209 protein-coding genes, 2 pseudogenes and 1 riboswitch (2 of these 212 running past the window's edge) are annotated in these 229047 nt (G+C 70.4%); of the genes and pseudogenes, 94 read left to right on the forward strand and 117 right to left on the reverse strand.

Annotated elements, in window-relative coordinates:
* On the reverse strand, nt 1–33 hold the start of the coding sequence (locus tag A3G1_RS0118985) for a lysophospholipid acyltransferase family protein (protein ID WP_018351060.1). The gene continues 690 nt to the left of window position 1, outside the view; the window shows 33 of its 723 coding nt (coding positions 1–33); the start codon lies at nt 31–33; its stop codon lies off the left edge, out of view.
* A 278-nt stretch (nt 34–311) separates the two neighbouring features.
* On the opposite strand from A3G1_RS0118985, the gene A3G1_RS35585 reads away from it, so the two are divergent.
* Nucleotides 312–884 carry a hypothetical protein gene (locus tag A3G1_RS35585; protein WP_018351061.1) on the forward strand — a complete coding sequence of 191 codons (573 nt, stop codon included), beginning with the start codon at nt 312–314 and terminating at the stop codon, nt 882–884.
* On the opposite strand, the gene A3G1_RS38740 is transcribed toward A3G1_RS35585, so the two are convergent.
* From A3G1_RS38740 to A3G1_RS0119005, 3 genes are all read right to left on the reverse strand, one after another.
* Entirely contained in the window at nt 885–1442 is a 558-nt protein-coding gene (locus tag A3G1_RS38740; RefSeq protein WP_018351062.1) for an alpha/beta fold hydrolase, read from the reverse strand.
* Nucleotides 1439–2767, reverse strand: coding sequence for an NAD(P)-binding domain-containing protein (locus tag A3G1_RS0119000; RefSeq protein WP_018351063.1), 1329 nt, complete (start codon nt 2765–2767; stop codon nt 1439–1441). The genes A3G1_RS38740 and A3G1_RS0119000 overlap by 4 nt, the downstream gene beginning before the upstream one ends.
* A gap of 63 nt (nt 2768–2830) precedes the next feature.
* Nucleotides 2831–5656 (reverse strand): AfsR/SARP family transcriptional regulator, encoded by a 2826-nt coding sequence (locus tag A3G1_RS0119005; RefSeq protein WP_245563539.1) that lies wholly within the window; start codon nt 5654–5656, stop codon nt 2831–2833.
* 66 nt (nt 5657–5722) lie between these two features.
* On the opposite strand from A3G1_RS0119005, the gene A3G1_RS0119010 reads away from it, so the two are divergent.
* A complete protein-coding gene (locus A3G1_RS0119010) occupies nt 5723–6121 on the forward strand; it encodes a VOC family protein (RefSeq protein ID WP_018351065.1) in 399 nt (132 codons plus the stop codon).
* Here A3G1_RS0119010 and A3G1_RS0119015 read toward each other — a convergent pair.
* The 3 genes from A3G1_RS0119015 to A3G1_RS0119025 form a co-directional block, all read right to left on the reverse strand.
* On the reverse strand, nt 6102–6782 hold the full coding sequence (locus A3G1_RS0119015) for an endonuclease/exonuclease/phosphatase family protein (protein ID WP_018351066.1): 681 nt from the start codon (nt 6780–6782) through the stop codon (nt 6102–6104). The two genes, A3G1_RS0119010 and A3G1_RS0119015, sit on opposite strands and share 20 nt — an antisense overlap.
* Nucleotides 6783–6855: 73 nt before the next feature.
* Nucleotides 6856–7776 (reverse strand): ROK family glucokinase, encoded by a 921-nt coding sequence (locus A3G1_RS0119020; RefSeq protein ID WP_018351067.1) that lies wholly within the window; start codon nt 7774–7776, stop codon nt 6856–6858.
* A 107-nt stretch (nt 7777–7883) separates the two neighbouring features.
* Nucleotides 7884–8330: an SRPBCC family protein gene (locus A3G1_RS0119025; protein ID WP_018351068.1), complete on the reverse strand. Its 447-nt coding sequence runs from the start codon at nt 8328–8330 to the stop codon at nt 7884–7886.
* Between the two features lie 163 nt (nt 8331–8493).
* On the opposite strand from A3G1_RS0119025, the gene A3G1_RS0119030 reads away from it, so the two are divergent.
* The 5 genes and pseudogenes from A3G1_RS0119030 (at nt 8494) to A3G1_RS0119050 (ending at nt 13479) form a co-directional block, all read left to right on the forward strand.
* Complete coding sequence (locus tag A3G1_RS0119030) at nt 8494–10263, forward strand: AMP-dependent synthetase/ligase (RefSeq protein WP_018351069.1); 1770 nt, start codon at nt 8494–8496, stop codon at nt 10261–10263.
* A gap of 16 nt (nt 10264–10279) precedes the next feature.
* A pseudogene (locus A3G1_RS0119035) lies at nt 10280–11554 on the forward strand (sensor histidine kinase); the annotation flags it as partial.
* Nucleotides 11547–12212 carry a response regulator transcription factor gene (locus A3G1_RS0119040; RefSeq protein WP_018351071.1) on the forward strand — a complete coding sequence of 222 codons (666 nt, stop codon included), beginning with the start codon at nt 11547–11549 and terminating at the stop codon, nt 12210–12212. The pseudogene A3G1_RS0119035 and the gene A3G1_RS0119040, both read left to right, overlap by 8 nt.
* Before the next feature lie 236 nt (nt 12213–12448).
* Nucleotides 12449–12880 (forward strand): hypothetical protein, encoded by a 432-nt coding sequence (locus tag A3G1_RS0119045; RefSeq protein ID WP_157641227.1) that lies wholly within the window; start codon nt 12449–12451, stop codon nt 12878–12880.
* 113 nt (nt 12881–12993) lie between these two features.
* A complete protein-coding gene (locus tag A3G1_RS0119050) occupies nt 12994–13479 on the forward strand; it encodes an HIT family protein (RefSeq protein WP_018351073.1) in 486 nt (161 codons plus the stop codon).
* A 25-nt stretch (nt 13480–13504) separates the two neighbouring features.
* Here A3G1_RS0119050 and A3G1_RS0119055 read toward each other — a convergent pair whose 3' ends face one another.
* From A3G1_RS0119055 to A3G1_RS0119070, 4 genes are all read right to left on the reverse strand, one after another.
* Entirely contained in the window at nt 13505–14620 is a 1116-nt protein-coding gene (locus A3G1_RS0119055) for a glycosyltransferase family 4 protein (RefSeq protein ID WP_018351074.1), read from the reverse strand.
* 7 nt (nt 14621–14627) lie between these two features.
* Entirely contained in the window at nt 14628–15863 is a 1236-nt protein-coding gene (locus A3G1_RS0119060) for a M48 family metallopeptidase (protein ID WP_018351075.1), read from the reverse strand.
* Nucleotides 15860–16729, reverse strand: coding sequence for a gluzincin family metallopeptidase (locus A3G1_RS35595; RefSeq protein WP_157641228.1), 870 nt, complete (start codon nt 16727–16729; stop codon nt 15860–15862). Before A3G1_RS35595 ends, A3G1_RS0119060 begins: the two co-directional genes overlap by 4 nt.
* A gap of 162 nt (nt 16730–16891) precedes the next feature.
* A complete protein-coding gene (locus A3G1_RS0119070; protein ID WP_018351077.1) occupies nt 16892–18232 on the reverse strand; it encodes an NYN domain-containing protein in 1341 nt (446 codons plus the stop codon).
* Between the two features lie 218 nt (nt 18233–18450).
* Here A3G1_RS0119070 and A3G1_RS0119075 point away from each other — a divergent pair, with 218 nt between their 5' ends.
* The 9 genes from A3G1_RS0119075 to A3G1_RS0119115 all read left to right on the forward strand — a co-directional run bounded on the left by A3G1_RS0119075 (nt 18451) and on the right by A3G1_RS0119115 (nt 28765).
* Nucleotides 18451–19872, forward strand: coding sequence for a DEDD exonuclease domain-containing protein (locus A3G1_RS0119075; RefSeq protein WP_245563540.1), 1422 nt, complete (start codon nt 18451–18453; stop codon nt 19870–19872).
* A 52-nt stretch (nt 19873–19924) separates the two neighbouring features.
* Nucleotides 19925–21700 (forward strand): RelA/SpoT family protein, encoded by a 1776-nt coding sequence (locus A3G1_RS0119080; RefSeq protein WP_026212287.1) that lies wholly within the window; start codon nt 19925–19927, stop codon nt 21698–21700.
* A 70-nt stretch (nt 21701–21770) separates the two neighbouring features.
* Entirely contained in the window at nt 21771–22271 is a 501-nt protein-coding gene (locus A3G1_RS0119085) for an NUDIX hydrolase (RefSeq protein WP_018351081.1), read from the forward strand.
* Nucleotides 22268–22909: a nucleotidyltransferase family protein gene (locus A3G1_RS35600; RefSeq protein ID WP_018351082.1), complete on the forward strand. Its 642-nt coding sequence runs from the start codon at nt 22268–22270 to the stop codon at nt 22907–22909. Before A3G1_RS0119085 ends, A3G1_RS35600 begins: the two co-directional genes overlap by 4 nt.
* Nucleotides 22910–22941: 32 nt before the next feature.
* Entirely contained in the window at nt 22942–23223 is a 282-nt protein-coding gene (locus tag A3G1_RS0119095) for an Lrp/AsnC family transcriptional regulator (RefSeq protein WP_018351083.1), read from the forward strand.
* Nucleotides 23224–23301: 78 nt separating this feature from the next.
* The gene (locus A3G1_RS0119100) at nt 23302–24108 is read left to right on the forward strand and encodes an alpha/beta hydrolase family protein (RefSeq protein WP_018351084.1); all 807 of its coding nucleotides are present in this window, start codon (nt 23302–23304) and stop codon (nt 24106–24108) included.
* Between the two features lie 107 nt (nt 24109–24215).
* The gene (locus tag A3G1_RS0119105; RefSeq protein WP_018351085.1) at nt 24216–25373 is read left to right on the forward strand and encodes an alanine racemase; all 1158 of its coding nucleotides are present in this window, start codon (nt 24216–24218) and stop codon (nt 25371–25373) included.
* Nucleotides 25373–26143, forward strand: a complete 771-nt coding sequence (locus tag A3G1_RS35605) for an amidohydrolase family protein (RefSeq protein WP_018351086.1) — start codon at nt 25373–25375, stop codon at nt 26141–26143. The genes A3G1_RS0119105 and A3G1_RS35605 overlap by 1 nt, the downstream gene beginning before the upstream one ends.
* Nucleotides 26144–26293: 150 nt before the next feature.
* The gene (locus A3G1_RS0119115) at nt 26294–28765 is read left to right on the forward strand and encodes a proprotein convertase P-domain-containing protein (RefSeq protein WP_018351087.1); all 2472 of its coding nucleotides are present in this window, start codon (nt 26294–26296) and stop codon (nt 28763–28765) included.
* 63 nt (nt 28766–28828) lie between these two features.
* On the opposite strand, the gene A3G1_RS0119120 is transcribed toward A3G1_RS0119115, so the two are convergent.
* From A3G1_RS0119120 to hutH, 6 genes are all read right to left on the reverse strand, one after another.
* The gene (locus A3G1_RS0119120; RefSeq protein WP_018351088.1) at nt 28829–29206 is read right to left on the reverse strand and encodes a hypothetical protein; all 378 of its coding nucleotides are present in this window, start codon (nt 29204–29206) and stop codon (nt 28829–28831) included.
* Between the two features lie 12 nt (nt 29207–29218).
* Nucleotides 29219–36034 (reverse strand): polymorphic toxin-type HINT domain-containing protein, encoded by a 6816-nt coding sequence (locus A3G1_RS35610; protein WP_245563529.1) that lies wholly within the window; start codon nt 36032–36034, stop codon nt 29219–29221.
* Nucleotides 36035–36500: 466 nt separating this feature from the next.
* On the reverse strand, nt 36501–37628 hold the full coding sequence (hutI, locus tag A3G1_RS0119130) for an imidazolonepropionase (protein ID WP_018351090.1): 1128 nt from the start codon (nt 37626–37628) through the stop codon (nt 36501–36503).
* On the reverse strand, nt 37625–38908 hold the full coding sequence (locus A3G1_RS0119135; RefSeq protein WP_018351091.1) for a formimidoylglutamate deiminase: 1284 nt from the start codon (nt 38906–38908) through the stop codon (nt 37625–37627). The genes hutI and A3G1_RS0119135 overlap by 4 nt, the downstream gene beginning before the upstream one ends.
* Nucleotides 38909–38929: 21 nt before the next feature.
* Nucleotides 38930–40618, reverse strand: coding sequence for a urocanate hydratase (hutU, locus tag A3G1_RS0119140; protein WP_040478835.1), 1689 nt, complete (start codon nt 40616–40618; stop codon nt 38930–38932).
* Nucleotides 40615–42147 (reverse strand): histidine ammonia-lyase, encoded by a 1533-nt coding sequence (hutH, locus tag A3G1_RS0119145; RefSeq protein ID WP_018351093.1) that lies wholly within the window; start codon nt 42145–42147, stop codon nt 40615–40617. Before hutH ends, hutU begins: the two co-directional genes overlap by 4 nt.
* 64 nt (nt 42148–42211) lie before the next feature.
* Between hutH and A3G1_RS0119150 the strand changes: the two genes are divergently transcribed.
* Together A3G1_RS0119150 and A3G1_RS0119155 are read left to right on the forward strand one after the other, a co-directional pair.
* Nucleotides 42212–43000 (forward strand): IclR family transcriptional regulator, encoded by a 789-nt coding sequence (locus A3G1_RS0119150; RefSeq protein ID WP_018351094.1) that lies wholly within the window; start codon nt 42212–42214, stop codon nt 42998–43000.
* A 54-nt stretch (nt 43001–43054) separates the two neighbouring features.
* Entirely contained in the window at nt 43055–43942 is an 888-nt protein-coding gene (locus A3G1_RS0119155) for a sigma-70 family RNA polymerase sigma factor (protein WP_018351095.1), read from the forward strand.
* Here the strand turns inward: A3G1_RS0119155 and A3G1_RS0119160 are convergent.
* Genes A3G1_RS0119160 through A3G1_RS0119170 form a run of 3 tightly spaced genes read right to left on the reverse strand, consistent with a single transcriptional unit; the run spans nt 43939 to nt 45367 of the window.
* Nucleotides 43939–44151 (reverse strand): (4Fe-4S)-binding protein, encoded by a 213-nt coding sequence (locus tag A3G1_RS0119160; protein ID WP_018351096.1) that lies wholly within the window; start codon nt 44149–44151, stop codon nt 43939–43941. The two genes, A3G1_RS0119155 and A3G1_RS0119160, sit on opposite strands and share 4 nt — an antisense overlap.
* On the reverse strand, nt 44148–44453 hold the full coding sequence (locus tag A3G1_RS0119165) for a GNAT family N-acetyltransferase (RefSeq protein WP_018351097.1): 306 nt from the start codon (nt 44451–44453) through the stop codon (nt 44148–44150). The genes A3G1_RS0119160 and A3G1_RS0119165 overlap by 4 nt, the downstream gene beginning before the upstream one ends.
* Nucleotides 44454–44470: 17 nt before the next feature.
* Nucleotides 44471–45367: an MHYT domain-containing protein gene (locus tag A3G1_RS0119170; protein ID WP_018351098.1), complete on the reverse strand. Its 897-nt coding sequence runs from the start codon at nt 45365–45367 to the stop codon at nt 44471–44473.
* Nucleotides 45368–45566: 199 nt separating this feature from the next.
* On the opposite strand from A3G1_RS0119170, the gene trxA reads away from it, so the two are divergent.
* Complete coding sequence (gene trxA, locus A3G1_RS0119175; protein ID WP_018351099.1) at nt 45567–45920, forward strand: thioredoxin; 354 nt, start codon at nt 45567–45569, stop codon at nt 45918–45920.
* A gap of 145 nt (nt 45921–46065) precedes the next feature.
* Here trxA and A3G1_RS0119180 read toward each other — a convergent pair whose 3' ends face one another.
* Nucleotides 46066–47601, reverse strand: coding sequence for a flavin monoamine oxidase family protein (locus tag A3G1_RS0119180; protein WP_018351100.1), 1536 nt, complete (start codon nt 47599–47601; stop codon nt 46066–46068).
* Nucleotides 47602–47845: 244 nt separating this feature from the next.
* Nucleotides 47846–47939, forward strand: a riboswitch (glycine riboswitch).
* A gap of 133 nt (nt 47940–48072) precedes the next feature.
* On the opposite strand from A3G1_RS0119180, the gene gcvT reads away from it, so the two are divergent.
* Both gcvT and gcvH read left to right on the forward strand, forming a co-directional pair.
* Entirely contained in the window at nt 48073–49152 is a 1080-nt protein-coding gene (gene gcvT, locus A3G1_RS0119185; protein WP_018351101.1) for a glycine cleavage system aminomethyltransferase GcvT, read from the forward strand.
* Entirely contained in the window at nt 49149–49505 is a 357-nt protein-coding gene (gcvH, locus tag A3G1_RS0119190) for a glycine cleavage system protein GcvH (RefSeq protein ID WP_018351102.1), read from the forward strand. The genes gcvT and gcvH overlap by 4 nt, the downstream gene beginning before the upstream one ends.
* Before the next feature lie 32 nt (nt 49506–49537).
* Here the strand turns inward: gcvH and A3G1_RS35615 are convergent, their stop codons facing one another.
* From A3G1_RS35615 to A3G1_RS0119210, 4 genes are all read right to left on the reverse strand, one after another.
* Complete coding sequence (locus A3G1_RS35615; RefSeq protein ID WP_040478836.1) at nt 49538–49981, reverse strand: SRPBCC family protein; 444 nt, start codon at nt 49979–49981, stop codon at nt 49538–49540.
* 66 nt (nt 49982–50047) lie between these two features.
* Nucleotides 50048–51061, reverse strand: coding sequence for a hypothetical protein (locus A3G1_RS0119200; RefSeq protein WP_018351104.1), 1014 nt, complete (start codon nt 51059–51061; stop codon nt 50048–50050).
* On the reverse strand, nt 51058–51549 hold the full coding sequence (locus tag A3G1_RS0119205; protein WP_018351105.1) for a SigE family RNA polymerase sigma factor: 492 nt from the start codon (nt 51547–51549) through the stop codon (nt 51058–51060). The genes A3G1_RS0119200 and A3G1_RS0119205 overlap by 4 nt, the downstream gene beginning before the upstream one ends.
* A 60-nt stretch (nt 51550–51609) precedes the next feature.
* Entirely contained in the window at nt 51610–52527 is a 918-nt protein-coding gene (locus A3G1_RS0119210) for a helix-turn-helix domain-containing protein (RefSeq protein WP_018351106.1), read from the reverse strand.
* A 221-nt stretch (nt 52528–52748) separates the two neighbouring features.
* Here A3G1_RS0119210 and A3G1_RS0119215 point away from each other — a divergent pair, with 221 nt between their 5' ends.
* From A3G1_RS0119215 to A3G1_RS0119230, 4 genes are all read left to right on the forward strand, one after another.
* On the forward strand, nt 52749–53378 hold the full coding sequence (locus tag A3G1_RS0119215) for a papain-like cysteine protease family protein (protein WP_018351107.1): 630 nt from the start codon (nt 52749–52751) through the stop codon (nt 53376–53378).
* Nucleotides 53379–53395: 17 nt separating this feature from the next.
* Nucleotides 53396–54091 carry a hypothetical protein gene (locus tag A3G1_RS35620; RefSeq protein WP_083937009.1) on the forward strand — a complete coding sequence of 232 codons (696 nt, stop codon included), beginning with the start codon at nt 53396–53398 and terminating at the stop codon, nt 54089–54091.
* Between the two features lie 260 nt (nt 54092–54351).
* Nucleotides 54352–54729: an STAS domain-containing protein gene (locus A3G1_RS38745; RefSeq protein ID WP_018351109.1), complete on the forward strand. Its 378-nt coding sequence runs from the start codon at nt 54352–54354 to the stop codon at nt 54727–54729.
* A gap of 191 nt (nt 54730–54920) precedes the next feature.
* Nucleotides 54921–55112 (forward strand): hypothetical protein, encoded by a 192-nt coding sequence (locus A3G1_RS0119230; protein ID WP_018351110.1) that lies wholly within the window; start codon nt 54921–54923, stop codon nt 55110–55112.
* Nucleotides 55113–55126: 14 nt separating this feature from the next.
* Here A3G1_RS0119230 and A3G1_RS0119235 read toward each other — a convergent pair whose 3' ends face one another.
* Genes A3G1_RS0119235 through A3G1_RS35635 form a run of 4 tightly spaced genes read right to left on the reverse strand, consistent with a single transcriptional unit; the run spans nt 55127 to nt 57900 of the window.
* Nucleotides 55127–56179 carry an ABC transporter permease gene (locus A3G1_RS0119235; protein WP_018351111.1) on the reverse strand — a complete coding sequence of 351 codons (1053 nt, stop codon included), beginning with the start codon at nt 56177–56179 and terminating at the stop codon, nt 55127–55129.
* Nucleotides 56176–57078: an ABC transporter ATP-binding protein gene (locus tag A3G1_RS0119240; protein ID WP_018351112.1), complete on the reverse strand. Its 903-nt coding sequence runs from the start codon at nt 57076–57078 to the stop codon at nt 56176–56178. Before A3G1_RS0119240 ends, A3G1_RS0119235 begins: the two co-directional genes overlap by 4 nt.
* Before the next feature lie 37 nt (nt 57079–57115).
* Entirely contained in the window at nt 57116–57703 is a 588-nt protein-coding gene (locus A3G1_RS35630) for a nucleotidyl transferase AbiEii/AbiGii toxin family protein (RefSeq protein ID WP_018351113.1), read from the reverse strand.
* Complete coding sequence (locus tag A3G1_RS35635; RefSeq protein ID WP_018351114.1) at nt 57700–57900, reverse strand: hypothetical protein; 201 nt, start codon at nt 57898–57900, stop codon at nt 57700–57702. The genes A3G1_RS35630 and A3G1_RS35635 overlap by 4 nt, the downstream gene beginning before the upstream one ends.
* A 38-nt stretch (nt 57901–57938) precedes the next feature.
* Here A3G1_RS35635 and A3G1_RS0119255 point away from each other — a divergent pair, with 38 nt between their 5' ends.
* Nucleotides 57939–58160: a hypothetical protein gene (locus tag A3G1_RS0119255; RefSeq protein ID WP_157641230.1), complete on the forward strand. Its 222-nt coding sequence runs from the start codon at nt 57939–57941 to the stop codon at nt 58158–58160.
* Here the strand turns inward: A3G1_RS0119255 and A3G1_RS35640 are convergent.
* A complete protein-coding gene (locus A3G1_RS35640) occupies nt 58149–58868 on the reverse strand; it encodes a TVP38/TMEM64 family protein (protein WP_018351116.1) in 720 nt (239 codons plus the stop codon). The two genes, A3G1_RS0119255 and A3G1_RS35640, sit on opposite strands and share 12 nt — an antisense overlap.
* A 139-nt stretch (nt 58869–59007) precedes the next feature.
* Here A3G1_RS35640 and A3G1_RS0119265 point away from each other — a divergent pair, with 139 nt between their 5' ends.
* The 4 genes from A3G1_RS0119265 (at nt 59008) to A3G1_RS0119280 (ending at nt 65480) form a co-directional block, all read left to right on the forward strand.
* A complete protein-coding gene (locus A3G1_RS0119265; protein WP_018351117.1) occupies nt 59008–59343 on the forward strand; it encodes a hypothetical protein in 336 nt (111 codons plus the stop codon).
* Between the two features lie 53 nt (nt 59344–59396).
* Nucleotides 59397–61418 carry a bifunctional polysaccharide deacetylase/glycosyltransferase family 2 protein gene (locus tag A3G1_RS0119270; RefSeq protein WP_051110589.1) on the forward strand — a complete coding sequence of 674 codons (2022 nt, stop codon included), beginning with the start codon at nt 59397–59399 and terminating at the stop codon, nt 61416–61418.
* A 169-nt stretch (nt 61419–61587) separates the two neighbouring features.
* A complete protein-coding gene (gene lysX / locus A3G1_RS0119275; protein ID WP_245563530.1) occupies nt 61588–64845 on the forward strand; it encodes a bifunctional lysylphosphatidylglycerol synthetase/lysine--tRNA ligase LysX in 3258 nt (1085 codons plus the stop codon).
* Nucleotides 64846–64850: 5 nt separating this feature from the next.
* Nucleotides 64851–65480: a histidine phosphatase family protein gene (locus A3G1_RS0119280; RefSeq protein ID WP_018351120.1), complete on the forward strand. Its 630-nt coding sequence runs from the start codon at nt 64851–64853 to the stop codon at nt 65478–65480.
* A 169-nt stretch (nt 65481–65649) separates the two neighbouring features.
* Here A3G1_RS0119280 and A3G1_RS0119285 read toward each other — a convergent pair whose 3' ends face one another.
* Both A3G1_RS0119285 and A3G1_RS41465 read right to left on the reverse strand, forming a co-directional pair.
* The gene (locus A3G1_RS0119285) at nt 65650–65985 is read right to left on the reverse strand and encodes a hypothetical protein (protein ID WP_018351121.1); all 336 of its coding nucleotides are present in this window, start codon (nt 65983–65985) and stop codon (nt 65650–65652) included.
* Nucleotides 65982–67418, reverse strand: a complete 1437-nt coding sequence (locus A3G1_RS41465; protein WP_018351122.1) for an alpha/beta fold hydrolase — start codon at nt 67416–67418, stop codon at nt 65982–65984. The genes A3G1_RS0119285 and A3G1_RS41465 overlap by 4 nt, the downstream gene beginning before the upstream one ends.
* Before the next feature lie 92 nt (nt 67419–67510).
* Between A3G1_RS41465 and glpK the strand changes: the two genes are divergently transcribed.
* The gene (gene glpK / locus A3G1_RS0119295; RefSeq protein WP_018351123.1) at nt 67511–68986 is read left to right on the forward strand and encodes a glycerol kinase GlpK; all 1476 of its coding nucleotides are present in this window, start codon (nt 67511–67513) and stop codon (nt 68984–68986) included.
* An 82-nt stretch (nt 68987–69068) separates the two neighbouring features.
* Here the strand turns inward: glpK and A3G1_RS35650 are convergent, their stop codons facing one another.
* The 7 genes from A3G1_RS35650 to A3G1_RS0119330 form a co-directional block, all read right to left on the reverse strand.
* Nucleotides 69069–70688, reverse strand: coding sequence for a S1C family serine protease (locus A3G1_RS35650; RefSeq protein ID WP_018351124.1), 1620 nt, complete (start codon nt 70686–70688; stop codon nt 69069–69071).
* Nucleotides 70689–70777: 89 nt separating this feature from the next.
* Nucleotides 70778–72160 carry a sensor histidine kinase gene (locus tag A3G1_RS0119305; RefSeq protein WP_018351125.1) on the reverse strand — a complete coding sequence of 461 codons (1383 nt, stop codon included), beginning with the start codon at nt 72158–72160 and terminating at the stop codon, nt 70778–70780.
* A gap of 4 nt (nt 72161–72164) precedes the next feature.
* Entirely contained in the window at nt 72165–72866 is a 702-nt protein-coding gene (locus A3G1_RS0119310) for a response regulator transcription factor (protein WP_018351126.1), read from the reverse strand.
* A 110-nt stretch (nt 72867–72976) separates the two neighbouring features.
* Nucleotides 72977–73405, reverse strand: coding sequence for a hypothetical protein (locus A3G1_RS0119315; protein ID WP_018351127.1), 429 nt, complete (start codon nt 73403–73405; stop codon nt 72977–72979).
* A 243-nt stretch (nt 73406–73648) separates the two neighbouring features.
* Nucleotides 73649–73834: a DUF6104 family protein gene (locus A3G1_RS0119320; protein ID WP_018351128.1), complete on the reverse strand. Its 186-nt coding sequence runs from the start codon at nt 73832–73834 to the stop codon at nt 73649–73651.
* A gap of 165 nt (nt 73835–73999) precedes the next feature.
* Nucleotides 74000–77638 (reverse strand): multifunctional oxoglutarate decarboxylase/oxoglutarate dehydrogenase thiamine pyrophosphate-binding subunit/dihydrolipoyllysine-residue succinyltransferase subunit, encoded by a 3639-nt coding sequence (locus tag A3G1_RS0119325; RefSeq protein WP_018351129.1) that lies wholly within the window; start codon nt 77636–77638, stop codon nt 74000–74002.
* Between the two features lie 95 nt (nt 77639–77733).
* Nucleotides 77734–78360, reverse strand: coding sequence for a hypothetical protein (locus tag A3G1_RS0119330; protein ID WP_018351130.1), 627 nt, complete (start codon nt 78358–78360; stop codon nt 77734–77736).
* An 87-nt stretch (nt 78361–78447) separates the two neighbouring features.
* Here A3G1_RS0119330 and A3G1_RS0119335 point away from each other — a divergent pair, with 87 nt between their 5' ends.
* From A3G1_RS0119335 to A3G1_RS0119350, 4 genes are all read left to right on the forward strand, one after another.
* Entirely contained in the window at nt 78448–79179 is a 732-nt protein-coding gene (locus A3G1_RS0119335) for a GNAT family N-acetyltransferase (protein ID WP_040478837.1), read from the forward strand.
* Nucleotides 79180–79182: 3 nt separating this feature from the next.
* A complete protein-coding gene (locus tag A3G1_RS35655; protein WP_018351132.1) occupies nt 79183–79956 on the forward strand; it encodes a lysophospholipid acyltransferase family protein in 774 nt (257 codons plus the stop codon).
* A gap of 199 nt (nt 79957–80155) precedes the next feature.
* Nucleotides 80156–82204 carry a phosphate acetyltransferase gene (pta, locus tag A3G1_RS0119345; RefSeq protein WP_018351133.1) on the forward strand — a complete coding sequence of 683 codons (2049 nt, stop codon included), beginning with the start codon at nt 80156–80158 and terminating at the stop codon, nt 82202–82204.
* Nucleotides 82201–83280, forward strand: coding sequence for an acetate/propionate family kinase (locus A3G1_RS0119350; protein WP_026212294.1), 1080 nt, complete (start codon nt 82201–82203; stop codon nt 83278–83280). The genes pta and A3G1_RS0119350 overlap by 4 nt, the downstream gene beginning before the upstream one ends.
* Before the next feature lie 43 nt (nt 83281–83323).
* Here the strand turns inward: A3G1_RS0119350 and A3G1_RS0119355 are convergent, their stop codons facing one another.
* Nucleotides 83324–84274, reverse strand: coding sequence for a zinc-binding dehydrogenase (locus tag A3G1_RS0119355; RefSeq protein WP_018351135.1), 951 nt, complete (start codon nt 84272–84274; stop codon nt 83324–83326).
* Between the two features lie 98 nt (nt 84275–84372).
* On the opposite strand from A3G1_RS0119355, the gene A3G1_RS0119360 reads away from it, so the two are divergent.
* A complete protein-coding gene (locus A3G1_RS0119360) occupies nt 84373–84849 on the forward strand; it encodes a flavin reductase family protein (RefSeq protein ID WP_018351136.1) in 477 nt (158 codons plus the stop codon).
* Nucleotides 84850–84901: 52 nt separating this feature from the next.
* On the opposite strand, the gene A3G1_RS0119365 is transcribed toward A3G1_RS0119360, so the two are convergent.
* Together A3G1_RS0119365 and A3G1_RS0119370 are read right to left on the reverse strand one after the other, a co-directional pair.
* A complete protein-coding gene (locus tag A3G1_RS0119365) occupies nt 84902–85975 on the reverse strand; it encodes an NAD(P)-dependent malic enzyme (RefSeq protein WP_083937011.1) in 1074 nt (357 codons plus the stop codon).
* Between the two features lie 54 nt (nt 85976–86029).
* Nucleotides 86030–86344 carry a S24 family peptidase gene (locus tag A3G1_RS0119370; RefSeq protein WP_018351138.1) on the reverse strand — a complete coding sequence of 105 codons (315 nt, stop codon included), beginning with the start codon at nt 86342–86344 and terminating at the stop codon, nt 86030–86032.
* Nucleotides 86345–86762: 418 nt separating this feature from the next.
* On the opposite strand from A3G1_RS0119370, the gene A3G1_RS0119375 reads away from it, so the two are divergent.
* The 4 genes from A3G1_RS0119375 (at nt 86763) to A3G1_RS0119390 (ending at nt 90111) form a co-directional block, all read left to right on the forward strand.
* Nucleotides 86763–87158 carry an ATP-binding protein gene (locus A3G1_RS0119375; protein ID WP_018351139.1) on the forward strand — a complete coding sequence of 132 codons (396 nt, stop codon included), beginning with the start codon at nt 86763–86765 and terminating at the stop codon, nt 87156–87158.
* Complete coding sequence (locus A3G1_RS35660; protein ID WP_018351140.1) at nt 87155–88105, forward strand: sigma-70 family RNA polymerase sigma factor; 951 nt, start codon at nt 87155–87157, stop codon at nt 88103–88105. The genes A3G1_RS0119375 and A3G1_RS35660 overlap by 4 nt, the downstream gene beginning before the upstream one ends.
* Nucleotides 88106–88425: 320 nt before the next feature.
* Nucleotides 88426–89337, forward strand: a complete 912-nt coding sequence (locus A3G1_RS0119385) for a diacylglycerol/lipid kinase family protein (RefSeq protein WP_026212295.1) — start codon at nt 88426–88428, stop codon at nt 89335–89337.
* Nucleotides 89338–89856: 519 nt separating this feature from the next.
* Nucleotides 89857–90111, forward strand: a complete 255-nt coding sequence (locus A3G1_RS0119390; RefSeq protein WP_018351142.1) for a WhiB family transcriptional regulator — start codon at nt 89857–89859, stop codon at nt 90109–90111.
* Nucleotides 90112–90653: 542 nt separating this feature from the next.
* Here the strand turns inward: A3G1_RS0119390 and A3G1_RS0119395 are convergent.
* The 4 genes from A3G1_RS0119395 to A3G1_RS0119415 form a co-directional block, all read right to left on the reverse strand.
* Entirely contained in the window at nt 90654–91352 is a 699-nt protein-coding gene (locus tag A3G1_RS0119395; RefSeq protein ID WP_018351143.1) for a sirohydrochlorin chelatase, read from the reverse strand.
* Nucleotides 91349–92035, reverse strand: coding sequence for a phosphoadenylyl-sulfate reductase (locus tag A3G1_RS0119400; protein WP_083937012.1), 687 nt, complete (start codon nt 92033–92035; stop codon nt 91349–91351). Before A3G1_RS0119400 ends, A3G1_RS0119395 begins: the two co-directional genes overlap by 4 nt.
* Nucleotides 92036–92040: 5 nt before the next feature.
* Nucleotides 92041–93726: a nitrite/sulfite reductase gene (locus tag A3G1_RS0119405; protein ID WP_018351145.1), complete on the reverse strand. Its 1686-nt coding sequence runs from the start codon at nt 93724–93726 to the stop codon at nt 92041–92043.
* A gap of 295 nt (nt 93727–94021) precedes the next feature.
* Nucleotides 94022–94666: a GDSL-type esterase/lipase family protein gene (locus tag A3G1_RS0119415; RefSeq protein WP_026212296.1), complete on the reverse strand. Its 645-nt coding sequence runs from the start codon at nt 94664–94666 to the stop codon at nt 94022–94024.
* 114 nt (nt 94667–94780) lie between these two features.
* On the opposite strand from A3G1_RS0119415, the gene A3G1_RS0119420 reads away from it, so the two are divergent.
* On the forward strand, nt 94781–98290 hold the full coding sequence (locus tag A3G1_RS0119420) for a M20/M25/M40 family metallo-hydrolase (RefSeq protein WP_018351148.1): 3510 nt from the start codon (nt 94781–94783) through the stop codon (nt 98288–98290).
* Nucleotides 98291–98395: 105 nt separating this feature from the next.
* Here A3G1_RS0119420 and A3G1_RS0119425 read toward each other — a convergent pair whose 3' ends face one another.
* Entirely contained in the window at nt 98396–99874 is a 1479-nt protein-coding gene (locus tag A3G1_RS0119425; RefSeq protein WP_018351149.1) for a sensor histidine kinase, read from the reverse strand.
* A 115-nt stretch (nt 99875–99989) separates the two neighbouring features.
* Between A3G1_RS0119425 and A3G1_RS0119430 the strand changes: the two genes are divergently transcribed.
* On the forward strand, nt 99990–101213 hold the full coding sequence (locus A3G1_RS0119430) for an MFS transporter (protein WP_026212297.1): 1224 nt from the start codon (nt 99990–99992) through the stop codon (nt 101211–101213).
* A gap of 67 nt (nt 101214–101280) precedes the next feature.
* Here A3G1_RS0119430 and A3G1_RS0119435 read toward each other — a convergent pair whose 3' ends face one another.
* From A3G1_RS0119435 to A3G1_RS0119450, 4 genes are all read right to left on the reverse strand, one after another.
* A complete protein-coding gene (locus A3G1_RS0119435) occupies nt 101281–102792 on the reverse strand; it encodes an MFS transporter (protein WP_018351151.1) in 1512 nt (503 codons plus the stop codon).
* A complete protein-coding gene (locus A3G1_RS35665; RefSeq protein ID WP_018351152.1) occupies nt 102789–103370 on the reverse strand; it encodes a TetR/AcrR family transcriptional regulator in 582 nt (193 codons plus the stop codon). Before A3G1_RS35665 ends, A3G1_RS0119435 begins: the two co-directional genes overlap by 4 nt.
* A 512-nt stretch (nt 103371–103882) precedes the next feature.
* Nucleotides 103883–104257: a YccF domain-containing protein gene (locus tag A3G1_RS0119445; RefSeq protein WP_018351153.1), complete on the reverse strand. Its 375-nt coding sequence runs from the start codon at nt 104255–104257 to the stop codon at nt 103883–103885.
* Between the two features lie 94 nt (nt 104258–104351).
* Nucleotides 104352–105143, reverse strand: a complete 792-nt coding sequence (locus tag A3G1_RS0119450; protein WP_018351154.1) for an ABC transporter ATP-binding protein — start codon at nt 105141–105143, stop codon at nt 104352–104354.
* Nucleotides 105144–105236: 93 nt separating this feature from the next.
* Here A3G1_RS0119450 and A3G1_RS0119455 point away from each other — a divergent pair, with 93 nt between their 5' ends.
* Together A3G1_RS0119455 and A3G1_RS0119460 are read left to right on the forward strand one after the other, a co-directional pair.
* Nucleotides 105237–106169, forward strand: coding sequence for an ATP-binding cassette domain-containing protein (locus A3G1_RS0119455; RefSeq protein WP_018351155.1), 933 nt, complete (start codon nt 105237–105239; stop codon nt 106167–106169).
* Nucleotides 106166–107188: an ABC transporter permease subunit gene (locus A3G1_RS0119460; protein ID WP_018351156.1), complete on the forward strand. Its 1023-nt coding sequence runs from the start codon at nt 106166–106168 to the stop codon at nt 107186–107188. The genes A3G1_RS0119455 and A3G1_RS0119460 overlap by 4 nt, the downstream gene beginning before the upstream one ends.
* A gap of 125 nt (nt 107189–107313) precedes the next feature.
* Here A3G1_RS0119460 and A3G1_RS0119465 read toward each other — a convergent pair whose 3' ends face one another.
* A complete protein-coding gene (locus A3G1_RS0119465) occupies nt 107314–108399 on the reverse strand; it encodes an ROK family transcriptional regulator (protein WP_018351157.1) in 1086 nt (361 codons plus the stop codon).
* 103 nt (nt 108400–108502) lie between these two features.
* Between A3G1_RS0119465 and A3G1_RS0119470 the strand changes: the two genes are divergently transcribed.
* The 3 genes from A3G1_RS0119470 to A3G1_RS0119480 all read left to right on the forward strand — a co-directional run bounded on the left by A3G1_RS0119470 (nt 108503) and on the right by A3G1_RS0119480 (nt 111900).
* Nucleotides 108503–109957, forward strand: coding sequence for a glycoside hydrolase family 3 protein (locus tag A3G1_RS0119470; protein WP_018351158.1), 1455 nt, complete (start codon nt 108503–108505; stop codon nt 109955–109957).
* 195 nt (nt 109958–110152) lie between these two features.
* Complete coding sequence (locus tag A3G1_RS0119475) at nt 110153–111259, forward strand: TIGR03364 family FAD-dependent oxidoreductase (protein WP_018351159.1); 1107 nt, start codon at nt 110153–110155, stop codon at nt 111257–111259.
* Between the two features lie 2 nt (nt 111260–111261).
* Nucleotides 111262–111900, forward strand: a complete 639-nt coding sequence (locus A3G1_RS0119480; protein WP_040478839.1) for a phosphonatase-like hydrolase — start codon at nt 111262–111264, stop codon at nt 111898–111900.
* Nucleotides 111901–111957: 57 nt separating this feature from the next.
* Here the strand turns inward: A3G1_RS0119480 and A3G1_RS0119485 are convergent, their stop codons facing one another.
* The 7 genes and pseudogenes from A3G1_RS0119485 to icmA all read right to left on the reverse strand — a co-directional run bounded on the left by A3G1_RS0119485 (nt 111958) and on the right by icmA (nt 124222).
* On the reverse strand, nt 111958–112365 hold the full coding sequence (locus tag A3G1_RS0119485; RefSeq protein WP_018351161.1) for an SRPBCC family protein: 408 nt from the start codon (nt 112363–112365) through the stop codon (nt 111958–111960).
* A gap of 111 nt (nt 112366–112476) precedes the next feature.
* Nucleotides 112477–113238: a hypothetical protein gene (locus tag A3G1_RS0119490; protein WP_018351162.1), complete on the reverse strand. Its 762-nt coding sequence runs from the start codon at nt 113236–113238 to the stop codon at nt 112477–112479.
* A 591-nt stretch (nt 113239–113829) separates the two neighbouring features.
* Nucleotides 113830–118698 carry an NAD-glutamate dehydrogenase gene (locus A3G1_RS0119495; RefSeq protein ID WP_018351163.1) on the reverse strand — a complete coding sequence of 1623 codons (4869 nt, stop codon included), beginning with the start codon at nt 118696–118698 and terminating at the stop codon, nt 113830–113832.
* A 742-nt stretch (nt 118699–119440) separates the two neighbouring features.
* Nucleotides 119441–120130, reverse strand: a complete 690-nt coding sequence (locus tag A3G1_RS39705; protein WP_083936997.1) for a type IV toxin-antitoxin system AbiEi family antitoxin domain-containing protein — start codon at nt 120128–120130, stop codon at nt 119441–119443.
* A gap of 124 nt (nt 120131–120254) precedes the next feature.
* Nucleotides 120255–121310 (reverse strand): annotated as a pseudogene (locus A3G1_RS38750) (arginase family protein); the annotation flags it as partial.
* A gap of 317 nt (nt 121311–121627) precedes the next feature.
* Nucleotides 121628–122536 carry a tetratricopeptide repeat protein gene (locus tag A3G1_RS0119510; RefSeq protein ID WP_040478840.1) on the reverse strand — a complete coding sequence of 303 codons (909 nt, stop codon included), beginning with the start codon at nt 122534–122536 and terminating at the stop codon, nt 121628–121630.
* Between the two features lie 12 nt (nt 122537–122548).
* Nucleotides 122549–124222 carry a coenzyme B12-dependent isobutyryl-CoA mutase large subunit gene (gene icmA / locus A3G1_RS0119515; protein WP_018351167.1) on the reverse strand — a complete coding sequence of 558 codons (1674 nt, stop codon included), beginning with the start codon at nt 124220–124222 and terminating at the stop codon, nt 122549–122551.
* A gap of 170 nt (nt 124223–124392) precedes the next feature.
* On the opposite strand from icmA, the gene A3G1_RS38755 reads away from it, so the two are divergent.
* Nucleotides 124393–125574, forward strand: a complete 1182-nt coding sequence (locus tag A3G1_RS38755; RefSeq protein WP_018351168.1) for a mannosyltransferase family protein — start codon at nt 124393–124395, stop codon at nt 125572–125574.
* Here the strand turns inward: A3G1_RS38755 and A3G1_RS0119525 are convergent.
* The 8 genes from A3G1_RS0119525 to A3G1_RS0119560 form a co-directional block, all read right to left on the reverse strand.
* On the reverse strand, nt 125556–126521 hold the full coding sequence (locus A3G1_RS0119525) for a glycosyltransferase family 2 protein (RefSeq protein WP_040478841.1): 966 nt from the start codon (nt 126519–126521) through the stop codon (nt 125556–125558). The two genes, A3G1_RS38755 and A3G1_RS0119525, sit on opposite strands and share 19 nt — an antisense overlap.
* Before the next feature lie 95 nt (nt 126522–126616).
* Nucleotides 126617–127399: an Asp23/Gls24 family envelope stress response protein gene (locus A3G1_RS38760; protein WP_018351170.1), complete on the reverse strand. Its 783-nt coding sequence runs from the start codon at nt 127397–127399 to the stop codon at nt 126617–126619.
* A gap of 58 nt (nt 127400–127457) precedes the next feature.
* Complete coding sequence (locus tag A3G1_RS0119535; protein WP_018351171.1) at nt 127458–128108, reverse strand: ABC transporter ATP-binding protein; 651 nt, start codon at nt 128106–128108, stop codon at nt 127458–127460.
* A gap of 13 nt (nt 128109–128121) precedes the next feature.
* Nucleotides 128122–129258: an ATP-binding cassette domain-containing protein gene (locus tag A3G1_RS0119540; protein ID WP_018351172.1), complete on the reverse strand. Its 1137-nt coding sequence runs from the start codon at nt 129256–129258 to the stop codon at nt 128122–128124.
* On the reverse strand, nt 129255–132341 hold the full coding sequence (locus A3G1_RS0119545; protein ID WP_157641232.1) for a hypothetical protein: 3087 nt from the start codon (nt 132339–132341) through the stop codon (nt 129255–129257). Before A3G1_RS0119545 ends, A3G1_RS0119540 begins: the two co-directional genes overlap by 4 nt.
* Nucleotides 132342–132506: 165 nt before the next feature.
* Nucleotides 132507–133457, reverse strand: a complete 951-nt coding sequence (meaB, locus tag A3G1_RS0119550) for a methylmalonyl Co-A mutase-associated GTPase MeaB (protein WP_018351174.1) — start codon at nt 133455–133457, stop codon at nt 132507–132509.
* Nucleotides 133454–133837, reverse strand: a complete 384-nt coding sequence (locus A3G1_RS0119555) for a hypothetical protein (RefSeq protein WP_018351175.1) — start codon at nt 133835–133837, stop codon at nt 133454–133456. Before A3G1_RS0119555 ends, meaB begins: the two co-directional genes overlap by 4 nt.
* Nucleotides 133837–135021 (reverse strand): acetyl-CoA C-acetyltransferase, encoded by a 1185-nt coding sequence (locus A3G1_RS0119560; RefSeq protein ID WP_018351176.1) that lies wholly within the window; start codon nt 135019–135021, stop codon nt 133837–133839. The genes A3G1_RS0119555 and A3G1_RS0119560 overlap by 1 nt, the downstream gene beginning before the upstream one ends.
* Nucleotides 135022–135058: 37 nt before the next feature.
* Here A3G1_RS0119560 and mce point away from each other — a divergent pair, with 37 nt between their 5' ends.
* The 4 genes from mce (at nt 135059) to A3G1_RS0119580 (ending at nt 140379) form a co-directional block, all read left to right on the forward strand.
* On the forward strand, nt 135059–135511 hold the full coding sequence (mce, locus tag A3G1_RS0119565; RefSeq protein ID WP_018351177.1) for a methylmalonyl-CoA epimerase: 453 nt from the start codon (nt 135059–135061) through the stop codon (nt 135509–135511).
* Nucleotides 135512–135753: 242 nt separating this feature from the next.
* Nucleotides 135754–137070, forward strand: coding sequence for a crotonyl-CoA carboxylase/reductase (ccrA, locus tag A3G1_RS0119570; RefSeq protein ID WP_018351178.1), 1317 nt, complete (start codon nt 135754–135756; stop codon nt 137068–137070).
* 119 nt (nt 137071–137189) lie between these two features.
* Entirely contained in the window at nt 137190–138434 is a 1245-nt protein-coding gene (locus tag A3G1_RS0119575; RefSeq protein ID WP_026212299.1) for a DivIVA domain-containing protein, read from the forward strand.
* 142 nt (nt 138435–138576) lie between these two features.
* Nucleotides 138577–140379 (forward strand): hypothetical protein, encoded by a 1803-nt coding sequence (locus tag A3G1_RS0119580; protein ID WP_018351180.1) that lies wholly within the window; start codon nt 138577–138579, stop codon nt 140377–140379.
* Nucleotides 140380–140458: 79 nt separating this feature from the next.
* On the opposite strand, the gene A3G1_RS0119585 is transcribed toward A3G1_RS0119580, so the two are convergent.
* Entirely contained in the window at nt 140459–141586 is a 1128-nt protein-coding gene (locus tag A3G1_RS0119585) for an AI-2E family transporter (protein WP_018351181.1), read from the reverse strand.
* Nucleotides 141583–142296: an alpha/beta fold hydrolase gene (locus tag A3G1_RS0119590; RefSeq protein WP_245563531.1), complete on the reverse strand. Its 714-nt coding sequence runs from the start codon at nt 142294–142296 to the stop codon at nt 141583–141585. The genes A3G1_RS0119585 and A3G1_RS0119590 overlap by 4 nt, the downstream gene beginning before the upstream one ends.
* Before the next feature lie 37 nt (nt 142297–142333).
* Between A3G1_RS0119590 and A3G1_RS0119595 the strand changes: the two genes are divergently transcribed.
* From A3G1_RS0119595 to A3G1_RS0119610, 4 genes are all read left to right on the forward strand, one after another.
* Complete coding sequence (locus tag A3G1_RS0119595; protein ID WP_018351183.1) at nt 142334–143062, forward strand: hypothetical protein; 729 nt, start codon at nt 142334–142336, stop codon at nt 143060–143062.
* A 128-nt stretch (nt 143063–143190) separates the two neighbouring features.
* Nucleotides 143191–143856 carry a hypothetical protein gene (locus A3G1_RS0119600; protein ID WP_018351184.1) on the forward strand — a complete coding sequence of 222 codons (666 nt, stop codon included), beginning with the start codon at nt 143191–143193 and terminating at the stop codon, nt 143854–143856.
* 47 nt (nt 143857–143903) lie between these two features.
* The gene (locus tag A3G1_RS0119605) at nt 143904–145541 is read left to right on the forward strand and encodes an asparagine synthetase B family protein (protein ID WP_018351185.1); all 1638 of its coding nucleotides are present in this window, start codon (nt 143904–143906) and stop codon (nt 145539–145541) included.
* A 7-nt stretch (nt 145542–145548) separates the two neighbouring features.
* On the forward strand, nt 145549–146100 hold the full coding sequence (locus A3G1_RS0119610) for a hypothetical protein (protein ID WP_018351186.1): 552 nt from the start codon (nt 145549–145551) through the stop codon (nt 146098–146100).
* Nucleotides 146101–146290: 190 nt separating this feature from the next.
* Here A3G1_RS0119610 and A3G1_RS0119615 read toward each other — a convergent pair whose 3' ends face one another.
* Genes A3G1_RS0119615 through A3G1_RS0119640 form a run of 6 tightly spaced genes read right to left on the reverse strand, consistent with a single transcriptional unit; the run spans nt 146291 to nt 151860 of the window.
* Nucleotides 146291–147487 carry a Coenzyme F420 hydrogenase/dehydrogenase, beta subunit C-terminal domain gene (locus A3G1_RS0119615; RefSeq protein WP_018351187.1) on the reverse strand — a complete coding sequence of 399 codons (1197 nt, stop codon included), beginning with the start codon at nt 147485–147487 and terminating at the stop codon, nt 146291–146293.
* The gene (locus A3G1_RS0119620) at nt 147474–148724 is read right to left on the reverse strand and encodes a polysaccharide pyruvyl transferase family protein (protein ID WP_018351188.1); all 1251 of its coding nucleotides are present in this window, start codon (nt 148722–148724) and stop codon (nt 147474–147476) included. The genes A3G1_RS0119615 and A3G1_RS0119620 overlap by 14 nt, the downstream gene beginning before the upstream one ends.
* Entirely contained in the window at nt 148721–149242 is a 522-nt protein-coding gene (locus A3G1_RS0119625) for an acyltransferase (RefSeq protein ID WP_018351189.1), read from the reverse strand. The genes A3G1_RS0119620 and A3G1_RS0119625 overlap by 4 nt, the downstream gene beginning before the upstream one ends.
* A complete protein-coding gene (locus A3G1_RS0119630) occupies nt 149239–149862 on the reverse strand; it encodes a PIG-L deacetylase family protein (RefSeq protein ID WP_026212301.1) in 624 nt (207 codons plus the stop codon). Before A3G1_RS0119630 ends, A3G1_RS0119625 begins: the two co-directional genes overlap by 4 nt.
* A complete protein-coding gene (locus A3G1_RS0119635) occupies nt 149849–150640 on the reverse strand; it encodes a sugar phosphate nucleotidyltransferase (protein WP_018351191.1) in 792 nt (263 codons plus the stop codon). Before A3G1_RS0119635 ends, A3G1_RS0119630 begins: the two co-directional genes overlap by 14 nt.
* Nucleotides 150637–151860 (reverse strand): class I SAM-dependent methyltransferase, encoded by a 1224-nt coding sequence (locus tag A3G1_RS0119640; RefSeq protein ID WP_040478843.1) that lies wholly within the window; start codon nt 151858–151860, stop codon nt 150637–150639. Before A3G1_RS0119640 ends, A3G1_RS0119635 begins: the two co-directional genes overlap by 4 nt.
* Nucleotides 151861–151999: 139 nt before the next feature.
* Between A3G1_RS0119640 and A3G1_RS0119645 the strand changes: the two genes are divergently transcribed.
* From A3G1_RS0119645 to A3G1_RS38770, 4 genes are read left to right on the forward strand one after another with little or no spacing between them, the layout of a single operon-like run.
* Complete coding sequence (locus A3G1_RS0119645; protein ID WP_026212303.1) at nt 152000–153025, forward strand: NAD-dependent epimerase/dehydratase family protein; 1026 nt, start codon at nt 152000–152002, stop codon at nt 153023–153025.
* Complete coding sequence (locus A3G1_RS38765; RefSeq protein WP_018351194.1) at nt 153022–154098, forward strand: class I SAM-dependent methyltransferase; 1077 nt, start codon at nt 153022–153024, stop codon at nt 154096–154098. The genes A3G1_RS0119645 and A3G1_RS38765 overlap by 4 nt, the downstream gene beginning before the upstream one ends.
* The gene (locus A3G1_RS35690; protein WP_018351195.1) at nt 154095–154949 is read left to right on the forward strand and encodes a glycosyltransferase family 2 protein; all 855 of its coding nucleotides are present in this window, start codon (nt 154095–154097) and stop codon (nt 154947–154949) included. The genes A3G1_RS38765 and A3G1_RS35690 overlap by 4 nt, the downstream gene beginning before the upstream one ends.
* Nucleotides 154946–156397, forward strand: coding sequence for a lipopolysaccharide biosynthesis protein (locus A3G1_RS38770; protein ID WP_018351196.1), 1452 nt, complete (start codon nt 154946–154948; stop codon nt 156395–156397). Before A3G1_RS35690 ends, A3G1_RS38770 begins: the two co-directional genes overlap by 4 nt.
* Before the next feature lie 78 nt (nt 156398–156475).
* On the opposite strand, the gene A3G1_RS0119665 is transcribed toward A3G1_RS38770, so the two are convergent.
* A complete protein-coding gene (locus A3G1_RS0119665) occupies nt 156476–157051 on the reverse strand; it encodes a dTDP-4-dehydrorhamnose 3,5-epimerase family protein (RefSeq protein WP_051110601.1) in 576 nt (191 codons plus the stop codon).
* 237 nt (nt 157052–157288) lie between these two features.
* Here A3G1_RS0119665 and A3G1_RS0119670 point away from each other — a divergent pair, with 237 nt between their 5' ends.
* The 11 genes from A3G1_RS0119670 to A3G1_RS0119725 are packed head-to-tail and all read left to right on the forward strand — an operon-like array spanning nt 157289 to nt 167458.
* Complete coding sequence (locus A3G1_RS0119670; protein WP_026212304.1) at nt 157289–158299, forward strand: Gfo/Idh/MocA family protein; 1011 nt, start codon at nt 157289–157291, stop codon at nt 158297–158299.
* Nucleotides 158296–159384 carry a DegT/DnrJ/EryC1/StrS family aminotransferase gene (locus A3G1_RS0119675; protein ID WP_018351199.1) on the forward strand — a complete coding sequence of 363 codons (1089 nt, stop codon included), beginning with the start codon at nt 158296–158298 and terminating at the stop codon, nt 159382–159384. The genes A3G1_RS0119670 and A3G1_RS0119675 overlap by 4 nt, the downstream gene beginning before the upstream one ends.
* Nucleotides 159381–160010 (forward strand): sugar transferase, encoded by a 630-nt coding sequence (locus tag A3G1_RS35700; RefSeq protein ID WP_018351200.1) that lies wholly within the window; start codon nt 159381–159383, stop codon nt 160008–160010. Before A3G1_RS0119675 ends, A3G1_RS35700 begins: the two co-directional genes overlap by 4 nt.
* Nucleotides 160007–161257: a glycosyltransferase family 4 protein gene (locus A3G1_RS35705; RefSeq protein ID WP_018351201.1), complete on the forward strand. Its 1251-nt coding sequence runs from the start codon at nt 160007–160009 to the stop codon at nt 161255–161257. The genes A3G1_RS35700 and A3G1_RS35705 overlap by 4 nt, the downstream gene beginning before the upstream one ends.
* A gap of 53 nt (nt 161258–161310) precedes the next feature.
* Nucleotides 161311–162030 (forward strand): hypothetical protein, encoded by a 720-nt coding sequence (locus A3G1_RS0119690; RefSeq protein ID WP_018351202.1) that lies wholly within the window; start codon nt 161311–161313, stop codon nt 162028–162030.
* A gap of 2 nt (nt 162031–162032) precedes the next feature.
* The gene (locus tag A3G1_RS35710; protein WP_018351203.1) at nt 162033–163409 is read left to right on the forward strand and encodes an O-antigen ligase family protein; all 1377 of its coding nucleotides are present in this window, start codon (nt 162033–162035) and stop codon (nt 163407–163409) included.
* On the forward strand, nt 163396–164238 hold the full coding sequence (locus A3G1_RS0119700; RefSeq protein ID WP_018351204.1) for a glycosyltransferase family 2 protein: 843 nt from the start codon (nt 163396–163398) through the stop codon (nt 164236–164238). Before A3G1_RS35710 ends, A3G1_RS0119700 begins: the two co-directional genes overlap by 14 nt.
* Entirely contained in the window at nt 164235–165017 is a 783-nt protein-coding gene (locus A3G1_RS35715) for a glycosyltransferase family 2 protein (RefSeq protein ID WP_018351205.1), read from the forward strand. The genes A3G1_RS0119700 and A3G1_RS35715 overlap by 4 nt, the downstream gene beginning before the upstream one ends.
* On the forward strand, nt 165014–165889 hold the full coding sequence (locus A3G1_RS35720) for a glycosyltransferase family 2 protein (RefSeq protein WP_018351206.1): 876 nt from the start codon (nt 165014–165016) through the stop codon (nt 165887–165889). Before A3G1_RS35715 ends, A3G1_RS35720 begins: the two co-directional genes overlap by 4 nt.
* Nucleotides 165868–166950, forward strand: coding sequence for a right-handed parallel beta-helix repeat-containing protein (locus A3G1_RS0119720; RefSeq protein WP_018351207.1), 1083 nt, complete (start codon nt 165868–165870; stop codon nt 166948–166950). The genes A3G1_RS35720 and A3G1_RS0119720 overlap by 22 nt, the downstream gene beginning before the upstream one ends.
* Nucleotides 166951–167002: 52 nt before the next feature.
* Nucleotides 167003–167458: a VOC family protein gene (locus A3G1_RS0119725; protein WP_018351208.1), complete on the forward strand. Its 456-nt coding sequence runs from the start codon at nt 167003–167005 to the stop codon at nt 167456–167458.
* On the opposite strand, the gene A3G1_RS0119730 is transcribed toward A3G1_RS0119725, so the two are convergent.
* The 4 genes from A3G1_RS0119730 to A3G1_RS0119745 form a co-directional block, all read right to left on the reverse strand.
* The gene (locus A3G1_RS0119730; RefSeq protein ID WP_018351209.1) at nt 167436–168215 is read right to left on the reverse strand and encodes an alpha/beta hydrolase; all 780 of its coding nucleotides are present in this window, start codon (nt 168213–168215) and stop codon (nt 167436–167438) included. The genes A3G1_RS0119725 and A3G1_RS0119730 overlap by 23 nt on opposite strands.
* A 141-nt stretch (nt 168216–168356) precedes the next feature.
* Nucleotides 168357–168668: a hypothetical protein gene (locus tag A3G1_RS0119735; RefSeq protein WP_018351210.1), complete on the reverse strand. Its 312-nt coding sequence runs from the start codon at nt 168666–168668 to the stop codon at nt 168357–168359.
* A 249-nt stretch (nt 168669–168917) separates the two neighbouring features.
* The gene (locus A3G1_RS0119740; protein WP_018351211.1) at nt 168918–169373 is read right to left on the reverse strand and encodes a protein-disulfide reductase DsbD domain-containing protein; all 456 of its coding nucleotides are present in this window, start codon (nt 169371–169373) and stop codon (nt 168918–168920) included.
* A 175-nt stretch (nt 169374–169548) separates the two neighbouring features.
* Complete coding sequence (locus A3G1_RS0119745) at nt 169549–171324, reverse strand: 3-hydroxyacyl-CoA dehydrogenase family protein (RefSeq protein WP_018351212.1); 1776 nt, start codon at nt 171322–171324, stop codon at nt 169549–169551.
* 138 nt (nt 171325–171462) lie between these two features.
* On the opposite strand from A3G1_RS0119745, the gene A3G1_RS0119750 reads away from it, so the two are divergent.
* Nucleotides 171463–172974: an aldehyde dehydrogenase family protein gene (locus A3G1_RS0119750; protein WP_018351213.1), complete on the forward strand. Its 1512-nt coding sequence runs from the start codon at nt 171463–171465 to the stop codon at nt 172972–172974.
* 46 nt (nt 172975–173020) lie between these two features.
* Here the strand turns inward: A3G1_RS0119750 and A3G1_RS0119755 are convergent, their stop codons facing one another.
* Nucleotides 173021–173833 (reverse strand): oxygenase MpaB family protein, encoded by an 813-nt coding sequence (locus A3G1_RS0119755; RefSeq protein WP_018351214.1) that lies wholly within the window; start codon nt 173831–173833, stop codon nt 173021–173023.
* 254 nt (nt 173834–174087) lie between these two features.
* On the opposite strand from A3G1_RS0119755, the gene pdxR reads away from it, so the two are divergent.
* Together pdxR and A3G1_RS0119765 are read left to right on the forward strand one after the other, a co-directional pair.
* On the forward strand, nt 174088–175452 hold the full coding sequence (gene pdxR, locus A3G1_RS0119760; RefSeq protein WP_018351215.1) for a MocR-like pyridoxine biosynthesis transcription factor PdxR: 1365 nt from the start codon (nt 174088–174090) through the stop codon (nt 175450–175452).
* 127 nt (nt 175453–175579) lie between these two features.
* Nucleotides 175580–176221 (forward strand): DUF998 domain-containing protein, encoded by a 642-nt coding sequence (locus tag A3G1_RS0119765; protein ID WP_018351216.1) that lies wholly within the window; start codon nt 175580–175582, stop codon nt 176219–176221.
* A gap of 51 nt (nt 176222–176272) precedes the next feature.
* Here the strand turns inward: A3G1_RS0119765 and A3G1_RS0119770 are convergent, their stop codons facing one another.
* Entirely contained in the window at nt 176273–178384 is a 2112-nt protein-coding gene (locus tag A3G1_RS0119770; RefSeq protein ID WP_018351217.1) for a prealbumin-like fold domain-containing protein, read from the reverse strand.
* A 101-nt stretch (nt 178385–178485) separates the two neighbouring features.
* Between A3G1_RS0119770 and nucS the strand changes: the two genes are divergently transcribed.
* The 9 genes from nucS to A3G1_RS38775 all read left to right on the forward strand — a co-directional run bounded on the left by nucS (nt 178486) and on the right by A3G1_RS38775 (nt 188842).
* Complete coding sequence (nucS, locus tag A3G1_RS0119775; RefSeq protein ID WP_026212307.1) at nt 178486–179145, forward strand: endonuclease NucS; 660 nt, start codon at nt 178486–178488, stop codon at nt 179143–179145.
* Between the two features lie 25 nt (nt 179146–179170).
* Nucleotides 179171–179779, forward strand: a complete 609-nt coding sequence (locus tag A3G1_RS0119780; RefSeq protein ID WP_018351219.1) for a DUF4126 domain-containing protein — start codon at nt 179171–179173, stop codon at nt 179777–179779.
* Nucleotides 179780–179790: 11 nt separating this feature from the next.
* Nucleotides 179791–180681 carry a polysaccharide deacetylase family protein gene (locus A3G1_RS0119790; RefSeq protein WP_245563532.1) on the forward strand — a complete coding sequence of 297 codons (891 nt, stop codon included), beginning with the start codon at nt 179791–179793 and terminating at the stop codon, nt 180679–180681.
* 103 nt (nt 180682–180784) lie between these two features.
* Nucleotides 180785–181045, forward strand: coding sequence for a hypothetical protein (locus tag A3G1_RS0119795; RefSeq protein ID WP_018351222.1), 261 nt, complete (start codon nt 180785–180787; stop codon nt 181043–181045).
* Nucleotides 181046–181060: 15 nt separating this feature from the next.
* Nucleotides 181061–181909, forward strand: a complete 849-nt coding sequence (locus tag A3G1_RS0119800; protein ID WP_018351223.1) for a hypothetical protein — start codon at nt 181061–181063, stop codon at nt 181907–181909.
* A 27-nt stretch (nt 181910–181936) separates the two neighbouring features.
* A complete protein-coding gene (locus A3G1_RS0119805) occupies nt 181937–184501 on the forward strand; it encodes an FtsK/SpoIIIE domain-containing protein (RefSeq protein ID WP_018351224.1) in 2565 nt (854 codons plus the stop codon).
* Nucleotides 184501–185163 (forward strand): hypothetical protein, encoded by a 663-nt coding sequence (locus A3G1_RS0119810; protein ID WP_018351225.1) that lies wholly within the window; start codon nt 184501–184503, stop codon nt 185161–185163. Before A3G1_RS0119805 ends, A3G1_RS0119810 begins: the two co-directional genes overlap by 1 nt.
* Nucleotides 185164–185206: 43 nt before the next feature.
* On the forward strand, nt 185207–186106 hold the full coding sequence (locus A3G1_RS35730; RefSeq protein ID WP_211216345.1) for a helix-turn-helix domain-containing protein: 900 nt from the start codon (nt 185207–185209) through the stop codon (nt 186104–186106).
* 150 nt (nt 186107–186256) lie between these two features.
* Nucleotides 186257–188842 (forward strand): hypothetical protein, encoded by a 2586-nt coding sequence (locus A3G1_RS38775; RefSeq protein WP_157641233.1) that lies wholly within the window; start codon nt 186257–186259, stop codon nt 188840–188842.
* A 240-nt stretch (nt 188843–189082) separates the two neighbouring features.
* Here A3G1_RS38775 and A3G1_RS0119825 read toward each other — a convergent pair whose 3' ends face one another.
* The 4 genes from A3G1_RS0119825 to A3G1_RS0119840 all read right to left on the reverse strand — a co-directional run bounded on the left by A3G1_RS0119825 (nt 189083) and on the right by A3G1_RS0119840 (nt 192898).
* Complete coding sequence (locus A3G1_RS0119825; protein ID WP_040478848.1) at nt 189083–189604, reverse strand: peptide deformylase; 522 nt, start codon at nt 189602–189604, stop codon at nt 189083–189085.
* 213 nt (nt 189605–189817) lie between these two features.
* Nucleotides 189818–190501, reverse strand: coding sequence for an HAD-IA family hydrolase (locus tag A3G1_RS0119830; RefSeq protein WP_083937000.1), 684 nt, complete (start codon nt 190499–190501; stop codon nt 189818–189820).
* A 64-nt stretch (nt 190502–190565) separates the two neighbouring features.
* Nucleotides 190566–192509 carry a methylmalonyl-CoA mutase family protein gene (locus A3G1_RS0119835; protein ID WP_018351230.1) on the reverse strand — a complete coding sequence of 648 codons (1944 nt, stop codon included), beginning with the start codon at nt 192507–192509 and terminating at the stop codon, nt 190566–190568.
* 77 nt (nt 192510–192586) lie between these two features.
* A complete protein-coding gene (locus A3G1_RS0119840; RefSeq protein WP_018351231.1) occupies nt 192587–192898 on the reverse strand; it encodes an STAS domain-containing protein in 312 nt (103 codons plus the stop codon).
* A gap of 199 nt (nt 192899–193097) precedes the next feature.
* On the opposite strand from A3G1_RS0119840, the gene A3G1_RS0119845 reads away from it, so the two are divergent.
* Together A3G1_RS0119845 and A3G1_RS0119850 are read left to right on the forward strand one after the other, a co-directional pair.
* Nucleotides 193098–193937: an ABC transporter ATP-binding protein gene (locus A3G1_RS0119845; protein ID WP_085985718.1), complete on the forward strand. Its 840-nt coding sequence runs from the start codon at nt 193098–193100 to the stop codon at nt 193935–193937.
* Nucleotides 193934–194725, forward strand: a complete 792-nt coding sequence (locus tag A3G1_RS0119850) for an ABC transporter permease (protein ID WP_018351233.1) — start codon at nt 193934–193936, stop codon at nt 194723–194725. The genes A3G1_RS0119845 and A3G1_RS0119850 overlap by 4 nt, the downstream gene beginning before the upstream one ends.
* Here the strand turns inward: A3G1_RS0119850 and A3G1_RS0119855 are convergent.
* On the reverse strand, nt 194667–195944 hold the full coding sequence (locus A3G1_RS0119855) for an MFS transporter (RefSeq protein ID WP_018351234.1): 1278 nt from the start codon (nt 195942–195944) through the stop codon (nt 194667–194669). The two genes, A3G1_RS0119850 and A3G1_RS0119855, sit on opposite strands and share 59 nt — an antisense overlap.
* Before the next feature lie 124 nt (nt 195945–196068).
* Nucleotides 196069–196920 carry a 3-hydroxyacyl-CoA dehydrogenase family protein gene (locus A3G1_RS0119860; protein ID WP_018351235.1) on the reverse strand — a complete coding sequence of 284 codons (852 nt, stop codon included), beginning with the start codon at nt 196918–196920 and terminating at the stop codon, nt 196069–196071.
* A gap of 110 nt (nt 196921–197030) precedes the next feature.
* On the opposite strand from A3G1_RS0119860, the gene A3G1_RS0119865 reads away from it, so the two are divergent.
* Nucleotides 197031–197414 carry a hypothetical protein gene (locus A3G1_RS0119865; protein ID WP_018351236.1) on the forward strand — a complete coding sequence of 128 codons (384 nt, stop codon included), beginning with the start codon at nt 197031–197033 and terminating at the stop codon, nt 197412–197414.
* A gap of 174 nt (nt 197415–197588) precedes the next feature.
* On the opposite strand, the gene murA is transcribed toward A3G1_RS0119865, so the two are convergent.
* Complete coding sequence (gene murA / locus A3G1_RS0119870) at nt 197589–198923, reverse strand: UDP-N-acetylglucosamine 1-carboxyvinyltransferase (RefSeq protein ID WP_040478850.1); 1335 nt, start codon at nt 198921–198923, stop codon at nt 197589–197591.
* Here murA and A3G1_RS0119880 point away from each other — a divergent pair.
* Entirely contained in the window at nt 198909–199484 is a 576-nt protein-coding gene (locus A3G1_RS0119880; protein ID WP_018351238.1) for a cob(I)yrinic acid a,c-diamide adenosyltransferase, read from the forward strand. The two genes, murA and A3G1_RS0119880, sit on opposite strands and share 15 nt — an antisense overlap.
* On the forward strand, nt 199481–199867 hold the full coding sequence (locus A3G1_RS0119885) for a VOC family protein (RefSeq protein ID WP_018351239.1): 387 nt from the start codon (nt 199481–199483) through the stop codon (nt 199865–199867). The genes A3G1_RS0119880 and A3G1_RS0119885 overlap by 4 nt, the downstream gene beginning before the upstream one ends.
* An 89-nt stretch (nt 199868–199956) precedes the next feature.
* Here the strand turns inward: A3G1_RS0119885 and A3G1_RS35740 are convergent, their stop codons facing one another.
* A complete protein-coding gene (locus A3G1_RS35740; RefSeq protein ID WP_018351240.1) occupies nt 199957–200775 on the reverse strand; it encodes a GNAT family N-acetyltransferase in 819 nt (272 codons plus the stop codon).
* Nucleotides 200776–200894: 119 nt separating this feature from the next.
* Here A3G1_RS35740 and A3G1_RS0119895 point away from each other — a divergent pair, with 119 nt between their 5' ends.
* Together A3G1_RS0119895 and A3G1_RS0119900 are read left to right on the forward strand one after the other, a co-directional pair.
* Nucleotides 200895–201860, forward strand: coding sequence for a daunorubicin resistance protein DrrA family ABC transporter ATP-binding protein (locus A3G1_RS0119895; protein WP_018351241.1), 966 nt, complete (start codon nt 200895–200897; stop codon nt 201858–201860).
* Nucleotides 201857–202657 carry an ABC transporter permease gene (locus A3G1_RS0119900; RefSeq protein WP_018351242.1) on the forward strand — a complete coding sequence of 267 codons (801 nt, stop codon included), beginning with the start codon at nt 201857–201859 and terminating at the stop codon, nt 202655–202657. The genes A3G1_RS0119895 and A3G1_RS0119900 overlap by 4 nt, the downstream gene beginning before the upstream one ends.
* A 174-nt stretch (nt 202658–202831) precedes the next feature.
* Here A3G1_RS0119900 and A3G1_RS35745 read toward each other — a convergent pair whose 3' ends face one another.
* The gene (locus A3G1_RS35745; protein ID WP_245563533.1) at nt 202832–203200 is read right to left on the reverse strand and encodes a MerR family transcriptional regulator; all 369 of its coding nucleotides are present in this window, start codon (nt 203198–203200) and stop codon (nt 202832–202834) included.
* A gap of 79 nt (nt 203201–203279) precedes the next feature.
* On the opposite strand from A3G1_RS35745, the gene A3G1_RS0119910 reads away from it, so the two are divergent.
* Complete coding sequence (locus tag A3G1_RS0119910) at nt 203280–204122, forward strand: SDR family oxidoreductase (RefSeq protein WP_018351244.1); 843 nt, start codon at nt 203280–203282, stop codon at nt 204120–204122.
* Between the two features lie 129 nt (nt 204123–204251).
* Here the strand turns inward: A3G1_RS0119910 and A3G1_RS0119915 are convergent, their stop codons facing one another.
* The 3 genes from A3G1_RS0119915 to A3G1_RS35750 all read right to left on the reverse strand — a co-directional run bounded on the left by A3G1_RS0119915 (nt 204252) and on the right by A3G1_RS35750 (nt 205688).
* Nucleotides 204252–204710: a DUF2550 domain-containing protein gene (locus A3G1_RS0119915; protein WP_018351245.1), complete on the reverse strand. Its 459-nt coding sequence runs from the start codon at nt 204708–204710 to the stop codon at nt 204252–204254.
* Between the two features lie 16 nt (nt 204711–204726).
* Nucleotides 204727–205011 carry a F0F1 ATP synthase subunit epsilon gene (locus A3G1_RS0119920; protein WP_018351246.1) on the reverse strand — a complete coding sequence of 95 codons (285 nt, stop codon included), beginning with the start codon at nt 205009–205011 and terminating at the stop codon, nt 204727–204729.
* Between the two features lie 89 nt (nt 205012–205100).
* Nucleotides 205101–205688 carry an HIT family protein gene (locus A3G1_RS35750; RefSeq protein WP_018351247.1) on the reverse strand — a complete coding sequence of 196 codons (588 nt, stop codon included), beginning with the start codon at nt 205686–205688 and terminating at the stop codon, nt 205101–205103.
* An 84-nt stretch (nt 205689–205772) separates the two neighbouring features.
* On the opposite strand from A3G1_RS35750, the gene A3G1_RS0119930 reads away from it, so the two are divergent.
* Nucleotides 205773–206105 (forward strand): DMT family transporter, encoded by a 333-nt coding sequence (locus tag A3G1_RS0119930; RefSeq protein WP_018351248.1) that lies wholly within the window; start codon nt 205773–205775, stop codon nt 206103–206105.
* Nucleotides 206106–206180: 75 nt separating this feature from the next.
* Here the strand turns inward: A3G1_RS0119930 and atpD are convergent, their stop codons facing one another.
* From atpD to prmC, 13 genes are all read right to left on the reverse strand, one after another.
* Nucleotides 206181–207608: a F0F1 ATP synthase subunit beta gene (atpD, locus tag A3G1_RS0119935; protein ID WP_018351249.1), complete on the reverse strand. Its 1428-nt coding sequence runs from the start codon at nt 207606–207608 to the stop codon at nt 206181–206183.
* Nucleotides 207608–208531 carry a F0F1 ATP synthase subunit gamma gene (locus A3G1_RS0119940; RefSeq protein WP_018351250.1) on the reverse strand — a complete coding sequence of 308 codons (924 nt, stop codon included), beginning with the start codon at nt 208529–208531 and terminating at the stop codon, nt 207608–207610. The genes atpD and A3G1_RS0119940 overlap by 1 nt, the downstream gene beginning before the upstream one ends.
* Before the next feature lie 7 nt (nt 208532–208538).
* A complete protein-coding gene (atpA, locus tag A3G1_RS0119945; RefSeq protein WP_018351251.1) occupies nt 208539–210164 on the reverse strand; it encodes a F0F1 ATP synthase subunit alpha in 1626 nt (541 codons plus the stop codon).
* A 71-nt stretch (nt 210165–210235) separates the two neighbouring features.
* On the reverse strand, nt 210236–211060 hold the full coding sequence (locus A3G1_RS0119950; protein WP_018351252.1) for a F0F1 ATP synthase subunit delta: 825 nt from the start codon (nt 211058–211060) through the stop codon (nt 210236–210238).
* A complete protein-coding gene (locus A3G1_RS0119955; protein WP_018351253.1) occupies nt 211060–211590 on the reverse strand; it encodes a F0F1 ATP synthase subunit B in 531 nt (176 codons plus the stop codon). The genes A3G1_RS0119950 and A3G1_RS0119955 overlap by 1 nt, the downstream gene beginning before the upstream one ends.
* Nucleotides 211591–211624: 34 nt before the next feature.
* Nucleotides 211625–211867, reverse strand: coding sequence for an ATP synthase subunit c family protein (locus A3G1_RS0119960; protein ID WP_026212311.1), 243 nt, complete (start codon nt 211865–211867; stop codon nt 211625–211627).
* Between the two features lie 64 nt (nt 211868–211931).
* Nucleotides 211932–212717 (reverse strand): F0F1 ATP synthase subunit A, encoded by a 786-nt coding sequence (atpB, locus tag A3G1_RS0119965; protein ID WP_018351255.1) that lies wholly within the window; start codon nt 212715–212717, stop codon nt 211932–211934.
* Between the two features lie 33 nt (nt 212718–212750).
* Complete coding sequence (locus A3G1_RS0119970) at nt 212751–212978, reverse strand: AtpZ/AtpI family protein (RefSeq protein ID WP_018351256.1); 228 nt, start codon at nt 212976–212978, stop codon at nt 212751–212753.
* A gap of 132 nt (nt 212979–213110) precedes the next feature.
* A complete protein-coding gene (locus A3G1_RS0119975; RefSeq protein ID WP_018351257.1) occupies nt 213111–213527 on the reverse strand; it encodes a hypothetical protein in 417 nt (138 codons plus the stop codon).
* A gap of 10 nt (nt 213528–213537) precedes the next feature.
* Nucleotides 213538–214122 (reverse strand): arsenate reductase/protein-tyrosine-phosphatase family protein, encoded by a 585-nt coding sequence (locus tag A3G1_RS0119980; protein ID WP_018351258.1) that lies wholly within the window; start codon nt 214120–214122, stop codon nt 213538–213540.
* Complete coding sequence (locus A3G1_RS0119985) at nt 214119–214763, reverse strand: L-threonylcarbamoyladenylate synthase (protein WP_018351259.1); 645 nt, start codon at nt 214761–214763, stop codon at nt 214119–214121. Before A3G1_RS0119985 ends, A3G1_RS0119980 begins: the two co-directional genes overlap by 4 nt.
* Nucleotides 214763–215362: an L-threonylcarbamoyladenylate synthase gene (locus tag A3G1_RS0119990; RefSeq protein ID WP_245563534.1), complete on the reverse strand. Its 600-nt coding sequence runs from the start codon at nt 215360–215362 to the stop codon at nt 214763–214765. Before A3G1_RS0119990 ends, A3G1_RS0119985 begins: the two co-directional genes overlap by 1 nt.
* Nucleotides 215359–216177: a peptide chain release factor N(5)-glutamine methyltransferase gene (gene prmC, locus A3G1_RS0119995; RefSeq protein WP_040478999.1), complete on the reverse strand. Its 819-nt coding sequence runs from the start codon at nt 216175–216177 to the stop codon at nt 215359–215361. Before prmC ends, A3G1_RS0119990 begins: the two co-directional genes overlap by 4 nt.
* A gap of 72 nt (nt 216178–216249) precedes the next feature.
* Here prmC and A3G1_RS0120000 point away from each other — a divergent pair, with 72 nt between their 5' ends.
* The gene (locus A3G1_RS0120000) at nt 216250–217746 is read left to right on the forward strand and encodes a GGDEF domain-containing protein (RefSeq protein WP_018351262.1); all 1497 of its coding nucleotides are present in this window, start codon (nt 216250–216252) and stop codon (nt 217744–217746) included.
* Nucleotides 217747–218101: 355 nt separating this feature from the next.
* Here A3G1_RS0120000 and prfA read toward each other — a convergent pair whose 3' ends face one another.
* The 7 genes from prfA to thrB all read right to left on the reverse strand — a co-directional run bounded on the left by prfA (nt 218102) and on the right by thrB (nt 225997).
* Complete coding sequence (gene prfA, locus A3G1_RS0120005) at nt 218102–219187, reverse strand: peptide chain release factor 1 (RefSeq protein ID WP_018351263.1); 1086 nt, start codon at nt 219185–219187, stop codon at nt 218102–218104.
* A 130-nt stretch (nt 219188–219317) separates the two neighbouring features.
* On the reverse strand, nt 219318–219536 hold the full coding sequence (gene rpmE / locus A3G1_RS0120010) for a 50S ribosomal protein L31 (protein WP_018351264.1): 219 nt from the start codon (nt 219534–219536) through the stop codon (nt 219318–219320).
* A gap of 243 nt (nt 219537–219779) precedes the next feature.
* Nucleotides 219780–220688, reverse strand: coding sequence for a phosphatase domain-containing protein (locus A3G1_RS0120015; RefSeq protein ID WP_018351265.1), 909 nt, complete (start codon nt 220686–220688; stop codon nt 219780–219782).
* Between the two features lie 118 nt (nt 220689–220806).
* The gene (locus tag A3G1_RS0120020; protein ID WP_018351266.1) at nt 220807–221886 is read right to left on the reverse strand and encodes an RNA ligase; all 1080 of its coding nucleotides are present in this window, start codon (nt 221884–221886) and stop codon (nt 220807–220809) included.
* A 20-nt stretch (nt 221887–221906) separates the two neighbouring features.
* Nucleotides 221907–222662 (reverse strand): TIGR02452 family protein, encoded by a 756-nt coding sequence (locus tag A3G1_RS0120025; protein WP_018351267.1) that lies wholly within the window; start codon nt 222660–222662, stop codon nt 221907–221909.
* A 108-nt stretch (nt 222663–222770) separates the two neighbouring features.
* Nucleotides 222771–224816 (reverse strand): transcription termination factor Rho, encoded by a 2046-nt coding sequence (gene rho / locus A3G1_RS0120030; protein WP_018351268.1) that lies wholly within the window; start codon nt 224814–224816, stop codon nt 222771–222773.
* 314 nt (nt 224817–225130) lie between these two features.
* Nucleotides 225131–225997: a homoserine kinase gene (thrB, locus tag A3G1_RS0120035; protein WP_018351269.1), complete on the reverse strand. Its 867-nt coding sequence runs from the start codon at nt 225995–225997 to the stop codon at nt 225131–225133.
* A gap of 36 nt (nt 225998–226033) precedes the next feature.
* Between thrB and A3G1_RS40130 the strand changes: the two genes are divergently transcribed.
* A complete protein-coding gene (locus A3G1_RS40130) occupies nt 226034–226627 on the forward strand; it encodes a hypothetical protein (RefSeq protein WP_018351270.1) in 594 nt (197 codons plus the stop codon).
* Between the two features lie 6 nt (nt 226628–226633).
* Here the strand turns inward: A3G1_RS40130 and A3G1_RS0120045 are convergent, their stop codons facing one another.
* The 3 genes from A3G1_RS0120045 to A3G1_RS0120055 all read right to left on the reverse strand — a co-directional run.
* The gene (locus A3G1_RS0120045) at nt 226634–227812 is read right to left on the reverse strand and encodes an MFS transporter (protein WP_018351271.1); all 1179 of its coding nucleotides are present in this window, start codon (nt 227810–227812) and stop codon (nt 226634–226636) included.
* Between the two features lie 98 nt (nt 227813–227910).
* The gene (gene thrC / locus A3G1_RS0120050) at nt 227911–228966 is read right to left on the reverse strand and encodes a threonine synthase (RefSeq protein ID WP_018351272.1); all 1056 of its coding nucleotides are present in this window, start codon (nt 228964–228966) and stop codon (nt 227911–227913) included.
* A protein-coding gene (locus A3G1_RS0120055) for a homoserine dehydrogenase (protein WP_018351273.1) crosses the window boundary here: on the reverse strand, nt 228967–229047 show its 3' portion. It continues 1215 nt past the right edge of the window; 81 of the gene's 1296 nt are visible here — the last part of the coding sequence; its start codon lies beyond the right edge, outside the window — the gene reads right to left on this strand; the stop codon is at nt 228967–228969.

Below are 229047 nucleotides of genomic sequence, written 5' to 3' on the forward strand. Positions count from 1 at the left end.
CTTGAGCACCCAGTAGAGCAAGCCATCCTCCATGCGATCTGTGTTCCCTCCCCATTCAACCGTATGAACCCCCGCCCGGTGGTACGTCCTCGGCCCGAAACATGTCACGATGGGGTCGAGCGGCGGGCCTCTCCCGCCCTCGGACATCCCGAAGGCCCCGCAACACCGCGAACACCCACGTACCACCGCCAAGCCCCGCGCACCACCACGAACCACCAAGCCCTGCGCACCACCCGGGCTTGAGCACCAGTGCCAGACCAGCGGAGACCCCGCGCAGACCGTGAAGATCGCCTGAAGACCGGAGGTAACGGGTGAACCGCGACGCCGAGCGGGCCGAGCCGGACCCGGACGACGTAGACGCCCAGTTCGCCCGGATCGTGGCTGGCTACCACCGGGACGCCCCGCCTCGTCCGGACATCGAGCTCGGCCTGGCCACCGCCGGCGAGGACCCGGTGGAGGAGCCGGGCGAAGCGCCCCGGGCCGTGCCCAAGGCCGGCGGCGGTGACTTCACCACGCTCACCGACCTGACCGCGCACTCCGGCCTCGGCGCCGCCGACCCGCGCGGTCCCGGGCCGGACGAGCCGGGCCTGCTGGAGGGGCTGGACACGTTCGGCTCTGGCCTGCCGGACGATCCGGCCGACGACGAGGGTTACACCCCGCCGCCGCCTCCCCCGCTGCCGAGTCTCGCGAAGTACACGGTCGCCGCGATCGTGTCCATCCTCGCCGGTTTCGTGCTGCTGCTCTGGCCGGAGCTGCTGCCAATCGACCAGCAGGTGACGATGCTGGCCGGGTTCGCCGGGCTGGTCGGCGGCGTGGTCACCCTCGTGTACCGGCTGCGCAGCGGCGAGGACGACGACCCCTCCGACGACGGCGCCCGGGTCTGATCACAGGTTCAGGGAGTCCAGCCAGTCGAGGATGCCTTCGAGCGGGTAGAGCCAGCCGGGTTCGCGGAGGCGGCGGGCGTCCCCGAGCAGCGTCGGTGACACTCCATAGTGTTCGCTCGCCCTGGTGAGCGCCCGGCCGGAGGTGCCGGCCACGAGGACCGGTACGCGGCCGGTGACCGGCTCGGCCGGAAGGCTGCCGGGCGGTTCGATGAGGGCTGCGGCGCGCGCCGGGTACCGGGTGAGCGCCGCCGCCACCCACCGCGCGCCGGGCCCGTGCCCGATCAGGACGGCCTGCCGGGGCAGGGACGCCGCCACCTGCACGATGTCGTGGGCCTGTTCCCGGGTGCCGGTGAAGCGGCCGGGGCGCGGGGTCACCGCGTGGCAGGAGTAGCCGCGCTCGGCCGCCCGGTCGAGCCAGTGCTCGGCGAAGAAGCCCGCCGGGCGGCCGGCCAGCACGATCGGCGGGCACTTGCTCTCGGCCGCGAGGGAGGAGCGGACCTCGCGGGGCGCGGGCCGGACGGGTGCGTACCAGTCGCGCTGCCTCACGACTCGGATCATGCCGGCGTCCCCATTTCCTTCAGGAGCTTCTCCAGCCCGCGCAGGTACGTCAGGTGCGACACCTCGAACCAGTGGCGTTCGGAGGCGCTGACCTTGGCCTTCGTCCAGCGCCACGCCGAGCGGCCGGCGGCTCCGGCCCAGATCGCGGCTGCGCGCTCGGGGTCGGCGGTACGGAGGGTCAGCCAGCGGGCGATGGCCTGGGTCTGCCAGTGGACCAGCGGGAACTGGCCGGAGTCCGGCTGGATGAGGCCCGCGATGGCCAGCGTCGGGTAGCTGGCGGCGAACATGTGCAGCCAGAGCTGCGGCGGGTTCGCGCCGAGCAGGTCCGGTGCGAGGAACTCGAAGCGCGGCGCGTACCCGGTCGCGAGGATGACCAGGTCGGGCTCCGCTACCGTGCCGTCGTCGAACTCGACGGTGCGGCTGCCGAACCTGGCCACGTCGCCGACCGGCTTGATCGCGCCGTGGCCGACGTAGTAGACGAGCTGGCTGTTGACGATCGGGTGGCTCTCGTACACCTTGTGGTCTGGTTTTCTCATCCCGAAGCGGGTGAGGTCACCGACGGTGAGCCGCAGGGTGCGGTGGAAGAGCCACTGCCGCAGCCGCAGCGGGAGACCCAGCGCGAGCACCCGGTCGTTGACCTGGTCGGCTGGCTTGCCGAAGACGTACTTCGGCGCGTACCAGTAGCCGCGCCGGGTGGAGTGCCAGCACGCCGCGGCCTGCTGGGCGGCCTCAACCGCGATGTCGCAGCCGGTGTTGCCAGCCCCGATCACGAGTACACGCTTGCCACGCAGTGAGGCGGAGTCCTGATAGGACGACGCGTGCATCACCTTGCCCCTGAATTCCTCGATCCCGGGGAAGGACGGCACGCGCGGATGCCAGTTGTGCCCGTTGGCCACGACGACGGCCGCGTAGCTCAGCGTCCGTTCCGATCCGCCGTGGGCTGGGCGGACCGTCACCTTCCACCGATCGTTCTCGATCGGCTCGACGGAGGTGACCTCCGTGCCGAACCAGACGTGCTCGCGCAGTCCGAAATGGTCGGTGTACCGCTCGAAGTAGGACAGCAGCGCGGAATGGTGCGGATAGTCCGGCCAGTCGTCCGGCATCGGGAAGTCCGGGAACTCCGTCAGCGGCTTCGACGAGATCAGATGCGTGCTCGCGTACACCGGGCTCCGGTCGTGCCGGAAGTTCCAGCCACCGCCGATCCCGGTCTCGCGTTCGTAGCAGTCCACGGCGAAGCCGTGTTCCCGCAGATTCTTCACAGCGGCCAGGCCGCTGGACCCGGCGCCGATCACACAGACCGCACCACCACGATCGTCCACCGGCACAGTGTGCCGTCACCGACCGTCGTTGGCAATAAAAGATCCTTTATCCGGTACCGGAAAGAGCGCTCACTCCCCGTCGATCTCGGCGAGCAGCGCGGCGATCTGGGCCGCGTACTCCGGGTCCGGCGCCAGCGCCCGGGCCTGCCCGGCCAGCAGCAGATGTTCCCGTGCCTCGGCTGGCCGGCCGAGCCGCAGGTGAGCCTCCCCGATGTACTGGAGATCCAGCGCCTCCCGGCCGGAGTCGCCGACCTGACGGCGGATCGGCAGCGCCGCGCCGAACCAGCCGAGCGCCGCCTCGAAGTCGCCTTCCTGGCGGCTGATCTCGCCCAGGGTGTGCAGGACGGAGCCCTCCCGGCGAGTCTGCCCCGACTCGCGGGCCATGACCAGCGCACGCTCCAGATAGCCCCTGGCCGCCGGGATGTCCTCGCGGCGCTGGGCGATGATGGCGAGGATCTCCAGCGCGTACGCCGATCCCGGGCCGTTGCCTTCCTGTTCGTACGTGCGCATCGCGTCTTCCAGGTGCGCCGAGGCCTGTTCGAGGTCGCCGGTCGCCAGATGCGCCAGGCCCAGGCTGGACTGCGCGACGGCCAGTGCCTCGTTGCCGCTGGCCTTGCGGATCTCGATCGCCCGCTCGAAAGGCCCGACAGCCTCGGCGAACCGGTGGCTTTCCAGCAGGAACTGGCCCCGGGTGAAGTGGGCAGCCGCCTCGGAGAGGGTGCCGCGAGCGCCGTCGATGGCCAGGGCGCGATCCAGCTCGTCCCAGACCAGGTCCCGCCTGCCGGTCAGGCCACGAGCCATCGCCAGGTGCACGCGCAGGTCCACTTCCAGTGCCGCCAGGCCCAGGCGGCTGGCCTCGGCCACGGCGATCTCGTACAGGTCGACGGAGCCCGCGTGGTATCCGCGCCCGACGAACAGTTCCTTCAGCCGGACCGCGATCTCGGCCGCCCGGCTCGTACCGTCCGCTGTGACCGGTTGCCGGGCGGCCAGCTCGACCACCGGCAGCAGGTTGAACCGCTCGCCGTCCAGGAAGTCCAGCGCGCCTGGCTTGTCGGGGGCGAACGGCAGAGCCGGCGGCTGGTACGCGGCCGGCGGGTCCGGCCGGGGTACCTTCAGCACGTTGATCAGGCAGTCGGCCTGGTGCGCCGTGACCAGGTACCAGTCGAGCAGCCTGCTCACCGCCGCCTCGCGCCCGGCTTCCGTCTCCTCGGCGGCGACCCGTTCCACCGCGTACTCCTGGAGCAGGTCATGCAGCTGGTACCGGCCGGGCTGGTACTCCGTGACCAGGTGCGCTGCGGCCAGCCTGCCCAGCGAGCGCTCGGCCAGGTGCGGCTCGGTACCGGCCAGCGCCGCGGCGGACTCCGCGGTGCAGTCCGGGCCGGGCAGCAGGCCCAGCAGCCGGAACAGCCGGGCGTCCTCGGGGGCAAGCCGCTGGCAGGACTGGCCGAACACCGCCCGGACCGAAGCCTCGACATCCCCGCCGACCTCCAGCCCGGCCAGCCTGCCCGCCCGCAGTCCGGCCGCCTGCTCCGCCAGGGTGAGCTCCGGCCGGTCGGCCAGGATCTCGCCCAGGATGCGCAGCGCCAGCGGCAGGTACCCGCACAGCCCGGCCAGTTCGGCTGCGGCTGCGGGTTCGGCCTGCACCCGCCCGGCTCCGATGATCACGGCGAGCAGCGCGAGGGCCTCGGCCTCGCTCATCGCCTCCAGGGTGATCCGGCGGGCACCGTCCCTGGCGACCAGCCCGGCCAGCCGGTCCCTGCTGGTGATCAGGGCGAGGCTGCCGCCTGCCGGTGGCAGCAGCGGGCGTACCTGGCCCGGCTCGCAGGCGTTGTCGAGGATGACCAGCACCCGGCGGGCGGCGAGCGTCTTCTGGTAGACAGCCGTGGCCTCCGCCAGCTCCACCGGAATCTCCCGTGGGGCCAGCCCGAGACTGCGGAGCAGGCGGCCGATCGCCTCGGCCGGGCGCAGCGGCATGCTGGCGCCGTACCCGTGCAGGTTCACGTAGAGCTGGCCGTCGGGGAAACGGGCCGCCACCTGCCGGGCCCAGTGCACGGCCAGCGCGGTCTTCCCCACCCCGCCGACGCCGGCGATGGCCGTGATCACGGCGGCACTCGCGCCGGGTACCCCGTGGTCGGGCAGCAGGCTGTCGAGCAGGTCCAGCTGCTCTGCCCGGCCGGTGAAGCCCGGGATGTCGCCGGGCAGCTGCATCGGCCCGGACGGCGCTGGCTCACGGAGCCCGGCCTCCAGCGCGGCGAACTCCTGCCCGGGGTCGAGCCCCACCTCCTCGGCCAGCCTGGCCCGGAACCGGCCGGCCAGCGTGAGGGCCTCCGCCCGGCGGCCAGCCTGGGCCAGAGCCTGGACGAGCTGGTAGTGCAGCGGCTCCCGGATCGGGTGGGCAGCTGCCAGCTCCGACAGCTCCGGTACCAGCCGCCCGGCCTGCCCGGCCTCGGCTTCCAGCGCGGCCAGCCGCTCCCAGGCCGAGACCCGGTGCTCCTCCAGGACCGGCCGGACGGACGCGGTGTACGGCGCGTCGACGTCGGCCAGCGCCGGACCACGCCACAGGCCCAGCGCCTCGCGGATCCGGCCGGCGTCCCGGCTGTTCAGCACCGCGGTGAACTGGGCGAGGTCCAGCGCGGGCGGATCGATCGTGTACCCGCCGCCCCGCCTGCCGAGCACGGAACGGTGCTCGCCGAGCGCCTCCCGCAGCTTCGACATGGCGACCTGTACCTGGCCGCGAGCCGAGGACGGCGCCTCCTCGCCCCACAGCGCGTCGATCAGCTCCGCGGCTGTCACCGGCTGCGGCGCGCGCAGCAGCAGGAAGGCCAGCACCGCACGCAGCCGTGGCGGCAGGTCAGCGCCGCTCGGCATCTCCACCGGGCCCAGGACCCTGAACATCTCCGCCACCGCGACAGGCTAACCGCCAGCCGGGAAATGTCGTACTCGCGTTTTAGCCTGGCCCCCATGACTCCAGTACTGAACGCGATCGGGCTGGTCGCGGCCGACGTCGAGGCCACCGCGGCCTTCTACGAGCTGCTCGGCCTGAGTTTCGCCGATCCCGGTGACCCGCACCGTGAGGCCGTCCTGCCGGGCGGTGTCCGGCTGATGCTGGACGCCGAGTCCACGATCCGGTCGCTCTACCCGGGCTGGGAGCGCCCGTCGGGCGGGCACCGGGCGGCGCTGGCCTTCCAGTGCGGCAGCCCGGCCGAGGTGGACGCGAAGGTCGCGGAGCTGGCCACAGCGGGATACACGGTGCTCAGTGAGCCCTGGGACGCCTTCTGGGGCCAGCGGTATGCTGCGGTGCTCGACCCGGATGGCTCCTGCGTCGACCTGTATGCCCCGCTCACCGCTCCGGGAGACTGACCTCGGCGTAGACCGGGAAGTGGTCGCTGGCCAGCGCGGTGTCCGGGGTGGTGACCACCTGGTAGCCGCTGACCGCGCACTCCGGGTCGATCAGGAGCCCGTCGATCCGGCGGCGCGGGTTGCCCACGCTGTAGGTGTGCGCCTGCTCCGCCGCGCCCGGGTCGATCCGGCCGTCGGCGAGGGTCCGCCACGCCGAGCCGCCGTCGGTCTCGTTGAAGTCCGCGCCGAAGAGCAGCGGGCCGCCGTTGAGTTCGCTGAGGGCCGCGGCGAGGAGCACGGCCTGGCTCGGCCGTTCCGCGTCGTCGGTCGACAGGTGGGTGCCAGCCGCCACGAAGGGCCTGCCGCCCACCGAGCACCGGGCGAAGGCCGCGCCGCGCATGTGCCTGCCGGGGGTGAGCGGGAAGCGCATGCCCCAGGCCTCGTGCACGCTGACCCGCAGGCTGACCAGGATCAGGTTGCCCAGGCCGGGGAGGCCGCCGGAGGCGTAGTAGAGGCCGGTGCCCCGGGCGAGTTCCGCGCAGTGGTGCCGCCAGCGGAAGCGCCGCGCGGCCTCCTGGACGAAGAGCACATCCGGGTTGAGCGCGCGGACGACCCTGGCCAGTGCCGCCTGGTCGTCGCGGCGCGAGTGGATGTTGTAGGAGACCACGCGGAGCGTCGTCATGCACCAGCCTCTGTGTCTACAGTGCCCTGTCCTGCCTGATGATGGTGGAACGAACATCCATAGTGGATGGAGGTCAGCGGGTGCGGGCCAGGTCGGCAGCGCCCACGAGACCGGCCTGGTTGCCCAGCCTGGCCAGCCGGATGTCGGCCACTGGCAGCTTGCCCCGCTGCGCGAGCCGCTCGGCGTAGGCGCGCCGGGCCGGGTCGAGGAGCAGCTCGCCGGCCTCGCTGACCCCGCCGCCGACCACGATCACGTCCGGGTCGAGGATCTGCACCGCGTCCGCCATGCCGTAGCCGAGCCACCGGCCGGCCTCGGCGAAGGCCGCCCTGGCCGCAGGGTCGCCGTCCTGCGCTGCCCGGGTCACGGCCGGTCCGTCCAGTTTGGACGGATCACCGGCGACCCTGGCGAGCAGGTCCTGCGACGCGCGGGCGTAGCGGACCAGCGCGGTCCCCGAGGTGTACTGCTCCAGGCAGCCCCGGGCACCGCAGCCGCACGGGTGGCCGTCCTCGACGGCGAGCGTGTGGCCGAACTCGGCGGCGATGCCGTGGGCGCCCCGGACGAGGTGGCCGTCGAGGATGATGCCGCCGCCGATGCCGGTACCGACGGTGAGCAGCACGAGGGACCGCGCGCCCTGCCCGGCGCCGAAGCGGTACTCGGCCCAGGCCGCGGCGTTGGCGTCGTTGTCGACGAAGACCGGCAGGGTGACCTGGGCGGCGATCGAGTCCCGGAGCGGCTCGCGCCGCCAGGCCAGGTTCGGCGCGTAGAGCACTGTGGAGCGCCCGGCGTCGATCCAGCCGGCCGCGCCGATCCCGGCCGCCTCGCAGTCGTGCGCCGCCGCCAGTTCCGTGATGACCTCGACGATCAGGTCACGGGTGCGGGCCACGTCGTCGGCCGGGGTGTCCCGGCGGGCTTCCGCGATGACCTTCCCTGCGTCGTCGACGACTCCGGCCAGCACCTTCGTGCCGCCGATGTCCACGCCGATGGCCAGTCCCAATGTGGCTCCCCTCGCCCCGGTGCGCCGCCGGACGCGGCTGCGCGCTTTGCGACCCCGGCCCGGTGACGATCCGCCAGCCGCCTGGCTGACGGGTGGTCACCGCCCGGCTATGCCCTCGACTCGGCCCGCTTCTGGAGCTCCTTGAGGGCGGTGTCGATGATCATCTTCTCGGCCTTCTTCTTGAACATGCCGAGCATGCTCATGCCGAGCTCCACGGCGAGGGTGTAGGTCACGGTGCTCGTGCCGTCGCCGTTGTCCTCGATCGCGTACGAGCCGACCTGGCTCTTCTGCAGCTGGGACCGCTCGGTCAGGTGCCAGTGGATCTCGAAGGTGTCCTCGGAGTACTCGTACTGGAGGGTGTAGACGTCCTTCGCGACGCCCGCGTCCAGCTCGAACCGGACCTGGCTGGGATAGCCGTCCTCGTACTCCTCCGTCACCGTCGCCGACTGGACGGCACCGGCCCACTCGGGATAGGCAGCGAAGTCGATGATCACATCGCGGATCGTCTCGGGGGTGGCCTTGACGACGATGGACTGGGTGGTGGAGTCCGCCATGAGTGCGAAGAGTACTACCCTCCGACCGGCCGGCCGCACCACGCCACCACCTGCTGATACGGTCAAAACGTACGACGTACGTGACGGGCCTGTTCACGGAAGGCAACTCGGCGGTAAGTTCGCCGGTGTCAAGCACACCGGGGGGCTAGTGAAGGAGTCGATTGTGCGCGAGTTCTCCGTTCCGCCGGCAGTGACCGTCGCAGACGACACGAGCATGACGGACAAGGTCTGGGCCAACGCCGCCCAGTACGGAGACGTCGCCCAGTTCCGCAGGCCGGGCGCAGGCGGTTGGGTCGACGTCACCTGTACGGAGTTCCGTGACCAGGTGGCCGCGCTCGCCGCCGGGATGATCGCCGCCGGCATCAACGGCGGGGACCGGGTCGGGCTGATGAGCAAGACCCGCTACGAGTGGGCCGTCATCGACTACGCGATCTGGGCGGCCGGCGGCGTCACCGTGCCGATCTACGAGACGTCCTCCGCCGAGCAGGTGGAGTGGATCCTGTCGGACTCCGGGGCTGTCGCCTGCTTCGTCGAGACCGCCGAGCACGCCTCGCTGATCCCGGCGCTGCCGCAGCTGCAGCACATCTGGCAGATCGACGCCGGAGCGCTCGCCGAGCTGACCCCGGCCGAGCCGGATCTGGCCGCCGTGGAGGCGCGGCGCGGCGCGACCCAGGCCGCCGACGTCGCCACGATCATCTACACCTCTGGTACGACCGGTAAGCCCAAGGGCTGCGTGCTGACCCACCGCAACCTCTACTCGAACGCCGAGAACGCCCTGGCGAACTTCGACAGCGTCATCGGCAACGGCGGCTCCACCCTGCTCTTCCTGCCGCTGGCCCACTCGCTGGCCCGCATGATCCAGATCGCGTTCGTGCACGCCCGGGTGACCATCGGCCACACAGCGGACGTGAAGAACCTGCTGGAGGACCTGAAGACCTTCCGCCCGACCATCATCCTGTCGGTGCCGCGGGTCTTCGAGAAGGTCTACAACGGGGCGAAGCAGAAGGCGCACGCCGACGGCAAGGGCAAGATCTTCGACAAGGCCGCCGAGACCGCCATCGCGTGGAGCAGGGCGAACGACGCCGGCGGGGCTGGCCTGGGCCTGAGGCTCAAGCACACGATCTTCGACAAGCTGGTCTACTCCAAGCTCCGCGCCGCGCTCGGCGGCCAGTGCTCCAACGCCGTGTCCGGCGGCGCTCCGCTCGGCGCGCGCCTCGGCCACTTCTTCCGTGGCATCGGCGTGACCGTGTACGAGGGCTACGGCCTGACCGAGACCGCCCCGGTGACCAACCTGAACGAGCCGGGCCTGCAGCGGGTCGGTTCCGTCGGCCGCCCGATCCCGGGCACGACCGTGCGGATCGGCGACGACGGCGAGGTCCTGATCAAGGGCCCGCAGGTCATGAAGGGTTACTGGAACAACCCGCAGGCCACAGCGGAGGCGATCACCGGCGAGGGCTGGTTCCACACCGGGGACATCGGCGAGATCGACGACGCCGGCTTCCTCACGATCACCGGCCGCAAGAAGGAACTGATCGTCACCGCCGGCGGCAAGAACGTCGCCCCCGCCGTCCTCGAGGACCGGGTCAGGGCGCACGCGCTGATCAGCCAGTGCGTCGTGATCGGCGACCAGCAGCCCTTCATCGCCGCGCTGATCGCGATCGACGAGGAGGCGCTGCCGAAGTGGCTGGAGGCCCAGGGCCGGACCGGCGCGCTCGCCGAGCTGCGCGAGGACCCGGCGCTGCGGGCCGAGGTGCAGACCGCAGTCGACGACGCGAACAAGGCCGTCTCGCACGCCGAGGCGATCAAGGTGTTCCGGATCCTGCCGCGCGACTTCAGCGAGGCGACGGGCGAGCTGACCCCGTCGATGAAGGTGAAGCGGAACGTCGTCCACAAGGAGTACGCGAGCGAGATCGCCGCCATCTACGGGGCGTGACGACACTCGCGGAATCGGAGACTGGGTGCTGATCTGGACCGGGCTGCTCGCCCTCGCCGCGCTCCTCGTCGTGACCGTCGCCGTGGCCATCGGCTTCGGCGCCGGCCAGCGGCGGGCGGAGGCCCGGCACCGGCCTCAGCCGTACGAGGAGGCCACCCGGCTGCTCACCCAGCTCCGCACGGTCGCCAGGACCCTGCCCGGCGGCACGCTGGATCCTGGCGGGATCGCCGCGCACATGCTCGACGAGGTACGCGAGGCCGCGCCGCTGGACCGGGCGGCCGTGTTCGGCGCGAGCGGCGGCGGGCGGCTGGTGATCCTGGCGCAGGCCGGGGTGGAGCGGGTCGACTGGGAGACCTCGGTGGACGCGGACAGCGCTGTCGGCGACGCCTGGGCGACCCAGCAGCCGCAGACCTCGGCCCGTTCGCTGTCCCGCTCGCGCTCGCAGGCCGGCGGGGAGGTGTCCGCGCTGGTCGTGCCGCTGATGGCGGGCGTGCGGACGATCGGGCTGCTGGCTGTGGAGGCCGACCAGGCCTCGGCGTACCCGGCGGAGGTCGTCACGAACATCGCCGAGCTGGCCGGCCCGGCCGCGCTCCGGCTGGAGGCCGCGCTGCTCTTCGACGAGGTACGCACGCTGGCGACCAGTGAGGAACGCCAGCGGCTGGCCCGCGAGATCCACGACGGGGTGGCCCAGGAGCTCGTGATGGTCGGGTACGGCATCGACAACGCCCTGGCGCAGCTCCCGCCGGGCAGCGAGGGCGCCGAGAACGACCTGAAGGAACTGCGTACCGAGGTCACCCGGGTCATCACCGAGCTGCGGCTGAGCCTGTTCGAGCTGCGCAGCGAGGTGGAGCGGCACGGCGGGCTGGCCGCGGCGATCTCCGACTACGCGCGGACGATGGGTTCGGCCGGTGGCCTGCGCGTACACCTCTCGCTGGACGAGTCGACGTCCCGGCTGCCCGCCGCGACGGAGGGCGAGTTGCTGCGGATCGCGCAGGAGGCGATCACCAACGCGCGCAAGCACGCCAGGGCAGAGAACCTCTGGGTGACTTGCGAAGTGGACCCGCCATACGCTCGAATCGAGGTATCCGACGACGGTGCGGGGATCGGCGAAGGTGCGGCGGACGGCCGCTACGGCCTGACCATCATGGCCGAGCGGGCGGAGCGAGTCCGGGGCGAGCTGACCATCGCGCCCCGCGACCCGCGCGGTACCACGGTGGTCGTGGTGCTGGGCTCAGCGGTCCGGCACGGTACGGTATCGGCACCAGAGGGGGTATCCATCAAAGATGAGTGACCTGACGTCGAGTGAACCGACCCGGGTGCTGTTGGTCGACGACCATGACCTGATCCGCAAGGGGCTCAGTCATGCCTTCGAGCGTGACCCGCAGTTCGAGGTGGTCGGCGAGGCCGGCACCACCGCCGACGCGCTCCGGCTGTGCGCCGCCCTGTCGCCCGATGTCGTGATCATGGATCTCCGGCTGCCGGACGGCAGTGGCCTGGACGCGACCCGTGAGCTGCGCAAGAACCACCCGTCGATGGGCATCGTGGTGCTGACCATGTACGCCGGCGACGACCAGCTGTTCGGCGCGCTGGAGGCCGGGGCGAGCGCCTTCGTGCCGAAGAGCTCGCCTGCCGACGACGTGGTGGCCGCTGCGAGGCACGCGGCGTCCACGCCCAATGCCTTCACGGCGGCCGACCTGGCCGAGGCGATGAAGCGGCGGCTGGCCCCGTCCGGCCCGCAGCTGTCCCCGCGCGAGGGCCAGGTGCTGAAGCTGCTCGCCGACGGCATGAGCGTGGCCGGCATCGCCAAGCAGCTCTACGTCAGCGAGTCGACGGCCAAGACGCACATCTCGAAGCTCTACGAGAAGCTGGGTGCGGCCAACCGGGCGCAGGCCCTGATGACAGCGCTCCGCCTCGGCATCCTCGAGCCGCCGGACAAGCAGCGCTTCTGACCGTTGTTCCTCAAGACCCGTCTCCAGCTTCCTGGAGGCGGGTCTTTTGTTTCCTTCGTTACGAGCCGCCGTGGCGCACCCGTTCGCAGCCGGGAACCGCCCCGTCCTTTGAGGACGATGTCCCCGAGGCCCAGAAAAGTCTAGAACCGCCGATGTGATACCTCTATACCAGACTTATCCTGGTTCTCCGTTGAACCGACATCGCGCCATACTCGGGGAGAGACACTGTGGACGGCGTGCCCCTCCTGGACATCGTCACCCGCCGCCCCTGGCCCGCCGTGCTCCGCGGCGAGCAGGGCCTGCGGCAGCTCGGCCGGGCGCTCCGCGAACGGCACGCCCGCGCGCCGCGCGCCCCGCGCCCGGCCGGATACCTGGACTGGGAGTTGTCAGGCTCACGGACACCGCTGATCGACCTGTGCCAGCTGACCTGGGCCATCGCGCCCATCTCGCTGCGCCCGTTCACCGAGTTCGGCTTCCGGACCGAGCCGGACCGGCTGCGGCGGATCGAGGGGCTGTGCGAGGCGTACGGCGTCGATCCCGACATCGTCCTGCTGGCGGCTCCCGGGTGCATGCGCGAGGCCGCGCGGTCGCTCGAGAAGCGGTCGGCGAGCGGGGCAGCGGAGCTCCGCGAGACCATCGACTGGTACCTCGGCTGGCTCAAAAGGTGAAAAAACAAATGCATCCGTGGCGCCCGGGCTCCGGACTGGGTAACCTCCCCCCATTCGGCCTCAATGGAGAAGAGCTCGATAGCGCCGAGCTGGCCGACCACCTGGGAGGTACTGTGGGCGACTGGCGGGAGGACCGCGTGGGCGCTGCCCGGCGCGGCGAGAATCCGACTGTCCTGGCGAAGATGCGCAGCGGATACGCCGTGATCGGCGATACGCAGTTCCTGCCGGGATACTGCGTGCTGCTGTCGGACATCGACGGGGCCGAGCACCTGTCGGACCTGCCGCTGGACGAGCGGACCCAGTTCCTCACGGACATGGCCCTGCTGGGCGAGGCGGTGTTCAACGCCTGCAACGGCGACGACCCGCACTTCCGCCGGATCAACTACGAGATCCTGGGCAACAAGGACCACTACCTGCACGCGCACGTCTTCCCCCGGTACGCGTGGGAGCCGCCGGAGATGCGGACGGGCCCGGTGCGGCGTTACACCCAGGACCGGTGGACCCATCCCGAGTGGCAGCTGTCCAGCGACCACGACGGGCTGCGCAAGGCGATCACCCGCGAGCTGGAACGGCTGACGTCGGCGGCCTACGCGCTCTGACGCCCGCCAGCTGCGGGGGTAGGTGTCACCCCCGCAGCAGGGCCCGCATCCGTTCGGCCTTCACGTCCCAGCCCCACTCGCGTTCGACCCAGGCGCGGCCGGCCTTGCCCATCCGGGTGGCCAGCTCGCGGTCGGTCAGCAGGGTCACGAGGCGTTCCACGAGCACGGTGTCGTCGCCTGCGACGTACCCGGTCTCGCCCTCCAGCACCGCGTCCGGCGCCCCGCCCGAGTCGCCGGCGATGACGGGCAGGCCGACGGCGCTCGCCTCCAGGTACACCATGCCGAGGCCCTCGACGTCGAGGCCGCCGGCCCTGGTCCGGCAGGGCATCGCGAACACGTCGCCGGCCGCGTAGTGACCCGGCAGCTCCGCGTACGGCACGGAGCCGGTGAACACCACCGACCTGGTCACCCCGGCCGACTCGGCGAGCTTGGCCAGCCGCGCGCGGGACGGGCCGCCGGACACGAGCAGCAGCACCGCGCCGGGCACACGCCTGAGCACCTCCGGCAGCACCCGGATCAGCGTGTCCTGGCCCTTCCTGGGCACGAGCCGGCTCACGCACACGATCACCGGCCGGTCGCCCAGCCCGTGCCGCTGCCGGACGAAGTCCCCGGAGACGCCGGGGTGGAAGACCTCCAGCTCGACGCCGGGCGCGAGCGCCTCCAGGCTGGTCAGCGCGCCGAGAGCCGGGGCCAGCCGCACCCGCTGGTACTCCGTCAGGTACGTCAGGACGTCGGTGTGCCTGGCGATCGACCGCATCAGGCTCCGCGCGCCGGGCAGCTTCGCCCAGCCGATCTCGTGCCCGTGGGTGAGGCCGACCGCGCGCTCGATCCCGGTACGCCGCTTGAGGCCCGCCGCCAGCAGCCCGAGCGGGGCCGCCGCGCCGAACCACACGCGGTCGCAGCCGTGTGAGCGGGCGATCTCGGCGGCCCGGCGCGCCACGGCCCTGGTCGGCAGCAGCATGCCCGTGTCCTCGCGGATCACCTCGAACGGCTGCTCGGCGTCGAAGGCCGCCGACTTCGGGCCCTTCCACGTCGACGCGTACACCGTGAGGTGGTCCATCCGCAGCGCCAGGGCGTGCACGAAGGACTGGATGCCGCCGGGGCGGGGCGGGAAGTCGTTGGTGACCAGCAGTGTTTTCACTCGAACCTCACTCGAACCGGCCTGTCCTCGCGTACGCGATGCGTTCCACCGCGCTCGGGTGGCTGCCGAACATCCAGTACTCGAAGGCCGGCGGGTCGGGGTCGCCGAGGTTGACCAGCGCGAGGCGGCTCTGCATGGCGGCCAGCGTCTCGCGGTCACGGGTCGTGGACAGGGCGAAGGCGTCGGCCCGGCGCTCCATGCCCCGGGACAGGAAGTTCTGCACGGGGCCGAGCAGCAACCCGGCGATGGCCGCCACGGCCATGATCAGGGCGATCGCCCGGGGATCGGTGATCGACTCGACGCCGGCCCTGCGGAGCAGCGGGGTCCAGCCGCCCAGCAGGTACAGGCCGATCACGCCGGCCGCGGCGCCCAGCGCTCCGGCCACCGTGCCCCACACGACGTCGTTGTGCTTGGCGTGCCCGAGCTCGTGGGCCACCACGGCCTCGACTTCCTTGCCGGGGGCTTCTTTCAGCAGCGTGTCGTACACGACGATGCGGCGGGTCGGGCCGATGCCGGAGACGTAGGCGTTGACGGCCCTCGTCCGGCGGGAGGCGTCGGCGACCAGCACGTTCTTCACCGGGACGCCCCGGTCGGCCGCCATCGCCATCAGCTCCGTCCTCAGTGGAGAGTCGGGCATCGGCGTGAACTTGTTGAACACCGGCTCGATCAGGACCGGGAAGGCGAAGGACATCACCATCACCAGCACGGCCGCCCCGGCTGCCCCGATCGCCCACCACCAGCGCGGCGCGTACCGCACAAGGGTGTAGAACGCGGCGAGCGCCACGGCGGTGAGGACCACGCCCACCAGGTACCCCTTGAGAACGTCGACGCCCCACGCGGCCCAGTCGCGGGTCGACAGGCCGTAACGGCGCACGATGCTCTCCCGCCACGCTGCCAGCGGCAGCGTGAGGATCTGGCCGAGGGTGACCAGCAGCAGCCCGCCGAGCACGCCACGCATCAGCCAGTGGGTGCCGCACAGGCCCACCAGCCGCGCTCCCAGCGGCGTCAGGCCGAGCACCAGGGCGAAGCCCAGGCTGAGCAGCATCGAGCCGTACCCGCTGGGCCGCAGCTCCGACCGGAACTCACGCGCCCTGGTCACCTGCCCTTCCGGCAGGCCGGCCAGCGCGGCGGCCTGCTCGGCACGCGGCGGGCTCTCCAGGCCGGGGAACGCGCCGGAGAGCAGGGCCGCGGCACCGATCGCGAGCAGCAGGAGCCCGAAGGCCAGCCACGCGTACGTTCTCATCTCAGGTGGCCCTCCACATACTCCCGCCAGTGCGCGACGAAACCCTGCTCGGTGAGCCCGAGCTCGGCGCGGAACACGACGTTGATATCAGTACCCGCGGACATTTTCCTATACACCCTGATCAGGGCGTCCTCCCCGGCCCGCTCGACGATGAACCGGGCGGCCAGCCACGCCTCCTGGTACGCCTGGGCCTGCCGGGGGTTCTCCGCGCGGAAGTCCCGCCTGGCCGGCAGCTGGGCCGGCAGCCGGCCAGCGCGGACCTCGTCGGCGAGTTCCTTGGCGATGCTGCGGTCCCTGACGGCCGAGCGGCGGTACGCGACGTAGTCTGCCAGGCCCTCACCCAGCCAGAACGGGGTGACCACCGAGGTCAGCTGCCGGGCGGCGACGTGCGTGATCTCGTGGGTGAGCACGACCTGCCTGCCGCGCGGCGACAGCGTGCCGAACACCTCCGGGTTGATCACGACCCGGCCCTCGGGGTCGGTGACCGCGGCGGTCCGGCCCAGCTCACCGTCCTCGGCGAGCAGCGCACGCAGCTCGTCCTCAGTGGACGGCACGACGATCGTCGCGTGCTGCTGCCAGGCCCCGGCCGTACTCCAGAAATCGCCGACGGCCAGTACCGCGTCGCTGGCCGGCCAGAGGATCTTCTCCATCAGGCTCTCCGAGCCGGCGTGGCCGAGGACCAGCACCTGCCGGGTGGCCCGGTGGATCCACGGGGGTACCTCCGGCCGCCGCAGGTCCTCCGTCACGACACGCGCCTGCTGGGGCCCTGCCACCTGCCCGGCGGGGAAGCTGAGCGACAGTCCGGAGAGGACGGCCAGCACCATCAGCCCCCAGCGAACCCGGCTGCCCAGCAACGGCCGTCTCACTGCCGTTAAGAGGACCTAACTCTAGGACTGGCGGCGCTCTGGCGGCTCCAGAAGACGACCAGCGGCACAGAATCCGAGACCGGATACAACACCGGTATCCGGCCTCGGATTCTGCTTGCCGGATCGCCTCCTGGAACTCGCCATAGCACCACCGCCATAGAGTTAGGCCCTCTTGAGCCGCCGGAGCAGGGTGTCGGAGCTGAGCGGGTACGCGCCATGCCTGCGCACGCCGTCCGCGACCTCCCGGTCGGTCGAGATGACCACGACGGGCCGCCCGGAAGGCTCCGCGCGGACCAGCCGCCGGATCAGCTCGTCGGCCGTCTCGCCCTTCTTGCTGAACAGCACCCGGACGCCGCGCGGGGTCGGCGGCAGGCCGTGTATCCGCTCGGCGCCGTCGAAGACGCAGGTCACCTCGGCCCCGGTCTGGGCGGCGATCCCGCCGAGGCCGGTGACGAGCCGGGTGCGCTGCTGTTCGAGCGACAGCTCACCGAAGCCGGCCTTGGTCACGTTGTACCCGTCGACGATCATGTGCGCGCGGGGCAGCGAGAGCAGCTGGTCGAGCCGGGCCGGGTCGCTGGCCTCCAGCGCCCGCGCCGACGTACCGAGACGCTCGGGCAGGTCGGCGGCCACGTCGGCCACGAAGTCGGCTGGCAGCCGGTCGGCTGGTTCGAGGGAGAGCTCGCGGCGCAGGCCCTGAGCGGCCTGGCTGATCGTCTCCAGCAGCAGCCAGGTACGGGCGTCGCCGAGGGCGCGGGCGTCGCGGCCGGTGTGCCGGGCCGTCTCCAGCGCGCCTTCCGCGTCGGCCAGCTTGGCCCGCATCCTGCGGATCTCCGCGTCGTGGTCTGCCACGGCCTTGGCCGCGCGGCCCTTCTCGGTGCTGAGCAGCTCGCTGGCCCGCTTCTCCTTGCGCTCGGCCTCGGCCAGGGCGCGGGCCAGGGCGCGCGAGTCGTCCTTGAGCTGGGCGTTCTCCGTACGCAGCCGGGCGAGTTCCGCCTTGAGCTTGTCCAGCTCCACGCGGGTCGTGTGCTTCTCGTGCTCCGCGCGCTGCGCCCGGGACTCCGCGTCGCGGATCCGGCCCTCGACGGCGGCACTGCGCTCGCCGGCCTGGACGGCCTGTGTGGTGGCCTCGACCAGGTCCAGCCAGCCCTCCGGCCTGCTCAGGTACGCCAGGGCCGCGACCTCCACCGGGTCGGCCGAGGCCGGGCAGGTCCCGGCGAGCAGGGCCTCACCCAGCTCACCGGCCTCCTCCAGCACCTTCTTCGCGATCCGCTGCCGGAACACCGGGTCGGCCTCGACCTGCGCGGCCAGCGCAGGGCCGCCCAGCCGGGCCCGCCGGTTCGGCGCGAACCTGGCGATCTTCTTCAGGGTCTGCGGGATCTCGTCGAACGGCAGCCAGGACAGCGCGCCGGCCACCAGGGCCACGACCCGCTGCCGCACGGCGTCGGGCAGGTGCGGCTCAGCACCGGGGGCGCCAGCGACTCCCCCTTCCAGCGTCTCGGTCATGACGCCGGGCCGCCCGCGAGCCACGCGCCCGGCACGCAGCGGCAGCCGCAGGGCCCGGGAACGGGTGCGGCGTACGGCGTGCGGACGGCTGCCAACATCTGTCTAGTGTCGCATCGCGCTGCCACCGCACCGTCATCTGAGTCAAAACCCTGTGATTTTGTACCTTTGACCGGCATTCCCCGGCGGCCCGTCCCGTCTTGTCGTACGTGGCCGCTACGGTGTCCCCCGTGTTCCAGACCAGCATTGACGACCTCGGTGAGCCGTTACGCGCCGTCACGTTCGTCGTGGTCGACCTCGAGACGACCGGCGGCTCGCCAGAGGGCTCGGAGATCACCGAGATCGGCGCGGTGAAGGTGCGCGGCGGCGAGATCCTCGGCGAGTTCTCCACACTGGTCAACCCGGGCGGCCCCATCCCGCCGTACATCGTGGTGCTCACCGGGATCACCGACGCGATGGTCGCCGAGGCCCCGCCGATCGGTGAGGTGCTGCCGGCCTTCCTGGAGTGGGCGGGCGACGCGGTGTTCGTCGCGCACAACGCGCCCTTCGACATCGGCTTCCTCAAGGCGGCGTGCGCGAAGTCCGGCCGGGCCTGGCCGGGGCCCCGGGTGCTCGACACGGTCGCGCTGGCCCGGCGGACGCTCAGCAAGGAGGAGGTGCCGAACTGCAAGCTCGGCACGCTCGCCGCGTTCTTCCAGGCCGCCACGAACCCGGTGCACCGGGCGCTGGACGACGCGCGGGCCACGGTCGACGTGCTGCACGGGCTGCTCGGCCGGCTGAAGGACGTCGACACGTGGGCGGAGCTCACCGGGTACCTGAAGACCACGGATCCGGAGCGGCGCCGCAAGCGGTACCTGGCCCGCGGCCTGCCCAGCTCCCCCGGCGTGTACGTCTTCCGGGACAGCAACGACCTGCCGCTCTACGTCGGTACCAGCACCGACCTTGCCAGCCGGGTCGCCAGCTACTTCACCGCCTCGGAGAACCGGGCCCGGATGACCTCGATGATCCGGCTCGCCGAGCGGGTGGAGACCGTCGAGTGCTCGCACCGGCTGGAGGCGGAGGTCCGCGAGCTGCGGATCATCGCCGCGCACCAGCCCCCGTACAACAAGAAGTCGAAGTACCCGCGCAGGCCACCCCGCCCGGTGCGCGACCTCGACGGGCAGGTCACCAAGCTCCTGGGCCGGATCGAACGCCTGTCGGAGCAGCAGCTCTACGAGGAGGCCGCCCTGGACCGGATCAAGCTCGCCAGGCTGCTGCGCGGCGCGATCCGGCTGTCGCGGCTGTCCTCGCTGACCTCGATCGCCGAGCTGGTCGCCGCCAGGCCGGACGGGCGGGGCGGCTGGGAGATCAGCGTGATCCGGCACGGCAGGCTGGCTGCGGCCGGCACGTCGCCGCCCGGCGTCCATCCCCGCCCGACGCTGGACGTGCTGCTGGCGACGGCCGAGACGGTGACCGGCCCGGGCGCCACCACCGAGGAGACCGAGCTGCTGCATTCCTGGCTGGAGCGGCCGGAGACCCGGTTGGTCGAGGCCACCGCTGGCTGGGCGAGCGAGGCCTCCGGGGCCGGCCGGTGGGCGGGTTTGCTCCAGAAGGCAGAAATACATACCCACAAGTCATCGACCGAGGCGCGCCTGGATCGTTAGGATCAGTAAAAGGTCGTCCCATTCCACGCGCCGCGGAGAGGGGTGGTTTGTCATGGCTCTCGAAGCCAGCATGCCCCACCTGCCCGCACAATGGCTGCGTTCGGTCCTGCCGTGGGGTGGCGGCCCCGCTCACCAGTCACCGGTTGATCCGGTGCTCGCCGCGCACCGCCGCCAGCATCCCCGGGCCGACGTCAGCATCGTGCGGCGAGCATACGAGGTCGCCGAGCTGGCGCATCGAGGTCAGATGCGCAAGAGCGGCGAGGAGTACATCACTCATCCCCTGGCGGTCGCCGAGCTGCTGGCCGACCTGGGCATGGACACGATCACCCTGGCCGCAGCGCTGCTGCACGACACGGTCGAGGACACGGCGTACACGCTGGAGCAGCTGGACACCGACTTCGGCCACGAGGTGTCCTACCTGGTCGACGGGGTGACCAAGTTCGACAAGGCCTTCTACGGTGACGCCGCCGAGGCGGAGACCTACCGGAAGATGATGCTCTCGGCCGGCCGGGACATCCGGGTCCTGATCATCAAGCTGGCCGACCGGGTGCACAACATGCGGACCCTCGGGGTCCGCTCGTCGAAGTCGAAGACCCGGATCGCGCAGGCGACCAGCGAGGTGCTGATCCCGCTCGCCGACCGGCTCGGTATCCAGCGGATCAAGCGTGAGCTGGAGGACATCGTCTTCTTCCATCTTGATCCGGCCGGCTGGGCCGAGATGGACGACTACTTCCGCACCCAGCCGGAACGCAACAACTACCTCACCGGCGTGACCAGCAAGGTGCTCGGCGAGCTGCGCGCGCTGAAGGTGCACGCCGACATCTCCCCGCGTAAACGCCACCACTGGTCACTGTGGAACGACCGGGTGCGGCGCGGTCACCTGTACGATCCGCCGCGCCTCGCGATCATCGTCAACGGCCCGGACACCGACTGTTACGCGGCCCTCGGCGCGGTGCACGGCTTGTGGCGGCCCCTTCCGGGCCGCTTCAAGGATTTCATCGCCACCCCGAAGTTCAACCTGTACCAGTCGCTGCACACCACCGTCCTCGGCCCCGGCGACCAGCCGGTGGAGTTCCTGATCCGGACGAGGTCGATGCACGCGACCGCCGAGTACGGGATCGTGGCCCAGTTCCGGGCAGGCGGCAACGGCAACCCGGAGCGGAACAATCCCGAGCAGCTGGAGTGGCTGCACCGGCTGCTCGACTGGCAGCGCGACGCAGTGGACTCCGGCGACTTCCTCACGGCGCTGCGCTGTGACCTGTCGGAGGAGCAGATCCAGGTGTTCACGTCCGGCGGGGCGCAGGTGACGCTGCCGTCGGAGGCGACGCCGGTCGACCTGGCGTACACGCTGGGCGACGGGGACCGGATGATCGGCGCGTACATCAACGGCAGGCTCTCGCCGTTGTCAGCCCCGTTGTCCGACGGCGACCGGGTGGAGATCATCCACGCGACCCTGGGTGACGAGCCAGTCCGGCCTTCCGCGGACTGGCTCGAGTTCATCCGCAGCCCGCACGCCCGGCTCCAGGTCAGCCAGTGGCTCGCCGAGCACGGCTACGGCGAGGACATCGCCGACCAGGAGGCCGCACCGGTCTCGCTCGGCAACAAGCTGCGGCTGGGCCGTTCGGCGATCGGCCTGGCGCTGCGGCAGCGCAACCGGGCCCTGGCCAGCGACCATCCGCTGCGCACCCTCGCGCACAAGCTCGGCTACCCGGATCTCGACGCGCTGCTGGTCGCGGTGGCCGAGCGCCGGGAGACGGCCAACGAGCTGGTGGAGCGGCTGATCGCCGCTGTGGACGAGCCGGGCGCGGCGAGCCTGGCCCGGGGGTAGCACCCCCGGCGCGGGGCTGGCCCGGCCCGGGGGTTAGACCGGCTCGCGGTGAACGGCCTAGTCTGGGGCGGTGATTCTCCGCCGGGCCGTCTACCGCGTGTTCTACTCCCTGCCGCATCGGACGAGGCACAGGATCGTCCGGCTGTTCTCGCCGACGTACATCCTGGGGGCGGTGACCCTGGTGTTCAGCCCGGACGGCAGCCAGATCCTGCTGCTGCACCAGCCGCCGGGCCGGGGCTGGTCGCTGCCGGGCGGGCTGCTCGACCGGGGCGAGCGGCCGATCGAGGGTGCGGTGCGGGAGCTGCGGGAGGAGACGGGCATCGTCGCCGAGCTGTCCACTGTGGAGGCGATGGTGCCGAACGCGATGGTGCACCACGTGGGGCGGTGGGTGGACATGGTGTTCACGACGCGGGTACCGGTGGACACTCCCCTGGAGGTTGATCCGGCCGAGGTGAACGAGGCGCGGTGGTTCGCGGTGGACGGGCTCGGCGAGGAGCCGCGGCTGTCGACGGCCACGGCCCGGCTGCTCGGGTACTACGGGATCGGTCCCATGGCGGGGAAGGTCACGTGAGCATCTGCGCGTTCGTGCTGGCAGCTGGTGAGGGCACGCGGCTGCGCCCGTTGACGCTGACGACGCCGAAGCCGTTGCTGCCGGTCGGTGGCGTGCCGCTGCTGGACCGGGTGCTGGATCTGCTGGCGGACGCCGGGCTGTCCGGTACGGAGAACGTGGCCGTCAACGCCTGGCACCTGGCGCACCTGATCGAGAAACACGCGAAGGACCGGGCGCACGTCGAGGTCGAGCCGGAGCTGCTGGGCAGTTCGGGTTCGGTGGCGCGGCTGCGGCCGTGGATCGACGGCCGCGCGGTGCTCGTGATCAACGGCGACGCGTACCTGCACGGCGGCGACCTGAGCCCGCTGCTCGACGGCTGGGACGGCGGGACGGTGCGGATGCTCGGCGTACCGGCAGGCGAGGACGAGCCGTTCAGGTTCGGCCGCCACGTGTTCGCTGGTGCCTCGCTGCTGCCCTGGGACGTGGTGGCGGGCCTGCCGGAGGGGCACTCGCATCTCGTGCACACCGCCTGGCGGCCGGCCGAGCGCGAGGGCAGGCTGGAGATCCGCGAGTTCGCCGGCTCGTACCTGGACTGCGGCACCCCCGCCGACTACGAGGCCGCGAACCGGCTGGCTAGCATGAGGAGCCAGGACCTCTGATCCTGACCGCCCATCGACGCTGGGAGCAGCAAGTGATCACCGCGATCGTGCTCATCGACTGTGCCGCTGATTCCATTCCTGAGGTCGCCGACACCTGCGCCAACCTGCCGGGGGTGACCGAGGTCTACTCGGTCGCCGGGCACGTCGACCTGATCGCGATGGTCCGGGTCCGCGAGTTCGAACAGATCGCCGAGGTGATCGCCTCGGGGATCTCGAAGGTGCCGGGTGTGGTGAAGACGGAGTCGCACATCGCGTTCCGCGCGTACTCCAAGCACGACCTGGAGGAGACCTTCGCGATCGGCTTCGAGGAGTAGCCGGCCGGAGCAGTCACCCAGGGTGGCCACCGGCCGAGCACTGGCCAGCGAAAGCTACTCGCGAGTAAAGTAGCTGGGGTGCAGCAGATTCACCTGACCCATGACGGCCAGCAGCTCGGCGTGCACGTGTACCCGGACGCGGCCGAGGACTCCCCCGTCGTCGTGTTCCTGCCCGCGATGGGCGTCCCGGCCGGGTACTACAAGCCGTGGGCCGCAGCGCTGCGGGCCGAGGGGCTGACGCCGATCATTCCCGACCTGCGGGGTACCGGGAGCAGCAGGCCGCGCCCGGCCCGCGGCACGGAACACGGGCTCGACGAGCTGGTCAGCGACGTCGGCACGGTACTGGCGGCGCTGCGCCCGAGGCTTGAGGGCCGCAAGGTCCTGCTGGCCGGGCACTCGCTCGGCGGCCAGCTCGCCTCGCTGCACCTGTCGCGCGACCCGAGCGGGATCGACGGCCTGCTGCTGCTGGCGACCGGCGTGCCGTACTACCGGATCTACCGCCACCGCCGGCTCGGCGTCCTCGCCTTCAGCCAGGGCATCTACGCCGGCGCCCGGCTGATCGGGTACTGGCCGGGCTGGATCTTCGCGGGCCGCCAGTCGAAGAACGTGATCCGCGACTGGGCGTACACTTCCCGGCACGGCCGGTTCCCGATGCCGGGCGCTGAGGACGCGCTGACCACGGTGGATCTGCCAGTACTCGCGGTGAGCGTGGCCGGCGACCAGTTCACGCCTTCGGTGACGCTCGACCACCTGGTCGGCAAGCTGACCAGCGCCCGCGTCACGCGCAGTCACTACCGCGCTCCCGAGCGGGTCGATCACTTCACCTGGGTCAGGGCCGCCGGGCCGCTCGCCGCCGAGGTGGCAGCTTTCGTCCACACGTTGTAGGGCACGCCCTTTCCCAATCTCCCGCCGATCGGCGCATAATCGCGATCTGGTCGTAGAGGCTCGATCCGGTCGTGCAGGATCGGTGGTGGAGAGGGAGGTCGGCGACGGTGGTGCTGGGCTGGCGGGACAAGGCGGTGCCGGGCTGGGCGCAGGGGCTGACGGCCGCCGAGTTCCTCGCGCGTGCGCCGGGGCTCGCCGAGCTGGGCACTCCCCTGCTGACCATCGACCGGCCAGCCCTGCGGCACAACATCGCGGCGATGGCCGCCTGGTGCTCAGCTTCCGGTCTCGCCCACGCCCCGCACGGCAAGACCACGATGGCACCGTCGATCTGGCGGGCTCAGATCGAGGCGGGGGCGCAGGCGATCACGCTGGCCACCGCCGCGCAGCTGAGGGTGGCGCGTGCGTCCGGCTTTGATCAGCTGGTACTGGCGAACGCCCTGCTGGACCCGGTCGCCCTGCGCTGGCTCCGCGCCGAGCTCGACGAGCACCCGCGGTTCGAGTTCGTGTCGTTCGTGGACAGTGAGCGTGCGGTGCGGCTGATGACCGAGGCGCTCGACGGCGTGTCGCGGCCGGTCGGCGTGTGCGTGGAGCTGGGCGCGCCGGGCGGGCGGGCCGGCTGCCGCGACGACGACGAGGCCGTGGCGGTAGCAGAAGCGATCCGGAAGAGCCCGGTGCTGAGGTTCGCCGGCGTCGCCGGGTACGAGGGCATCCTCGCCCATGACGTGCTGCCGGAGAGCCGGGCGGTCGTGGCAGCGTTCCTGGAGCGGATGGCCCGGATGGCGGCCACGCTGGAGGCCGAGCTGGTCACTGCCGGTGGCAGCACGTACTTCGACCTGGTGGGCGAGATCCTCGGGCCGCTGGTGGCGCAGGGTACGACGGTGCAGCTGAGGGCCGGGTGTTACGTGACGCACGACGACGGGTTCTACGCCCGGACGTCGCCGCTGGCCGGGGAGCTGCGCTCGGCGATCCACGGCTGGGCGCGGGTACTGTCGCGGCCCGAGCCGGGGCTGGCTCTGCTGGACGGCGGCAAGCGGGACTTCCCGTACGACGACGGGCTGCCGGTGCCGCTGGACGTGCCGGGCGGCGAGGTCTTCGCGGTGAACGACCAGCATGCTTATCTGCGCTTGGCTCCGGGTTCCAGTGTGGAGGTTGGTGACGTGGTGCGGCTGGGGTTGTCGCATCCGTGCACGGCGTTCGACAAGTGGGGCCTGATCCCGGTTGCCGAGGACGGCGTCGTGGTCGACCTGATCCGGACGTACTTCTGATGACCGTCATCCGGGGCGCGATGATCGCCGACGGGTCTGGCGGGGCTCCGTACCGGGCCGACGTGCGGATCAGCGAGGGCGTCGTGACCGAGGTCGGCCGGATCGCCGGGCCGGGTACCGACGCTGGCGGGCTGGTGCTGTCCCCGGGCCGGATCGGCCGCGTACCGGACCCGGCAGCCGGGATCACGACCGCCGTGTACGGGATGGACGGCCCGAGCTGGGCGCCCGCCGACGAGACGAGCTGGGAGGAGCTGCGCCGGCTGCTCGGCGGGGAACCGGAGCGGACGGTGGGGGCGCTGCTGGCCCGGTACGACAAAGGCAGTGTGGTGAACTGCTGCTACCTGGTACCCCATGCGAATCTGAGGTTGATCGCCGCTGGCGGCGAGAAACGGCCTCTGACACTGACCGAGCTGGACCGGATCCGGGCGATCCTGGCGATCGGGCTCCAGGACGGCGCGCTGGGGATCGCGGAGTCGCCGGGCTACGAGGACGCGGAGGAGCTGGCCGACCTGGGCCGGGTCGCGGCCTCCTACCACGGCTACTACGCGGGGTCGGCGGACGTGGCGTGGCAGGCGCGGTGCACGCGCTTCGAGCCGGAGACGGTGCGGCTGGCGCGGCGCGGCCGCGTGCAGGCCGGGTGCTACGCGGATCTCGTTCTGTCCGATGTGGATGGCGTGGTGCGGCGCGTCTACGTCAATGGCGTCGAGGTTTTCGGGGACGGATCACTGACCGGTGCTACACCCGGTTGGGGTCTCCGGCGCGCAGAGTGAGCGCGCGGCGAGCGGTTGTGCCGCCGCCTGACGGGGTGCCATAAGAAACTCTTAGATACCTATACATGAATATCTGCTTCCGGCTAGCCTGCTCCCACCGAACGGCGGACCACCCCTCCGCCGTTCGGCCCCCTCTGGAGGAGGCACACCTTGCGACTCACCCCTCGAACCGTCCTCGCAGGACTGGCCGGAGGCTCCGCTGTCGCCCTCACCCTCGCGCTCACCTCGCTCAGCGCGCAGGGCGTGGACAACAGCAGGGTCGTCGGCGCCTCGGGCAGCTCCGAGCTGACCCGCCTCGCCGCGGACGGCACCTACCAGCTCAGCGTCGACAGTGGCCGGACGTGGACCAGGTCCCGGCAGCAGGCCACGCAGATCAAGCTGCGCAACCGCTCCTTCGACCCGAAGGAGGACGTGGCCTCGCTGCGCACGCAGACCGGGGCGTACCTGGTCCAGTTCGCCGCTGCCCCGCTCGACAGCCAGCGGCGCGAGCTCCAGCGGCTCGGTGCCAGGGTCGGCGCGTACATCCCGGACTTCGCGTACGTGGTGCGGATGGACTCGGCGACCGCCGACAAGGTGGCCGGCAAGTCCTACGTCCGGGCCGTGACGACGTACGAGCCCGCTGACAAGTACGAGGCCACGACCGGCACCAAGCGGTACGCGATCACGCTCGTCGAGAAGAACGGGAACGACCAGCGGACCGTGGCCGAACGGGTCACAGCGCTCGGCGGGACGGTGCACGTCCTGTCCGCGAGCAAGCAGCTGCTGGAGGCGACCCTGACCCCGGCCCAGCTCGGCAGCCTCGCCCAGCACGACGCCGTCCTGGCGATGGACGAGACCTCCGCGCCGCAGACCGACATGGACAAGGCCCGCGAGGACGGCGGCGCGAACGCGATCGAGACGGCACGCGGCTACAAGGGCCAGGGCGTGCGCGGCGAGGTCATGGACGGCGGCCTGCGGGTCACGCACCAGGAGTTCTCGGCCAAGCCCCCGATCGTGCACGGCGGGAACAGCACCGACACCAGCCACGGCACGTCCACGTACGGCCAGATCTTCGCGAGCGGCGTCACGCCGGCCGCCCGGGGCCTCCTGCCCGAGGCCCAGGGCTTCATCGCGGCGTACGGCAGCGTGACCGACCGCTACGCGCACACCGCGCAGCTGGTCGACCCGGCGGGCAACTACCGGGCCGTCTTCCAGTCGAACTCGTGGGGCGACGCGCTGACCACGTCCTACACCTCGATCTCGGCGGCGATGGACGACATCGTGTTCGACCACGACCTGCTGATCTGCCAGTCGCAGAGCAACGCCGGTACCCGGCAGTCCCGGCCGCAGGCGTGGTCGAAGAACGTGGTGAGCGTCGGCGGCCAGTACCACAAGGACACCCTGTCCCGGACCGACGACGCCTGGAACAGCGGCGCGAGCATCGGCCCGGCCGCCGACGGCCGGATCAAGCCGGACCTGTCGAACTACTACGACTCCATCTACACGACGTCCTCGTCGTCGAACACGTCGTACACCAGCGGCTTCGGCGGCACGAGCGGCGCGACCCCGATCACCTGCGGCAACTTCGGCCTGCTGTTCCAGATGTGGGCCGACGGCGTGTTCGCCGGGGCGCCGGGGCAGAACCGTGACGTGTTCACCAGCCGCCCGCACGCGGCGACGGCCAAGGCACTCATGATCAACCAGGCGAACTCGTACGCGTTCTCTGGCGAGAGCCACGACCTGACCCGGGTCCACCAGGGCTGGGGCACGGCGAGCGTCGGCAACCTGTACAACCAGGCCCAGGCCAACGGGTGGCGGCTGCCGATCCTGGTCAACGAGAGCGACCTGCTGACGACCGGCACGAAGAAGACCTACACCATCACGACGGACGGTACCCAGCCGCTCAAGGCCACGATGGTGTACACCGACCCGCAGGGCTCCCCCACGGCTGCCCAGGCCCGGGTCAACGACCTCACGCTCAAGGTCACGGCCCCGAACGGCACCGTGTACTGGGGCAACAACGGCCTCAAGGCCGGCAACTGGTCGACGGCCGGTGGCACGTCCAACACGGTCGACACCGTCGAGAACGTGCTCGTCCAGAACCCGGCGGCTGGCACCTGGACCATCGAGGTCATCGCCGACGAGGTCAACCAGGACGGCCACCCCGAGACGCCGGGCGTCGACGCCGACTACGCGCTCGTGGTGACCGCGAAGACGGGCCCGGCGCCGACCGGTACGCCGACCGTCACCCCGACGGGCACTCCGACCGCGACGCCGACCGTCACGCCGAGCTGCGGGCCGAAGAAGGTCACCAACATCAACGACGTGACGATCAGCGACAACTCCACTGTGGAGAGTTCGATCGCGGTCACCGGCGTCTGCGGCAACGCCCCGGCCACTCTCAAGGTGGACGTGGACATCAAGCACACGTGGCGAGGTGACCTGGTCATCTCCCTCGTCGCCCCGGACGGGACCGTGTACCTGCTGGAGGACATCGCGAACAACGACAGCGCGGACAACGTGATCAAGACGTACACGGTGAACGCGTCTAGTGAGGTCGCGAACGGTACCTGGAAGTTGAGGGTGCAGGATGTGGCTTCGCAGGACGTCGGCAAGATAGACAGCTGGTCGTTGAACTTCTGAGGCTGAACAGGAGCGGCCCCGGTGCTGGGTGCACCGGGGCCACTTCGTTCGCTGGGCGTCAGATCAGCATGACGGCGCCCACCATCGCCAGCCCGGGTCAGCGTCGAGCTTGGCGAGGAAGTCCTCCGCGACCAGCTCATCGCCGTAGTTCGTGTCGATCACAAACGGCGCCCGGTGCACAAGGTGCCTGACCAGCGCCTCGATCAGACGGTGGCTCCGGTAGTCGATCGCGTAGACAGCCGGTGTACCGGTGAACGCACCCGGCTGCCAGAGCTCCGGATCGTACTCGTCAGCGACCAGATAGCCGTGGTACTCGCCGAGCTCGATGAGCACCACCTTGCCGCTGGGCGAGGTGGTCGTCCTGGCCACCTCCGAGATCCAGGCACCGAGCTCGTCCCAGCCCGGACCGGGCTCACGGAATGCGAACACCGCCGTCTTCATGATGGTTCCTTCCTAAGCGTCCAGATCCCTCTGCCGTCCCCGCAGCGGTGGCGCCGGAGCCGGCGGCGGACCGCCTGTCTCCCGAGCCTCGATCACGGCCCGCATCCAGTTACGGAGCTGGCCGCGAGTGGTGAGGATAACGATTCCCAGCCTCTCCAGGCCCTTCTTGATGCTGCCCTTGAGGTTAGGGTCCGGGCAGTAGAGCGCCATGCAGTTCCTGCCGACGCTCTTGGCTGTGGGGATGTGGTTGTCCTTGAATTGCGAGACCTTGCCGTTACCCACTCCATCGTGGACCTCGAGCATCCAGTTCTGGCCGTACACGTCGTGATCGGTCCACCGCTTACCGCTCTCCTTGCGGAACAGATCGCCCTGGCCCTTGACCTCACCGGGGAAATCGTCCTCGATCATGTTGGCCACATCGTCTTCCAGGCTCTCCCCATCCGCGTTCCGATCCTGGCCGTCGCACCACTTCGTCGAGCGGATCGGCTCGCTGGAGCCGTTGTTGATGTTGTGGACCAGGACCGGGAGGCCTGCGGCCACCACGTAGTACGTGTGGATTGTGGCGACCGTCAGGTCACGCATCTCCTTGACGCCGGCGAAGTTGCGGACGGTGGTGACCCGCACGAGTTCGCCGGTGCTGGACAGGAGGAGGTGGCCCGGTTCGAGCTGTGCGGCATCGGCCCACTGGCCGGTGGTCGCGTCCCAGAACGGGTGGTTCTGCGTGGTCTGGAGCAGCGCGGAGGTGCCGTCGGACTTGGTGACCGTGAGGTCTGTCAGCTCGATGTCGAGGTTGCGGTGCAGGTCCGTGACCGGCTGGGCCGTGGACTCACCGGTACCGGGATCGGTGGCCAGCACCTGGTCACCGGTCTGAACCGCCGCGATCTCCTTCGTGCTGCCGTCGGCCATCAGCACCGGCGTCGCCGGGTCGAAGCTGTGCCCCTTCTTCCCGCCACCGCCACCGATCGGGCAGCTGACCGCGGAAACCGTCTCCGCCGCGCCCCCGGCCTCGTCAGCGGCCCGTGACGTCCTCTTGCCTGCCTTCGCCGCGTCCCTGGCACCCTCAGCTGCCTTACCAGCCACCCGGCCGCCGGGTACGAGCTCGGTCAGGCCCATCGCGCAGTCGACGGACATGCCCTCGCTGCACGACTTGTAGGTCTCGATCGCGCCGACCGCCGTGGCCGCCGCTCCGAGGAAGGGGGCCGCGACCTGCAACGGCGGGATCACTGTGCAGGCGACTGCCGCCACGGAGAGAACCGTCGAGATTGTGCCGGCGTTGTTGTAGACCCATTTGCCGGTGGCCTTAGCGGCCTCACCGACCGTGCTGACCACATTGGACACACTGTTCTTGACCGACGACACCGCGTTCTTCACGAACTTCGGCAGGCCCCAGCGGCCGTCGGCGTCCACGTTGCTCGACGGGTTGTTATTGCCGTACGCGTACCCGTGCAGCTGCTGCGGGTCGTTGTTGTCGATCACCGGGTCGACCGAGACGAAGCGGCCGGTGTCCGGGTCGTACTCGCGTGCCCCGATGTGGGTCAGGCCAGTGTTGTCCTGCGTGCCACCGGCGAAGCCCTTGTCGAACCAGGTCGGCCACGTGCCCGACTTCTGCCGCTCGGCACCGTACGGCGTCGTGCGGCGGATGCCGACGGCCTGGGTTTTCTCGTTGACCGTGATCTCGGCGGTGCCGGCTGTGTCGCCGACGATCCACGTGAGCCCGCCCGCGACCCGGTTGGCGATGATCCCGCCGCCCTGGCTGTACTGCCGGGTGGTGGTCCTGAGGCCCGTGGAGGACGTGTTGCGGACCTCCTGGCCGGGCAGGTAGAGCGTGGTGCCCAGCGGGTCCTGCCTGAGGATGCGGTTGCCGTCGACGTCGTACACGTACGACGTCGTGCCGCTCGCGTCCGTGCTGGTGTCCAGGCGGCCTTCCACATCCCAGGTCATCGTCTGGGTACCGTCGGACGGGGTGGGCCTGGTCAGCATGTTGCCCATCGGGTCGTACGACCAGTTCTTGGTCTTCGTTCCCGTGTTGTCGGCAGTGGCGGTGCTGGCCAGCGAGTGCTTGCCAGGGTTGACGGTGTACGTGGTCGTCCGGTCACCGGTGGCCGTCTCGTGCTCGACGAGCTTCTTCCGGTTGCCGGCGGCGTCGACCTCGTACGTGTGCCAGTACTTGGCCGGGCCGCCCAGCGAGCCATTGGACGGGGCGGCGTTGCAGTCGTGGCTGGCCGGGGTCCACGCCTCGGTCAGGCGGCGCAGATGATCCATGGTGAAGCACTGGGTGTCGCCAGAGACGGAGTCCGAGACAGACGTGACGTCACCGGCCGGATTGTGCGCGTAAGTGACGTCCGCGATCGTCGCGGGCGCGATCTGCTTCACCGCCCACGACTTGCGGAGCCGCCGTGTGACGGGCTCGTAGTCCTTGACCACGTCGACGAACGAGCCGGTACCGGACTTCAGCGTGTAGGCACCAACCTCACCCCACGAGGTGTAGCTCGTGCCCGTCACCATGCTCTTCAGCAGCTCGCCGCCGTACTTGCTGTCGAGCTTCACCGGCTGGCCGAGAGAGTCGTAACCGTAGGTCAGCGTCTCGGCCTTCAGGTCGGCGGTCTGCGGGAACTGGACCGTCGCCGGAGTGCCGTCCTGGTTGTAGGTGTACGTGTAGGTGTAGGAGCCGCCCACCTTCGTACCCGGGATGGTGTGCTTCACGAAGGTCGGCTGGTAGTCGGTCGTGTAACTCAGGGTCTCCTTCGCGTACGCGTCGGCCCCCTGGTACCGCACGGCCTTGACGAGCTGGCCCTTGACCACGTCACCGTTGGAGAGCGAGTCGTAGAACCACTCGGCCCGCTTGTTGCCGGAGGCCACCGAGTCCTTGTACACGCCGGTCTTTCGGCCGATCGTGTCGTAGGAGAACGCGAGGGTCGTACCCCGGCCGTCGGTCGTCGACAGCAGGTCGCCGGCGTCGTTGTAGACCGAGGTGCTCGTGCCCTTGTCGGGGTCGGTCGTCTTGACCGTCCGGCCGACCAGGTCGTGCTCGTATGTCCACACCGCGCCGGCCGGACTGGTCACCTTCGACAGCCGGTCCTTGCGGTCGTACTCGTAGACCGTCCTGTCGTAGCTGCCGGCCACGCCGGGCGTGGGGACCGGGCCGCGGTACTGGCGCAGCTCACCCGTCCGGCCGAACGCATCGGCCACTGTAGACGTCGCGGTGGCCCCGAGTGGCGGGGTCACGTCGGTGCGGTCGCCGGCGAAGTACGTCTTCGTACGCCACTTCTCCGTGCCGCCGTTGCTGCCGCCCTGCGGGGCGCTGGTCTTCAGGATCGAGTCGGTGACCCGGCCCGCGCCGTCGTACACGCTGACGGTCTGCGCCGGGATGACCTCCTCCGGGATGTACAGCGCCGTGCTGGGCGAGATCTTGCCCGAGTAGTAAGCGTCGTTCTGCTTCGAGACTCGGCCGGCCGAGTCGTGGTAAGTGTCAGTGAGCATCGTCCCGGGGCCGCCAGCGGCGTCCGGAGTCTGCGTCTGCCGCTTACGCCACATGCCGTCGAAGATCTCGTGCGACGTGATGTATCCGCCGTAGGCGTTCAGCCGCTTCGACGTCACCGCCGAGGCAGCGTCGTTGCGGACCAGATACTCGTACGTGATGTTCGCCGACTGGTTCTGCGAGCGGTCCCGGCCGGCCTTCCACACCGAGGTCAGGCGGCCCAGACCGTCGTACGCGAACTCGACCTTGCGGCCGTTGGCGTCGACACTGGTCAGCGGCAGGTGCCAGGCCGGCTGGAAGGTCTCGGTCTTGGTCCAGCCGAGCGGGCTGGTCTCCTTGACCTGGGTCAGCGGGCCACCGGCCGCCGGGGTGTACTCCCGGGTCGTCGCGCCACCGCGCAGGTCGGTTGCCCGGGTCGGGCGGCCATAGGCGTCGTACGCCGACGTCGAGGAGTCCACGTAGGACGGCGTGCCGTTCTGGTACGCCTTCAGGACCTGGGTCTTCGTCGTGAGGCCCTTGGTCGGGGCAGCGCCGTGTGCCTGGCCGTCGTAGAAGGTCAGTTCGTCGGCGAGGACCTCCTGTTCCGTCAGCCCGGAGGCCCTTGCCCTGGTGCAGTCGGTCGCGAACCTCTGCTCGCGGGACACGGCACCGATCAGCCAGGCCGCGCCAGTGTTCCGGGCGTACGAGACGATCGTGCAGCCCTCGTCGCCGGTAGCCGGCGTGCCGCGGTCCTCGGACTGCTTGGGCGTGCCGTAGTCGTCGTCGAACGTGGTGACGGTGCTGGTGGTCATCGGCTGCCGGCCGCCATCGAGAGCGGTCCGCTTGTACGTCTCACCCGCCGGGCTGGTGAACTTGGCCTTGACCGTGACGCCGTTGAACGTGCGGGTCGCGTTGTCCTTCGACGACTGCCACGGGACGTAGACCTCGCCGGAGACCTCAGCGGTGCCGTTGTAGACGATCGTTTCGCGCGTCATGCCGGCGAAGACGTCCTCGTCCTTCATGGACGGTGCGCCGCCGGCTGCGGGCATGTCCACGTTCCGGGTACCGGATCCGTACTTGTCGCCGTGCATGCCCCGGAAGAAGCGGGACTCGGTGATCTCCTGCTCGCCGGGGTCGCCCTTGGTGGTACGGACAGCGCCGTAGCCCCGCCACACCGACCAGGTCTTGTCCTCGGCCTTGACCATGCCGTCGTCGTCGGAGTAGTGCCAGGCCGGGTCGCCGACGTAGTCGAAGTGCGTGATCGCCCGGATGTTGCCGCCGAAGATGGCGTCCTCGGTGACATCCGTGACCACGTACTTGTGGAAGAAGTCGATCACCGGGGCCTTCTCGCCGTCCGGGTGCCAGCGCACCGGATAGCACCGCTTCTTGTTGTCCTGCAGGTTGGACGTGTCCGGCATGTTGCTGCCAGCGACGCACTCCCGCTCGGAGTACGACACGGTGAGCAGGCCGCCGGACTCGGTCGTGATCGACTTGATGCGCCACCAGTTCATGGATGCCGAGTGGTCGACGGTGTCGACGCGGTTGTGCATCTGCGTGCCGGTGAAGACGACGTCCGGGACCGGTGTGGTCTGGCCGACGAGGCCCTTGTGGCTGATCTTCTGGAGCCACAGGCCGGCCCGGGTGCCGTCACCCGGGTCCTCGAAGGTGTGGGTCAGCGCCCACTCCTCGACCGGGTTACCGCCGGTCTTCGTGATGACCTTGCTCAGCCGCTTCGTGGACCAGAAGGTCGGAGCGACGGTGTTGCACGGCTTCGCGGTGCACTCCTGGTCCCACGGGGTGTCGGGCCAGTTGACCGCGTTGTGGTTGCCGCAGTCCTGCTTGCACCGGTCGGCGGTCTCGAAGACGATCTGCATCGGCGCGGACTCCGAGCGGTCGCTGCGGGTGCCGTAGTCGATCCGCTGGAGGTACGAGGACCGGTCGTACTGCACCGGGTCCTGGTCGGTCTTCAGGTTCTTCGAGTACTTGTTCGTCTCTTTGCCGTACGTGTACGTCAGGGTGTTGCCGAGCAGGTCGACGACGTATTCCAGATTCCACCGGTACGCCTGCGTGCAGAACGAGTCCGCGAACGCGTTCGCCCGGCACGGCTCCCCCGGGTTGTTACCGGCGACCGGGACGGTGAGCGTGGACTGGGCGGACTTGCCGAACCAGTACTGCACGCCGTCGGTCGTCGTCACGACCCAGAACTCGCCGTCCTTGGCGCCGTTGCCCGATCCGGTCCGCCGCTCGACGTACGTGCCGTCGTCGTTGCGGAGGTGCCAGCGGTTGGGGTTCGTGGCGTCCTTGATGAGCTCGCCGGCGTGACCGGACATGGCCAGGGTGGCGTTGTCGGTACCCCAGCACTGGTCACCGGTCTTCTCGGTGTTGTTGTTGCTGTTGGTCATGTCCGAGGCGCACGGGATGTATTTCCGCTCGATCGCGCCCGGATCCCAGTCCCAGCCCTCGCCCAGCCACGACGGCTGGTTGTTCGAGGCGGCCATCCGGCCGTCCACGCTGGCCGAGGAGTAGCCGAAGGCGACGGAGGGGGCTGGCCCGCCGAGCGCTGGCGGCGAGCGCAGCGCGTACGACCAGGTGAAGTCGCCAGAGTTGCCGCCGCCAGACCAGGTCGCGGAGGAGGTCAGGCTCGTGGCCCCGTAGTCACCGGCCGGGCCGGACGGCGGGGCGGTCACGCCGAGCAGGGTGCTGCCCTGCGTGCCCATGAACGCGGAGACCTTGCCGGCCGCGAGATTGTTCTCGGCGCCGGCGACGGGTTCCGGCCGGCATTCCTTCTTCTCCGGGGTGGACAAACCACATTCCGGTACCTTGACGAGACGCAGCCGGGAGGCCCAGTCGCCGCCGTAGGCGTTGCGGAACTTCGAGTAGTCGAGGGTGACCTTGGCCTTGGTACCGGCCGCGTCCTCCCGGGCAGCCGCGACACCGGCTGCCGGCTTGGCTTCCTTCCCGGTCACCCGGACGAGCAGGCCGTCGACGCCGGCCTTCTTGGCCTGGCCCCGGTCGAGTACGTCGACCCGGGCCCCGCCTTCCTTCTTCGCCGGCTCGAGCCAGACGGGCAGGGCACCGGCTTTCGGTACCTCCCGGGCCGCCCCGACCGTCTGCGCGCCCGCCGCTCCAAAGTCGACGGTCGCCGTACCGGCCTCCGGCCACACCGGAGCATCACCCTTGAACGGCTTGCTGGGCGGCTCGGGTACCGCCACCGGCTTCGCAGAGTGCCCGCCGACGGACCTCTCGGCCTGCGCCTTGGGCGTCTCGTGTTTCTCGGCCGGAGCAGCCAACGCGGGCGGCGCTCCCGGCACGGTCACCGCGAGCAGCACACCGAGTGCCGCAGGCAGATACCTTCTTCGATTCGTAGACAACGTGAGCCTTCCACTGTGAGGGCAGGGATCACGCGCACGCTAACCACGAAAAGCTGAAGGATTCATGAAGGAACACAGCAGAAAGCAGTGCCCCGGCTGACTATCAGCCGGGGCACTGACACGCAATCAAAATCTAGCGGATCGCAAACTACAGGCGAGAATCAGCAGGCCTCGTCGGCCTGACGACCGAAAGCGGCCTTGGGCATCCCGAAATCGTGTACCGCTGATTATTCTCGATGCCGGCCAGGGAACCTTCGGTTTTCTCCCAGCCGTCTGGAGTAACGAAGAATGCAAACTCGATTTCATTCCCAACCACGGAGACCTGACCACCACAGCGTAATCACTACCGCACGCCAGCGGCCAGACAACATCGAGCCATAGGCAACTCAATGACTGGCGGCAATCTGGCGGCTCCAGAAGACGACCGGACTGCGCCATAGCACCACCGCCATGAAGTGAGGACCTCTTAGCGGACGCGGGTTCCCTTGTGCCATACGGCGTGCGTAAGTGGCATTCCTGGGCGGTACGCGAGCCAGGTGGCGCTGGGGGCTTCGAGGATGTGGAGGTCGGCGCGGGCTCCGGGGCGGAGTACGCCGACGTCGGTGCGGCGGAGGGCCCTGGCGCCGCCGAGGGTGGCGGCTGTGACGGCTTCCTCGACGGTCATGCGCATCTGGAGGACGGCGGTCGCGACGACGTACGCCATCGAGGACGTGTAGGACGAGCCCGGGTTGCAGTTGGAGGCGAGTGCGACGGTGGCGCCCGCGTCCAGCAGGGCTCGCGCGTCGGGGAGCGGCTGGCGGGTGGACAGGTCGGTGGCCGGGAGGAGGGTGGCGACCGTGCCCGTCGAGGCCAGCATGCCGATGTCTTCCGGGGTCAGGTACGTGCAGTGGTCGACGCTGGCCGCGCCCAGTTCGCAGGCGAGGCGGACGCCGGGGCCGTGGCCGAGCTGGTTGCCGTGTACGCGGAGGCCGAGGCCGCGCGCCGCTGCCGCTTCGAGAACGGTCCTGGACTGGTCGTAGTCGAAGGCGCCGCGTTCGCAGAAGACGTCGGCCCAGCCCGCGTACGGGGCGACGGCGTCGAGCATCTCGCCGGCGACGAGTTTGACGTACTCGTCGGCGTCGGCACCCGGTGGCACGAGGTGGGCGCCGAGGAAGGTGACCTCGTCGACGGACGGTGACGACGCGGCGATGCGGGCCGAGCGCGTCTCATCCACTGTGGACAGGCCGTAGCCGGTCTTGGTCTCGATGCACGTCGTGCCGTTGGCGAGCATTTCGGCGACGTGGCGGCCGAGGCCAGCCTGGAGGTCGGCGTCGGAGGCCGAGCGCGTGGCGTTGACCGTGACGGAGATGCCGCCGGCCGCGTATGCCTGGCCTGCCATGCGGGCGGTGAACTCGGCCGTCCGGTCGCCGGCGAAGACGAGATGGCTGTGGCTGTCGACCCAGCCGGGAAGCACGGCGCGGCCGCCGGCGTCGTAGTGGTTGTCGGCGGGCTGCGAACCTGTGCCGATCCACGCGATGCGGTCGCCGTCGATGACGAGGGCGTCGCCTTCGGCGCCGAACAGTTCGCCGATGTTCGTGATCAGGGTGCTGCTCACTCGTACACCTCCGTGATGGCTTCTGCCAGGAGTGCGCCCACGTTGCCCAGCCGGGTGTGCACGCCGTTCTTCGCGATCGTCTCGCCGCCGACGATGACGCGCGCGAGGTCCGCCGCTGAGGCGGCCAGCAGGATCTGTGACGGTGCCGCACCCGCCGTGCGTACCGTGTCCATATTGATGGTGACCAGATCCGCCGCCGCGCCGGGCATGATGGCGCCGGCCAGTCCCCAGCCCAGGCTCTGGTGGTTGGTCAGTGCCGTGAGCAGCTCGCCGCCCGTGAAGCGGCCCCGCTGGCCGGTGCGGAGCCGGTCGTGGTGCTCCAGGCGGCGGGCCTCTTCGAGAGGGTCGATGATGGCGTGCTGGTCGCTGCCCAGCGACAGGGGGCTGCCAGCGTCGGCCAGCTCGCGTGCCGGGCCGATGCCGTCGGCCAGGTCGGCCTCCGTCGTGGGACAGAAGCACGATGTTGTACCCGTCGAGCCCAGGATGCTGATGTCCTCAGCCGTCAGGTGCGTCGCGTGGACGGCTGACGTGCGGGCGTGCAGCGCCCCGGCCTCGTGCAGGAGCCTGGTGGGCGTGACTCCGTAGGCCGCCAGGCACTGCTCGTTCTCGGCGGGCTGCTCGGAGAGGTGCACGTGCAGCGGGCCGCCATTGTCCACAAGAGACAGCTGATCACGCGGGACCGCGCGCACCGAGTGGATCGCGGCCCCGATGACGGTGTTGTCGTCGGCCTTCAGCGCGCGTACCCGGTCCTGCCACGCCGTCGCGTCGCCGTCGGAGAACCGGCGCTGCGTCTCGTTCGGCTCGACGCCGATGCCGCCGGCCAGGTAACACGTGTCGAGGAGGGTCAGGCGGATGCCGGCTTCCCGCGCGGCCTGGATCAGGGCCTCACCCATCGCGTTCGGGTCGGCGTACGGGCGGCCACCAGGGCCGTGGTGCAGGTAGTGGAACTCGCCGACCGCGCTGACCCCGGCCACGGCCATCTCGGCGTACGTGGCGCGGGCCAGCTTGAGGTAACTGTCGGGCGTCAGGCGCTCCGCCAGCTCGTACATGCCCTCACGCCAGCTCCAGAAGCTGTCGCCCCTCGTCCGGCCGCGCAGCGCCCGGTGGAAGGCGTGCGAGTGGGCGTTGGCGAATCCGGGCACGGTGAGACCGGCCAGCACCTCACCGGTGCTGGGCTGGCCGGTCTCCACCGCCACGATCCGCCCACTGCCGACGGTGATCTCGACAGCCTCGGCCACCCCGGACGGCAGCCAGGCGTGCTCACACCAGTACGTCTGCATAACCATCCGGGGAAGCCTCTCTCAGCCCTGGGCCGGCTTCGGGACCTCGCCGGACTCCCGCATCGGGATGCGGACGCCACGGCTGTCCGCGACCTCGTCGGCGATCGGGTAACCGGCGTCCACGTGCCGGATCACGCCCATGCCCGGGTCGTTGGTCAGCACGCGCTCGATCTTCTGCGCCGCCAGCTCGGTGCCGTCGGCGACCACGACCTGGCCGGCGTGGATGGACCGGCCGATGCCGACGCCGCCGCCGTGGTGCAGGCTGACCCAGCTCGCGCCCGAGGCCGTGTTGAGCAGGGCGTTGAGGATCGGCCAGTCGGCGATCGCGTCCGAGCCGTCGGCCATCGCCTCGGTCTCCCGCTGCGGGGAGGCGACCGAGCCGCAGTCGAGGTGGTCGCGGCCGATCACGATCGGAGCCGACAGCTCGCCGCTGGCCACCATCTCGTTGAACTTGAGGCCAGCCAGGTGCCGCTCGCCGTAGCCGAGCCAGCAGATCCGGGCCGGGAGGCCCTGGAAGGCGACCTTCTCCCCCGCCATCGTGATCCAGCGGTGCAGCGACTCGTTCTCGGGGAAGAGTTCGAGGATCGCCTGGTCGGTCTTGCGGATGTCCTCCGGGTCGCCGGACAGCGCAGCCCAGCGGAACGGGCCCTTGCCCTCACAGAACAGCGGCCGGATGTAGGCAGGCACGAAGCCGGGAAAGTCGAAGGCCCGCTCGTAGCCGCCGAGCTTGGCCTCGCCGCGCAGCGCGTTGCCGTAGTCGAAGACCTCGGCACCGGCGTCCTGGAAGCCGACCATCGCCTCCACGTGCTTGGCCATCGAGGCACGCGCGCGGTCGGTGAACTCGGCGGGCTTCTTCGCCGCGTAGTCTGGGCCGTCCTCGACGGAGACTCCCTCCGGCAGGTACGACAGCGGGTCGTGGGCGCTGGTCTGGTCGGTCACGATGTCGATCGCGACACCCCGGCGGAGCAGCTCGGGGAACACGGTCGCGGCGTTGCCGACGACACCGATCGAGCGCGGCGTCCGGCTGGCCTTCGCAGCCAGGGCCTTCTCCACGGCCTCGTCCAGGTTGCCGGCGACCTCGTCCAGGTACCGGGTCTCGACGCGGCGGCGCAGGCGGACCGGGTCCACGTCGACGATCAGGCACACGCCGTCGTTCATCGTGACGGCGAGCGGCTGGGCGCCACCCATGCCGCCGCAGCCGCCGGTCAGGGTCAGGGTGCCGGCCAGGGTACCGCCGAAGCGCTTGTTGGCCACGGCCGCGAAGGTCTCGTATGTGCCCTGGAGGATGCCCTGCGTGCCGATGTAGATCCAGGAACCGGCGGTCATCTGGCCGTACATGGTCAGGCCGAGCGCCTCCAGCCGGCGGAACTCCGGCCAGTTCGCCCAGTCGCCGACCAGGTTGGAGTTGGCGATGAGGACACGCGGCGCCCACTCGTTCGTGCGGAACACGCCGACCGGACGGCCCGACTGGACCAGCAGGGTCTCGTCAGCCTCCAGAGTGGACAGCGCCCGGGTGATCGCCTCGAAGCTGGCCCAGTCCCGGGCAGCCTTGCCGGTGCCGCCGTAGACCACCAGGTCGTCGGGGCGCTCGGCCACGTCCGGGTCGAGGTTGTTCAGCAGCATCCGCAGCGCTGCCTCGGTCTGCCAGTTCTTCGTGTTCAGCTCGGTGCCGTGCGGGGCCCGCACGGTGCGAGGACCTGGGGTGGTCATGCGATCTCCTTGTTGACGGCGGCGAGCAGGGCGCCAGAGGCGATGAGTTCTTCGGCGGCCGCGATCTCCGGCGCCAGGTGACGATCCGGTCCAGGGCCTTCCACGTGTACCCGCAGAGCGGCCACAGCCGCCCCCGTCGCGGCACCCGGGGTCAGCGGCTTGCGCAGGTCGATCGCCCGGGCTGCGGTGAGCAGCTCGATCGCGAGGACCTTGCGGAGCGCGTCCACCGAGCGGCGGAGCTTGCGCGCGGCGCTCCAGCCCATCGACACGTGGTCCTCCTGCATCGCTGAGGACGGGATCGAGTCGACGCTGGCCGGGTTCGCCAGGCGCTTGAGCTCGCTGACCAGCGCGGCCTGCGTGTACTGGGCGATCATGTGCCCGGAGTCCACGCCCGGGTCGTCGGCGAGGAAGGCCGGCAGGCCGTGCGAGCGGGCCACGTCGAGCATCCGGTCGGTCCGGCGCTCGGCGATGCTCGCCAGGTCGGCGATCGGGATGGCCAGGAAGTCCAGCGCGTAGGCGACCGGAGCCCCGTGGAAGTTGCCGTTGGACTCGACGCGGCCGTCGGGCAGGACGACCGGGTTGTCGACGGCGCTGGCCAGCTCCCGGCCGGCCACGGTCGCGCAGTAGTCGGCGGTGTCGCGCACGGCCCCGTGGACCTGCGGCGTGCAGCGCAGCGAGTAGGCGTCCTGGACCCGGTTGCAGTCCGGGCCCCGGTGGCTTTCCATGATCTTCGAACCGGCGAGCAGCTTGACCAGCCGGGCGGCCGCGACCTGCTGGCCGGGGTGCGGGCGCAGGGCGTGCAGCTCCGGTGCGAAGACCCGGTCGGTCGCCAGCAGCGCCTCGATGGTCATCGCGGCCGTCACGTCGGCGACGTCGAGCAGGTCCCGCAGGTCCTCCAGGGCGAGAACGAGCATGCCGAGCATGCCGTCCGTGCCGTTGATGAGGGCCAGGCCCTCCTTCTCGCGCAGCTCGACGGGCTCGATGCCGGCGTTCTTCAGCGCGGCGGCGGCATCCTGCAGCTCGCCGTTCACCCGGACCTGGCCCTCGCCCATCAGGGCCAGCGCGCAGGCGGACAGCGGGGCGAGGTCACCGGAGCAGCCGAGCGAGCCGAACTCGTGCACCACCGGAGTGATCCGGGCGTTGAGCAGGGCGGCCATCGTCTGCGCCGTGCCGGGCCGCACACCGGTCCGGCCGGTGGCGAGGGTGTGCAGGCGCAGCAGCATGAGCGCCCGGACGACCTCCTCCTCCACCTCGGGACCGGCGCCGGCCGCGTGCGAGCGGACGAGCGACTTCTGGAGCTGCGCGCGCAGCTCGGGCGCGATGTGCCGGGTGGCGAGCGCGCCGAAGCCGGTCGAGACGCCGTACGACGGGGTCTCGGCCTCCGCCAGGGCCTCGACGGCCGTGCGGGACTGGGCGAGAACCTCCAGCGCGGCATCGGTCAGCTCGACGGCAGCGCCGTGCCTGGCGACCGCGACGACCTCTGCTGGGCTAAGGGGGGCTGGGCCGACGAGTACCTTCATGCCCACCATCACACCGGCTGGAGCCCGCCGGGCGAAGGGCTTCCAGCCGATTGCTGTCTGGTATACCAGACAGGTGACCAGTAACGTTCCGGCGCTCCGCCAGGGGCTCGGCATCCTCCTGCACCTGGCCAGCAGGCCCGGCCCGCAGTCGGCGTCGGTGCTGGCCAGGGAGCTGGGGCTGCCCAGGTCCACGACGTACCACCTGCTCGCCGAGCTGGCAGAGGCCGGTTTCGTGACCCACCTGCCGGAGGAGCGGCGGTACGGGCTGGGTGTCGCGGCCTTCGAGCTCGGCTCCGCGTACCTGCGCCACGAGCCACTGGAACGCCTGGCCCGCCCGCTCCTCCAGGGTCTCGTCGACGCGACCGGCCGGACGGCCCACCTCGGCGTCCTCCACGGCGCCGAGACGCTCTACCTGCTCAAGGAGCAGCCCAGGAACCCGCAGACCCTCGTCACCGACATCGGCGTCCGGCTCCCGGCCCAGCTGACGGCCGCGGGCCGGGCGCTGCTGGGGCACCTGCCGGCCGCCCAGGTCCGGGCACTGTTCCCGCGCGTCTCGTCCTTTGTGGACCGGACCGGCCGCGGACCACGCTCCCTCGCGGCCCTCCGGCGGCTGCTCGCGGCCGAGCAGGACTGGAGCGTGGAGGACGGGTACGTGACCCCGGGCTTCGCCTCCGTCGCCGCCGCCTGCTTCGACCACGGTGGCCGTCCCGTGGCCGCGATCAGCGTGACCTTCCGCCACCTCTGTGAACCAGCCGGGCGGACTGCGGAGTGCGGCGTGCGGTGGCCGGAGCTGGCCGCCGAGGTACGAGCGGCGGCAGCCCAGCTCACCAGCCGGATCGGCGGGCACGCTCCGCCATCCTGAACTCGCGGTGCCCCAGCAGCCGGCTGATCCGGCCCGCCGGACGGCCTTTAGGGTGTGGCCGTGGCGAGCAACGATCTTGATGAGCTGGCGCGGCGGTTCGAGGAGCACCGGCGGCAGCTGAAGAGCGTCGCGTACCGCGTGCTCGGTTCACTCTCCGAGGCCGACGACGCCGTGCAGGAAGCGTGGATCCGGCTCAGCCGCACCGACGCCGCCACTATCGACAACCTCGGGGCCTGGCTGACCACAGTGGTCGGACGGATCTGCCTCAACGTCCTCCGGGCCCGCACCGCCCGCCGCGAGGACGTGCTGGACTTCGCCGCCTCCCCCGACCCGGTCATCAGCTACGAGGACAGCGCCGATCCCGAACGGGAGGCCGAGCTGGCCGACTCGGTCGGGCTGGCCCTGATGGTCGTGCTCGGCACGCTGTCCCCGGCCGAGCGGCTGTCGTTCGTCCTGCACGACATGTTCGCCGTGCCGTTCGAGGAGATCGCTCCCGTTCTCGGCAAGACACCGGCCGCCACGCGGCAGCTCGCCAGCCGGGCGCGGCGGCGCGTCCAGGGCCACGCCCCGGTACCCGATCCCGACCTGGGCAGGCAGCGCGAGGTGGTGAGCGCCTACTTCGCTGCCGTACGCGACGGCGACTTCGAGCGGCTGCTCACGATCCTGCACCCGGACGTCGTGATCCGCTCGACCGGCGGCCCGGCCCGGCCGGCGCTCAACGTCATGCTGTCGGGCGCGAGGACCGTCGCCGGGCAGGCTGTGCTGTTCGGCCAGTTCGCGCCGCACGCCCGGGCGGCCCTCATCAACGGCGCGGCGGGCGTGGTCGTGGTCGCGAACGGCCGGCCGGTGGCGACCATGGCCTTCGTCGTCACGGACGGGCTGATCGTCGCGATCGACGTACTCGCCGACCCGGCCCGCCTCACCCAGCTCGGCGTCGGCTAGGAACGGGGCTCGATCCGGAGCGCTCCGGACGGGCACCGGCCGACCTGGGCGATCACGGCGCCCGCCTCGGCGGCGTCCGGCAGGATCCACGGCCGCCTGCCCGTGTCGAAGACCTCCGGCAGGCCGGCCACGCACCGGCCGGCATGCCGGCACAGGTCCCCGTCGAAGCTCACCGTGACCTGCTCTCCGGGGTAGCTCTTCCGGCTCATGGCAGGTCGAACCTCTCCCGCTGGGTTTCCGGCACCAGATCCAGGTAAGCGGGGTGGCGCTTGATGTAGGAGCGGACGTACGGGCAGAACGGCAGGACAGCGAGGTCGCGGGACCTGACGTCGTCCAGGGCGTACCGCACGAGCTGCCCGGCCAGCCCCCGGCCGCCGAAGACCTCGGCGATCTCGGTGTGCGTGAAGGAGATCTGCCCAGCGGCCAGCCGGTACTCCGTGAGGCCCGCCAGCTCCCCGTCGACGTGGATCTCGTACCGGTTCAGGTCCGGCGCGTCCTTGACATCGATCATGTACAGAGCGTAACCAGTCAGGGCGTGCGCAGGGGCCTGGACGGTGCTGGCCGGGGTGAGGCCGCTGGCCGGGCCAGTGGCCGGGAGGCTGGTGGCGTGGAACGGGCCACCCGCCGGGGCAGCAGCGCTCCGGCCCGCTCCGGCGGCAGGTCCGACAGCGGGGACAGCCCGGCGACGATGTCGGCCTCGTCCTCGGCCGGCGGGGCCAGCACGCTGAAGATCAGGCCGACCAGGGCGCAGCTCACCAGCAGGGTGATCGGGGCGACCAGGAGGAAGGGGTTCACCCCGTCGACCGGCCCGTCGATCCGGTGCAGGTGGACCTCGACGCCGAACATCGCGGTGTAGTGCATGCCGACCACGGCCACGCCCATGATCAGGGCGGCGACGACGATCGGGCCCCAGCCCCGGACGTTCACGGTGAACCACAGCGCCACGGCCGAGGCGACGACGGCGATCAGGACGGACGCGGTGAAGACCACGGGGTCGTACGCGATCGAGCCGCCGACCCGCATCGCCGCCATGCCGGTGTAGTGCATCGCGGCCACGCCGAGGCCGGCGAAGATGCCGCCCAGCATGATCCGGAGCAGGGATGCCTGGCCGTGGCCCACAATGAACAGTCCAATCCCGACGGCCAGCACCGCGATCAGCGCACTGGCCGTGGTGAGCGACACGTCGTACCTGACGATCGAGCCCGGCACGTCGAAGCCGAGCATGGCGATGAAGTGCATCGGCCAGATCCCGGTACCTCCGATGGCCAGCGCGCCCAGGACGAGCCACTTCTCCCGGTGGGCACCGGCACGGGCCTCACGGGCCCGCGCTGTGCAGATCAGGCCGATCGCGCAGCCGAAGGCCGCAATGACATACGAGACCACCGGGTTGATCCAGCCATATGCAAACTGTTCGATCTCGGCCATAACGCCCTCCGGTCTTCGCGATACGACCCATTGAGCCATCGACATCGGGTACGGGATCGCACATGCTGTGCGGGTGCGGCGACTTTGTCCCAAGATCAGATTTTGGTGGTGTGATCCACGGACAAGTCGGGCGGGGAACACGGCCGCCCTACCGTAACGTTTGGCTGGGTGAAGCAGGCGTGAAACTTAGGGAGCGATAGTGGCAACGGTCACAGTCACCAAGGACAACTTCAACGACGTCGTCGGCAACAACGACTTCGTCGTCCTCGACTTCTGGGCGAGCTGGTGCGGGCCGTGCGTGCGGTTCGCCCCGACCTTCGAAGCCGCCTCGGAGACCCACGAGGACATCGTGTTCGGCAAGATCGACACGGAAGCCGAGCAGGAACTGGCCGCGACCTTCGGCATCCAGTCCATCCCCACGCTGATGATCGTGCGCGACAAGACCGTCGTGTACTCGCAGCCGGGCGCGCTGCCGGCCGCCGCCTTCGAGGACCTGCTCCAGAAGGCCCGCGACCTCGACATGGACAAGGTCAAGGAAGACGCCTCTGAGTAGTGCCGACCCGGTGAGCGAAAATCTGAGCTGCGCAACGCAGAAGCCCGTGTACAACCAGTACACGGGCTTCCGCGTCTGCGATCAGATTTCCGCTCACCGGGCCACCTCGCCTCAGATCAAGATCAAAGGCGAGGATCAAGCCTGCTCATACCGTGATGAGTTCGCGGGCGGTTTCGGGGGCTGGGAGGCTGTGGATCGTGGCGGCGGCGCGGATGCCCGACTCGAGAGCGCCCTGGATCCACGCGTGGTAGAGCGAGCAGTGCTCGCCCGCGAAGTAGATCCGGCCCTCCGGCGCCAGGATGTGCTTCTGCATCCGGGTCGCCTGGCCCGGCTCGAACTGCGCGAAGGCCCCGCCGGCGTAGGGATCGCTGAACCAGGCGTGTGACGCGCCCACCTCGAACTCCTCCCGGATCTCCGGATGGATCTTCGCGACGTCCTCCAGCGCCTCCTCGATCCGGTCCTTCTCGGACATCGAACCCCAGCGCAGCGCGTCCTGGCCCCAGGTGTAGCTGGCGAGCAGGATGCCGCGCTCGGAGTCCGGGTCGGCGGCCGAGGGGTAGACGACGCGGCGGATCGGCAGATCGGTGGCCGTCGTGCCGCCGACGATCCCGTACGGCTCGCTTTCCCAGAACCGCCGGCGCACCTGGAACAGGATCTTCGTCGACGCGTTGTACCGCAGCTCGCGGATCGCCTGCCGCTTGGACGGCGACAGGGCCGGGCTGACCTCGATGTTGCTGAGCACCGGGAACGGCAGCGTGCAGATCGCGTAGTCGCCGCGCTCGGAGAACCGGCCGGCCGCGTTGGCATAGTGGACAGTCACCCCGTCGGCGTCCTGCTCGATCGCCTTCACGGCCGCGCCGAACCGGACGCACTGCTCGATCCGCTCGTAGAACGCCCGGGCCAGCAGGTCCGTGCCGCCCTCGATGTACCTCATGTCCTCGAAGGACCGGCCGATCAGCTCGAAGAACTGCTCGATGACCGCGGTGTTCATGTTCTGCTCGCGGAAGCTGAGGATCGCGTACATCTCGATCGCGCCCTCCGACCAGCCCTTGTGCTCCAGGAACTCCCGCAGCGACATGTCGTCGTACTGCTGGACGATCCGCTCCCAGCCCGCCTGGCCAGCCTCGTCGTACGCCTGCTTGATCTCCGCCGTCGCCTCGTCCCACATCTGCATCCACGTCTTGCCGCGCTCGGCCTCGGTCAGCTGGAACGGCAGCCGCCCCGGGTCGGCGTCGGCGTCGGCGAACGTCATCGTCCGGCCGGCCACGTGCAGCAGTGTCCGCGCGTTGCCCATCACGAACGGCCGCATCTTCAGCCCGAACAGCTTGCAGTACTCCAGGGTCAGGGTGTGCACGCGCGGGATGCGCATCGCGCCGGCTTCCGCGTACAGGCCGGGGGCGAAGTCGCGCATCGTGTAGACCCGGCCGCCGACCCGGTTCTGGGCCTCCAGCACGACCGGCTCGTGGCCCTGCCGCTGGAGTTCGAACGCCGCGACCAGCCCGGCCATGCCAGCCCCGATCACGATCACCCGCTTCGGGTGCTGCTCGCGGCGGCCCAGGCCAGCGGTGACGACGTCGAGGATGGAGTCAGGTACCGGCGCGGCCGCGGCTGGCGATGGCCGCCCGCTGGGTTCTGGCAGTCCTCCGGCACCCGCTGGCAGGGCATTGGCTGGTTCGGACATGGCCGTCCCCCTCGACGCTCCGGCCGCCTGGGCCTGGCCCGGCCGCCGATCCGATCTTCCGGCTCTTCCGCCAGGGTAGGCTCGGCCGCGCGGCCGGTGGCCTGGTTCGCGGACTTTAGGGCACATTGGCGTTCCGGGTACACAAAATTGGGTTTTGCCAATTGCCCAGCCCAGCAGCTGGGACCCTGCCTTGACCGCCTCCCCGGCAGGCACCTAGGCTCAGCGCCACAACTGCACAAGCCCATGATCCCGGGCGGGAGAGACGGCCAGTCCCAATGGCCGCGCCGAAGGAGCAAGACTCCCCGCACACTCTCAGGCCCAGTTACCGCCCGGGTTAGGCAACTCTGGAAAGCAGTCCCGGTCACGCCGGGGCTCACCCACGGTGCAAGCCGCTCCCGGAAACGGGCGGTGAAGCTCTCAGGTTCCGATGACAGAGGGGGAGGCACACCCAATCGACCGTGGGAGCCTCCTGTGCGCACTGCACTGTATGAGCATCACCTGGCGCTGGGCGCGACGCTGACCGACTACGCCGGCTGGCGGATGCCCCTGCGCTACGGCAGCGAGACCGCCGAGCACCTGGCCGTGCGGGCCTCGGCCGGCATGTTCGACCTGGGCCACATGGGCCAGTTCGAGTTCACCGGCTGGCAGGCCGCCGAGGCGCTGGACTACGCGCTGGTCGGCAGGCTGTCGGAGCTCAAGCCCGGCCAGGCCCGCTACACCCTCATCTGCCAGGCCGACGGGGGCATCCTCGACGACCTCATCGTGTACCGGCTGGAGGAAGACCAGTTCATGCTGGTCGCCAACGCCGGCAACACGAGCCTGGTGCACGAGGTGCTGAGCGTGCGGCTGGCCGCCTTCGACGCCCAGGTCACCCGGATCGACCAGTCGCTCATCGCCCTGCAGGGCCCGAGCGCGGCCGGCATCCTCGCCCTGATCTGCGACGCGCACCTCGGCGGCCTGCCGTACTACTCGATCACCCCCGGCATGATCAACGACGTGCCGCTGCTCGTGGCCCGGACCGGGTACACGGGAGAGGACGGCTTCGAGCTGTACGTGCCAGCCGAGCACGCCTCTGCCGTCTGGTGGGCGCTGTCGGCGACCGGCGAGCCGCACGGCCTGCGCTCGGCCGGGCTGGCCTGCCGGGACACCCTGCGCCTCGAAGCCGGAATGCCGCTCTACGGCCACGAGCTGGACGCCTCCACCACCCCCTACGACGCCGGCCTCGGCCGGGTCGTCCGGCTCGACAAGCCCGGCGACTTCGTGGGCCGCGAGGCGCTGACGGCCGCCGCCGAGTCCCCGCGCAGGAAACGGCTGGTCGGGCTGGTGTCCAACGGCCGCCGCGTCCTGCGGGCCGGCCAGCCCGTCGTGGACGCCCGTACCCGCGAGCCGGTCGGCGAGGTCACCTCCGGGGCCGCGTCCCCGAGCCTGCGCCGGCCGATCGCGATGGCCTACGTGTCCACAGTGAACGCCCCGCTCGCCGTGGACATCCGCGGCACCCTCGAACCTGTCGACCTCAGTTCACTGCCGTTCTACCGAAGGAGCAAGTCGTGAGCCTGTCCTACACCGCCGAGCACGAGTGGATCACCGGCGACGAGCCGGCCACCGTGGGCATCACCCCGTACGCGGCGGAGGCGCTCGGCGACATCGTCTACGTGGAGCTGCCCGAGCCGGGCACCGAGATCACCGCCGGGGACACCTGCGGCGAGCTGGAGTCCACCAAGTCGGTCAGCGAGCTGTACGCCCCCGTCACCGGGGTCGTCGTCGCCCGCAACGAGGCCGTCATCGACGACCCTTCCCTGATCAACTCGGACCCGCAGGGCGAGGGCTGGCTGTTCCGCGTGGAGGTCAAGGAGGCCGGTGAGCTGCTCGACGAGGCGGCGTACCAGGCGCTGATCGCTTCCTAGTCCCGCTGTTTCCCGCCCGGCCGCTGCCTGACTCAGGCGGCGACCGGGCGGGCCAGGTTCCGGGCCAGCCGTTTCAGGCCGGCCCGCAGCAGCAGCGCGCCGAACGGGCGGAGCACCGGCCAGCAGAAGCCGACCACGGCCGGCACGTCCAGGGACTCGGCCCAGGTCAGCCTGGTCCGGTCGGCTGGCAGCCTGGTGCACTCCAGCAGGCCAGGGCCCTTGAGCTGCTTGCCGCAGTGCAGGACCTTGATCCGGTACGGCGCCTCCAGCTGGCCGACCCGCATCAGGTCGACCAGCCGGAACGGGCCCAGCGCCGTGACCGCCTCGACCAGGCTCCCCACCGTGCCGTCGCCCTCCAGGACCCGCACAGTGGTCAGCGGGACCCACTCGCCCTGCCGTTCCCAGTCCACGAGTGCCCCGTAGACCCGCTCCGGCGGCGCGTCGACCTCTAGCCGTGTGGAAACTTCCACCCTCATGCCGACAGACTATGGCTTCCCGCCCGGCCCCCGGCTATACATGGGCTACTCGGCACGGATCCGGGATCAACCCCAGCGCAGGCCTTCGGCGATCATCCGGGCATCGTCCAGGGTGAAGGAACTGCCGACGCTGATGACCACCTGCCGTCCGTTCCAGTCGTCGACCATCAGCTCCCACTGGGGCCGGCCCGGCGACGAGCGGTCCGTCCAGTAGGCGGTCCGGCCGCCGACGGTCGTGTTCGGCGCTCCCGGCGCGGGCCTCGTGTACTTGGGCATCTCCTCGATCCGCATGTCAGGGCTGAAGCCCAGGGTGGTGCTGGTGATCGCGCCCGTGTCGTCCACCATGCCCTGGCACGAGTACTGCGAGGGCCCCTTGGGCAACGCGGTCGCCGTGATCCGGGACTTGCATCCGACCACGGTGTCGAACCGGAGCCCGTTGGCCACCCGCATCACGGCCTCCTCCGAAAAGCCCTCGTACACCGTGACGGGGATCCCCGGATCCGCGACCCAGGAGACCGCGTACTTGGGGCGGTCCGGGACCGCGCGGCCCACGAAGAGCTTGGCTGGCTTGCCCCCGACGGTGGTGTCCCGCTCGAAGTCCGCTGCCGGTATGACGAACGCCTGCCTGCCAGCGCTCACGATCGTGCCGGTCAGGCCCGGCTTCGCGTCGGAGCGCCGCTCCACCAGTCCCAGCCGCTCCTCGCCCAGCTGGGAGGTGAACCCCGCCGTCATGCCGGGCGTCTGGAGTGCCGGGTCGAGCGTGAGGTGGACGAGCTGGGGATCCGAGCCGACCACCTTCGGGTCCTGGCTGGCGGGTACCTTGTCCCGCACCTGCGGCAGGTTCGGGAACACCTTCCCGGCCGGGGCCACCGAGGCGGGTGGCGTGCCGCTCTCCGGCAGCAGCGCTGGGACGGCGAGGCCGATGCCGAGTACCGCGACCGCGCCGAGCGCGACGGCGGTGTTGCGGCGGAGCCTGCGGGCCCTGCCCAGCCGGGTCGCCCCCGCGAGCAGCCCGGTCGTGTCGATCTCGCCGCCTTCGTGCGCGGTAAGGGTTCTGGTGATGTCCTGCTCGATGCTCACGGCTTTCCTCCTGTGACGGCTGGCACCTGCTGGTGCCGGAGCTTGGCCAGCGCACGGGAGAGGTGCACCCGAACGGTGGCCGGGGAGCAGTCGAGGATTTGCGCGATCGTCGTGTCGTCCAGGTCCTCGTAGTACCTGAGGACGATGGCCGCGCGCTGCTGACCGGGCAGTGCCCTGATCTGGCGCCACAGGGCGTCGCGTTCGGCCAGCGCGGACTCGGCGCTGGCGACCGGTACCGGTTTCCCGGGGTCCGGCAGGGTCAGCTCGCGGTGGGACAGGCGCCGCCACCACGAACGGTTCGCGTTGACCAGCATCTTGCGGACGTAGAGGTCAGGCTGGTCCATTCCGGCGATCCGGCGCCAGTGGACGTAGGCCTTGGCCAGCACGTCCTGCGCCAGGTCCTGCGCGCGGTCGTGATCACCGGTCAGCAGCCTGGCCAGGCGGACCAGGCTGGGCCCGCGGGTGGTCACGTACTCCTCGAACGTCACACCGCACATCCTCTCTGCTTCGCTTACGCGAGGAAGAAGGCGGTGAGGCCGCCGATCTGTTTACTCCCAGTCCCAGCGGATTCCGGAAATCCCCGGGGCGACGTCCATGCTGGCCATGTGGACGGTGCGGTGGCCGGTGACGGTGAGCTCCGTGCGGTCCACGTCCGGGCCGTCGATGAACTTCTTCGTGTACTGGTAGCAGCGCACCGGCAGCACCCCCGGCGCGAACCTGACCTGGATGACGAGCTGCCCGGTCGGGAAGCGCACCCCGCGGTGGTAGTCCCTGCACAGCACCCCGCTGCCGTCGCGGATCTCGTACTCCAGGATGTGCGTCTCCCCGATCCGCAGTGTCCGGTCGAAGAGGAGCTCCGCGACCACCAGCCCCTCCGGCAGGTCGCGCCGGGTGCGCCCGAGCCGGCAGTTCGCGACGGGCACGACGTGGATCTGGCTGGCGTCGCAGCCGGCGTCCCCGTGGAAGATCGTCACGTACCGGTCGACCTCCTGGTGCGCCTTCACCACGTGCAGGCAGCGGCGGCGCACGGCCGAGCGGTCCGGCCCGACCTCCACGTCCTCGAAGAGGCTCACGGTGTGCAGCCGCCCGTCCGGGCTGTCGAGGTCGGCGAGGATCCGGTCGAGCGCGGAGATCGGGGCGATCAGCTCCGCGTACCTGCGGGCACCGGCGGGCAGGCCGGCGCCACGGCCGCGCGGGCGGGGCGGGCCGAGCAGCACGGTCAGCGCCGACGGCGGCAGGCCGAGGATCTCCTCCAGCGCGCTGACGGCGCGCAGGGAGTCCTGCCGTTCGGGGCGGCGGCGGCCCTGCTGCCAGTACGAGAGGGTCGCCACGCCGACGTGCAGGCCCTGCTCGGCCAGCCGGAACTGGATGCGCTGGAGCGCCAGCCCCCTGGCCTCGATCGCGGCGCGCAGCGCCAGGTGGAAGGGGCCGCTGCGTAACACGGCCGTCAGGTCATCACGCCCCATCGACTCCGCCTCCCCAGACGTCCGGCCGGGCTGTGTGTACTCACGTTCACCGTTGTCGCGTTCACCGTTGTCTGTGAATGTTCACAGGGCAGCCACTTCCGCGCTACCCCTGAGCGTGCCCAATTCACTGAGTTCTCGCTGGTTGACGCTGTGGTGTTGTGCCGGGGGCCTGCCGGGCGGATCGTGTGCGCACCCCTTACTCCTACCCCTCAGGAGCAGTGATGACCCGCAGACAGCAGTGGGGCCGGGCGGCGGCACTCGCCATCGCCCTCGCCGCCGCGCTGGCCTTCCCGGCCTCGCCGGCCACGGCGGCACCAGCGGCCGGACCGGCGGCAGGCCAGGCTTCGGCGACTGCCAGCCAGGGCCTGCTCGCCTCGCGCAGGCTGAACATCACCCAGCAGGTCCAGCAGTACTCGAACTGGTGCTGGGCAGCGACCGGTAACTCGATCGCCGCCTACTACGGCTACTCCTACAGCCAGAACCAGTTCTGCAACCTGGCCTTCAACCGGTCGATGAACTCCAGCTGCCCGAACAACCAGGCGACGCTGGCCAACGACCAGGAGGCCTTCTGGGAGATCGGCATCGCGCCGGGCCGGTACGTGACCGGCTGGCTGTACTACAGCACCGTGCAGACCGAGATCAACGCCAACCGGCCGATCATGACCAGGATCCAGTGGTCCTCCGGCGGCGGGCACATGATGAACATCTACGGCTACGACACCGCGAGCAACTGGGTGTACTGGAGCAACCCGTGGGGTTCGAGCACCCGCTACAACTGGGGCACCCACAGCTACTACGTGAACAACAGCTCCTTCTCCTGGACCCACTCCCTGTACCAGATCGGCATGTGAGGACAGTGACCGTGACCATGCGCAGAATGCTTTTCGCGGGCGCGGGCGCAGTCCTCGCCGCCCTCCTGACCGCCAGCCCCGCCTCGGCCGCTCCCGGTGTGAGCGCGCCGGGCCAGGCCGATCTCGACGCCGCCCGTCAGGCAGCTGTGGCTGCCATGCCCCGGGCCAGCCAGTTCCTCGCGGCGGACTCCGCAACTGTGGCCGGTGACCCGGTCGCTGTCTTCACCCTCAACCCCGAGTTCGTCACGTCACCGAAGGCTCCCGTCGCGACGCTCGAATACGTGGCCACGACCGTCACCGGCGGCGGCAGGTCCGCGGCGGTGTGGACGGTCAAGAAGGACGGGGCGTGGACTGTCGTCAACATCGCCTCCGGCGGCGACGAGCAGGGCTACGCCTCTGCGGCCGGCGCCGGCGGGGTCGTGTTCCACGAGCCGCAGGTCAACGCCTGGTACGTCCTCCGTGGCGAGACGGTCAGCCCGCTCAACGCCGACGCCCGGGCCGCCGTCGGCGAGGGTAAGAGTGTTGCCGCGTACCAGAAGCTGGTCAGTGCCAGGTACGGCGACAAGCTGCCCGGGTCGGCCTACCATCGGTCCGGTAAGGCCGGTGGGTACGGCGAGGAGGCCGGCGGTTCCGGCTGGGCTCCGGCGCTGTGGCTGCTGGGTTGTGCCGCGCTGGCGCTCGTGGTGTTCGCGCCGCGGCTTCGTACCAGGTAGCGAGGCTGGTAACAGTCCAGCCAGGCCAGACGAAGATCAATAAACGGTGCTGTTCCCCGGTCGCGAGCCACGCGGCCGGGGTTCGGTCCCGTGGCCTGATTCGCATTAAATGCACAATCAGTGGGTACAGGCTGGTATATCCGGCTGCCGGCTGGCATGATCTGGCCGTGACAGCACGGTACCGGGCGGGGAGCCCTGACCGAGGCTACGCTGGTGTGATCAGGCATACGCCCACACCCTCGACGCCCGGGGAGCACGGGATGACGTTTGCGGTCGACGTTGCCGACCTGGGGGGCCGGCAAGTACTCATCACCGTCCAAGGTGAGATCGACTACGCGACAGCACCGGATCTCAGAACGTCCATCTCGGAGGCCATCGACCAGCTCAGCCCGGCGCGGATCCGGGTCGACCTGGCGCGGGTGACCCTGCTGGACTCCACGGGGATCGGGATCCTGGTCGTGGCCTACCGGATCAGCAGGCAGCTCGGCATCGAGTTCACTGTGCACAACCAGAATCCGCTCGTCGACCGGGTGCTCGCCGCGGTCGGCGTGCGCGACCTGCTGTGCCCGCCGGCCGGCGCGGCCCTCGTCCCCCGCTCCCGTACGGGGCAGGGCGACCGGGCCGAGGAGGCGATCTGAGGGCTTGTGCGGGAGAAATCCCAGGAGATCGTCAGCGTCAGATCCGGGTACAGTGAAGATCTGCCGTGCGCGTCGATCCATGATCGATTGATGGGTGGATTTGCCAGCCTTTGCCCACCCGGGAACCTTAAAATTGCCTTAGCAATATTCTGAGCTCTTTACTGAGCAGTCAGCTTCCGTACACTCAAGCCATGTCCGCTGTCGGGGGGTACGCGAGGGAGCGCGAAGCGTTGCAGGGCTTCGACTCCCCGGTCGAGCTGGCCAGGCACTACCGCCTCCTCGCCGAGCGGCTGCTGGCCGAGGGCCGGGCCGGAGAGGCCGCGGACGCGCTCCGCGCGGGGCTGCTGGCCATCGAGGCCGCCGGAGCCAGTTTCCTCCTCTGAGGACTCCTCAGCCCTCACACGTCGTCCCAGGTGAACAGCCGGGTGGCGAGGAAACCGACCACCAGGGCGAAGCCCAGCAGGATCCCCATCTCCGGCAGCACGCTCGTCCACGGCAGCCCCTTCACCATCACGTCCTGGATGCCGAGCACCGCGTGCCGCATCGGCAGGACACTGGCGACGTTCTTCAGCCAGGACGGTGCGTTGTCCAGCGGGAAGAACGCTCCGGACAGGAAAGCCATCGGCAGCACGATGAGGTTGGCCACGGCGCTGGCCGCCTCGCCGGTCTTCGTGAACGCCCCGGCCACCAGCCCGATCGACAGGAACGCCAGCGTCGCGCAGACGACCATCGGGATCGTCATCCACCACGTCGGCGAGAGTCTCAGCCCGAAGAACGGGATCGACGCCACCGCGACGAAGATGCCGGTCTGCGCCAGCGCGATCAGGATGCTGATCCACACCCGGGCGCTGACCACGGTGAACGTGCTCACCGGAGCCAGCCTGATCCGGCGCAGGATCTTCTTCCGCCGCCACTCGACCAGGGTCAGCGCCGCGCCGAACGTGCCGCCCATCGAGATCGCCCACGCGAGCAGCCCCGGCGTCAGGTACTGGATCGGCTTGAGGGAGGCGTCCTCGACCTGCTCCGCCGACAGCGTGAACTTCGGCGGGGCACCGGCCCGGTTCGCCTCGTCCACGATGGAACCGAGGATGCCCTGCACGATCCCGGCCTTCACCTGGTCGGCGGCCGAGTAGTGCACGACGAGCCGGTCGCCGTCCGCCTCGACCGCCGCCGCGTAGTCGCCCTTGCGCACGGCTTCGAGAGCCTTGGCCCGGTCGGGTTCCTTCGTGATGTCCAGGACCTTCGAGATCGAGGCCGGCGGGGCCTGGTCGAGCAGCGCTACCTGGCCGATCTCGGCGATCTTCGCCCTGGGCGTGCCCGGGTCCTTGAAGATCCCGCCGAACACGACCAGGAACATCAGCGGGAACAGGATCGTGAAGAACAGCGCCGTCCTGTCCCGGACGAAACCGCGCAGCATCGCGGTGGCCAGCGCGGCGAACCCGCCCCTCATGCGCGATACTCCCGCCCGGTCAGCTCCAGGAACACGTCTTCGAGCGTCGCACCCCGCACTTCCAGGCCACGCAGGGCATTGCGCTCGGCGAGGGCCGCGAGGACACCGGCCGGCTCCCTGGTCAGCAGGGTCAGGATCACGCCGTCGTCGGTCACCCGCTCCACACCGGACAGTTCACGGGCTGCGGCCTCGGGCAGCAGGCCGTGCTCGATGCTGATCCGCGTCGGGCTGTCCAGGCCCCGGACCAGCGCGGCCGGCGGGCCGGATTCGAGGATCCTCCCGTGGTCCATGATGGCCACCCGGTCGCAGAGCGTCTCGGCCTCGTCGAGATAGTGCGTGGTCAGGACGACCGTCCGGCCCCGGTGGTTGATGTCGCGCAGCAGATCCCACAGGTTGCGGCGCGCCTGCGGATCCAGCGCGGCCGTCGGCTCGTCCAGAAAGACAAGATCTGGATTGTGTACCAGCGCGCAGGCGATCGACAGCCGCTGCATCTGCCCGCCCGACAGCTTCTCGCACCGGGTACCGGCCTTCTCGGCGAGGCCGACGACGTCGAGCATCTCGTCGGCCCGGGCGGCGGGCACGCCGTACAGGGCGGCGAAGGTACGCAGCTGCTCGCGGGCCGTCAGCCGCTCGAAGAACGAGGAAGCCTGTAATTGCACGCCGATCCGGGGCAGCAGCCGCTGGTTACGCGGCCACGGCTGCTCGCCGAACACGGTGACCCGGCCCGAGTCCGCGGCCCGCAGCCCCTCGACGATCTCCAGCGTGGTCGTCTTGCCGGCCCCGTTCGGCCCGAGGATCCCGAAGAACTCGCCCTCCTCGACCACGAAGGACACCCCGTCGACGGCCTTGACGTCCTTGTAGTGCTTCCGGATCTCGTCGACCACGATCGTGGGCCCCATGCGCCTACTGTAGAGGCGATAAGCAGCCGCTGGCGGGCTACTCAGCAGACGTCAGCTCACGCAGCGCCCCGATGAGATCGCGCTCCCGGTTGTAGCCCCGCTCCGTGATGAGCCGGACAGCCTGCGCGGCAACATTCAGGTCCTCCGGAGTAGCGGCTTTCAGTAGCCCGGTGAGGTCCATGAGGTCCTGCGGCCTGAGCTTGTCGTCGCGCGCCAGCAGCTTCAGGGCAATCAGGTGGCCGATGGCCGCTACTGGCAGGATCAGGCCGCCCAAAACGTCCAGGCTCTCTGCCGCGTGCACGATCTCCAGCTCAATGCCCGAACTGGCGAACAGCAGGTCGATCGTAATGTCGACACTATCGACCGGTCGCGTGAGCCGGGCCAGCGCGAGCCGGCCGTTGTCGTGCTCTACCGAGCCGAGCAATCCGTAGCCGTGGGCTGTGAACCAGCGGACCAGTTCCTCCGCATCAACATCCCCGTGAACCATGACGGCAATGTCGATATCACTGGTGAACCTAGGATTCGCTCGCGCAGAGACCGCGAATCCGCCAATCAGTGCCCATCCGGAGCCAAGGCGTTCGAGATCGTCAGCGACGTGCCGCAGCGCGGCCCTCATCTCGTTCATGCGAACCGGTTCGAGGGCCTGCCAAAACCGCCCATCAGGGGCAGGGGCTTCGACAGTAGCCAGGCTTGGACCTCCGCAGTCACCTCTTCCTCGGAGATCGCTGGCTTAGTTCTCTTCAGGCGAGCACGCACCATCTCCTCGCCGACTTCAAACATGTCGAGGGCGAGGCGGAGACGGGCGGCCGGGGTATCTGCCATGGGGCAAGTCTATCGGCGAGCGGCTTACCCTAGGCCGCATGAGTGTTCTCCGGTGGGTTGATCGCAGGCAGTTGCATCCGACGCTGGTGGCCACGCCTGTGGTGGTGTTGCTGGGGGATGGTGTGGAGAGCGAGGAGTATCCGGCGCACCGGGTGCTGTTCGTGGACGCTGCCGGGGTTTCGGCTGTCGACGTGGCTGGGTTGCTGGAGGAGCTGAGTGTGGACGGGGCGGTGCTGCTGCGGGTCGGCTCAGGCGGGTGAGCCGAGGCGGCGGCGGGCCCAGGAGGCTCCGGCCACGCCGAGGAGGCCCAGTACGCCCAGCGCTGCCGCCCCGGCTGCCAGGGCTGCCGGGGACGCGGTGAGGGCCGCCGCTCCGATGGCAGCGTAGGCGAGGCTGCTGGGCGTCGCGCCGAGGAAACTGCCGGCGAGGAAGTCGCGGTACCGGGTGGCCGTCGTGCCGAAGGCGTAACTCATCAGGCCGTAGGGGGCGATCGGCAGCAGCCGGACGGCGAGCACGCCGAGGATCCCGCGGCGGCCGAGCCAGGCGTCGATCCGGGCCACGCGGACCCGGAGACGGGTACGGAGGCGGGTGTCGGCGGGGTCAGCCTCGGTACCGATCGAGCCGACGAACTCGCGGCCCAGGAGACGACCGGCTGCGAAGGCCAGCGAGGCACCCAGGAGAGCGCCAGCGAGAACGTAGACGCCGCCGGCCAGGGTGCCGAAGAGCAGGCCGCCAACGAAGGCCAGCACGGTGCGCGGGATCATCACGAGCGTCAGGACGGCGGCGCCGCCGACCGCGACGAACGGGGCGGCGGACCCCGTACCGGACGCGAAGGCCGTCAGGTCCTCGCGGGACGGCGGGCCGGTGATCGCCAGGGCTGCACCGAGCGCGGCGAGGGCGGCCAGGAGCACGGCGAACCGGACCGCCGCCCTGCGCTGGGGGCCGCCGGGTTCGGCTGGTGCTCGCATGGGGCAACCGTACCTGGGGGCCCGGAGGGGCCGGGCACGTGCTGTAACGCACGAATGCGCGGGGACGACATATGCACACGTGGAGGCTCAGCCAGTTTTCGTCGACCGTTCGGGCCGGCGGCATCGACGGTTCCGGATCGTGGCCGCTGGGGCCGGTGCGACGCTGATCCTCTTCCTCGGGCTGGTGGTGACCGGTGCGCTGGGCAGCAGCCCGCTCGGCATCCCGGCCTTCCCCGACCAGCCGAAGCCGACGCCGACTCCCGTACCGGCGGCTGAGGGTGCCGGGGCCGGTGCGGCCAGCCCCTCCCCCTCCGCGGCGAAACGGGCGGGCGGGACGGCGGGCGCACCGCGCGTGACAGGTACGCCGCAGGCGCCTGGGCAGGCGGGGTCCACGCCGTCCGGTACGCCAGAATCGCCTGGTCAGGGCGGGGATCACCGGTCGAGCCGCGCGCCGTCCAAGCCGCCGAAGCCGTGAAGCACGCCCGGAGGAAACCGCCTCGCGCGCACTGGTTCCTCTTGTTGCTCGGCATGCTGACGCTGCTGGCCGCGCTGAGCCTGCACGGCTACTCGGAGCACTGGGACGGGAAGGTCACCGCCCAGAACGCCGGGAAGGACGGGCCGGCCGCCGCATGGGTGACCGGGGGCGGGCCGGTGCTGCGGGGCGACGGGACGAGCCGGAAGATGCCGGAGAAGACCCTCGCGCTCACGTTCGACGACGGGCCGGACCCGGCGTGGACGCCGCAGGTACTCGACGTGCTGCGCAGGCACGGTGCGCACGCCACGTTCTTCGTGGTCGGCAGGCAGGCCGGGGAGCATTCCGGCCTGGCGGAGCGGATCGTGACGGAGGGCCACGAGATCGGCTCGCACACGTACAGCCACGCCAGCCTGGCCGGCCTGCCCTCGTGGCAGCGGGAGCTGGAGCTGAACCTCGCGGACAACGCGATCGCGGGGGCGACCGGGCGGCGCCCCGTGCTGTTCCGCCCGCCGTACTCGTCGACGCCGGGGGCGGTCAGCGTGGCGGAGTGGACGGCGTACCGGGACAACGGGCACCTGCTCGTACTCGCCGACCTCGACACCCGCGACTGGGAACGGCCGGGGGCCGACGCGATCGTCCGGAACGCGACGCCGCAGGGCACGGCCGGGGCTGTCGTGCTCATGCATGACGCCGGCGGGGATCGCAGCCAGACGGTGGCGGCGCTCGACCGGCTGCTCCCCCAGCTGAAGGCGCGCGGGTACAGGTTCACGACTGTGTCGGAGGGGCTCGGGCTGCCGGGGATGGCCGGCGCGGGTCTGGGTACAAAATCCAAGGGTGTGGCTCTGGCGACGGCCCAGCAGGGGGCCGGCGGCGTGGTGAGCGTGCTGGAGTGGCTGCTGGCGATCGGGCTGGGGCTGGGGACGCTGCGGGCGGTCGTGCAGTTCGGCGGGGCGTGGCTCCACAGGAGACGGTCGCGCCGGAAGCGGAGCCGGCCGGTGATGCACGATCCGGTCAGCGTGATCGTGCCGGCCTACAACGAGGCGGCGAACATCGGCCGGACGGTGCGGTCACTGCTGGCGAGCAACCACCCCGTCGAAGTGATCGTGGTCGACGACGGTTCGGCGGACAACACGGCGGAAATCGCCTACCGGGCCGGAGCCGTCGTGTTACGGCAGGCCAACGCCGGCAAGCCCGCCGCGCTGAACAACGGGATCACGCACGCCCGGTATGACCTGCTTGTCCTGGTTGACGGCGACACCGTGTTCGAGCCGGACGCCGTGCACAACCTCGTGCAGCCCTTCGCCGACCCCGGCGTCGGTGCGGTCTCCGGCAACACGAAAGTCGGCAACCGCGACGGGCTGCTGGGCAGGTGGCAGCACATCGAGTACGTGATGGGCTTCAATCTCGACCGGCGGCTGTTCGACATCGCGCAGTGCATGCCGACCGTGCCGGGCGCGATCGGCGCGTTCCGGCGGGAGGCACTCGGGCGCGGCGTGCCGACCGACACGCTCGCCGAGGACACCGACCTCACGATGGCGATCTGCCGGGCGGGCTGGCGGGTCGCCTACGAGCCCACGGCACGGGCCTGGACCGAGGTACCCGCGAGCATGCGGCAGCTGTGGCGGCAGCGGTACCGGTGGTGTTACGGCACGCTCCAGGCCATGTGGAAGCACCGGGCGGCGATCACGGCCGGCGGGCAGGCCGGGAAGCTGGGCAGGCGCGGCCTCGTGTACCTGCTGCTCTTCCAGACCCTGCTGCCGCTCGCCGCGCCCGCCGTCGACGTTTTCGCGATCTACGGCCTGGTCTTCCTCGACCCGTGGCGGATCGCCGCGATGTGGCTCGGGGCGTTCGCCGTGCAGTTCGTGCTGGCGGGGTACGCGCTGCTGCTCGACGGGGAACGGCTCAGGACACTCTGGTCACTGCCGTTGCAGCAGGTCGGGTACCGGCAGCTCATGTACCTGGTCACGGTGCAGTCGGTGGTCACGGCCGTGGCGGGCGCGCGGCTCGGCTGGCAGCGGATGCACCGGATCGGCGCGGCCGGGCAGGCCCTCGACGACGCCAGAGCCGGACGGTAGCCAACCAGGCGTTCCTCGCTCTCGGGGATGAGGGCGGGCACACCGGAAGTACGCCGCGAGACTGAGCCCGGCGGCCGGGCGGTCCGCCGCACCGGGGACGCGGCGCGGATCGCCGGCCGCGTACCCTCACGATGAATTCTTCACGGCTTCTTTACCCAGCGAGGGAATAGTGGCAACGCACGCGGCTGCACGGGCAGGCTGGACCCGCCGGGTACCAGGAGTCCTGGTCTCCATGCTGACGATCCTCGCAGTGCTGTGCGCACTGATGGCTCTCAGCCTGGTGCTCCGGGAGCGGGTCTACGGCGTCCGGCAGACCATCGAGCGCGTCTTCGTGCCCGTCCCGCCGAACCTGGCGTACGCGCTGTTCCTCGCGGTCCTCGCCGCAGCGGTGTCCCGGCGCAAGCGCGTCGCGTACTGGATCCTGCTGGGCTACCTCGCCGTCCAGATCGTCATCGACATCTTCAGCGCCGGGCTGCTGTTCTACTACAGCGAGAACCCGGCCGGGTTCATCAACGACTTCCAGAAGCCGCCGCCGCACTGGCTCGCCACGTCCGTCACCGCCAACGCCGTGCTGGCCGTCACCGGCATCATCGTGCTCTACCTGGCCCGCGACCAGTTCTACGCCCGCGTGCAGGCCGCGAGCCTCCGCAAGGCGCTCACGGTCTTCGGCGCGCTGGCCGCCGGCTTCACCGGGCTCGGGTACCTGCTGGTGACGGCGTTCCCCGGCTCGCTGCACGGCGGCGGTGACCGGCTCACGTGGGCGATGGAGCGCGTGCTGGGCGGGGCGATCAAGTTCGACATCGCCCGGATCGGCAAGGCGCCCGGCTGGGTGAACTTCCTGCTCGGCCTGTGCGGGGCCATCGCGCTGTTCGTCGCGCTGTTCACCCTGCTGCGTTCCCAGCGGGCGGCGGCGGTGATGTCGGCGGAGGACGAGCGGGCTGTCCGGCAGCTGCTCGCCGAGCACGGCGAACGCGACTCGCTCGGCTACTTCGCCACCCGCCGGGACAAGGTCGCCATCTTCTCGCCGAGCGGCAAGGCCGCCGTCACGTACCGGGTCGTGGCCGGGGTGTCGATCGCGAGCGCCGACCCGATCGGCGACCCCGAATCGTGGGGCCACGCCATCGACGAGTGGCTGCGCGAGGCGGAGAAGCACGCGTGGACCACGGCCGTCATGGGCGCGAGCGAGGCGGGGGCGACCGCGTACAAGCGGGCGGGCCTGCGGGTACTCGAACTCGGCGACGAGGCGATCCTGCACGTCAAGGAGTTCAGCCTGGACGGCCGCGACATGCGCGTCGTGCGGCAGGCCGTGAACAGGGTGGAGCGGGCCGGGTACACGGTCAGGATCCGCCGCCACGGCGACATCTCGGCAGCGGAGATGGCCAAGATCGTCGGCCTGGCCGACGAGTGGCGCGACACCGAGACCGAGCGCGGCTTCTCGATGGCGCTGGGCAGGCTGGGCGACCCGGCCGACAGCCGGTGCGTGCTCGTCGAGTGCCTGGGTGCCGACGGCAAGGAGTCCGCGCTGCTGTCGCTGAGCCCGTGGGGCGCGCGCGGCCTGTCGCTGGACCTGATGCGGCGGGACCGGTCGAGCGACAACGGGCTGATGGAGTTCATGGTCGCCTCGCTGATGGCCGCCTGCACCGGCCTGGGCGTGGACCGGGTCTCGCTGAACTTCGCCATGTTCCGCTCGGTGTTCGAGGAGGGCGCCCGGATCGGCGCCGGCCCGATCCTGCTGGCCTGGCGGCACACGCTGCTGTTCTTCTCCCGCTGGTGGCAGCTGGAGTCGCTCTACAGGTCCAACGCCAAGTACCACCCCGAGTGGGTACCGAGGTTCGTCTGCTTCTCCGAGCGCCGCGAGCTGATCCGGATCAGCCTGGCCTTCGGGATCGCGGAGGGCTTCGTGCCGGTACCGAGCCTGCCGCAGCTGTTCCGCAAGGGCCGGGAGGCCGTGGCGGCCGAGCGTGAGGTCTTCGACGTCGCCCCGGTCGCGCCCGCCCGGGCCGGCCAGGTGCTGAAGCGCCCGGAGCAGGTCCGGGTACGCCTGGCGAAGCTCGACCGGATCAAGGCGGCCGGCGTCGACCCGTACCCGCTGCTCGCCGAGCGGGGCACACCGGTCGCCGAGCTGCCGGGGCAGGGCGAGCCGGTGACGCTGTCCGGCCGGGTACTGCTCCTGCGCGACCACGGCGGCGTGTGCTTCGCGAAGCTGCGCGACTGGTCGGGCGACGTGCAGCTCCTGCTGACCGGTGACGCGATCGGCACCTGGAACTCCGACATCGACCTCGGCGACCACGTGCAGGTGAGCGGCGTCGTGACCACCTCGGAACGCGGGGAGCTGTCGGTGGGCGTGACACAGTGGACACTCGCCGCCAAGTGCCTGCACCCGCTGCCGGACAAGCGGCACGGGCTGACCGACCCGGAGGCGCGGGTGCGGCAGCGGTACGTCGACCTGGCCGTCAACCCGGCAGCCCGTGGCATGCTGGCCGCCCGTTCCGCCGCCGTGCACAGCCTGCGGAGCACGCTGATCGGGCAGGGGTACCTGGAGGTCGAGACGCCGATGCTCCAGGCGATCCACGGCGGGGCGAACGCGCGGCCGTTCACGACGCACATCAACGCGTACGACATGGATCTCTACCTGCGGATCGCGCCGGAGCTGTACCTCAAGCGGCTCGCGGTCGGCGGCGTGGAGAAGGTGTTCGAGCTGGGCCGGACCTTCCGGAACGAGGGTGTGTCGTTCAAGCACAACCCCGAGTTCACGATGCTGGAGGCGTACCAGGCCTACGCCGACTACGACACCATGCGCCTCATCGCGCAGGACCTGATCCAGAACGCCGCTGTGGCAGCGTGCGGGTCGATGGTGACAGCGAACGGTGCTGATCTGTCGGGTGACTGGCCGGTGCTCACGGTCAACGGGGCCATCTCGGCCGCGCTCGGCGAGGAGGTCACCGCCGACACCTCGGCCGACGTGCTCCAGAAGCTGTGCAAGGCAGCCGGGGTGCCGCTGAATCCGCAGTGGGGCCGTGGCCAGGTGATCCTGGAGATGTACGAGCGGCTCGTCGAGCACCACACCCAGCAGCCCACGTTCTACAAGGACTTCCCGACGGACGTGTCGCCGCTGACCCGCCAGCACCGTGACGACCCGAGACTGGCCGAGCGCTGGGACCTCGTCGCGTACGGGACGGAGCTGGGCACGGCGTACTCCGAGCTGATCGACCCGGTCGAGCAGCGGCGGCGCCTGACGGAGCAGTCGCTCCTGGCGGCCGGCGGCGACGCGGAGGCGATGGAGCTGGACGAGGACTTCCTGACCGCGCTGGAGTACGCGATGCCGCCGACCGGCGGGCTCGGGCTCGGCGTCGACCGGATCGTCATGCTGCTGACCGGCGGGACGATCCGCGAGACGCTGCCGTTCCCGCTCGTCAAGCCCCGGTAGTAGCGGTGCTGACCCGGGTCGTGCTGGTCCGGCACGGTGACTCCGTCCACAAGCGAGAACGCGTGCTCGGCGGGCCAGCCTCGTGCGGCGGGCTCACCCCGCTCGGCCACGATCAGGCCGCGCACCTGGCCGCCCGGCTGGCCAGCGAAGCGGAGAGCTGGGGCGAGGTCGCCGTATACTCGTCGGCGATCCGCCGGGCCGCCGAGACCGCAGCGCCGATCGCGGAATGGCTCGGCGTCGCCGCCGAGCAGGACTGCGGGCTGTGTACGTGGCACGTGCCGGAGCACGCGGACGGGATGCCGGTCGAGCGGTTCCAGCGGGAGTACGCGGCTGAGGGCGGTGGCGTGTTCCGGCCGTTCGAGCACGGGAACGAGACCTGGGCCGAGCTGGTCACGAGAGTGTCGGCGGCGCTCGTCGGCATCGCGGCCCGGCACCGGGGCTCGACGGTCGTCGTCGCCGGGCACGCGGAGACCGTGGCCGCCTCGTTCGGCGGGCTGGGCCTGCTCGGGCACTACTACCCGTTCGAGCTGGCCAACGTCCGCAACGCCGCGATCACCGAGTGGGTCACGGAGAACGACCCGGCGGCGTTCCCGCCGGCCCGGTGGACTCTGGTGCGGTTCAACGACGGCGGGTGAGGGTTTCCGGGCCGTGAGGGTTTCCGGGCCGGTGAGGCCGGGACCGCTGAGGCCGTTGGCCGTGTGCCGCGACGGGGGCTGCGGGTGCGGGGGCGCGGGATCGCTGTGGGCAGCCGGGGGCGGTTCGTCGCGGGTACAAAATCAGGCTTTTGTGTTTCTGGGTTGTGGGTCAGCGGGTGCCGCCGAGAGTGACCACGATGTGGCCTGCGACCGAGATGACGTACTGCTCGCGGGGCGCCGGCGTGCTGGCCAGCTCCGCCACGCCCTCGACCGTGATCGGGCGGCCGTCCGCCGTGTGGCCCTCACAGCTGGTCCGGACGGTCGACCAGTTGTCCGGCGAGGTGGACGTGCAGTGGAGGCGGCCCCGCACCGGTACACCCACATCCGCCAGGGCCTTCCCTGAACGGACAGCGACAGCGTTGCGGTAGGAACCCTCGGCGACGGTGTTCGCCGGATCGGCGCAGGACGCGGCGAGCAGCGGCAGGAGAAGGATGATCCGTCTCATGTGGACACCTCGCGGATCGCGGCCACCACGGCCTCCGGCTGGTCGACGTGCAGCATGTGCCTGCCGTCGGGGAAGACGATCTGGCGGCCGTTGAGCTCGGCGGCGAGATCGGCGTGCGCGACCCGCCACTTGTCGTCGGCGTCGCCGAGCGCGGTGAGCACGACGACCGGGATGTCGGGCATGGGATGGCTCTTGCGCAGGCTGAGCAGCTCGGCGGCCACGTCACGGTAGGCCAGGAACTCCTTGGCCGTGGCGGCGATCGTGCGGCCGGAGCCGTAGACCTGCCGGATCTGCCTGCGCGTCCCCGGGACGGCCTTGGTCGTGGTCTGGGCCTTGAAACCGAGGTTGCGCAGGGCCGGGCCGGCCAGCGGGGCCAGCGCGGCCGCGAGGACGAGCGTGAGAGCCGGTACGGGCTTGAGCAGGCCACCGTGCCACGTGGCCCGCGGGGAGATGTCCGGCTCGCAGCTCGGGTCGACCAGGACCAGGCCGCCGATCCGGTCAGGGTGCAGCCGGGCGAAGGCCTCGGCGTAGAAACCGCCCTGCGAGTGCGCCACGACCACAGGTCTACCTGCCGTCAGGGCCGCCAGGCGGGCCGCCTCGGCCTCCAGCGTCACCGGGCCCGCCTCCGGCTCGCTCAGGCCCAGGCCCGGGCGGTCGAAACGGATCGTGCGGCAGTCCAGCAGGGCCACGACGGGGTCCCAGTCGAACCAGGCCTCGCCGAGCCCGCTGGAGAAAACCACTTCCGGTGTACCGGAACCCTCCTCCACCACATGCAGCACAGTGGACGGTTCCGTGGTCGTCCTGGTTCGCAGCAGCGTGAACCCGAGCGCGGCGAGAAACACCGAAGCCGTCCCCACCTGTACCCGCTGGGCGACCCCCATCCAGTCGCCGTACAGCATCGCGGCCAGCGAGCCCACGACGGCGACCACCTCCACAGTGGCCAGTACCCAGCCCCAGCCGAGCCGCCAGCCCAGGCTCAGCCCGATCATGCCGGCCACGCCACCCGTGACGGCGACGCTGCTCGTGACGGTGTGCAGGTCGTGGCTCATCGAGACGTTGCCGGCCCGTTCGAGGAGGGCGCAGGTGGTGTCCTCGTACGGCGTGCAGTCCAGGCTGAACACCATGTCAGCGACCGTACCCGCGCCGAGCACCGCCAGCCCGAGGAAACCGGTGACAACCGGCCACGTCCACCTGCCCGGCCTGCTCAGCACCACGAGCAGCACCGCGAGGACGATGAGCACGCCGGCCGTGCTGTCCATCGCGGCGAAGAAGGAACGATGGGGCTGGTCGGAGGCGCTGTACGCGCTCACGTACCCGGCGCGCTCGTCGATCCCGGGGTTCAGCCACGGCCCGAGCACCCAGGCCGTGTAACAGACCGCGGCCGTGATCAGCGCCCAGCCGGCCACGCGCACCGGTACCTGGTCGTGGGTCATATCGGCCATCTTGCCGGGTGGCCGGGCACAGCTGGGCATCGGCCCGGCGTGTCGGGTGGCCGGGGCGGCGGGACGCGCGCCAGGGTGGGGCCATGCCGTATGTCGCAGCCATCGACCAGGGCACCACCTCCTCGCGGTGCATCATCTTCGACCACGACGGGCGGGCGGTCGCCACGGGCCAGAAGGAGATCACCCAGCACTACCCCCGGCCCGGCTGGGTCGAGCACGACGCCGCCGAGATCTGGGACTCCGTCGTGGAGGTCGTCGGCGTCGCACTCGCCAAGGCAGGCATCACAGCCTCCGACCTCGCAGCCGTCGGCATCACCAACCAGCGTGAGACCACAGTGGCCTGGGACGCCGCGACCGGCGAGCCCCTGCACCACGCGATCGTGTGGCAGGACACCCGGACAGCAGACCTCGTCGCCGAGCTGGCCGCGCAGGGCGGCGGGATCGACCGGTTCCGTGCGACGTGCGGGCTGCCGCTCGCCACGTACTTCTCCGGCCCCAAGATGCGCTGGCTCCTCGACCACCTCGGCCTGCGTGAACGCGCGGCGGCAGGCGAGGTCCTGCTCGGCACCATCGACACCTGGCTGCTGTGGAAGCTCACCGGCCGCCACATCACCGACGTCACCAACGCCAGCCGCACCATGCTCATGTCCCTGGCCAGCCTCGACTGGGACCCGGCCCTGCTGGAAGCCTTCGGCGTGCCCAGGGCCGCGCTCCCCGAGATCGTCCCGTCCTCGGAGATCTACGGAAAAGCCAAGGGCATTCTCGACGGTGTACCGGTCGCTGCGGCCCTCGGCGACCAGCAGGCCGCGCTGTTCGGCCAGACCTGCTTCTACCCCGGCGAAGCCAAGAACACCTACGGCACCGGCAGCTTCCTCCTGCTCAACACCGGCACGACAGCCGTGCACTCGTGGCAGGGCCTGCTGACCACAGTGGCCTGCCAGCTCTCCGGCCAGCCGGCCACCTACGCCCTCGAAGGGTCGATCGCGATCACCGGGGCGCTCATCCAGTGGCTCCGCGACAACCTCGGCCTGATCTCCTCAGCCGACGAGGCCGAGGAGATCGCGGCCAGCGTGGCCGACACCGGCGGCGCGTACATCGTGCCGGCCTTCTCCGGGCTGTTCGCCCCGCACTGGCGGGCCGACGCGCGGGGGGTGATCGTGGGGCTCACCCGGTACGTGACGAAGGCGCACCTGGTGCGGGCCGCCCTCGAATCCACGGCCTGGCAGACCCGGGAAGTGGCCGACGCGATGGCCGGGGACGCCGGAGTCGCGCTGACCGAACTGCGGGTGGACGGGGGCATGACCGCGAACTCGCTGCTGCTCCAGCTCCAGGCTGACTTCCTCGGCGTACCCGTCGTCAAGCCGGCCATCACCGAGACCACAGCCCTCGGAGCCGCCTACGCCGCAGGGCTCGCCGTCGGCTTCTGGCCCACGCTGGACGACCTGCGCAGCCGCTGGCGGGCCGCGGCGACCTGGGTACCCGCCATCGAACCCGACGACAGGGAAGCCCGCTACGCCCAGTGGCGGAAGGCCGTGACCCGGACGCTGGACTGGGTGTAGGTACACAAAAAAAGAAGGGTGCGCGCGAGACAGAGCCCCTCAACCCTGTGCCGCGCGCACCCCCCACCTGGGAGTGTGGCTTCTAGTTCGGCTTTTCGCCAATCGTGATGGTGACTGTCTGCTGCTTTCCCTCGCGGTCGACGGTCAGCGTCAGCTTGTCGCCGGGTGCCGCGGACTGGATGCGCGAGATCAGCTCGGCGCTGCCCTTGATGGACTTGCCGTTGACCTGGGTGATCACGTCGCCCTGCGCCAGGCCGGCGCTGGCGGCCGGGCCGCCGGCCTCCACGCTCTGGACCAACGCGCCGCCCTTGTCGGAGTCGACGACCTTCACCCCGGCGTAGGGCGTGGCGACCTTGCCGCCCTTCATCAGCTGCTCGGCGACCTTCTTGGCCTTGTTGCTCGGGATCGCGAACCCGACACCGATGTTGCCCTTCGAGTCGCCGGAGGTGGCGATCGCGGTGTTGATGCCGACCAGGCGGCCGGCCGCGTCGACGAGCGCGCCACCCGAGTTGCCGCTGTTGATCGCGGCGTCGGTCTGGAGCAGCCCGGAGAGCCGGTTGCCCTGCTTGGGCCGCTCGAACGGCGAGTTCTGCCCGCCGCCCTCGGTGATCGTGCGGTCCTTGGCGCTGATGATGCCGCCGGTGACGGTGCCTTCGAGACCGAGCGGGTTACCGACGGCGAGCACCGGGTCTCCGACCTTGATCGCGTCGGAGTCGGCGAACTGGAGCGCCGTCAGGTTGTCGGTGTTGTCCACCTTGAGGACAGCCAGGTCGTTGCTGGCGTCGGCGCCGACGAGCTTGGCCGGCACGGTCTTGCCGTCGTTGAACGTGACGTTGATCTGACCGCCGGCCCCGTCGATGACGTGGTTGTTGGTCAGGATGTAGCCGCTGGAGTTGAAGACGACACCCGAACCGGAGCCGGTCGGGGTCTTCACGCCCACCACGGCAGCCTGGACCTTGTCCACGACGCCGGCGAAGGACTCCTCGTTGGTCACGGCCCGGCCGGAGGACGTGCTGATCGGGCTGCGGACATCCCCGTCACCGAGCGCGAAGCCGACCACGCCGCCGACCGTACCCGCGGTGAGGGCGATGATCAGGGCCGCAGCCGTCCCCGCGAGGATCTTCGGCAGCGCGCTCTTCTTCTTCGGCGCCTGGAAGGCCGGCGGCACCGGGTTGCCCGGGAAGTACGGCCCGCCCTGGTTGTACGGGCCGCTGACCGCCGGGAACTGGCCGGTCTGCGTGCCGTGCTGCCCCGGCGTCCCGTGCTGCCCGAACGGGCCGGGCTGCGCGGGGGCCGGGCTGACCGGCGGCTGCACCCACGCGCCGGGCTGCGGCACGGTCTCCACCGGGCTGATCGGCGGGATGACGGCCGTCGCGTCGGGGGCCGGGGCCTCGGGGCTGGTCTCCCGGGCGACCTCTGCCGGGGCCTCGGAGGCACCCGGCCCGAGGTCGCCCCGGAGCGTCTCGGAGCGCTCTGCCTGGTGCCTGACGGCCTCGGCGAGCTGCTCGGGGGTGACCGCCTGCGGCTCTGCGGGGCTGATGGCCTCCGCGGCGCTGGCGGCGGGGATGACCTCGGTGACATCCGGGGTCACGGGAGTCCCGGCGGCCTGCGAGGGGCCTGCCGTCTCCGGCTGCGCGTGACCAGCGGCGGGCTCCGCCGGGGTGGCCTGCGGTTCGCGTTCGCGGTTCTCGTCGCTGCTCATGTTCATAAGACTGAGGGACGAAGCTTGACTCTGCCTGGAATGAACCTGAGAGTTCCCTGGGAATCGCTCAGGGGTCGGTCAGGGGTCGCTCAGGCCAGCGGGAGGCGGACGCGGAAGGTCGCGCCGTGGCCTGCCTGGCTCTCGACCTCGACCGTCCCGTTGTGCGCGGCCACCAGGGCCGCGACGATCGCCAGGCCCAGGCCCGTACCGGTCTGGCCGCTGCGCCTGCTGCGCGCCGGGTCGGCACGGTAGAACCGCTCGAAGACGCGTTCGCCCTGCTCACGGGTCAGGCCCGGGCCCTGGTCGGCCACCTCGACGATCGCCAGCTGGCCGTCCTTGCGCAGCGAGACGGCGACCGGGGAGCCGGGCGCGTGGGTCAGCGCGTTCGAGACGAGGTTGCCGATGACCTGGCGCAGCCGGGGCTCGTCGCCGACCACGATCGCGCTCTCCGGCGCGCTCAGGGTCACCTCGCGGTCGGGAGCCTGGGCCCTGGCCGCGTGCACGGAGTCGTTCACCAGGACGAGGAGGTCCACCGGCTCCATCGCGAGCGGGCGCTGCTGGTCGAGGCGGGCCAGGAGCAGCAGGTCCTCGACGAGCAGCCCCATCCTGGCCGCCTCTGCCTCGATCCGGGACATGACGTCCTCGGCGGAGCCGGCGCCCTGCCGGTACAGCTCGGCGAAGCCACGGATCGTCGTGAGCGGCGTACGCAGCTCGTGGGAGGCGTCCGCCACGAACCGGCGCATCCTGTCCTCCGACTGGACCGCACGGCGCTCCGAAGCGGCCCGGGCTGCGAAGGCCGCCTCGATCTGGACGAGCATGCCGTTGAGGCCACGGCCGAGCCGGCCCAGCTCGGTACGGGAGTCGCGCTCGGGGACCCTGCGGGACAGCTGGCCGGTCGCGATCTGCGCCGCCGTCTGCTCGATCTCGGCCAGCGGGCGCAGGCTGCTGCGGACCACGGCCGTGCCGAGCACGCCGATCAGGATCAGCACGGCGAGCCCGACCATCACGTCCAGCCAGATGAGCTGGCCGACCGCGCTGTCGACGTCGGCCATCGACGCGGCGATGGCGATCCGCTGGCCGTTCGGCCCGTCCACGACGACCATCCGCCAGCCACCCTGGGTGGTGAAGTAGTCGGTGCGGCTGAGTTCCTTGGCGGTCAGCTTCGGGACATCGGTCCTGGGCAGGTCGGTCGGGAACCACGTGTCCAGGGAACCGTCGGGCTTGTGGACCTGGAGGACGTACGGGTTGGGCAGGTGCAGCCTGCCCTGCGAGGCGACCGGCAGGCTCACCTCGATCAGGAACTTGCCCTCGTCCACCTGCTTGGTGACCTGCTGGGCGATGTACTCCAGCTGCGCGTCCAGCCTGCCGAGCAGGTGACCACGGAGCGCGGCCACCGTGCCGACGCCCATGATCAGGAGCGCGACGCCGGTCAGCGCGAGGACTACGGCGACCAGCCTGACGCGCAACGGCATCCGGTCAAGCATCGGTGGCCCGCAGGACGTACCCGACGCCCCGGATGGTGTGCAGCATGCGGGGTTCGGTGTTGTCGACCTTGCGCCGCAGGTACGACATGTAGGACTCGACGATGTTGTCCTCGCCGCGGAAGTCGTAGTTCCACACGTGCTCGAGGATCTGGCGCTTGGAGAGCACCCGGCCCGCGTTGATCATCAGATACCGCAGGAGCTTGAACTCGGTCGGCGACAGGGAGATCCTGCTCCCGCCGCGGAACACCTCGTGGGTCTCCTCGTCGAGCTCCAGGTCGCCGAAGGCCAGGCGGCCGGCCGGCTCTGCGCTGTGCGTACGGCGGAGGACGGCCCGGATCCGGGCGGTCAGCTCCTCCAGGCTGAACGGCTTGGTCACGTAGTCGTCGCCGCCCAGGGTGAGACCACGGATCTTGTCGTCGGTGTTGTCCCTGGCGGTCAGGAAGACCACCGGCACCCGCTGCCCGCCGGCCCGCAGCCTGCGGATCACCTCGAAGCCGTCGAGATCGGGCAGCATCACGTCCAGCACGACGAGGTCCGGCTTGTGCTCGCCGGCCACCGTCAGCGCGTCGGCCCCGCTCATCGCCGCCGCCACGTCGAAGCCCGCGTAGCGCAGGCTGGCGGACAGCAGCTCGACGATGTTCGGATCGTCCTCGACGACGAGCAGGCGGGCCTCGGGCGTGGTCATGGCACCCATGATGCCCCGTCCGGCTCCGCACCCGCTGAGAAGAAGCTGAGAATTTCCTGGGAGCCGGGAGGAAGGCGGGGGAAGCCTCTGGCCGGACGACTTCCCCCGGGTACTGGCTGCTAGCAGGTGACGGGGGCCGTCACCCGGATCTGCGGGCCCTGCGGGCCGAAGCCCTCGGACGCCGCGGCGAAGGCCTCGACCGTCGAGCCGCACGGGACGGTCGCCGAGCCGATGCTCGCCGAGCCGTACGGGTAGTAGGCCGCGTACTGGCCGCCGTTGGTGCCGATGTACTGGCCGCCGACCACGGCACTGCCGCCGAAGTAGCTGCCGGTGCCCTGGCCCGTGAACATGACCCAGGCGTTGACCTGCTGGCCGTACACCGTGATACACGGCTTGTAGCTGACGTTCTGCATCTTGAACGGGGCGGCGCAGGTCGTCACGCCGTCGGGCGGGGTGGAGGCCGAGGCCGGAGCCGCGGCGGCGGCCAGGCCGGCCACGGCGAGCCCGGTGGCGGCGAGTACGGCACCGGCGCGCTTGATCGCGTTCATGGGTGTCCTTTGCAGCGAGGTGGCGGCCGGGCGGCCCGGAGCGCTACGCCGGCGGCCACCGCCAAGTCTGTGCGGGCCGCCCGCCACCGGCCTCTCGATCGTATGTAACACCTCACGCACCATCCAATGAGGATGATCACAATCCACATCGGACGGTCACGCCCTCCCGCGTGCTACCCAGACAGAGCAGCCCCTCCTGGACGGATCCAGAAGGGGCTGCCTTGACGCACGTACCGGGTTGACTCAGTCCTCGTCCTCGTCCTCGTCGTCGAGGCGGGCCAGCCAGGTGGCCAGCCGCTCGACCGGGATCTCGAAGTCCGGGTGGATGTCCACGAACTCCTTGAACCGCTCGGCGACCCACTCCAGGGTCACCGACTCCTCACCCCGCCGTTCGAGGAGTTCCTCGATGCCACGATCCGTGAAGTACACGATGACCTCGCTTTTGATCTTGGTTCTTGACCTTGCTCTTGATCTGATCTGATCTGAGGTGGCCCGCTGAGGGGCTGGCAAGCAACGGGAACGCCCGCATACCGGTGTTGTATGCGGGCGTTCCCGTTGCGCAGTCCAGCGTCGCACTCAGCGGGCCGGCACTACCTAGGCGAACGCGGCATCCAGGAGAGCCGCCTGCTCAACCTCGTGGATCTTGGCCGAACCGGTCGACGGCGCGGCGGCAGCCGGGCGGGAGACCACCCGGACAGCCAGGCCCAGCTGCGGGAACAGGTTGAGCGCGACGAACGACCAGGCACCCTGGTTGGCCGGCTCCTCCTGCACCCAGACCACCTCGGCGCCCGGGTGGGCGGCCAGCGCGGCCTGGAGCTCGGCGACGGGCATCGGGTAGATCTGCTCGACCCGGACGATCGCCACGTCGCTGATGCCCTTGGCCTCGCGGGCCTGGAGCAGGTCGTAGTAGACCTTGCCCGAGCAGAGCAGCACCCGGCGGGCGTTCGTCACCGACGGGTCGGCGATCACCGGCTGGAAGGTGCCCTCGGTGAAGTCCGAGACGGCCGACACGGCGAGCTTGTGCCGCAGCAGCGACTTCGGCGTGAAGACCACCAGCGGCTTCTTCTTCGGCGACAGCGCCTGGCGGCGCAGCAGGTGGAAGTAGTTCGCCGGGGTGGTGCAGTTCGCGACGCGCATGTTGTCCTCGGCGCACAGCTGCAGGTAGCGCTCCGGGCGGCCCGACGTGTGGTCGGGGCCCTGGCCCTCCTGGCCGTGCGGGAGCAGCAGCGTCACGCTCGACGTCTGGCCCCACTTGACCTCGCCGGACGACACGAACTCGTCCACGACGGACTGCGCGCCGTTCACGAAGTCACCGAACTGCGCCTCCCAGGCCACCAGGGCCTCTGGCCGCTCCACCGAGTAGCCGTACTCGAAGCCCATCGCCGCGTACTCGCTGAGCAGCGAGTCGTAGACGAAGAAGCTCGCCTGGCCCTCCGCGAGGTGCAGCAGCGGGATGTAGCTGTCGCCGGTCGAGTTCTCGACGATCGCCGCGTGCCGCTGGACGAAGGTACCCCGGCGGGAGTCCTGGCCGGCCAGCCGGACCGGCACGCCCTGCAGCAGCAGCGAGCCGAACGCGAGGATCTCGCCGAACGCCCAGTCGATGCCGCCCTCGACGGCCATCTTGGCCCGCCGCTCCAGCACCTGGTTGATCCGCTTGTGCGGGGTGAAGCCCTCGGGCAGCGTGGTGTGCGCCTCGCCGATCCGCTTGACGGTCGCGGCGTCGGTACGGGTCTCGACGACCGGCTCCGGCTCGGCGACGTACGCCGGGCGCAGGGCTGGCCTGGAGCCGTTGGTGGCCTCCTTGGTCGCCCGGAACACCGTCTCCAGCATCGACTGGAAGTCCCGCAGCGACTCCTCGGCGTCCTCGACGGTGATGTCGCCCCGGCCGATCAGCGCCTCGGTGTAGAGCTTCCGGACGGAACGCTTCGCGTCGATGATCTGGTACATGGCCGGGTTGGTCATCGACGGGTCGTCGCCCTCGTTGTGACCACGGCGCCGGTAGCAGATCAGGTCGATGACCACGTCCTTGTTGAACATCTGGCGGTAGTCGAAGGCCAGCTTCGCGACCCGGACCACGGCCTCGGGGTCGTCGCCGTTCACGTGGAAGATCGGGGCCTGGATCATGCGGGCCACATCGGTGCAGTACAGCGAGGAGCGGCTGTACTCGGGGGCCGTGGTGAAACCGACCTGGTTGTTCACGACGATGTGGACGGTGCCGCCCGTGCGGTAGCCGCGCAGCTGCGACAGGTTCAGGGTCTCGGCGACCACGCCCTGCCCGGCGAACGCCGCGTCACCGTGGATCAGGACCGGCAGGACGGTGTAACCCTCGAGCTTGAGGTCGATCTTGTCCTGCTTGGCGCGGACGATGCCTTCCAGGACGGGGTTCACCGTCTCCAGGTGGCTCGGGTTCGCGACGACGGACACCGTCGTCGCGCTCTCGCCGTCCGGGGTGGTGAACTTGCCGGTCATGCCCAGGTGGTACTTCACGTCGCCCGAGCCCTGCGTGGTCTTCGGGTCCATGAAGCCCTCGAACTCCGAGAAGATCTTCTCGTAGGGCTTGCCGACGATGTTGGCGAGGACGTTCAGCCGGCCACGGTGGGCCATGCCGATCACGACCTCGTCCAGCCCGGCGCGCGCCGAGTCGCTCAGCACCTCGTCGAGCAGCGGGATCAGGCTCTCGCCGCCCTCCAGGGAGAACCGCTTCTGGCCGACGTACTTGGTGGCCAGGAAGGTCTCGAAGGACTCTGCGGCGTTCAGCCGGTTGAGGATGTGCTTCTGGGCAGCCGTCTCCGGCTTCTCGAACTTCTTCTCGACCCGGTCGGCGATCCACTTGCGCTCTTCGGGGTCCTGGATGTGCATGTACTCGATGCCGACCCGGCGGCAGTACGAGTCGCGGAGCACGCCGAGGACGTCGCGCAGCTTCATCTTCTGCTGCCCGTTGAACCCGCCGACCGGGAACACCCGGTCGAGGTCCCACAGGGTCAGGCCGTGCTCGAGGATGTCGAGGTCCGGGTGCCGGCGGATCTCGTACTCCAGCGGGTCGGTGTCGGCCATCAGGTGGCCGCGGACCCGGTACTCGCGGATCAGCTCGATCACGCGGGAGGCCTTGGCGATCTGGCCTTCCGAGGTGTGCGCGACGTCCTTCACCCAGCGGACCGGCTCGTACGGGATCCGCAGCGAGGTGAAGATGTCGTCGTAGAACCCGTCCTCGCCGAGCAGCAGCTCGTGGATGCGCTTGAGGAACTCGCCGGACTGCGCGCCCTGGATGATCCGGTGGTCGTACGTCGAGGTCAGCGTGATGATCTTGCTGACGGCCATGTCGGACAGCTGCTCGTCGGACATGCCCTGGAACGGCGAGGGGTACTCCATCGCGCCGACGCCGATGATCGTGCCCTGGCCCTGCATGAGCCTCGGCATCGAGTGCACGGTGCCGATGCCGCCCGGGTTGGTCAGCGAGATCGTGGTGCCGGTGAAGTCGGCCATCGTCAGCTCGTTGCGCCGCGCGCGCCGGACGATGTCCTCGTATGCCTGCCAGAAGCCGCGGAAGTCGAACTGGCCGGAGTCCTTGATGTTCGCGACGACGAGCGTGCGCGAGCCGTCCGGCTTCTTCAGGTCGATGGCCAGGCCGAAGTTGACGCCCTCGGGGGTGACCACGGCCGGCTTGCCGTCCACAGTGGTGAACGAGTTGTTCATCTCCGGGAAGTCGGCCAGGGCCCTGACGATCGCGAAGCCGATCAGGTGCGTGAAGCTGACCTTGCCGCCACGCGAGCGGGTCAGGTGGTTGTTGATGACCACCCGGTTGTCGGCGAGCAGCTTGGCCGGCACAGCGCGGACGCTGGTGGCGACCGGCACGCTCAGCGAGGCGTCCATGTTCTGCACGAGCTTGGCGCCGACGCCCTTGATCACCGTGGTGCCGGGCTGCGCGGCCGGCTTGGGTGCCGGGGCCGGCTTCGGCGCTGCCGGGGCCGCGGGGGCCGGGGCTGCCGCGGCCGGGGCCACCGGGGCCGGCTGCGCTGCCGGTGCGGCGGGAGTGGCGGCGGGGGCCGGGGCCGGCGTGGCGGCCGGGGCGGGCGCTGCCGGGGCGGCCGGCTTGTAGTCAGCGAAGAAGTTGTGCCAGGCGGGATCGACACTCGCCGGATCGGCGAGGTACTTCTGGTACATGTCCTCGACGATCCACTCGTTCGGACCGAAGTCCGCGAGCGGGTTCTCCTGGGCATTCTGCTGGGTCGACACGGGCGTATCGCCTCTTTCAAGCGCGGTTTTCGTAACAGCTGAGCACGTCCGGCGTTCCAGGCTACGCCCTCGGGAACACCCGTGAGAATCCTGGGTCAGCCGAGGGCGATCCAGGTGGCGCGGGCCACAGCGAGCAGTTCGCGGGCCGGTCCGTAGAGCGCGGTGACAACGTGGGACTTGCGCCCCTCCGCCGACACCAGAGCCCCGGTGATCACGCATTCGCTACCGGGCGGCGGCACAGCGTCGATCCTGGCGGCCATGCGGCCGAGGACCGACGGCTTCTCCTCCAGCTGGATGGTCCACCCACCGGGACAGTCCAGCGCGGCCCACACTGTGGCGGACGTCACATCACCCGGTACCCGCCAGCTGGCTGCCGTGCGGCCCTCGGCGATCCGGCCCGGATAGATGTGCAGCCCGTGCTCGTTGCCCGGCCCGCAGACGTAGCAGGTCGGGAAGGGATGGTGGGCGTGGCCCGGGTACTCGGCGCGCTGGCCGGTCCACGGCGGCGGCTCGTCGGCAACGACGGCCGGGACGGCTGAGGCGACCAGGTCCGGGCCGGAGTACAGGCCGCCGTCGCGGATCTCCATCTCGACGCCCAGCGGCGGCGGCTTGCGCAGGGTGACCTCGGCAGACCCGAGCCCGAGGTGGCCGGCGAGCAGGCCGCAGGTGTACCCGCCGTTGCCGGAAACTGGCGGCCCGCAGAACTGAGGATCGATAATCACGGGACGACGATAACGGTTCACCACGGTTCACCTTGCTGAAAGTCGTTCGTCGATGGATGTAGGCCGGCCGCCCCCAGCATCATCCTCATGGCATCGAGAGTGCTCGTACCGGCCGCCCCGGCACTGGATGAGGGCGCCCGCTACTCCGTGGTGATGACGGACGACCCCGTCGAGGTGCGGGCCGCCCAGCGGCTGCGGCACGAGGTGTTCGCCGGTGAACTCGGCGCTGTGCTGACCCCAGAGGTCGACCAGGACGAGTTCGACGCGTACTGCGACCACCTCATCGTCTACAACGAGCTCACGGCGGCCCCGGTCGGTACCTACCGGCTGCTCCCGCCCGGCCGCGTGGACAGGCTCTACTCCGACAACGAGTTCAACCTGCGGGCACTGGGCGAGCTGCGCCCGGCGCTCGTCGAGGCCGGCCGGTCGTGCGTGCACCCCGACCACCGGAGCGGCGCGGTGGTGAACCTGCTGTGGGCTGGCATCGCCAGGTACCTGCACCTGACCGGCTACCGCTGGCTGGCCGGGTGCGCCTCCGTGCCCGCCGCCGACGCGGCGGCCGTGTGGGCCCGGATCAGCACGAAGCACCTGGCGCCGCCCTCGCTGCGGGTCACCCCGCACCGGCCGTTCGACCTGTCGCGGCCGGGCACGGGCCGGGTCGTGGTGCCGCCGCTGCTCAAGGGGTATCTGCGCCTGGGCGCCTGGGTGTGCGGCGAGCCCGCCGACGACCCGGACTTCGGCGTGGCCGACCTGTTCACCCTGCTGCCGCTCGACCGGGTCGACCCGAGGTACCTGCGGCACTTCCTGGGCGAAGGATAGGCAGTGAACAGGCATGACGGACCTGCCGGGCTGGGCTGGGTACCGGAGTCGCCCTGCACGACCGGCTGCCTGCCCGGCCCGGCTGCCGGGCGGGCGGGGGCCCTGCGCAGGGTGGCCCGGTGGGCCGGGGTGTTCGGCCTGCTGCTCGCCGGGGCCTTCCACCCGCCGGCGCTGCGCAGGCTGGCCAGGGTCCTCGGGGTACGGGTGTCGCTCCGGGGTTCCTTCGGCCAGGGTGAGCTGATCGTCGCCAACCACATGTCGTGGCTGGACGTCGTGGTGCTGCTGGCCGTGTCGGAGGCCGCGCCGCTGGCCAAGTCGGAGGTGTCCGGCTGGCCGCTGGTCGGGCGGATCGCCCGCCGGATCGGCACGGTGTTCGTCGACCGTGGCCGGCCGCGGGCCCTGCCGGACACCGTGGCCACCCTGACGTGGGTGCTGCGGGCCGGGCGGAGCGTGCTGGTGTTCCCGGAGGGCACGACGTGGTGCGGGGCCCAGATGGGGCCGTTCCGCCGGGCGGCGTTCCAGGCCGCGATCGAGGCCGGGGCGCGGGTGCGGCCGGTGGCGCTGCGGTACGGCACCCGGGCCGCTTCCTTCGTCGGCGACGACACGCTGTTCGCCTCGATCGGCCGGATCACGGGCATGCGGCACGTGGACGTCGAGGTCATCGTGCTACCGGGCCTGGAGCCCGACCGGTCACGACGCCGGCTGGCGAGCGCAGCGGAGAACGCGGTCCGGGCGGAGCTGGGCCAGCACCAGAGCAAGGAACTCGCCCGGCTGTAGGGGTTTGTCCTGTGCCTTTGACCTTCGCCCTTGTATTTGGTCTTGATCTGACCTGAGGTGGCCCGCTGAGGGCGGCGAGGCGCTGGGCCTTCAGCGCGCCTCCGGCACGGCTCGCCGGATTTTCCGCATACCGGTGTTGTATGCGGGAAATTCGGCAACGCGCGCATCGTCGGCCTCAGCGGGTCGGCACTATAGGTACGTGACCACCACTGTCTACGTCGCCGGCATGTCCTCCGGCGGAGGGAAGTCGACGATCGCGCTCGGGCTGACCGAGCTGCTGGCCGCGCGGGCCGGGCGGGTCGCGGCGTTCCGGCCGCTGGCCCAGCCGGGCGGCGACGGCATCCTCGACCTGCTCGCCGGGTACCACGGGCTGCGGGTAGGGCACGGCGCGAGCTACGCGGAGGCCGGGCAGCTCGCCGGGGCCGGGCGCTCGGAGGAGCTGATCTCCCGGATCGTCGAGCGGTACCACGAGCTGGCGCGGGAGGCCGACGCCGTGGTGGTGGTCGGCTCGGACTTCGGGTACCAGGACGACCACCAGGAGTTCCCGACCGAGGTCGCGTTCAACGTGCGGCTGGCCGGGGAGTTCGGGGCTGTGCTGATCCCGGTGGTCGACGGGCGGGGCCGGCCGGTGGAGACCTCGGCGGCAATGGCCAAGAACGCGTTCTACGCCGTCGAGGCGCTCGGCGGGGACGTCCTCGCCGTCATGATCAACCGGGCGGCCGGGCCGCCGGGGCCGGTGCCGATCACGCTGCCAGTGCCGGTGTACGCGATCCCGGACGAGCCGCTGGTCGCCGCTCCTACTGTCGCCGAGGTCGCCGCGGCTCTGGGTGGGAGGCGGCTGGCGGGGAGTGCCGACGCGTACAAAAAGAATGTCCTTGATTTTGTTCTCGGGGCCGCGCAGGTGCCCACCTGCCTGGACCACCTCAAGGACGGCTCGCTGCTGATCACGCCGGGTGACCGCGCTGATCTGATCGTCGCTGCGCACGCGGTGCACGCTGCGGGAATGGTGTCGCCGGCCGGGCTGGTGCTGACGCTGGGTGAGACTCCGGACCCGAAGATCACCACCCTGCTGGAACGCCTGGGCGACCTGGCGGTGGTGGGCGTCGACGCGGACAGCTTCGACACCGTCGCGGCGTGCGCGGGCGTGGAAGGACGGCCGACCGCCGACAACCCGGTGAAGGTGCAGGCCGCGCTGGCGGCGTTCGCGGCAGGTGTGGACACGGCCGATCTGTCCACGCGGCTGGCCGCTCCCCCGCCGACGCGCGTGACTCCGCTGATGTTCGAGTACCGCCTGATCGAACAGGCCCGGGCCGACCGCCGCAAGGTGGTGCTGCCGGAAGGCGGCGAGGAACGCATCCTGCGGGCCGCCGACAGCGTCCTGCGGCGCGGAACAGCCGATCTCGTACTCCTCGGCGACCCGGCCCTGATCAACCGCAGGGCGCGCGACCTGGGGCTGGACGTGTCGGGCGCGCTGATCGTGGACCCTGTGACGTCGGCCTGGCGCGACGAGTTCGCCGCGACCTACCACGAGCTGCGGAAACACAAGGGCTCCACGCTGGACGGCGCCTACGACCGCGTGACGGACGTGAACTACTTCGGCACGCTGCTCGTGCACTCGGGCCGCGTCGACGCGATGGTCTCCGGGGCCGCGCACACCACCGCCGACACGATCCGCCCGGCCTTCGAGATCATCCGTACCCTGCCCGATGTCTCCGTCGCCTCCAGCGTCTTCTTCATGTGCCTCGCCGACCGGGTCCTCGTGTACGGCGACTGCGCCGTCAACCCCGACCCGACCGCCGAGCAGCTCGCCGACATCGCGATCTCCTCGGCGGGGACGGCGGCCAGGTTCGGCGTCGAGCCCCGGGTCGCCCTGCTGTCGTACTCGACCGGCACGTCCGGGGCCGGAGCCGACGTCGAGAAGGTGTCAGCGGCGGCGAAACTCGTCAGGGAACGCCGGCCCGACCTGCCCGTCGAGGGCCCGATCCAGTACGACGCGGCGATCGACCCGGCCGTGGCGGCGGCCAAGCTGCCCGGCAGCGCGGTGGCAGGCCACGCGACCGTGCTGATCTTCCCCGACCTGAACACCGGCAACAACACGTACAAGGCGGTGCAGCGTTCCGCTGGCGCCGTGGCGGTGGGCCCGGTCATCCAGGGCCTGCGGGCGCCCGTCAACGACCTGTCCCGGGGAGCGACTGTGCAGGACATCATCAACACCATCGCGATCACCGCCATCCAGGCCCAGTCATGAGCCGGGTGCTCGTCCTCAACTGCGGGTCGTCCTCCGTCAAGTACTCCGTCTTCGACGGCACCCAGCGCGTCGCCGGCGGGCTCGTCGAACGGGTCACCGACCACACGGCTGCCGTCTCCTCCCTGGAGAACTACTTCGCCGACCCGGAACTGACCGCGATCGGGCACCGGGTCGTCCACGGAGGTACCCGGTTCCGCGAACCCACCCTGATCAGCGAGGACGTCCTCGCCGCGATCGACGAGCTGACGCCGCTCGCCCCGCTGCACAACCCGGCGAACCTGATCGGCATCACCGAGGCCCGCAGGCTCCGGCCCGACCTGCCGCAGGTCGCCGTGTTCGACACGGCGTTCCACCAGACGATCCCGGAACACGCGGCGAGCTACGCGATCGACCGGCACACGGCGGCCAGGCACGGGATCCGGCGGTACGGCTTCCACGGCACGTCGCACCAGTACGTGGCCCGGCAGACGGCCGCGCTGCTCGGCTGGCCGGTGAACGAGCTGAACACGATCATCCTGCACCTGGGCAACGGGGCCAGCGCGACGGCCGTCCAGGGTGGACAGAGCGTGGACACGTCGATGGGCATGTCCCCGCTGGAGGGCCTCATCATGGGCACCCGGCCCGGCGACCTCGACCCGGCCATCCCCATCCACCTGCAACGCGCAGGCCTGTCGCTCCGCGAGATCGACGAACTCCTCAACCGCCAGTCGGGCCTGCTCGGCCTCAGCGGCATGTCGGACATGCGCGACGTGCTCGGCTCGGACCTGCCGGAGGCGAAGCTGGCCGTCGAGGCGTACTGCTACCGGGTCCGCAAGTACATCGGCGCCTACCACGCCATCCTGGGCCGCCTCGACGCCATCGCCTTCACCGCCGGCGTCGGCGAGAACTCAGCAGCGATCCGCGCCCGCGTCCTCGACGGCCTCCAGCCCTTCGGCATCCTCATCGACCCGGCCCTCAACGACGGCCAGGGCGAACGCGTCATCTCCCCGCCGGGCGCCCGCGTCGCCGTCTGCGTGGTCCCCACCAACGAGGAACTCGAGATCGCCCGCCAGTCGCTTCAGGTGGTAGCGCGCTGAGGGCGACGTCAGATCAAGATCATTCGGTTGTACTGGCCGGGAATCAGTGCTCCAGCACGATCTTGCCGAACACGTCCCCGGATTCCAGGCGCTCGAACGCCTTGCGTGCCTCAGCGAACGGGAACACCGAGTCGATCACCGGCCGGATGCCACGGTCCGCGACGAGCTGGAGCAGCGCGGCCAGTTCCTCGCGGGTACCCATCGTCGAGCCCACGATCTCCTGCTGGAGGAAGAACACCCGGCGGAGGTCCACAGTGGCCAGATGACCGCTCGTCGAGCCGGAGACCACGATCCGGCCACCCGGAGCCGTGCACTTGATCGAGTGGTCGATCGTCGCAGCGCCCACGGTCTCGATCACGACGTCGACGCGCTCCGGCAGCCGGGCACCCGGCTCCAGCGCCACCGCCCCGAGCGCCTCGGCCTGCGCCCGCTTGTCCTCGGAACGGCTCGTCGCGTACACCCGGGCGCCGAGCGCCTTGGCGAGCACGATCGCGGCCGTGGCCACCCCGCCGCCAGCCCCCTGCACCAGCACCGAACCGCCCTCGGGGAGCCGTCCGCGCGTCGTGAGCATCCGGTACGCCGTGAGCCACGCCGTCGGCAGGCACGCCGCGTCGGCGAAGCTGATGCCGTCCGGGATGTCGATGACGTTGCGGGCAGGCACGCGCACGCGCTCGGCCAGCGTGCCCGGCCACTTCTCGCTGAGCAGGGAACGCTTCGGGTCGAGGGTCTCGTCGGCACCCTCGCCGATCACCGCGTGCACCAGGACGCGGCGGCCCTCGTACAGCCCGGCGGCGTCGCAGCCGAGGATCATGGGCAGCGCCTCCGCGCCCAGCCCGACGCCGCGCAGCGACCACAGGTCGTGGTGGTTCAGCGAGCTGGCCCTGACCTCGACCGTGACCCAGTCCTCCGGCGTGGCCGGCTCGGGCAGCTCCCCCACCTCCAGCGCGGTGAGCGGGGCTTCGGCGTCGATACGGGCTGCGTAGGCGGCAAGCATGCCGCGAACCTACCAACCGGCCACCGGCCAGACCGTGACCGACGTCACGGGAAGCGCCGGGCGGGCAGCCGCGCCGCCGGAACGGGCACAATGGCCGGATGCCCGCCATCCCCGCCGCCGACTACCGCAGGGTCCTCGGCCAGTTCCCGACTGGCGTCGTGGTCGTCACCACGGCCGGCCCCAGCGGCCCGGCCGGGCTGAGCGTCAACGCCTTCTCCGCGGTGTCGCTGCACCCGCCGCTGATCGGTTTCTTCCCCGCGCACACCTCCGGCTCGTGGCCGGTGATCCGGGAGACGGGCACGTTCTGCGTCAACATCCTCGCCGCTGACCAGGAGCAGCTGGCCCGGCTGTTCGCGACGCCGGGCGCCGACCGGTTCGCCGGGCTGGAGTACTCGGCGGCACCGAAGTCCGGCGCGCCGCTCATCAAGGGCGTGGCCGGCTGGCTGGACTGCCGGATCGAGGCGGTCACCCAGGCCGGCGACCACGACTTCGTGCTCGGCCGGGTGCTCGCCCTCGACACCGACCCGGCCATCGCACCGCTGATCTACCACCGCGGCGGGTACCTGCCCGCGTGATTGTGGGACCCCTCATGCTGCCAGGGCAGCATGAGGGGTCCCACAATCACGGTCAGATCGCGGCTGCCACCGCTGCCGCGACGGCCGGGGCGACCCGGGGGTCGAGGGCCGAGGGGATGATCTGGTCGGGCCGCAGGTCGTCGGCGACCAGCGCGGCGATCGCACCGGCTGCCGCGAGCTTCATGCGCTCGGTGACCCGGGTGGCCCCGGCGTCGAGCGCGCCCCGGAACACGCCGGGGAAGGCCAGCACGTTGTTGATCTGGTTCGGGAAGTCGGAACGGCCGGTCGCCATCACCTTCACGTGCCGCAGCCCGATCTCCGGGTGCACCTCCGGCGTCGGGTTGGCCAGGGCGAAGATCGCGCCACCCGGGTTCATCCGGGTGAGCGCCTCCTCGGCGATCTGGCCGCCGGACACCCCGATGAGGACGTCGGCACCGGCCAGGGCGTCGCCGATGGAGCCGGTGACGCCGCTCCGGTTGGTACGGGAGGCGAGCTCGGCCTTGACGCCGCCACGGTCCTCGCCGATCACGCCACGGGAGTCGACGACCACCACATCGCCGACGCCAGCCGCGAGAAGCATGTTCGTGACGGCCACACCGGCCGCGCCAGCACCCGAGATGACCACGCGCAGGTCGCCGAGGTCCCGGCTGAGCAGGGCGGCGGCGTTACGGAGCGCCGCGGTGACCACGATCGCCGTGCCGTGCTGGTCGTCGTGGAAGACCGGGATGTCCAGCACCTCGTCCAGCCGCTTCTCGATGTCGAAGCAGCGCGGGGCGGAGATGTCCTCCAGGTTGATCCCGCCGAACGACGGGGCGAGGGCCCTCACCGCCGCGACGATCTCGTCGCTGTCCTTGGTGTCGAGGCAGATCGGCACCGCGTCCACGTTCGCGAACTTCTTGAACAGCGCGGCCTTGCCCTCCATCACGGGCAGGGCGGCGCGGGGGCCGATGTCGCCGAGGCCGAGGACGGCAGTGCCGTCGGTGACCACGGCGACGGTATTAGCCGTCCAGGTGTACTCCCTGGCCAGCGACGGGTCGGCGGCGATAGCCTCGCAAACCTTTGCCACGCCAGGGGTGTACGCGAGGGACAGGTCCTCACGGCTGTCGAGGGCGACAGTCGGCTGCATAGCGATCTTGCCGCCGCGGTGCAGGTCGAAAACGGGGTCTGGCACTCCTGGCTCCTAGCTGAGGAAAACGGGGGGACCGGGCAGCTGACCGGGCCTCGGCCACCAGCGGAACAGAACGCGGCCGATCACTGTCGCTGGCCCGAGAGTCTCGGAAGTGTCCCCGCCGAAGGGATTGTCGCTGGTGAGCCACCAGCCGCCGGGGACCTGCCGCGCTGCCCGCCGCACGACGATCCGGCCGGGGCGGGAGGCGAACTCGGCAACGACCACGTCGCCTGGGCGGATAGCCCGGCCACCACGCCGCACGAGGACCTCGTCCCCGTCGCGCAGGGTCGGCGCCATTGCCGGCCCCTGGACGAGGACGCTGAACATCCACCCACCTTACGCCGCGCGGCCTGTTATGGGGAGCTACGACCCGGTGGGCGGAAAGGTTAACCGCCGGTAATTCACGCGCCGGTTCACGAACGCCTTCGTGTACACGCGGAATAGGTGTTGTAAAGGGCGTGCAATCCGAATGCCGCTCATCAATATCCGGGAGCTGAGCGGGGACTGAGCAGCTCATTCAGCGAATCCGGGCACTGTGGACAAAGGACGGCCGCTCGCGCCTGGCCCGGCGCGGTATTCCATGATTGTTCATCCAGGCGGGAGTCTTGCGATCAAGGATGTTGGCCGCAAGGATGTTTTGCGGGGCAGGCAAACCGGGGTAACCCGGACCACCCCATTACCGAACAGCTGACCGCGCCGTTTGGCTACACGTGACCACGACAGCAGCAGGGGGTCGACACACGCCATGACCACCCAGACGATGACCGATGACATCGTGGAGCTGACCGTCCCCGCCGACGGCGCCTACCTCTCCGTTCTCCGTACCGCCACCGCCGGCCTCGCGGCCCGGCTGAACTTCACGCTCGACGAGATCGAGGATCTGCGGATCGCCGTCGACGAGGCCTGCGCGCTGCTCTTACCGGCGGGCAGATCCGCGACCGACACCGACCTGCAGGCCCGGTTCGACGTCGGCGAGGACAGCCTCGCCGTGTCGATCAGCGCCCCGGCCGGCGTCAGCCTGCCCGACCAGCAGTCCTTCGCCTGGCGGGTGCTCGCAGCCCTCGTCAACGAGGTGACCGCGGAGGGCACCGGCCCGCTGGCCACGATCCGGATGCTCAAGCGCCGGGCCGCTTCCGGATGACCGCGGCTGTTCTGGCGGGCACCACCATGATCCCCAGGCCCAGCCGGCCAGCCGAGCCGGCCGGGGCAGCCGGAACAAGCCTCCCCGAGCTGACCGGCCCCTTCCGATACTTTCCGTCGATTTATCTGGATAAAGCGCCCGAGCCGGAGACCAAGGAGCTGCTGGCGAGGCTCGCCGCGGCCCCGAAGGGCTCCCAGCCGTGGCTCGCGCTGCGCAACCAGCTCGTCCGCAGGCACCTGCCGCTGGTGAAGGCGCTGGCCCGCAGGTTCCGCGGCAGGGGCGAGGATCTCGAGGACCTGGTGCAGGTGGCCACGATCGGCCTGCTCAAGGCGATGGACCGCTACGACCCGGACCGTGGCGCCGAGTTCACCACGTTCGCGACGCCGACCATGACAGGCGAGCTCCAGCGGCACCTGCGCGACCGGGCCAGCACCCTGCGGCTCCCCCGCCGGATTCAGGAGCTGCGGTCGGCCGCCGTGCGCGCTTCGGGCGAGCTGCACCAGCGGCTCGGCCGGGCCCCGACGCTGCCGGAGCTGGCCAGGGCCCTGGGCTCACCGGCCGAGGCTGTGGCCGAGGCCCTCGCGAGTGAGCTGTGCACCGTGCCACTCGACAACGCCGACCGGGCCGACGTCGACCCGGCGCTGGACTCGGTCGAGTTCCGCGCGGCGCTCCGGCCGCTGCTGAGCCGGCTGCCCGCCCGGGAGAAGCGCATGGTCGCGCTGCGGTTCTTCGAGCACCGCACGCAGTCGGAGATCGCAGCGGAGCTGGGCATCTCCCAGGTGCAGGTCTCGCGGCTGCTGGCGCGGACCCTGAACGGGCTCAGGTGCGCTCTGAGCGATGGAAGTCCAGGCCGAGGGCCCGGCGGGTGGGAGCGGCAACCACCATCGCGACCCCGAGAAGGCCCAGCAGGATCACCGCAACCCCCAGGACGGGCTGGCCACCCCTGATCATGTAGTAGCCGAGGGCGAGCAGGAAGAGCTCGAGCAGCATGGCGGGCCCGCGCGACCAGCTCTTCCGCCGCCACACGGCGAACCCGACGAACGCGAGCAGCGCGGCGTACGCCCCGCTGTACACGGTCACGAAGGTGGCCAGGTCCTGCCTGTCCGCGTCGCCGGCCAGGTCGCGGTACAGCAGCCAGCCGGTCAGGCCAGCCAGCGCCACCGCCTTGCCCCACAGCAGGCCGGCCAGCACTTTCAGAGTGATCGGCCGCACCCCGGCCTCCAGTTCTGCCACGCCGCTGAGACTACCGGGCGGTACAGTGCCGCCCATGCGTGCGCTCCTCGTGGTCAACCCCAAGGCCACCACCACCAACCCGCGCAGCCGGGACGTCCTGATCCGGGCGCTGGGCTCGGCCCTCGACCTGAGGGTCGGCGAGACCCAGCACCGGGGGCATGCCGCAGAGCTGGCCGCAGAGGCGGTCGCCGACGGGCTGGACCTGGTGGTCACGCTCGGCGGCGACGGCACGATCAACGAGACGGTGAACGGGATGCTGGAGGCCGGCCCGCTGCCGGGCACCGCCCTCGCCGTCGTACCCGGCGGATCGACCAACGTCTTCGCCCGCGCGCTCGGCCTGCCCAACAACGCCACCGAGGCGACCGGCGTGGTGCTGGAGGCGCTGCGGGAGGGCCGGAGCCGGACGATCGGCCTGGGGCGGGCCGACAGCCGGTACTTCACGTTCTGCGCCGGCTTCGGCATGGACGCCGCCGTCACCCGCCGCGTCGAGCGCTCCCGCCGCAAGGGCCGCACGTCCACCCCGGCCCTGTACCTGCGCGCCACGATCGCCCAGTACGCCACAGAGCGCGCCTCGCTGCTGACCCTGCACCGGGACGGCCACCCCGACGAGGCCGGCCTGGCGATGGTCGTGGTGCAGAACACCGCGCCGTGGACGTACCTCAACGACCGCCCGGTGAACCCGAGCCCCGAAGCCTCGTTCGAACTGGGGCTGGACGTGATGGCGCTGCGCAAACTGCGCCTGCCGAGCACACTGCGGACGATCACGCAGATCCTGTCGTCGAGCCCCGACCCGCACGGCAAGCAGGTCTTCCGGCTGCACGACGCGGAGGCCTTCACGGTGAGCACGCCGAAGCCGCTGGCCTTCCAGCTGGACGGTGACTATCTGGGTGAGCGCCGAAGTGTGGAGTTCCGCTCCGTGGCGGAAGCACTGCGCGTAGTTTGCTGAGTGAGACAGGGGTTTCCTGGGTAGTCCACGAGTGAGATCCAACCTGATGAGCGGACCGCCCCAGAAATCACCGGCAGCGCAGTATCGTCTGTTCGCCCGTCTCGTTGATCCGACAAACAGCTTTTCCCTGGCTGAGAGTGGCTGTCGGTGCCAGGCACCGCCCAGTTCTGCGGGGCGGCGGCAAGGCCGCGCGGGGACAGTGACGCTCGGCTCAGGCAATTCACGGGCACATAGTGACGTGAGGCACTAGCATAACTACATACCGTGGCGATCCAAGGATCGAGAATTACGGCGAAAAGCGGACAAAGTCGTGGTGAGGTTGCTCACCGTGTCCAAATTTCTTGTCGCTCACCCCTTGACATCGCGTGAGTTCGTGAAAGTATTCACAAGCGAACTCAAGCAATACGTGTACCACAGCCCGCTCCCGCGCTTCGCGGTGGCCCCCAAGCATCGCTTGAGCGTGGGACACACACTTTCGCAACAACCATCGAAGATCCACAATCAAGGAGAGTTGCCCTCATGGACTGGCGTCACGTTGCCTCCTGCCGCGACGAGGACCCGGAGCTGTTCTTCCCGATCGGGACGTCCGGCCCGGCTCTTCTCCAGATCGAGCAGGCAAAGGCCGTGTGTCGGCGGTGTCCGGCGACCAGCGAGTGCCTGCAGTGGGCGCTCGACTCGGGCCAGGACGCCGGCGTGTGGGGCGGAATGAGTGAGGAAGAGCGTCGCGCTCTCAAGCGTCGCGGCAGCTTCCGGGTCCAGGCTCGCACCGCCTGATCCACCACCGGCACGTTTTGCACTGCCCAGCACTCTTGCACTTCTTGCTCGTGCACCAGGTACGTCAGCACCGCCAGTAACAATCAGCACTGCCAGTAACAACTAGCACTGCCAGTAACAAACAGAGCGTTACCCGCAAGACCAGCTCCGCTTGCCGGACCAGCACCATCGGCGCTTTCCGAGCTTCCCTGCCCTGACCAGATCATGGTGATCCGAGTTTCATCGTGATCGGCGGTACCTGACGGCGCGGATGTCTCCAAGCCCCGTGCAGCACAGCCTGCATGAGCCTGGTTACGCGCAAGCACAGCACCAGTGAACGTATGCAAGCCCCAGATTTCGACGGATACCCGGGGGACCAGCCCGGGTATCCGTCTTTCTGCGTCTCTACCCGGTGGCAAGGGGGTCGCCACCCGGTCTTCCCCGACGCAAATGGCTTGAACGGCCACGGCCGTTGCAACCATCCAAGCCGAACCTGACCCCATTATTCAAACACGTGTTCGATCGAACAGCAAGCTCCACAGAGGCCCGCCGGCGGGTTGGCACTACGCCGCGACCAGGGCCGGTACGGCGGCTGCCGCGTAGCGGGTGAGGACGAGGCTGACCAGCTCCGGAGCGGCGCCGAGGGGCGGGGTCACGCACACAGCTCCGGCCGCGCGGGCGGCCTGGCTGGCGCGGTCGTGGAGGAGCCCGGGGGCGAGGAAGTAGGAGGCGACACCGACCCTGCCGGGCAGAGCCGCCACAGCCTCCTCGGGACGGGGTCCGGGGCCGGAGGCGAAGGCTGCCGCGGCGGGTACGGCGAGGCGGCGGCCGAGGGCTGTGGCCACGCCGGTGATCGCGGCCCGGGAGGCGCGGTCGGAGGTACCCGCCGCGATCAGGAGAACGCTGTCGCAGGTGTCGCGGCGGAGTCCCCGTGCCAGTGCCTGGATCAGCGCCGGGTCCGGGCCGATGACAGGCGCCTGGGTCGCGGGGTGGCCGGCGAGGGCTGCCGGTACGTCGACGCGGCCGTGGTACGCCGAGGTGAGCAGGAGCGGGACGACGACGGCCGGGCCGGTGGCGGTGAGGACCTCGGCCGGGCTGGGCCAGGAGTGGTCGAGGTACGCGACGCGCACGTCGAGCCCCGGCCGGGCCGCCGCCACGGCCAGGGCGAGGTCCTCAGTGGACATCGCGGCCCGGGGATCCCGGCTGCCGTGGGCGAGGAGCACCAGCGGCAGGCCGGGTACCGGGGAAAAGGGCGACGTCACAGGTGGATGCCGCACTCGGTCTTGTCCTCGAACATCGCCCACCGCCCCGACCTCGGGTCCTCGCCCTCCGCGACGGCCCGGGTGCACGGCCAGCAGCCGACCGAGGGGTATCCCTGGTTGATGAGGTCGTTGACGGGTACGTCGAAACGGGTGATGTAGTCAGCGGCGTCCTGGGCCGTCCACCGGGCCAGTGGCGAGATCTTGACCTTCTCGCGGTCGTAGTCGTATCCGACGACGGGCGTGCCGGCCCGGCTGGGCGTCTCGTCCCGCCGGAGCCCGGTCGCCCACGCCGTGTACGGGGCCAGCGCCGACTCCAGCGGCTTGACCTTGCGCAGCGTGCAGCACTGGCCGGGGTCGCGGTGGAAGAGGCGCGGGCCGTGGTCGCCGTCCTGCTGGCCGACCGTCCGCTGCGGCGGGATCGAGCGCACGGTGATCGGCAGGGTCCTCGCCGCCAGGTCGCGGACGGCGAGGGTCTCGGCGAAGTGCAGGCCGGTGTCGAGGAAGATCACGTCCACCCCCGGTGCCACCCGCGAGACCAGGTGGGCCAGGAGCGCGTCGGCGAAGGAGCTGGTCACGCAGAACCTCTCGCCGAAGTTCTCCACGGCCCACTCGACGATCCGCTCGGCCGAGGCCTCTTCGAGGTCGTTGCCTGCCCGGTAGGCCAGTTCCTCCAGGGGGGTCATGTCGCTCACGCCAGGGCCTCCTCGTCGGCTCTGGCCACCCACTGCGCGAAGGACTCACCGTCGGCGCGCTGGTCGAGGTAGGTACGCGTGATCCGCTCGACGTAGTTGGGGAGGTTGGCCGCTGTGGTCTTCAGGCCGCGCAGCTTGCGGCCGAGCGAGCCGAGCGGCTGGCCGTCCTCAGTCTCGGCGAAGGCACCGGCCGAGACCGCGAGGCCGCCGCCGAGGTGGATCTGGAAGCCCTCCTCCTCGCCGAGGCGGATGCCCTTGAGACCGATGTCGGCGACCTGGGTGCGGGCGCAGGCGTTCGGGCAGCCGTTGATGTTGATGGAGATCTCCGCGTCGACGTCGCCGAGCCGGGACTCCAGCTCCTCGATCAGCTTCGCCGCGGTGCCCTTGGTCTCGACGATCGCGAGCTTGCAGTACTCGATGCCGGTGCAGGCCATCGTCGCCCGGCGGAAGGTGCCCGGCCTGGTGCGCAGGCCGAGGGCGTCCAGGTCGGATGCCAGGGCTTCGGCGTCCGCCGGTTCGACGTCGAGGACCAGCAGCTTCTGGTAGGCGGTGGTCCGGACCCTTCCGATGTTGTACCGGTCGAGCAGGTCAGCCAGCGCGTGCAGCGTCTCACCGCTCACCCGGCCGACCACCGGCGCGACGCCGAGGTACTTCTTCCCGTCGGCCTGGTCGCCGAGTCCGATGTGGTCGATCGGCTGGGCGGGCAGCTCCGGGAGCGGGCCGTCGGCGAGTTTGCGGCCCAGGTACTCGTTCTCCAGGACGTCGCGGAACCTGCCGATCCCCCAGTCGTTGACCAGGAACTTGAGGCGCGCCTTGTTCCGCAGCCGCCGGTACCCGTAGTCGCGGAAGATGCCGATCACGCCAGCCCACACGTCGGGCACGTCCTCGATGGGCACCCAGACGCCGACGCGCTTGGCGAGCATCGGGTTGGTGGACAGGCCGCCGCCGACCCAGAGATCGAAGCCGGGGCCGTGGTCCGGGTGCACGCTGCCGATGAAGGCCACGTCGTTGACCTCGTACGGCACGTCGGGCAGCCAGGAGACCGAGGACTTGAACTTGCGCGGCAGGTTGGAGTACTCGGGGTTGCCGACGAAGCGGCGCTCGATCTCCCGGATGGCCGGGGTCGGGTCGATCCGCTCGTCGGCGCTGACGCCGGCCACGGGGCTGCCGACGATCACGCGGGGGGTGTCGCCACAGGCCTCCTGGGTGGACAGGCCGACGGCTTCGAGTGCCTTCCAGATGGCCGGTACGTCCTCGATGCGGACCCAGTGCAGCTGGATGTTCTGCCGGTCGGTGAGGTCTGCGGTGCCACGGGCGTACTTGACGGACACGTCGGCGATCGCGCGGAGCTGGGCGAGGGAGAGCTGGCCGCCGTCGATGCGGACGCGGAGCATGAAGTACTCGTCCTCAAGCTCGTGCGGTTCGAGGACGGCCGTCTTACCGCCGTCGATACCGGGCTTGCGCTGGGTGTACAGGCCCCACCAGCGCAGCCGGCCGCGCAGGTCGGACGGGTCGATGCCGCCGAATCCGGTGTACTGGTAGATGTTCTCGACCCGGGCCCGCACGTTGAGGCCGTCGTCGTCCTTCTTCATCCGCTCGTTGGGATTGAGCGGCTCCCGGTAGCCGAGAGCCCACTGGCCCTGGCCTTTTGCCCTGGTGGTGGCTTTGATGGTGGACGTCATGGTGCGTCTCCTGACACGGAGAGGCGCCCGGTCTGAGCCGAAATCTGGTGCTGGGGACGGTGCCGGCGAAGACCGCGCGCCCTGCGAGAAGAAAGTGGGCGGCGATTACAGAACCGGCTGACACATGGCGCTGCGCACACGGCCGTAGTCCACGTGGCGGCGGACCACGAGGCGGCGGTGCAGGGCGGCATGCATGCCCAGCATCGTCCCACGGGGTCGGCAAGAGCACCAGTATGGGCCTGATCACGCGCTGACCGCCCGCTGATCCGCGCACGTCAGGCCCGTTCCTGGTGTTTCAGGCCGCCTTGACCAGTGTCGCGACGAGGGTGGCGAGCCTGGCGTGGGAGCCGCCGGTCAGGTGGACGCCGTCGTCGCCGGGGCCAGCGACCGTGCCGGCGTCGGCGAACCGCACTCCCCTGCCCAAGGCCACGGCCTCGATCTCGGCGGCGAGGAACGGTGAGGCCGCCGCGTCGCCGTAGACCTCGCGGGCCCAGATCTCGTAGCCGGCCTGGGACGGGTCTATCGGGATCGGCGCGAGGACCAGGATGTCGGGCACGCCGGCCGCCTTGGCGTCGTCGATCAGGCCGCCGATCGCCGCCGCGATGTCCGCGGCCGTCCGGCCGAACGGGAGCTTGAGGTCGTTGGTGCCGAGCATCAGCACGAGGGTGCCGACCGGGGCGTGACTGTGCAGGCAGGGCAGCAGGTACGCGCGGCCGTTGCGGCCGGGCTTGTCCTCGCCGGCGGCGTAGTCGAGGTCGGTGGTGCGGCTGTTGAGGCCCTCCTCGATCACGCGGTATCCGGGGCCGAGCTGGGCCTGGAGCTGGCCGGTCCAGCGCTGGTCAGCTGGCCAGCGGCCGTCGTGGCTGTCGTCGGCCGGGTGGCCGTGGGTGTTGGAGTCTCCGAAGCAGACGATGGTCCGCGCGGCAGGATTCAAGATCACTACCAGATGGTAGACGGGCAAGGGTGCCGCAAGGGTCGATCAGGATTGACCTATCTGTTAAGAGTCTTATTTATTAATGGTGCTCACTGTTACTCAGAGCTGAGGAGCACCAGCGTGAGACGCATTGCCATACCCCTCATCGCGTGTACGGCCGCCGCGCTCCTCGCGGCGCCCGCGCACGCAGGCCCGGCGCCCCAGCCAGGTACCGGGCTTGTCCTGTCCGCCGTCGACCGGGCGCTGCTGGCCGCCGACCGCGCCGCCGAGTCCGGGCTCGACGCGCTCGCCAAGGGCCCGCACGAGCAGCTGCGCCGGGTCCGGAGCATCACCGGCGAGCGCGGCCTGCAGTACTCCGCCTACGAGCGGACGTACCGTGGCCTGCCGGTGCTCGGGGCCGACGCGGTCGTCACCAGCGACCCCGACGGCCGGATCCGGGACATCAGCGCCGCACCGACCAGGCCGATCACGGTCGGCATCGTGCCGGCCGTGCCAGCGGCGAAGGCCTCGGAGGTCGCGCGGGGCAAGCTGGCCACTGTGGACAGCACGTCGGTACCGCAGCTGTCGGTGCTGGCCGGCGACAACCCGCGCCTCGTGTGGAACGTGCACGTCACCGGGCGTACGGCTACTGCGCCGTCAAGCCTGCACGTGTACGTCGACGCCCAGTCCGGAGCTGTGGCCGACGCGTACGACGACGTGCGGCACGCCGCTGCCGAGGGTTCGGGTACCGGGTACTACAACGGCTCGGTGACCATCCAGACCAGCGGGTCGGGCAGCTCGTACACGATGCGGGACGGCACCCGGTCGAACCTGCAGTGCGGTGGCCAGAACGGCTCGGCGTACACCGGCACCGACGACGTCTGGGGCAACGGCCAGGGCACGAACCTCGAAACCGCCTGCGTGGACGTCATGTACGCCGCCCAGCAGGAATGGGACATGCTCAAGAACTGGATCGGGCGCAACGGCTTCAACGGCAACGGCGGGGCCTTCCCGGCCCGGGTCGGCCTGTCCGACGTCAACGCCTACTGGAACGGCAGCTACACCAACTTCGGCCGCAGCCAGGACAGCCAGCGGCAGGTCACGCCGATCGACGTGGTGGCGCACGAGTACGGCCACGCGATCTTCCAGTTCTCCGGCACCGGCCAGGGCGGCTCCGGCAACGAGACCGGCGGGCTGAACGAGTCGACCGGCGACATCTTCGGCGCGCTCACCGAGCACTACGCCAACAACTCCAACGACCCGCCGGACTACGAGGTCGGCGAGGAGGTGAACCTGGTCGGGCGCGGCCCGATCCGGTACATGTACGACCCTTCGCGGGTCGGCGACCCGAACTGCTACTCGTCGTCCATCCCGAACACCGAGGTGCACGCGGCAGCCGGTCCGCAGAACCACTGGTTCTACCTGCTGGCCGAGGGCTCGGCGCCCGGCGGCGGCAAGCCGAACAGCCCGATCTGCTCCGGCGGCCCGGCGAAGGTGACCGGGATCGGCATCCAGAAGGCCGGCAAGATCTTCCACACCGCGCTGCTGACCAAGAGCTCGACGTGGGTGCACTCGTCCGTCCGGCGGGCCACGCTCCAGGCCGCCAAGGATCTCTATGCCCCGTCCTGTGTGGAGTGGCAGGCCGTCAAGGACGCATGGAACGCGGTTTCCGTACCGGCGGTGTCCGGCGAGGCCACCTGCACGGGCGGCCCGGCGAACGACTTCTCGATCTCACTGAACCCGGCCTCCGGTACCGTGCAGCAGGGTTCGTCGGTGACGTCCACTGTGGGCACGCAGACGACGTCGGGTAACGCGCAGATGGTGAACCTGACCGTTTCCGGCCTGCCGAACGGCGTGACCGGCACGATCAGCCCGGCCAGCGTCACCTCGGGCGGCTCGGCCACCCTGACCCTGAACGCCTCGTCGAGTGCGGCGCAGGGCAACTACACGGTGACGGTGACCGGCACGGGCAGTGTCACGCACACAGCCACGTACTCGCTCCAGGTCGGCACGGGTGGCCCCGGGCCAGGCGCACCCAACATCGACGTGGCGAAGGTGCAGGCGCACCTGACGCAGTTCGGCACGATCGCCTCGCAGAACGGCGGCAACCGGCGGGCGGGCTCCGCTGGCTACACCGCTTCGCTGAACTACGTGAAGGGCAAACTCCAGGCGGCCGGTTACCAGGTCACCGAGCAGTACTGCTCCACGTGCACCTACCCGTCCAACAACCTGATCGCTGACTGGCCGGGCGGCGACACCAGCAACACCGTCATGTTCGGCGCGCACCTCGACGGGGTGTCTGCCGGGCCGGGCATCAACGACAACGGCTCCGGGTCGGCGGTGACGCTGGAGGTCGCGCTCGCGCTGGCCCAGGCCAACCCGCAGCTGAGCAAGCACGTGCGGTTCGCGTGGTGGACGGACGAGGAGCAGGGCCTCAACGGCTCCGAGTACTACGTCGGCCAGCTCAGCGCCAGCCAGCGGTCGGCCATCAAGGGGTACTACAACTTCGACATGGTCGGCTCGCGGAACGCTGGTTACTTCATCAACCAGATCACGAGTTCGACGGCAGCACCGCTCAAGGAGTACTGGGACTCGCTGAACATCCAGCCGGAGGAGAACGTCGAGGGCGCCGGGCGCTCCGATGACGCCTCGTTCCGGGCGGTGGGCATCCCGACCAGCGGGTACGCGACCGGTGCCAGTGCCCGCAAGACCACAGCCCAGGCTGGCAAGTGGGGTGGCACGGCCAACTCCGCGTACGACCCCTGCTACCACGCGTCCTGCGACACCACGAGCAACGTCGCGGCGACTCCGCTCGACCGGAGCGCCGACGGCCTGGCCTTCGCGCTGTGGAAGCTGGCCGTGGTGAGCAGCCCGAGCAACGATTTCTCGGTGTCGGCCAACCCGGCGCAGGCCAGCACGCAGGCCGGCGGCACGGCGTCGACCACGGTCGGGACGCAGACCACGTCGGGCAGCCCGCAGACGGTGCAGCTGACCGCCACTGGCCTGCCGGCCGGGGTGACCGTCTCCTTCAATCCGTCGTCGGTGCTCACCGGCAACTCGTCGGCGGCGACGTTCACGACGTCGGCCAGTACGCCGTCGGGTTCGTACGACATCACGATCACCGCGACCGGTTCGGTGACCCGGACGGCCAACTTCCGGCTGACGGTCGGCCCGGTCGGCGGCGGGGACTTCTCGGTCTCGGTGAACCCGGGCTCGGGAACCGTCCAGGCTGGACAGTCGGCGGCCACGACCGTGGGTACCCAGACGACGTCGGGTAACCCGCAGACGGTCACGCTGAGCGCTGCTGGCCTGCCGGCCGGGGCGACGGCCTCGTTCAACCCGTCGTCGGTGACGACCGGGAACTCGTCGGCGCTGACGATCTCCACGTCGGCGAGCACTCCGGCGGGCACGTACACGGTCACCATCACGGCGGCCGGGTCGGTGTCGCGGTCGGTGAGCTACACGCTGACGGTCACCGGCTCGCCGGGCGGCTGCGGTGGCCTGCCGGTGTGGAACTCCGGCACGACCTACGTGCCGGGTGACGTGGTGCAGCACAACGGGCACAAGTACACGTCGACCTGGTACTCGGCGGGTGCCGAGCCGGGTGCCCCGCAGTCCTGGGCCGTCTGGCGTGACGAAGGCGCCTGCTAGCGGTACACAGTAGATAGTCCGGCCCCTGCCCGACCTCCACCGGGCAGGGGCCTCCTCATGATCACGGGACCCCTCATGTCGCTATAGCGACATGAGGGGTCCCACTCACCTTCGCGACAGCGGTACCACCACGACGGCCTCCATGCCGGAGTCGACGCGGTTGCGCAGCTCGATGGTGCCGCGCAGTTCGCCGGCGGCGAGGGTACGCACGATCTGGAGGCCGAGGCGCTTGCTGGCGTCGAGGTCGAAGCCCTCGGGCAGGCCCTGGCCGGAGTCGGACACGGTGACGTGGAGCTGCCGCCGCCAGCGGTGCGCGGCGATCACGACCTCGCCCTGCTCGGCCGGGCCGTACGCGTGCTCGACAGCGTTCTGGAGCAGCTCGTTGAGGACCATGACGAGCGGCGTGGCGATCTCGGCCGGCAGCTTGCCGAAGGTGCCCTCGCGGCGCAGCGTCACCCGGCTCTCGGCCGCCGACAGCTCCGCGGCCATCGACGCGACCCGGTCGACGATGGTGTCGAACTCGACGGTCTCGTCGGAGGCCATCGACAGCGTCTCGTGCACGAGGGCGATCGAGGAGACGCGCCGCACGGACTCCTCCAGCGCGGCCTTGCCCTGCGGCGAGTCGACCCGCCGGGCCTGGAGCCGGAGCAGCGCGGCCACGGTCTGGAGGTTGTTCTTCACCCGGTGGTGGATCTCGCGGATCGTGGCGTCCTTGGTGACCAGCGCCCGGTCCCGGCGGCGGACCTCGGTGATGTCGCGGACCAGCACGACCGCGCCGATCGGGTGGCCGCCAGGGAGCAGCGGCAGCGCGCGGAGCAGCAGGGTCGCGCCCCGGCCGTCCAGCTCCTTGCGGGAGGGCGACTCGCCGCGCAGCGCCGCGAAGATCCGCTCGACGGCTTCGCCGCCTTCGAGGGGATCATCGGCCAGCCTGCCGGTCAGGGCCGCGAGGTCCTCACCGGTGAGATGGCTGGGGAAACCCAGTCTCCGGTACGCCGACTGCGCGTTCGGGCTCGCGTATGCCACCTTGCCGTCGGCGTCGAGCCTGATCAGGCCGTCGCCGACCCGCGGGGCACTCGTGGTCTCCCCGGGGTGCTGCGGCGGCGGGAAGGTACCGTCGGCGACCATCTGCGTCAGGTCGTCGGCCGTCGTGAGGTAGTTGAGTTCCAGCTGGCTCGGCGTCCGGGCCGTCGACAGGTTCGTGTCCCGGCCGAGCAGCGCGATCACCCGGTCGTCGTCGGGGCGGCGGACGGGGATGGCCTCCCGGCGGGCCGGCGTGTCCCCGTACCAGACCGGGTCGCCCTCCCGCCAGATCCGGCCCTCGTCCAGCGCGACGGCGAGGTGGGCCACGTCCGCGCCGCCGAGGATCTGGCCGACCTGGTCGTCGAGGTACGCGGTGGGGGCCGTCGTCGGCCGCACCTGGGCCACGCACCGGAACTCGCCGTCCTCGACAGGTACCCACATGAGCAGGTCGGCGAAGGACAGGTCGCTCAAAAGCTGCCAGTCGCCGGCCAGCCGGTGCAGGTGGTCGACGCTTTCCTGGTCGAGGTCGGTGTACTCCTCGACCAGGTCTCTGAGGGTGGACACGGTGTAAGGGTACTGAGCGCCCGGGCATGACCAGGTTCACAGCTCGATTTCGCAAGACAGATGCGTAATCGGCGTGCGATTCTGCCAGGGTTCCTAACTGAAACGAGAGGCTTCCGTGGCGACCCTTACCCCTCTTGCCCCGCCATCGCCCGCCCGGCTCTGGACTCGTAACTTCACCCTCTACTTCCTCGCCCGTACCGTCGCGATGCTCGGCGACGCGATGCTCACCGTGACCGTCGCGCTGGCCGTGCGGGGCGCGGGGCACGGGGACTCCGGCGTCGGGTACGTGCTCGCGGCGTGGATGGTGCCCTTCATCGCCCTGCTGCTGTTCGGCGGGGTGTACGCCGACCGGTTCTCCGCTCAGCGGATGATGATCGGCGCTGACCTGGTGCGCGTGGTGACCCAGGCGGCGATGGCGGTGGCGCTGTTCGCCGCGTACACGCCGCTGTGGCTCCTCATCGGACTGTCCGCTGTGTCCGGTGCGGCGGCGGCCATGTTCCAGCCGGGCGTGGCCGGGCTCGTCCCCCGGGTCGCCGGCGACGTGCAGCGCGCCAACGCCACGCTCCGGGTCGCCGACGCGCTCGCCCAGCTCACCGGGCCCGCCGTGGCGGCGCTGCTCGTCTCGCTGATCGGGGCGGGCATGGTGTACGCGGTCAACGCGACGAACTTCGTGGTGAGCGCTGTGTGCCTGTTCGCGCTCCGGCTGGCCGCCGTCCCGCTGATCCCCAAGGGCTCGACGATGCGGGCGGACCTGCGAGCCGGGTGGGTCGAGTTCCGGGGGCGGACGTGGATGTGGTCGATCATCCTGATCTGGATGGTGTTCGGCTCGTCCGTCTACGGGCCGCTCATCCCGCTCGGCTCGGGCCTGGTCACCGGCCAGCACGGCGAGCAGGCCTACGGCTGGGTGATGAGCGCGCTCGGGGCGGGCACCATCCTCGGCGGGCTGGTCGCGCTGCGCCTCCGCCCGGCCCGGCCCCTCGCGGCCGGCGGGGTCGCGCTGTTCGGCTTCGCGCTCGTGCCGCTGGCCATCGCCGCTGGCGGCTCGATGCCGGTACTGCTCGCCGCGCACGCGGCCGGCGGGGCCTCGTGGGCCTTCTGGTCGGTGATGTGGGCGACGAGCGTGCAGACCCAGATCCCGCCGGACGTGCTCAACCGGGTCAGCGCGTACGAGGTGGCGGGCTCCGTTTCCGGCGTGCCGGTCGGGCAGGCCCTCGCCGGGCCGCTGGCGGCGGCGTTCGGGGCCTCGGTGGTGCTCGGCGCCGGGTCGGTGATCACGGTCGGCGTCTGCCTGGCGGTGCTCGCCGTCCCGGCCGTCCGGAATCTCCGCCGGATCGGCTGAGCGGGACTACAGAAAAGGGCAACCCCTCATCCAGTACCAGATGAGGGGTTGCCTTTTGTTCTGTGGTCTAGCCGACGTGCGGGGCAGCCTCGGTGGGCAGGTCCTCCTTGCGGACCTTGACCAGCAGGATGATCACCACGGCCGAGGCCGCGAGGAAGATCCCGCCCCAGATGAACGCGGTGTGGAAGCTCTCCAGCATCGCGTTCGCCTGGACCAGCGGCGCCTCGGCCGCCGACTTCGGCTGGTGGTCCTTGGCGTACGCGGTCGCGGCGTTGATCGCGAACGTGTTCAGCAGTGCCGTGCCCAGCGCGCCACCGACCTGCTGCGTGGCGTTCAGGGTCGCGCTCGCCACGCCGGAGTCCTGCTCCGGCACGCCGATCAGCGCCAGGTTCGACAGCGGCACGAACGTGAGGCCCATGCCCAGGCCGAGCGCCAGCATGGCCGGCAGCACCTCGGTCGTGTAGTTGTTCTCGATGCCGATCCGGGTCAGCGCGAAGATCGACAGCGCGGCGAGGACCGAGCCGGCCGCCATCAGCGGCTTGGCGCCCACCTTCGGCATCAGGCCGCTGGCCGCGCCGGCCGCGATGAACACACCCACCGTGATCGGCAGCGAGGCCAGGCCGGCCTCGACCGGGGTGAACTTCAGCATCGCCTGGAAGTAGTACGTCAGGAACAGGAACGCGCCGAACATGCCGACACCCGTCAGCGTGCCGGACAGGTACGCCGCGCCACGGTTACGGTCGAGCAGGATGCGCATCGGCAGCAGCGGGTTCTTCGACTTGACCTGGATCAGGACGAAGGCGATCAGCAGGGCGATACCGCCGATGATGTAGCCGAGCGACTCGAAGGACGTCCAGCCGATCTTCTCGTCGGCGGCCTGCGTCGCGCCGTACACGATGGCGACGAGACCCAGGGTCACCGTGATGGCACCCGGGATGTCGTACTTGGTGTTGCCCTTCGCCTTGCTCTCCGGCAGCACCATGATGGCGAGCACGACGGCCAGCAGGGCGATCGGGATGTTGACCAGAAGCGTCCAGCGCCAGCTCGCGTACTCGGTGAGCACACCACCGGCCACGAGACCGACAGCCGCGCCACCACCGGCGATGGCACCGTAGACGGCGAACGCCTTGGCGCGCTCCTTCACGTCCGTGAACAGCACCGTCAGCAGCGCCAGGCCCGCCGGGGCGAGCAGCGCGCCGAAAGCACCCTGGAGGGCACGCGCGGCGAACAGCGTCTCACCGTTCGTCGCGGCACCACCCAGCGCCGAGGCCAGCGCGAAACCGACCGAGCCCCAGATGAACGCCTTGCGGCGGCCCCAGTAGTCGGCGATGCGGCCACCGAGGAGGAGGAGACCACCGAAGGTCAGGGCGTAGGCCGTGACCATCCACTGCTTGTCAGCCTCGGAGATGTCGAGCTTGGCCTGCGCCACCGGCATGGCGACGTTGACGATGGTCGCGTCGAGCACGACCATGAGCTGCGCGATGGCCAGGACTCCCAGGGCGGCCCAGCGGCGCGGGAACGGCTCAGCGGCCGCCCCTGCCTCCTTGAGGCCGGTCGAGCCGGAGACTTGAGTCGTCATTGCGGGTTATCCCCTTCGGAAAGAACGTGCCTTACATACGGCTGGAGGACCGGCAGCAGCACCTCGTCGGCCACCTTGGCCAGGTACTCGCGGTCGAGGGGTTCACCGAGGCCGAGGAAGCGGGACAGCAACAGGGCCGGGGCGAGATCGTGGAACAGGCTGGCCGGCGGCGGCATGACCAGCTCGCCGCGCTGCGCCGACCGGCGGAGAATGATCTCCGCGTGCCGTTCACCGATCGGGAAGACCAGCTCGCGGACGCGCCTGGCCAGCTCGGGGTTGGACTGCATGGCGAAGGACAGCGCCTGCATGATCCGGCCGTCGGCCTTGCAGGCCTCCGCCATCACGGCGAGCATCTCCAGCAGGTCACCGCGCAGGGAGCCGGTGTCAGCCGTGGGGCTGTTGTCCCGGACGGTCCACTGACGGAGGGTGTCGATGACCAGCTCGGCCTTGCCGGGCCACCGGCGGTAGATGGTCGCCTTGCTCATCCGGGCCTGGGCGGCGATGGCGTCCATCGTCATCCGCTCGTACCCGACGGAGCCGAGCAGGCCGAGCACCGCGTCGGCGAGCGGCTGGCTCACCTCTGCAGGCTGACGACCTGACTCGCGGTCCATCTCGCGCTCCCCCATGTGACCACAGCGCGTCACCGCGCGGATGGAAACGAGACAGTTTCGTTTCCAAATGCCATCCTCGGCGCTGCTCCCCCGGCCTGCCAAGCGCTTATGACGCGGATCACGGCCGCCGGCCCCGCGTGAACAGGACCGGAAGCGATCGTCCCCTCAGGAGAGTCCACAGCGGATCACCGGTGCGGCTTCGCGCAGGTGAACGCGGGGTTTCCTGATCCAGGCGCGGGCGGGAGGAACCAGGGTGGTGACACTGAGTTCCTGGCTTGGGACACGGGGCCGGGGCGCGCCGGTCACGCGAAGGAATAGAGCACCATGATGACGAACCCCCGTCGCGCTCCGCTTTCCGGCCGGAACTTTCCGCCCGGGACCGAACTCTACAGATCGGGCACGGGCCGGCCGTCCACCCAGGGACAGAACTTCGGCCTCCACCCGGGGGTGGAGGCCGAAGGACGACTGCGGTCCGGGAACTACGGGATGTCGACGATCTCGTGGCCGAGCGGGGTCAGGGCCACCGGGATCATCTTGAAGTTGGCGATGCCGAACGGGATACCGATGATCGTCAGGCACAGGCCGATCCCGGTCACCAGGTGACCGAGAGCCAGCCACCAGCCGGCCACGATGATCCAGATGACGTTGCCCGCCGCGGAGCCCACGCCGGCCGAGGGCTTCGCGACCAGGGTGCGGCCGAAAGGCCACAGCGCGTAGTTCGCCATCCGGAAACTGGCCACGCCGAAGGGGATGGTCACGATGAGGACGAAGCAGATCAACCCGGCGAGCGCATAGCCGAGGGCCAGGAAGAAGCCGCCGAACACCAGCCACAGCACGTTGAGGATGAAACGCATACGTCCAGCGTGACGCCCGTGAGGGCGGCCGTCATCGGGGAACACCCCTACGGAGCGGTCTTGATCTCCGGCTTTGATCTCATGCGAAGTGGCCCTAAACGGCCCGGGCGGTGTAGCGGCCCTGGCGGAGCTCCACGGCGAGCGGCAACCCGAACGCCAGGCTCAACGTGTCACTGGTGATGACATCACCGATCAGGCCCTGGGCGACGACCCCGCCCTCCCGGAGCAGCAGCGCGTGCGTGAACCCGGGCGGGATCTCCTCCACGTGGTGCGTGACCAGCACCATCGCCGGGGCGTCCGGGTCGAAGGCCAGCTCGGCGAGCCTGCGGACCAGGTCCTCGCGCGCGCCGAGATCGAGGCCCGCGGCCGGCTCGTCGAGCAGCAGCAGCTCGGGGTCGACCATCAGCGCCCGGGCGATCTGTACCCGCTTGCGCTCACCCTCCGAAAGCGTCCCGTACACCCGGTCGGCGAGGGCTGCGACGCCGAGCTGTTCCAGCAGCACCCGGGCGCGGATGTCGTCCATCGCCTCGTACGTCTCGCGGAACCGGCCGACCACGTCCCAGGCCGCCGTGACGACGACGTTGTGGACGGTCTCCTCCGCCGGGATGCGGTCGGCGAGGGCAGCGCTGGTCAGGCCGACCCGGGTACGCAGCTCGTGGACGGCCGTCTGGCCGATCCGCTCGCCGAGGACGTGGACGGTGCCCTCCGTCGGGAAGAGGCGGGCGGAGGCCAGGCTCAGCAGCGTCGTCTTGCCTGCGCCGTTCGGGCCGAGCACGACCCAGCGCTCGTCCAGCTCGACGGACCAGTCGACAGCGGCCAGCAGGCGGGTGCCGGCACGGCTCACCGTGACGGCTGCGAGGTCAATGACTGCATCGGCATTCGGCACGACCACATCCAACCACGAAAGGTGGCCGGCGCTCGTGATCGCCCGGGGCCACGTAATGTGGGCCACCACACTCCCATCGAAAGGAAGCCATGCATGGCAGCCGTCATCGAGATCGAGGGACTACGCAAGACGTACCGCACCCTCCGGCGGGGTGAGCACCGTGCGCTCGACGGGCTGGACCTGTCGGTCGAGGCCGGCCAGGTTCACGGTTTTCTGGGTCCGAACGGCTGCGGCAAGACCACGACACTGCGGACACTGCTCGGGCTGATCAAGGCCGACAGCGGCCGGATGCGGCTGCTGGGCCGGGACGTTCCCGCCGCGCTGCCCCAGGTGGCCGGCGCGATCGGGGCCATTGTGGAGAGCCCGCAGTTCTTCCCCAACTTCTCCGCCCGCAAGACCCTGACCCTGCTCGCCACGGCCGGCGGCGTCCGCAGGAGCCGGATCGACGAGGTCCTCGACATGGTCGGGCTCACCGAGCGGGCCGGCGACAAGGTCAAGGGCTACTCGCTCGGCATGAAGCAGCGGCTGGCCGTCGCCTCCGCCCTGCTGAAGGAACCCGAGCTGCTGATCCTCGACGAGCCGGCCAACGGGCTCGACCCGGCGGGTATCCGGGAGATGCGCGACCTGATGCGCGGGCTGGCCGCCAGCGGGGTCACCGTCGTGCTGTCCAGCCACATCCTCGGCGAGGTCCAGCAGATCTGCGACTCGGTCACCATCGTGGCCCGGGGCAAGCGGATCATGTCGGGACCGGTCGAGCAGGTGCTGGCCAGCCAGGACAAGGGCGAGTTCCGGGTACGGGTCGCCGACCACCGCCGGGCGGCCGAGATCATCTCGGCGGCCGGGGCCACTGTGGACGTACAGGATGAGATCTTGATCGTGAAAGAGCTTGCCGATCCCTCGTGGATCACCTCGACGCTCGCAGCGCACGAGCTCTACGTCGCCGAGCTGACCCCGCTGCGCCCCGACCTGGAGAGCGTCTTCCTCACGCTCACCGACAGCGTCGCAGCCCCGGTGGGTGTGCGATGAACCTGTTCAAGGCCGAGGTGAGCCGGCTCGCGAGCCGGAGGTTCATCCAGATCGTCGTCGTGCTGCTGGTGCTGCTGCTGGGCGTCATCTGGGCCGGGCTGTTCTTCTCCCACCAGAAGATCACGCCCGAGGTGCGGCAGAACGCCGAGACCCGGGCCACCCAGGAATGGGACCGGCTGAAGGCCGACTGCGAGTCGGGCCGGCTGTTCGGCGGGCCGGACATGCCGGGCAAGCCCCGCCCCGAGGTCCCGTCGGGCATGACCGGCGAGGAGTGCCTCCAGCAGATCGGCATGCAGAAGCCGAAGGCCGAGTGGTTCATGCCCTCGACGTTCGACTTCAAGGACTACGTCCAGCCGATGGTGATCATCTTCGGCGTGCTGCTGTGCCTGTTCGCGTTCCTGGCCGGCGCGACGTTCGTCGGCGCAGAATGGTCCAGCGGCGGCATGATGAACCTGCTGCTCTGGCGGCCGAGACGCATACCGGTCCTGCTGACCAAGGCCCTCGCGCTGATGGCGGCGGTCACCGCCGTGTTCGCGGCTCTCGGTGCGGTGTGGACACTTCTGCTGTACCTGACGGCGAAGCTGCGCGGCCACTTCGACGGCGTGACGGGCGGAGTCGTCCAGTCGGCGGGGCTGACCGGGCTGCGGGCACTGCTTCTCGTACTGGGCGCCAGCCTGCTGGGCTTCGCCGTCGCCTCGCTCGGCCGCCGGACCGCGGCCGCACTCGGCGCCGCGCTCGGCCTGGCGCTGATCGGCGAGGTCGGCGCGCGCATCGTCCTCACCCTGCTCCGGGTGACCTTCGTGGAGAAGTGGCTGCTGTCCTCGTACGTGACGGCGTGGCTGGAGAAGAAGTCCACCTTCGAGAGCTACGAGCACTGCGCGACGTCGAACACGGTCGGCGAGTGCAAGCCGCTGACCCTGGAACTGACGATGAACCACTCGGCACTGGTGCTGGGCGTGGTGCTGGCGCTGACGGTCGGCGGAGCGATGTACGCGTTCCAGAAACGCGACGTTACGTAGTGCCGGCTCACTGAGGACGAATCTGGACTGCGCAGAACGGCTTCCCACGTACAACACCGGTACGAGGGAAGCCGTTCTGCTTGCCAGATCCGCCCTCAGCGGGCCACCGCGCGTCAGACCAGGAACTAAGAATCAAAAACTTCTTCGCGGGCTGCGTCTACCGCTGTGAGCAGGGCGCCGTGGAGGACGGGTTCCTCGGGGACGGCCGAGATGACGACCTGGGGGTCGATGATCGGGGCGATGGCCCGGACCTCGCGGCGGACCAGCTCGGCCAGCTCGGAGCCGCCTTCGCGTGCGATGGTGCCGCCCAGGACGACCAGGCTCGGGTCGAGGACGACGCAGGTTGCCGCCACGCCCAGCGCCAGGCGGCGGGCCAGCTCGGCCTTGTCGGTGACACCCGCGACGGCTTCGGCGCCGACGAGCCGCTGGAACGCGCCCTGCTCGCGGAGGGACTCGCCGTGCGGGAGATCGACACCGGGTACGGGGAGGTAGCCGATCTCGCCGGCCGCGCCGGTCACGCCCCGGTGCAGCCTGCCGCCGATCATGGAGGCGAGCCCGACGCCCCGGTCCACCCAGACGAGGGCGAAGTCCTCGGTACCGACGGCGGCGCCCAGGCGGGACTCGGCGACGGCTGCCAGGTTCACGTCGTTCTCGAAGCCGACGGCGACGCCGAGGTCCTCGCGGAGGGCTGCGAGGAGGCCGCGCTGCCAGTGCGGGAGGTCCCAGGCGAAGGACAGGTCGCCGGTGGCCGGGTCGACAAGGCCGGGGGTGCCGAGCACGACGCGTCGCAAACGCGACAGCGGGGCGTCGCCGAGCGCCTTGGTGACCGCCTCGTGCACCACGCCGACCGGGTCGTCGGCGTCGCGGGTCGACATGGTCACCTGGCCGACGATCTTGCCGGTGATGTCTGCGGCCGCGGCGATGACCCTGGTCGGGCCGATGTCGGCGCCCACGACGAAGGCCGCGTCCGGTACCAGCGCGTAGAGCAGGGCGTTCGGGCCGCGCCCGCCGGCCTGGGAACCGACGTGCTCGACGAGGCCGCGCTGTTCGAGGCGTTCGACGAGCTGTGATGCGGTGACCTTCGACAGCCCTGTAAACTCTCCTAACTGAGCCCGGGTGAGGGGGCCGTGGGCCAGGAGCAGTTCGAGCGCTGCGCGGTCGTTGAGCGCGCGGAGCAGGCGGGGCGTGCCTGGGCGTCGGCCTGGACTCATGCTGTTGTTGTCCTCTAGTCTTTAGGAAAGTTTCCTATTAGATACCGCACCGTGAGAGAGTACGGACAGCTTACGGTGAGCCAGCGAAAGGACACCCCAGGGCATGACTGACCCCGTACTGCGCAGGCTCGCCCTCGGCACCATACTTCCAGCCTTTCCCGGCACCGTCGCACCGTCGTGGGCCACCAGGCTGCTACGGGAAGGCCTGGCCGGCTATACCCTCTTCGGCTACAACATCGCCGATCAGGCCCAGCTCGCAACACTCGTCGCGCAGCTGCGTGACGCCCGGCCCGACTGCCTGCTCGCTCTCGACGAGGAAGGCGGGGACGTCACCCGGCTGTCTTACCACGAGGGCAGCCCCTACCCGGGCAACGCCGCGCTCGGCGCGGCCGACGACCCGGAGCTGACCTGGGCGACGTACCAGGGGATCGGGCTCGACCTGGCCTCGGTGGGGATCAACGTCAACTACGCGCCGACGGTCGACGTGAACACGGCCGACGAGAACCCGGTGATCGGTACCCGGTCGTTCGGGGCTGACCCGGCGCTCGTGGCGCGGCATACGGCTGCCGCGGTGGCTGGGTTGCAGTCGGCGGGCGTGGCGGGGTGCGCGAAGCACTTCCCGGGGCACGGCGCGACTGTCGCGGACTCGCATCTGGAACTGCCGACCATCGCCGACTCGCTGAGCGTGGTGCGGAGCCGGGACCTGCCGCCGTTCGAGGCGGCGATCGCCGCCGGGATCCGCATGATCATGACGGCTCACATCCGCGTACCGGAGCTGACCGGGGACGCGCCAGCGACGGCGAGCAGCCGGGTGCTGGTGGACCTGCTGCGCGACGAGCTGGGATTCAAGGGCGCCGTGGTGACCGACGCGCTGGAGATGCGCGGGGCGAGCGGCGCGATCGGGCAGCCGGAGGCCGCCGTGCGGGCGCTGCTGGCAGGTGCTGACCTGCTGTGCCTGGGCGCGGAGATCGACGAGGCGCTCGTGGAGGGCGTGACCGCCGGGATCATCGAGGCTGTCGAGAGCGGACGGCTGCCGGCCGCCCGGCTGGAGGAGGCCGTGGCGCGCGGGGTCGCCGCCGGGGCCGGGCTGGTGCCGCTGCGCTCGGAGAAGCCGGAGTTCGTCCGGGAGGCCATCCGCACGGCGGCGCGGCTGGCCGTGCGGGTCGAGGGTTCGCTGCCGCAGCTGCGGGAGCCGCTGCTCGTGCAGCTCGGATCCGAGGCCAACATCGCGGTCGGGACCGTGCCGTGGGGGCTGCCGCTGGACGGGGAGCTGGTGACGGTGCCGATGGGGGCCGAGGCGTACACCGGGCCGTCGGCCGACGACCTCGCCGCAGCCGCCGGAGACCGGGACATCGTGGTCGTCGGGCGCGACACGCACCGGTGGCCGCACGCCAAGGCGCTGATCGAGGCCCTGGCCGCCCGGCACCCGGGTGTCGTGCTCGTCGAGATGGGCTGGCCGTCGAGCTGGCGGCCGGCGGGGATCTCGGCGTTCGTGAGCACGTACGGGGCCAGCCGGGCCAACGGGTTCGCGGCCGTGGAGGCGTTGCGGGGGGCTTGAACGCTCGCGGCTGAGGTACCGGATAAGGGGTTTGCTCTTGGGGGAGCAGGCCCCTTTTCGCGTGGCAGGAGCGGTGGAGTCTAATGGTCTAGACCATTTGAGCTGTGAACTTCACCAGCGGGACATCCGCGGGACAGCGCGAGGACATCCCGCGCCGCGAGGGTCGGGCTCACTGAACCACTGTGAGGAGGGGCGATGCGGATCGTCATCGCGGGTGGCGGGGTCCTCGGGACCATGCACGCCTGGCAGGCCATCGAACGCGGCCACGAGGTCGTCCACGTCGAACGGGAGGCGGAGGCGCGCGGCGCCTCCGTCCGCAACTTCGGCCTGATCTGGGTGAGCGGGCGGCTCGGCGGACCCGACGTCAGCACCGCGCTGCGCGCCAGGGAGCTGTGGGAGGCCATCGGGGCGAAGGTGCCGGGGGTCGGGTTCCGGGCGGCAGGGTCGCTGACCGTGTGCCGGACCGAAGCCGAGGTGGCGGTCGCCGAGGCGGCCCTGAAGGAACCGTCGGCCGGAGTCCGCGGGCTGCGGCTGCTGTCGCGGGCTGACGCCCGGGCGCTGAACCCCGCGCTGGGTGGCGAGTTCCTGGCGGCCCTGCACTGTGAGCGCGACGCGGCCGTGGAGTCGCGGGTCGCCCTGCCCGCGCTGCGGGAGCACATGCTGGCGAGCGGAAGGTACACCTGGCTGCCGGGGCGGGAGGTGCGCGAGGTGGGGACCGGGTTCGTCCGGGACGACCACGGGGACGTGCACCGTGGCGACCAGGTCGTGCTGGCGACCGGCGCGTGGCTCGGCGGGCTCGTGCGGGAACTGGCTCCCGAGCTGCCGGTGCGGAAGGTACGGCTCCAGATGGCCCAGACAGCGCCGCTGGACGTGCCGCTGACGACGGCCGTGGCGGACGGCGACAGCTTCCGCTACTACCCGTTCTACCAGTCGTCCCTTCTGGACGGTCAGGCCCAGGCCGAGGTGGCCGCCGAGCACAAGATGCAGCTGCTGATGGTGCAGCGGCTCGACGGCGGGCTGACGATCGGGGACACGCACGAGTACGAGCACCCGTTCGGGTTCGATGTCGTGGAGCAGCCGTACGACCATCTGGTGGAGGTCGCTTCGGAACTACTGGGGCGGCCGTTGCCTCGCGTTGTGCGGCGGTGGGCCGGCGTGTACGCGCAGTGCCTCGACCCGGCTGCCGTGCTGCACCGGTCGGAGCCGCTGGACGGCGTGTGGCTCGTGACCGGGCCTGGCGGGCGCGGCATGACCGGCTCGCCGGCGATGGCGGAGGCCACGGCGGAACAGGCGGGGTGGTGACCATGGAGCTTGTGGTCTTCGACATGGCCGGGACGACCGTGGCCGACGACGGGCTGGTGGTCGAGGCGTTCAGGGCTGCGCTGCCGGGCCACACGGAGGAACAGGTCGCCTACGTCGAGCGGACGATGGGCGAATCGAAGATCTCCGTCTTCCGGGCCCTGCTGGGCGAGGAGGCTGCCGCCCAGGCCGCGAACCTGGCGTTCGAGGCGGCTTACGACGCGCTGGTACGGGATGGGCGCGCCGCCACCATCCCCGGAGCTGCCGGGGTGATCGCCGAGCTGCGGGAGGCTGGCGTCAAGGTCGCGCTGACGACCGGGTTCGCCCGGCCCACGGCGGACGCGATCCTGCGGGCCCTGGGGTGGGAGACGATCGCCGACCTGACGCTGACGCCGGGTGAGGCGGGACGCGGGCGGCCGTACCCGGACATGGTCCTGACAGCGGTGCTGCGGCTGGGCGTCGAGGACGTCCGGCGCGTGGCCGTCTTCGGCGACACCACTTCGGATGTACTCAGTGGACTGCGCGCGGGTGCTGGCGTGGTCGGCGGCGTGCTGACCGGGGCACACGACGCGGAGACGCTGCGGGCGGCCGGGGCCGGGTACGTGCTGGGGTCGGTGCGTGAGGTGCCGGGGCTGGTGCTGTGATTGCGTGGGACCCCTCATGTCGCCCAGGCGACATGAGGGGTCCCACGATCTTGGTCCTCAGGCCAGGAAGGCTGCCAGGCCGTCCATGAGCATGCCGGAGCCCTCCTCGGCCATGTCGCGCTCCTCGGCGGTGGCGAGTACCTGGCTGACCGTCGCGTGCGCCCTGCCGTCCACCTCGGACAGGGTCAGCGTCATGGCGGCGGGGGCCGCACCGGGGATGTCCATCGTGAGGGTCAGGCGCTCGCCGGGGACCACCTCGCGGTACGAGCCCGACATCGGGAACGGGCCCGCGTCGGGGATCAGCATCGTCGCCTGCCACGCGCCACCCTCGCGGACGTCCATCGTGACGGAACCGGGTACGGCGCTGGCCCACTGCTCGTACTGGTGCGGGGTCGTCCACGCCTCCCAGACGACCTGGGCGGGGACGTCGAAGGTGCGGGTGAGGGTGTAGGCGTACTCGGTCATCGCTGGGCTCCCTGGGGGTTTGTTCCTGCCGCGTTCCTGTCGTCAGTACAGACCGGGGTGGGAGCGGGAAATCATCGGTGCGGGGAAAGAATTTTCTGGGGGCCGCAGGAGTCAGCCGTGGCGGCCGCTGATGAGTTCCTGGAGCCAGATCTTGCCCTTGATGACCGGGCGGCGGTAGCGGAGCTCGCGGCGCGTGGCGCGGGCCAGCTTCCGGGAGCCGGGCGTGTAGCGCCAGTGCGCCCACGGTGAACCGGGGCGGGCCAGGCGGATCGCGCCGAACGTCAGGAACGGGGGCACGAAGATCCCGATCAGGCCGGTCCAGATCTTCCCCTTGAGCAGCGTGATCACGGCCAGCAGGCCGTTGATCAGGAGCGTGAGGATGATGACGAGCCGCGTCGCGCCCCTGCTGACCCCGCCGTCAGGGTTGTAGACGGTCACGTCCTCCAGGCCGAACGGCTTGATGCCGAGCAGGAGCAGGCCGGTCAGCGCCACGGCGACGAAGACAGCGTCGACGGAGGTGCGGCCCTGCTCGCTCCAGTACACGTCTTTCAGGTGCAGGATCAGGGCGAACTCGTCGAGGACGAGGGCGGTGCCGATGCCGAACAGCGCGGCGGCCGCCGAGAGCCAGGCCCGGTCGTCGTCGGAGATCGAGATGCCGGCGACGCCGCCGACGATCATGAACACGACGCCGAAGACGACGTGGTGGATGTGCAGCCCACCCGGCCGCACGTTGCCCGGCCACCACTTCACCTGGGCGCGGATCATCCGCACGGACAGCCGGATGAAGGCGAACGCGAGGACGAGCGACACGAAGAAACAGAACAGCGGCAGCCTGCCGGTGTCGACGATCCGCTCGCGGAACCAGTCCCCCATTGCCCTATCGTGCCTGGGCGAGTGGGGCCGCCGTCGGGAATTAGGCCGGGCGGGTGCTGGGCGGTGCCCCCACGGAGTTGCGAAGATCAGGGATCATGAGGGGACCAACCCCTCGAGGAGCGTGCATGACGGCTCGGCGTCTGGTCATCCTGACCGTGGCAGCCCTGATCGTGTCCGGTTGTTCGTCCGGCCCTGCCCAGCGGGCCGAACGGCGGGAGAGTCACACCGAGTACGGGAGCGGATCCTCCTCGGACTACCGGCCTGGGAGCAGCGGATACGTCGTTCCCAGCCCTGGTACTTCTCCTACTGCTACTCCCAGTCCTACGCCTACCCCTTCGCCCAGCCCGACGGTGACGGAAGACGACGACGGGAGCAGCCTGATCACGCCACGGCCGGTGAAGACCACCACCAAGGCTGTGAGTGGCGGATCCACCGGTTCCACCGGGACCAAAGTCGGGACCGGGAGTACCGGGTCCGGGACGGGCAGCAAACCGGGTGGCAGTACTGGCGGCGGTAGCCGGCGGCGGTAAGAGTCCGGCAGGTCAGGAAAAGGGGCGCCCGGGATTTCCCGGGCGCCCCTTTCGTGTGGTGCTAGGCCGCTGAGGTGCGGACCAGGGTACGGATCTGGCGGAGAAGGACGGACAGCGCGGCCAGGTCGGCCCGCGAGTCGTCGAACTCGCCGATCGCGTTGCGCGCCCGGGCGATCGACGCCGCGTTGAACTGCTCCCACTGATCCGTGCGTTCCCCGGCCGGCAGGCTGGGGTCCCCGGTCGCCAGTACCTCGGCGGTCAGGGCGGCCAGGGCCGCGTACAGGTCGTAGCGCAGCGCCATCCGGGCCAGCGTCTGCCAGCGGTCCAGCCTCGGCAGGTGCGAGATCTTCGTCAGCAGCGCGTCGACCCGGAACCGCTCGGAGAGCACGAAGTACACCCCGGCGACCTCGTCCAGCTCCCGGCCGGTGGCCAGCGCCGTCTCGACGATGTCGATCAGGCCGAAGCCGTACATGAGGCGGGTCGCCCAGTCGGCCAGGTCCTCCGAGATGCCCTTCCCCGTGAGGAACGCGGCGTGCGCGCGCAGCGAGTCCCGCTCGGCGCCCCGGAACAGCGTGCCGAGCTCGGGGAGGAGCTTGGTGACGCCGGGGCGGAGGCGGGCGATCTCACCCGGTACGTCGATGGGGATCCGGCGGTTCTGGACGAGCCAGCGGACGGCCCGGTCCATGAGGCGGCGGGCCTCCAGCAGGACCATCGTCTGGGTCTCGGTCGGCACCTGGTTGTCCAGGTCCTCCACGGCCCGCCAGAGCTCGCGCAGGCCGAAGACCTCACGGACCACGATGTACGCGCGGAGCACGTCGGCCGGGTCGACACCGGTCTCCTCCGCCGCGCGGTACACGAAGGAGATACCGCCACGGTTGACGACCTCGTTGACGAGGACGGTCGTGACGATCTCCCGCCTCAGCGGGTGGTTGTGCATGTCGGCGGCGTAGCGCTCGCGCAGCGGCGTGGGGAAGTAGCCGGTGAGGACCTCGTTGGTCCACTCCTCGTCCGGGAGCGCGGACTCGTTGATCTCGTCTTCCAGGACGATCTTCGTGTACGCGAGCAGGACGGCGAACTCCGGCGAGGTGAGACCGAGGCCAGCGGCGTCGCGGGCGTCGAGTTCCTCCTCGGTGGGGAGCGCTTCGAGGTCGCGGATCAGGCGGCCGGAGCGTTCGAGGTCGGCGATCATGCGGCGGTGCACCGGCAGCAGCGAGTGCGTCTGCGCCCGGGCGTTGCCGAGAGCCGTGGCCTGGCCGTAGTTGTCGGCGAGGACCAGCTCTGCGACCTCGTCGGTCATCTCGGCGAGCAGGACGTTGCGCTCGGCGAGGTCCAGCTCGGCACGCTGCATGATCCCGTTCAGCAGGATCTTGATGTTGACCTCGTGGTCTGAGCAGTCCACACCGGCGGAGTTGTCGATCGCGTCGGTGTTGATCCGGCCGCCGGCCAGCGAGTACTCGATCCGGCCGCGCTGGGTCAGGCCCAGGTTGCCGCCCTCGCCGACGACCTTCGCCCTGACCTCCTTGCCGTTGATCCGGATCGCGTCGTTCGACTTGTCGCCGACGTCGAGGTGGGACTCGGCGGAAGCCTTGACGTAGGTGCCGATGCCGCCGTTCCAGAGCAGGTCGACGGGGGCCTTGAGGATGGCCTTCATCAGCTCGGGCGGAGACAGCTCCGTGATGGCCGGGTCGATGCCCAGGGCCGTGGCGGCCTCGGGAGAGATCGGGATCGACTTGGCCGTGCGGGGGTAGATGCCGCCGCCGGTGGAGATGAGCGAGCGGTTGTAGTCGTCCCACGAGGAGCGCGGGAGGTCGAACATCCGCTGGCGTTCCGCGAAGGAGGTCGCGGCGGTGGGGGTGGGGTCGATGAAGATGTGCCGGTGATCGAAGGCCGCGACCAGGCGGATGTGCTCGGAGAGCAGCATGCCGTTGCCGAAGACGTCACCGGACATGTCGCCGACACCGACGACCGTGAACTCCTCGCTCTGGGTGTCGTGGCCCATCTCGCGGAAGTGCCGCTTGACGGACTCCCAGGCACCCCGGGCGGTGATGCCCATCTTCTTGTGGTCGTACCCGGCCGAGCCGCCGGAGGCGAACGCGTCGCCCAGCCAGAAGCCGTAGGACTCCGAGATGCCGTTGGCCGTGTCGGAGAACGTGGCGGTGCCCTTGTCTGCGGCGACCACGAGGTACGGGTCGTCGCCGTCGTGGCGGACCACGTCGGCCGGGGGCACGATCTTGCCGGCGACCAGGTTGTCCGTCACGTCGAGCAGCGCGGAGATGAAGAGCTTGTAGCACTCCACGCCCTCGGCGAAGAACGCGTCGCGGTCGGCGGCGTTCGGGGCCTGCTTCAGGACGAAGCCGCCCTTCGAGCCGACGGGCACGATGACCGCGTTCTTGACCATCTGCGCCTTGACCAGGCCCAGGATCTCGGTACGGAAGTCCTCGCGCCGGTCGGACCAGCGCAGGCCGCCACGGGCCACGGCACCGAACCGCAGGTGCACGCCTTCGAGCCGGGGCGAGTACACCCAGATCTCGTACTTGGGGCGGGGCTGCGGCAGGTCAGGGATCGCCTCGGGGTTGAGCTTGAAGGCGACGTATGACTTGGGGCGGCCGGACGCGGAACGCTGGAAGAACGAGGTCCGCAGCGTCGCCTGGATGAGCGTGAGGAAGCTGCGGAGGATGCGGTCCTGGTCAAGGCTCGCGACCTGGTCCAGCTCGCCCTTCAGCGCCTGGACGAGCTCGGCGGCCTGCGAGTTGCGGGCATCCTCTGTCAGGCCGAGGCGCGGGTCGAACCGCGTCTCGAAGAGGGCGACGAGGAGCGTCGCGACGCCCGGGTAGGCGATGAAGGTCTCTTCCATGTACTCCTGGGAGAAGACCGTGCCGGCCTGGCGGAGGTACTTCGCGTACGCGCGGAGAACCACGACCTGGCGCCAGGACAGGCCGGCCGCGAGGACGAGCTGGTTGAAGCCGTCGACCTCGGCCTCGCCGTACCAGGTGGCCTGGAACGCGTTCTCGACCGTGGCCCGGATCTCGGGCGCCGCCAGGGAACCCTCGGGGGCCACGAGGCCGAAGTCGTACAGGTACACCAGGCCGTCGGCGCGGCGGACCTCGTACGGGCGCTCGTCAGTGACGCGGAAACCGAGCGAGTGCAGGACGGGGAGGACGACAGACAGCTGCATCGGCTCGCCGTACCGGAAGACCTTGAAGCGCAGGTCCAGGTCGTTCTTACGGCGGCGGAAGAGGTGGAGAGCGAGTTCGCCGGGTTCGTCGACCAGTTCGAGCTTCGCGATGTCCTTCGCGGCCTCGACCGGCGTGTGCTCGTCCTTGTAGGTCTGCGGGTAGGCCTCTACGTAGCGGTCGAAGAGGCGCTTCTCCTGCTCCTCGCCCAGGTGGCGTTCGAGGACCAGGCGGAAGTCGTCGTCCCAGAGGCGGGTGGCGTCGGACAGGCGCTCGGTGATCGCGTCCACGTCGATCTCACCGGGCGGGGCCTTCGGGTCCGTGCGGACGATGAAGTGCACGCGGGCGAGCGTCGACTCGGAGACGCGGGTCGTGTAGTCGACGCCCACGCCGTTGAGCTCGGACAGCAGGATCTCCTGCATGCGGAGGCGGTTCTGGGTGGTGAACCGGTCACGCGGCAGGTACACCAGGCAGGAGATGAACCGGCCGTAGGCGTCCTTGCGGACGAACAGCTTCAGCTGACGGCGACCGGCGAGACGCAGGACGCCCATCGCCGTGTGGAACAGGTCGTCCGTGCTGATCTGGAACAGCTCGTCACGCGGGTACGTCTCGAGGACCTCCATGAGGTCCTTGCCCGAGTGGCTGCGCGGGGACAGGCCGGAACGGTCCAGGACCTCGTCGACCTTGCGCTTGATGACCGGCAGCTCGCGGACCGAGTGCAGGTACGCGCCGGCGCCGAACAGGCCGAGGAAACGGCGCTCGCCGTTGACGTTGCCTGCGGCGTCGAACGTCTTGATGCCGATGTAGTCCAGGTACGCGGTGCGGTGGACCGTCGCCCGCGAGTTGGCCTTCGTGATGATGAGAAGGCGCTGGTCGAGAGCCTTCGCGTACGCCTCGGGCGTCATCGAGGACAGGGCGCGCGGACGGGTCGAGTCCTGGCGGAGGATGCCCAGGCCGGTGCCGAGCTTCGCCTGGAGATATTCGCCGTCGACCAGCTCGTACTCGCGGTAGCCGAGCAGCGTGAAGTTGTCGGCGGCCAGCCAGCGGAGCAGCTCGACGGTGTCGGTGATGTCCTTGTCCGGTACCGGGAGCTTCGCGTTGGCCAGCTCGTCGGCCAGGCTCAGCGCGCGGTGGCGGAGCTTGGGCCAGTCCTCGTTGACCTCGCGGACGTCTGTGAGTACACGCTGAATGGTGTTGCGGAGTGACAGAGCCTGAGCCTCGTCACGGACCCGGTCCACCTCGATCCGCATCCAGCTCTCGACGATCTGGTCGCCGGAGGCGTCGTCGGGCTCGACGGAGGGGTAGAGCCCGGTCAGCTTGCCGAGCGGCTCGCGGGTCAGGACGACCTGCGGGTGGACCAGCAGGTCGATGCCGAGTCCCTCGCCGGTCAGTGCCGAGGTGACCGAGTCCACGAGGAACGGCATGTCGTCCGTCACGACCGAGATGATCGTGTGGCCCTCGGGCGGAGTGGTCACCTCCAGCTTGAGCTCACCCGGGGTGCGCTGCTCCGCGAGAGCCTTGTGCTCCAGGGTGGCGTGCAGCATGGCGTGCGGGCTCTCGTCGACGAGTTCCTCGTCGGGAACCAGCCGCCAGTACAGCTCAGCCAGGCCTTGGTCGTTCTCATCCGCCAACGCGCAGGCATCGGCAATCAGCCGATCGCGGTTGGGTACCGGCTCGTCGAGCTCGGCCTCGTCATCGACTCCGATCCCCGACAGACTGCTTGTTACGTCTGTCACGGTCGCCGGACGCCGCTCCATGGGTCCACTCCCCTTCGCCCACCACACTGTGTGCTGTGTCCCAGCCTAGGTGCACCCCGTCGCAGGTCCGATCGGCCAGTCTGGTTTTCGCCACCCAGCCGGGCAGCCTTGCCCGAACGGCTGATGCTAGAACACCCCGTGTCGGACATTCCAATTTTGCACCCGGGTGGAGTAACGGGTACGGAGAGTGACTGTGTCGGACTGGGTGTCCGTGTGGTGGGGGTGTGGGGTGGGTGGGGCTGGAGTGGCGTGGCGGTGGGGGCGGGTGGTGAGGCGGGGCTGTGGTGGCCGTTTGGTCTGTGTGGTGTTCGCGTAGTGGAGGTTTGGCGGGGGTTTCGTGGTTGTTTGGGTGGCTGGTGTGGGTGGGCTGGGGAGGTGAGTCGGCTGGGGGCCCTCCCCCCTCCCCCCAACCCACCCTTCCCCGCGCCCCGTCTCTTCAAACCTGCCCCGCACGCCCCGCGAAAAGCCGCCCCACCCGGCACCGGACTCAGCCGGCACCGCAGCCCGTCGACCACCACGGCAACCAGCTCAACACCTCACCACAGCAACGAGCCCCAAAAGCCCCCCGCCCTGCCACCACCCTCCTCACCAAATCCGGCTCAGCTCCCCAGGCACCACCCACACCACCCCGGAAAGCCCTGCCCTCAGCCTCCCCACCACCGCACGACGCCCCCAAGCCTCACCTCAGCCCCAGCTCACCGACTCACGCTCACCCCGAGCGCAAGCCACCCCACCCCGCCCCTCAAACCCCGCTTCGCTCCCCCACACCCACCAGCCGCCGCATCACCCCAGCCAGCATCGGAGCGCCCCGCCGCCCCAGGTGCTGCTGTATCCGCCGGCTGAGTTCTCCCACCGTCAGCCATTCCCTGGCGAGCGCTTCCCTCAACACCAGCAGCGCACCGTCCGGGTCCTGGAGCGCCGCGCAGTCGAACACGGTTCTGGCGAGTCTCGTGACGGCGAGCCCGCCCACGATCTGGATGTCACCTTCCCCCAGCTCCCCGCCGAGGTACCGGACTCCGGCCATTCCTGGCCCCCGGCTGCCGGGGAGCACGAGGTAACTCCGCGGATCGGCTGAGGCGACGGCGCCCAGCGGCCCGCTTCGCCACACCGCCCCAGATCCCGCACCGCCCCGGCGTCCGGCTGCCTCGCCACATCGGCCGTCTCCCCCTGCGGCCGCCAGTACCCGGGCCGCCGACGGCCCGCCGAGGACGGCGTCAGGTACGCGGAGAAACGCCGCGATGTCCTGCGCCCGCACGTCGACCGGCTGCCCGGACAGCACGTAGGCGCCGGGCAGGACGGTGGCCCACAGCCCGTCGGCGAGCCGGCGGCGTACTTGGGCCGGGCTCAGCCCGTGGGCTTCGGCCTGGGCTCTCGTGAAGACTCCGCGCTGCTGGCCGGCGAGTTCCGCCAGGGACGGTGGTAGTGGACGCATGAGCCCATCGTTGTGCTGCCTGCACGCATCCCGGCCTCGTTATCCACAGTGTCCGTACCTTGTGGATAACTTCCGGGCTCCCGCCGCTGGCCAGAGCGCCGGCGTGCACGGAACTCGCCCGCTACCGCAGGCTGTTCGCCAGCAGCTGCACCAGGTCCTCCGCGTGCTCGCCGTCCGGGTCGTAGTCCGGGTCGAACACCGTCACGTGCAGTCCGAGGCACTGTGGCGTGTCGGTCAGCTCGGCGATGAGGACTTCCAGTTCCCCGTAGGCGATCCCGCCCGCCGATGGCGCGTCCACTGCGGGCATCACTGACGGGTCGAGCACGTCGACGTCCACGTGCAGCCAGTATCCGGCGCAGTCGGCGAGTACTTCGCGTGCCCAGGCTGCGCTCCGGGCGGCGCCTTCGGTGCGCAGGGACGGCACTGTCCGGTACTCGATCCCGGCTGCCTGCAGGTCGAGCCGGTGTTCGTCGTTGTGCCGGATGCCGAGCACGGCCACGTCGGCGTCGTGGACGTACGGTTTCAGGTCGTCGATGTCGGTGAGGCTCAGCTGGCCCCGGCCGGTGACGAGTGCCAGGTTCTCGCCGGCCGCCGCTCCGACGAAGGGCGCGTTGCCCTCGTGCCGGAAGTCCGAGTGCCCGTCGATGTAGACGAGCCCGTACCGTGGCCCGTCCGGCAGGAGTGGCGGCAGCACGGTGGCGCGGACGGCTGCCGCGACCTCTGCGGCGTACTTTTCCGGGTCGGCTTCGGCCTCGGCGGCGATGGAGGCCTCTTCGGCCGCGAGGGCGGCGGCTTCCGCTGCCTCAACTGCCGCTTCGGCGGCCAGTGCCGCCGATCTGCGCCGCATCGCGAGGGTGATCCCGAGGGTGATGGAGCAGTCGCCGCCCAGTACGACGGGGAAGTAGCCCTCGTCCAAGAGCAGCCCTACGCGGTTGGCGAGGATCCGCGCATAGCCGGCCACCGCCGGGGCCTGGGCCACGCCGTCGCCCGGGCGCCACTCGCCGGGGTCGTAGCGGGGCGGGGTCACGCAGCCCGCGTCGTACGCCTTGAGCCGGTCGACGAGCCGGGCGTCGCGGAGCGCTCCGGGTGCTTTGGCGCAGCCGGGTACCGATCCGATGGTTGGTGGCCGCAGGCCGAGGTTGGACGGCGCGTCGAGCACGGCGATCCGGCGGGTCGGCATCGGCCCAACCTCCTTGATCGACGGTGACAACCAGCACGCACGGCCCAGCATCCCCGCCATCGGCTGGCTGGGCCCGGCCCGCACGCCGTTCCGGCGACCCGGGCCCCCATCTCGGGCTACCGGCGCCGGACGACCCGGCGACCGGCCAGGGACTCCCCTGGACCGGCACCGTGACACCCACTGACCGGAACCACGTAAAGAACACGAACAACGAGCCACCGCAGCGGAAACTGCCCCCAGGAAAACCTGGCAGACCGGGAACCCACCAGGCAAGCCCCCGGAAGCACAACAGTGGCGGCTCGAACGGGCAGGAAGAGTTAGAACAGAGCAGCGGCCAGCGACCGCCGCGCCTTCTGCGCCACCGGGTCCTCCGGTGCCGCCAGCGCCAGGAGCGAGATCAGGTGCAGCCGGGCCTGCTCACGCTCCGGGCCCGCTGTCCTGCGGACGACGTCCACGAGCCGCTTGTACCCCTGCTCGGCCTGCCCGGTGAGGACCTCCACGTCGGCGGCCAGGGTCTGCGCGGTCACGTCGTCCGGGTTGGCCTCGGCCGCGGCGAGCGCTGCCGACGGTGAGACGCCGGCCAGGCGCTTGAGCAGTTCCACCTGCGACAGCCCGGCCTGGGCCACCGGGTCGCCGGGCTTGGCGGCGAGGATCTGCTTGTACTCGGCTTCGGCCGTGGCCAGGTCGCCGTCCATGAGGGCGTTCTCGGCGGCTTCGAGGCGCGGGTCCTCCGGCTCGGGGGCTGGCTCGCCGCCGCCGGCCTTGATGACGGCGTCGACGAACTGCCTGAGCTGTGCTTCCTGGACGACGCCCTCGAAGCCCTGGAGAAGCTGGCCGCCGATGACGGCGTGCACGGTCGGCACGGAGCGGACCTGGAGGGCCGCGGTGACCCGCGGCTCCTTCTCGGCGTCCACTCTGGCCAGGATGAACTGGCCGGCGGCCTCGGTGGCCATCGCCTCGAGGGCCGCGCGGAGCTCACCGGCCTCCGTGGCCCATTCCGCGGTGAACAGCAGCACGACGGGCGCCACCAGGGAGCGCTCCATGACCTGCTGGAACGTCGCTTCGGTCACGTCGACGATCGTGGCGGACGCCGGGGCTGGCGGCGGGGCTGACGCCTCGCCGCTGGCTGCCTTGGCCTGGGCAGCTGCCCGGTCCCGCAGCGCGCCGAGGTCGACTGCGCCGCGGGTGAACATCGATGGTGCTGTGCGCGGATCGAGCTGGTTCATGTCTGAAGTGTGTCAGAAGCGCGCGGGCTCCCGGTACTCTCCCCACTCGGCGCGCAGCGCGTCGCAGATCTCGCCGAGGGTGGCTTCGGCGCGGCAGGCGTCGAGCATGGGCGGGACGAGGTTGCCGTCGGTCCGCGCGACCTCGACCATCTTGGCGAGCGCCGCGTCGACTGCCGCCTGGTCGCGTCCGGCGCGCCGGTCGCTGAGCAGCTTGTTCTGGGCGGTCTCGACCTCGTGGGACACGCGGAGGATCTCCAGCTCGTGGCTGATCGTCGGGGTGTGGCAGTTGACGCCGACGATCCGCTTGTCGCCCTTCTCCAGCGCCTGCTGGTACACGAAGGCGCTTTCGGCGATCTCACCCGTGAAGTAGCCGTCCTCGATGCCCCGGAGCAGGCCGGCGGTGATGCTGCCGTCGCCGCCGATCTCCCTGATCCGGTCGAAGATCCGCTCGGCCTCGGCCTCGATCTGGTCGGTGAGGGCTTCGACGTACCAGGAGCCGCCGAGCGGGTCGGCGACGTTCGTGACGCCCATCTCTTCCATGATCACGGCCTGGGTGCGCATGGCGATCTCGGCCGAGGAGTCGGTCGGGAGGGCCAGCGTCTCGTCCAGCGCGTTGGTGTGCAGGGAGTTGGTACCGCCCAGCACGGCGGCCAGTGCCTCGATCGCGGTCCGCACCACGTTGTTGTACGGCTGCTGCGCGGTCAGCGACACCCCGGCCGTCTGGGTGTGGAACTTGAGCCACTGGGCCTTCTCGCTCGTGGCGCCGTACACGTCGCGCAGCCAGCGGGCCCAGATCCGGCGGGCGGCCCGGAACTTGGCGATCTCCTCGAAGAAGTCGACGTGCGCGTCGAAGAAGAACGACAGGCCGGGCGCGAACTTGTTGATGTCGAGGCCGCGGGACAGGCCCAGCTCGACGTACCCGAAGCCGTCGGCGAGCGTGTACGCCAGCTCCTGCGCCGCCGTCGCCCCGGCCTCACGGATGTGGTACCCGGACACCGACAGCGGCTTGTACTTGGGGATCTCGCCCGCGCAGTACTCCATGAGGTCGCCGATCAGGCGGAGGTGCGGCTCCGGCGGGAACAGCCATTCCTTCTGGGCGATGTACTCCTTGAAGATGTCGGTCTGGAGCGTCCCGTCGAGGCCGGAGATGTCGACGCCCTGCCGCTCGGCGGCGACGAGGTACATGCAGAAGACCGGCACCGCGGGCCCGGAGATCGTCATCGACGTGGTGATGTCGCCGAGCGGGATGCCCTGGAACAGGACCTCCATGTCGGCGGCGGAGTCGATGGCCACGCCGCAGTGGCCGACCTCGCCCAGCGAGCGCGGGTCGTCGGAGTCGCGGCCCATCAGGGTGGGCATGTCGAAGGCGACGGACAGGCCGCCGGTGCCCGAGTTGAGCAGCAGGTGGTAGCGCTGGTTCGTCTGCTCGGCGTTGCCGAACCCGGCGAACTGGCGGATCGTCCACGTCCGGCCGCGGTACCCGGTCGGGTACAGCCCACGGGTGAAGGGGAACTCGCCCGGCCAGCCGATCTTCTCGAAGCCGGGGTAGTCCACGCCCTCCGGCGGGCCGTACACGGGCTCGACGGTCGTGCCGGACAGGGTGGTGAAGTCCGCGTCACGGACCCGCGACTTCTCGTACCGCTGCTGCCAGCGCGCCCGGCCAGTGGCGATCTGCTCGGCGTCCACGACTTCCCCCTGGGTGTAGGGCTGAGCCCTGTGGGTGTAGGGCTTGGGCAAACCTGACGGCGCTTATGGCGCCTCGCCCCGAATAGTAGGCGGCCAACCTTAACGATCGCTAGGGACATGCCTGATCATCCGGAGCTGGCAGGCTGTCCCCGCATCGGTATATTCACCGGGTGCTCAGCCAGCCACTCTCGCCAGCCTCGGCAGCCGGTCCGACGGCTGCCGGCGGCGCTGCTGGCAGGCCGTGGCGGCGGGCGCTGGTCGCCGGCGGTACCGCGTGGGCGGTGTCGCACCTGTCCTATCTCCTGGTCATCGGGACGTTCTGGATGGGCCGGGCGCAATGGACGGCCGGTAACATTTTTAACCGCTGGGACACCGGGCACTACCTGCGGATCGCCGAGCACGGCTACGGGAAAATCTACGAGGACGCAGCTTTCTTCCCGCTCTATCCCATCCTGATCCGCGCGGTCGAGAGCGTGACACCCTTCGGCTTCCTGGGCTCGGCGCTGGTGGTCAGCAACCTCGCCTGCCTGGGCTTCCTCATCATCCTGTACCGGCTGATGAGTTCCGAGATCGGCGACAGCACAGCCGAGCGGATGCTGTACGCGCTGGTCGCGTTCCCCACGGCGTTCTTCCTCAACGTCGGGTACAACGAGTCGCTGTTCATGCTGCTGGTGACGGCAGCGCTGTACTGCGTGCGCAAGGGCCTGTGGTGGCACGCGGGTGCCCTCGGCGCGCTCACCAGCGCGACCCGGTCGGCCGGTGTGCTGCTCGGGCTGGCGTTCGCCTACGAGTACCTGCGGCAGCGCGGCTGGAACCTGCGGAGGATCCGGGCCGACGTCCTGGCCGCCGGGCTGATCCCGGCCGGGCTGGTCGCGTACATCGCCTACACGTGGGTGCGGTTCGACGATCCGCTGCGCTTCTCGCACGCGCAGGACACGTGGAACAGGTCGCTGTCGTGGCCGTGGGAGTCGTCCTGGTACATCCTGCGGCGGCTGCTGACCGACCCGTTCCCGTACCAGACGACCGTGTACAACGTGCTGGACCTGGTCACGGCGCTCGGCTCGGTGACGCTGCTGGCGTTGTGCGTGTGGGGGCCGTGGAAGCTGCGCCGCGACCAGATGTACCTGGTCGTCTACGGCGCGGCGAGCCTGTTCCTCGTGCTGGTGTTCCCGGTCGGGCCGCCGATGCCGTTGCAGTCGGTCACCCGGTACGCGCTGGAGATCATCCCGGTTTTCATCATCATGGCGAGGATGGGCAGCAGTATCCACCTCTCCCGCGCGTACCTGTTCGTGGCCCTGCCGATCCAGACCCTGCTGACCGCGCTGTTCCTGAACTACCTCTGGGCCGGCTGAGAGAGCTTCTTGTCCGGGGAGTCCGAGGCGACGAAGTACGCCGGGCGGCCCTGCACCGCCTGGTAGATCCGGGCCACGTACTCGCCGAGCAGCCCCAGGCACAGCAGCTGGCACGCCCCCAGGAACACGACGGCCACGATCATCGACGTCCAGCCGGGGACGGTGTGCCCGGCGACCTGCGCGGCCACCGAGTAGACCAGCAGGCCCAGGCAGGTCAGCACGCCGACCAGGCCCAGCCAGGTGGCCAGGCGCAGCGGGGCGGACGAGAAGCTGGTGACGCTGTCGACGGTCAGCCGGACCATCTTCGACAGCGGGTACTTGGTGGAGCCGGCCGCCCGCTTCTCCCGGAAGAAGCCGACCTCTCCGCTGGGGAAGCCGAGCCACGGCACGACCAGCCGGTACACCGGGGCCGGCTCGGGCAGTTCGCGCAGCGCCTCGATCGACACCCGGCTGAGCAGCCGGAAGTCGCCGGCCTGGCGGGGCACGGACTTGCCGGCCAGCCGGCGCATCAGCCAGTAGTACAGCCCGGCGGTGGAGCGCTTGAAGGGCGAGTCGGTGCTGCGGTCGTTGCGCACCCCGTACACGATGTCTAAATTGTCCCGGCGGGCGAGGTTCAGCATCTCCTCGATGACCTCCGGCGGGTCCTGGAGGTCGGCGTCGATGCTGACGACGTAGGAGCCACGCGCCCGGTACAGCCCGGCGGTGAGGGCCGACTGGTGGCCGCTGTTGCGCCGGAGCCGGATCACGCGCAGCTGCGGCCACTGGCGGAGCTGCCCGGCCAGCACTGCCGCCGTCGCGTCGCTGCTGCCGTCGTCGACCGCGACGACCTCGTAGTCCTCGCCGATCCGGTCGAGGGCCGGCCGGAGCCGGGCCACCAGCAGCGGAATGACGGCTTCCTCGTTGTACATGGGGATGACCACGGACAACGTCGGTTCTACGTCAGGCATGCCAGAACTCCTGCTGGGGGATGGGCGCGCCCCTCAACCTACCCGCCTGCGGTGGCCGAACGCGAACGCCGATTCACGATCTGTGCATGCCTGGGCTACTTGTCCTCCGGCATCCGGATGTCGTCGACGACGATGTTGACCTCCGTCACGTCGAGGCCCAGCATCCGCTCGATCGTGTCGATCACGTTGGCCCGGACGGCGTCGCACACCGACAGCACCACGTAGCCGTACTGCACGACGAGCGTCAGCCGCACGTCGGCCCGGTGCCCGGTGACCTGCACTGACACGCCGCGCGGCGTGGCCGGGGCATCCGCGCCGGCCAGCCCGGCGCGCTCCCGCAGTACCTGGAACATGCGCGACACGTCGCCGCCGAGGTCGTGGACGCCCTCGACCTCGCGGGCGGCGATGGCCGCGACCTTCTCCACGACCTCGTCGGCGATCCGGGTCACGCCACGGCCGGGCACCGGCGGCTCCGGCGCGTGCCGCCGGCCGGCCTTCGGCTCCGCTTCGGCCATCAGGGCCGCCAGGTGCTGCCCGGTGGCCTGCTCCGGTTCGAGAACCCCCAGCCCGGCACCGCCCGGGGCGGCCTCGAACGTCGTCACCGGCCCGCGCCTGGCCGGCTGCCCGCCGTCGTCGGTACCCAGCCGCCGGCGCCCGCCCTCCAGGCCACCCGGCTCGAACTGCCCCGGCTGCACGCCCTGCACGTTGTGCGAGTTCTCGAACTGGGCCAGCGTGCTGCGCCGCCCGCCCTGCTCGGCGGCCGGCTGCTCGGTGCTGGCCGGCGGCGGGTACGCAGGCGGGCTGCCGTACGGGTGCTGCTTGCCGTCCACGTAGCCGCCGACACGCGGCCCTGGAATCTCCGCGCCCAGATCGCTCATAGCCACCAACCTATACGCCGGACCGTCCAGATGGGACCCCAGCGCCGCCAGGAGGAGGTCAGCCTCTGACCAGCTCCGCCCGGCCGTCGACCAGGTGCAGCTCCGCGTCGCATGCGGCTGCGGCCTCCGGGTCGTGGGTGGCGAACACGACGGCGGCGCCCCGGCGGGCCTCCGCCTGGAGCAGCTCGATCACCCGCTGCCGGTTCTGCGCGTCCAGCTCGCTCGTGACCTCGTCGGCGAGCACGATGGTGCCGTGCATGGCCAGGCCCCTGGCGATCGAGGCCCGCTGCTGCTGGCCACCGGACATCTCCTCGACGAGCTGCTCGGCCTGGCCGGTCAGGCCCAGCTTCTCCAGGCTGTCGGCGGTACGCCGCCCGGCCTCGTCGGGCTTCACCCCGGAGGCGAGCAGCGCGACCTGCACGTTCTCGCTGGCGGTGAGGATCGCGGCCAGCCCGTTGTCCTGCGGCATCAGCACGACGCCCTCGCCGACCGCGTGGTCGCGGTCCTTCAGTGCCGCGCCGTCGACCGTGACGGTGCCGCCAGCCGGCTTGAGCAGCCCGGCCATCGCCCACAGCAGGGTCGTCTTGCCCGCGCCGGACGTACCGGTCACAGCCAGCAGCTGGCCGGGTGCGGCCACCGCCGACACGTCGCTGAGGACGGTGTGATCGTCGTACCGGACGGTCAGACCTTCGACCACCAGAGTCTTCACGTACCCATTCCTCCTATGAATCAGTGCCGACCGAGCCGAATCGCCCGCCTTGCTTCGCGGCCCCGGCCGATTCGGTCGTGCCGGATGGGCTCAGTCGTACCGTCCCGTCCGGTTGCAACTCAACCCGCACCAAGGTTCCAGGTGCATAAACGTCGAGGACCTCTGGTGGCAAATGGAGCGAACCGTCCCGGCCGATCACCGCGAAGTCCTCGCCGCGCAGCCCCTCGGCCCCGACCCGGCCGTCGCGGATCGTGACCGTCCGGCCCATCCGCGCGCCGACCTCCGCGTCGTGGGTCACCACGACGACCGTCGTGCCGGCCCGGTTCACGGCGTCGAGGGCGCGCAGCATCTCGTCCCGGGAACGGGCGTCGAGCTGGCTCGTCGGCTCGTCGGCGAGGAGCAGCCCGGCGCCGTTGGCGACGCCGACCGCGAGCGCGAGGCGCTGGCGTTCGCCCGGGGTCAGCTCCGTCGGGCGGAGCCTGGCCTTGCGCCCGGACAGGCCGACGAGACTCAGCAGCTCGCGGGCCTGCGGCAGCCGGGAACGCTCGCCGCGCGGCACGCCGCCCTGCGCGAAGTGGACGTTCTGCTCCGCCGACAGGTACGGCAGCAGGTTGCGGGCCGCGCCCTGGAGGATCACGCCCACGTCGCGGGAGCGGAGCCGCTGGAGTTCGGCCTCGCCCGCCTTCGCGAGGTCGCAGCCGCCGACCTCCAGCCGGCCTGCCGACGGGGAGATCAGCCCGGCGAGGAGCGACAGCAGCGTCGACTTGCCGGAACCGGACGGGCCGACGAGCGCCACGGACTCACCGGCGGCGATGTCGAGGTCCACTCCGGACAGTGCGACGACGTCGTAGCCTTCGAGGCGGTAGATGTAGACGAGGCCACGGCAGGTGACGGGCGCGCCTTCGACCCGCCGGTCGACCAGCGGCGGCTCGGGCCTGCGTGCCCAGTCGGGCAGTGCCGGCTGGGCTGGCGCCGGCCCGGGTACCGGTTCCAGCTCCGGCAGGGACTCCAGCAGCTGCGGCCGGCGTGGCTCGGCGGTGGCCCGCGCGGTGAACACCGGGTCCTCAGCGAACACCGGGGCGTCACCAAACGCCTCCGGCTCCGGCGGGGACGTCAGCCAGCCCTTGAACTCGGGCGCTTCGGAACTCATCGCACACCTTCCCGCAGCCGCTCTGGCGTGGCCTTGCCGAGCATCCGCAGCACCAGCAGCACGGCGGCGGCGAGCCCGATGATGATGGCGGCCACCGACACCGGCAGCCAGCCGGTGACGGCGAGGTCGCTGAACCTGCCCAGCCCCGCCGGGTCCTTCACCGACACGAGCTGGAGGCCGGGCAGCATGACGGCCGCCCCGCCGAGGCCGGCCAGCACGCCGATCAGCAGGGGCACGCCCAGCAGCGAGCGGTACTCGCGGACCACCCCCCGCCGCAGCACCTTCCCCGGCACGCCGGCCAGCCGCAGCGCCGCCAGCTCGTTCAGCCGGGCCGTGGCGCCGACGTACGCGCTGAGCAGGACCGCGCCGGCCGCGAGGAGCACGGCTGCGGCACCGGCCAGCATGTACAGGCGCAGGGCGAGGGCCGGGGCGAGCCGGTCGAGGCGTGCCATCGTGGTGTCGAACGACTCGGCTTCGAGTACGCGGGCTCCGGCGGCTGTGAGCCGCTTGTCGAGGTCCTCCGGGGCCTTCTCCGAGGCCCACACCTCGTAGCGGAGCTGGTCGGCGTCGGCGAGGCTGCCGGTGCGCTCAGCCGACCGTGCCGCGTACTCCAGGTCGAAGAGCAGCCCGCGTGCCCCGGCTCTCGGCAGCCCGTCGGCCTTGCCGGCGATCGTGAACGGCTGCGGCTGCTCGGTGAGCGCCGGCAGGCTGAACGCCTTCGCGGACGCGTCGGCGGCCGGGGTCGCGCCGGCCACGACGACGGGCAGCGCGTCGGGTGCCGGCACGTACTCGGCGAGGACGTCACCGGGATCGCTGCTGCGGATGGTGAGGGTGAGTGCCTGCCCCGCCCGTACCGTCATCTCTGCCTGCGGGGCACGGGCGGTGAGCTTGCGCCACCTGCCTTCCGTGGCGAAGCCCGGGTTGTCGATGCCTTTGATGGCGGTGATCGTGAGGTCGGCGGTGATCTGGTCTGTCGTGCCCGGCGTGCGGCTCACGCCCAGCGCCAGCAGCCGGCAGCCGGACGCGCAGCCCGGCACGGCCGCGCCGTAGGTCTTCGTGCCGTTCGCGAGCTGGCCGAGGGTGATCGTGCGCGGCGGCTCGCCGGGGCTGCTGACCAGGGCCACGAGCCGGATCGGCGAGATCACCGGCGCGTTGCGGTCCTTGTCCTTCGGGTCCTTCTCCCTGATCCCCGCGGCTGTCACGTCGACGTCGACGCGCTCGGTGAGGAGCAGCTGCGGGATCTTCTCGGGGTGCAGTTTCGCGGCGAGTGCCGCCTTGTCCTGCCCCTCCCAGTCGGCGACGGCGGCGAGCTTGCCGCTGTCCACGCCGAGCAGCTCGACGAAACCGCCCGCGTAGTGCGTGCGGCCCCGGACCACGGCCATCGAGTGCTGCGGGTCGGCCTGGGCGACGATCGCGGCCAGCGCGTCGGGATGTGCAGCGTCCACTGTGTACACCCGGTTGGCGCCCATCGTGCCGCGCGCCCGGTCCTCCCTGGCCACGGCCGCGATGTCCCACGCGCTCGCCGCGAAGGTCAGCAGGGCGACGGCGACGGTCAGCACGATGGCGATCCGGTGCCCGGCCGGGCGGCGCGCCAGCTGGGCGGCCGACAGCAGGCCGGCCAGGCGGCCCTTCCGTGCGGCCCGCCGCAGCGAGCCACGGGCGTAACCAGCGAGCGCGCGGGCGGCGAGCATGCCGGCCACCAGGGCCAGCAGTGGTGCCGCCAGCAGCGCCAGCGGCGACGACCGGTCACCGAAGGCCTGGAAGAGGGCAGCTGCCGCCAGGACCGCCGCCGCCACCTCCAGCGCCGTCGCCCGCCACTGAGCCCGATCTGGTACCCGGCGGAGCAAAGCCAGCACCGGCCGCCCCAGGCTCCGCCACCCAGCCCCGGCGGCGGCCAGCAGCGCCCCGAGCACCGCAGCACCGGCCGTGAGCAGCACAGCACCGGTCAGCTCGACCTGCGTACCGTCCGCGAGCAGCGCCCCAGCCGCCACCCGCACCCCGGTCACACCGGTGAGCAGGCCGAGCGGGGCGGCGAGCACGATCAGCAGCATCGTCTCGGCGAGCCCGAAGCGCCCGGCGCTCGCCAGCGGGTACCCGCGCAGCTTCGCGAGGGCCAGCTCCGGCGAGCGTTCCTCCGACACGGACGCGACGAGCAGGAACAGCACGAACAGGCTGAGCAGCACGAGCGGGATCGCGATCACGGGCACGCTGCGGCCGATCGCGTCCTGCTCGACCACGATGTCGTCGAGTACCCCGGTGAGCGCCGAGCTGACCTGCAGCCCGCCCGGCGGCAGGTCCTTCGCGAGCTGCTTGAGGCTGGCCCGGGCCTGGCCGACGTTGGCGAGGGTCAGCTTGGCCGGGTCCAGCGGCTGCTCGACGCGCAGCCGCAGGTCACCACCTGCGGCCCGGACGTCCTCCTCGACGCCGGCGAACACCGCGTCGATGCGGGTGCTCGCGCCGTCCGGGCCGGCGTAACCGGCGGAGAAGTAGGCGGTGCGGCCCCAGTAGGACTCGGCCGGGTCCTTCGCGGTGTAGGTACCGGTGATGGTCAGAGTGCGGGTCTTCGCCGTCCGGGCGCTGCCACCCGGCCGCACGACGATCTGCTGGCCGGCCGCGAGGTTGTGCTCCTTGGCCGTCCGGTCGCTGACGAGGACCTGGCTCTCGGCCTTCGGGCAGGTACCGGTCACGGCGAGGTGCTCACACGCTGAGTCCCGGTACGCGAGCCGCGCCGACAGGGCGTCAGCGCCCTCACCGGTCAGGACCTCGGTCTCCACCGAGGAGACAGCCGCCCCGAAGGCGTCGCGCAGCACCGGGTGCTTCATCAGCGCGTTGCTGATCTCCAGCTTGGTGTTCGCGGTCGGCGCGCTGGCCGCCGAGGCGGGGGACGCCGCGGCGATGGACAGCCCCGTGCTGGCAGCGGGCGCGGTGCGCAGCCCGTCGAGCAGGATCGACTCGCTGGCCGCCCGCGAGTACGCCGGGGCGAGCACCGCGGCGGTCACCGCGATCGTGGCGAGCAGCAGCACGGCGAGTGAGCGGCCCCAGCGGTACCGAATCCCACGCAGCGTGACGGTCCAAGCCGTCAACGTGTCCTCCCCTGATCCGCGCCCGGGCTCGCAGCCGTGCAGCCCCGAACACAACGCGGCGGCCACTGCAAGCCGCCGCGCCGGATTCGTGAGCCGGGTTCGCGCAGGGAGCTTAACCAGCCCGCCGGCAGAAGGCCACCGGGCCGGGGTACAGAGGAAAAGGTCTTACAAGCTCGCCAGCAGCGTGTCGGCCGCGGTGAACGGATCAAGATCACCGCTTGCGACCTTCGCGGCCAGTTCCGGCAGTGCGGCCTCGCCGCGCAGATTGCCGAGTTTCTCCCGCAACGTGGTGAGCGCCAGGGCCTCGATCTCGGCCGCCGCGCGGTTCTGCCGGCGCAACGCCAGCTCACCGTGCGTAGTCAGCCACTCCCGGTGCCTGGCGATCGCGTCCACCACGTCGGTGATGCCCTCACCCTTGGCGGCGATCGTCTTCACGATCTGGGGCCGCCAGTCGCCGGCCCCGGGCGCGCCGAGCGCGATCATGCCCCGGATGTCCCGCAGGGTGTTGTCCGCGCCGTCCCGGTCGGCCTTGTTCACCACGAACACGTCGGCGATCTCCAGGATGCCGGCCTTCACCGCCTGGATCGCGTCGCCCATGCCCGGGGCGAGCAGCACGAGCGTGGTGTCGGCCAGGCTGGCGATCTCCACCTCGGCCTGCCCGACGCCGACGGTCTCGATGATGATGATGTCGCAGCCGGCCCCTTCCAGGACGCGGAGCGCCTGCGGGGTGGCCGCGGCCAGGCCGCCGAGGTGGCCACGGCTGGACATCGAGCGGATGTAGACGCCCGGGTCGGTGGCGTGGTCCTGCATCCGCACCCGGTCGCCGAGGATCGCGCCGCCGGAGAACGGGCTCGACGGGTCCACGGCCAGGATGCCCACGCGCAGCCCCTGCGCGCGGTACGCCCCGACCAGGGCGGCCGTCGTCGTCGACTTGCCCACGCCCGGCGAGCCGGTGATCCCGATGATCGGGGCCTGGCCGGTGTGCGGGGCGAGCGCCGAGGCGATCTCGCGCGTCTGCGGGGCGTCGTTCTCCACCAGGGAGATCAGCCGGGCCACGGCGCGCGGGTCGCCCGTGCGGGCAGCGGCGACCAGGGCGGGAATGTCATAGGTTCTCACTGCACGACATCCTCACCCAGGGTCCGCTTGAGACCATTCTTCACGATTTCTGTGTACTCCACGGAGAAGGCGATCCGGAACCGCCGGGGCACGTCCAGCTCGGCGGCGTTACCGGGGGCCAGATCGAACTCGACCTGGCCCTCGCTGACCCGTACCGTGCGTACCCCGCCGTAGGTCGTGCCCTCCTGCACGCCCCAGACCAGGCAGTACGGCTCGTCCGGCACCATCGGCTCGTCCTCGCGCATGACGACGAGCGCCCCGCCGGTGCCGTGCTCGTCGGCGCCCAGCCAGAACTCGTAGCCGTCATAGCCGTCCGCGGCCCGGCTGGCCGTCTGGCCGCCGAGCGCGGACGCGAAGAACGCCAGTGGTACCCCGCGCATCAGGCCCGCGGTACCCGCAGCACGAGAGCGTCGCCCTGGCCGCCACCGCCGCACAGCGCGGCGACGCCGACCCCGCCACCCCGGCGCTTGAGCTCCAGGGCGAGGGTGAGGGCGAGCCGGGCGCCGGACATGCCGATCGGGTGGCCGAGCGCGATCGCGCCACCGTTGACGTTCACGATCTCGTCGGTGATGCCCAGGTCGCGCATCGACTGGATGCCCACGGCCGCGAACGCCTCGTTGATCTCGATCAGGTCGACGTCGGAGACGGCCAGGCCCTCACGGGACAGCGCGTGCTTGATCGCGTTGGACGGCTGCGAGTGCAGCGAGTTGTCCGGGCCGGCCACGTTGCCGTGCGCGCCGATCTCGGCGATCCACTCCAGGCCCAGCTCCTCGGCCTTGGCCTTGCTCATCACGACCACCGCGGCCGCACCGTCGGAGATCGGCGAGGAGGAACCAGCGGTGATCGTGCCGTCCTTGGCGAACGCCGGGCGCAGCTTCGACAGCGTCTCGGCCGTCGTGTCGGCGCGGATGCCCTCGTCCTCGGACAGGACGATCGGGTCGCCCTTGCGCTGCGGGACGCTGATCGGGGCGATCTCCTCGGCGAGCACACCGTTGTCGCGGGCCTTGGCGGCGCGCTGGTGGCTCTGCGCGGCGAACGCGTCCTGGTCCTCGCGCGAGATGTCGAGCTTCTTGTTGTGGTTCTCGGTCGACTCGCCCATCGGGATCGCGTCGTAGGCGTCGGTCAGGCCGTCGTGGGCCATGTGGTCGAGCACCTCGACCGAGCCGTACTTGTACCCGGAACGCTGCCCGGTGAGCAGGTGCGGGGCGTTGGTCATCGACTCCATGCCGCCCGCGACGATGATCTCGGCCTCGCCGGCCCGGATGAGCTGGTCGGCGAGCGCGATGGCGTCGAGGCCGGACAGGCAGACCTTGTTGATGGTCAGGGCCGGCACGTTCATCGGCACCCCGGCGCCGACTGCGGCCTGGCGGGCAGGCATCTGCCCGGCACCTGCCTGGAGCACCTGACCCATGATCACGTACTGGACCTGCTCCGGGGCGACACCGGCGCGCTCCAGCGCGGCCTTGATCGCCACCGAGCCGAGCTTGGCGGCCGAGAAGTCCTTGAGGTTGCCCAGCAGGCGCCCCATCGGGGTACGCGCGCCGCCGACGATCACCGAGCCCATGTCGCCTCCATGCGAGAAGTTCGTCCAGACTAGGTGCATGACCAACTCCGCAGCACCCCGTCCCGACGGTATCGGCCTGCTCCGCATCGACCACGTCGGGGTGGCCGTAGCCGACCTCGACGCCGCCATCGCGTTCTATGAGAACACCTTCGGCATGCGTTGCATACACACCGAGACCAACGAGGAACAGGGCGTGCGGGAGGCCATGCTGGCGGTCGGCCCCGGTACCGAGGGCGGCTGCGTGCAGCTCCTGGCTCCATTGTCCCCCGCATCGACGATCGCCAAGTTCCTCGACCGCAGCGGGCCGGGCGTCCAGCAGGTGGCGTACACCGTCGCCGACATCGACGCGGCCTGCGCTGCGCTGCGTGAACGCGGCGTCCGGCTGCTGTACGACGCTCCGCGCCGTGGCACGTCGGACTCCCGGATCAACTTCGTGCACCCGAAGGACGCCGGCGGCGTGCTGGTCGAGCTCGTCGAACCCGCCAGGTAACCCTCCAGATTCCAGCTAGCCACCACCGGCCGCCGTAATCCCGGATACTCCGGGCACTACGGCGGCCGGTGCCGTGCGACCGGGCAAAGAATTCGCACACGTTCCGCCACTCACCACCCCGCCTGAACGATCGTTCATGTAGATTCCGAACTGGCAGAGTGCCGTATCTCACAGAGTGCTGCGCCGACCCTGCTACCCGTGAGTAACATCCGGGCAAGAGACGGCGGTCACAGGAGGCACCCATGTACGACATCCGCGAGGCGATCAACGCCGGAGACCGCGCTGCCATCGCAGCGGCGAAGATCCCGGCCAGCTACCGGGGCATGGTGGTCAGGGCTGCCGACGAGCGGATGTTCGAGGGCGTCGAGCACCGCGACAAGGACCCGCGCAAGTCGCTCACGATGCTCGAGGTGCCCACGCCGGAGGTCGGGCCGGGCGAGGCGCTGATCGCCGTCATGGCCAGCGCGGTCAACTACAACACCGTGTGGACCTCGATCTTCGAGCCGGTGTCGACGTTCAGGTTCCTGGAGAAGTACGGGAAGATCTCCCCCAAGCACGACCTGCCCTACCACGTCGTGGGCTCCGACGCGGCCGGCGTCGTGCTCGCGGTCGGCGCCGGCGTGACCAAGTGGAAGGCCGGCGACGAGGTCGTCGCGCACTGCCTGAGCGTCGAACTGGAGGACCCGCAGGGCCACTCCGACACCATGCTCGACCCGCAGCAGCGGATCTGGGGCTTCGAGACCAACTTCGGCGGCCTGGCCGAGATGGCACTCGTGAAGGCCAACCAGCTCATGCCGAAGCCTGCCCACCTCACCTGGGAGGAGGCCGCCAGCCCCGGCCTGGTCAACTCGACCGCCTACCGGCAGCTCGTCTCCACCAACGGCGCCGACATGAAGCAGGGCGACGTCGTGCTGATCTGGGGCGCGTCCGGCGGCCTCGGCTCCTACGCCGTCCAGATGGCCCTCAACGGCGGCGCGATCCCGGTCTGCGTCGTGTCGAGTGAGGACAAGGCGGACCTGTGCCGCAAGATGGGCGCCGAGCACATCATCGACCGCCGCGAGTTCACCTTCTGGAAGGACGAGCACACGCAGGACGAGTCCGAGTGGCGCCGCTTCGGCAAGAAGATCCGCGAGCTGACCGGCGGCGAGGACCCCGACATCGTCTTCGAGCACCCGGGCCGCGAGACCTTCGGCGCCTCGGTCTACGTCGCCAAGCGTGGCGGCACGATCGTCACGTGCGCGTCCACTTCGGGATATTGGCACACCTACGACAACCGCTACCTGTGGATGAGCCTCAAGCGGATCGTCGGCAGTCACTTCGCCAACTACCGCGAGGCGTGGGAGGCCAACCGGCTTGTCGCGCTGGGCCGTATCCACCCGACCCTTTCGCGAGTTTACTCATTGGAGCAGGCTGGCCAGGCTGCCTACGAGGTGCACCGTAACCAGCACCAGGGCAAGGTCGGCGTGCTCTGCCTCGCGGATGAGGAAGGGCAGGGTGTGCGGGACGCTGAGTTCCGCGCGAAGCACCTTGATGCGATCAACCGATTCCGGGGGCAGTGACCTTTGACAGAGCGTGTTCTCGGCCCTACGGTTAGAGACCGTTCGTATACGTATTTCTCGGTCCGGGTCGAGGGATCGCACCCTTGGCCGGACCCCTGCCGGTCTGCGAGTATGAGCCAATGCCCCAGCAGCCCTCCATGACATTCTTCGAGCAAGCGAACACGCAACCCGATTTCACGGTCGTCCTGCGCGGTTACGACCGCGCACAGGTCGACGACTTCGTCCAGCGGCTCAACGCGGCACTGGGCCAGTCCGAAGGTGCCCGGTCAGAGGCCGAGCAGCGGATGACGGACGCCCAGCGCCGGCTCCGCCAGTCCGAGCAGCGGCTCGGATCGATGGAGCAGAAGCTCAGCGAGCAGTCGAAGGCCATTGAGGAGAATTCCCGGCCGACGCTGTCGGGCCTCGGCACCCGGGTGGAGCAGATTCTCCGCCTGGCGGAGGAGCAGGCCAACGAGCATCGCGCGGAGGCCAAGCGTGAGGCTGAGGGCATCCTCTCCACCGCCCGGCTGGAAGCCAGGGAGATCACCGACAAGTCCCGGGCCGAATCCGCGGCGATGAAGGCGACAGCCGAGCGGGAGGCTGGCGGCCTGAAGACCGCAGCCGAGCGCGAGGCCGCCGAGATGCGGGTGCAGGCGCGCCGGGAGGCCGACACGCTGCGGGCGGACGCCGACCGGGAGACCAAGCAGCAGCGGACCTCCGCCGCGCACGAGGTCGCCGAGCTGCGGGCCACTGTGGAGCGTGAGGTCGCCACCCTGCGGGCCACCGCCGAGCGGGAGATCACGCAGCTGCGGGCCAAGGCGGCACGCGAGGCCGAGGAGAAGCGCGCCGAGGCGACGAAGCTCTACGCCGAGGCCAAGGAGAAGCGGGACAAGGACCTCCAGGCCCTCGCGCTCGAGCTCGCCGAGCGGCGCGAGACGGCCGAGCGGGAGGAGTCCGAGCGGCACACCGCCGCCGTCTCCGCCACCCAGAAGCTGGTCACCGAGGCCGAGCAGCGGGCGCGTACCGCTGACGAGCGTGCCAAGGAGACCGAGCAGCGGGCCGAGTCCCGCCGGATCGAGGCGGACCGCAACGCCAACGAGACGATCGAGAAGGCCAAGGCGCTCGCCGAGAAGACGACGACCGAGGCACTCAGTGAGTCCAACCGCCTCACCTCCGAGGCTCGTACCGAGGCGGAGCTGACCACCACGGCCGCCCGCCGTGAGGTCGAGGAGCTGACCCGTCAGCGCGACTCGGTCACCGCTCAGCTCAGCCAGCTCCGCGAGATGCTCGGCGGACTGGCCGGTATCGGCGGCGGCGCGCTCGCCGGGGTGCTCGGCGGCGACAAGAGCGACGACAAGGACAGCGAGAAGAAGGACGACAAGTAGCCGTCCAGTAACACAGTGTCCTGCCACGATGGCGCCGGGTCTCCTGCCCGGCGCCATCGTGTTGTACCCGGTCTGTACTGCACCGATTTCGCCACGTCGTCCTCACACCGGCCACACAGGCCCTCTGGTTAGGATGGGGTGTATGGCGCAGCAGGACAATGTCTTCACATTGGGCAGCAACTCCTCCGGAACTGAAACAACATTCGAGACCGCGCTGCGGGGCTACGACCGCAAGCAGGTGGACAGATGGGTGGCCCAGGCCGACGCGGTCCTGGTCAACCTCGCCACCGAGCGCGAAGAGGCCTACGCCCAGGTGCAGGCGTACGCGGCCCAGGTCACCCAGCTGCAGAACGAGATGGCTGAGCTGCGCCGTCGTTCCGTGGTCGGTGACAAGGCCCAGTACAAGCACCTCGGCCCGCGGGTCGAGCAGATCCTCGCCCTCGCGGAGGAGGAGGCCGGGCAGATCACGTCCCGGGCCACCGACTCGGTCCGCGACCAGCGCGCGGCCGCCGAGCGTACGCTCGCCGAGGCACGCAGCCAGGCCGAGCAGATCATCTCCGCGGCGCGTACCCAGGCCGAGCAGGCCACAAAGGACTTCCAGACCGCGCTGACCGCGCGCCGGACGGCGACCGAGCAGGAGGAAGCCACCCGCCGGTCCGCGCTGGAGAAGCAGGTCAGCGAGGCGACCGCCGCCGCGAACCGCGCGCTGGCCGAAGCCCGTGCCGAGGCCGAGCGCCTGGTCTCCGGGGCACGCAGCCAGGCGGACCAGCTCACGGCCGAGACCCAGCGGGCGGCCGAGACGCTGCGGACGGAGAGCCGGGTCCAGGCCGAGCAGATGCTCGGGGCGGCCCGCAGCCAGGCCGAGCAGACCCACGCCGAGACCCAGCAGCTCCGCGCGACCACCAAGCAGCAGGTCACCGAGCTGCACCAGCAGCTCCAGCGGGAGGTGGCCGAGCGCCGGGCCACCGCGCAGCGCGAGATCGAGGAGTTGCGGTCCGACGCCCAGCGGCAGGCCGCCGATGACCGCGCCCAGGCGGAGAAGGCACTGGCCTCGGCTCGCAGCCAGGCCGAGACGCTGAAGGCCTCCAGCAGCGCCGAGGCCGAGCGGCTGCTCCAGCAGGCCAAGGCGGAGGGCGCGCTGGCGCTGTCCGCGGCGAAGACCCAGGCAGAGCAGACGCTGACCACGGCCCGGGCCGAGGCGGAGTCGCTGCGCACGTCGGCCAGGGAGCAGGCGGAGAACACGCTCACCGCCGCGCGGAAGACGGCCGACGAGCACACCGCCAAGGCGACCGGCGCGGCGAAGGCCGAGGCCGCTGCCATCCTGAACAGCGCGAAGGCCGAGGCCGAGTCGATTGTGGGCGACGCGCACCGCAAGATCGCCGAGCTGGCCGACCGCCGGCAGGAGATCCGGGAGGACGTGGCCAGGCTCCGCGAGACCCTGGCCAAGCTGACCGGCAACTCCGCGGCCCTGCTGGCCGTCGCCGAGGAGGAAGACGACGAGCCGGCCCCGAAGCCGGCCGCCGCGGCGAAGGCACCCGAGGCAGTCGTGGCGAAGACACCCGAGCCGGCTGCGGTCAAGACACCTGAGGCGGCCGTGGCCAAGGCTCCCGAAGCGGCCCCGGTGAAGGCACCTGAGGCAGCGGTGGCCAAGGCACCTGAAGCTCCGAAGGCCGAGGCCAAGCCGGAGCCGGCCAAGGCCGAGCCGAGCAAGCCGGAGCCCGTCAAGGCTGCGGAAGCGAAGCCCGCCGGGAGCAAGCCCGCCGAGATCAAGGCGGAGGTCAAGGCCGAGGTGAAGGCTCCCGAGGTCAAGGCGGAGCCGAGCAAGCCGACCGTGGTCGCCGCGAAGACGACCGGTACGGGGCGGGCCGAGGTGAAGAGCACCGTGAAGCCGGCTCAGACCAAGGCTGCACCGGCCAAGGTTGCTCCGGCGAAGGCCGCCAAGTAGCGAAGCAGTACGAGCCAGGAATGCGAGCGGGCCAGCCGGAGATGATCCGGCTGGCCCGTTTCTTCGTGCGGATAACCGGTCAGGTGTGGTCCTGGCGGGGGTGGATGACCTCGCGGACGATCAGCTGGATGGCGGCCACGGCCGGTACGGCGATGAGGGCGCCGACGATGCCGAGCAGTGCCACGCCGATCAGCACGCCGATGATGGCGGCCAGGTCGGTCACCGCGACGGCCCGGTTCATCACCTTGGGGTAGATGACCCAGTTCTCCAGCTGCTGGTACAGGACGAAGAAGATGACGCAGGCGATGCCGACCTGCACCGAGCCGGCCGCGAAGCCCACGATGGACACCAGGACCGCGCCGATCGTGGCGCCGATCTGCGGGATCAGGTCGAAGATCGCGACCAGGAGCGCCAGGGCGTAGGCGTAGGGGATGCCGACGATCAGCATGAAGACGAAGGAGCACAGACCGGCGCAGAGCGCGATGCCGAGCGCGCCGATCATGTACTCGCCGACCTTGGAGAGGATCTCGTCGCCGAGCCGCTGGGCGCGGTCGCGGCGGGAGGCTGGCGCCAGCCGGTACGCCCCGGCTTTGAGGCGGTCGAAGGCCGCGAGGAAATAGAAGGTCAGCACGAACGTCATCAGGGTGTTGAACACCCCGCCGGCCACCGTGCTCACCCCGCCGAGGACCCCGCCGAACATCTTGCTCACGTTCGCGGCGGTCGCGGCCTCCTGGGCCTTCTTCACGATGTCGTACTTCTTGTCGAGGTCGCGCAGCCACTCGTTCTTGGTGAGGTCCTCGATGAAGTCGGGGAAGGCCGTGATGACCTCGTTGCCCTGCTGGATCAGCGGCGGGACGAGGGCGGCGATGCCGCCGCACACGACGAGCATCATCGCGACGCCGACCGTGACGACCGCGAGCCCCCGGTTGAGCCCCCAGGAGCGCAGCTTCACGACGGCCGGGTTGAGCCCGATGGCGAGGAACGCCGCGACGCCGACCAGCAGCAGCACCGACCACACGCTCAGCAGTGCCTGGTAGGTGACCCAGGCCAGGATCAGCCCGCCGCCGGCCAGCAGGCCGGTGAGGAACGGTGACTTGCTGAACGGCTTGCCCGGCGTGCCGAACCGGGAGACCTCGACGACGACGGTCTCCGCTGGTGTTTCCTCCGGCTCCTGCGGCTCTTCCGCTGCCGGGTCCTGGCTGATCATGCCGGTAGCCTAGCGGCCAGGAAGCCGGTGACCTCGGTCGTGAACGCGACTGGGTTCTCCCAGGGCGGCAGGTGGCCGGCGCCGGGGATGATGGTGAGCTGGGCGTCGGGCAGGGCTTCGGCCATCGCCCGCGCGTCGGCGAGCGGGGTGATCGTGTCGTGCTCCCCCACGAGTACCAGGGCGGGGATCACGGCCGCGCGGAGCGTCGCGAACGAGTCGGGGCGCTGGGCCATCGCGCGCTGTGCCCAGGCGACCGCCGCCGGATCGGCCTGGCGTACGGCGGCCTGGACGGCGGTGAGGACAGCCGACTCGGGGGCGAGCATCTTGGCCGGGAGGGCAGCGGTGTCATCGCCGCCCGCCAGTACCGAATCGGCCATCGCGAGCCGGGTGGCCGCGGCTTCGGCCGTGTCGGCGGAGGCCTTGGTGTCGGCGAGGATCAGCCCCTTGACCCGTTGCGGGTACAGGCGGAGGATCGCCATCGCGACGTATCCGCCCATCGACACTCCACCGAGGACGAACTCGCCGGTCACACCCCGCGCGTCAAGGCCAGCGACGACGTCGCCGGCCAGCACGTCGAGGCTGGGGGCGGCGTCCGGCACGGCGGAGGTACCGAAGCCCGCGAGGTCGGGAGCGATCAGGTCCGGGATTGCCACCCGGGCGTACATTGTGGACGACAGCGGGAAGGCGTGAAGCAGCACGGTCGGGTACACGCCTCCCATCATCGCAGCCCGGAAGGTGTCCCCTCCCATGATCCATCGCATCCGCCGGGTATCCGCGCGCACGGCCCCCGTCCTGCCGGCCTGTGCGCTGCTCGTGGCCCTCGCGCTGCTCTCCGGCTGCGGCCTGCCGTTCCAGCCCAAGGCGAAGTCGCAGACGAAGAGCCCGGAGGCGGAGCCCACCCCGACGTACGCGATGCCGAGCACGACGCCCTCCGAGGTCACCACGGCCCGCAGGGAGCAGGTCAAGCGGGTCATCCTGCTCGGCGAGGACATCGACCCGAAGTACCTGAAGGAGCCGCGTGACGACACCGGCTACGTCTGGCCCGTGCTCGGCGGGTGCGACCCCAACCTGTCCTCGTTGTCCGGGCGGGACCTGCGCCAGAACAAGGTCTGGGACGGCAACTTCTACATGATCGACTCGACGGGCTTCGCGCACCTCACAGTGGGGCCGGACACCGTGGCCGCCGACGCGCGCGAGGTGCTGCCGAAGTGCGCGAAGAAGGGTGACAGCGTTGACGTCACCTTCGCCAAGGAGCTGACGGACCTCTCGGCCAAGGACCGGTACACGTGGTGCGTCACCTACCGGTACAAGGACAAGGCTGTGGACAACACCGAGTGCACGACGCTGATCGGGCGGCGGCTGCCGGACTACACCCTGTTCGCCTCGCTGACCGTCAAGGCGTCCAAGCCGGAGGACGCGGAGGCCGCGCTGCGGGCCCTCATGCCGAAGGTCACCAAGCGGCTGCTGGCCGCCTGACCGGGATCCGGCCGCACGACGGAGAGCGGGCCCTGCGCGGGCTGCGATAGCCTGCATCGGCGTTCCGGCACACCGCACACGCACGCCCAGTACACGCACGTCCAGTATCCGAACGGGGACCCCTCACCATGCGCCGCTTCACTCCCGCCCTGCTGGCTGGCCTGCTGGCCGGGCTCGCGGCCCTGACCGGGTGCGGGCCGCTGGGCCCGGCACCGGAGGCGAAGTTCGTCCCGCTCCAGCCGCTGGAGAGCGCCGACGCCGAGAAGCTGGCCAAGCGGGCCATGCTGCCGGCCGACGTCCTCTCGGAGTTCAGCATGGGCGAGCCGGACACCACAACCCGCGACGAGACAGTCATGTGGGGCGGGTGCTCGACGTCGCTGCCCTCCGACCAGTTCAAGGCGAGGGCCGTCCAGCTGTCGTGGGAGGAGCCCTACGCAGGGCACGCCGGGTACGTGTACACGGCCAAGGGCTCGAACGTGATCACCGAGATCCGCCAGATGGTGGACAACGACTGCAGGAAGCGCCGGGCGGCCGACCGGGACGGCGCGTTCACCGAAGAGATCACCCTGCCCGCCCAGACGGGCATCACCCAGTACGCGTACTGCACCACCGAGCGCTACGTCGGCCAGGAGAACGTCTACTACTGGCACAACTGCCAGGTCTACATGGCCAGGGAACTGCGCGGTGCCAGCGTGGTCACCACGTTCGCCCTCGTCAGCGAGGACCTGGAGAAGGCGAAGACGTTCATCGGCCGTGTGTCGGGGCGGATGGCCGAACAGCTCCGCAAGGCCTGACCGGTACCCGACAGACAAGCACTCCGGCCCGCCGCAAGGATGTCACCATGCACCTTCTCGCTGTCAGCCACGCTGATCCCTCCCGCCCCGGCCAGGTCGAGGGGCCCGGCGGGGCCATCGGGGACGGTGCCTTCACCCTCCTGCTGAACCGGGAGCCGCGCGGCCCCGAGTCCGACGTCACCCCGGAGCAGGTCGCCGCGTGGCTGGCCGCCCAGCCCGAGAAGCTCGGCGAGCTGACCCCGCCGTTCGCCGCCGCGCACCGGGCCGGGCCGGGCGAGCCGGTCATCGTGGCGACCGACTGGCTGGGCTTCCGCTCCGTGTACTGGTGGCAGGGCCCCGGCTGGGCAGCCGTCGCCACGTCGGCACCGGAGCTGGCCGCCGTCACCGGGGCCGGGCTCGACCACGACGCGCTCGGCGTGCAGAGCCTGATCGGCTGGCAGCTCGGGGACGCGACGCCGTGGGCCGGGATCTCGAAGGTGCCCGCCGGGCACTACGTGAAGCTGCACGAGGGCCGGGCTGAGCTGGTCAGGTACGACATCGACCGGCGGGAGCACCCGACGCCGGACGCGCCAGCCCGGGCCGCCGCGCTGCTGCGGGACTACGTCGGCCGGTACGCGGCGGACAAGCCAGACCTCGTCCTCCAGCTCACCGGCGGCCACGACTCCCGGATCCTGCTGGGCGCGATTCCGGCGGGCCAGCGCGCCGGGCTGCGTACCCTGACGCTGGACTCTCCGGGTGGGCGGGACGCGCCGATCGCCGCGCAGCTGTCCGCCCGGTACAAAATGGTCCATCAGGTCTTCGACACCGCCGCACTGAACGCGCTGAGCCCGGCCGAGGGCTACGACCTGGCCGCGACGGCCGTGCTGCGCCTGGACTGCGCGGCGAACCCGCTCGCGCTGGCCCCGCTGGCCGCCGCGGAGGCCCAGCTGGAACAGGGCCGCAGGCTGTCGGGGCTCGGCGGCGAGGTCGCCAGGGGCTTCTACTACGGCGCGCAGCCGGGCGGCGTGACCAGCCCGGCGCTGAGCGAGCGGTTCGCGAAGTGGCGGCTGTTCACGAACGAGGCAGTGGACAGCGCGGCCCTCACCCCGGAGTTCGCCGACGCGGCGCAGAAGCACACGCTGGGGCTCGTGACGTCGCTGCTCGCCGGATACTCCGACAGCTGGCTCGACGCCCTCGACGAGTTCTACCTGTGGCAGCGGATGCAGCGCTGGGCCGGCCTGCACGGCACCGTCGCCGCCGTCGACCGCGTCTTCGTGAACCCGATGTTCGATCGCCGCTTCATCGAACTCGCCCGGGCCGCTTCCCCGACGGACAAGCGTGACTCGCGCCTGCTCGGCCGCATCATGATCGAACTGGACGCCGAGCTGGCGGGCATCGCCCTCGACAGCGGGCGGTCCCCGGCGCAGCTGGCCGTGGGCAAGGGCAACTGGACCGCCACGGCGCGCAAGGCCGTCGGCAAGGTGGCCCAGCGCGTCTCCGGCAGCCGCCGCGCGCCGCTCGGAGCCGCTGGCCTGTCGGCTCTCGTGGTCTCCCACTGGCGGGCCAACCCCGGACTGCTGTCGGGCATGCCCGACTTCGTCCGGAGTGGCTATGTGACGGAGTTGCTCGACGGCAAGCGGCCAGGGGATCCGGCCACCGTCGCTTTCCTGCTCAACGTGCAGGCCGCCGCAAACCTGAACGCCTGACCCGCTGATGGCGGCCCTGTGGGATATCGGCAGGCTGTTCGTCGTCCTCACAGCCCACCCGCTGGCCCGCTTCTACGCGGTCACCACTCCCGGGGAGATCCGGGAGGAGGCTGCCACCCGGCCGGGCACGCTGCCCGAGGCACTGGCCGGGGCTGGGCACCGGATGCTGGCCGGGCTGGGGCTGCTGTTCACGGCCGGCGCTGGTTTCGGCCTCACAGCGCTGGGGCTTGGCCTGGCCGGTGATGGATTCGCGCTGGTGGTCCTGGTGGTCGTCCCGGCTCTCGTCTTCCTCGCGGCGATCTCCGGGGCCGTCCTGCTGGTCAACGCGGCCCGCTGGACGCTGGTCGTCACGATCGGCTACCGGGGCTTCCCGGCCGGCCGGCGCAAGCTCGGCAAGCGTGACCACGCCGAGCGCAGGGAACGCGAACGCCTCACCCGGCGGGGCGGCCCGAGCCGGACGGTCCGCTGGCTGTGCACACCGTCCTGGGTGGACACCGCGATCGCGGTCACGACGGCGGTCACCCTGGCCGGGAACGTACTCCGGACCCTGATCACCTGAACCAGGTCAGCCGCGCCGGGCAACTGGCACGGACCGCTCAGCTTCCAGAACGCGGCAGACCTGAAGGTGTGCCGGGCGGGTTCTCCGGGCGTTCGCCGGCCCGGTCCAGGAGTTCCTGGACTGTGGGCCGCCTGGCGTCGGCGGTCAGCCTGCTCAGCAGGTAAGACTGCAGGGACTGACCAGCCGAAATTCACTCTTCGGTGATCACCGAGCGTTTGCGGAGTTCGCGGCGGCCGATGCGGCGGAGGGTGCCCGCCGTGGAGCGGAGTTTGTCCTTCACGGACAGCCGCCACCAGAACTTGAAGAGTGGCAGGCCACGGTACCTGGGGGCGGGGAGGCCAGCCGCGCGGAGCGCCACGGTCCGGCCCCAGACCGCGCCGCGTACCTTGAGGAGGCCGGCCTGGGAGGCTGGCAGGGTCTCGTACGGGACGGGTTCGGCGACCAGGGCTCCGGCGGCGAGGGCGGCTTCGATGATCGCGAGGCCACGCGCCGTACGGGCGACGATCAGGGAGCGGCCGGGGTCGCCTGCGGTCGGCCGGTGCCACGGGTCGCCGACGGACACGTCCGCGAACTCGCCCGTGTGGTCGGCGCACAGGTAACAGCGCCACTGCCGGTGCTTCTCGAGGATGCCGCCCCACGACTGGTCGTAGGTGAGGGTGCGGGTACCCGGTTCGGCGCGGGCCTCGCCCGGCCAGCCCGATCCTCGATAGTGGACGGACTTGAGGCTTTCGGGGCCGGAGCCCAGCGCCGTCAGCATCTCCAGGGTGCCCCGCGTCGACGGCGTGCCCGCGCAGAAGATCGCGATGGTCAGGCCGAGGCGTTTGTCCAGCTCCGGCCGGAGGCGGCGTGCGTTCAGCGAGGCGGCCACGTCGCACGGCTTGCCGATGAACACGCTGGGCCGGTCCTGGGCCTCGACCTGGCCGAGGCCTTCGGCGGGGCTGGCCGGGGCGTAGCGGCTGCCGACGTGTTCCAGCAGCTCGCCGACTGTCCGGCTGTACTTGACCTCGTTGAGGTACGGCGCGTCCTCGCGGGCTCCTGTGTGGAGTACACCAGAGAAGTTCTTCTCGGTGAGGCAGAACGCTGCGAGTGCGCTTGCCGCCCCGCCCGACGAGGCCGCGTGCCGCAGGTCCTCGTCGGCCGCATAGCCTTCCCACATGCCGAGGACCGGGCCCCAGCCAGGGAGTTCTGGCCGGTCACGGTCCGCGGTGAGTCCGACACCGGGGCAGGCTCTGATCAGCTCGCTGTCGTCGCCCACCGGCCGGATCGGCAGTGGCCGCCGCCCTTCCTTCAGAACATCGACCATCGTGTACCGGTCGGGAGCGAGGTAGGCGCAGACCCCGCAGCCCGTGCACAGCTTGCGCTCCGCGACGTCCCTAATGGTGCGCATTGCGCCGCTCCAGCCGCCCGATCAGCGCGACCAGGTCGTCGAGCTGCTGGCCCGCCGCCGCGACGGCCTGAGCCGAGCCCGTGGCCAGCTCCTCTTTCGTGGTCTCGCGGGACAGCCAGCTGGCGAGCAGCTCGGCCAGCAGTTCCTCCGTGCCGAGCTTGCGGGCGTCGGCGACCCGGTGACCCTGGCCAGCCGTGGCGAAGACGCCGCGCGCCTTGTCGGAGTAGGCGACACAGGAGGCAGGCACGGCGGAGGACAACGCGGCGATCGTCGCGTGCATCCGCATCCCGCACAGCCAGTCAGCCCGGCTGATCAGCCACTTCGACTCCTGGCAGTCCAGCCCGGACGGCCCGGCCGCGACCCGGTCAGGGCCGTACTCCGCGCCGAACTCCCCCACCAGCCGCGCCGTGATCGCGTCATCGTCGTCCCGGGTACCGGGTGCGGACACGTGTGGCACGAACAGCAGCCGCGCTCCCTCGTCGAGCAGGTGCTTGGCGAGCCCGTCGACGACGGCGCGCAGGTCGGCGGTCAGGCCGAAGCGCTTCTCGGACGGGTCGAGCAGCAGGCCGGAGATGTTGAGCACCGCGACGGGATCGTCGTTGCGAGCCAGCCACGCCTCCAGTACCTCGTCCTCGAACGGCTTCGGCGGCAGCGCGAACGCGACGTCCACGCCCTGCCGGTGCTTGTCGGGGTCGAAGTCCTCGCCGGCGAGTTCCTGGAGGCGGGCGAAGCTGTCCGCGTCGCGTGCCCAGGCCGCCGCCGAGGCCAGCACCAGCTCGCGGGCCTCCCTGCGGGTCTGCTCGCCGTGGAACGGGCCGTAGGTCTGCGGGAGGAAGATCAGCGGGCGCTTCCGGGCCACCGCCAGCTTCTTCGGCCAGTTGACCAGCCGCCACCGTACCGGGCTGTACAGGTCGGTGAAGCTGTCGCCGCCGCTCGTGTCGAGCACGGCGTCTGCGGCGTTGAGCCGGGCGGCACCCGGGTTGCCGACGCCGCCGAGCCGGGCGGAGACGGCCATGTGGTGGTAGCTCTCCGGCCGGTGGTACCGGCGGGTCAGCCGCGCGCCGACCCTGGTCACGCCGGGCAGCTTGGCGTCGGGCCGCACACCCCAGCCGTCGTCGTACCAGCTCACCTCCGCGCCGGGTACCCGGCTGAGGATGCCGGTCGCCGTAGCGGTTGCGAGGGCCGCGACGCCGCGGTTACGGGCCTCGCCGTTCGAGCCGAACAGTGCGACCTTCACCCGGCAGGCCTTTCGCTGACGCGCTCGCCGGTCTCGTCGACCCAGCCGATCTGCCGGGCTGGGTTCCCGGCCACCAGGGCATAGTCCGGCACGTCCCTGGTGACGACGGAACCGGCTCCGACCAGCGCGTACCTGCCGATCGTCACGCCGGCGATCACCACACTCCGCGCGCCGAGCGAGGCCCCGTAGCGGACGGTCACCGGGTCGGCGTGCCAGTCCTCCGCGCCCTTGAGCTCACCGTCGGGGGTGATCGAGCGCGGGTACCTGTCGTTGGTCAGGATCACGCCGGGGCCGACGAAGACCCCGTCCTCGATCACGGCCGGCTCGAAGACCATCGCGTAGTTGTGCACCTTGCACCGGTCGCCGATCGTCACGTCCGGGCCGATGTACGCGCCACGGCCGATGTTGCAGTCGCTGCCGATCACCGCGCCCGAGCGGACCTGGGCCAGGTGCCACACCCGGGTACCCTCCCCGATCTTCACACCCGGGTCGATGTCCGCGGATTCCTGAATGGTCAAGACAGCTCCAAGGTCAGCTTGTGCACGGTGAAGGCCTCCGCGTACCGCTGGCGGCACTCCGCGCCGCGCAGCCGGGCCAGGCCGAGGAAGAACTCATCGTCCCACCAGTCGCGGGCGTGCTGCGACGGGTAGTACTTGTGCAGCAGCTCGACCTTGCGCCGGGCTGTCGCCTCGTCGAGGGGCACGTACACGTTGGGCCGGCCCAGGTCGCCGTCCCACTTCGGGATCTCGTAGTGCAGGATCTGCGGGCCGCGGAACGCCGTCGACGACAGCTCAGCGATCAGCCGGTGATCCTGGTGGGCGTCGTGCGTGGACGGGGCGAGGACGAGGTCTGGCACCTGGTACCCGGCGGCGTCCTCGACCGCGCGCTTCGCCTCGGACCAGTGCGCCGGCAGGCGGCCGTCGGGCAGGCCGACGTGCGTGAACTCGATCTCGGAGTCCGGCAGGAAGGCCCGGGCCGCCGACCTGGCCTCGTTCACGCGCAGGGTCGATCCGGTGAAGAGTACATAGTGGACATAGCGCGGCCGGAGCTTCAGCAGGAGGCCGCCGGCGGCGATCTCGATGTCGTCCGGATGCGGTGCGAGCGCCGTCAGGCGCTCCACCCTCTCAAGAAGAGCCATGCAGGGAGTCCCAGAGCATCCAGGGGGCTTCGCCCGAGTTGAACAACGCTTCCAGCTCGGCCCGTTCCTTCAGGGTGTCCGCCGGGCACCAGAATCCGTTGTACGGGTAGGCGAGCAGCTTGCCCTCCGGCGCGATCCGGCCGAAGGCCTCGACCACCAGCTCCTCGCCCGGGTGCAGCACGTCGAAGATCTCGGGGCGGAGGACGAAGTAGCCGCCGTTCTCGTAGGCGAGCACCTCGCTCATCGGCCGGAGCCGCTCCACCACGCCGTCGTCAGTGAACTCCACCATGTGGTGCGAGGACTGCGGCGGGACGGCGAGCAGCGAGGCCACCGCGCCCGTCTCACGGACCCGCTCGATCATCTCGGGCAGCGGGGCGTCGGTGAGCGTGTCGGCGTAGTTGGCGAGGAACAGCTCCTCGCCCTCCACGTGCTTGCGGACGGCCAGCAGCCGCTCGCCGATCGTCGCCTTCAGCCCGGTGTCGACGAACGTGATCGTCCAGTCCTCGATGTCGCTCGACGCCAGCTCGATCTGCTTGCCGCCGCGCGACATCGTGAAGTCGTTCGACGCCGTCTCGTCGTAGTTCAGGAAGAAGTCCTTGACGGCCTTGGCGCCGTAGCCGAGGCAGAGCACGAAGTCGGTGTGGCCGAAATGGGCGTAGTACCGCATGACGTGCCAGAGCAGCGGGCGGTCGCCGACCATGACCATCGGCTTCGGAGCGTCGGACTTGCCGTCGCGCATCCGCATCCCGTAGCCACCGCAGAACAGGACGACCTTCACGAGATGTCCAGCGCCGGGATGGGATAGACCAGCTTGCCGCCCCACTCGCGGACGTAGGCGAGCTGCGCGTCCAGCTCCGTCTTCAGGTTCCACGGGAGGACCAGGACGTAGTCCGGCCTGTCCTCGGCGATCCGCTCGGGGGCGTGGATCGGGATGTGCGTACCTGGCAGGAACTTGCCCTGCTTGTGCGGGCTGCGATCCACCGTGTACTCCAGCAGGTCAGCCCGGATGCCGCAGTGGTTGAGCAGGGTGTTGCCCTTGCCCGGCGCGCCGTACCCGGCGACGCGCTTGCCGGCCCGGCGGGCGGCGATCAGGAAGTCGAGCAGGTCGAACTTCACCTTGTCGACCTCCCGTGCGAATCCCTTGTGCCCCTCGGCGTCGTGCAGGCCTGCCTTAGCCTCCTGCGCCAGGACAGCCTCGACCCGCTCACTCGGCGTATGCGGGGTGAGGCGGGCGTGAACTCTCAGCGACCCGCCGTGCGTGTCGAGCTCCTCCACGTCTACCAGGTGCAGCCCGCCGCTGGCCAGAGCCTTACGGGCGGTGTTCAGCGTGTAGTACTGGTAGTGCTCGTGGTAGATCGTGTCGTACTGCCGGCGCTCGATCAGCCGCAGCAGGTGCGGGAACTCCAGCGTCACCAGCCCGTCCGGCTTGACCAGCGCGGCGAGGCCCTGGGTGAAGCCCGTGATGTCCGGGATGTGGGCGTAGACATTGTTCGCGGCGACCAGGTCGGCCCGGCCGTGCTTCGCCGCGACCGCGGCCCCCGTCTCGGCGCCCAGGAACTCGACCTCGGTCCGGATCCCCTTGGCCCGCGCCACCTCGGCCACATTGCCGGCCGGCTCGACCCCGCACACCGGGACGCCGGCCGCGTGGAAGTGCTGGAGCAGGTAACCGTCGTTGCTCGCCACCTCGGTGACCAGGCTGCCGGGCCCGAGACCGAGCTTGGCGATCATCGTGTCGGCGTACCGCTTGGCGTGCGCGACCCACGAATCCGAGTAGGACGAGAAATACGCGTAATCGGAGAAAATATCCTCCCCGCCGACATACGCCGGGAGCTGCACCAGCAGGCATTCTGGGCAAAGACGGACATGCAGCGGGTAGAAACTCTCCCTTTCGTCAAGGTTCTCCCCGGCGAGATAGGACTCGCACAATGGGGACATCCCCAGGTCAACGAAGGTATCGGTCAGAGCTGCGCCGCACAGCCGGCACTCAGGCAGGATCACAGGGCTAGAGTAGTGATCGCGTTCGGATGGCCGTCCAGACCTCAGTAAAAAACCCGTCAGACGGTGTTGCCCCACGTGCCGGTCGCTTACAGTCGCGACGACATCACAGAGAAATCAGTAATCCTGGGGGCTATTTTTCATGCGCGTCCTTGTCACTGGCCACTTGGGTTATATCGGCAGTGTGCTCACCCCGTTACTGACCGCCGCCGGGCACGAGGTCACCGGCCTCGACACCGGCTTCTTCGAGCCCTGCCTGCTCGGCCCGGCCCCCGCCGAGGTGCCGTCCCTCAAGGTCGATCTCCGTGACGTCGAGCCGGAGCACTGCGCGGGCTTCGACGCCGTCCTGCACCTGGCGGCCCTGTCCAACGACCCGCTGGGCAACCTGGCCCCGCAGATCACGTACGACATCAACCAGCACGCCTCCGTGCGGCTGGCCGCAGCCGCCAAGGCCGCCGGGGTGCGCCGGTTCCTGTTCTCGTCCTCGTGCAGCCTGTACGGCGCCGGCGGCGAGGCCCCGGTGACCGAGGACGCGCCGTTCTACCCGGTGACGCCGTACGGCGAGTCGAAGGTCCTCGCCGAGCAGGAGATCTCGAAGCTGGCCTCCGCTGACTTCGTCCCGGTGTACCTGCGCAACGCCACCGCCTACGGCCTGTCCCCCCGGCTGCGCGGCGACATCGTGGTGAACAACCTCGTCGCGCACGCCGTGACGACCGGCAAGGTGCTGCTCCAGTCGGACGGCACGCCGTGGCGCCCGCTCGTGCACGTCGAGGACATCTCCCGCGCGTTCGTCGCGCTGCTGGACGCCGAAGAGGACCTGGTCAGGGACCGGGCCTACAACATCGGCCTGACCAGCGAGAACTACCGGATCCGCGAGGTCGCCGAGCTGGTCGGCGCCGCCGTCGAGGGCAGCGTGGTCAGCTTCGCCGAGGGCGCGTCCTCCGACAAGCGCGACTACCGGGTCGACTGCGAGCGGATCGCGGCCGAGATCCCCGGCTTCCAGCCGCAGTGGACCGTGCCGAAGGGCATCGCGCAGCTCGTCGCGGCGTACCGGGAGCACGGGCTGACCGCCGAGGAGTTCGCCGGCGTGAAGTTCCAGCGGATCGCCCGGATCCGGGAGCTGCTGGACGCTGGCCTGCTGGGCACCGACCTGCGCTACGTTTCGTGAACTGCCCGGCCTGCGGAGGCGCCGAGCTCCAGCCGTGCGCCGACCTGGGCGAGATGCCCGCGACCTGCGGGGTGACCTGGGAGCGGCCCCCGGCCGCCGCGCAGGCTCCCCTGGGCCGGATGGACCTGGTGGCCTGCCCGGCCTGTGCCCACGCCGTCAACCGGGCGTTCCGGCCGGAGCTGCGTGCCTCCGATGGCGCGTTCGACAACAGCATGCTGGCCTCAGCCTCGTACCGGAAGCACGTCGCCTCCGTCGCCGAGCGCGTCCTGGCCCACGGCACGCCACACCGGACGCTCGAACTCGGCTGCGGTGCCGGTGAGCTGCTCGAACGCCTTCCCGGCATCCGGGACGGCTGGGGCCATGTCGAGACCCCGGTCGCCGGCGAGCTGAGCATGCGCCCGGCCCCCTGGGTACCGGGAGACGAGCGCTACGACCTGATCGTCGCCCGGCACGTGCTCGAACACGTGCCGGACCCGTTCGAGCTGCTCTGCCAGCTGCGGAGCGTGGCGACCGGGCGCGGGTACCTCGAGGTGCCGGACGGGGGCTACGACCTCGGCCAGGCCGGCTGGGACGTGATCTACCCGCACGTGCACTACTTCCACGCTGGTTCGCTGGTCGCGATGTGCGAGCGGGCGGGCTTCACGGTGACGGGGCACGGGCTGACCTTCCACGACCAGTACCTGTGGGTCGAGGTGTCCGTCGAAGGAGGGCTGCCCGTCGCGGTGGACAACAGCGCGCAGCTCGCCGTCACGGCTGGCCTCGCCCGGCGCTGGGACGCGATGATCGCTGACTGGCGGGCGACGCTGGCCGCCGCGAAGCGCCCCGCGCTCTGGGGTGCCGGTGCCCGGGGCGTCACGTTCCTGGCGACGGCCGATCCTGACGGGCTGCTCCAGGTGACCGACCTGAACGAGGGCAAGCACGGCCGGTACCTGCCGACCGGGCACCGGGTCACCGCGCCGGCGGCCCTGGCAGCGGACACCGACCTGGTGATCACGACGAATCCCGCCTACCGGAACGAGATCGCCGCCGCGGTCGCCGGGCTGGGGCTGACCGCGGAGGTGCGGGTGGCATGAGCGAAGCCAGGCTCACGGTCGGCATGCCGGTGTACAACGCCGGGAAGTACCTCGCCGAGGGGATCGAGGCCATTCTCGCGAGCGAGTACGGCGATTTCGAGCTGCTGATCAGCGACAACTGCTCGACCGATTCCACATTGGATATCTGCGCTTCGTTCCGCGATCCGAGAATCCGGGTACACCGCAACGAAACCAATCTCGGCGGCGTGCACAACTACAACCAGGTCGTGAAACTCGCGCGCGGCGAGCTGTTCAAATGGCAGGCGTACGACGACTTGTGCGCACCGTCCATGTTGGGCAAATGCGTGGACACGCTCGACCACAATCCGGATGCCGTACTCGCCTATCCGCGTACCGTGCTCATCAATGGCGCTGGCGAAAAGACGAAGTCGCACCGGGACTATCTCGACCTGCGGCAGCGCGCCCCATGGAAACGCGTCGCGCAGTACGCCAGGAAAATCAGTCTCGTCAATCCCATGTACGGCGTGATCCGCACGGCTGCCCTGCGCAGGACCGGCGTGCTGCGGACGTACGTGTCCTCCGACTACACGATGCTCGCCGAGCTGGCGGCGCTCGGGGAGTTCTGCGAGGTGCCGGAGGAGTTGTTCTTCCGCCGGGTACACGAGGATTCCACCGCGCTGGCCCCCCAGCGGAAACTGGCGGATCTCGCCCGGTGGTGGAACCCGTCCGGGCCCGCCCGCGCGACGGCTCCGCGCCTGCGCATGCAGGCGGAGACGGCGCGGGCGCTGGCGAGAATCGACCCGCTGTCGGCCGTGGCCTGGACGCTCAACTGGAACGCGCGCAAGACCAAGGACAGGCTCAGCCGGCTCAAGCGGAGGGTGCTGCGGTGAAGAAGGCTGTCGGCTGGTCCTACATCCTCACGGGTGGCCGGCTCGTGGTCACGATGGTCGTCATGCTGCTGCTGGCCCGGCTGCTCGGGCCTGCGGCCTTCGGTGTGCTGGCCCTGGCACTGGTCCTGGTCAACCTGGTGCAGGCCGTGCTCCAGCAGGGGCTGATGGCCGCGATCATCCAGCGGTCCGACCTGCGGCCAGAGCACCTCAACGCCGCGTTCTGGCTGCTGCTCGGGCTGAGCGTGGTGCTGGCCGGCGTCCTGGCCGCGCTGACGCCGCTGTACGCGTCGGTGACCGGCTCAGCCTCGCTCACCGGGGTCTGCCTGGCGCTGACCCCGCTGCTGCCGATGCTCGCGCTGTCCCTGATCCCCGAGGCGCTGCTCCGCCGCGAGCTGAAGTTCAAGACCCTGACAGTGCGGAGCCTTTCCTCTGTACTGGCCGGAGGCGTCGCCGGTCTCGGCCTGGCCCTCGCCGGCTACGGCGTGTGGGCGCTGGCCGCCCAGCAGCTGGTCATGGCCGGGGTCGGCGTGGCGGTGCTGTGGTTCACCACGGACTGGCGGCCCGGCCGCCCGGCGTGGAAGCCAGCGAAGGAACTGTGGGCTTTCTCGTCCCGCTCGGCGCTGGCCAGCGTGGGCCTGCTCGTCGGCACACGCGGATACCTGCTGGTCACCGGCGCTTTCTTCGGTACCACGGCCGTGGGTCTGCTGCGGCTGGCCTCGCGCCTGTCGGAGACGCTGGTCGACGTCGCGGCCCGGTCGCTCCAGCAGGTGTCGCTGCCAGCGCTGTCGCGGCTCCAGGACGACAAGCAGGCCTTCGCCGCGCAGCTCGGCAAGTTCCAGCACATGGGAGCGCTGCTCGGCCTGCCGACACTGGGCGTGCTCGCCGGCATCGCCCACCCCTTCATGGTCCTGCTCGGGGCGGACTGGGCTCCGGCCGCCGACGCGCTCCAGCTGCTCTGCCTGGTCGGCGCGGTGAACGTGTACGGCGTGCTGCTCGGACCGGCGCTCCAGGCCGCCGGGCGGCCCGGAGCGCTGTCGGTGGTGCTGTGGGGGCAGGCGGTGCTGTCGGTCGGCGGGTACGCGGCCGTCGGGCTGCTGACCTCCGGTTCCTCGGTCGCCGCGCAGGTCACGGGGATCGCGCTGACCACGCTCGTGTCGGAGTTCGTTGCCGTGTCCGGCGCACTCTGGTACACGATGCGGCGGGTGCTGGGGGTGCCACTGTGGCCGGCCCTGGCGCCGACCGTACCGGCGGCACTGGCTGGCGTGGTGGGCTTCCTGACCGTCGCGCTCGGCGACCGGATGTCACGCAGCCTCGACCCGCTGCTCGCCGTGATCCTGGAGGGCGCGGCCGGGGTACTGGTCGTCGGGGCGCTCGTGCTCGGCTTCGACACCCGGGCCCGGGACCTGGCCGGCCGGCTCGCCCGCCGGCTGACCCCGGCCCGGGCGTAGCTACTGCCCCTTTTGGATGGATATTGTGGACCGGCCGGCCAAGTCGAGCCGGCCGGTCAGCGAAAACTGCCCGGGTGGTCAGGCCCCCTGTGGCCGGAAGTCCGGGTAGGTGGCGTCGCGGTCGGCGATCACCTTCGGGGCCATCGGCCACGGGATGCCGAACGCCGGGTCGTCCCACCGCGCTCCACGGTAGGAATCCGGGGCGAACCGGGCGGACATCTGATACGTGATCTCGACGTCGTCGGTCAATGTTATGTAACCGTGGGCGAATCCGGCAGGTACATACAAAGTAGAGTGATTCTCGGCGGTGAGCTCAACGGCGGCATGCCGGAGATAGCTGGGCGAATCGGGCCGGACGTCGACGATCACGTCCCAGATGGAGCCCCGGGTGACCCGGACCAGCTTCACCTCGCGGTGCGGGTCCACCTGCCAGTGCATCCCGCGCAGCGTGCCAGCCAGCGCGTTCTGTGCGATGCTGCCCTGCACGAACTCGGAGACCAGGCCGTGCCCGGTGAATTCGTCCGCGCACCACACGCGGGCAAAGAATCCACGATTGTCAATGATCGGCTCTGGCTCGATCAGATAGGCGCCGGCCACCGGCAGCGAATTGAAACGCACACGCGCAGTGTAGCGATGAGAAAGCGGGGTACCCATGCAGTCCACTGAGGACGCTAATATTGCGCTTCGCGTTCCGGGCCCTCCCACACGCCGATCACAGCTCGCATAACGCATTTAGCGGGCAAATACCGGCACTTCATAGGCTTGTAAGGAACGCGACAGCAGGTGTGCCCACTCCGCCTCTTGTGCCAAACCCTGGCGCTCCGCGAAGCTTTCCCGGCAGCTATGTGACCGGTCATACACGTTTAGTAGCGACCTTGGGGAGTTCTGGTAATGCGCGTTGGTGTGATTGGTTGTGGCTACTGGGGTGCCAAGCATCTTCGGGTGCTGACCCAGATCCCCGAGGTCAGCCTGGTCGTCGCGATCGACGCACGGCCTGACCAGCTCAGCCAGATCCAGCAGATGTACCCGGGCGCGCTGTGCGCCTCCAGCCTCGACGACGTCTACGACCTCATCGACGCGGCCGTGGTCGCCACCCCGCCGCGTACCCACGGCCCGATCGCCCGCGAGCTGCTGAAGAACGGCAAGCACGTGCTGGTCGAGAAGCCCATGACCGCCTCCGTCGCCGAGGCCCTCGAGCTGATCGAGCTGGCCGAGAAGAACAACCTGACGCTGATGGCCGGGCACACCTTCGCCTACAACGCCGCTGTCACCGCCCTCAAGGACCTGGTCGACTCCGGCGAGCTGGGCTCGGTGTACTACCTCGACTCGGCCCGGCTCAACCTCGGCCTCTACCAGCCAGACGTCAACGTCGTCTGGGACCTGGCCCCGCACGACATCTCCATCATGAACACGGTGCTCGGTGCCGAGCCGACGGCTGTGACCGCGTGGGGTTCCAGGCACGCCGGCGGCCCGTTCGAGGACGTCGCGTACCTGCGGCTGGAGTACGGCACGCTCGGTACCACGGCCAACCTGCACGTGAGCTGGCTCGACCCGTGCAAGGTCCGGCGGACCACTGTGGTCGGCAGCAAGCGGATGGCCGTGTACAACGACCTGCTCGACGACGGCCGCCTGCGCATCTACGACAAGGGCGTGCAGGCGCTGCCGGCCAACGACGGTGCGATGCCGATGAGCTACCGCTACGGCGGTATCGTCTCCCCGCACATCGCGTTCACCGAGCCCCTGATGAACGAGGACAGGCACTTCGTCGAGTGCGTGCTCACCGGGGCCCGGCCGCGCACGGACGGTTACGCGGGTCTCGCGGTCGTCCGGGTGCTGGAAGCCGCTCAGGAATCCCTCGCCACCGGCAAGACGGTGGACCTGCTGGAGGTGTCGAAGGCATGAAGGTTCCCTTCATGGATCTGGCGGCGATGCACGCCCCGATCGCGGAGGACGTCGTCCAGCTCGTCGGTGAGCTGGCCGTCACGTCGGCTTTCATCGGCGGCAGGCACGTCGCGGCCTTCGAGGAGGGCTGGGCCGCCTACTGCGGCACGGCACACGCCGTCGGCGTCGCGAACGGTACGGACGCCATCGTCCTGACGCTGCGGGCGCTCGGCGTCGGCGCGGGTGACGAGGTGCTCGTCCCGGCCAACACGTTCATCGCCAGCGCCGCGGCTGTCTCTGCCGCCGGAGCCACGCCCGTGTTCGTGGACGTGGACCCGGTACACCTCCAGGTCACGCCGGACACGCTGGAAGCCGCGCGTACCGAGCGGACCCGGGCGATCCTGCTGGTCCACCTGTACGGCCACATCGTGCCCCCGGCCGCCATCGCCGCCTACGCGCAGCGCCACGGCCTGCTGGTCGTCGAGGACGCCGCCCAGGCGCACGGCGCGATCTGGGAGGGCCGCAAGGCCGGTTCCTTCGGGGTGGCGGCGTGCTTCAGCTTCTACCCGGGCAAGAACCTCGGCGCGTGGGGCGACGGCGGCGCCGTGGTCACCGACGACCCGGCGCTCGCCGAGCGGATCCGCAGCCTGGCCAACCACGGCCGGGCGGGCGGCGACCACTACAAGCACGCCGAGATCGGGGTGAACAGCCGCCTCGACGCGCTCCAGGCCGGCATCCTCTCGCTGAAGGTCCCCCACCTCGACAGCTGGAACGCGGCGAAGAACGAGATCGCGAGCCTGTACCGCGACAAGCTGGCCGGCCTGATCGTCGAGCCGCCGGAGGGCGTCACCTCCGCCTGGCACCTCTTCGTCGTCCGGGTCGCCGACCGCGACGGCGTCCGCGAACGGCTCGGCGCGCAGGGCGTGCAGGCCAGCGTGCACTACCCGATCCCGTGCCACCAGCAGCCAGCCTACGGAGTCGCGGCCCACGCGCCCGTCGCCGAGGCCGCAGCCGGTGAGCTGCTGTCGCTGCCCATGTTCCCGTCGATGACCAGTGAGCAGGTCGAGTACGTGTCCGCGAAGCTCGTCGAAGCGCTGCCGTCATGAGCGTCCGTCAGCTTGTCGAGGCCGCCGCGGCGATCGTGCTGCTGATCCTCCTGTCGCCGCTGCTGCTCGTGGTCGCGGTCGCCGTCAAGCTGACCAGTTCCGGCCCGGTCCTGTTCCGGCAGGACCGGCTGGGCCTGCACCGGAGCGAGTTCCCGGTGATCAAGTTCCGGACCATGACGCACAACAACGACGACCGGGTGCACCGGGAGTACGTGTCCAAGGTGCTCACCACCACCGGCGGCGGCGCGGCTCCCGACGGGGGCGAGAAGGGGGTCTACAAGCTCGTCGCCGACCCCCGGATCACCCCGATCGGCGCCTTCCTCCGCCGGACCAGCCTCGACGAGCTGCCCCAGCTGTGGAACGTCGTGAAGGGCGAGATGTCGCTCGTCGGCCCCCGGCCGGTACTGGAGTGGGAGGCAGCGATGTTCCCGCCCGGCGCCGAGCAGCGGTTCGCCGCCCGGCCGGGCATGACGGGCCTGTGGCAGGTCTCCGGACGTTCCACAGTGGACTACCGGGCGGCGCTGGAGCTCGACGTGCTCTACGTGCGGAACAAGTCGCTCTGGTTCGACCTGCGGATCCTGCTGAAGACCGTCAAGGTGATCTTCGACAGGTCGGTGGCCCGGTGAGTACCCACATCGTGATCGCGGTGGCCAACCTGCCGGTCGAGAAGGACCGGCGGGTGATCCGGGAGTGCCAGTCGCTGGAGGCCGCCGGGTACAGAGTGTCGGTGATCTGCCCCCGTGGCCCGCAGCGGCCGGACATCGTGCCTGGCACGAAGAACGCCCGGATTCTCAGCTACCCGCAGCCGTTCGCCGGCGGCGGGCTGCTGTCGTTCGCCGTCGAGTTCGCCTGGTCCTTCCTGTGGATCGCGCTCCGGCTGACGCAGGCTGTCGTGTTCCAGCGGGCGCGCGCCGCGCAGGTGTGCAACCCGCCGGACGTGTTCTGGCCGCTGGCGCTCGTGATGCGCGCGCTGCGCATGCCGTTCGTGTTCGATCACCACGACCTGTCCCCCGAGGTGTACGAGAGCCGGGGCGGCAGCCCGTCGAGCCCCGTGCACAAGGTCCTGCGGGTGCTGGAGAAGCTGTCGCTGCGCTGCTCGACGGCCGTCATCTCCACGAACGAGTCATACAAGCAGATGGCGGTCGACCGGGGCGGCTGCCGGCCCGAGAAGATGACCGTCGTCCGCAATGGCCCTTATTTGTCCGAGATTGTGGCACGGCCTGCCATGGAGACCACTGTGGACACCATCGTCTACCTCGGCGTGCTCGGTGCCCAGGACGGCGTGGACGCGGCGATCGAGGCGGCCGCCGAGCTGCGCACGATGCGCGGCGGCTGGCGGATGGTGGTCGCCGGGGACGGCGAATGCCTGGAGAGCCTGAAGAAACTGACGGCGGAGCGCGGTTTGTCCGACCTGGTGGAGTTCACCGGCTGGCTGGAGGCCCCGCAGGTCGACGAGCTGCTGTCCCGCGCGACGGTCGGCCTCCAGCCCGACCCGCCCAGCCCGCACGCCCAGCGCTCCACGATGGCGAAGACCATCGAGTACCTGGGGCGTGGCGTGCCCGTCGTGGCCGTCGACCTGGTCGAGACCCGGCGCAGCGCCGGCGACGCGGCGGTCTACGTGCCGGCCGGCAGCCCGGCCGAACTGGCCGGTGCGCTGGACGAACTGCTCGGCGACCCGCAGCGGCGTGCGTGTATGTCCGGTCTCGCCCGGGCACGGTTCGTCGAGGAGCTGGCCTGGGATCATCAGGGATCCCGTTACGTCGCCCTGTGGGATAGGTTGCTGACACGGCGCGGCTCCGAACCGGTGCCCGCTCCCCGCCCGCCCGCGCACGACCGGCTGGCCGCCGACCGTGCCCGCGCAGACAGTTCGTGAGGCGCACTATGGACCTTTGGGACGTTGCCCGGCTACTCCTGCGGCGTTGGTTTGTGTTTGTCCCGCTGCTGGTGGTGACGGCCGTGGCCACGTTCCAGGTGGGCAGTCACGTGAAGCCGGAGTTCGAGGCGACCGGGTCGATCCTGCTCCTGCCGCCGACCGGCAAGCCGGTACCGCCGCCGGCCGGCAAGCCAGCCCCGCCGGCCAACCAGTGGGCCGAGGCCGGGCCGGTGCAGATGGCACAGGCCGTCCTGATCAGCCTGGAGAAGCAGGCCAGCCGGGAGAAGGCTGCCTCTGCCGGGTACGAGCCGGGTTACAAGCTCGCCATCGTCCCGCGCAGCGCCATCATCACGGTGACCGTCACGTCGATCAGCTCCGCGAAGTCGAAGGCCACCGTCCAGTACGTCGTCAAGCTCATCTCCGACGAGGTCAACGCGAAGCAGAAGGCGTTCGAGGCCCAGCCGACCCTGAAGATCAGCACGGAGAGCCTGGACGGTGAGGGCACGGTGAAGACCGTGACCACCGGCGTGCGCCGCGCCCAGATCGGGATCGCCGGCGGCGGCCTGCTCGCCACCGTCATGATCACGGTACTGGTGGACGCGATCATCCGGCTGGTCCAGCGGCGCAGGGAGCGCATCCTGCGCACCTCGGTCCGCGCCCAGGCGCCCGTCCAGGTCAGCAAGGCCGCTGCCAAGGACAACAAGCCGGCGGACGCGACGATGGTCATCCCGGTGATCCGCGACGACACCGAGCCGACCATGCCGCTCCAGTAGTCATGACCTCCCTACCCCTCGGCAGCACCGCACCCTCGGCACCCGGCCCGGCGAAAGCCGCCAACCCCGGCCCGGCCAATCCCGGGCTGGCGCTGATCCGGATCGCGCTGAGCCCCGCCGGGCTGCTGGCGACGGTCGTGCTGCTCATCTTCGTGCTGCCGGCCCGGGTGATCGTGCCCGGCCTGACCAGCATCGGGCGGCCCGGCACCCTGCTCGCCATCATGCTGCTGCTGTTCTGGCTGCTGGCCAGGGTCCACCCCGACCTGACCGCACGGGGCAGGCAGCCGATGCGCTGGGGCGTCGCCGCGTACTTCCTGGCCCTGCTCGCCTCCTACATCTCCGGTGAGCTGCGCGGCCTGACGGTCATCGAGGCCAACAACTCCGACCGGACGATGATGGCCGCCGCCGCCATGCTGGGTGTCGCGCTGCTCGCGGCCGACGGGCTGAAGAGCCGGCGCCAGCTCGGGCTGCTCATGCGGACACTGTTCTGGTGCGGCGTGTTCATGTCCGTCGTGGGCATTCTCCAGTTCGCGCTGCGCAAGGACATCACCCTGTACATCCAGCCGCCAGGGCTGGCCTTCCAGGCTCCCCCGGTCGGCTTCTCCAACCGGGGCGCCGGCGGGCTGGTCAGGGTGGCGGGCACCGTCGGGCACTACATCGAGTTCAGCACGCTGATCGCGGCCGTGGTGGTGCCGCTGGGGCTGCACTACAGCAAGTACGCGGTGCGCAGCCTCGAACGCCAGCTGATCGCGGTCGCCACGGTGATCAGTGCCTGCGCGATCCCCCTGGCCCTGTCCCGGACCGGCATCATCGCCATCGCCATCTCGATGGTCGTCACCGGGATCGCGTGGGGCTGGCAGCGCCGGATCGTGATCGGCATCGCCTCGGTCATGACGATGGCGGTGTTCAGCGTGATCCGGCCCGGCCTGCTCGGCACGCTGCGCGCGTTGTTCATGGCGGAGAACGACCCGAGCATCAGCGGCCGGACCGACGACTACGCCAGGGTGTTCCCGCTGATCAGCGAGCGGCCCTGGCTGGGCAGGGGCACCGGGACCTTCGTGCCGGAGCTGTACTTCCTGCTGGACAACCAGTGGCTGCTCACCCTGGTGTCCTCCGGTGTCGTCGGGGTGGCCGGGCTCGTTGTCCTGTTCAGCACGGGTGCCGGGCAGGGGATCGCCGTGTGGCGCAAGGCGTCACGGGAGTCCGACCGGCACCTGGCCGCCGTCCTGGTCGCCGGGCTCGCGTCGTTCGCGTTCTCGGCGTTCACCTTCGACGCGCTGTTCTTCACGAGTTTTGTGGTGACGTTCGGGCTGCTGCTGGGCGCCGTGGGGGCGCTCTGGCGGATCAGCGGATCGGGGAGGCCCCATGACCGGTACTGACATCCTCATGATCACTTTTGAACGGCCGGAGTACGTCCGGCTGTCGCTGCCCCGGCTGCTGGAGACCTGCGGGGACGGCGACCGGGTGTGGCTGTGGCACAACGGCGGGCACGCCGAGACCCTGGCGGTGGCCCGGGAGTACGCGGACCATCCGAAGGTGGCGAAGTTCCACCACAGCCCGGAGAACGTCGGCCTGCGTACCCCGACCAACTGGCTGTGGGCGGAGTCCGACGGCTCTTATATGTCCAAAGTGGACGACGACTGCCTGGTGACGCCGGGCTGGATCGAGACGCTGCGGGCCGCCCACGAGGCCGTGCCGGAGTTCGGCGTGATCGGCAGCTGGCGGTTCCTCGACGAGGACTACCGGCCGGAGCTGGCGTCCCGCAAGACCGCCGAGTACCCGGGGGGGCACAAGCTGCTGCGCAACCACTGGGTGCAGGGCAGCGGGTACCTGGCCAAGCGCGCGGTACTGGAGGGCATCGGGCCGCTGACCGAGCAGCACTCGTTCACGACGTGGTGCCTGGAGGCGGCGCAGGCCGGGTGGGTGAACGGCTGGTACTTCCCGTTCATCCCCGAGGACCACATGGACGACCCGCGCAGCCCCAACACCGTCTACCACACGGACGAGGACCTGCTGGCCAGGCTGCCGCTGTCGGCGAAGACGACGGGCGTGCGGACCATCGCGGACTGGACGGCCCAGATGCGCCGGTCGGCGGAGGTGGCCCAGACGGCGAGCCTCGACCTGCGGGAGTACTTCGGCTGGCGGAAGACGAAGCGTTCCGTGATCCGGCGGATCCGGCGGACCCTGACCGGCAAGGCGCCCTGGTGACCGTGCCCGCCTCCGGCGCTACCGTCGTCGTCCCCGCGCACAACGACGCGGCCGGGCTGGCCAGGCTCCTTCCCGAGCTGGCCGGCCTGGACGTGATCGTCGTCGCCAACGGCTGCACGGACGACACGGCCGGCGTGGCCCGGGCGGCCGGAGTGCGGGTGATCGAGCTGCCCGAGGCCTCCAAGGCGGCGGCCCTGAACGCCGGCGACGCCGAGGCCGGAGGCTTCCCCCGGATCTACCTGGACGCCGACGTGCGGGTCACTGGCGCCGGCGTCCGGGCCCTGATCAGCCTGTTCCGCGACGAGCGGGTGCTGGCTGGGACCGTCCGGCGCAAACTCGACGTCAGCGGCCGGCCGTGGGTGCTGCGCGGCTACTACGCGGTGCAGGACCGGCTGCCGGTGTACCAGAAGGCGCTGTTCGGGCGGGGCATCATCGGCCTGAGCGAGCAGGGCCGGGCCCGGTTCGAGACCTTCGGCGAAGGCGGGCTGATCGCCGACGACCTGTTCCTCGACCGGCTCTTCACGGCCGAGGAGAAGGCCGTCGCCGACGCGGACTCCCTTGTGGACACATCACCGGACACCGGAGCTCTGATCAGCAGGCTGGCGCGCGTCCGGACCGGCACAGCGCAGCAGGGCCCGACCGGCAGCCGGACCGCGTGGATCAGGGTGACCGCGCCCCGGCCGTGGCTGTGGCCGGCCGCCGTCTGCTACGCCGCCATCACCCTCGCGGCCGACCGGCGGCGGAAACGAGCACCCGTGACCTGGGAGGTAGCCCGGTGACCGCCAGAGTGACGGTCGTCCTCGTCGCATACAACACCCGCGAGCTCATCCTGAAATGCCTGGCCGGCCTGCCGTCCGATGTGGACGTGATCGTGGTCGACAACTCGCCGGGCGACGCGGAGGCCGAGGCGATCGAGGCCGCCTACCCCGCCGTCACGGTGATCCGCTCGCCGGAGAACCTCGGCTTCGGCCGGGCGGTCAATCTGGCTGCGGCTCAGGCCACAACCCCTTATCTGTTACTCGTTAACCCCGACACGGAACCGGTCGGTGACCCGGTCGCATCGCTCCTGGCCCACGCGGAGGCCAGCCCGGCCCGCGGTATCTACGCTGGGCGCACCCTCACAGCCGCACAGCTGGACGACGGCCGGTCCGTGTTCGGCCTGCCGTCCCTGTGGGGATACCTCTGCTTCGCGGCCGGGCTCTCCTCGGTGTTCCGGAAGTCGCGGCTGTTCAACCCGGAGGAGCTGCCGGGGCTGTCCCGGGCGGCCGGCGGGCCCGTACCTGCGGCGTCCGGCTGCCTGCTCCTCGTCGAGCGCGCGCTGTTCGAGGAGCTGGGCGGCTTCGACCCCCGCTACTTCATGTACTCCGAGGACGTCGACCTGTCCTACCGCGCGGCGAAGCTGGGGCGCGGGCCGGTGCTCGTACCGGAGGCGATGGTCGTGCACGTGGGTGGCGCCTCGTCGAGCAGTACGAACAAGAGGGTCATGGTCCTCAAGGGCAAGGTGACCTTCGTCAGGCTGCGCTGGCCCGCCGCGAAGGCCCGGCTGGCCCTGGGCCTGATCAGTGCCGGGGTGTGGCTGCGCAGCCGCGCGGGGGCTGGCTGGCGGGAGGTCTGGGCCAAGCGGGGAGAGTGGCGGGCAGGCTGGCTGTGATCACCTCCGAGCTGCTCAACGAGGACACCCACCAGGTGACCCCTCGCCGCCCGCTCTGGTTCGTGCTCGTGATGATCGGCCTGGTCCTGGGGGCCGTGGCCGTCCTCGGTGGTTTCAGCCTCGTCCCCGACCCGGAGCCGGCCGGGCACGAGCGGCCGCTGGCCGGCGCCCAGCCCAGCGACGCCGGGCCGGTACCGACGAAGGTCCACCGGCCCGCCGACCCGGACGCGCAGCGCACGACGGGCACCCGGACGGACACCACGGGCTGGCCCGGGCCCTCGAACACGGGAGTCCCGGCGGGGCGCGCGCTGACCCCGATGGGCGGCATGAGCATCACCAGGGACGGCACGGTCATCGACGGCGCGGACATCACCGGCTGCGTGACCGTCAAGGCCAGCAACGTGACGATCCGCAACAGCCGGATCCGGGGCGCGTGCGCGGTCGGGACGGTCCGGACCGACCTCTATGGACTGACGCTCAACACGCGCCTGGAGAACGTGGAGGTCGATGGGCAGCGCCGCGCCCCGACCTGGCCGCTCATCGTCGGCTCGAACTTCACCTGCCTGCGGTGCAACCTGCACAGCGGCGGCAGCCAGCTCCACTTCACCGACAACGTGACGGTGCTCAGCTCGTGGCTGCACGACCCCTACCAGGCCGGGACGAGCCAGAACAGCGCGATGGCCAGCCACGGGGGCGGCGGCAGCGTGATCCGGGGCAACACACTGGACTGCGGCACGGCGGAGAACTGCTCGGCGGCCCTGGCACTGTACGGCAACTTCGGCCCGATCCACGACGTGCTGATCGAGGGCAACCTGCTGTCGGGCGGCGCCTACTGCATGTACGCGGGCAGCCTGCCCACCCGGCCCTTCCCGGTCGCCACGAACGTGCGGGTGGTCGGCAACGCGTTCGCACGAGCACCGTACGCGCGCTGTGGTTTCAACGGGGCCGCGACAGCCTGGGTACGCGACGGCGGCAACGAATGGCGCGGCAACTACTGGAACGAGCCGGGCCGCCCGCCGGTACCTGACCCGGTGGCGGAAGCGGCTCAGCGGCGCCGCTGAGCGCCAGGCCGCTCCCCCGGCCAGCACGTCCCGCAGTGAGACAATCGGGCATATGGGTATCCAGCAGATGCACCACGTCAGCGTCGTGGTGGACGACCTCGACGCGGCCAAGGGGTTCTTCACCGAGCTCGGGATGGAACTCGAGGACGAGATGCCGGTCCACGGGCCCTGGGTCGACCGGATCAACGGGCTCGACGGCGTCCGGGTCGACATCGCGATGATGCGGACCCCGGACGGCCACAGCCGGCTGGAGCTGACGAGGTTCCGCTCCCCGGCCCTGACGGCAGCCGAGCCCGGCAACGCGCCGCCGAACACGCTCGGGCTGCGCAGCGTCATGTTCGCCGTCGACGACCTCCGCGACGTCCTCGCCCGGCTGCGCGCGCACGGAGGCGAGCTCATCGGCGAGGTGGTCCCGTACGAGGACATCTACCTGCTCTGTTACGTGCGGGGGCCCGGGGGCATCATCGTCGCCCTCGCCGAACCACTCAAGGACGCGGTACGTCCTTGAAGGCCGCCAGGGTGCGGTCGGCGTAGGCGCTGGAGTCCCCGGCGGACATCTCGCCGGACCAGTCGCGCGGCAGCGGGTACGCGGCGGGGTTCACCCGGCGGACGATCTCGTCGAGCACGGTCTCCGCGTCGCCGACCCACAGGTGCTTCGCGCCGTCGATGCCGATCACCTCGGCCTGCGGGACGACCGAGAAGCGTTCCCGGGCCTCGGCGGGCCGCAGGTAGTCGTCGAACTCCGGCACGAGAGCTGTCAGCCGCTTGCCGTCGGCAGCCCAGGCGTCCAGATCGGACGGTGCGGAGAAGCGCAGCGGCGGCGAGAGCAGGACAGCACCCTTCACCTCCGGGTCGAGCCCATACTTGAGCACCAGGTCCGTGCCGAACGACCAGCCGATCAGCCAGATGTCGGGCAGGTCGCCGAACTCCGCGAACTCCAGCGCGGCGGCCACGTCGAAGCGCTCGGTCTCCCCGTTGCCGAACTCGCCCTCACTGGTGCCACGGACACTCGACGTACCCCGCGTGTTGAAGCGCAGGACGGCCAGGTCGGCGAGGGCCGGGAGACGCCAGGCCGCCTTGCGGTACACGTGGCTGTCCATCATCCCGCCGTGCGTCGGCAGCGGGTGCAGGCACACGAGCGTGGCGACCGGATCCTTCCCGGCGGGCAGCGCCAGCTCCCCCACCAGCTTCAGGCCGTCGGCCGTGTGCAGCTCGATGTCCTCCCGCCGGGCCGGCAAGATCGAGTTGGCGCGGATGAGGGCCACGGCTGAGTCCTTCCGAAGAGCGGGCCGTACGAGGGGGTCCGTACGTGAGGGGGCTTCCAGTGCGATTGTCTCCGTGCGAGCGGCGGCGGCGGCCAGGATCAGCGGGAAAAGCGACCGCGATCACGGGACGGCGGGCGGCCTTCAGTACTTCGGGGCCGACCGGCCGCGCTGGAGCCGGGGAGTCCGGTGCTGCCGCGAACGCCAGCACGGGGTGTGCCAGTGCCGCCGGTCCCCCGGGTCGCCGTCCACCTGCCACGCAACCACGTGCGGCACGCCGGACGGGATCTCCTGGTCGCAGCCAGGACAGCGGTACACCTTGCCGGTGCCGCTGCCCGCGAGCGTGCGGACCAGCCAGTCACCATCGGCGGCGGGCTCGACGGAATCCAGGGATCGGCGCGCCCGGCCCTCGTCGTCAGCCTGGTCGCGCAGTCGGCGGTTATGACGGGGGCTCACGTTCAGAAGAATAACCGGCCGCCGCCCGGGTCGCGGACCGGCGCTGGCCAGTCGATCATGGCTTGTCAATCGGATATCAGCGGGCTGAACGGGCCGGGCCGGGCGATTCCGGACAGCGCTTGGCACGCCATCACGCGGCCAGGGTGCGCGGCTCCGGGCGCAAGGCTCCGGCTGCGGGGGCCGGGGGCTGCGGCACGGGTACAAAATGATGGGTTTGATCTGACGCGAGGCGGCCCGCGCCACCAGGGGCTACTTGATCGACAAGGGGATGACTCTGCCGGTGACCGGGGCAGTGCAGGCTGCCTTGTCGCAGACCTGGTAGGTGAGCTTGACCTGGATCTGGCCCGGCTTGTCGTCCGGGCGCTTGACCGGCTGGGTGGCCCGGACGGTGGTCGAAGAGTAGACCTGGACGGTGAAGTCCTTGCGGGTGACCGGGGTCGGCAGACTCGGCTCGCCGTCGGCGGTGGCGGCTCCGGACACCTCGATCTTCAGGCCGGCCACGACGCGGGCACCCGAGGCCACCGGCTTGAGGGTCACCCGGATCTTGTCGCCGGCGAGCACGCCGTTCTGGAACTCCACCTTCACCTCCGCCCCGCCCTCGGTGAAGGTGGCCGGCTCTGCCTTGCCCCCGCCGCCGAGCAGCAGGGAACCGAGCAGGATCACCGCGAGCACAGCTGCGGCGATGATGATGACGCGCTTGGTCACGTCGGCGCTCCGAGGGGGTGGAGTCGGGCGGTCCCGCCACTGTGGTGGCAGTCCTACCACTATGGCGGTCAGTCCGGCGTGAGGTCCAGCCGAGAAAGCCAGCGGGCTGGATCTGTTTCCAGACAGGAGGTTTCCCTGCGGAACAGATCCAGCCCTGATGGCCGGCGCGTACCGGTTACGGCGTGCTGTAGTCCCGGAAGCCCCGGCCGGCCTTGCGGCCCAGGTAACCGGCGGTCACCAGGTGCTCCAGCAGAGGGGCCGGCGCGAAGCCGGGCTCGCGGAACTCCAGGTAGAGCTGCTTCTGGATGGCCAGCGAGACGTCCAGCCCGACGACGTCGAGCAGCTCGAACGGCCCCATCGGGTAACCGCAGCCCAGCTTCATGGCGTAGTCGATGTCGTCCGCCGTCGCGTAGCTGGCTTCCAGCATCTTGACGGCGTCGTTCAGGTACGGGAACAGCAGCGCGTTGACCACGAAACCGGCCCGGTCCGCGCACACCACCGGGCGCTTCCCGACGGCCTCGCACACCGCGACGGCGGTGGCCAGCGCGGACGGGGAAGTCCTGATGGTCCGGACGACCTCGACGAGGTTCATGACCGGGGCCGGGTTGAAGAAGTGCAGGCCGACCACGTCCTCCGGCCGGCCGGAAGCCATCGCGCACTCGATGACCGGCAGGGAGGAGGTGGTCGTGGCCAGGACGGTACCCGGCTTGACGATCTCGGCGACCGCCTCGAACAGGACCTTCTTGACGCTGACTTCCTCGACGACGGCCTCGACCACGAGGTCCACACCGGACAGGTCGTCGAGCTTGTGCGCGGCGGTGATCCGGCCGAGGGCGGCGTCACGGTCCTCTTCGGACAGCTTTCCGCGTACGACGGCCTTGGCGAGCGACTGCTCGATCCGGGCCAGCGCCCGGGCTGCCTGCTCGGCGCCCCGCGCGACGAACGTGGTCGCGTAACCCGACTTGGCCAGCACCTCGACGATGCCCGTGGCCATCGTGCCGGAGCCGACGACACCGATCCGGCTGACCGGGCGGGCCTCGGCCTCCGGGATCGGGGCAGGCTCCGGGTCGCTGACGACCACCGGGGAACCGGCCTTCTCGTACGTGTAGAAGCCCCGGCCACTCTTGCGGCCGAGCAGCCCGGCCGTGACCATCTGCTTGATCAGCGGCACCGGGGCGTGGCGGCGGTCGCGGCCGCCCCGCTTGTACATGGTGTCGAGGATTTCGTATGCGGTGTCGAGGCCGATCAGGTCCATCAGCGCGAGCGGGCCCATCGGCAGGCCGCAGCCCTGCTTCATCGCGGAGTCGATGTCCTCACGGCTGGCGTACTTCGACTCGTAGAGCGCGACGGCGTGGTTCAGGTACCCGAAGAGCAGGGCGTTGGCGATGAAGCCCGCCCGGTCGCTGATCGTCACGTCGACCTTGCCGAGCCGGGTGCACAGCGCCTCGATCTCGTCCACGACGGACTGCTCGGTGACCACCGTGCGGATGATCTCGACGAGCTTCATGATCGGGGCGGGGTTGAAGAAGTGCATGCCGATCACGCGGTTCGGCCGGTGGGTGGCGACCGAGATCTCGGTGACCGACAGTGAGGAGGTGTTGGTGGCCAGGATGGTCTCCGGCTTGCACACCTGGTCGAGCTCGGAGAAGATCGCGCGCTTGAGCTCCAGCCGCTCCGGCACGGCCTCGATCACGAGGTCCACATCGGCCAGGGAGGGCAGGCCGACGGCGAAGGTGACCCGGCTGTGCAGCTCGTCGCGGGCGGCCTCGGTGAGCTTGCCCTTGGCCACGGCCCGGTCGGTCGAGCCGGACAGGGTCGCCCTGCCGCGCTCCAGCGCCGCCTCGGTGATCTCGACACCGAGCACCTCGACCCCGTTGCGGGCGAAGACCTCGACGATGCCGGCCCCCATCGTGCCGAGCCCGACCACGCCGACCTTGTTGATGCCCGTCACGCCGCCTCCTCAAGCCTTACAGTCCGGGAGCAACGCTAGCAGTGCCAGCGGCGGGAGCGGAATGCACCACATCACAAGGGTTACTTGCGAGTAAGGACGGGTCTAGACTTCGTATCACCCCCGGCTAGGAGATAGATCATGACCTCATCTGGCGTCCGTGTCTCCGGTACCCCCGTCATCGAGCAAGATCAGCTGATCTCGACCAGCCCCGCGACCGGTGAGGAGGTCGCCAGGCTGCCCGTGGCCGGTCCCGAGCAGGTGGCAGAGGCCGTCGCCGCGGCGCGTGAGGCCGCCACCTGGTGGCGGGAGCTGGGCTTCACCGGGCGCCGCCGGCGGCTGCTGGCCTGGCGGGCCACCCTGGTCCGCCGGCTCGACGAGCTGACACTGCTCATGCACCGCGAGGGCGGCAAGCCGCTCGCCGACGCGCTGGTCGAGTCGGCCGGGGCTATCGACCACATCGCGTGGGCAGCCAAGCACGCCAGGAAGGTGCTGGGCATCCGGCGGGTCGGCGGGACGCTGCTCCAGTCGGAGTACACGGCGCACCTGGAGTACCAGCCCTACGGGGTCGTCGGCGTGATCGGGCCGTGGAACTATCCGGTGCTGACGCCGGTCGGGTCGCTGGCGTACGCGCTCGCAGCCGGCAACACCGTCGTGTTCAAGCCGAGTGAGTACACGCCGGGTGTCGGGCAGTTCCTGGCGGACACGTTCGCGCAGGCCGTGCCGGAGCATCCCGTGTTCGGGATCGTGCACGGGCTCGGCGACACGGGTGCCGAGCTGGTCAGCTCCGGCGTGGACAAGATCGCGTTCACCGGGTCGACCCGGACAGGGAAGCGGGTGCTGGCGGCCGCGGCCGAGACGCTCACCCCGGTACTCCTCGAGTGTGGCGGCAAGGACGCACTCATCGTGACGGCGGACGCCGACCTGGACGCAGCGGCAGAGGCCGCGGTCTGGGGCGCGATGATGAACGCCGGGCAGACCTGCGTCGGCATCGAGCGCATCTACGTCGTCGAGCCTGTCTATGAAGCGTTCCTGGCCAAGCTCACCGAGCGGGCCGGGGCGCTCAAGGTCGGCGCCGAGCCGGAGGCCGACATCGGCCCGATGACGATGCCCGGCCAGATCGACGTGGTCCGCAGGCACATCGACGCCGCGCTGGCCGATGGCGGGCGGGCCGTCCTGGGCGGGGCCGACGCTGTCCGGCCGCCGTTCGTGCACCCGACCGTGCTGGTCGACGTCCCGGAGACCTCGGCGGCGGTGTGCGAGGAGACCTTCGGCCCGACAGTCACGGTCGCCAGCGTCGCTGACGTGCGCGAGGCCGTGGCCAAGGCCAACGCGCTGCCCTACGGCCTCGGCGGCGCCGTCTTCGGCAAGTCGGACGCGATGGCGGTCGCGCGGCAGCTCAAGTCCGGCATGACCTCGATCAACTCGACGATCTCGTTCGCCGGCATCCCCTCGCTGCCGTTCGGCGGGGTGGGCGACTCCGGGTTCGGCCGGATCCACGGGGCCGACGGGCTGCGCGAGTTCGCCCGGCCGAAGGCCATCGCGAAGCGCTGGATGCCGTCGGTGGTGAAGGTGCTGACCTTCGACCGCAAGCCGCGCGACGCCAGGCTCACCCGGCTGGCACTGCGGCTCCTGCACGGCCGCCGCTCATGATCGTGGGACCCCTCACGTCGCCATAGGAGCATGAGGGGTCCCACCATCACAGGTTTCCTGGGGAGGGACGAGCGGCCGGGCCGAGGCGGGCCATCGCCCGGGGAATGTTGCCCTTCCGCCCCCGCCAGCGGAGGTGGGAGGGCACGAGCAGCGCAGCCTTCCGCAGCAGGCGGAGGCGGCGTTCGGCCGCGCGGACGGGGATCGGCCTGCGGCCGTACAGCTCGGTCGCCCACGACGGCAGCAGCGAGTAGGCGAGACGGCCGATCGGCTGCCAGCCCGCCCGCATCGGCGGGTTCACCGGCGGGTACATGAGGAAGGCGTAGATCTCGTCCGACTCGGCCGTCCGGCGCAGCTGCGGCCGGGACCGCTCGAAGAACAAGGACATTTCTTCCCTGGTACCGGGCACAGCGGCCGGATCCAGCCCCACCAGCGCCGCACTCGCCCGCTGCTCGGTGAGATACCGGTCGGCCAGGGCGTCCGTGAGCGGGAAGCCAGCGCGGCGCACAACGTCCTGATAGGACCACACCTCGGCGCAGTGCACCCACCGGAGCAGCTCGGGATCGTCCACGCGGTGCGTACCGTCGACACGCAGCGCGGCATGGATCCTGCGCACCCGCGCACCGGCCTGCTCGGCCGCCTCCGCCGTCCCGTACGTCGAGACGCTCACGAACAGCGCCGTCTTCATCAGGCGGCCGAGCGGGTCCGTGCGGAAGTCGGAGTTCTGGAGGACGCCCCGGACGGCGAGCGGGTGGAGGGCCTGCAGGAACAGCGCGCTGACCCCGGCGACCCACATCGCGGGGTCGGCATGGAGCTGCCAGGTCACGCTACGCGGCCCGAACAGGCCCTCGTCACCGCTCATCCTCCGAGCGTAGGTCCCGTAGCGTTCAGCCGAACGTGAGCCGGATGTTCGTCACCTGGGCCGCCGGGTACTTCAGGTCGGGGCGCTGGACGATCTTGAGGACGTAGAAGGCCGGCCCGCTTCCCGCACCCGGTCACGGTGAGCGCCGTGGCGGTGATCAGGAAACCGGTGCCGAGAAGGCGGGGCAGAGCGGTCATGGACCCTCCTCGCATTCGCTTGACTCGATGCGTTGCGCCGATCATTACAGTGTTCTGATGGATCTGCATCTCGATATCGAGCTGGGCGAGCACGCCGGTCCTGGCCGGCGGGCCGCCCTCGAACGCGCGCTGCGCGAGGCGATCCAGGACGGGCGGCTCCCGCCGGACACCCGGCTCCCGTCGACCCGGGCACTCGCCGCCGAGCTGCGGCTGGCGCGCGGCACGGTCAGCGCGGCCTACGACCAGCTCGCCGCCGAGGGGTACCTGCTGGCGCGGACGGGCTCCGGCACCGTCGTCGCCGGGCGGCAGGCCCCGGCCGTGCGGTCCAGCCGGGTACCCGGGCCGGCCAGGCCACGGTTCGACCTGCGGCCCGGTACGCCGGACGGGTCGGCGTTCCCGGCCGAGGCGTGGCTGCGGGCGACGCGGAAGGTGCTCGCGACGACGCCGGGCGAGGCGTACGGGTACGGCGAGCCCGAGGGGCGGATCGAGCTGCGCGCCGGGCTGGCCGCCTACCTGGGCCGGGCACGCGGCGTGCTGGCCGACCCGGGGCAGATCGTGGTCACCAGCGGGTACGTGCAGGCACTGTCCCTGCTCGCCGGGCTGTTCGCCGGGCAGCGGGTCGCGATGGAGGACCCGTGCCTCGGCTTCCACCGCGACGTCGTCCGGCGGGCCGGCGCCGAGGTCGTCCCGCTGCCCGCCGACGAACGGGGCGCGCGGACCGACCTGCTCACCGGGGACGTCCGGGCGGTGGTGCTGACGCCGGCGCACCAGTACCCGACGGGGGTCACGCTGCACCCCGAACGGCGGCATGCCGTGGCCGAGTGGGCCCGGCGGCACGGCGGGCTCGTGATCGAGGACGACTACGACGGCGAGTTCCGGTACGACCGGCAGCCGGTCGGGGCGGTGCAGGGCATGGCGCCCGGCCACGTCGCCTACGCGGGAACGGCGTCGAAGACCCTCGGGCCCGCCCTCCGGCTCGGCTGGCTCGTCCTGCCCGGGCACCTGCTCGGCCCGGTGCTGGACGCGAAGCGGCACGCCGACCTGCACACCGAGCACATCGGGCAGCTCGTCCTCGCCGAGCTGATCGCCAGCCACGGCTACGACCGGAACATCAGGGCCGCCCGGCTGCGGTACCGGCGGCGGCGCGACCTGCTGATCGGGCGGCTCGGGGAGCGGTACCGGATCGGCGGGGTCTCGGCTGGCCTGCACGCGCTGCTCCACCTGCCGTCCGGCGGCCCGGCCGAGGAGGACATCCTCGCCGTGGCCGCGGCCCACGACCTCGCGATCGGGACGCTCGGCGAACACTGGCACACCCCGGGCGAGCATCCGGCCGGGGTCATCATCGGCTACGGCACGCCTTCGGAGACCCGGTACAGGGAAGCCCTGCCGGTGCTGGAAAAGGTGCTCGCCTCTGTCCACTAGGGACGAGGGGCCGATTGTTTAATCTGAGTCAACGGCCGTGGTCGCATCGCGCATTGATACAGGTCAGCGCGGGTTGGAGAGTGGAGTCAGCACTGGAACCCCATCCCTCCCGCTCGAAGGACCCACCGTGGCAGCCGTCTCCGCCCCCGTCACCTCTTCCCCGACCCGCGCACTGCTCACCGCCGGACTGATCGGCGGTCCGCTGTGGGCGGCCATCTCGCTCGGCCAGGCCGCCACCCGGGAAGGCTTCGACCTCACCCGGCACCCGCTGAGCGCCCTCAGCACCGGCGCACTGGGCTGGCTCCAGATCACCAACTTCCTCGTCGCCGGGCTGCTGGCCACCGCGGGAGCCGCAGGGCTGGCGCGGGCGATGCGCGGCACGCCGGGCGGGGTCTGGGTGCCCCGGCTGGCCGGGATCAGCGGGCTCGGGCTGATCGCGGCCGGGCTGCTGGTCGTCGACCCGGGCAACGGATTCCCGGCCGGGACTCCGGACGGGCCGCCCGCCACGATGTCGTGGCACGGGATCGGGCACATGGCGGCCGGTTCCGTCTCCTTCATCGCGCTGATCGCCGCCTGCTACGTCCTCGGCAGGCACTTCAGCCGGGCGGGTGCGCGCGGTTGGGCCGTCGCGTCCCGGGTGGCCGGCACGGCACTGCTGATCGGCAACCTCTGGGCCATGTCCGGCAGCCCGGGCGGCTCGCTGGCCATCGCGATCGGCGGCATCACGGCGATGGTGTGGGTGTCGGTGGTCGCGGGACGGTACCGGTAAGGGCGGACAGCGTGCGGCCGGGAGTCCACCGGGGACTCCCGGCCGCACGTGTCAGTGCCTGTACCTGCGGGCCAGGGCTACCAGCACCGCGCCGAGCAGGACCAGCGCCCCGCCGAGCCCGGCGACCATGCCCGCCCGGTTGCCCGAGACGGGGATGATGTCGTACCGGTTGGTCAGCGTGACGACGACGTCCCGCCCGGGGCCGACCTCCGGGTTCGCGTAGTCCGCCGGGCTGGCCGTCAGGGAGTGCACGGCTCCGGCCGCCGCTCCCGTACTCGTCTCGGTCACCGTGCACGTCGCCGGGTCGATGGCCCTGATCGGCTCGGGGAGCTGGGCCGGGCCGGGCTGGCCTGCCGGGAGGACGACCTGGCCGCCCGCGCCGCTGGTACAAGATATGTCCACAATGGCCGGACCGGATCGCGCGTCCGGCGGGCCCTCCGCGAGCTTGACGACCTGCAACGTGCCCGCAGGCAGCAGCCGGTACGTGAAGGTGCACTCGATGTGCAGCGTCGGGAGCGGGAAGTTGACCGTGACGAAGGTGCCGGCGACCTTCAGCAGCGCGGCACCCGGCGAGCAGGAGACATCCGTCCGGTACCAGTGCCCGGTCACGCTCAGCGGCGGCGTGACGTCGATCAGGTAGGCGCTCGTCGTGATCATCGGGTCGAGCGGGTCGCCTGTGGCCGTGACCGGGGTCTTCTCCGCCGTCGTCTCCGCCGAGACGACCCGCCGGTTGTCTTCTGGATCGGCCACGGCCTCGTTCATCGGAGTCACGTTGAACGCGGCGCGGCCGGTGCCGCCCTCCGTGACCAGGTTCAGCGTCAGGCTGCCGACGTAGTTGTAGCTGTTGTGGACGTGGCAGTCCATGTTCGCGTTCGCCGTGAGGGTGACGGTTGCGCTGTTGCCGTTCACGGGGACCGCGACGCCGTTGCAGTGCACCGAGTCCAGCCGCCACGGGCCGAGGCCGATCGCACCGGGGACGGTCTCGGTGAGCGTGTACGTGCCAGCTGGCAGGCCGGTGATCGGCTCGGCCGACACCGTGACGTCCGGCTTCTTCGTCGTCAGGCTCAGGTCGCGGGTGATGCCCTGGCCAGACAGGCTGAGGGCGAACGTGCCGGTGGTCTGCGTGCTCGTCTTCCGCAGCACCAGGCCCGTCACGGTCGGCGGCCGGTTGGTGTACGTGCAGGTCACGGTGTCACCCGCGACCAGCCGGATGTCGGCCTGCCCTCCGGTGACCGTGACGGCGCTGCCACCGGGGGCCGCGCAGGCCAGCGACTCCAGGGTCCAGCCGTCGAGGCCGTCCTCCGTGATCCGCCACAGCGGGTCCCCGGCCCGGGTCGCCGCCCTGGTGAACCGGGTCTCGGCCGGTTTGCCGCCCTCGACGCGGAGATTGAAGGCACCGCCGCGCGCGTACGACACGTTGCCGCCGAAGCCGAACGTCTCGGTACCCGTGCCCGCCGTCACCTGCTTGCGGACCACGATCGTGCCCTCGGGTACCCGGGTGTCGATGTAGTAGCCGAAGCAGAAGACGTGCCGATAGCCGGCCGGGAAGTCGACGTACTCGACGTTGTCGGCGTTGTTGTTGTCGCCGGAGCAGCGGATCGTGCCGAAGGCGCCGCCGCCCGGCACGCGGCCGCCGAGCAGCGGTTCGGCCGGGGTGCCACCCTGCATCGTCAGCCAGCCGCGCGACACCCGGCCGAGCTGCGCCTGGGTCAGGGTGACGGTCACGGCTCCGGCCAGGGTCTGGCCGGTGGGCCTGCCGGTGCGGTCCAGCAGCGGGACGCTCGCGGCCGTCGGCGGCGTCGGCGCGTCCGGCCCCGTCACGGCCGTCAGCCCGTTCACCCGGTCACCGAAGCCGCCGCCCGTCGTGAACTGCCAGCCGGTCAGCGGCCGGCACGCCGGGTTGTTCGCGGCCTCGATGGCCGGGTCGATCTGCTGGCCGTAGGCGTAGACCGAGTCCTTGCCCAGGTCACGCAGGCTCTGCTGGATGTTGTTCCGCGCCCGGTTGGCCATGATGTCCGTGTACCCGGCGCAGGTCCTGGCCGCGAACGTCACCTGGTAGACCGGCGCGGCGGCCTGGTGCACGTTCGACACGGCGTCCGCGTGCGCCACGCCGGGCACCAGGACCGCCACCAGGGCCGCCGGCCAGGCCAGCAGGCCGGACATTCCCGGCAACGAAAGCCTTTTAACCCCCATAAACAGGGCATTATGCCGGTACCGGGGGCCGTCCGAACTTTGCGGCACAACCGGCTCGGTAGAGTGGTTCGGTGCGTCTCGTGATTGCCCGCTGTTCCGTGGACTACGTCGGACGGCTCACCGCCCACCTGCCCCTGGCCACCCGGCTCCTCCTGCTCAAGGCGGACGGCTCGGTGTCCATCCACGCCGACGACCGGGCCTACAAGCCGCTGAACTGGATGTCGCCGCCCTGCAAGCTCGAAGAGGCCGACGGGCTCTGGCGCGTGATCAACAAGGCCGGCGAGGAGCTGCGGATCACGATCGAGGAGATCCTGCACGACAGCTCGCACGAGCTGGGCGTCGACCCAGGCCTCCGCAAGGACGGCGTCGAGGCCCACCTGCAGGAGCTGCTCGCCGACAACCCCGGCACGCTCGGCAAGGAGTTCACCCTGGTCCGGCGGGAGTACCCGACCGCGATCGGGCCCGTCGACCTGATGTGCCGGGACAGCACCGGCGCCCACGTGGCCGTCGAGGTCAAGCGGCGCGGCGAGATCGACGGGGTCGAGCAGCTCACCAGGTACCTGGAGCTGCTGAACCGCGATCCGCTCCTCGCGCCGGTCAGCGGGCTGTTCGTGGCCCAGGAGATCAAGCCGCAGGCCCGGGTGCTGGCCAACGACCGGGGCATCCGGTGCGTGACCGTCGACTACGACCGGCTGCGCGGGATCGAGAAGGACGAACTGACCCTGTTCTAGCCGCCGTACCCGGTAGCGTCGGAGCATGCTCGAAGCGCTCACCGGTACCGGGCTCGCGGCCTCAGCTGGGCTCAACGCGTACATCCCGCTGCTGATCGTGGGGCTGCTCGGCCGGTACACCGACCTGATCACGCTCCCGCAGACGTGGACATGGCTGAGCAACGGCTGGGTGCTGACGATCCTCGGGATCCTGCTGGCGATCGAGGTGGTCGCCGACAAGATCCCGGCCGTCGACAGCATCAACGACGTCGTGCAGACCGTGGTCCGGCCCACGTCCGGCGGGCTCGCGTTCGGCGCGGCCTCGTCCTCGGAGACCGTGGCGGTGGCCGACCCCGGCTCGTTCTTCTCCGGCAACCAGTGGGTGGCCGTGGTGTCCGGCATAGTGATCTCGCTGGTCGTGCACGGGATCAAGGCACTGGTCCGCCCGATGGTGAACGTGGTGTCCCTCGGCTTCGCAGCACCCGTAGTGTCGGCAGCGGAGGACTTCACGAGCGTCGTGATGTCCTTCGTCGCGATCATCATCCCGGTGCTGGTGCTGCTGTGCCTGGCCGGGCTGGCCTTCGGGGCGTGGTGGCTGCTCAGCAGGCGCAGGCGGCGGACACCGAAGGGCGGGCGGGTTCTGAGTCCAGACTAGACTCGGCGATCGTGCGTCTCCGTCAGTTCGCGACACTGGTCATCACCGTTTCCACCGCCCTCGCCGGGCTCTCCGCCTGCGGGCTGAAGACCCCGCCAGCGTCCCGCCCGGCGAACAACGCGCCGTCGCCGGTCGCGGCGGGCAGCGCTGAGCCCGGGCCGGGCGCGGAGACGGCCAGCCCGGCGGCGAGTCCCGTGCCGAGCGGTACGCCGGGTGCCGCGCCGAAGGGCAGGCCCGCCCCGGTGGTGAACAACGGCAGCCGGTCCGGCAACAAGGTCGCGCTGACCTTCGACGCCGACCTGACAGAGGCCATGCAGGCCAACCTGCGCTCCGGCAAGGTCAAGTCCTACGCGAACACCCGGGTGCTCGACGTGCTGGAGGCGCAGAAGGCCCCCGCGACGTTCTTCATGACCGGCAAGTTCATGGAGCAGTACCCGGACTTCACCCGGCGGATCGCGAAGAACACCGGCTGGGAGCTGGCGAACCACTCCTACAGCCACAAGGGCTTCACGCCCAAGTGCTACGACCTCGGCCAGATCCCGCCAGCCCAGATGGCCGGCGACGTGTCGAGGACGGCGAAGATCCTCGAAGGGTTCGGCGGCAGGCAGTCAAAGTACTTCCGGTTCCCCGGGCTGTGCCACGACCCGGCCGCGCTGAGCGCGCTCGGCACGCTCGGCATGACCGTGGTGGACGGTGACGTGGTCGGCGGCGACCCGTTCGCCAAGAACGCCGACGCGATCGTCAACGCCGTGCTCAGCCAGGCCAAGCCGGGCTCTGTCGTGATCCTGCACTGCACGGACGTGACGGCTCCGGTCACCGACCTGGCCCTGCCGAGGATCATCGCCGGGCTGCGGGCCAAGGGCCTCGAACCGGCCCCGCTGTCCGAGGTGCTCGGAGCGTAGTCCCGGCCAGTTCTCCTACGGAAAGGTGCCGGTCCGGCGCGGTTAGTAGCGGGGAACCGTTCATTTTGGGACAGTTGATTTCACACACCCTTGGAGGTGCCGGTTGGCTAGCGTTGCCGAGGTCAAGGCCGCGATCGACACCGCGCTGGAACATGTCCGCGAGGGTCAGGACGTGGTGACAGCTGCCGGGGAGAAGCTGAACGAGGCGCAGGGCGCGCTGTCCATCGCCCTCGACGGCAGCGGGCACGAGGCAGTACTGGCCTGCCACGCCGCGCTCGCCCAGGCCTCCCTCGAACTCGAGGAGTGCCTGGCTGCCACGGCCGCCGCCGTGGAGCAGGCCGAGCAGTACGTCGCGACGCTGTAGCCGGGCAGGCAGCGCATGTCCGTCATCCAGGAACTGGGCGCCAGCCTCAACCGCGCCTCAGACGCGCTCCCGCTGGCAGAGATCAGGCTGGCCGCCGACCGGGTGGAGGCCGCGACCGGGCTGCTCGGCTACGTCCTGCACACCACGTCCCGCTCGATCGGGCTGGCCCAGCTCGCCGCGGCCACCACGCGGCTGGAGCAGGCCTACGCCACGATGGCCCGGGCGCAGGAGATCCTCGCCGAGTACCAGCTCGCGATCGGGCTGGGGGTCGCGGTGCCGGTCTCCGCGCCGGTACAGGTGAAAGAGAAGGTCCACGAGCACACGCCGCAGGAGAAACCGGAACCCCGGCCGACACCTGCCCTGGACGACTGGTGGGCGAGCCGGATCGACGTGGTGACCATGCTCGACGAGCCGGTGGAGAAGAAAGAGGACGACAAGCCGCCGAGCACGGCCGACCTGCTGCGCCTGACGGCGAACCTGGTGCGCCAGGAGCAGCCGAAGCCGCTGCGGGCCGAGCTGTCGAAGGCCGGCCCGGCCGTGGGCCTGCGGCTGACCGCGCTGTGCGCGCCGATCCTCAAGGAACTGTCCACGGAGATGCTGCAGCGCGACCCGCGTCCCGAGGACGTGCCGGAGCTGCGCAAACGGCTGGACAAGTGGACGAGCAAGGCCCTGCCGGGCCTGCCGGCCCAGCTGCCGGACATCCTGCTCGGCCGGGCCTGCCACGCCGAGCCCTCGCACGGCGCGCACGGCGTGCCCGAGCATCCGGTGGACTCGGCTGTCGGCGGCGCGGTGCTGGTGGGCGCGCTGCTCGCCGCGCTGCGCCGGCCACCGGAGACGCTGCGGATCGCCGAGGAAGCAGCCTGACGTGAGCACGAGCGGGGACTGGGGACAGTGAAGAGGACAGCGGTCGCCGCCGAGGTCGGCCGGGCACTGGGGCAGGCCAGGGGTGCCACGCGGGTGGCGGCGGAGGCCGCTGCCGATCTGCTGCGCGAGGCCGAGCTGCGGCTGGCCGGGCTGGAGGCCGACGCGGCCGGGCACCGGTCGGAGCTGGAGGCCGAGCGGGAGGCGCGGCGCGGGGCGAGTACCGCGCGGGTCAGGGCCGAGATCGAGGAGTGCACGACCGCGATCACCGGCCTGGTCGGCCCGGAGAACGCGCCGTGGCCGTCCTGGGAGGTCACCGAGCCCGAACGCGGGTCGGCCCCCGAGCTGTACCGGGTCGGCCACCTCACCCGCGAGATCCCCGCGATGCTGCCGCTGCTCGACCGGGCGCACCTGTCGGTCTCCGTCGACCCCGACCAGGCCGTACCGCTGGTCGCGACGCTGCTGCTGCGCGCGCTCGGCAGCACCCGGCCGGGCGGCATCACGCTGAGCGTCTACGACCCCGAGCAGCTCGGCGGTACCCTGGCGGCCTTCGCTGCGCTGTCGCCGGCCGGGCTCGCCAGCTTCTACGGCCCCGGCAGCCTCACCGGCCTGCTGGACGAGGTCGTGGAGGAGATCCGCCGGATACACGAGACGGTGCTCGCCGGGGAGTACGGCTCGCTGCGGGAGCTGGCGGCCAGTACGGGACGGCGGCCGGAGCCGTGGCGGATCGTCGTGATCCTCGGCGACGGGAGCATCGGGGACGGGATCGACGACCTGAGTGACCGGCAGCGCGCCCAGCTCGACCGGATCGCCCGGACGGGCGTGGCGTGCGGGGTGCACCTGATCACCGTCGGGGTGCCGATCTCGCCGGCGGAGAACGTGGACGGCACGGTGTCCGGGCTGCCGGTGGTGTTCGACGCGCCGCCGCCCGCCGAGCTGATCACCGGTACGTGCAAGCGGATCGCCGAGGTCGTCGCGGCTGGCCCGGCCCCGGGCGTCTTCGCCGACCTGCTGCCGGAGAAGCTGTGGACGGAGTCCTCGGCCGCCGGGCTGACCGCTCCGGTCGGCGAGGCAGCCGACGGCCGGCTCGTCGACGTCATGCTGGGCGACGCCCCGCCGCACGCGCTGGTCGGCGGGCCGTCCGGCTCCGGCAAGACCAACCTGCTGTACGCGTGGCTGGGCGCGCTGTGCAGCCGCTACTCCCCCGACGAGCTGGAGCTGTACCTGCTCGACTTCAAGGAGGGCGTGTCCTTCGCCCGCTTCGCCCGTGGCCGGCGCGACCCGAGCTGGCTGCCGCACGTGAAGCTGGTCGGCGTCAACGTCAACTCCGACCGGGAGTTCGGCCTGGCGCTGCTGCGGTTCCTCGCTGCCGAGCTGCGCAGGCGCGCCGAGGCGGCCAAGGAGCACGAGGCGACGAAGCTGGAGGAGCTGCGCGCGGAGGATCCTGGCGGGCGCTGGCCGCGAATCGTGGCCGTGATCGACGAGTTCCAGGTACTCCTGGGGGCCGGCCGTGACCCGGTGAGCACCGAGGCGGTGATCCTGCTGGAGGACCTGGCCCGGCGCGGCAGGTCGCAGGGTATCCATCTCGTGCTGGCCAGCCAGGACATCGGCGGCATCGAGGCGCTGTGGGGCCGGTCGGCGCTGGTCTCCCAGTTCACGCTGCGGATCGCGCTGCCGAAGGCCCGCCGGATGATGGCGGACAACAACCTGGTGGCCGACGTGATCCCCCGGTACCACGCCCTGATCAACCCGGATTCCGGCGCGCTGCCGGCCAACCGGGTCGTGCAGGTGCCCGACGCGGGTGGCCGTGCCGTCTGGGAAGAACTCCAGCAGCGGCTGTGGTCGATGCGCTCCCCCGACCTGCCCGAGCCTCGCCTGTTCGACGGCGACCTGGTGCCGCCGCTGCCCCTGGAGACCCCGTCCGGCCCGGTGCCGATCGCCTCGCTCGGCGAGACCATCGACGTCGAGGGCCGGCCGGCGATCCTGCGGATGACCAGGGCGCCGGGCCGCAACCTGGCCGTCATCGGTACCCGGCTGGCTGAGGCGTGCGCGATCCTCGGCTCGGCCGCGATCACCCTGGGCCGGCAGCACGCGCCCGGCACGGCCAGGTTCACCATCGCCTGCCTGGAGCCCGACGCGCGCGACACGGCCGGGAGCCTCGCCGCCCACCTGATGGGCATGGGTCATGTGCCGGAGTACCACACGGACCGGATCGGGCCGGTGTTCGAGGAGATCTCACTGTCCCTCGAAGGGCCGCACTACGTTTTCGTGTACGCGGCGGACGCGGCTGGCCCGGCCGTCCGGCCCGCGATGCGCCGGGTCCTCCAGTCGGGGCCGGAGTCGCGGACGCACATGCTGGGCTGGTGGCGCTCGGTACCCCGGCTCAAGGACGACCTCGGCGGGGCCGGCAGCCAGGTGGCCCGGCTCGACTCGATCGGCGCGTGGGTGGCGCTGGACGTGCACGGCTCCGACATGTCCTCGCTGTACCCGGCCGGCAACACCCTCAGCTGGTACCCGAGGGAGCACCGGGCACTCTTCTTCGACCGGGCGCACCACCGGCTGCCCGAGATCATGATCCCGTACAGGGTGGCCTGATGAGCGCTGTCGTGGAGTACCAGGCCCTGGTCGCCCGGGTGGCCGCCGCCGTGGAGGCCGGCACCGCTGAGGCGCGGGGAGCCGACGCGGCCTTCGTCGCCGGGGTACAGGGCATCGAGGCCAGGCTGGAGTCGGCCCGGGCGGCCGTCGCCGGAGCCCGGGAGGCGAAGGTCCGCGCCGACGAGGAGGTGGCCCGGGCCGACAGCACGGCGGAGCGGGTCTGGCGGGACGCGCGGTCCTATGTGGGCAGGCGGGCGGCGAAGAAGCTGCCGGACATCCCGGAGATCCAGCTGGCCCCGGCTGGCACGGATCCCGAGGCGCTGCTGTCGGCGGCGAAGGACACGATGGCCAAGGCGCGCCGTGGCGAGTGGTCACCGGAGCCGGTCAGGTACGCCGGGATTCTAGCCGTCCTCATTGGAGCAGTCGCCGCTGCGTCAATTTTCGGACTCGCCCGCTTCCTCCTCGGCCTGGGATCCGGTAAGGAACTGTGGGCACACGCCCTGGCCCAGCTGGCGGTGTTCGCCTCGCCGTTCGCGGGAATTCCGCTGGTGGTGGCCGGAATGGCACGGTTCTGGGGCCAGCGCACCGGTGTCGGGACCGTGGCGCTCACTGTTCTCGGGGGTTTGGTGGTGAGCTGTGCGCTGACGTTCCTCATCCGCTGAAGCGGGGTAGCAAGTTTTCGCTCGGCCAGACAAGCTGGAGTACGTGGAGTTGTCCGCCCAGGAGGCGATGGGAACGTTCCGCCGGGAGCTCACTGCCTGGCGGGAGCGGCGCGGTCTGTCCAAAAAGCAGCTCGGCACGCTCATGCTGTTCGACCCCTCCTACGTCAGCCACATCGAGAGTGGCAGGCACCGGCCCACCGAGGACTTCGCCCGGCGGGCCGACGACGTGCTGCGCGCCGAGGGCGAGCTGCTCAGCCTGTGGCGGGCCTACGACGACTCCCGGCCGCGCCGCAGCGTCCCGGCCCCGCCCGCCGAGCGGCTGACGGGCGAGCTGATGGTGGAGCACGAGGAAGCGCTGATGCGCTACGACGGCGAGCGCTACTGGGTGACCATCCGCCGCCAGCTCTACAACGGGCACGCGGACCCCGTCGCGAGGTACTTCGTGAAGATCGCCGTCGACGAGCTGGCCAACTCGCCGCTCACCTGGGCCGAGCTGGGCCTCAAGGCCACCTGCCGCGGCCTCGACATGGACTGGACGGCCAACCTGGACCTGGCGGCCCTCAAGGAGATCTGGCTCCTCTTCGAGAACCCGGCCGGGCGCTTCCCGCTCTATCCCGGCGAGCGCACCTGGATCGAGTACTCGTACACGGTCAACCGGGAGAAGTGGGGCTCCTGGTTCCAGCGGGCCGTCCGGCTGCCCACCAGCCGCCTCACGGTGAAGATGCGCTTCCCCGCGGATCTCGACCCGAAGGTGTGGGGCATGGAGATGCTGATGACCAGCTCGCGGGGCGCGCCGGTGAGCCTGATCGACAGCACCCGTGAGGGCGAGTTCATCGACTACAGCTTCGACACGGCCTCCCCGCCCCTGCACGCCAGGTACCGGTTCGAGTGGTCCTTCGCTGTCCCTGGCCACGCATCGCGCGAGGTCGACTCGCGAGCCTGATCAGCAGACCGTCCGGGGTTGTCCTGAGCTTGTTCCGGGGTGTCTCACACCTGTCTCACGTGACCATCGGAAGTCCTCGATCCGACAGTGTCCACTGTGGAAACTCGCTAGCGTGCCGGTCACGACTATCACGGCAACTCGGGAGTATCCGTGAAACGTTTCCTTTCTGCCCTTATCCCGCTCTCCTTCGCCATCGTCGGGATCCCAGCGCTCGCCAGTGCGGCCGAGCCTGTGGTCGACCGGACCGGCACGCCGGTCTTCTCGGTCATCACCGGCGAGCTGGCGACCTATAACGACCAGGACAAGCGGGCCTTCACCCTCGCGCCGTCCGAGCACACCGCCAACGCCCGCGGCGACGTCATCGTGGGCTTCTCCGCCGAGGCCCCGGCCGGCAGCGGCCTGGACCCGGGCATCATCCGCGTCCGGCGTACGGACGGGCCGGCCACCGACGAGCTGGGCGGCCAGCAGCTCAACACGACCGGCAGCATGTCCAGCTTCACGTACGCGACGCTGTGCCCCGGCGACGGGTACCAGGTCGCGGTGCAGGCCAACCGGAAGACGGCCGGGAAGTACGAGATCGCCGCGTACCTGATCGGCGACGTGAACGGTGACTTCGAGGTCGGCGCGGACGACGTGGCCGCGATCGACGCGGCGCGGGGTGCCCGGCCGGGCGAGGCCCGGTACACCGTGTGGGTGGACGCCGACCGCAACGGCGTCGTCACCAGCACGGACGTGCAGCTCGCCAGCAGCAACCTGGGGGCGGCGACGCAGCTGCGCCTCACTCCGGTGAACCCGCTGGACCAGGCGCTCCCGCCGAACGCGCTGGCGCTGGACGGCGTGACGCCGGCCGGGTTCAACCCGCGGACCGCCGCGCTGAACTTCGACCTCACCGGCACCCAGTTCCACCCGGAGGCCACCGAGGCCGCGCTGAAGGTGAACACGACCAAGATCCCCGCCTCGGGGCTCGCGGTCACGCCGGGGCGGATCAGCACGACGGGCCAGGTGCTCGCCGACGGCCGCAACGACATCTCGTTCACCGGCATCGACCAGGCCGGCCGCAAGGTCTACCACACCAGCACCGTGTGGGCCGGCTCGCGGAACCTGCTGGTCAGGGTGGTGGACGAGGCCGGGGTGCCGGTGAGTGACCCGGTGACGATCCGGGTCAGCCTCACCGACGACCAGGACGTGTACGCCGAGACGCAGACGACCGCAGGCCAGCACACGTTCGGCAACGTCCCGTCCCGTACGGTGCTCATCACGGCGAAGGCCAGCAGCAACCGGTTCGGCACGATCGGCATCTTCGCCGGCCAGGGCACGGTGACGGTGAAGCTGCGCGGCTTCGGCACGCCCAGCACCGTCAAGAACAACGACTTCAGCCTCGGTACCGAGGGCTGGGCCGTCGGCGGAGCCCCCGTCGCGATCAAGCCGCACGTCGAGGGCATCCCGTTCGCCGGCCTGACCGCCCCGGCCAGCGAACGCACCGAGGGCATCGCCCCGCTGGAGGGCCCGGGCACCGACGACCCGGTCGTCGACAAGGACCTGACCCTCGGTACCGGCGGCCAGGGCGAGCAGTCGGTCTCGCGCACGTTCCAGCTGGACGAGGACGTGACGGCGCTGCGCATCCGGTACCGGTTCATCACGACCGAGGTACCGGGCGGCTACTACGGCAGCCAGTTCAACGACTACTTCCGGGTCTCGCTGCGCACCCAGGTGGGTGGCGGCGCGTCCTCCGAGGCGAACAGCATGAACGGCCTCGGCCTCGGCGCCTTCGACTACGGCAGCGGCGCGACCCAGTGGCAGGACGTCACGCTCGACGTGTCGAACGCCGGCGACACCGTGCAGGTCGACCTCGGCGTGGCCAACGTCGGCGACGGGTTCCTGCCGTCCTATGTGGTCGTCGACTTCGTCGAGGAGGTCCGCGACCGGATCCGGCCCACGCTGACGTGGAACAACACGCAGGGCGGGCTCAACCTCCGGTACACGGTGGAGGGTGACGAGCCGCTGGAGCAGGCCGGCACCATCAACGTGCACTTCGCCAACGGCGCCGGCTACGCCAACCGGATCGGCGGCGCGGTCTTCACGCACACCGTCCCGGCAGGCACCGCCCCCGGCGCGCACGGCCCGGTCCACATCGCCGGCAACACGCTGGCCGGTGACCCGGCCGGCACGACCCACCTGATCGCCACCAGCAGCCCGACCAGGGTCGGCGCACTGGCCGATGTCGTGATCAACTTCGGCGCGCAGGCCAACGCCGGGGCGGTCGGAGCGGCGATGCGCGACATCGTCAAGGACGGGCTGCGCGCGGCCGGTCAGGCCAACGCCACCATCACCAGCACGGCACGCAGCCCGGAGGACCAGGCCCGCGCCATGTTCAACAACCTGGTGAACCCGGGGCACACCGTCGCCCAGAACACCCAGACCCAGCTGAACATGTACGCCGCGGCCGGCGACGCCGTGGTCAACCGGTTCACGGCGGCGACGGCGGGCATGACGCTGGCCCAGATCAACCAGAACGCGGCCACGGTCCAGGCGGCGATGGTCAACGAGATCAACGCCCAGGGCCCGAGCAACGTGTCCCGGCACTGCGCGGACCCGGCCGTCCGCAACGTGGTCGACGTGGGCATGGCGGCCTTCAACGGCAACGGCGGGTTGTTCATCAACGCCGTCGCTGGCCGGCTCAGCCACCACATCATCGAACCGAACAACAACTGCTACCACCTGGAACTAGCTGTGTAGCCGGGGTTGGGTGAGCTGCCCTCTCCGGCAGGTTCCCTTTGTGCTCCGGCCTGGGGGCCGGAGCACAAAGCGAACCAGGGCGTCTCCACCCAACCCGTGCCCGGCCGCCGTTACCCGCGCGACGTCTGCCGGCGCTTCACGGTCAGACCGGTGGTGGCTTCGGTCAGACCGGTAGTGGTCTTGGTCAGGCCGGTAGTGGCTTTGGCCAGGCCAGATAGTGGCTGAGGCTTCGGGGAAGCTTCAGCTCCAGGGTCGCCTGATTTTCTGGTACTCCTCGATGCCCATCACCGGGGTGCGCAGGTGTGACAGGTACAGGCGGCCTTCCAGGTGGTCCAGTTCGTGGGCGACCAGCCGGGCCAGGCCGGGGCCGCACTCGGTCTTGAGCTCCTCGCCGTCTAGGCCGGTGTGCACGACCGTGATCCGTACCGGCCTCGGCACCAGGCCGCGCACGTCGAAGAAGCTCAGGCAGCCCTCGTACTGCTCGTCGCAGTCCACGGAGGCGTCGACGACCCGGGGGTTGAAGAACGTCAGGTACTCGCCCTCGCGGCTCCGCACGACGCAGGCGGCGTAGCCGTAGCCGATCTGGGTGGCGGCGATGCCCATCCCGTTGGCGAAGTCGTGCAAGGCCTGGACCTCGCCGGCAGCCGCGACGAGCTCGGCCTCGATGTCCAGGGCCAGCGCGGCCTCTCTGGGGAGCCGGAGCGGCCGGGCGGGGACGACGAGCTCCGGTGCTCCAATTTGGACGATTCCCAGATCAGTCATGGCTTGGACGATCGTCACCGGCCCCGCTCCCCCTCGTGCTGACCGGCGATCTTCGGAGCCGGGCGAGATGATCCTATGCTGCCCGCCCTTCGGTCATGTCCGACAAGCGATCTGTCCATCTGCCGGGATGACTATGGACATCCTCCGGCCCGCCGGGGCCGCCGCACGAGGACTTGCGGCCGGCGGGCCGTCCCACCACAAAGGACACAGGATCTATCGGGGCAGCAGGCCCCGCAGGTACGCGGCGTCGACGCCAGCGAGGCTGGCCCGCCAGGCGTACCCGCCGGCCGGCTCCTCCGCCGCCAGCAGCACCGCGCAGCCGGCCCCGGCTGCGCTCGCCGCCCCGATCACCGTGTCCTCGACCGCCACGCACCGGTCGGCGGCGACGCCGAGCTGGCGGACCGCCGAGCGGTACGGGCCGGGGTGCGGCTTGCCCTCCGGTACGTCGTCGCCGCACACCATCACCGCGAAGCCGCCGAGCCCGGGGATCGAGGACACCACCCGGCGCCGCGTGGCGGTGACCAGGGCCGTCGGCACGCCGGCCGAGCGCAGCTCAGCCAGCAGCTCGGCGGCGCCGGGCAGCCAGCGGGCGTCGGCCAGCAGCTCGGCCACCCGGCGCTCGACCCAGTCGGCGCTGGAGGAGGCGGCCGTCATCGGCCAGCCGAGCTCGGCGTGGACGATGCGGAGCGCCGAGCGGACGTCGAGGCCGTCCGTCCGGCTGAGCAGCTCGGGGGGCAGTGCCCGCCCGGCCAGCTCGCAGTACACGTCATCCCAGACAGATTCACTGTCCACAAGGGTGCCATCGAGGTCGAAAAGGACACCGGCTAGCGCAGGACCATACTTCCGCAGTGTCCGGCAGCCCAGGGCACTTGTCTGTACCCATAGGCATGAGTGAATGACGCGGAGTTACGTTACACCCGCAATTGCCGGAATTACTGGCAGCCGGAATCCCACTTTGGAGCTATGGCAGGTTGTTGGCTTCCCGGACGACGGTCACGAGCTCGTTGATGATGTCGGTGAGCGCGTAGTCCTTCGGCGTGAACACCCTGGCCACACCCGAGGCCAGCAGCTCGGCCTCGTCCTCCGGCGGGATGATCCCGCCCACGATCACCGGGATGTCGGCGTCGCCGAGCTGGCCGAGCACGTCGGCGACCGCCCGCAGGTGCGCCCCGGACAGGATGGACAGCCCGATCAGGTCGGCGTCCTCCTCGATCGCCGCTGCGGCCACCTGGGCCGGGGTGAGCCGGATGCCCTGGTAGATGACCTCGAAGCCGGCGTCACGGGCCCGGACGGCGATCTGCTCGACGCCGTTGGAGTGCCCGTCGAGGCCCGGCTTGCCGAGCAGCAGCCGGAGCTTGCGCCCGCCGAGATCCTTCGCGGTCTGCGCGACGCGCGCCCGGACCTCGGCCAGGCCCGCCGCGTCGGCACTCACGCCCGCGATGCCGGTGGGTGCCCGGTATTCGCCGAAGACCTCGCGCAGGGCCGCTGCCCACTCACCCGTCGTGACGCCCGCCTGGGCACAGGCCAGGGACGCAGGCACAAGATTTTCTTCGGTACCCGCCGCGCGCCGCAGCTCCGCCAGCGCCTCGTCCACGGCCACCTGGTCGCGGGCCGCGCGCCACTCCGCGAGCGAGGCGACAGCCGCCTCCTCCACGGCCGGGTCGACCTGCACGATCGGCGCCGCCCCGGCTGCGGTCAGCGGGCTCGGCTCCGTCTCGGTGTACTTGTTGACGCCGACGACGGTCTCCTCGCCGGTCTCCAGCCTGCGCCGCCGCTCGGCGTGCGAGGAGACCAGGGCGCTCTTCAGGTACCCGGACTCGACGGCCGCCACCACGCCGCCCATCTCCAGTACCCGGCCCAGCTCGGCGCGGGCACCCTCGGCGATCTCCGCCGTCTTCGCCTCCACGACGTGCGACCCGGCGAACAGGTCCTCGTACTGGAGCAGGTCGGACTCGAAGGCGAGGATCTGCTGGATGCGCAGGCTCCACTGCTGGTCCCAGGGCCGGGGCAGGCCGAGCGCCTCGTTCCAGGCCGGGAGCTGGACGGCACGGGCCCGCGCGTCCTTCGACAGGGTCACGCCGAGCAGCTCGAGGACGATCCGGGCGACGTTGTTCTCCGGCTGCGCCTCGGTCAGGCCGAGCGAGTTGACCTGCACGCCGTACCGGAGCCGGCGGGCCTTCGGGTCCGTGATCCCGTACCGCTCGCTGGTGATCTCGTCCCACAGCTGGCCGAAGGCGCGCATCTTGCACATCTCCTCGACGAACCGCACCCCGGCGTTGACGAAGAAGGAGATCCGCTGGACGACGGCCGTGAAGTCCTCGACCTCGGCCCGGGACCGTACCTCGTCGAGGATCGCGATCGCGGTGGCCAGCGCGTAGGCGACCTCCTGCACCGGGGTCGCCCCGGCCTCCTGGAGGTGGTACGAGCAGACGTTCATCGGGTTCCACTTGGGGGCGTGGCGCACCGACCAGGCGACGAGATCCGCCGTGAGCCGCAGCGAGGGGCCGGGCGGGAAGATGTGGGTACCCCGCGACAGGTACTCCTTGATGATGTCGTTCTGGGTCGTGCCGGCGAGCCGGCTCGCGTCGCCGCCCGCGGCAGTGACATACAGCGCGAACAGCCACATGGCAGGCGCGTTGATGGTCATGGAGGTGTTCGCGGCGGCGAGGTCGATGCCGTCGAACAGCGCGTGCATGTCGCCGAGGTGCGCGACCGGCACCCCCACCCGGCCGACCTCGCCGCGAGCGAGTTCGTGGTCGGGGTCGTAGCCGGTCTGCGTGGGCAGGTCGAAGGCGACCGAGAGCCCGGTCTGCCCCTTCGCCAGGTTGGTCCGGAACAGCGCGTTGCTCCGGGCCGGCGAGGAGTGCCCCGCGTAGGTCCGCATCAGCCAGGGACGGTCAGCCATGCGCCAGACTCTACTGAACGGTAATTAAGCTGTGGGCCGTGACACTCGTCACGGTGGAAGAGATCTTGGTTACGAGGCTACGCCGCGGCCAGTGCCGCCTCGTCGGGAAGCACCCGGTCGAGCCGGGTGACCCGCAGCAGGCGGGCGAACCTCTCCGGCGTGCCGCTGAGCACGATCCGGCGCCCGGCCCTGACCGCCCGCTGCTGCGCGGCGACCAGCATGCCCAGGCCGGTGGCATCGATGATGTCCACCCTCGCCAGCTCGACGACGAGCGGCCCGTCGCCCAGCGCGATGGCGCTGTCCAGCTTCTCCCTGACCCGTGCGACGGTCTGGGCGTCCACGCGGCCCGCCAGGCTGACCCGCTCGCCCCCGAAGACCTGACCCAGCATGTGATCCCCCCTGATCTGTCGTTGCCGCCTCTTCACTGAAAGATCGGCGCGCCGGCAACTGCTCACCAGATAGACGCGCGGCCCGTGCCTGACGGTTCACCTGAACCCTGCCAGGCCGGACGGCCAGGGGCGTCATCCCCCGAACTGATCTGGACCTCCACCCGAAGTAGCAGGAAGCCTCTCCGGCATAGTGTCTGACGTGCCTGGTGAAGTTGCAATACAAGTACGAGATCTCAGAAAGTCGTATAAATCCCAGCCTGCCGTCGCTGGCCTCGACCTGAGCGTGGCCACCGGGGAGGTTTTCGCCCTCCTGGGGCCGAACGGCGCTGGCAAGACGACGACCGTCGAGATCCTCGAAGGCTTCCGCCGCCGCGACTCCGGCGAGGTCAGCGTCCTCGGTACCGACCCGGACAGGGCGAACCCCGCCTGGCGGGCCCGGATCGGCGTCGTGCTGCAGAGCACGGGCGAGTTCGAGGAACTCACCGTCGAGGAGGTCCTCACCCACTTCGCCGGGTACTACCCGCACCCCGACGACCCGGAACGGCTCATGGAGCTGGTCGGGCTCACCGGCAAGCGCAAGGCCCGGGCCAGGACCCTGTCCGGCGGGCAGCGGCGGCGGCTCGACGTGGCGCTCGGCGTGATCGGGCGTCCTGAGCTGCTGTTCCTCGACGAGCCGACCACCGGCTTCGACCCGCAGGCCCGGCAGGAGTTCTGGGGGCTGATCCGCGGGCTGGCGGAGGCCGGTACGACCATCGTCCTCACCACGCACTACCTGGACGAGGCGGAGGCCCTGGCCGACCGGGTCGGCGTGATCACCGCTGGCCGGATCGTCGCGGTGGACACCCCGGCCGGGCTGGGTAACCGGACCAGCAGGCCGGCGACCGTGCGCTGGCTGGGCCCGTCCGGACCCCGCGCTGAGGAGACGGCCACGCCGACCGAGTTCGTCGCCCGGCTGTCCGGGGAGCTGGGCGGGGAGATCCCGCAGCTCACCGTGACCCGGCCGACCCTCGAAGACGTCTACCTGGAGCTGATCGCGTGAACGTACTCACCCTCGGGGTCCGCCGTGGCCGGCTGGAGATCAAGCAGTTCCTGCGCAGCCGGGAGTCGGTGGTCTTCACCCTCGGCTTCCCGATCATCATGGTCACGATCTTCAGCCTGATCTACCCGGGCGAGCTGGCCCCCGGCGTGCGCTACAGCCAGTACATCCTGACCGGCATGATCGCGGCCGGGCTGATGGCCACCGGCTTCCAGGGGCTCGGGATGCAGATCCCGATGGAACGCGACCGTGGCGTCCTCAAGCGGCTGGCGGGCACCCCGATGCCGAAGGCCTCGTACTTCGCCGGCAAGATCCTGATGGTGCTGGCGATCGGCGCGCTGTGCACGGCGCTGCTGCTCGCCTACGCCGTCCTCTTCACGGGTACCACGCTGCCGGCCGACCCGATGAAGTGGCTGACCTTCGCGTGGGTGTTCGTCCTCGGCATCACCGGCTGCACGCTGCTGGGCATCGCCGCGTCCTCGCTGGTGAGCACGGGACGCGGCGCCTCAGCCGTGGTCACGCCGATCGCGCTGGTCTTCCAGTTCGTCTCCGGCGTGTACTTCGTCTTCACGTCGCTGCCGCACTGGATGCAGCAGGTCGCTGCCCTGTTCCCGCTCAAGTGGATGTGCCAGGGCATGCGCTCGGTGTTCCTGCCCGAGTCCTACGCGGCCCACGAGGCGGCCGGCAGCTGGGAACTGGGCAAGGTCGCCCTGGTCCTGGCCGCGTGGGTCGTCATCGGGCTAGCGCTGTGTCTTCTGACGTTCCGGTGGACGACTCGGCGGGACGGCTGACCGCCGGCGTCGTACCCCGCAGCACCGCGCCGAACAGCAGGCCGCCCACGACGTAGCCGGCGCCCTGGATCGTCAGGATCTCGATCACGCCGATCCGCTCGGTGAACAGGGCGGCCAGCCCGGCGCCGATCAGCACCGCCAGCGACATCAGCCCGGTGGCCACGGCGAACACCCTGCCCATGAACCGGTCAGGCGTGCTGCCCTGGATCATCGCCATCAGCCCGGCGAACATCAGCGCGCCCGGCACGCCGACCAGGGCGAACAGCAGGAGCTGCGGCCACAGTTCCGCGGTGAGCCTCGGCAGGTTGAAGATCGCGAGGTCGATCAGCCCGAACAGCACCGTGCACACGGTCACCAGGCGCAGCGGGGCGACCCGCGAGCCGATCCAGCCGCCGAGCAGCCCGCCGGCGATCCCGCCGACCGCCTGCGCCGACATCACGTAGCCCAGCTCCGCCGCCCCGCCGTGCAGCGCGTCCTGCACGAAGAACGCGAAGGCCGAGCCCATCACGCCCTCCCCGACAGCGGTCACGGTGATCAGGGTCAGCACGCCCGCCAGCGTCCGGCTCCCGCCGATCAGCCGGAACCCGCCGGCCAGCTCAGCCCGGAAGCCCTGTTCCTCGCCGGGCTCGCGTCCGGCCCGGTGCGTGCCCCTGATCAGCGCGATCAGTACCGCCGCCACGGCGAAGGTCACGGCGTCGAACACCGCGGCGCCTGACAGCCCGACCAGCGCGGCCATGAACCCGCCCAGCGCCGGGCCGACCAGCCGGGCGAGGTTGTTGTTCAGCGAGTTCAGCGAGTTGGCCGCCGTCAGGTCACCGTCGCCGATCAGCCGGGGCAGCAGCGCGCCCTCCGCCGGGACGAAGAACAGCACCAGCACGGCCTCCGCGAAGGCCACGCCGTAGGCGATCGGCACGGTACCGGCGCTGTGCACGAGAACCAGAGGCAGCACGGCGAGCGCCTGGAGCACGCTGATCGTCACCATGATCCGGCGCCGGTCCCAGCGGTCCACGAACACGCCGGCGAAGGGCGCGAGGAACAGCCGGGGCAACGTACTCGCCGCGATGATCCCCGCGACGTGCGCCGGGGAGCCGGTGAGCTTGAGGACGTAGATCGGCAGGGCGATCCGGAGCATCCAGTCGCCGGCCATCGAGATCAGCCCGGCGAACCACAGCAGCGCGAAGTCACGCCGCAGGAGGAGGGAGAGGTGCTGTCGCTGCATGACGTCACTCTGACATCAGAGTACCGCCGAAATCAAGAGTCATTTTGGCGTCACATGCCTCGGCGGGCACGCAAAAATCCCGGCCGCCCTGGTGAGGGAGGCCGGGATTCAGGCGAAGCGGGGGTTACTGGTACTCGTAGAAGCCCTTGCCGGACTTCCGGCCGAGGTCGCCGGCCGCGATCATGCGCTGGAGCAGCTCCGGCGGGAAGAACTTGGAGTCGTTGGTCTCGTTGAAGATGTTCTGCGTCGCGTGCGTGAGGATGTCGACGCCGGTCAGGTCGGTGGTGGCCAGCGGGCCCATCGCGTGACCGAAGCCGAGCTTGCAGGCGATGTCGAGGTCCTCGGCGCTCACCACGCCCGTCTCGACGAGCTTGACGGCCTCCATGACCAGCGCGCAGATCAGCCGGGTGGTGACGAAGCCGCCGGTGTCCCGGTTGACCACGATGCAGGTCTTGCCGATCTCCTCGGCGAAGGCGCGGGCGATGGCCAGCGCCTCGTCGGAGGTCTTGTAGCCCCGGACCAGCTCGCAGAGCTTCATCATCGGCACCGGCGAGAAGAAGTGCGTGCCGACCACCCACTCCGGGCGCTCGGTGACCGCGGCGATCTGGGTGATCGGGATGGCCGAGGTGTTGGTGGCCAGCACCGCGCCCGGCTTGCAGATCTTGTCCAGCGCCCTGAACAGCTCCTGCTTGACGTCGAGCTGCTCGAAGACTGCCTCGACCACGATGTCGGCACCGGCGGCGTCGCCGAGTTCCGTCGTGGTGGTGATCCGGCCGAGGGCCGCGGCGGCCTCGTCCTCGGAGATCTTGCCCTTGGCCGCGAACTTGGCCAGCGAGCTCTCGATGCCCGCCAGCCCGCGAGCAGCGGATTCCTTGGTCAGGTCCCGCAGGGTCACCTGCCAGCCGGCCTGCGCCGCGACCTGGGCGATGCCGGAGCCCATCAGCCCGGCGCCGATCACCGCGAGCTGTCCCGCCATGTCGTCACTCCTTCTCCATTGGATTGCCCGCAGCCTATTCTGCGTACTGAACGGTCATTCAGGTGGCCGAGTGCCTGCGCGAAGAGTGACTAGAGTGTCACACTGAGCCCGTGGAAGGGTCGGAGAGCCTCACTCTGATCGCAGGCCCGCTGATCGCAGTCGCGGTCCTCGGTGGCCTCGCGCTGACACTGTTGTGGGCGTTCCGCTCGGAGCAGCGCTCCGCGGCGGAGAGCGACGCCCCGTGGGCCGCGTGGGACGGCTCACCGTGGCCAACGCCGGACCCGTACGGCGAGGACGACACGGACACCGACTCCCGGGACTACGGCCTGCTCAAGGACGTCGCGATCGTCGACGGGCCCGCGGCGGCCGACGCGCTGCGCGACGCCCTGGCGCTGTGCAACATCCGGACCACGGTCGTGATCGAGGGCGACGGGCGGATCCGGGTCCTCGTCTTCGACGACGAACTCGACCACGCTCGGCGTGTATTGGGTTAGTTGGGCTGCCCGCTCCGTCTGGTTCCCTTTGCGCTCCCGCCCCAGGGGGCCTCCGCGCAAAGCGAACCGCGGGCAGCCCAACTAACCCGTGCCCAGCCGCCGTTACCCCCGCGACGCCTGCCGGCGCTTCACGGTCAGACCGGTAGCGGTTTCGGTTAGACCGCTGTCGTCCGGTCAGATCGTGTACGTCTCGTCCAGTGGTGCCTCCGCCCGGTCGACCGTGACACCCAGGGAGCTCAGGTCGGTCAGGAAGCCCGGGTATCCCCTGTCGATGTGATGCGAGCCCGCAACGTCCGTCGTGCCGTCGGCGCACAGCCCGGCCAGGACCAGGCCGGCGCCGGCGCGGATGTCTGTGGCGCGGACGGGGGCGCCGGAGAGGCGTTCGCGGCCCCGGACCACGGCGTGGTGGCCGTCGGTGCGGATGTCCGCGCCGAGCCGGGACATCTCGTTCACGAACATGAACCGGCCGTCGAAGATGTTCTCGGTGACGAGTGAGGCGCCGTCGCTGACCGCCGCGAGGCCCATCGCCATCGGGAGCAGGTCGGTCGGGTAGCCGGGGTACGGGAGGGTGCGGATGTCGACGGCGCGCGGCCGGTCGGCCTGCTGCACCCGGATGCTGCCGGCGGTGGTGGTGATCGTGGCGCCGGCCGAGGTGAGCTTGTCGAGGGCCAGGTCGAGGAAGGCCGGCTCGATGCCGGTGACCGTGACGTCGCCTCGGGTCATGGCCGCGCCGTAGGCCCAGGTACCCGCGACGATCCGGTCCCCGATCGTGTGGTGCTCGACCGGCTTGAGCTCGTCGACGCCCTCGACGCGCAGGGTGGCCGTGCCGGCGCCTTCGATCCGGGCGCCCATCTCGGTGAGCATCCGGCACAGGTCGACGATCTCGGGTTCGCGGGCGGCGTTGTCGATCTCGGTTTCGCCCTTGGCGAGGACGGCGGCGGTGAGCAGGTTCTCCGTGGCGCCGACGCTCGGGAAGTCCAGCCAGATCTGCGCGCCGTGCAGCCGGGCGGCGCGCGCGATGACGAATCCGTGCTCGCTGGTGATCTCCGCGCCCATCCTGGCCAGCCCGGCGATGTGCATGTCGAGGCCACGGGAGCCGATCTCGTCGCCGCCGGGGTGGGCGACCCGGACGTGGCCACGCCTGGCGAGCAGCGGGCCGAGCACGCAGATCGAGGCGCGCAGGCGGCGTACCAGGTCGTAGTCCGCCTCGACCAGCGGCTCGGCCGGAACGTCGGCGATGACCGTGCACGACTTCGCGTCGGCGGGCTGGATGGTGATCTCGCAGCCGAGCCGGCGCAGGACCTCGGCCATGATCGCCACATCGGTGATCCGGGGGACGTTGCGCAGCACCGTGCGCCCGCCGGCCAGCAGCGCCGCCGCCATCAGCTTCAGGGCGGAGTTCTTCGCACCGACGACGCCGACGGTGCCTTCCAGCCGGACCCGGCCGTTCACTCTGATCACGTCCACACCTGCCAGGTTACGTATGCTGGGCGCATGTCTGGCGTCCATCTCACTCGGATTTACACCAAGACCGGCGACGCCGGCTCGACCGCGCTCGGCGACTTCAGCCGGGTGCCGAAGACCGATCCGCGGATCGAGGCCTACGCCGACGCGGACGAGACCAACGCCGTGATCGGCCTCGTGCTCACGCTCGGCGACCCGGCCGACGATGTCCGCGCCGTGCTCCAGCAGATCAACAACGACCTGTTCGACGTGGGCGCCGACCTGTGCAACCCGATCACGGAGAACCCGGAGTACCCGCCGCTGCGGGTCACCGAGGCCTACATCACCCGGCTGGAGGGGTGGTGCGACGAGTTCAACGCGCGGCTGTCCAAGCTGGACTCGTTCATCCTCCCGGGCGGTACGCCGGCTGCGGCGTTCCTGCACCAGGCGCGGACCGTGTCGCGGCGGGCCGAGCGGCGGGTCTGGGCGCTGATCGAGGCCGACCCGGAGCGGACGAACGTGCTCGCGGCCAAGTACCTCAACCGGCTGTCGGACCTGCTCTTCATCCTCGGCCGCGTGGCGAACCCCGACGGCGACGTCAAGTGGGTCCCCGGCGGAGGCCAGTGATCCACCACGTCGAGCTCTGGGTGCCCTCGCTGGCCGAGGCTGCCCGGAGCTGGGGCTGGCTGCTCGGTGAGCTGGGCTACGAGGTGTACCAGGACTGGCCGGGTGGCCGGTCGTGGAAGGCCGGGGGCGCCTACATCGTGTTCGAGGAGTCGCCGGCGATGCTGCCGGGCGGGCACGACCGGATGCGCGCCGGGCTCAACCATCTCGCGCTGCACGCCGGTACCCAGTCCGATGTGGACAGGCTGACTGCTGAGGCGCCAGCGCACGGCTGGGAGCTGCTGTTCGCCGACCGGCATCCGCACGCCGGCGGGCCGGAGCACTACGCGGCATATCTGACCGACCAGCAGGGCTTCGAGGTGGAACTCGTCGCGGGGACGCCGTAGGTGACAGTCACGGCGGGCGAGCACGGGACCGAGGTGCTCGCCTCCGCCACACGTCCGTCACGGGCCGGCCTGCGGCTTCGCCGTGATCGTTACAGGGTCCTCGAGCGGTTCCGCTCGGTCGCGACGTAACCGAGCTTGGTGTAGAGGTTCTGGGCGACGGCGTTGCTGCCGAAGACGTTGAGGCCGAGGACGGTGTCGCCGGCTTCGACGCTGGCGCGCTCGCCGGCCAGCATGGCGGCCCTGCCGTAGCCCTTGCCCCGGTGGGCCGGGGACGAGGTGACCCCGAAGACGTAGGACATGCCGGGCATCATGTCGTGCCGGAGCCAGATCGTCGCGACCTGCTCCTGCCCAGCCTCCACCACCCAGAAGGTGTGGCCGGGTGTGGCCATGCCCTCCGGCAGCAGCTCGGGGAACTCCTGCCTGGACCGTTCCAGCGCCCGCTCCAGGCTCATCAGGCCCGAGCTGGAGATGTCCCTGGCGTAGCCCTCGACCTCCCCGTCGCGCCAGGCGGGGAACTCCTCCTCCGTCATCGGCCGGGCCGTGACGCCCTCGGGCAGCTCTGGCGCGTCACCGAGCCGCTTGACCATCTGCATGGCCCGAAGTGGATAGTCGTCGAAGAGGTGGCTACGGCCGTCCACAGTGGTACTGATCTTCACGGCGCCCTTGGCCCGGGCCCATTCCTCGCCCCACGCCCGGGCCGCCGTACCGAGGCCCTGACCGCGAAGCTCCGGCTCGACCCAGATGTCGTCGACCCTGGCGACGGTCTCGCCGTGCTCCTCCCGGACTGACAGGGCAAGGAAACCGGCTGGGTTACCATTGGCCGTCATCGCAGCGACGACGGTCTCTGCCGCCGACGCGCGCCAGTTCCGCCGGTTCTCCAGCCGTTGCTGGACAGCCTGCCCGGACATGCCGGCCGCGAGCAGCCAGTCCGTGTACCGCTGGGACCAACATGAATCCCACTCGGATTCATCACCGAGAACATTAAATTCTGTCACGCCGCCACGATAGCGAGCCTAAGGTAACGATTATGACGGCAACTATTCAGGCCGAAGGAATTGTCAAGACGTACGGCCAGCTCAGAGCCCTCGACGGGCTGGATCTCTCGGTACCGGAAGGCACAGTCCTCGGCCTGCTCGGGCCGAACGGGGCTGGCAAGACGACCGCCGTGCGCATCCTGACCACCTTGCTGAGACCGGATTCCGGCTCCCTCACTGTCAAGGGCATCGATGTCCTGAAGCATCCCGACGACGTCCGCCGGATCATCGGCCTGTCAGGACAGTACGCGGCTGTCGACGAGTACCTGACCGGCTACGAGAACCTGGAGATGATCGGCAGGCTGTACCACATGAGCAAGCGCCAGGCCCGCGAGCGGGCCAACGAGCTGCTCGAACGGTTCACCCTCACCGACGCGGCCTCCCGCCCCGTCAAGACGTACTCCGGTGGCATGCGCCGCCGCCTCGACCTGGCCGGCGCGCTCGTCGCCGCCCCGCCGGTCATCTTCATGGACGAGCCGACCACCGGGCTCGACCCGCGCAGCCGCCTCGGCATGTGGGACGTCATCACCGAACGGGTCCGCGAGGGCACGACGCTGCTGCTCACGACGCAGTACCTCGAAGAGGCCGACCAGCTCGCCGACAACATCATCGTGATCGACCACGGCAGGGCGATCGCCGAGGGCACCCCGGACGAGCTCAAGCGCAAGGTCGGCGGCGAACGCCTCGAACTCACCCTGCGCGGCGAGGCCGAGGTGGCCACCGCCGCGGCCATCATGCGCGGCGTCGGCACCGGCGAGCCCACAGTGGACAGCGAGACCCACCAGGTGCACGTGCCGGTGACCCGTGGCGCGCCAGCCCTGATCGCCGCCATCCGCGAACTCGACGCGGCAGGCATCGAACCAGTCGACATCGCCGTGCACCGGCCGACCCTGGACGACGTGTTCATGCGGCTCACCGGGCACAGCACGGAGGACAAGACGACGGAGGAGCAGAAGTGAACCCGGTCGTGATGGCGCTCAGCGACGGCTGGGTGGTCGCCAAGCGCAACCTGATCAAGATCAAGCGGATCCCCGACCTGCTGATCTTCTCCACGATCCAGCCGATCATGTTCGTGCTGCTCTTCGCGTACGTCTTCGGCGGCGCGATCCCGACCCAGGGCGTGGACTACAAGGAATACCTGATGGCCGGGATCTTCACCCAGACCGTGGCCTTCGGCGCGGCCATCACGGCGATCGGCCTGGCCGAGGACCTCCAGAAGGGCACCATCGACCGGTTCCGTTCCCTGCCGATGTCCCGCGCAGCCGTCCTCATCGGACGGACGACGTCCGACCTACTCAACAACGTGCTCGTCGTCGCCGTGATGTCGATCTGCGGGCTGATCGTCGGCTGGCGGATCCACAACGGCTTCTTCAAGGCCATCGCGGGATTCCTGCTCCTGCTCGCCTTCGCGTACGCGATGAGCTGGGTCTCGGCCCTCATCGGCCTGTCGGTGAAGAGCGTCGAGGTCGCACAGAGCGCCGGCTTCATCTGGATGTTCCCGCTGACCTTCCTGTCCAACGCCTTCATCCCGACCCACACGCTGAACCCGTTCCTGCGAGCGGTCGCCGACTGGAACCCGATCAGCTCCATCGTGCTGGCCATCCGCGACCTGTGGGGCAACGCAGGAACGATGCCCCGGCCCGAGGGCTTCCCCGGCGAGCACCCGCTGCTGCTGTCGCTGCTCTGGATCGCCGGCATCCTCCTCGTCTTCGTCCCCCTCTCCATCCGCAAATACCGCCAAGCCGCCTCTCGGTAGTGCCGACCCGCTGAGAGCGGCGATGCGCGCGTTGGAAGCCCGTCTGCATACAACACCGGTATGCAGACGGGCTTCCGCCTTCGCCTCCCCGCTCTCAGCGGGCCACCTCAGGTCAGATCAAGATCAAGATCTAAAGACTCAAGAGCATTCGGGTGTACTGGGGGAGCTGAGTGCTCAGGATGACGAGGCCAGGTCCCTCAGTACCTGGTTGAGCAGGTCTACTCGTTCGCTGGCCTCGGTTCTGAGCCGGGCGGCCAGGTGTTCCCAGTCCTCGGGGCCTGGGGCCTTGCCGGGCTCCAGATGGGACAGCGCGTCGCGGATCTCGGCCAGCGTGAGGCCGACCCGCTGGCAGGCGTGGATCATCTTCACCCGGCACAGCGCGTCCGCGTGGTACCTGCGCTGGTTGGTGCTGGTCCGGTCGCTGGTCAGCAGGCCCTGCCGCTCGTAGAACCGGATCGCGGAAGCCGCGACCCCCGTCCGGCCAGCGACCTCGCCGACCGTCAGGCCAGCCTCGTGCATGTCGTAATCCGTCTGCCACGTCACACAGTCGATCTTGCCGTTGACTTCAACAAAGGTTCAACCCATAGCGTCTGGATCACACACCTGATCAACGGAGGCAGTGATGATTCTGGTCGTAGGCGCGAGTGGCAACGTGGGCAGCCGGGTAGCGGACAGGCTCTCGTCCAGCGGGTACCCGGTGCGGGCCGTCAGCCGTGATCCCGGCAAGCTGCCGACCGGCGTGGAAGCCGTCCAGGCCGACCTCGCCCAGCCGGAGACGCTGGCCCCGCATCTGTCCGATGTGGACGCCGTGTTCCTGGTCTGGCCGTTCCCGGACCCGGCGATGACAGCGGAGCTCGCCCCGCGCCTGCTCAGCGTGCTGGCAGCGGCCGGAAACCCGCGCGTCGTGTACGTGTCGGCAGCCTCGGCCGAAACCGACCCGGAGTCCTTCTGGGCCGTCGCCGAGCAGGCGATCGAGAAGTCGGGCCTGCCGTGGACGTTCCTCCGGCCCACCGGCATCGCCACCAACGCGCTGGCCTGGGCCGACCAGATCCAGGCCGGCGACGTCGTGTACTGGCCGCACGCCGGAGCCCAGCGCTCGATGGTGCACGAGGACGACATCGCAGCCGTGGCCGTCGCCGCCCTGACCAGCTCAGCCCACGAAGGGCAGGCCTACACCCTCACCGGGCCGGAGATCGTCACGTTCGCCGACCAGGTCCGCCTGATCGGCGAGGCCCTGGGCCGCCCGGTCCGCCTCGAAGAGGTACCCGCCGAGGTGTTCCGCCCCGGCCTGGCCGAGGCCTTCGGCGGCAACACCGACTTCGCCGACCAGGCCCTGAACGGCTGGGCAGCAATGGCCCTCACCCCCGAACCCGTCACCAACCACATCCAGCAGCTCCTAGGCCGCCCAGCCCGCCCCTTCGCCGAATGGGCAAAGGATCACGCTCAGGACTTCAGTACCACCTGAAGCTCTTCGCTCCTGACCTTGATCTTGCTCTAAGACGCGGTGGCCCGGTGAGCGGAAATCTGACAAGCAGAAAAAGCTCCCTAGTACTGGTGTACTTGGGAGCTTTTTATGCGCAGCTCAGATTTTCGCTCACCGGGTCGGTAGTTCGGGAGTGGCGGAGCCCCGGGGGCCTACGGGTCCTGGGGGTGCTGCTTCGAGCCAGGAGAGGAAGCCGCTGAGGGCCGCTTCCGCGAACGCGATCTCGACCGGCCCGCGTGGCGTGGTGATCCGGAGGATGACGCTGTCCGGCGGCACGGAGACGCGTTCGGCGCCCTCTGGCTGCCGTTTGGCCGCGACGACCAGCTCGGGGCGCAGCAGGACCCTGCGGGGGCGCCAGGAGAGGCTGAACAGCCTGTACCAGCGCAGCTCCCGGCCCGCGAAGCGCGCGAAGCCAGCCGACCAGCCCCGGCCGGGCACGCTGGCCGTGAGCCGGAAGGTCATGTCTATGGTTCCGCCGCCCCGTGTGATCACGAAGCGGCGGAGGTAGATCGCTGCCAGCAGGCAGAGCAGGGTGAGGACGCCGATCCCGATCGCTGTTACCGCTCGCATCGGCGCCCGGCCCGAGCTAGTGCGCTGCTACCGCGGTGGCGGGCTCGCAGGTCTCCGCGAGCACCGTGACGCCCTCGCCGGTGACCGACAGGAAGCCGCCGTTGACGATGAACGCCAGGTCGCCTTCCTCGGTGCCCTTGATCCGGACCTCGCCCGGCTCGGCGAGCTTGCCCATCAGGGGGGCGTGCCCGTGCAGCACACCAAGCTCGCCCTCGGTCGTGCGGGCGCTGACCATCTCAGCCTCGCCAGCCCAGACCTTCTCCTCGACGGCCACGAGCTCAACATGCAGCTTCTTCGCCACTTTGACGACACTCCTATGCGCGAAGACGGGGAACGTTCTCGATCCTACTGGGTGACCCGGTCAGCTGAAAATCGCCCGGGCACCTGACGTCAGATGTGGGACACGCCACCCTCGGCCGCCATCGCGGCGGCGATCCGGCGGCGGTTGCCAGCCCACACCTCGGCGGGGAGTTTGGGCAGCACATCGTCCCAGAGCGGCAGGCAGGTGCCCCGGAACTGGAGCATGCCCTCCGGGCGGGCGATCAGCCAGACGTGCAGGTGGGCGCCGCCGTCACCCCAGCGGTTGACGTGGACGCGGGCGATGCCCCCGAGGCTCATGATCGCGCGTTCGGCGCGCTGGAGCATGGGGCCGAGTTCCGCCGAGCGTTCCGGCGGGAGGGTCATCAGGTCGTAGTGGCCCTTGGGCTTGATGAGGACCACGGCCGGCAGGGCCGCTGGTTCTTCCGGGCCGACGAGTACCCAGTGGTCGTCGGACCAGAGCGGGTTCCTGAAGCCCTCCTGGCAGCCGCAGTCCTCCGGGCCCGCCTCGCCGCGCCGGGGCGGTTCGGGGACGACCGGCTCGTCGAGAACCTTGATCTGGAGGTCGCCCTCGTACGGGAAGATCTCCCAGAACGGGATGCCACCCTCCGGCATCGGGATGCGCTCGCCGATCGGCAGGTGGCTCACGAAGTCACTCATGATCACCAGCCTATGGGAGCCACCCGGTCCCCGCAGTCCCGTGATCGGCGGCCCCGGCCGCCCGTACCGGCCTATCGTGCAGAAGTGGTGAAGTGGCTGCTGCTCGCGCTCGCGATCCTCGTCGAGGTCGGGGCGACACTGCTGGTGAAGGTGTCCGACGGCTTCACGCGGCTGTGGCCGACGGTCGGGCTGCTCGCCGGGTACACGCTGTCGTTCTACCTGGACTCCGTCGTGGTCCGGATGGGGGTGCCGATCGCGATCACGTACTCGCTGTGGTCGGGGGCCGGGATCGTGCTCGTGGCGGTCGCCAGCCGGTACCTGTTCGGCGACGTGCTGAGCCCGGCCGCCGCCGCCGGGATGGCGGTCATCGTCGTGGGCGTCGCGATCACGACGGTCGCGACAGCGGGTACACACTGAGGTTCTTGTTCGTGGAAAGGGAAAAGCCCCGCGTGCCGGAGTGGCACACGGGGCTTTCCTTACGGCTGATCTGACTTACTTGGTCAGCTCGTGGTAGTTGCGCTCGAGGTCGTCGAGGCCACCGCACATGAAGAAGGCCTGCTCGGGCACGTGGTCGTACTCGCCCTCGGAGATCTTCTTGAACGCCTCGACGGTCTCCTTGATCGGCACCGTCGAGCCCTCGACGCCGGTGAACTGCTTGGCGGCGTAGGTGTTCTGCGACAGGAACCGCTCGATCCGCCGGGCACGCGCCACGGTGATCTTGTCCTCTTCGGACAGCTCGTCCATGCCGAGGATGGCGATGATGTCCTGCAGGTCGTTGTACTTCTGCAGGATCCGCTTCACCTCGGAGGCGACCGCGTAGTGCTCGGCGCCCACGTACTCGGGCGCGAGGATCCGGCTGGACGAGGCCAGCGGGTCAACGGCCGGGTAGATGCCCTTGTCGGACACCTTCCGCTCGAGGTTGGTGGTCGCGTCCAGGTGGGCGAACGTGGTGGCCGGCGCCGGGTCGGTGTAGTCGTCGGCGGGCACGTAGATCGCCTGGAGCGAGGTGATGGCCTTACCACGCACCGAGGTGATCCGCTCCTGGAGCTGACCCATCTCGTCCGCGAGGTTCGGCTGGTAACCCACGGCGCTGGGCATGCGGCCCAGCAGGGTGGACACCTCAGAACCTGCCTGGGTGAACCGGAAGATGTTGTCCACGAAGAGCAGCACCTCCTGGCCCTTGACGTCCCGGAAGTACTCGGCCATCGTCAGCGCCGACAGCGCGACCCGCAGACGGGTGCCCGGCGGCTCGTCCATCTGGCCGAAGACCAGGGCGGTGTCGGCGAACACGCCGGCCTCGGTCATCTCGTGGATCAGGTCGTTACCCTCACGGGTCCGCTCACCCACGCCGGCGAAGACCGATGTACCACCGAAGTTACGGGCCACACGGATGATCATCTCCTGGATGAGCACCGTCTTACCCACACCGGCACCACCGAACAGACCGATCTTGCCACCCTTGACGTACGGGGCGAGCAGGTCGATCACCTTGACGCCGGTCTCCAGCATCTCGGTCTTCGGCTCGAGCGAGGCGAACGGCGGCGCGGGCCGGTGGATCGGCCAGCGCTCGGCGACCTCGAACTTCTCGCCCTCCTTGAGGTTGAGAACGTCGCCGAGGACGTTGAACACGTGGGCCTTGGTCTCGTCGCCGACTGGCACGCTGATCGCGGCACCGGTGTCACGGACCTCGCCGCCACGGACCATGCCGTCGGTGGGCTGCATCGAGATGGCCCGCACGACGTTGTCGCCGAGGTGCTGGGCGACCTCGAGGGTCAGGGTCTTGGTGCCCTCGCTGAGGGTCACGTCCGTCCGGAGGGCGTTGAACAGCGCGGGCATCGCGTCGCGCGGGAACTCAACGTCGACGACCGGGCCGATGACCCGGACGACCCGCCCGACGCCCGTCTTGGTGTCAGTAGTCATCATTCACTCCCCGCCGCCGCGAGCGCGTCCACGCCGCCGACGATCTCACTGATTTCCTGGGTGATCCCGGCCTGGCGCGCGGAGTTCATCTCGCGCTTCAGGCTCTTGATCATTTCTTCCGCATTGTCGGTGGCGCTCTTCATCGCCCGGCGGCGAGAGGCCGACTCACTGGCAGCCGAGTCCAGCAGCGCGGCGTAGAGCCGCGTGTTGATGTACTTCGGCAGCAGCGCGTCCAGCAGCTCCTCGGCCTCCGGCTCGAACTCGTACGCCGGCAGCAGCTCACCCGTCGTCTCCTCGACCTGCATCGGCGCGAAGATCTTCGCCTCCGGCACCTGGGTCATCAGCGACTTGAACTGGGTGTACACGATGTGCAGCTCGTCAACGCCGAGCACGCCGTCGTCGCCGTGGTGGCCGTCGTCGGAGTCGTCGGCCCCGTGCACGAACGCCTGGATCAGGGTCTTGCCGATCTCCTGGGCGTCGCTGAAGCGGGGCTGCTCGGAGAAGCCAGTCCAGCTCCCGGCCAGCTCGCGGCCGCGGAACGTGTAGTAGCCAACGGCCTTGCGGCCGACGGCGTACAGCGCGACTTCCTTGCCGTCCGCCTTCAGGCGGGCGATCAGCTGCTCGCACGTGCGGATCGCGTTGGCGTTGTAGCCGCCGCACAGGCCGCGGTCACTGGTGATCAGGACCACGCCGGCCCGGCGCACCCGAGGGCGCGCCTCCAGCAGCGGGTGGCTGCTGGAGGTGTTGGAGGCCAGCGCGGTCAGGACGCCGGTGATCGCGGTCGCGTACGGCAGCGAGGCTGCCACCCGCTCCTGCGCCTTGGCGATGCGGCTGGTCGCGACCAGCTCCATCGCCTTGGTGATCTTCTTCGTCGACTGGGTCGTCTTGATCCGCCGACGAAGAACTCGTACCTGCCCGGCCATTGTTTACCTACCTCGTCACGCGGGTGACGGTCTCGGTCCGCTCTTCGCCTTCCAGCGGGGTCGCGGGAGCCTCGTTGATCCGGATCGCGTCGTCGGCGGCCAGGAACATGTTCTTGAACTTGGTCACCGCGCCCTCGAGCTCGGCCACGATGTCGTCGTCCCACGAACCGGCGGCGATGCTCGCCAGGACACCAGCGTGCGAGTGCCGCACGTACTGGAGGAACTCGCCCTCGAACCGGCTGACCTCAGCGACCGGCAGGTCGTCGAGCTTGCCCTCGGTACCGGCCCAGATCGAGACGGTCTGCTCGGCCGGCGGGAACGGAGCGTAGTTGCGCTGCTTGAGCAGCTCCACGATCCGGGCACCACGCTCAAGCTGCGAACGCGACGCGGCGTCCAGGTCGGAGGCGAAGGCCGCGAAGGCCTCCAGCTCACGGTACTGGGCCAGGTCGAGGCGCAGACGGCCGGAAACCTTGCGCAGCGGCTTCTCCTGCGCGGCACCACCCACGCGGGACACCGAGGTACCGACGTTGATCGCCGGACGCACACCCGAGTTGAACAGGCCTTCCTCGAGGAAGATCTGGCCGTCGGTGATCGAGATCACGTTGGTCGGGATGAACGCCGCGATGTCGCCGGCCTTCGTCTCGATGATCGGCAGACCGGTCATCGAGCCAGCGCCCAGCTCGTCGGACAGCTTCGCGCAACGCTCCAGCAGACGCGAGTGCAGGTAGAAGACGTCACCCGGGTAGGCCTCACGGCCCGGCGGGCGGCGGAGCAGCAGCGACACGGCGCGGTACGCCTCGGCCTGCTTCGTCAGGTCGTCGAAGACGATCAGGACGTGCTTGCCGCCGTACATCCAGTGCTGGCCGATCGCCGAGCCGGTGTACGGAGCCAGGTACTTGAAGCCGGCCGGGTCGGACGCCGGGGAGGCCACGATGGTCGTGTACTCCATGGCGCCGGCCTCCTCCAGCGTGCCCTTCACGGACGCGATGGTGGAAGCCTTCTGGCCGATGGCGACGTAGATGCAGCGGACCTGCTTCTTCGGGTCGCCGGAAGCCCAGTTGGCCTTCTGGTTGATGATGGCGTCCAGCGCGACCGAGGTCTTACCGGTCTTACGGTCACCGATGATCAGCTGGCGCTGGCCACGGCCGATCGGGGTCATGGCGTCGATGGCCTTGATCCCAGTGTGCAGCGGCTCGTGCACCGACTTACGGGCCATGACGTTCGGAGCCTGCAGCTCCAGCTCGCGGCGGCCCTCAGCCTCGATGTCACCGAGACCGTCGATGGCGTTACCCAGCGGGTCGACGACCCGGCCCAGGAAGTTGTCGCCCACCGGCACCGAGAGCACCCGGCCGGTGCGCTTGACCGGCTGGCCCTCCTCGATCCCGCCGAAGTCACCCAGGATCACGACACCGATCTCACGGGCGTCGAGGTTCAGGGCGACACCCAGGGTGCCGTCAGCGAATTCCAGCAGCTCGTTCGCCATCGTCGAGGGCAGGCCCTGGACGTGGGCAATGCCGTCACCGGTGTCGGAGACGACGCCGACCTCCTCGCGGGAGATCTCCGGCTTGTACGAGGAGACGTAGCGCTCCAGGGCGCCCCGGATCTCCTCCGACGAGATGGTCAGCTCGGCCATCCTCAGCTTCCTCTATTCCCTCGGTGCGCGCTCTTCCCGCAGATCACGGCTCAGGCGCTGGATAAGTCGGTCTACTTGCGCCCGGCGAGGGCGTTACGGGAGTCGGCGAGCCGCCGCGCGACCGTGCCGTCCCACAGGTCGTGGCCGACCTGCACGCTGATGCCACCCAGCACCTTCGGCTCGACGGACACCTTGGCGGTGATCTGCCGGCCGTACTGGCGGGACAGCTCCGCGACCAGCCGCTGCTCCTGCTGGACATCCAGCGGGATCGCGACGGTCACGTACGCGACGGTCTGCTCGCGCCGCTCGGCGGCCAGCTCGACGAGCCGGGTCACCGAGTGGGTGAAGCCACGGCCCTCGAAACCAGCCACGGCCAGCTCGGCCAGCCGCACCGTCACCGGGGCGGCCTTGCCGTCCAGCAGCTCGCGGACCAGGGCGGCCTTGCGGGCCACCGGAGCCGTCGAGTCGCTGACCGCGCCGGCCAGCCCGCGGTCACCCGCGGCGACCTGGCCGAAGCGGAACAGCTCGTCCTCGACCTCCGCCAGGTTCCCGCCACGCTCGGCGCTGGCCAGCAGCGCCTCGGCACCGAGCCGCTCCCCAGCCGACACGAGGTCGAGCGGGGTGGACCAGTGACCGGCGGCCAGCTGGCCGAGCAGGTCGAGCGCTCCGGCGGAGACCTTGCCGGTCAGCAGCCCGGTGAGCAGCGCGGAACGCTCCTCAGCCGTGCGGTTGATGTCGGCGAGTGCCCGGCGCAGGCCCGGCTCGCGGCCCAGCAGGGCTGCGACGTCCAGGATGTCACCGGCGGCCTGGGCCAGCTCCTCCACCGACGCGGAGGCCGCGTAGGCGTTGAGCCGGTCGGCGACCGCCGCGTAGGACTCCCGGCTGGCGGCCTGCATCAGCGCCGCCCGGCGGGAGCGGACTCGAGCTCGGCGAGGAACCGGTCGACGGTGCCCTTCTTACGGGCCTCGTCAGCCAGCGACTCCCCGACGATCCGGCTGGCCAGCTCGACGGACAGGGTGCCCAGCTCGGTGCGCAGCTCGTGCAGCAGAGCCTGCCGGTCGGCAGTGAGCTGCTCGCGGCCGGCCGCGATGATGCGCTCCTGCTCCTCACGGGCCGCGGCAAGGATGTCGTCCTTGATCGCGCCCGCGTCGGCACGCGCCTCGTCACGGATGCTGGCCGCCTCGGCACGCGCCTCGGCGAGCTGCTGCTTGTACTGCTCCAGCAGCGTGTTGGCCTCGGCCTGGGCGGTCTGGGCGCGCTCGAGGCCGCCTTCGATCGCCTCGACCCGCGCCTGGTACGACTGCTCGATCTTCGGGAAGACGAACTTGATCAGCACGAAGCAGAGCAGCGCGAAACCGATCGACCCGACAACGATCTCTTGCCAGATCGGAATGAGGGGGTTGTGGCCCCCCTGAGCGAGAATCATGGTGTGCTCCCGTCCCTAGGTAGCGGAGCGAGGACTAAGCAGCGCCGTCCTGGAAGACGAACGCGAGGGCCAGGCCGAACAGGGCGAGCGCCTCGGACATCGCGAAGCCCATGAACAGGTAGGCGCGGGTCAGGCCAGCGGACTCGGGCTGACGGGCGGTCGCCTGGATGTAGGCGGCGAACACGATACCCACACCGATGCCCGGGCCGATGGCCGCGAGGCCGTACCCGATCGAGCTGAGGCTGCCGGTGACGCCGTTGGCGGCGAGAACGTCGATCATTGCGGGAATTCCTCCTGGTTATCTCGCGTGACTGTCACGCGGGACAGCTAACGGGGGTCTATCAGTGTTCTTCCGCCAGAGCGCCTTCGATGTACGTGGCGCTGAGGAGGACGAAGATGTATGCCTGCAGGATCGCGACGAACGCCTCGAAGAGCGTCATGGCGATGGCCAGCAGGAAGGACACGACCGACACGCCCTTGAGGGCGAAGTTGTCCGCGCCCAGCAGCATGAAGCCACCGACGGTGAAGACCAGCAGGATCAGGTGACCGGCGAACATGTTCGCGAACAGACGCACGGACAGCGTGACCGGGCGGACCACCAGGTTCGAGATGAACTCGATCGGGATCAGCAGCGGCTGCAGCCACATCGGGGCGTCCGGCAGGTAGATCATGTCCTTGAAGTGGCGCGCGGCGCCCTTCTTCTTGATGCCGACCCAGTTGAACATGATGTACGAGATCAGGGCCAGCGTCAGCGGGAACGCGTAGTGCGTGTTCGGCGAGATCTGCGCCAGCGGGATGATGCCGTAGATGTTCGTGAAGGCCACGAAGCAGAACAGCACCGTCAGGTACGGCACGAAGCGGTGCGCGTCCTTGCCGATGATCTCCTTGCCGATGCTGTCCCGGACGAAGCCGTAGACCGACTCGGCGAACCACTGGCCGCGGGTCGGGACCAGCGCTGGCTTACGCATCGCGCGGGTGAACAGGACGATCAGCACGATGACGGCCAGCCACACCATGAGGGTGAACTTCGTGAGCCAGTTGTCCAACCCGAACAGGCCGTCCAGGAAGAAGTCGTCCACCTTCGGCGGCCAGGGCAGATCCTGGGCAAGGACGATCGAGTCGCTCACCGCACCATCCTTCGTAGTCCTGACGGGAAGCGCTTACGCGCCAAGCTTCTTGACGATCAGGTAGACCGCACCCGCCATGCCGAGCATCATCCCGATCATCAGGCCGAAGTGCATGGGCACGTCCAGCCACAGATCGACGAGGTAGCCGATGCCACCCCACACGCCGATGCCAGCGATCAGGTAGCCGACGGCTGTCCAGCCGACATTCGCGCCTTGGGCAGATGACTGCGGGCGCTTCGGCGGCTCGTTCTTGTCGGTCATGACGCGCAGACGATATCAGCCGGCGGTCGGATGACTGACATCGACCCCCGGCGAACTGCGCGAGTGCAATGGTTCACCGTAACTCCGCTCACAGCAGGGCGCCAGTAGTGTGACAAACAAGCCAACAGAGCACTAACGCTGCTCGATCTCGACGTACGGCAGGCGGGCCTTCCACAGCCACACCGCGTGCGCGAAGGTCCAGCAGAGAGTGGCGCCAATCACAGCGAAGCCCATCGGCTTCAGGCCGGCCCAGCCGGTGGCGCTGATCGCGCCCAGCGAGGAGCCGAGCAGGCCGAACTTCACCGCGTACACCCCGAGGCCCGCGGGCATGGTCAGCTTGGGATTGACCGCGTCGGCCCAGGCCACGACGACGCTGGAGACGACGTAGCTGACGCCGACCAGCGCGACGCCGAGCGCGGCTCCCGCAGCACCAGCCCAGCCGGCGAGGACCAGGCCGATGATCGCGGCGAGAACCAGGGCGCCGCCGGTCACCGCGAGCGGGACGGGCAGGTGGTTGAGACGCCGGGTCAGGGCGGCACGGGTCAGCATGGACGCCAGTCTACGTGTCGGTCCTGGTCAGCTTCGCGGCCAGCGGTTTGATGGTGGATTCGATCTCATCGGCGATCCGGGTGTACGTCGCCTCGCTCAGGCCGTAGGGATCCTCAAGATCATCACCTGGTACCGGGCGGGAGCCGCCCCGCGCCCCGTCAAGCGCCTTGACCAGCGCGATCCCCCGCGCGTACAGCGAGTCGGCGTCGCCGGAGAAGGCCGGCAGCTCGCTGGCGTGCCCGGTGAGGAGACGGCCGAACTGGCCGAGGACGAACGTCCGGGGCGCGGCGTCCGGGCACATGGACAGCACGTAGTCGTACTGCTCCGTCGTCGCCGTCAGGATCAGGTCGGACGCCTCGACATGCCCCGCGACGAGCTGGCGGGCCCCGAAACCGGAGTCGTCACCACCCCTGGCGAGGACCTGGCGGGCGGCCGGCGGGTTCATCGGGTTGCCCTGGTGCCAGCCGCCGGTACCGGCACTGTGGCTGTACACCAGCTCCGCGTGCTCCCCCAGCGCCAGCACGAACAGCCGCTCGGCCATCGGCGACCGGCAGATGTTGCCCATGCACACCTGCAGTACGGAGAACGGGGTCACGCCAGCTCCTCCACGATGCCGGGGCTGATCTCACGCAGCTCCAGCAGGGACAGCGCGCCGACCCGCAGCACCTTCGGCGTCGGGGTGGTGCAGTCGACGATGGTCGAGGCGAGGTGCTGCTCGGCTGGGCCGGCCTCCAGGTACACGCCGACCTCGTAGCCGAACTGTTCCTTGGCCTCCTCCGCGGTGTGCGCCGGCGCGGAGTCCTTCTTGTTCGCGCTGGACACGGCCATCGGGCCGACCTCGCGGATCAGGTCGAGCGCGACCGGGTGCAGCGGCATCCGGACCTGGATCACGCCGTCGGTCTCGCCGAGATCCCAGTCGAGGCTGGGCGCGTGCTCCACGAGGACGGTCAGCGGGCCGGGCCAGAAGGCCTCGACCAGGTCCCGCGCGGCCTGCGGCAGCCCGTAGACCAGGCCGTCGAGCATCTGCCGGGACGCGACCATGACCGGGGTCGGCATCTCGCGGCCCCGGCCCTTCGCCCGCAGCAGGGTGCCGACCGACCAGGACTTGAAGGCGTCGCAGCCCAGCCCGTACACGGTATCGGTCGGGAAGACCACCAGGTCGCCGCGCTGGGCGGCCTCGACGGCGGCGGTCAGGCCACGCTCGCGCTCGGCCAGCTTCGAGCAGTCGTAGAGCATCACGGGTGAAAGTCTCGCACGGCGGCTGCGATCTCAGCCACGCTCACAGCACCCTCTCGGAGCACCTCGATCTCGTCCGTCGTGCACCGGACGATGGTCGACGCGGTACCGACTGCCGACGGCCCGTTGTCGAGATACACGGTCACGCGGTCGCCGAGCTGGCGGCGGGCCTCGGCTGAGGTCGTCGCGGCCGGCTCGCCGTGGAGGTTCGCACTGGAGACGGCGAGGGGGCCAGCCTGGCTGAGGAGGTCACGGGCCACCGGGTCGGCAGGCATGCGGACCATCACCGTGCCGCCAGTCTCCCCCAGGTCCCAGCCGAGCCCCTCGGCCTGCCAGACGACGAGGGAAAGCGCGCCGGGCCAGTACTTGTCAGCGAGCATCCGCGCGACGCCGGGCAGCGGGGCCGCGACGAGCGGAAGCTGTTCCCAGTCGCCGATGAGGATTCCCGACGGCTTTTCCCGGCCACGGCCCTTGACCGTGAGCAGCAAATCGACAGCTTCTTTATTGAACGGGTCGGCTGCCAGCCCGTACACGGTGTCGGTCGGCATGACGACGAGCCCGCCGTCGCGAATAGCTGAAATTGCTTCAGGAATAGTCACACGCGTACCGCCGTCACGAATCGGGGCCTGCCTGCCAGGTCGAGGTGGTCCGTGATGTCGGCCCAGTCCCCGGAGTCGCGGAGCAGGGCCGGCACGGACTCGCCATGAGAGTCATCATGCTCCATACCGAAATATCCGCCTTTACGGAGCAACGCGGCGGCACGTACGACCAGCGGACGGATCACGCTCAGCCCGTCCTCCCCGCCGAACAACGCCAGGTGCGGGTCGTGGTCGGCGACCTCCGGCTCCAGCACGGCCGTCGTCGGCACGTACGGCGGATTGGTCAGCACGAGGTCGACCGTGCCGTCCAGACCGGCCAGAGTGGACGGATCAGTCACGTCGGCGTGCACGACCGTGATGTCCGTGTCCCGGGTGTTGAGCTGCAGCCAGTCCAGGGCCTCCGGGGACTGCTCCACGGCGTACACAGTGGATATCCTGGTGCGCAGGGCCAGCGCGATGGCACCGGAGCCGGAACACAGGTCGACCCCGATCCCGCTCTGGACCTTCGACAGCCCCCAGGCGGCGAGCAGCTCGGTCTCCGGCCTCGGCACGAACACCCCTGGCCCGACAGCCAGGTCGAAGCCGGCGAAATGCGCCCGCCCGGTCAGATGCTGGAGAGGTACCCGCTGCGCGCGGCGGGCGATGAGCGCTTCGTAACGGTCTTTTAACAATGGGGGGAAAGTGTCCACCAGCGGCAGTCTGCCCCGGGGAACATCTAAAACAAATGCCGCGAGAAGTTCGGCATCCACCCTCGCCGACCCGACTCCTGCCGCCCTCAGACGCGAAGTCGCTTCAGCGATCACCCGTCCGGGCATGTCCTTACTGGCTCCGTACACCCCATAATCATCACTGCCAGCTTTGAGCCGCACCGGAAGGGGGGTTATCGCGTGGTCTCCACGATCGAGCGCATCCGCCGGCTGTTGCGTGCCAACCGTTCCGCAGAGGCGGCAGCTCTCGCCGAGCGGCTCGCCGCCAGCACGAGCGACCCCGAAGAGTGCGCGCAAGCTCTGGTCCTGCGCCTGTCAGCCCTGATCAACCTGGGCCGGACCGTCGACTGCGCCTCCGCGGTGGAGGAGGTCTTCGCCGCGCTGAAGAAGTGGTACGACCCGGGCCTGGCCGGCCGCGCGCACGCCATCGCCGCGATCGTCGCCCACAGCCGCGGCTCCCTCGACCAGTGCGTGACCCACCTCGTCCACAGTGCACGGTCCCTGGCCTCGGTATCCCCGCCGAACCCAGACACGGCCCTCGGCTGGCACAACCTCGCCCTGTCGTACTCCTACATCGGGTTCCACGGGCACGCGCTCGGCGCGATCGAGCGGGCCCGTGAGGTCGGCGCGGAGGTCGGGCTGCCTGAGGAGGACCTGGCCACACCTCGGGTAAGGCTCCGGCTGGCCGTGGCGCTCGACCACACCGGCGACACGGACGGCTGCCTGCGCGTGCTCCGCGACGTCTACAACGAGCTGTGGCGGTACGTCGAGACCAACACCCTCGCCCGGTTACGCCCCTCGATCCAGGGCAACTTCGGCTACGCCGCCGCCCGGCTGGCCGCCCTCGGCGAGCCGATCGACGTCGACGCCCGGCGGATGCTCCGGCACGTCGGCGACAGCGCCAGATCCCGCGACCTGCGCCACCTCGGCGACGTGTGCCTGACCATCGCCGACGGCCGCCCGATCGAGGCACTCGTCCGGCTCGGCCAGCTCGAGGTCTCCCCCGACTCCCTCGGCCCCGCCGAACCACCCCGGCTGCGCGCCCTGGCCCACCTCCGGGCGAACGACCCGGCCGCCGCGTACCGCGAGGACCGGCACGCCTTCCGGCTCGCCTCCGCGCACACCGACAAGCTCCGCGACCTGTTCGTCGACGGGGTCGCGGCCTGGCTCGACCATGCCGACCTGCGGCGGACCGTGGCCCAGTACCACGGCCAGGCCCTCACGGACCCGCTCACCGGCCTCGCCAACCGCCGCCACCTCGAGCACTACGTGACGACGATGTCCCAGCGCGGCCAGTCGGCGATCCTCGGCGTGGTCGACCTCGACAAGTTCAAGGCGATCAACACGGCGCACGGCCACCTGGCCGGCGACGCCGTGCTCCAGCGGATCGCCGCGATCCTGGCCCGCGTGATCCGGCGCGGCGACTTCGTGGCCCGCTACGGCGGCGACGAGTTCGTCCTCGTCCTGCCCGAGACGCAGCTAGCCGAGGCCTACGAGATCGCCCGCCGCGTCGCCACGGCCATCCGCGCCGAGGACTGGGAGTCGATCGTCCCCGGCACCCCGGTCGGCGTGACGATCGGCTGGTCAGAGACGAACGGCGCCGACACGGTCGCCTCAGCCTTCACGAACGCAGACGTCGCGATGCTAAGAGCCAAGCAGACACCCTGGGCCAGCTGAGACCGTTTGGGCCCGGTGAGGACGACGCTGGACTGCGCATTGAGCCTGTCCACATACAACACCGGTATGCGGACAGCGATGAGCCGGGCGGCCGGAGTTCGGCCCGCTGCTGAGCCGCCGGCCGCCCCGGGCTTTCGGTCCTGGTGTTCTTCCCGGCGGAGGACGCTGGCCTACGGCGAGGGCTCGCTGACAGGTACAAGATGAGGGTTTGGTACTTGGTCTTTGGTTTTGATCTGACCTGAGGTGGCCCGGTGAGCGGAAATCTGACAAGCAACGNGAAAGCCCGTGTACTGGTTGTACACGGGCTTTTGCGTTGCGCAGCTCAGATTTTCGCTCACCGGGTCGGCACAACCAGCTACTTACGGCCTAGTTCTTCGCCTGCGATCCTGGCTTCGCGGTCGGCGGTGGAGAGGGCGTCGAGGACGCCGTCGAGTTCGCCGTTGAGGACCAGGTCGAGGTTGTAGGCGGTGAAGCCGATCCGGTGGTCGGAGATCCGGTTCTGCGGGAAGTTGTAGGTCCGGATGCGCTCGGAGCGGTCCATCGTGCGGACCTGGGCCTTGCGCTGGTCGGAGGCCTCGGCCGCTGCCTGTTCCTGGGCGTGGAGCAGGAGGCGGGCGCGGAGGACGCGCATGGCCGATTCCTTGTTCTGGAGCTGCGACTTCTCGTTCTGGCAGCTGACGACGACGCCGGTCGGGATGTGGGTGATCCGGACGGCGGAGTCGGTGGTGTTGACGGACTGGCCGCCGGGGCCGCCGGAGCGGTAGACGTCGATCCGCAGGTCGCTCTGGTTGATCTCGACGTCGACCTCTTCGGCCTCCGGGAGCACGAGCACGCCGGCCGCTGAGGTGTGGATGCGGCCCTGGGACTCGGTGGCCGGCACGCGCTGGACGCGGTGCACGCCGCCCTCGTACTTCATCCGGGACCACACGCCGCGGCCCTCGTCCGGCACGCCCTTGGTCTTCACCGCGACGGACACGTCCTTGTACCCGCCGAGGTCGGTCTGCTCCGAGTCGATGACCTCGGCGACCCAGCCGTGCTTCTCGGCGTAGCGCAGGTACATGCGGAGCAGGTCGCCGGCGAAGAGTGCCGCCTCCTCGCCGCCCTCGCCGCCCTTGATCTCGATGATCACGTCCTTGGCGTCGTTGGGGTCGCGCGGGAGCAGCAGCTCGGAGAGCTTCTCCTCGATGACGGGGATGCGCTCGGTCAGCTCGGCGGCCTCGGCGGCGAAGGCCTCGTCCTCGGTGGCGAGTTCCTGGGCCGCTGCGAGGTCCTCGCGGGCCTGTTCGAGTTCCTTGGCGGCGGCGGCGATGCCGTTGAGCTCTGCGTAGCGGCGGCCCACCCGGCGGGCGAGGGCCTGGTCGGCGTGGATCGCCGGGTCCGCGAGCTGCTTTTCCAGGTCGGCGTGCTCCGCGAGCAGCGCGGACAGGCGGTCGGTGCTCATTCCTTGACTCCTGGGTTCGAGGATGGAGGCGACCTGCGTCTGGGGTTCGGGCGGCGCCTCGGAAGAAGTGGTGCGGGATAAGCGAACGCCGCCCACCCCTCGGATCGAGGAGTGGGCGGCGTCTGCGTAGCTACTTGGCCGCGGTCTTCTTCGCGTACTTCTGCTGGAACTTGGCGATGCGGCCGCCGGTGTCCAGGATCCGCTGCTTGCCGGTGTAGAACGGGTGGCAGGCGGAGCACGTCTCGACGTGCAGCGAGCCGCTCTTCACGGTGCTGCGGGTCGAGAAGGTGCTGCCACAGGAGCAGGTGACCTCGGTCACTACGTACTCCGGGTGAATGTCCTTGCGCATCTCGCGGTCCTCTCACACGGGGGTCGCCGGGTCGCCACCGCGCCGTTCGCGGGACGTGAACCGGTACCTGGCCGACGTAACAGTCTGCCACGGGGCGGCTATTCCCGCCGCATCGGGGCCACCGGGCCGGCTGGCCGGTCACCCGGGTTCTGCGGCTGGGTGATATAGGGTTTTTGCCCTTGTTGCTGGCGATATTGCAGGGCGGATGGGGGCCGTGCCCGGCGGGGTGCCGCCGGGCGGGACCTAGAAGTCGCCCTCTGCGACCTGCATCACCGTGAGACCCAGCGAGCGCCACATCCGCACCACCTGTGCCCGGTCGTCGAACACACAAATGATCTTGTACTGGTGCCGCAGCTCCCGGTTGAAGATCTCCTTCTTCACGATGGAGTCCTTCCGCTGGTCCCCGGCCGGGCGCATGTGCAGGGCGACGTAGGGCACGCCCACGTGCTCGGCCAGCCACGCCTCCGTCTCCGCCCGGCACGCCTCGTCGCGGCCGGAGCAGTAGATGACCTGGTGCCCGGCGGCGTGCATCGCGCGGACGGCCGCGATGACCGGCGCGTTGGGCGTGTCGATGCCGACCCGGTGCCAGTCGTACGGGCTGCGCGCGCCCATCACCGCCACCGTCCCGTCGATGTCCACCAGGACGGCCTCCGTCCCGCCGTCGAGCGGCTTGTACGGGGCGTCCGGGTTCGCCTCGGCGAGGCCGGCCGGGATGGCGAGCGGGAGCTGCTTTCCGGCCAGGTACCGCTGGTACATGCCCCGGATCACGTCCTCGCCGACCTGGTCCTCGCCGGTACGGAGCGCGTCGCGGCGGATGCACTCCTCCACGTCCACGTCTGTGAAGTCCACCACAGCGAACTCGGCTCCGCTGTTCGCGGCGAGCTCGGCGAACTCGCGGACGACGCGCGAGCGGAGGTTCGTGTCGTCGACGATCACGTCCGTCCCGTTGCGCAGCAGTGCTTCCACCGCGGCCCGCTGGGCCAGGCCGACCTGCTTCTCGGCCGTGCCGGTACCCAGCCGGGAGCCGTGCAGCATGCGGCGCAGCTCGTCACGGTTGACCCGGACGGAACCCTCCTGGCCCTTGGCCCAGGTGCTCTTGCCGGAGCCGGGCAGACCGCGGGTGACGGTCAGGGTGGCCTTCTTCTTGGTCACGCGTTCTCCTCGTTCTCCGTCACGCGCACGTCTCGTCGCGGGGTGGGGCCCGGCTCGGCGCCGGTCACGCGTTCCCCATGCTTCACGTGTTGTCCAGGCTTCATGCGGTCTCCGGCCTTCACGCGTTCTCCTCGCCGAACACCCGGCCGGCCGGGGTCCAGTCGGCGGCCGGCTTCACCCGCTGCCAGAGCATCGGGCGGTAGTCCCGGTTGTCCAGGCGGAGGAACAGGCAGCCGCGTTCGGAGTGCCCTGCGGCGGCCAGGGCGAAGTCCTTGCGGGTCCAGCCCTCGGGCAGGGTCGCGAGGATCTCGGCGTACGCCGCCTCGATGCCCGTCGCCGCCACCGCCACCTCCTCGTGCAGAGCGCTGGACACCGACCGCGCCCAGTCGTGGAACTCGTCGGGCAGCCGCTCGACCAGCGCGCCGAACCCATCTTCCACCAGCGCCTCCCAGACCACACGGGCATTGAGCCCCGTGACGACCCTGTGCAGCGCGACGTACTCCGCATACTTGATCTTGATGCGGTCGTCGGTGCCCGCGAAGTGCACCACCAGCCCCTCGCGGTTGTCGCGCGGCGGGGCGGCGAGCGCCTCGGCCAGGGTCGCGTACCCGAACGAGTCCACCTTCGGGCCCGGCCACGCGATGCCGGCCGCCGGTACCGTGCGGCCCGACGCGATCGACACCCCGCCCAGCAGGATCAGGTCGTCGAGATCGCCGTAGTCGACGACGATCCGGTTCGCCGGGTAGACGATCTCGAACAGCAGCGTCACGCCGTCCGGGGGCCGCACCTCGCCGTACCTGCGCTGCCACAGCCGCGTCGCGTGCAGGGCCTGGTCACTCACGAAGGAACCCCGCGTCGCCACCTCGTACCCGTCCCCGGCCGGGAACAGCACGCCCAGCGAACCGTCGGCCTTGTCGGTCACCGTGACCGGGGCGCCGAGGTCCAGCGGGCCGCACTCGGCCTGCCCGTGCGTGAAGAACTTGCGGAACGGCCGGGCCAGCACCTCGCCGGTACGGCTGTCGGTGATCAGGCCACGGCAGGCCAGGGTCGCCGCGTTCCACACGGACTCGTACTGGGCCTTCTCCGAGTAGTTGTAGATCGAGTACGGCTGGCCGGGGTGCTGGCGCACCCGGACGTAACCCTCGTCGATCATGGTCTTGAGCAGGGTGGGTTCCACCACCTCGTCGAGGTGGAGCATGGGATTCCTCCAGAGTGGACTTACTTGCCGAAAGCGGCGATGAAAGCAGAGAGAACGGGCTGGCCGGGCTGGCGGTCGAGGACCGCGAACGTGACCTGGCCGAACCAGGGCCGTCTGCCCAGCTCGGCCGCGAAGGCTCCGGCCACAGTGGCCGGATCGTTGCCGAACACCCCGCAGCCCCAGGCCCCGAGCAGCAGCCGCTGGTGCCCGTGCGCCGCGGCGATGTCCAGCACCCGCCCGGCCCGCCTGGCCAGTGCGGCCGGGATCGCGGGCAGCGCCTCCGGCTGGTTACGCCGGATCATCGCCGCGTTCGGGGCGGCCGAGGTCAGGAACGCCACCCGGTACCCGGGCAGGAAGCCGCCCTTGTCGTCACGGAAGACGAGCACGCCCGGCGAATAGATCACCCGGTCGCTGTAGAGCAGGTCGCGCTGGGCGCGGTGGAAGGAGTAGAACCCCGGGGCCTGGGTGAGGCTCGCGTACAGCGCCGACGAGCGGGCCAGGCTCTCCTCCTGGGCCTGTGCGCCACGGAGGAAGCCGCCGCCCGGGTTCTTCGCGGAGGCGAAGTTGAGCACGGCGAGGTCGCCGTCTCCGGCAGCCAGACGGGCCGCCGCCTCCAGAGTGGACTCGCCCGTGACCTCAATGGACGGAGCGAGCGTGAGATCCGGGGTGGCGACCGGCTCCTCCGGCAGGTACAGCCGGGTGCCGAGCGGGACGTGGCCGTCGCGTTCGACGATGGCGACGGTCTCGCTCGCGATCGCACGCAGCCGGGCACTCATGAGGATCGAGTCTGCCCGGGGAAGGGGGCCGGGGCCACCGTGATTTACCGGTACACAGGAAAAGGAAACGGCCCGTATGAGACATACGGGCCGTTTCGCTAGCTGGGACTACTCGCCCGGCGTCGACTTCGCGATCTGCATCAGGAACTCGACGTTCGTGCTGGTCTTCTTCAGCCGGTCCAGCAGCAGCTCCAGGGCCTGCTGCGGGTCGAGCCCGTGCAGCACCTTGCGGAGCTTGTGGACGATCGCCATCTCCTCGTTCGACATGAGGATCTCCTCACGCCGCGTGCTGGAGGCGATGACGTCGACGGCCGGGAAGACCCGCTTGTCGGCGATCTTCCGGTCGAGCTTGAGCTCGGCGTTACCCGTGCCCTTGAACTCCTCGAAGATGACCGTGTCACCCGTGGAGCCGGTCTCGACCAGCGCGGTGGCGATGATCGTCAGCGAGCCGCCGTTCTCGATGTTCCGCGCGGCACCCAGGAAACGCTTCGGCGGGTACAGCGCGGTCGAGTCGATACCACCCGAGAGGATCCGGCCGCTGGCGGGCGACGCGTTGTTGTACGCGCGGCCCAGGCGGGTGATCGAGTCGAGCAGGACCACCACGTCGTGCCCCAGCTCCACCAGGCGCTTCGCCCGCTCGATCGACAGCTCGGCGACCGTGGTGTGGTCCGACGGCGGACGGTCGAAGGTGGAGGCGATGACCTCACCCTTCACCGAGCGCTGCATGTCGGTGACCTCTTCCGGACGCTCGTCGACCAGGACGACCATCAGGTGGCACTCGGGGTTGTTCGTGGTGATCGCGTTGGCGATCGCCTGCATGACCAGGGTCTTACCGGCCTTCGGCGGCGACACGATCAGGGCACGCTGGCCCTTGCCGATCGGCATCACCAGATCGATGACCCGGGTGGTCAGGACGTTCTGGTCCGTCTCCAGCCGCAGGCGCTCCTGCGGGTAGAGCGGGGTCAGCTTGTAGAACTCCGGCCGGTTGCGGGCGGCGTCGGCCTCCATGCCGTTGATGGAGTCGAGCCGGGCCAGCGGGTTGTACTTGTCCCGCCGCTGCTCGCCGTCCTTGGCCTGGCGGACGGCACCGGTGACGGCGTCACCGCGGCGCAGCCCGTACTTGCGGACCTGTGACATCGAGACGTAGACGTCGTTGGGGCCCGACAGGTAGCCGGTGGTGCGGATGAAGGCGTAGCTGTCGAGGACGTCGACGATGCCGGCCACCGGGACGAGCACGTCGTCGTCGGCGAACTGCGGCTCGCGCTCCTGACCGCCGCCCTCACCGCGGTCGTTGCGGCGGCCACGGCGGTCACGGAACCGGCTGCGGCGGCCGCGGCGGCCCTCGCCGTCCTCGTCGTCGTCGCCACCGTCACGGTCGGCACGGCTGGTCTGCTCGGCGCGGGCCGGCTCCTCGGCACGCTCGCCGCGGGCCGGGCGGTCCCGGCGCTCGTTGCGGTCGCGGCGGCCGTCACGGTCGCGCTCGCGGCGCTCGTTGCGCGGGGCCTGCTCGCCCTCGCCCTCGGCACGCTCGGTGCGCTCGTTACGCGGGCGCTCGGCGTCCTTGGACTGCTCGGCGCGGGACTGCTCAGCGCGAGGCTGCTCGGCGCGGGACTGCTCGCCCTTTGCCTGCTCGCTCTTCTGCTGCTCGGCCTTGGGCTGCTCGGCCTTGGAGTGCTCAGCCTTGGAGTGCTCAGCGGCCTTGACCTCGGCCGGAGCGGTGTCCTTGGCCTCGGAGGCACGCTCGCCGCGCGGCTGCGGCGGGCCTGCCGGGCGGGTGGCCCGGCGCGCCCGCTGCTGGGCGCCTGACGTCTCGGCCTGCTCGGTGCCCGGCAGGCTGGGCTGCTCGGCCGGGGCCGTGGCCTTGGCGGCCTTCGCCTCGGCGGGCGCGGCCTTGACCTCGGCCGGGGCCTTGGCGGCCTTCGGCTCGGCCGGGGCTGAGCCCTGGGTGGTCTGGATTGCCGCGATCAACTCGCCTTTACGCATGCGCGCCGTCCCCGAAATGCCGAGCGACGAGGCCAAGGTCTGCAACTCCGGCAGGAGCATGGCTTGCAGGCCGGTGCCTGTGCGCCGACGCCGGGAGGTGCCAGCGGTCTCCGGCTGGGCCGGCGCTGCGGTGTCGGTGACATCCGACTTCTGGTCGGTGATGTCGCTCAATGGTTTCCTTCCATCGCTTGGCCGGGGCGGGCGCCGAAGAGAGCTGGCACGAGCACCACACGGCCCATGAATCCCCGCGTCAAGATGCGCGCGGGTGCGGATCAGTCTTTTTCTGGCGCCGATCGAAGATTATCGCTGGGCGCGGCTTGCCGTGAACCCGCGATCCATTCGGGGTGTGTGGAGTCCGCGGGCGGAGTTTCCACGGGGAACGGGGCTTGAGGCCCCGTCAAGATCGCGCGCTTTCGGCGACTGTTCCGGGTCAAGAGTAGTCAACGTTGCCTAGCTGCGGCAACAGGGTCACCCCCCGCGTGTCGCTAATGAGATATCCGGGCGCCGCCGAGGTCAACTTCGAGGGGCCAGGCAGCGAAGTTCTGCCCCGTTATTTCGGATATGTCAACAGTATCAGCAACAAAAGCCAGGACGCTTGGACCCGCCCCGCTGACTACAGCGGGTAGTCCCCTGGCGCGGAGGGCCGCGACCAGTGCCGCGGTCTCCGGCGCGCCGGAAGCGCGGTAGCTCTGGTGCAGCCGGTCCTCTGTCGCGGCGAGCAGCAGCTCCGGCGCGGTGGTCAGCGCGTGCGGGAGCAGGGCGGCGCGTCCGGCGTTGAAGGCCGCGTCCGCGTGCGGCACGGTCGCGGGGAGTGCCGCTCTGGCCTTCGCGGTGAGACCGTGCTGCGCCGGCACGAAAACCTTCAGGTGTACCGAGGGGTGCGGATCCAGCCGGGCGGCCTTCGCTCCGGAGTCCTCCGTCCACGCGATGGTGAGGCCGCCGAGCAGGCAGGGAGCGACGTTGTCCGGGTGGCCTTCGAGCGCGTTGGCCATCCGCAGGGCTTCCGCGCGGTCGTCGGGCGCGCCGGCCAGCGCCCGGGCGGCGAGTACACCCGCCACGATCGCCGCTGAGCTGGAGCCGAGGCCCCGGGCGTGCGGGATCCGGTTGAGACAGCGCAGGCGCAGGCCGGGCTGGGGTACGCCGAGGTCGTCGAAGGTGGCGCGCATCGAGCGGACGATCAGGTGGCGCTCGCCCAGCGGGACCTCGCCAGCACCCTCACCGGCAACCTCCACTGTGACTCCAGACGGGGCGAGGTCCGCGTGCACCTCGTCGGCCAGGGTCAGCGCGAGGCCGAGGGAGTCGAATCCGGGGCCCAGGTTGGCACTGGTCGCCGGAGCGGAGATCATCACCATGTCCGGAGCTTATCGAGGTGTGGGAGTATCCGGACCGTGGACTTGCATGAGTACCAGACAGTGGGCCTGATCACGGGCATCGTCAATTTGCTCCTGCTGCTCGGCGGGATCGTGCTGGCCGGCGTGACCATCCGGCGCAACGGCCGCGCGTCCGTGCTGGTGATGGTCGGGTGCGTCATGATGCTGCTCGGTATCGTGTTCAGCTTCTTCGCGTTTCGGCTCATCGGTTTCGGGATCGCGCACGTGGTGACGTCGCTGCTTCACATGACGGGACTCGTCCTCGTGATCCTCGGCGGCGCGCTCCCCCGCAAGGATCCGGCGAAACCGCAGCTCCCGTACGGCGGCTGGACGGCTCCGCAGGCGCCGGGGCAGCCCCAGTACCCGGGACAGCCCGCGCCGCAGGGTCCGATGATGGCGCCGCACGCACCTGAGGCTCCGTACGGGCAGCAGGTGCCTGGGCAGGGGTCGTACGGGCAGGAGATGCCCGGGCAGCCGATGCCGGGGCAGTACGGGCAGCAGCCGATGCCGGGGTCGTACGGGCAGCAGCAGCCGCAGGTTCCTGGGCAGTTCGGGCAGCAGCCGCAGCAGCCGTATGTGCAGCAGCAGAATCCTTATCCGCCGATGGGATAGGACTGCTCAGGCGGCGGCCGGTTCGGGGTGGCGGCGGAGGCGGGCGGTCGCGAGTGACCAGCAGATGGCGTACGCCAGCGTCATCGCCCCGCCCACCGACACGATCACCCGGGGGTCGACGTGGTCGGAGAGCGCACCGGCCGCGCTCTGGCTGAACGACACGGCCAGCATCGCGATCATCACGTCGGCGCTGAACACGCGGCCGCGCAGCTCGTCGGGTACCTCGCGCTGCAGGGCCAGGCTGGACATCGCCCAGTTGCCGCCGCCGGCCATGTGGGCGACGATCACGAGCACGATCGCGAGCCAGAACCACGGGGTCAGGCCGACGAGCAGGTACGCGATGCCGTACGTGGCCATCGAGACGGCCAGGCCGGGCAGGAGCCAGCTCTGCCGTTTGAGGACGACCCCACGGAGCAGGAGCGGGCCCAGAAGTGCCCCGAGGCCGCGTGCCGCGAACAGCGCGCCGACGCCGAGCGGGCCGACCTTGTAGACCACTGTGGCCAGTAGCGGGAACACCGCCAGTACACCGTTTCCGACGCCCACGGCCGACTTCACCGTGATCAGGGCGCGGACGCGGGGCCGGACCCGCAGGTACCGGAAAGACTCACGCAGGGCGTGGAACGCGTTCGCGGCGGTCTCGGATCGCTGGGCCTGGAAGGGTTTGCGGATCCGGAGCTGGAGCACGATCGACAGCAGCAGGCACACGGCAGCCACACTGAACGACCAGTATGGACCGAGAGCCGCGCTGGAGATGCCGCCGAGCGAGGCGCCGAGGACGGCCATCGTGCCCCAGGCGCTGCCGGTGAGCACGCTCGCGGCCGGGAGATCTTCCGGTTTGAGGAAGTTGGGCAGGGCTGCCTGGGCGGCCGGTGAGTAGAACGCCTTGGAGATGGCGAGTGCGCCCATCGCGACCAGGGCCAGCCAGGCCGTGCCGGCGCTGCGGACGGCGAGGAGCAGGAACACGGCGACGATGCTCACCGCGTTGGCCGTGAGCACGATCTTCTTGCGGTCGAGCCGGTCGGCGAGCGTGCCCGTGTACGGCAGCAGGAGCGCCATCAGCCCGGTGTCCACGGCGAGCATCAGCCCGCCCCACAACCCGGTGCCCGTGAGCTGCTGCAACAGCACCAGCAGCGGGACCATGACGAACCAGTCGCCGCCGAACATGATCAGCTCGGCACCGAGCATCCGGCGGAAGTCGGCTTCACGAGTAAGGAGTCTGAGGGGCTCGCGCACATTACGACACTAACGCAGCCCCTCAGCTCCGTCTTAGGTTGTTCCGGTCACTACGCGAGGCCCAGCTCGTGGGCGGCGCGGGCGGCGTCGGCGGGGATGGTGATCGGGGCCGGAGCCGAGGCGACCGCCCAGTCCGGGTCCTTGAGGCCGTGGCCGGTGACCGTGCAGACGACCCGTGAGCCACGCGCGACGATGCCCTCCGCGGCGCTCGCCAGCAGGCCAGCCACCGAGGCGGCGCTGCCCAGCTCGACGAAGACGCCCTCGGAGCGGGCCAGCAACCGGTACGCGGCGAGGATCTCGCGGTCCGTCACCGAGCGGATGGTGCCGCCGGAGGCGTCGCGGGCGTCGAGCGCCTTCGTCCAGGAGGCCGGGTTGCCGATCCGGATCGCGGTGGCGATCGTCGACGGGTGGGCCACGACCTGGCCCTGGACGATCGGGTCGGCGCCGGCCGCCTGGATGCCGAGCATCTTCGGCTTGCGGGTCGCGTTGCCGGCCTCGTAGTCCTCGGTGTAGCCCATCCAGTACGCCGTGATGTTGCCGGCGTTGCCGACGGGCAGGCAGTGCACGTCGGGGGCGTCGCCGAGGGCTGCCACGACCTCGAAGGCCGCCGTCTTCTGGCCCTGGAGCCGATCGGGGTTCACCGAGTTGACCAGGGCGACCGGGTAGTCGAGGGCCAGCTTGGAGGCCATCGCCAGGCAGTCGTCGAAGTTGCCGTCGATCTGGATCAGGCGGGCGCCGTGCACCAGCGCCTGGGCCAGCTTGCCCAGCGCGATCTTGCCCTGCGGGACGAGGACGGCGCAGGTGATGCCGGCCCGGGCCGCGTACGCGGCGGCCGAGGCCGAGGTGTTGCCGGTCGAGGCGCAGATGATCGCCTTCGCGCCGGACTCGACGGCCTTCGACACGGCCATCGTCATGCCCCGGTCCTTGAAGGAACCGGTCGGGTTCGCGCCCTCGACCTTCAGGAACACCTCACAGCCCGTCAGCTCGGACAGGGCCGTGGCCGGCAACAGGGGTGTGCCGCCCTCCCGGAGTGTGACGACCGGCGTGGTGTCGGAGACCGGCAGGCGGTCGCGGAACTCTTCGATCAGGCCACGCCAGGCGTTCATCTAGCTCTCCACTCTCATCACACTCGCTACTTCCCGCACCATGTCCATACCGCGCAGCTCGGCGACCGTGGCCGCCAGCGC

Source organism: Longispora albida DSM 44784, from assembly GCF_000379825.1.
GTDB lineage: Bacteria > Actinomycetota > Actinomycetes > Mycobacteriales > Micromonosporaceae > Longispora > Longispora albida.

What these genes read in the sequence shown, in the direction of transcription:
- A3G1_RS0119160 (WP_018351096.1), bottom strand. Translation starts at nt 44,151, where the DNA reads ATGAGCCGGAAGAGCTACCCCGGAGAGCAGGTCACGGTGAGCTTCGAC.
- A3G1_RS0119490 (WP_018351162.1), bottom strand. Translation starts at nt 113,238, where the DNA reads ATGGGGGACTGGTTCCGCGAGCGGATCGTCGACACCGGCAGGCTGCCG.
- A3G1_RS0119915 (WP_018351245.1), bottom strand. Translation starts at nt 204,710, where the DNA reads ATGCGAGCGGTAACAGCGATCGGGATCGGCGTCCTCACCCTGCTCTGC.
- hutU (WP_040478835.1), bottom strand. Translation starts at nt 40,618, where the DNA reads ATGACCACCCCAGGTCCTCGCACCGTGCGGGCCCCGCACGGCACCGAG.
- A3G1_RS0119455 (WP_018351155.1), top strand. Translation starts at nt 105,237, where the DNA reads ATGGCAGCCGTCATCGAGATCGAGGGACTACGCAAGACGTACCGCACC.
- A3G1_RS0119780 (WP_018351219.1), top strand. Translation starts at nt 179,171, where the DNA reads ATGCTCGAAGCGCTCACCGGTACCGGGCTCGCGGCCTCAGCTGGGCTC.
- A3G1_RS0120045 (WP_018351271.1), bottom strand. Translation starts at nt 227,812, where the DNA reads ATGCTCGGTGCCGAGCTGATCATGTTCGGCGGCGACTGGTTCGTCATG.
- A3G1_RS0119600 (WP_018351184.1), top strand. Translation starts at nt 143,191, where the DNA reads ATGCGCCGCTTCACTCCCGCCCTGCTGGCTGGCCTGCTGGCCGGGCTC.
- A3G1_RS0119895 (WP_018351241.1), top strand. Translation starts at nt 200,895, where the DNA reads ATGACGGCAACTATTCAGGCCGAAGGAATTGTCAAGACGTACGGCCAG.
- A3G1_RS0119585 (WP_018351181.1), bottom strand. Translation starts at nt 141,586, where the DNA reads ATGATCAGCCAGGACCCGGCAGCGGAAGAGCCGCAGGAGCCGGAGGAA.
- A3G1_RS0119165 (WP_018351097.1), bottom strand. Translation starts at nt 44,453, where the DNA reads ATGATCGATGTCAAGGACGCGCCGGACCTGAACCGGTACGAGATCCAC.
- atpD (WP_018351249.1), bottom strand. Translation starts at nt 207,608, where the DNA reads ATGACTACTGACACCAAGACGGGCGTCGGGCGGGTCGTCCGGGTCATC.
- A3G1_RS0119015 (WP_018351066.1), bottom strand. Translation starts at nt 6,782, where the DNA reads ATGACGACGCTCCGCGTGGTCTCCTACAACATCCACTCGCGCCGCGAC.
- A3G1_RS0120025 (WP_018351267.1), bottom strand. Translation starts at nt 222,662, where the DNA reads ATGAGTGCCCGGCTGCGTGCGATCGCGAGCGAGACCGTCGCCATCGTC.
- A3G1_RS0119235 (WP_018351111.1), bottom strand. Translation starts at nt 56,179, where the DNA reads ATGAGGGGCGGGTTCGCCGCGCTGGCCACCGCGATGCTGCGCGGTTTC.
- A3G1_RS0119270 (WP_051110589.1), top strand. Translation starts at nt 59,397, where the DNA reads ATGCTGACGCTGCTGGCCGCGCTGAGCCTGCACGGCTACTCGGAGCAC.
- A3G1_RS0119750 (WP_018351213.1), top strand. Translation starts at nt 171,463, where the DNA reads ATGACCTCATCTGGCGTCCGTGTCTCCGGTACCCCCGTCATCGAGCAA.
- A3G1_RS35630 (WP_018351113.1), bottom strand. Translation starts at nt 57,703, where the DNA reads ATGAACGAGATGAGGGCCGCGCTGCGGCACGTCGCTGACGATCTCGAA.
- A3G1_RS0119975 (WP_018351257.1), bottom strand. Translation starts at nt 213,527, where the DNA reads ATGCTGACCCGTGCCGCCCTGACCCGGCGTCTCAACCACCTGCCCGTC.
- mce (WP_018351177.1), top strand. Translation starts at nt 135,059, where the DNA reads ATGACCAACTCCGCAGCACCCCGTCCCGACGGTATCGGCCTGCTCCGC.
- A3G1_RS0119435 (WP_018351151.1), bottom strand. Translation starts at nt 102,792, where the DNA reads ATGACGACTCAAGTCTCCGGCTCGACCGGCCTCAAGGAGGCAGGGGCG.
- A3G1_RS0119670 (WP_026212304.1), top strand. Translation starts at nt 157,289, where the DNA reads ATGCGCGTTGGTGTGATTGGTTGTGGCTACTGGGGTGCCAAGCATCTT.
- A3G1_RS0119615 (WP_018351187.1), bottom strand. Translation starts at nt 147,487, where the DNA reads ATGCGCACCATTAGGGACGTCGCGGAGCGCAAGCTGTGCACGGGCTGC.
- A3G1_RS0119070 (WP_018351077.1), bottom strand. Translation starts at nt 18,232, where the DNA reads ATGACCGAGACGCTGGAAGGGGGAGTCGCTGGCGCCCCCGGTGCTGAG.
- A3G1_RS0119230 (WP_018351110.1), top strand. Translation starts at nt 54,921, where the DNA reads ATGTCCGCTGTCGGGGGGTACGCGAGGGAGCGCGAAGCGTTGCAGGGC.
- A3G1_RS35615 (WP_040478836.1), bottom strand. Translation starts at nt 49,981, where the DNA reads ATGAGGGTGGAAGTTTCCACACGGCTAGAGGTCGACGCGCCGCCGGAG.
- A3G1_RS0119060 (WP_018351075.1), bottom strand. Translation starts at nt 15,863, where the DNA reads ATGAGAACGTACGCGTGGCTGGCCTTCGGGCTCCTGCTGCTCGCGATC.
- A3G1_RS35750 (WP_018351247.1), bottom strand. Translation starts at nt 205,688, where the DNA reads ATGAGTGACTTCGTGAGCCACCTGCCGATCGGCGAGCGCATCCCGATG.
- A3G1_RS0119555 (WP_018351175.1), bottom strand. Translation starts at nt 133,837, where the DNA reads ATGCGCGGGGTACCACTGGCGTTCTTCGCGTCCGCGCTCGGCGGCCAG.
- A3G1_RS39705 (WP_083936997.1), bottom strand. Translation starts at nt 120,130, where the DNA reads ATGCGTCCACTACCACCGTCCCTGGCGGAACTCGCCGGCCAGCAGCGC.
- A3G1_RS0119460 (WP_018351156.1), top strand. Translation starts at nt 106,166, where the DNA reads ATGAACCTGTTCAAGGCCGAGGTGAGCCGGCTCGCGAGCCGGAGGTTC.
- A3G1_RS0119405 (WP_018351145.1), bottom strand. Translation starts at nt 93,726, where the DNA reads ATGACGTCCACCATCAAAGCCACCACCAGGGCAAAAGGCCAGGGCCAG.
- A3G1_RS0119825 (WP_040478848.1), bottom strand. Translation starts at nt 189,604, where the DNA reads ATGACTGATCTGGGAATCGTCCAAATTGGAGCACCGGAGCTCGTCGTC.
- A3G1_RS0119385 (WP_026212295.1), top strand. Translation starts at nt 88,426, where the DNA reads ATGCGTGCGCTCCTCGTGGTCAACCCCAAGGCCACCACCACCAACCCG.
- A3G1_RS38740 (WP_018351062.1), bottom strand. Translation starts at nt 1,442, where the DNA reads ATGATCCGAGTCGTGAGGCAGCGCGACTGGTACGCACCCGTCCGGCCC.
- A3G1_RS0119580 (WP_018351180.1), top strand. Translation starts at nt 138,577, where the DNA reads ATGGCGCAGCAGGACAATGTCTTCACATTGGGCAGCAACTCCTCCGGA.
- A3G1_RS0119800 (WP_018351223.1), top strand. Translation starts at nt 181,061, where the DNA reads ATGTCCGTCATCCAGGAACTGGGCGCCAGCCTCAACCGCGCCTCAGAC.
- A3G1_RS35650 (WP_018351124.1), bottom strand. Translation starts at nt 70,688, where the DNA reads ATGAGCAGCGACGAGAACCGCGAACGCGAACCGCAGGCCACCCCGGCG.
- A3G1_RS0120020 (WP_018351266.1), bottom strand. Translation starts at nt 221,886, where the DNA reads ATGCTCCACCTCGACGAGGTGGTGGAACCCACCCTGCTCAAGACCATG.
- A3G1_RS0119360 (WP_018351136.1), top strand. Translation starts at nt 84,373, where the DNA reads ATGCCCGCCATCCCCGCCGCCGACTACCGCAGGGTCCTCGGCCAGTTC.
- A3G1_RS0119605 (WP_018351185.1), top strand. Translation starts at nt 143,904, where the DNA reads ATGCACCTTCTCGCTGTCAGCCACGCTGATCCCTCCCGCCCCGGCCAG.
- A3G1_RS0119810 (WP_018351225.1), top strand. Translation starts at nt 184,501, where the DNA reads ATGAGCGCTGTCGTGGAGTACCAGGCCCTGGTCGCCCGGGTGGCCGCC.
- A3G1_RS35710 (WP_018351203.1), top strand. Translation starts at nt 162,033, where the DNA reads ATGACCTCCCTACCCCTCGGCAGCACCGCACCCTCGGCACCCGGCCCG.
- A3G1_RS0119940 (WP_018351250.1), bottom strand. Translation starts at nt 208,531, where the DNA reads ATGGCCGGGCAGGTACGAGTTCTTCGTCGGCGGATCAAGACGACCCAG.
- A3G1_RS0119510 (WP_040478840.1), bottom strand. Translation starts at nt 122,536, where the DNA reads ATGAACCAGCTCGATCCGCGCACAGCACCATCGATGTTCACCCGCGGC.
- A3G1_RS0119860 (WP_018351235.1), bottom strand. Translation starts at nt 196,920, where the DNA reads ATGGCGGGACAGCTCGCGGTGATCGGCGCCGGGCTGATGGGCTCCGGC.
- pdxR (WP_018351215.1), top strand. Translation starts at nt 174,088, where the DNA reads ATGGATCTGCATCTCGATATCGAGCTGGGCGAGCACGCCGGTCCTGGC.
- A3G1_RS0119495 (WP_018351163.1), bottom strand. Translation starts at nt 118,698, where the DNA reads ATGGAGCGGCGTCCGGCGACCGTGACAGACGTAACAAGCAGTCTGTCG.
- A3G1_RS0119855 (WP_018351234.1), bottom strand. Translation starts at nt 195,944, where the DNA reads ATGCAGCGACAGCACCTCTCCCTCCTCCTGCGGCGTGACTTCGCGCTG.
- A3G1_RS0119215 (WP_018351107.1), top strand. Translation starts at nt 52,749, where the DNA reads ATGACCCGCAGACAGCAGTGGGGCCGGGCGGCGGCACTCGCCATCGCC.
- A3G1_RS0119305 (WP_018351125.1), bottom strand. Translation starts at nt 72,160, where the DNA reads ATGCCGTTGCGCGTCAGGCTGGTCGCCGTAGTCCTCGCGCTGACCGGC.
- A3G1_RS0119665 (WP_051110601.1), bottom strand. Translation starts at nt 157,051, where the DNA reads ATGGGTACCCCGCTTTCTCATCGCTACACTGCGCGTGTGCGTTTCAAT.
- A3G1_RS0119475 (WP_018351159.1), top strand. Translation starts at nt 110,153, where the DNA reads ATGCGGATCGTCATCGCGGGTGGCGGGGTCCTCGGGACCATGCACGCC.
- A3G1_RS0119485 (WP_018351161.1), bottom strand. Translation starts at nt 112,365, where the DNA reads ATGACCGAGTACGCCTACACCCTCACCCGCACCTTCGACGTCCCCGCC.
- A3G1_RS0119700 (WP_018351204.1), top strand. Translation starts at nt 163,396, where the DNA reads ATGACCGGTACTGACATCCTCATGATCACTTTTGAACGGCCGGAGTAC.
- A3G1_RS0119630 (WP_026212301.1), bottom strand. Translation starts at nt 149,862, where the DNA reads ATGGCTCTTCTTGAGAGGGTGGAGCGCCTGACGGCGCTCGCACCGCAT.
- A3G1_RS0119400 (WP_083937012.1), bottom strand. Translation starts at nt 92,035, where the DNA reads ATGACCCCCCTGGAGGAACTGGCCTACCGGGCAGGCAACGACCTCGAA.
- rpmE (WP_018351264.1), bottom strand. Translation starts at nt 219,536, where the DNA reads ATGCGCAAGGACATTCACCCGGAGTACGTAGTGACCGAGGTCACCTGC.
- A3G1_RS0119285 (WP_018351121.1), bottom strand. Translation starts at nt 65,985, where the DNA reads ATGAGACGGATCATCCTTCTCCTGCCGCTGCTCGCCGCGTCCTGCGCC.
- A3G1_RS0119310 (WP_018351126.1), bottom strand. Translation starts at nt 72,866, where the DNA reads ATGGGTGCCATGACCACGCCCGAGGCCCGCCTGCTCGTCGTCGAGGAC.
- A3G1_RS35690 (WP_018351195.1), top strand. Translation starts at nt 154,095, where the DNA reads ATGAGCGAAGCCAGGCTCACGGTCGGCATGCCGGTGTACAACGCCGGG.
- A3G1_RS35635 (WP_018351114.1), bottom strand. Translation starts at nt 57,900, where the DNA reads ATGGCAGATACCCCGGCCGCCCGTCTCCGCCTCGCCCTCGACATGTTT.
- A3G1_RS0119560 (WP_018351176.1), bottom strand. Translation starts at nt 135,021, where the DNA reads ATGGGCTCGGTGATCGTCGGCGGCGCGCGTACCCCGATGGGGCGCCTG.
- hutH (WP_018351093.1), bottom strand. Translation starts at nt 42,147, where the DNA reads ATGGTGGGCATGAAGGTACTCGTCGGCCCAGCCCCCCTTAGCCCAGCA.
- A3G1_RS0119375 (WP_018351139.1), top strand. Translation starts at nt 86,763, where the DNA reads ATGACCACCCAGACGATGACCGATGACATCGTGGAGCTGACCGTCCCC.
- A3G1_RS0119255 (WP_157641230.1), top strand. Translation starts at nt 57,939, where the DNA reads ATGAGTGTTCTCCGGTGGGTTGATCGCAGGCAGTTGCATCCGACGCTG.
- A3G1_RS0119040 (WP_018351071.1), top strand. Translation starts at nt 11,547, where the DNA reads ATGAGTGACCTGACGTCGAGTGAACCGACCCGGGTGCTGTTGGTCGAC.
- A3G1_RS0119465 (WP_018351157.1), bottom strand. Translation starts at nt 108,399, where the DNA reads ATGAGTCCAGGCCGACGCCCAGGCACGCCCCGCCTGCTCCGCGCGCTC.
- A3G1_RS38760 (WP_018351170.1), bottom strand. Translation starts at nt 127,399, where the DNA reads ATGAGCGATCTGGGCGCGGAGATTCCAGGGCCGCGTGTCGGCGGCTAC.
- A3G1_RS35640 (WP_018351116.1), bottom strand. Translation starts at nt 58,868, where the DNA reads ATGCGAGCACCAGCCGAACCCGGCGGCCCCCAGCGCAGGGCGGCGGTC.
- A3G1_RS35605 (WP_018351086.1), top strand. Translation starts at nt 25,373, where the DNA reads ATGACCGTCATCCGGGGCGCGATGATCGCCGACGGGTCTGGCGGGGCT.
- A3G1_RS35620 (WP_083937009.1), top strand. Translation starts at nt 53,396, where the DNA reads ATGCGCAGAATGCTTTTCGCGGGCGCGGGCGCAGTCCTCGCCGCCCTC.
- ccrA (WP_018351178.1), top strand. Translation starts at nt 135,754, where the DNA reads ATGTACGACATCCGCGAGGCGATCAACGCCGGAGACCGCGCTGCCATC.
- A3G1_RS0119985 (WP_018351259.1), bottom strand. Translation starts at nt 214,763, where the DNA reads ATGCTCTACGACTGCTCGAAGCTGGCCGAGCGCGAGCGTGGCCTGACC.
- A3G1_RS0119575 (WP_026212299.1), top strand. Translation starts at nt 137,190, where the DNA reads ATGCCCCAGCAGCCCTCCATGACATTCTTCGAGCAAGCGAACACGCAA.
- thrB (WP_018351269.1), bottom strand. Translation starts at nt 225,997, where the DNA reads ATGGTGATGATCTCCGCTCCGGCGACCAGTGCCAACCTGGGCCCCGGA.
- thrC (WP_018351272.1), bottom strand. Translation starts at nt 228,966, where the DNA reads ATGAACGCCTGGCGTGGCCTGATCGAAGAGTTCCGCGACCGCCTGCCG.
- A3G1_RS0119950 (WP_018351252.1), bottom strand. Translation starts at nt 211,060, where the DNA reads ATGCAGGCCGCCAGCCGGGAGTCCTACGCGGCGGTCGCCGACCGGCTC.
- A3G1_RS0119315 (WP_018351127.1), bottom strand. Translation starts at nt 73,405, where the DNA reads ATGAACGCGATCAAGCGCGCCGGTGCCGTACTCGCCGCCACCGGGCTC.
- A3G1_RS0119355 (WP_018351135.1), bottom strand. Translation starts at nt 84,274, where the DNA reads ATGCTTGCCGCCTACGCAGCCCGTATCGACGCCGAAGCCCCGCTCACC.
- A3G1_RS35740 (WP_018351240.1), bottom strand. Translation starts at nt 200,775, where the DNA reads ATGTCCGGGCAGGCTGTCCAGCAACGGCTGGAGAACCGGCGGAACTGG.
- A3G1_RS0119370 (WP_018351138.1), bottom strand. Translation starts at nt 86,344, where the DNA reads ATGTTCAGCGTCCTCGTCCAGGGGCCGGCAATGGCGCCGACCCTGCGC.
- A3G1_RS0119080 (WP_026212287.1), top strand. Translation starts at nt 19,925, where the DNA reads ATGGCTCTCGAAGCCAGCATGCCCCACCTGCCCGCACAATGGCTGCGT.
- A3G1_RS0119675 (WP_018351199.1), top strand. Translation starts at nt 158,296, where the DNA reads ATGAAGGTTCCCTTCATGGATCTGGCGGCGATGCACGCCCCGATCGCG.
- A3G1_RS0119470 (WP_018351158.1), top strand. Translation starts at nt 108,503, where the DNA reads ATGACTGACCCCGTACTGCGCAGGCTCGCCCTCGGCACCATACTTCCA.
- A3G1_RS0119525 (WP_040478841.1), bottom strand. Translation starts at nt 126,521, where the DNA reads ATGCCTGACGTAGAACCGACGTTGTCCGTGGTCATCCCCATGTACAAC.
- A3G1_RS0119610 (WP_018351186.1), top strand. Translation starts at nt 145,549, where the DNA reads ATGGCGGCCCTGTGGGATATCGGCAGGCTGTTCGTCGTCCTCACAGCC.
- glpK (WP_018351123.1), top strand. Translation starts at nt 67,511, where the DNA reads ATGCCGTATGTCGCAGCCATCGACCAGGGCACCACCTCCTCGCGGTGC.
- A3G1_RS35700 (WP_018351200.1), top strand. Translation starts at nt 159,381, where the DNA reads ATGAGCGTCCGTCAGCTTGTCGAGGCCGCCGCGGCGATCGTGCTGCTG.
- murA (WP_040478850.1), bottom strand. Translation starts at nt 198,923, where the DNA reads ATGGACGCCAGACATGCGCCCAGCATACGTAACCTGGCAGGTGTGGAC.
- A3G1_RS0119390 (WP_018351142.1), top strand. Translation starts at nt 89,857, where the DNA reads ATGGACTGGCGTCACGTTGCCTCCTGCCGCGACGAGGACCCGGAGCTG.
- A3G1_RS0119445 (WP_018351153.1), bottom strand. Translation starts at nt 104,257, where the DNA reads ATGCGTTTCATCCTCAACGTGCTGTGGCTGGTGTTCGGCGGCTTCTTC.
- A3G1_RS0119135 (WP_018351091.1), bottom strand. Translation starts at nt 38,908, where the DNA reads ATGCAGACGTACTGGTGTGAGCACGCCTGGCTGCCGTCCGGGGTGGCC.
- A3G1_RS0119540 (WP_018351172.1), bottom strand. Translation starts at nt 129,258, where the DNA reads ATGAGTTCCGAAGCGCCCGAGTTCAAGGGCTGGCTGACGTCCCCGCCG.
- A3G1_RS0119645 (WP_026212303.1), top strand. Translation starts at nt 152,000, where the DNA reads ATGCGCGTCCTTGTCACTGGCCACTTGGGTTATATCGGCAGTGTGCTC.
- A3G1_RS0119170 (WP_018351098.1), bottom strand. Translation starts at nt 45,367, where the DNA reads ATGGCCGAGATCGAACAGTTTGCATATGGCTGGATCAACCCGGTGGTC.
- A3G1_RS0119025 (WP_018351068.1), bottom strand. Translation starts at nt 8,330, where the DNA reads ATGGCGGACTCCACCACCCAGTCCATCGTCGTCAAGGCCACCCCCGAG.
- A3G1_RS0119480 (WP_040478839.1), top strand. Translation starts at nt 111,262, where the DNA reads ATGGAGCTTGTGGTCTTCGACATGGCCGGGACGACCGTGGCCGACGAC.
- A3G1_RS0119835 (WP_018351230.1), bottom strand. Translation starts at nt 192,509, where the DNA reads ATGGCTGACCGTCCCTGGCTGATGCGGACCTACGCGGGGCACTCCTCG.
- A3G1_RS0119840 (WP_018351231.1), bottom strand. Translation starts at nt 192,898, where the DNA reads ATGCTGGGTCAGGTCTTCGGGGGCGAGCGGGTCAGCCTGGCGGGCCGC.
- prfA (WP_018351263.1), bottom strand. Translation starts at nt 219,187, where the DNA reads ATGAGCACCGACCGCCTGTCCGCGCTGCTCGCGGAGCACGCCGACCTG.
- A3G1_RS41465 (WP_018351122.1), bottom strand. Translation starts at nt 67,418, where the DNA reads ATGACCCACGACCAGGTACCGGTGCGCGTGGCCGGCTGGGCGCTGATC.
- A3G1_RS0119350 (WP_026212294.1), top strand. Translation starts at nt 82,201, where the DNA reads ATGAGCCGGGTGCTCGTCCTCAACTGCGGGTCGTCCTCCGTCAAGTAC.
- A3G1_RS0119910 (WP_018351244.1), top strand. Translation starts at nt 203,280, where the DNA reads ATGATTCTGGTCGTAGGCGCGAGTGGCAACGTGGGCAGCCGGGTAGCG.
- prmC (WP_040478999.1), bottom strand. Translation starts at nt 216,177, where the DNA reads ATGCCCGGACGGGTGATCGCTGAAGCGACTTCGCGTCTGAGGGCGGCA.
- A3G1_RS0119955 (WP_018351253.1), bottom strand. Translation starts at nt 211,590, where the DNA reads ATGATTCTCGCTCAGGGGGGCCACAACCCCCTCATTCCGATCTGGCAA.
- A3G1_RS0119005 (WP_245563539.1), bottom strand. Translation starts at nt 5,656, where the DNA reads ATGTTCAGGGTCCTGGGCCCGGTGGAGATGCCGAGCGGCGCTGACCTG.
- A3G1_RS0119210 (WP_018351106.1), bottom strand. Translation starts at nt 52,527, where the DNA reads ATGGGGCGTGATGACCTGACGGCCGTGTTACGCAGCGGCCCCTTCCAC.
- A3G1_RS0119970 (WP_018351256.1), bottom strand. Translation starts at nt 212,978, where the DNA reads ATGACCGACAAGAACGAGCCGCCGAAGCGCCCGCAGTCATCTGCCCAA.
- A3G1_RS0119880 (WP_018351238.1), top strand. Translation starts at nt 198,909, where the DNA reads ATGTCTGGCGTCCATCTCACTCGGATTTACACCAAGACCGGCGACGCC.
- A3G1_RS0119335 (WP_040478837.1), top strand. Translation starts at nt 78,448, where the DNA reads ATGGCATCGAGAGTGCTCGTACCGGCCGCCCCGGCACTGGATGAGGGC.
- A3G1_RS38745 (WP_018351109.1), top strand. Translation starts at nt 54,352, where the DNA reads ATGACGTTTGCGGTCGACGTTGCCGACCTGGGGGGCCGGCAAGTACTC.
- A3G1_RS0119010 (WP_018351065.1), top strand. Translation starts at nt 5,723, where the DNA reads ATGACTCCAGTACTGAACGCGATCGGGCTGGTCGCGGCCGACGTCGAG.
- atpA (WP_018351251.1), bottom strand. Translation starts at nt 210,164, where the DNA reads ATGGCCGAGCTGACCATCTCGTCGGAGGAGATCCGGGGCGCCCTGGAG.
- A3G1_RS0119180 (WP_018351100.1), bottom strand. Translation starts at nt 47,601, where the DNA reads ATGTCCGAACCAGCCAATGCCCTGCCAGCGGGTGCCGGAGGACTGCCA.
- A3G1_RS0119755 (WP_018351214.1), bottom strand. Translation starts at nt 173,833, where the DNA reads ATGAGCGGTGACGAGGGCCTGTTCGGGCCGCGTAGCGTGACCTGGCAG.
- A3G1_RS0119365 (WP_083937011.1), bottom strand. Translation starts at nt 85,975, where the DNA reads ATGCAGCCGACTGTCGCCCTCGACAGCCGTGAGGACCTGTCCCTCGCG.
- A3G1_RS0119240 (WP_018351112.1), bottom strand. Translation starts at nt 57,078, where the DNA reads ATGGGGCCCACGATCGTGGTCGACGAGATCCGGAAGCACTACAAGGAC.
- A3G1_RS0119770 (WP_018351217.1), bottom strand. Translation starts at nt 178,384, where the DNA reads ATGTCCGGCCTGCTGGCCTGGCCGGCGGCCCTGGTGGCGGTCCTGGTG.
- A3G1_RS0119595 (WP_018351183.1), top strand. Translation starts at nt 142,334, where the DNA reads ATGATCCATCGCATCCGCCGGGTATCCGCGCGCACGGCCCCCGTCCTG.
- A3G1_RS35660 (WP_018351140.1), top strand. Translation starts at nt 87,155, where the DNA reads ATGACCGCGGCTGTTCTGGCGGGCACCACCATGATCCCCAGGCCCAGC.
- A3G1_RS0119120 (WP_018351088.1), bottom strand. Translation starts at nt 29,206, where the DNA reads ATGAAGACGGCGGTGTTCGCATTCCGTGAGCCCGGTCCGGGCTGGGAC.
- A3G1_RS0119725 (WP_018351208.1), top strand. Translation starts at nt 167,003, where the DNA reads ATGGGTATCCAGCAGATGCACCACGTCAGCGTCGTGGTGGACGACCTC.